The sequence below is a fragment of the Micromonospora sp. NPDC007230 genome (assembly GCF_042869115.1).
Taxonomy (GTDB): Bacteria; Actinomycetota; Actinomycetes; order Mycobacteriales; family Micromonosporaceae; genus Micromonospora.
This window is the reverse complement of the sequence record NZ_JBIAFE010000006.1, coordinates 1-224,589: the sequence shown is the minus strand read 5'-3', so window position 1 is coordinate 224,589 and position 224,589 is coordinate 1. Positions and strand designations below refer to the sequence as shown.

General features: G+C 72.3%; 217 protein-coding genes, 2 tRNA genes and 3 pseudogenes (1 of these 222 only partly in view). 88 read left to right on the top strand and 134 right to left on the bottom strand.

Annotated features, from left to right (window positions below):
- Positions 1-173, top strand: the 3' end of a protein-coding gene (locus ACFYML_RS11490) for an MFS transporter (RefSeq protein ID WP_387420494.1). Its footprint begins 1,438 nt before the window's first position; the window shows 173 of its 1,611 coding nt (coding positions 1,439-1,611); its start codon lies beyond the left edge, outside the window; its stop codon occupies positions 171-173.
- On the top strand, positions 170-820 hold the full coding sequence (locus ACFYML_RS11485) for a futalosine hydrolase (RefSeq protein WP_387420493.1): 651 nt from the start codon (positions 170-172) through the stop codon (positions 818-820). The genes ACFYML_RS11490 and ACFYML_RS11485 overlap by 4 nt, the downstream gene beginning before the upstream one ends.
- Here the strand turns inward: ACFYML_RS11485 and ACFYML_RS11480 are convergent.
- Complete coding sequence (locus ACFYML_RS11480; RefSeq protein ID WP_387420492.1) at positions 792-1,685, bottom strand: GNAT family N-acetyltransferase; 894 nt, start codon at positions 1,683-1,685, stop codon at positions 792-794. The two genes, ACFYML_RS11485 and ACFYML_RS11480, sit on opposite strands and share 29 nt — an antisense overlap.
- Before the next feature lie 450 nt (positions 1,686-2,135).
- Between ACFYML_RS11480 and ACFYML_RS11475 the strand changes: the two genes are divergently transcribed.
- Positions 2,136-2,966, top strand: a complete 831-nt coding sequence (locus ACFYML_RS11475; RefSeq protein ID WP_073839098.1) for a 1,4-dihydroxy-6-naphthoate synthase — start codon at positions 2,136-2,138, stop codon at positions 2,964-2,966.
- Here the strand turns inward: ACFYML_RS11475 and ACFYML_RS11470 are convergent.
- Together ACFYML_RS11470 and ACFYML_RS11465 are read right to left on the bottom strand one after the other, a co-directional pair.
- Complete coding sequence (locus ACFYML_RS11470; protein WP_026267952.1) at positions 2,927-3,313, bottom strand: cold-shock protein; 387 nt, start codon at positions 3,311-3,313, stop codon at positions 2,927-2,929. The genes ACFYML_RS11475 and ACFYML_RS11470 overlap by 40 nt on opposite strands.
- Positions 3,314-3,341: 28 nt before the next feature.
- Entirely contained in the window at positions 3,342-3,965 is a 624-nt protein-coding gene (locus tag ACFYML_RS11465; protein ID WP_387420491.1) for an HAD family hydrolase, read from the bottom strand.
- Between the two features lie 82 nt (positions 3,966-4,047).
- On the opposite strand from ACFYML_RS11465, the gene ACFYML_RS11460 reads away from it, so the two are divergent.
- Positions 4,048-6,522, top strand: coding sequence for a helicase-associated domain-containing protein (locus ACFYML_RS11460; RefSeq protein WP_387420490.1), 2,475 nt, complete (start codon positions 4,048-4,050; stop codon positions 6,520-6,522).
- A 21-nt stretch (positions 6,523-6,543) separates the two neighbouring features.
- Here ACFYML_RS11460 and ACFYML_RS11455 read toward each other — a convergent pair whose 3' ends face one another.
- Together ACFYML_RS11455 and ACFYML_RS11450 are read right to left on the bottom strand one after the other, a co-directional pair.
- Entirely contained in the window at positions 6,544-6,780 is a 237-nt protein-coding gene (locus ACFYML_RS11455) for a hypothetical protein (protein ID WP_387420489.1), read from the bottom strand.
- 122 nt (positions 6,781-6,902) lie between these two features.
- The gene (locus tag ACFYML_RS11450; RefSeq protein WP_387420488.1) at positions 6,903-7,766 is read right to left on the bottom strand and encodes a L,D-transpeptidase family protein; all 864 of its coding nucleotides are present in this window, start codon (positions 7,764-7,766) and stop codon (positions 6,903-6,905) included.
- Positions 7,767-7,939: 173 nt separating this feature from the next.
- On the opposite strand from ACFYML_RS11450, the gene ACFYML_RS11445 reads away from it, so the two are divergent.
- Both ACFYML_RS11445 and ACFYML_RS11440 read left to right on the top strand, forming a co-directional pair.
- Entirely contained in the window at positions 7,940-9,619 is a 1,680-nt protein-coding gene (locus ACFYML_RS11445) for a DNA repair helicase XPB (protein WP_387420487.1), read from the top strand.
- Between the two features lie 651 nt (positions 9,620-10,270).
- A complete protein-coding gene (locus ACFYML_RS11440) occupies positions 10,271-11,587 on the top strand; it encodes a lysyl oxidase family protein (RefSeq protein ID WP_387420486.1) in 1,317 nt (438 codons plus the stop codon).
- A 114-nt stretch (positions 11,588-11,701) separates the two neighbouring features.
- On the opposite strand, the gene ACFYML_RS11435 is transcribed toward ACFYML_RS11440, so the two are convergent.
- Complete coding sequence (locus ACFYML_RS11435; protein ID WP_387420484.1) at positions 11,702-12,571, bottom strand: GNAT family N-acetyltransferase; 870 nt, start codon at positions 12,569-12,571, stop codon at positions 11,702-11,704.
- A 245-nt stretch (positions 12,572-12,816) separates the two neighbouring features.
- Between ACFYML_RS11435 and ACFYML_RS11430 the strand changes: the two genes are divergently transcribed.
- From ACFYML_RS11430 to ACFYML_RS11415, 4 genes are all read left to right on the top strand, one after another.
- On the top strand, positions 12,817-13,044 hold the full coding sequence (locus tag ACFYML_RS11430) for a hypothetical protein (protein ID WP_387420483.1): 228 nt from the start codon (positions 12,817-12,819) through the stop codon (positions 13,042-13,044).
- A 129-nt stretch (positions 13,045-13,173) separates the two neighbouring features.
- A complete protein-coding gene (locus tag ACFYML_RS11425) occupies positions 13,174-13,476 on the top strand; it encodes a sigma factor (RefSeq protein WP_387420482.1) in 303 nt (100 codons plus the stop codon).
- Positions 13,461-13,670 carry a sigma factor-like helix-turn-helix DNA-binding protein gene (locus tag ACFYML_RS11420; protein WP_387420481.1) on the top strand — a complete coding sequence of 70 codons (210 nt, stop codon included), beginning with the start codon at positions 13,461-13,463 and terminating at the stop codon, positions 13,668-13,670. The genes ACFYML_RS11425 and ACFYML_RS11420 overlap by 16 nt, the downstream gene beginning before the upstream one ends.
- Complete coding sequence (locus tag ACFYML_RS11415) at positions 13,667-14,239, top strand: hypothetical protein (protein ID WP_387420480.1); 573 nt, start codon at positions 13,667-13,669, stop codon at positions 14,237-14,239. Before ACFYML_RS11420 ends, ACFYML_RS11415 begins: the two co-directional genes overlap by 4 nt.
- A 6-nt stretch (positions 14,240-14,245) precedes the next feature.
- On the opposite strand, the gene ACFYML_RS11410 is transcribed toward ACFYML_RS11415, so the two are convergent.
- The 3 genes from ACFYML_RS11410 to ACFYML_RS11400 all read right to left on the bottom strand — a co-directional run bounded on the left by ACFYML_RS11410 (position 14,246) and on the right by ACFYML_RS11400 (position 16,845).
- Positions 14,246-15,010 (bottom strand): TIGR03089 family protein, encoded by a 765-nt coding sequence (locus tag ACFYML_RS11410; protein WP_387420479.1) that lies wholly within the window; start codon positions 15,008-15,010, stop codon positions 14,246-14,248.
- A gap of 121 nt (positions 15,011-15,131) precedes the next feature.
- Positions 15,132-15,764: a hypothetical protein gene (locus tag ACFYML_RS11405; protein ID WP_387420478.1), complete on the bottom strand. Its 633-nt coding sequence runs from the start codon at positions 15,762-15,764 to the stop codon at positions 15,132-15,134.
- A gap of 508 nt (positions 15,765-16,272) precedes the next feature.
- Positions 16,273-16,845: a TetR/AcrR family transcriptional regulator gene (locus ACFYML_RS11400; RefSeq protein ID WP_387271718.1), complete on the bottom strand. Its 573-nt coding sequence runs from the start codon at positions 16,843-16,845 to the stop codon at positions 16,273-16,275.
- Between the two features lie 88 nt (positions 16,846-16,933).
- On the opposite strand from ACFYML_RS11400, the gene ACFYML_RS11395 reads away from it, so the two are divergent.
- Positions 16,934-17,305: a DUF4267 domain-containing protein gene (locus tag ACFYML_RS11395; protein WP_387271716.1), complete on the top strand. Its 372-nt coding sequence runs from the start codon at positions 16,934-16,936 to the stop codon at positions 17,303-17,305.
- Between the two features lie 30 nt (positions 17,306-17,335).
- On the opposite strand, the gene ligD (ACFYML_RS11390) is transcribed toward ACFYML_RS11395, so the two are convergent.
- Together ligD (ACFYML_RS11390) and ligD (ACFYML_RS11385) are read right to left on the bottom strand one after the other, a co-directional pair.
- Positions 17,336-18,250: a non-homologous end-joining DNA ligase gene (ligD, locus tag ACFYML_RS11390; RefSeq protein WP_387420477.1), complete on the bottom strand. Its 915-nt coding sequence runs from the start codon at positions 18,248-18,250 to the stop codon at positions 17,336-17,338.
- Entirely contained in the window at positions 18,240-19,181 is a 942-nt protein-coding gene (gene ligD, locus ACFYML_RS11385; RefSeq protein WP_387420476.1) for a non-homologous end-joining DNA ligase, read from the bottom strand. Before ligD (ACFYML_RS11385) ends, ligD (ACFYML_RS11390) begins: the two co-directional genes overlap by 11 nt.
- 86 nt (positions 19,182-19,267) lie before the next feature.
- Here ligD (ACFYML_RS11385) and ACFYML_RS11380 point away from each other — a divergent pair, with 86 nt between their 5' ends.
- Positions 19,268-20,299, top strand: coding sequence for a Ku protein (locus ACFYML_RS11380; RefSeq protein ID WP_387420475.1), 1,032 nt, complete (start codon positions 19,268-19,270; stop codon positions 20,297-20,299).
- A gap of 59 nt (positions 20,300-20,358) precedes the next feature.
- On the opposite strand, the gene ACFYML_RS11375 is transcribed toward ACFYML_RS11380, so the two are convergent.
- A complete protein-coding gene (locus ACFYML_RS11375; RefSeq protein WP_387420474.1) occupies positions 20,359-21,324 on the bottom strand; it encodes a zinc metalloprotease in 966 nt (321 codons plus the stop codon).
- Between the two features lie 213 nt (positions 21,325-21,537).
- A complete protein-coding gene (locus ACFYML_RS11370; protein ID WP_387271708.1) occupies positions 21,538-21,930 on the bottom strand; it encodes a PPOX class F420-dependent oxidoreductase in 393 nt (130 codons plus the stop codon).
- Between the two features lie 239 nt (positions 21,931-22,169).
- Here ACFYML_RS11370 and ACFYML_RS11365 point away from each other — a divergent pair, with 239 nt between their 5' ends.
- The 5 genes from ACFYML_RS11365 (at position 22,170) to ACFYML_RS11345 (ending at position 26,572) form a co-directional block, all read left to right on the top strand.
- The gene (locus ACFYML_RS11365) at positions 22,170-22,832 is read left to right on the top strand and encodes an FKBP-type peptidyl-prolyl cis-trans isomerase (RefSeq protein WP_083673128.1); all 663 of its coding nucleotides are present in this window, start codon (positions 22,170-22,172) and stop codon (positions 22,830-22,832) included.
- A 139-nt stretch (positions 22,833-22,971) separates the two neighbouring features.
- Positions 22,972-23,829: a hypothetical protein gene (locus ACFYML_RS11360; RefSeq protein WP_387420573.1), complete on the top strand. Its 858-nt coding sequence runs from the start codon at positions 22,972-22,974 to the stop codon at positions 23,827-23,829.
- A gap of 31 nt (positions 23,830-23,860) precedes the next feature.
- Positions 23,861-24,514, top strand: a complete 654-nt coding sequence (locus ACFYML_RS11355; protein WP_387420473.1) for an HAD family hydrolase — start codon at positions 23,861-23,863, stop codon at positions 24,512-24,514.
- 93 nt (positions 24,515-24,607) lie between these two features.
- Positions 24,608-25,357, top strand: a complete 750-nt coding sequence (locus ACFYML_RS11350) for a MerR family transcriptional regulator (protein WP_387420472.1) — start codon at positions 24,608-24,610, stop codon at positions 25,355-25,357.
- Positions 25,358-25,558: 201 nt separating this feature from the next.
- Positions 25,559-26,572, top strand: coding sequence for an NADPH:quinone reductase (locus tag ACFYML_RS11345; RefSeq protein WP_387420471.1), 1,014 nt, complete (start codon positions 25,559-25,561; stop codon positions 26,570-26,572).
- A 184-nt stretch (positions 26,573-26,756) separates the two neighbouring features.
- Here ACFYML_RS11345 and ACFYML_RS11340 read toward each other — a convergent pair whose 3' ends face one another.
- Positions 26,757-28,406, bottom strand: a complete 1,650-nt coding sequence (locus tag ACFYML_RS11340) for a fatty acid--CoA ligase (protein ID WP_387420470.1) — start codon at positions 28,404-28,406, stop codon at positions 26,757-26,759.
- Between the two features lie 83 nt (positions 28,407-28,489).
- Between ACFYML_RS11340 and ACFYML_RS11335 the strand changes: the two genes are divergently transcribed.
- Entirely contained in the window at positions 28,490-28,981 is a 492-nt protein-coding gene (locus tag ACFYML_RS11335; RefSeq protein ID WP_387420469.1) for an NUDIX domain-containing protein, read from the top strand.
- Positions 28,982-29,060: 79 nt separating this feature from the next.
- Here the strand turns inward: ACFYML_RS11335 and ACFYML_RS11330 are convergent, their stop codons facing one another.
- Positions 29,061-30,737: an MDR family MFS transporter gene (locus ACFYML_RS11330; protein ID WP_387420468.1), complete on the bottom strand. Its 1,677-nt coding sequence runs from the start codon at positions 30,735-30,737 to the stop codon at positions 29,061-29,063.
- Between the two features lie 117 nt (positions 30,738-30,854).
- A complete protein-coding gene (locus ACFYML_RS11325; RefSeq protein ID WP_387420467.1) occupies positions 30,855-31,391 on the bottom strand; it encodes a type 1 glutamine amidotransferase domain-containing protein in 537 nt (178 codons plus the stop codon).
- A gap of 133 nt (positions 31,392-31,524) precedes the next feature.
- On the opposite strand from ACFYML_RS11325, the gene rfaE2 reads away from it, so the two are divergent.
- Entirely contained in the window at positions 31,525-33,381 is a 1,857-nt protein-coding gene (gene rfaE2, locus ACFYML_RS11320; protein WP_387420466.1) for a D-glycero-beta-D-manno-heptose 1-phosphate adenylyltransferase, read from the top strand.
- A complete protein-coding gene (locus ACFYML_RS11315; protein WP_387420465.1) occupies positions 33,378-34,262 on the top strand; it encodes a glycosyltransferase family 2 protein in 885 nt (294 codons plus the stop codon). The genes rfaE2 and ACFYML_RS11315 overlap by 4 nt, the downstream gene beginning before the upstream one ends.
- A gap of 41 nt (positions 34,263-34,303) precedes the next feature.
- On the opposite strand, the gene ACFYML_RS11310 is transcribed toward ACFYML_RS11315, so the two are convergent.
- From ACFYML_RS11310 to ACFYML_RS11300, 3 genes are read right to left on the bottom strand one after another with little or no spacing between them, the layout of a single operon-like run.
- The gene (locus tag ACFYML_RS11310; protein ID WP_387420464.1) at positions 34,304-35,410 is read right to left on the bottom strand and encodes a glycosyltransferase family 9 protein; all 1,107 of its coding nucleotides are present in this window, start codon (positions 35,408-35,410) and stop codon (positions 34,304-34,306) included.
- A gap of 7 nt (positions 35,411-35,417) precedes the next feature.
- Positions 35,418-35,957, bottom strand: coding sequence for an Hsp20/alpha crystallin family protein (locus tag ACFYML_RS11305; protein ID WP_387420463.1), 540 nt, complete (start codon positions 35,955-35,957; stop codon positions 35,418-35,420).
- Positions 35,954-36,457, bottom strand: coding sequence for a DUF2231 domain-containing protein (locus ACFYML_RS11300; RefSeq protein ID WP_387420462.1), 504 nt, complete (start codon positions 36,455-36,457; stop codon positions 35,954-35,956). The genes ACFYML_RS11305 and ACFYML_RS11300 overlap by 4 nt, the downstream gene beginning before the upstream one ends.
- 164 nt (positions 36,458-36,621) lie before the next feature.
- On the opposite strand from ACFYML_RS11300, the gene ACFYML_RS11295 reads away from it, so the two are divergent.
- From ACFYML_RS11295 to ACFYML_RS11280, 4 genes and pseudogenes are all read left to right on the top strand, one after another.
- Positions 36,622-37,239: a pyridoxamine 5'-phosphate oxidase family protein gene (locus tag ACFYML_RS11295; protein WP_387420461.1), complete on the top strand. Its 618-nt coding sequence runs from the start codon at positions 36,622-36,624 to the stop codon at positions 37,237-37,239.
- A gap of 130 nt (positions 37,240-37,369) precedes the next feature.
- Positions 37,370-37,819 (top strand): annotated as a pseudogene (locus tag ACFYML_RS11290) (SRPBCC family protein); the annotation flags it as partial.
- Between the two features lie 267 nt (positions 37,820-38,086).
- A complete protein-coding gene (locus ACFYML_RS11285; RefSeq protein ID WP_387420460.1) occupies positions 38,087-38,464 on the top strand; it encodes a PadR family transcriptional regulator in 378 nt (125 codons plus the stop codon).
- Positions 38,465-38,466: 2 nt separating this feature from the next.
- Entirely contained in the window at positions 38,467-39,138 is a 672-nt protein-coding gene (locus tag ACFYML_RS11280) for a hypothetical protein (RefSeq protein ID WP_387420459.1), read from the top strand.
- A gap of 122 nt (positions 39,139-39,260) precedes the next feature.
- Here the strand turns inward: ACFYML_RS11280 and ACFYML_RS11275 are convergent, their stop codons facing one another.
- Entirely contained in the window at positions 39,261-39,773 is a 513-nt protein-coding gene (locus tag ACFYML_RS11275) for a hypothetical protein (RefSeq protein ID WP_387420458.1), read from the bottom strand.
- A 349-nt stretch (positions 39,774-40,122) separates the two neighbouring features.
- Between ACFYML_RS11275 and ACFYML_RS11270 the strand changes: the two genes are divergently transcribed.
- Positions 40,123-40,635: an NUDIX domain-containing protein gene (locus ACFYML_RS11270; RefSeq protein WP_387420457.1), complete on the top strand. Its 513-nt coding sequence runs from the start codon at positions 40,123-40,125 to the stop codon at positions 40,633-40,635.
- A gap of 41 nt (positions 40,636-40,676) precedes the next feature.
- Here ACFYML_RS11270 and ACFYML_RS11265 read toward each other — a convergent pair whose 3' ends face one another.
- Positions 40,677-40,862 carry a hypothetical protein gene (locus ACFYML_RS11265; RefSeq protein ID WP_387420456.1) on the bottom strand — a complete coding sequence of 62 codons (186 nt, stop codon included), beginning with the start codon at positions 40,860-40,862 and terminating at the stop codon, positions 40,677-40,679.
- 445 nt (positions 40,863-41,307) lie between these two features.
- A tRNA-Thr gene (locus ACFYML_RS11260) sits at positions 41,308-41,381 on the bottom strand.
- Positions 41,382-41,422: 41 nt separating this feature from the next.
- On the opposite strand from ACFYML_RS11260, the gene ACFYML_RS11255 reads away from it, so the two are divergent.
- Entirely contained in the window at positions 41,423-43,252 is a 1,830-nt protein-coding gene (locus ACFYML_RS11255; RefSeq protein WP_387420455.1) for a metallophosphoesterase family protein, read from the top strand.
- A gap of 97 nt (positions 43,253-43,349) precedes the next feature.
- Here the strand turns inward: ACFYML_RS11255 and ACFYML_RS11250 are convergent, their stop codons facing one another.
- The 6 genes from ACFYML_RS11250 to tmk form a co-directional block, all read right to left on the bottom strand.
- Positions 43,350-44,189 (bottom strand): stage 0 sporulation family protein, encoded by an 840-nt coding sequence (locus tag ACFYML_RS11250; protein WP_387420454.1) that lies wholly within the window; start codon positions 44,187-44,189, stop codon positions 43,350-43,352.
- Between the two features lie 509 nt (positions 44,190-44,698).
- Entirely contained in the window at positions 44,699-45,367 is a 669-nt protein-coding gene (locus ACFYML_RS11245) for a hypothetical protein (RefSeq protein ID WP_387420453.1), read from the bottom strand.
- A complete protein-coding gene (locus ACFYML_RS11240) occupies positions 45,367-45,672 on the bottom strand; it encodes a hypothetical protein (RefSeq protein WP_387420452.1) in 306 nt (101 codons plus the stop codon). The genes ACFYML_RS11245 and ACFYML_RS11240 overlap by 1 nt, the downstream gene beginning before the upstream one ends.
- A gap of 1 nt (position 45,673) precedes the next feature.
- Positions 45,674-46,003: a YbaB/EbfC family nucleoid-associated protein gene (locus ACFYML_RS11235; protein WP_357442142.1), complete on the bottom strand. Its 330-nt coding sequence runs from the start codon at positions 46,001-46,003 to the stop codon at positions 45,674-45,676.
- Positions 46,004-46,124: 121 nt separating this feature from the next.
- Entirely contained in the window at positions 46,125-47,462 is a 1,338-nt protein-coding gene (locus tag ACFYML_RS11230) for a DNA polymerase III subunit delta' (protein WP_387420451.1), read from the bottom strand.
- Positions 47,462-49,612 carry a dTMP kinase gene (tmk, locus tag ACFYML_RS11225; RefSeq protein WP_387420450.1) on the bottom strand — a complete coding sequence of 717 codons (2,151 nt, stop codon included), beginning with the start codon at positions 49,610-49,612 and terminating at the stop codon, positions 47,462-47,464. The genes ACFYML_RS11230 and tmk overlap by 1 nt, the downstream gene beginning before the upstream one ends.
- 218 nt (positions 49,613-49,830) lie before the next feature.
- Between tmk and ACFYML_RS11220 the strand changes: the two genes are divergently transcribed.
- A complete protein-coding gene (locus tag ACFYML_RS11220; protein ID WP_387420449.1) occupies positions 49,831-51,039 on the top strand; it encodes an amino acid deaminase/aldolase in 1,209 nt (402 codons plus the stop codon).
- Positions 51,040-51,332: 293 nt separating this feature from the next.
- On the opposite strand, the gene ACFYML_RS11215 is transcribed toward ACFYML_RS11220, so the two are convergent.
- A complete protein-coding gene (locus ACFYML_RS11215; RefSeq protein WP_387420572.1) occupies positions 51,333-51,908 on the bottom strand; it encodes a TetR family transcriptional regulator in 576 nt (191 codons plus the stop codon).
- Positions 51,909-52,133: 225 nt separating this feature from the next.
- Here ACFYML_RS11215 and ACFYML_RS11210 point away from each other — a divergent pair, with 225 nt between their 5' ends.
- Positions 52,134-53,444: a D-arabinono-1,4-lactone oxidase gene (locus ACFYML_RS11210; protein WP_387420448.1), complete on the top strand. Its 1,311-nt coding sequence runs from the start codon at positions 52,134-52,136 to the stop codon at positions 53,442-53,444.
- An 84-nt stretch (positions 53,445-53,528) separates the two neighbouring features.
- On the opposite strand, the gene topA is transcribed toward ACFYML_RS11210, so the two are convergent.
- The 6 genes from topA to ACFYML_RS11180 all read right to left on the bottom strand — a co-directional run bounded on the left by topA (position 53,529) and on the right by ACFYML_RS11180 (position 61,438).
- A complete protein-coding gene (gene topA / locus ACFYML_RS11205) occupies positions 53,529-56,351 on the bottom strand; it encodes a type I DNA topoisomerase (protein ID WP_387420445.1) in 2,823 nt (940 codons plus the stop codon).
- A gap of 324 nt (positions 56,352-56,675) precedes the next feature.
- Positions 56,676-57,287 carry a hypothetical protein gene (locus tag ACFYML_RS11200; RefSeq protein WP_387271657.1) on the bottom strand — a complete coding sequence of 204 codons (612 nt, stop codon included), beginning with the start codon at positions 57,285-57,287 and terminating at the stop codon, positions 56,676-56,678.
- Positions 57,278-57,817 carry a hypothetical protein gene (locus ACFYML_RS11195; protein ID WP_387271655.1) on the bottom strand — a complete coding sequence of 180 codons (540 nt, stop codon included), beginning with the start codon at positions 57,815-57,817 and terminating at the stop codon, positions 57,278-57,280. Before ACFYML_RS11195 ends, ACFYML_RS11200 begins: the two co-directional genes overlap by 10 nt.
- A gap of 124 nt (positions 57,818-57,941) precedes the next feature.
- Positions 57,942-60,326, bottom strand: a complete 2,385-nt coding sequence (locus tag ACFYML_RS11190; RefSeq protein WP_387420444.1) for a sodium-translocating pyrophosphatase — start codon at positions 60,324-60,326, stop codon at positions 57,942-57,944.
- 318 nt (positions 60,327-60,644) lie between these two features.
- A complete protein-coding gene (locus tag ACFYML_RS11185) occupies positions 60,645-61,085 on the bottom strand; it encodes an ATP-binding protein (RefSeq protein WP_198940586.1) in 441 nt (146 codons plus the stop codon).
- Positions 61,082-61,438, bottom strand: a complete 357-nt coding sequence (locus tag ACFYML_RS11180) for an STAS domain-containing protein (RefSeq protein WP_046565834.1) — start codon at positions 61,436-61,438, stop codon at positions 61,082-61,084. The genes ACFYML_RS11185 and ACFYML_RS11180 overlap by 4 nt, the downstream gene beginning before the upstream one ends.
- Positions 61,439-61,606: 168 nt before the next feature.
- On the opposite strand from ACFYML_RS11180, the gene ACFYML_RS11175 reads away from it, so the two are divergent.
- Together ACFYML_RS11175 and ACFYML_RS11170 are read left to right on the top strand one after the other, a co-directional pair.
- The gene (locus ACFYML_RS11175) at positions 61,607-64,225 is read left to right on the top strand and encodes a DEAD/DEAH box helicase (RefSeq protein ID WP_387420571.1); all 2,619 of its coding nucleotides are present in this window, start codon (positions 61,607-61,609) and stop codon (positions 64,223-64,225) included.
- 122 nt (positions 64,226-64,347) lie between these two features.
- A complete protein-coding gene (locus ACFYML_RS11170) occupies positions 64,348-64,926 on the top strand; it encodes a hypothetical protein (RefSeq protein WP_357442133.1) in 579 nt (192 codons plus the stop codon).
- A 170-nt stretch (positions 64,927-65,096) separates the two neighbouring features.
- On the opposite strand, the gene ACFYML_RS11165 is transcribed toward ACFYML_RS11170, so the two are convergent.
- The 7 genes from ACFYML_RS11165 to ssd form a co-directional block, all read right to left on the bottom strand.
- On the bottom strand, positions 65,097-65,498 hold the full coding sequence (locus tag ACFYML_RS11165) for an Rv3654c family TadE-like protein (protein WP_387420570.1): 402 nt from the start codon (positions 65,496-65,498) through the stop codon (positions 65,097-65,099).
- Positions 65,499-65,623: 125 nt separating this feature from the next.
- Positions 65,624-65,998, bottom strand: coding sequence for a TadE family type IV pilus minor pilin (locus tag ACFYML_RS11160; RefSeq protein WP_387420569.1), 375 nt, complete (start codon positions 65,996-65,998; stop codon positions 65,624-65,626).
- 134 nt (positions 65,999-66,132) lie between these two features.
- The gene (locus tag ACFYML_RS11155) at positions 66,133-66,300 is read right to left on the bottom strand and encodes a DUF4244 domain-containing protein (protein WP_076470820.1); all 168 of its coding nucleotides are present in this window, start codon (positions 66,298-66,300) and stop codon (positions 66,133-66,135) included.
- A gap of 22 nt (positions 66,301-66,322) precedes the next feature.
- On the bottom strand, positions 66,323-67,054 hold the full coding sequence (locus ACFYML_RS11150) for a type II secretion system F family protein (RefSeq protein ID WP_387420443.1): 732 nt from the start codon (positions 67,052-67,054) through the stop codon (positions 66,323-66,325).
- Positions 67,054-68,076 (bottom strand): hypothetical protein, encoded by a 1,023-nt coding sequence (locus ACFYML_RS11145; RefSeq protein ID WP_387420442.1) that lies wholly within the window; start codon positions 68,074-68,076, stop codon positions 67,054-67,056. Before ACFYML_RS11145 ends, ACFYML_RS11150 begins: the two co-directional genes overlap by 1 nt.
- Positions 68,073-69,284, bottom strand: a complete 1,212-nt coding sequence (locus ACFYML_RS11140) for a TadA family conjugal transfer-associated ATPase (protein ID WP_387420441.1) — start codon at positions 69,282-69,284, stop codon at positions 68,073-68,075. Before ACFYML_RS11140 ends, ACFYML_RS11145 begins: the two co-directional genes overlap by 4 nt.
- On the bottom strand, positions 69,281-70,384 hold the full coding sequence (gene ssd, locus ACFYML_RS11135) for a septum site-determining protein Ssd (RefSeq protein WP_387420440.1): 1,104 nt from the start codon (positions 70,382-70,384) through the stop codon (positions 69,281-69,283). The genes ACFYML_RS11140 and ssd overlap by 4 nt, the downstream gene beginning before the upstream one ends.
- Positions 70,385-71,059: 675 nt before the next feature.
- Here ssd and ACFYML_RS11130 point away from each other — a divergent pair.
- The gene (locus ACFYML_RS11130) at positions 71,060-71,866 is read left to right on the top strand and encodes an HAD-IB family hydrolase (RefSeq protein WP_357434756.1); all 807 of its coding nucleotides are present in this window, start codon (positions 71,060-71,062) and stop codon (positions 71,864-71,866) included.
- 139 nt (positions 71,867-72,005) lie between these two features.
- On the opposite strand, the gene ACFYML_RS11125 is transcribed toward ACFYML_RS11130, so the two are convergent.
- Positions 72,006-72,752: an oxidoreductase gene (locus tag ACFYML_RS11125; protein ID WP_387420439.1), complete on the bottom strand. Its 747-nt coding sequence runs from the start codon at positions 72,750-72,752 to the stop codon at positions 72,006-72,008.
- A 344-nt stretch (positions 72,753-73,096) separates the two neighbouring features.
- Here ACFYML_RS11125 and acs point away from each other — a divergent pair, with 344 nt between their 5' ends.
- The 6 genes from acs to ACFYML_RS11095 all read left to right on the top strand — a co-directional run bounded on the left by acs (position 73,097) and on the right by ACFYML_RS11095 (position 84,472).
- Positions 73,097-75,085, top strand: coding sequence for an acetate--CoA ligase (gene acs, locus ACFYML_RS11120; RefSeq protein ID WP_387420438.1), 1,989 nt, complete (start codon positions 73,097-73,099; stop codon positions 75,083-75,085).
- A gap of 474 nt (positions 75,086-75,559) precedes the next feature.
- Positions 75,560-76,321, top strand: coding sequence for a hypothetical protein (locus ACFYML_RS11115; RefSeq protein ID WP_387420437.1), 762 nt, complete (start codon positions 75,560-75,562; stop codon positions 76,319-76,321).
- Positions 76,322-76,493: 172 nt separating this feature from the next.
- Positions 76,494-77,876, top strand: coding sequence for a vanadium-dependent haloperoxidase (locus ACFYML_RS11110; RefSeq protein ID WP_387420436.1), 1,383 nt, complete (start codon positions 76,494-76,496; stop codon positions 77,874-77,876).
- Positions 77,877-78,328: 452 nt separating this feature from the next.
- Positions 78,329-80,635, top strand: coding sequence for an immune inhibitor A domain-containing protein (locus ACFYML_RS11105; RefSeq protein WP_387420434.1), 2,307 nt, complete (start codon positions 78,329-78,331; stop codon positions 80,633-80,635).
- A gap of 278 nt (positions 80,636-80,913) precedes the next feature.
- A complete protein-coding gene (locus tag ACFYML_RS11100) occupies positions 80,914-83,355 on the top strand; it encodes an immune inhibitor A domain-containing protein (protein ID WP_387420568.1) in 2,442 nt (813 codons plus the stop codon).
- A gap of 184 nt (positions 83,356-83,539) precedes the next feature.
- Complete coding sequence (locus tag ACFYML_RS11095) at positions 83,540-84,472, top strand: alpha/beta fold hydrolase (protein ID WP_387420433.1); 933 nt, start codon at positions 83,540-83,542, stop codon at positions 84,470-84,472.
- Between the two features lies 1 nt (position 84,473).
- Here the strand turns inward: ACFYML_RS11095 and ACFYML_RS11090 are convergent, their stop codons facing one another.
- Together ACFYML_RS11090 and ACFYML_RS11085 are read right to left on the bottom strand one after the other, a co-directional pair.
- Positions 84,474-84,839, bottom strand: a complete 366-nt coding sequence (locus ACFYML_RS11090; RefSeq protein WP_387420432.1) for a hypothetical protein — start codon at positions 84,837-84,839, stop codon at positions 84,474-84,476.
- Positions 84,836-87,646, bottom strand: a complete 2,811-nt coding sequence (locus tag ACFYML_RS11085) for an SseB family protein (protein ID WP_387420431.1) — start codon at positions 87,644-87,646, stop codon at positions 84,836-84,838. Before ACFYML_RS11085 ends, ACFYML_RS11090 begins: the two co-directional genes overlap by 4 nt.
- Before the next feature lie 152 nt (positions 87,647-87,798).
- On the opposite strand from ACFYML_RS11085, the gene mycP reads away from it, so the two are divergent.
- The gene (gene mycP / locus ACFYML_RS11080; RefSeq protein ID WP_387420430.1) at positions 87,799-89,127 is read left to right on the top strand and encodes a type VII secretion-associated serine protease mycosin; all 1,329 of its coding nucleotides are present in this window, start codon (positions 87,799-87,801) and stop codon (positions 89,125-89,127) included.
- A 122-nt stretch (positions 89,128-89,249) separates the two neighbouring features.
- On the opposite strand, the gene ACFYML_RS11075 is transcribed toward mycP, so the two are convergent.
- Both ACFYML_RS11075 and ACFYML_RS11070 read right to left on the bottom strand, forming a co-directional pair.
- Positions 89,250-89,543 carry a WXG100 family type VII secretion target gene (locus ACFYML_RS11075; RefSeq protein WP_387420428.1) on the bottom strand — a complete coding sequence of 98 codons (294 nt, stop codon included), beginning with the start codon at positions 89,541-89,543 and terminating at the stop codon, positions 89,250-89,252.
- 18 nt (positions 89,544-89,561) lie between these two features.
- On the bottom strand, positions 89,562-89,879 hold the full coding sequence (locus ACFYML_RS11070) for a WXG100 family type VII secretion target (RefSeq protein WP_357434744.1): 318 nt from the start codon (positions 89,877-89,879) through the stop codon (positions 89,562-89,564).
- A 347-nt stretch (positions 89,880-90,226) separates the two neighbouring features.
- Here ACFYML_RS11070 and eccE point away from each other — a divergent pair, with 347 nt between their 5' ends.
- The 4 genes from eccE (at position 90,227) to rarD (ending at position 93,961) form a co-directional block, all read left to right on the top strand.
- Complete coding sequence (gene eccE, locus ACFYML_RS11065; protein ID WP_387420427.1) at positions 90,227-92,005, top strand: type VII secretion protein EccE; 1,779 nt, start codon at positions 90,227-90,229, stop codon at positions 92,003-92,005.
- Positions 92,006-92,070: 65 nt separating this feature from the next.
- A complete protein-coding gene (locus ACFYML_RS11060) occupies positions 92,071-92,457 on the top strand; it encodes a phage holin family protein (RefSeq protein WP_387420426.1) in 387 nt (128 codons plus the stop codon).
- Positions 92,458-92,549: 92 nt separating this feature from the next.
- The gene (locus ACFYML_RS11055; RefSeq protein ID WP_387420425.1) at positions 92,550-93,038 is read left to right on the top strand and encodes a GNAT family N-acetyltransferase; all 489 of its coding nucleotides are present in this window, start codon (positions 92,550-92,552) and stop codon (positions 93,036-93,038) included.
- Positions 93,035-93,961: an EamA family transporter RarD gene (rarD, locus tag ACFYML_RS11050; protein WP_387420424.1), complete on the top strand. Its 927-nt coding sequence runs from the start codon at positions 93,035-93,037 to the stop codon at positions 93,959-93,961. The genes ACFYML_RS11055 and rarD overlap by 4 nt, the downstream gene beginning before the upstream one ends.
- Positions 93,962-93,968: 7 nt before the next feature.
- Here rarD and ACFYML_RS11045 read toward each other — a convergent pair whose 3' ends face one another.
- Together ACFYML_RS11045 and ACFYML_RS11040 are read right to left on the bottom strand one after the other, a co-directional pair.
- Positions 93,969-94,655: an anti-sigma factor family protein gene (locus ACFYML_RS11045; protein ID WP_387420423.1), complete on the bottom strand. Its 687-nt coding sequence runs from the start codon at positions 94,653-94,655 to the stop codon at positions 93,969-93,971.
- Positions 94,652-95,146, bottom strand: a complete 495-nt coding sequence (locus ACFYML_RS11040; protein WP_387420567.1) for a sigma-70 family RNA polymerase sigma factor — start codon at positions 95,144-95,146, stop codon at positions 94,652-94,654. Before ACFYML_RS11040 ends, ACFYML_RS11045 begins: the two co-directional genes overlap by 4 nt.
- Positions 95,147-95,385: 239 nt before the next feature.
- Here ACFYML_RS11040 and ACFYML_RS11035 point away from each other — a divergent pair, with 239 nt between their 5' ends.
- Complete coding sequence (locus ACFYML_RS11035; RefSeq protein WP_387420422.1) at positions 95,386-97,503, top strand: PhoX family protein; 2,118 nt, start codon at positions 95,386-95,388, stop codon at positions 97,501-97,503.
- Between the two features lie 75 nt (positions 97,504-97,578).
- Here the strand turns inward: ACFYML_RS11035 and ACFYML_RS11030 are convergent, their stop codons facing one another.
- Positions 97,579-98,361 carry an IclR family transcriptional regulator gene (locus ACFYML_RS11030; protein ID WP_387420421.1) on the bottom strand — a complete coding sequence of 261 codons (783 nt, stop codon included), beginning with the start codon at positions 98,359-98,361 and terminating at the stop codon, positions 97,579-97,581.
- A 174-nt stretch (positions 98,362-98,535) separates the two neighbouring features.
- Between ACFYML_RS11030 and ACFYML_RS11025 the strand changes: the two genes are divergently transcribed.
- A complete protein-coding gene (locus tag ACFYML_RS11025) occupies positions 98,536-99,720 on the top strand; it encodes an MFS transporter (protein WP_387420420.1) in 1,185 nt (394 codons plus the stop codon).
- Between the two features lie 89 nt (positions 99,721-99,809).
- Here the strand turns inward: ACFYML_RS11025 and ACFYML_RS11020 are convergent, their stop codons facing one another.
- The 20 genes from ACFYML_RS11020 to mqnC form a co-directional block, all read right to left on the bottom strand.
- A complete protein-coding gene (locus ACFYML_RS11020) occupies positions 99,810-100,892 on the bottom strand; it encodes a polyprenyl synthetase family protein (RefSeq protein WP_387420419.1) in 1,083 nt (360 codons plus the stop codon).
- Positions 100,893-100,977: 85 nt separating this feature from the next.
- Entirely contained in the window at positions 100,978-102,531 is a 1,554-nt protein-coding gene (gene nuoN / locus ACFYML_RS11015; protein ID WP_073834088.1) for an NADH-quinone oxidoreductase subunit NuoN, read from the bottom strand.
- 64 nt (positions 102,532-102,595) lie between these two features.
- Positions 102,596-104,128 (bottom strand): NADH-quinone oxidoreductase subunit M, encoded by a 1,533-nt coding sequence (locus ACFYML_RS11010; protein ID WP_387420418.1) that lies wholly within the window; start codon positions 104,126-104,128, stop codon positions 102,596-102,598.
- Between the two features lie 64 nt (positions 104,129-104,192).
- A complete protein-coding gene (gene nuoL / locus ACFYML_RS11005; RefSeq protein WP_387271594.1) occupies positions 104,193-106,151 on the bottom strand; it encodes an NADH-quinone oxidoreductase subunit L in 1,959 nt (652 codons plus the stop codon).
- Between the two features lie 10 nt (positions 106,152-106,161).
- Positions 106,162-106,461, bottom strand: a complete 300-nt coding sequence (nuoK, locus tag ACFYML_RS11000; RefSeq protein ID WP_073834091.1) for an NADH-quinone oxidoreductase subunit NuoK — start codon at positions 106,459-106,461, stop codon at positions 106,162-106,164.
- The gene (locus tag ACFYML_RS10995) at positions 106,458-107,228 is read right to left on the bottom strand and encodes an NADH-quinone oxidoreductase subunit J (protein WP_073834092.1); all 771 of its coding nucleotides are present in this window, start codon (positions 107,226-107,228) and stop codon (positions 106,458-106,460) included. The genes nuoK and ACFYML_RS10995 overlap by 4 nt, the downstream gene beginning before the upstream one ends.
- Complete coding sequence (gene nuoI, locus ACFYML_RS10990) at positions 107,225-107,866, bottom strand: NADH-quinone oxidoreductase subunit NuoI (RefSeq protein ID WP_387420417.1); 642 nt, start codon at positions 107,864-107,866, stop codon at positions 107,225-107,227. The genes ACFYML_RS10995 and nuoI overlap by 4 nt, the downstream gene beginning before the upstream one ends.
- 1 nt (position 107,867) lies before the next feature.
- Positions 107,868-109,217, bottom strand: a complete 1,350-nt coding sequence (gene nuoH, locus ACFYML_RS10985; RefSeq protein ID WP_387420416.1) for an NADH-quinone oxidoreductase subunit NuoH — start codon at positions 109,215-109,217, stop codon at positions 107,868-107,870.
- Positions 109,214-111,730, bottom strand: a complete 2,517-nt coding sequence (locus tag ACFYML_RS10980; protein WP_387420415.1) for an NADH-quinone oxidoreductase subunit G — start codon at positions 111,728-111,730, stop codon at positions 109,214-109,216. Before ACFYML_RS10980 ends, nuoH begins: the two co-directional genes overlap by 4 nt.
- Complete coding sequence (gene nuoF / locus ACFYML_RS10975) at positions 111,730-113,046, bottom strand: NADH-quinone oxidoreductase subunit NuoF (RefSeq protein ID WP_387420414.1); 1,317 nt, start codon at positions 113,044-113,046, stop codon at positions 111,730-111,732. The genes ACFYML_RS10980 and nuoF overlap by 1 nt, the downstream gene beginning before the upstream one ends.
- A complete protein-coding gene (gene nuoE, locus ACFYML_RS10970) occupies positions 113,043-113,870 on the bottom strand; it encodes an NADH-quinone oxidoreductase subunit NuoE (RefSeq protein ID WP_387420413.1) in 828 nt (275 codons plus the stop codon). Before nuoE ends, nuoF begins: the two co-directional genes overlap by 4 nt.
- Positions 113,867-115,195: an NADH-quinone oxidoreductase subunit D gene (locus ACFYML_RS10965; RefSeq protein WP_387420412.1), complete on the bottom strand. Its 1,329-nt coding sequence runs from the start codon at positions 115,193-115,195 to the stop codon at positions 113,867-113,869. Before ACFYML_RS10965 ends, nuoE begins: the two co-directional genes overlap by 4 nt.
- Entirely contained in the window at positions 115,192-115,929 is a 738-nt protein-coding gene (locus ACFYML_RS10960; protein ID WP_387420411.1) for an NADH-quinone oxidoreductase subunit C, read from the bottom strand. The genes ACFYML_RS10965 and ACFYML_RS10960 overlap by 4 nt, the downstream gene beginning before the upstream one ends.
- A complete protein-coding gene (locus ACFYML_RS10955; RefSeq protein WP_073834100.1) occupies positions 115,926-116,603 on the bottom strand; it encodes an NADH-quinone oxidoreductase subunit B family protein in 678 nt (225 codons plus the stop codon). The genes ACFYML_RS10960 and ACFYML_RS10955 overlap by 4 nt, the downstream gene beginning before the upstream one ends.
- 14 nt (positions 116,604-116,617) lie before the next feature.
- The gene (locus ACFYML_RS10950) at positions 116,618-116,983 is read right to left on the bottom strand and encodes an NADH-quinone oxidoreductase subunit A (RefSeq protein ID WP_073834101.1); all 366 of its coding nucleotides are present in this window, start codon (positions 116,981-116,983) and stop codon (positions 116,618-116,620) included.
- Positions 116,984-117,116: 133 nt separating this feature from the next.
- Positions 117,117-118,391, bottom strand: a complete 1,275-nt coding sequence (locus ACFYML_RS10945) for a geranylgeranyl reductase family protein (protein ID WP_387420410.1) — start codon at positions 118,389-118,391, stop codon at positions 117,117-117,119.
- A 134-nt stretch (positions 118,392-118,525) separates the two neighbouring features.
- Positions 118,526-118,744 (bottom strand): hypothetical protein, encoded by a 219-nt coding sequence (locus ACFYML_RS10940; RefSeq protein WP_073834102.1) that lies wholly within the window; start codon positions 118,742-118,744, stop codon positions 118,526-118,528.
- 90 nt (positions 118,745-118,834) lie between these two features.
- Positions 118,835-119,545, bottom strand: a complete 711-nt coding sequence (locus ACFYML_RS10935) for a demethylmenaquinone methyltransferase (RefSeq protein ID WP_357434727.1) — start codon at positions 119,543-119,545, stop codon at positions 118,835-118,837.
- A gap of 161 nt (positions 119,546-119,706) precedes the next feature.
- Entirely contained in the window at positions 119,707-119,832 is a 126-nt protein-coding gene (locus ACFYML_RS10930) for a hypothetical protein (protein ID WP_387420576.1), read from the bottom strand.
- Positions 119,833-120,133: 301 nt separating this feature from the next.
- Positions 120,134-121,324, bottom strand: a complete 1,191-nt coding sequence (gene mqnC, locus ACFYML_RS10925) for a cyclic dehypoxanthinyl futalosine synthase (protein WP_387420409.1) — start codon at positions 121,322-121,324, stop codon at positions 120,134-120,136.
- A 134-nt stretch (positions 121,325-121,458) separates the two neighbouring features.
- On the opposite strand from mqnC, the gene ACFYML_RS10920 reads away from it, so the two are divergent.
- A complete protein-coding gene (locus tag ACFYML_RS10920; RefSeq protein WP_387420408.1) occupies positions 121,459-122,139 on the top strand; it encodes a hypothetical protein in 681 nt (226 codons plus the stop codon).
- Positions 122,140-122,251: 112 nt separating this feature from the next.
- Here the strand turns inward: ACFYML_RS10920 and ACFYML_RS10915 are convergent, their stop codons facing one another.
- The 6 genes from ACFYML_RS10915 to paaA all read right to left on the bottom strand — a co-directional run bounded on the left by ACFYML_RS10915 (position 122,252) and on the right by paaA (position 126,541).
- Positions 122,252-122,533 carry a hypothetical protein gene (locus tag ACFYML_RS10915; protein WP_387420407.1) on the bottom strand — a complete coding sequence of 94 codons (282 nt, stop codon included), beginning with the start codon at positions 122,531-122,533 and terminating at the stop codon, positions 122,252-122,254.
- 127 nt (positions 122,534-122,660) lie between these two features.
- Positions 122,661-123,797, bottom strand: a complete 1,137-nt coding sequence (paaE, locus tag ACFYML_RS10910) for a 1,2-phenylacetyl-CoA epoxidase subunit PaaE (protein WP_387420406.1) — start codon at positions 123,795-123,797, stop codon at positions 122,661-122,663.
- Positions 123,794-124,270 (bottom strand): 1,2-phenylacetyl-CoA epoxidase subunit PaaD, encoded by a 477-nt coding sequence (gene paaD / locus ACFYML_RS10905; protein WP_387420405.1) that lies wholly within the window; start codon positions 124,268-124,270, stop codon positions 123,794-123,796. Before paaD ends, paaE begins: the two co-directional genes overlap by 4 nt.
- Positions 124,271-124,384: 114 nt before the next feature.
- Entirely contained in the window at positions 124,385-125,110 is a 726-nt protein-coding gene (gene paaC, locus ACFYML_RS10900; RefSeq protein ID WP_387420404.1) for a 1,2-phenylacetyl-CoA epoxidase subunit PaaC, read from the bottom strand.
- Entirely contained in the window at positions 125,107-125,394 is a 288-nt protein-coding gene (gene paaB / locus ACFYML_RS10895) for a 1,2-phenylacetyl-CoA epoxidase subunit PaaB (RefSeq protein WP_357434720.1), read from the bottom strand. Before paaB ends, paaC begins: the two co-directional genes overlap by 4 nt.
- A gap of 76 nt (positions 125,395-125,470) precedes the next feature.
- Positions 125,471-126,541, bottom strand: a complete 1,071-nt coding sequence (paaA, locus tag ACFYML_RS10890) for a 1,2-phenylacetyl-CoA epoxidase subunit PaaA (protein WP_387420403.1) — start codon at positions 126,539-126,541, stop codon at positions 125,471-125,473.
- Positions 126,542-126,909: 368 nt separating this feature from the next.
- Between paaA and ACFYML_RS10885 the strand changes: the two genes are divergently transcribed.
- Positions 126,910-127,863: a hypothetical protein gene (locus ACFYML_RS10885; RefSeq protein WP_387420401.1), complete on the top strand. Its 954-nt coding sequence runs from the start codon at positions 126,910-126,912 to the stop codon at positions 127,861-127,863.
- Complete coding sequence (locus tag ACFYML_RS10880; protein WP_387420400.1) at positions 127,863-128,807, top strand: hypothetical protein; 945 nt, start codon at positions 127,863-127,865, stop codon at positions 128,805-128,807. The genes ACFYML_RS10885 and ACFYML_RS10880 overlap by 1 nt, the downstream gene beginning before the upstream one ends.
- A 67-nt stretch (positions 128,808-128,874) precedes the next feature.
- On the opposite strand, the gene ACFYML_RS10875 is transcribed toward ACFYML_RS10880, so the two are convergent.
- Genes ACFYML_RS10875 through ACFYML_RS10865 form a run of 3 tightly spaced genes read right to left on the bottom strand, consistent with a single transcriptional unit; the run spans position 128,875 to position 131,754 of the window.
- Positions 128,875-129,726, bottom strand: a complete 852-nt coding sequence (locus ACFYML_RS10875; RefSeq protein ID WP_387420399.1) for a menaquinone biosynthetic enzyme MqnA/MqnD family protein — start codon at positions 129,724-129,726, stop codon at positions 128,875-128,877.
- Between the two features lie 33 nt (positions 129,727-129,759).
- Positions 129,760-131,127, bottom strand: a complete 1,368-nt coding sequence (locus ACFYML_RS10870; protein ID WP_387420397.1) for an MFS transporter — start codon at positions 131,125-131,127, stop codon at positions 129,760-129,762.
- A 45-nt stretch (positions 131,128-131,172) separates the two neighbouring features.
- On the bottom strand, positions 131,173-131,754 hold the full coding sequence (locus ACFYML_RS10865) for an ArsR/SmtB family transcription factor (RefSeq protein WP_387420396.1): 582 nt from the start codon (positions 131,752-131,754) through the stop codon (positions 131,173-131,175).
- A 183-nt stretch (positions 131,755-131,937) separates the two neighbouring features.
- Between ACFYML_RS10865 and ACFYML_RS10860 the strand changes: the two genes are divergently transcribed.
- Positions 131,938-134,145, top strand: a complete 2,208-nt coding sequence (locus ACFYML_RS10860) for a HelD family protein (RefSeq protein WP_387420395.1) — start codon at positions 131,938-131,940, stop codon at positions 134,143-134,145.
- A 119-nt stretch (positions 134,146-134,264) separates the two neighbouring features.
- Here the strand turns inward: ACFYML_RS10860 and ACFYML_RS10855 are convergent, their stop codons facing one another.
- The 4 genes from ACFYML_RS10855 to ACFYML_RS10840 form a co-directional block, all read right to left on the bottom strand.
- Complete coding sequence (locus ACFYML_RS10855; protein ID WP_387420394.1) at positions 134,265-134,864, bottom strand: hypothetical protein; 600 nt, start codon at positions 134,862-134,864, stop codon at positions 134,265-134,267.
- Between the two features lie 4 nt (positions 134,865-134,868).
- Positions 134,869-135,222, bottom strand: coding sequence for a YbaB/EbfC family nucleoid-associated protein (locus ACFYML_RS10850; RefSeq protein WP_357434712.1), 354 nt, complete (start codon positions 135,220-135,222; stop codon positions 134,869-134,871).
- A gap of 9 nt (positions 135,223-135,231) precedes the next feature.
- A complete protein-coding gene (locus tag ACFYML_RS10845) occupies positions 135,232-136,158 on the bottom strand; it encodes a WXG100 family type VII secretion target (RefSeq protein ID WP_387420393.1) in 927 nt (308 codons plus the stop codon).
- A gap of 90 nt (positions 136,159-136,248) precedes the next feature.
- Complete coding sequence (locus ACFYML_RS10840; RefSeq protein WP_387420392.1) at positions 136,249-136,569, bottom strand: type VII secretion target; 321 nt, start codon at positions 136,567-136,569, stop codon at positions 136,249-136,251.
- 178 nt (positions 136,570-136,747) lie between these two features.
- On the opposite strand from ACFYML_RS10840, the gene ACFYML_RS10835 reads away from it, so the two are divergent.
- The 3 genes from ACFYML_RS10835 (at position 136,748) to ACFYML_RS10825 (ending at position 139,253) form a co-directional block, all read left to right on the top strand.
- The gene (locus ACFYML_RS10835; protein WP_387420391.1) at positions 136,748-137,635 is read left to right on the top strand and encodes an ABC transporter ATP-binding protein; all 888 of its coding nucleotides are present in this window, start codon (positions 136,748-136,750) and stop codon (positions 137,633-137,635) included.
- A 12-nt stretch (positions 137,636-137,647) separates the two neighbouring features.
- Positions 137,648-138,385 carry an ABC transporter permease gene (locus ACFYML_RS10830; protein ID WP_387420390.1) on the top strand — a complete coding sequence of 246 codons (738 nt, stop codon included), beginning with the start codon at positions 137,648-137,650 and terminating at the stop codon, positions 138,383-138,385.
- Between the two features lie 94 nt (positions 138,386-138,479).
- Positions 138,480-139,253, top strand: a complete 774-nt coding sequence (locus ACFYML_RS10825; RefSeq protein ID WP_387420389.1) for a VOC family protein — start codon at positions 138,480-138,482, stop codon at positions 139,251-139,253.
- A 44-nt stretch (positions 139,254-139,297) separates the two neighbouring features.
- Here the strand turns inward: ACFYML_RS10825 and ACFYML_RS10820 are convergent, their stop codons facing one another.
- The 4 genes and pseudogenes from ACFYML_RS10820 to ACFYML_RS10805 form a co-directional block, all read right to left on the bottom strand.
- A complete protein-coding gene (locus tag ACFYML_RS10820) occupies positions 139,298-140,137 on the bottom strand; it encodes an ABC transporter ATP-binding protein (RefSeq protein ID WP_387420388.1) in 840 nt (279 codons plus the stop codon).
- Positions 140,134-141,222: a FecCD family ABC transporter permease gene (locus ACFYML_RS10815; RefSeq protein ID WP_387420566.1), complete on the bottom strand. Its 1,089-nt coding sequence runs from the start codon at positions 141,220-141,222 to the stop codon at positions 140,134-140,136. The genes ACFYML_RS10820 and ACFYML_RS10815 overlap by 4 nt, the downstream gene beginning before the upstream one ends.
- 142 nt (positions 141,223-141,364) lie before the next feature.
- Positions 141,365-142,303, bottom strand: coding sequence for an ABC transporter substrate-binding protein (locus ACFYML_RS10810; RefSeq protein ID WP_387420387.1), 939 nt, complete (start codon positions 142,301-142,303; stop codon positions 141,365-141,367).
- A 325-nt stretch (positions 142,304-142,628) separates the two neighbouring features.
- Positions 142,629-143,939 (bottom strand): annotated as a pseudogene (locus tag ACFYML_RS10805) (M14 family metallopeptidase); the annotation flags it as partial.
- A 205-nt stretch (positions 143,940-144,144) separates the two neighbouring features.
- Here ACFYML_RS10805 and ACFYML_RS10800 point away from each other — a divergent pair.
- Together ACFYML_RS10800 and ACFYML_RS10795 are read left to right on the top strand one after the other, a co-directional pair.
- Positions 144,145-145,479, top strand: coding sequence for a C39 family peptidase (locus ACFYML_RS10800; RefSeq protein WP_387420386.1), 1,335 nt, complete (start codon positions 144,145-144,147; stop codon positions 145,477-145,479).
- 27 nt (positions 145,480-145,506) lie between these two features.
- Positions 145,507-146,850, top strand: a complete 1,344-nt coding sequence (locus tag ACFYML_RS10795; protein WP_387420385.1) for a peptidase C39 family protein — start codon at positions 145,507-145,509, stop codon at positions 146,848-146,850.
- 72 nt (positions 146,851-146,922) lie between these two features.
- On the opposite strand, the gene ACFYML_RS10790 is transcribed toward ACFYML_RS10795, so the two are convergent.
- The 4 genes from ACFYML_RS10790 to mqnE form a co-directional block, all read right to left on the bottom strand.
- Positions 146,923-147,408 carry a hypothetical protein gene (locus tag ACFYML_RS10790; RefSeq protein WP_387420384.1) on the bottom strand — a complete coding sequence of 162 codons (486 nt, stop codon included), beginning with the start codon at positions 147,406-147,408 and terminating at the stop codon, positions 146,923-146,925.
- A gap of 122 nt (positions 147,409-147,530) precedes the next feature.
- On the bottom strand, positions 147,531-147,809 hold the full coding sequence (locus tag ACFYML_RS10785; protein WP_073834133.1) for a DUF4229 domain-containing protein: 279 nt from the start codon (positions 147,807-147,809) through the stop codon (positions 147,531-147,533).
- A 36-nt stretch (positions 147,810-147,845) separates the two neighbouring features.
- Positions 147,846-148,268, bottom strand: coding sequence for a hypothetical protein (locus ACFYML_RS10780; RefSeq protein ID WP_387420383.1), 423 nt, complete (start codon positions 148,266-148,268; stop codon positions 147,846-147,848).
- A 132-nt stretch (positions 148,269-148,400) separates the two neighbouring features.
- A complete protein-coding gene (mqnE, locus tag ACFYML_RS10775) occupies positions 148,401-149,570 on the bottom strand; it encodes an aminofutalosine synthase MqnE (RefSeq protein WP_387420382.1) in 1,170 nt (389 codons plus the stop codon).
- Positions 149,571-149,812: 242 nt separating this feature from the next.
- On the opposite strand from mqnE, the gene ACFYML_RS10770 reads away from it, so the two are divergent.
- The 4 genes from ACFYML_RS10770 to ACFYML_RS10755 all read left to right on the top strand — a co-directional run bounded on the left by ACFYML_RS10770 (position 149,813) and on the right by ACFYML_RS10755 (position 155,726).
- Positions 149,813-151,354: an NlpC/P60 family protein gene (locus tag ACFYML_RS10770; protein WP_387420381.1), complete on the top strand. Its 1,542-nt coding sequence runs from the start codon at positions 149,813-149,815 to the stop codon at positions 151,352-151,354.
- A 112-nt stretch (positions 151,355-151,466) separates the two neighbouring features.
- Positions 151,467-152,705 (top strand): hypothetical protein, encoded by a 1,239-nt coding sequence (locus ACFYML_RS10765; RefSeq protein WP_387420380.1) that lies wholly within the window; start codon positions 151,467-151,469, stop codon positions 152,703-152,705.
- A 184-nt stretch (positions 152,706-152,889) separates the two neighbouring features.
- The gene (locus ACFYML_RS10760) at positions 152,890-154,956 is read left to right on the top strand and encodes a DEAD/DEAH box helicase (protein ID WP_387420379.1); all 2,067 of its coding nucleotides are present in this window, start codon (positions 152,890-152,892) and stop codon (positions 154,954-154,956) included.
- Between the two features lie 149 nt (positions 154,957-155,105).
- Entirely contained in the window at positions 155,106-155,726 is a 621-nt protein-coding gene (locus ACFYML_RS10755) for a putative glycolipid-binding domain-containing protein (RefSeq protein ID WP_387420565.1), read from the top strand.
- 19 nt (positions 155,727-155,745) lie between these two features.
- On the opposite strand, the gene ACFYML_RS10750 is transcribed toward ACFYML_RS10755, so the two are convergent.
- From ACFYML_RS10750 to ACFYML_RS10740, 3 genes are all read right to left on the bottom strand, one after another.
- Entirely contained in the window at positions 155,746-156,837 is a 1,092-nt protein-coding gene (locus tag ACFYML_RS10750) for a PLP-dependent cysteine synthase family protein (protein ID WP_387420378.1), read from the bottom strand.
- Between the two features lie 22 nt (positions 156,838-156,859).
- Positions 156,860-157,690, bottom strand: coding sequence for an SDR family oxidoreductase (locus tag ACFYML_RS10745; RefSeq protein ID WP_387420377.1), 831 nt, complete (start codon positions 157,688-157,690; stop codon positions 156,860-156,862).
- Positions 157,691-157,762: 72 nt separating this feature from the next.
- Positions 157,763-158,221: an Lrp/AsnC family transcriptional regulator gene (locus ACFYML_RS10740; RefSeq protein ID WP_387420376.1), complete on the bottom strand. Its 459-nt coding sequence runs from the start codon at positions 158,219-158,221 to the stop codon at positions 157,763-157,765.
- A 270-nt stretch (positions 158,222-158,491) separates the two neighbouring features.
- Here ACFYML_RS10740 and ACFYML_RS10735 point away from each other — a divergent pair, with 270 nt between their 5' ends.
- Entirely contained in the window at positions 158,492-158,758 is a 267-nt protein-coding gene (locus ACFYML_RS10735) for a BldC family transcriptional regulator (protein ID WP_073834151.1), read from the top strand.
- A 30-nt stretch (positions 158,759-158,788) separates the two neighbouring features.
- Here the strand turns inward: ACFYML_RS10735 and ACFYML_RS10730 are convergent, their stop codons facing one another.
- Positions 158,789-159,433, bottom strand: a complete 645-nt coding sequence (locus tag ACFYML_RS10730) for a UbiX family flavin prenyltransferase (protein ID WP_387420375.1) — start codon at positions 159,431-159,433, stop codon at positions 158,789-158,791.
- 168 nt (positions 159,434-159,601) lie between these two features.
- Here ACFYML_RS10730 and ACFYML_RS10725 point away from each other — a divergent pair, with 168 nt between their 5' ends.
- Positions 159,602-160,597: a terpene synthase family protein gene (locus ACFYML_RS10725; protein WP_387420374.1), complete on the top strand. Its 996-nt coding sequence runs from the start codon at positions 159,602-159,604 to the stop codon at positions 160,595-160,597.
- Between the two features lie 8 nt (positions 160,598-160,605).
- Here ACFYML_RS10725 and mqnP read toward each other — a convergent pair whose 3' ends face one another.
- Both mqnP and ACFYML_RS10715 read right to left on the bottom strand, forming a co-directional pair.
- Positions 160,606-161,520, bottom strand: coding sequence for a menaquinone biosynthesis prenyltransferase MqnP (gene mqnP / locus ACFYML_RS10720; RefSeq protein WP_073834153.1), 915 nt, complete (start codon positions 161,518-161,520; stop codon positions 160,606-160,608).
- Positions 161,520-162,980, bottom strand: coding sequence for a menaquinone biosynthesis decarboxylase (locus ACFYML_RS10715; protein WP_387420373.1), 1,461 nt, complete (start codon positions 162,978-162,980; stop codon positions 161,520-161,522). Before ACFYML_RS10715 ends, mqnP begins: the two co-directional genes overlap by 1 nt.
- 307 nt (positions 162,981-163,287) lie before the next feature.
- On the opposite strand from ACFYML_RS10715, the gene ACFYML_RS10710 reads away from it, so the two are divergent.
- Both ACFYML_RS10710 and ACFYML_RS10705 read left to right on the top strand, forming a co-directional pair.
- Positions 163,288-164,040, top strand: coding sequence for a hypothetical protein (locus ACFYML_RS10710; RefSeq protein ID WP_387420372.1), 753 nt, complete (start codon positions 163,288-163,290; stop codon positions 164,038-164,040).
- The gene (locus ACFYML_RS10705; RefSeq protein ID WP_387420371.1) at positions 164,037-165,260 is read left to right on the top strand and encodes a S8 family serine peptidase; all 1,224 of its coding nucleotides are present in this window, start codon (positions 164,037-164,039) and stop codon (positions 165,258-165,260) included. Before ACFYML_RS10710 ends, ACFYML_RS10705 begins: the two co-directional genes overlap by 4 nt.
- 308 nt (positions 165,261-165,568) lie before the next feature.
- Here the strand turns inward: ACFYML_RS10705 and ACFYML_RS10700 are convergent, their stop codons facing one another.
- On the bottom strand, positions 165,569-166,129 hold the full coding sequence (locus ACFYML_RS10700) for a carboxymuconolactone decarboxylase family protein (RefSeq protein WP_387420370.1): 561 nt from the start codon (positions 166,127-166,129) through the stop codon (positions 165,569-165,571).
- 63 nt (positions 166,130-166,192) lie between these two features.
- Between ACFYML_RS10700 and ACFYML_RS10695 the strand changes: the two genes are divergently transcribed.
- Entirely contained in the window at positions 166,193-166,663 is a 471-nt protein-coding gene (locus ACFYML_RS10695; protein WP_387420369.1) for a MarR family winged helix-turn-helix transcriptional regulator, read from the top strand.
- A 52-nt stretch (positions 166,664-166,715) separates the two neighbouring features.
- Here the strand turns inward: ACFYML_RS10695 and ACFYML_RS10690 are convergent, their stop codons facing one another.
- Positions 166,716-168,242 (bottom strand): ATP-binding protein, encoded by a 1,527-nt coding sequence (locus ACFYML_RS10690; RefSeq protein ID WP_387420368.1) that lies wholly within the window; start codon positions 168,240-168,242, stop codon positions 166,716-166,718.
- A gap of 103 nt (positions 168,243-168,345) precedes the next feature.
- Between ACFYML_RS10690 and ACFYML_RS10685 the strand changes: the two genes are divergently transcribed.
- Positions 168,346-168,552: a hypothetical protein gene (locus ACFYML_RS10685; RefSeq protein ID WP_073834159.1), complete on the top strand. Its 207-nt coding sequence runs from the start codon at positions 168,346-168,348 to the stop codon at positions 168,550-168,552.
- Here the strand turns inward: ACFYML_RS10685 and ccsB are convergent.
- The 6 genes from ccsB to hemL all read right to left on the bottom strand — a co-directional run bounded on the left by ccsB (position 168,545) and on the right by hemL (position 174,646).
- Positions 168,545-169,528, bottom strand: a complete 984-nt coding sequence (gene ccsB / locus ACFYML_RS10680) for a c-type cytochrome biogenesis protein CcsB (RefSeq protein ID WP_387420367.1) — start codon at positions 169,526-169,528, stop codon at positions 168,545-168,547. The two genes, ACFYML_RS10685 and ccsB, sit on opposite strands and share 8 nt — an antisense overlap.
- Positions 169,528-171,144, bottom strand: a complete 1,617-nt coding sequence (locus ACFYML_RS10675) for a cytochrome c biogenesis protein ResB (RefSeq protein ID WP_387420366.1) — start codon at positions 171,142-171,144, stop codon at positions 169,528-169,530. The genes ccsB and ACFYML_RS10675 overlap by 1 nt, the downstream gene beginning before the upstream one ends.
- Positions 171,144-172,025 carry a cytochrome c biogenesis CcdA family protein gene (locus ACFYML_RS10670; RefSeq protein ID WP_387420365.1) on the bottom strand — a complete coding sequence of 294 codons (882 nt, stop codon included), beginning with the start codon at positions 172,023-172,025 and terminating at the stop codon, positions 171,144-171,146. Before ACFYML_RS10670 ends, ACFYML_RS10675 begins: the two co-directional genes overlap by 1 nt.
- A complete protein-coding gene (locus tag ACFYML_RS10665) occupies positions 172,025-172,597 on the bottom strand; it encodes a TlpA family protein disulfide reductase (RefSeq protein WP_387420364.1) in 573 nt (190 codons plus the stop codon). Before ACFYML_RS10665 ends, ACFYML_RS10670 begins: the two co-directional genes overlap by 1 nt.
- The gene (locus ACFYML_RS10660) at positions 172,597-173,244 is read right to left on the bottom strand and encodes a histidine phosphatase family protein (protein WP_357434672.1); all 648 of its coding nucleotides are present in this window, start codon (positions 173,242-173,244) and stop codon (positions 172,597-172,599) included. The genes ACFYML_RS10665 and ACFYML_RS10660 overlap by 1 nt, the downstream gene beginning before the upstream one ends.
- 64 nt (positions 173,245-173,308) lie before the next feature.
- Positions 173,309-174,646 (bottom strand): glutamate-1-semialdehyde 2,1-aminomutase, encoded by a 1,338-nt coding sequence (gene hemL / locus ACFYML_RS10655; RefSeq protein WP_387420363.1) that lies wholly within the window; start codon positions 174,644-174,646, stop codon positions 173,309-173,311.
- Positions 174,647-174,792: 146 nt separating this feature from the next.
- On the opposite strand from hemL, the gene ACFYML_RS10650 reads away from it, so the two are divergent.
- Positions 174,793-175,125 carry an STAS domain-containing protein gene (locus ACFYML_RS10650; protein ID WP_387420362.1) on the top strand — a complete coding sequence of 111 codons (333 nt, stop codon included), beginning with the start codon at positions 174,793-174,795 and terminating at the stop codon, positions 175,123-175,125.
- Between the two features lie 81 nt (positions 175,126-175,206).
- Here the strand turns inward: ACFYML_RS10650 and ACFYML_RS10645 are convergent, their stop codons facing one another.
- Complete coding sequence (locus ACFYML_RS10645; RefSeq protein WP_387420361.1) at positions 175,207-176,799, bottom strand: ABC transporter permease; 1,593 nt, start codon at positions 176,797-176,799, stop codon at positions 175,207-175,209.
- On the bottom strand, positions 176,796-177,713 hold the full coding sequence (locus ACFYML_RS10640; protein ID WP_387420360.1) for an ATP-binding cassette domain-containing protein: 918 nt from the start codon (positions 177,711-177,713) through the stop codon (positions 176,796-176,798). Before ACFYML_RS10640 ends, ACFYML_RS10645 begins: the two co-directional genes overlap by 4 nt.
- A gap of 95 nt (positions 177,714-177,808) precedes the next feature.
- On the opposite strand from ACFYML_RS10640, the gene ACFYML_RS10635 reads away from it, so the two are divergent.
- Positions 177,809-178,315, top strand: coding sequence for a GbsR/MarR family transcriptional regulator (locus ACFYML_RS10635; RefSeq protein ID WP_073834169.1), 507 nt, complete (start codon positions 177,809-177,811; stop codon positions 178,313-178,315).
- 4 nt (positions 178,316-178,319) lie between these two features.
- Here ACFYML_RS10635 and ACFYML_RS10630 read toward each other — a convergent pair whose 3' ends face one another.
- Both ACFYML_RS10630 and ACFYML_RS10625 read right to left on the bottom strand, forming a co-directional pair.
- Positions 178,320-178,877, bottom strand: coding sequence for a two-component system response regulator (locus ACFYML_RS10630; RefSeq protein ID WP_387420359.1), 558 nt, complete (start codon positions 178,875-178,877; stop codon positions 178,320-178,322).
- Complete coding sequence (locus ACFYML_RS10625) at positions 178,874-183,241, bottom strand: HAMP domain-containing protein (protein ID WP_387420564.1); 4,368 nt, start codon at positions 183,239-183,241, stop codon at positions 178,874-178,876. The genes ACFYML_RS10630 and ACFYML_RS10625 overlap by 4 nt, the downstream gene beginning before the upstream one ends.
- A gap of 163 nt (positions 183,242-183,404) precedes the next feature.
- On the opposite strand from ACFYML_RS10625, the gene ACFYML_RS10620 reads away from it, so the two are divergent.
- On the top strand, positions 183,405-185,471 hold the full coding sequence (locus ACFYML_RS10620) for a SpoIIE family protein phosphatase (protein ID WP_387420358.1): 2,067 nt from the start codon (positions 183,405-183,407) through the stop codon (positions 185,469-185,471).
- A gap of 13 nt (positions 185,472-185,484) precedes the next feature.
- On the opposite strand, the gene ACFYML_RS10615 is transcribed toward ACFYML_RS10620, so the two are convergent.
- Positions 185,485-186,957, bottom strand: coding sequence for an FAD-binding oxidoreductase (locus ACFYML_RS10615; protein WP_387420357.1), 1,473 nt, complete (start codon positions 186,955-186,957; stop codon positions 185,485-185,487).
- A 99-nt stretch (positions 186,958-187,056) separates the two neighbouring features.
- Here ACFYML_RS10615 and ACFYML_RS10610 point away from each other — a divergent pair, with 99 nt between their 5' ends.
- Positions 187,057-189,201, top strand: a complete 2,145-nt coding sequence (locus tag ACFYML_RS10610; protein WP_387420356.1) for a S9 family peptidase — start codon at positions 187,057-187,059, stop codon at positions 189,199-189,201.
- A gap of 99 nt (positions 189,202-189,300) precedes the next feature.
- Here the strand turns inward: ACFYML_RS10610 and ACFYML_RS10605 are convergent, their stop codons facing one another.
- A complete protein-coding gene (locus ACFYML_RS10605; protein WP_387420355.1) occupies positions 189,301-190,254 on the bottom strand; it encodes a threonine/serine dehydratase in 954 nt (317 codons plus the stop codon).
- A gap of 52 nt (positions 190,255-190,306) precedes the next feature.
- On the opposite strand from ACFYML_RS10605, the gene ACFYML_RS10600 reads away from it, so the two are divergent.
- Positions 190,307-190,486, top strand: coding sequence for a hypothetical protein (locus ACFYML_RS10600; protein WP_387420354.1), 180 nt, complete (start codon positions 190,307-190,309; stop codon positions 190,484-190,486).
- An 8-nt stretch (positions 190,487-190,494) separates the two neighbouring features.
- Here the strand turns inward: ACFYML_RS10600 and ACFYML_RS10595 are convergent, their stop codons facing one another.
- From ACFYML_RS10595 to ACFYML_RS10580, 4 genes are all read right to left on the bottom strand, one after another.
- Entirely contained in the window at positions 190,495-192,045 is a 1,551-nt protein-coding gene (locus ACFYML_RS10595; RefSeq protein ID WP_387420353.1) for an FtsX-like permease family protein, read from the bottom strand.
- A complete protein-coding gene (locus tag ACFYML_RS10590) occupies positions 192,042-192,743 on the bottom strand; it encodes an ABC transporter ATP-binding protein (RefSeq protein WP_387420352.1) in 702 nt (233 codons plus the stop codon). Before ACFYML_RS10590 ends, ACFYML_RS10595 begins: the two co-directional genes overlap by 4 nt.
- Positions 192,740-193,276: a PadR family transcriptional regulator gene (locus tag ACFYML_RS10585; RefSeq protein ID WP_387420351.1), complete on the bottom strand. Its 537-nt coding sequence runs from the start codon at positions 193,274-193,276 to the stop codon at positions 192,740-192,742. Before ACFYML_RS10585 ends, ACFYML_RS10590 begins: the two co-directional genes overlap by 4 nt.
- A gap of 75 nt (positions 193,277-193,351) precedes the next feature.
- The gene (locus tag ACFYML_RS10580) at positions 193,352-193,918 is read right to left on the bottom strand and encodes a TIGR03086 family metal-binding protein (RefSeq protein WP_387420350.1); all 567 of its coding nucleotides are present in this window, start codon (positions 193,916-193,918) and stop codon (positions 193,352-193,354) included.
- Between the two features lie 31 nt (positions 193,919-193,949).
- On the opposite strand from ACFYML_RS10580, the gene ACFYML_RS10575 reads away from it, so the two are divergent.
- Positions 193,950-194,759, top strand: coding sequence for a DUF6597 domain-containing transcriptional factor (locus ACFYML_RS10575; protein ID WP_387420349.1), 810 nt, complete (start codon positions 193,950-193,952; stop codon positions 194,757-194,759).
- 30 nt (positions 194,760-194,789) lie between these two features.
- Here ACFYML_RS10575 and ACFYML_RS10570 read toward each other — a convergent pair whose 3' ends face one another.
- Positions 194,790-195,968 (bottom strand): PP2C family protein-serine/threonine phosphatase, encoded by a 1,179-nt coding sequence (locus tag ACFYML_RS10570; RefSeq protein ID WP_387420563.1) that lies wholly within the window; start codon positions 195,966-195,968, stop codon positions 194,790-194,792.
- 220 nt (positions 195,969-196,188) lie between these two features.
- Here ACFYML_RS10570 and ACFYML_RS10565 point away from each other — a divergent pair, with 220 nt between their 5' ends.
- Complete coding sequence (locus tag ACFYML_RS10565) at positions 196,189-196,545, top strand: STAS domain-containing protein (RefSeq protein ID WP_073834183.1); 357 nt, start codon at positions 196,189-196,191, stop codon at positions 196,543-196,545.
- A 10-nt stretch (positions 196,546-196,555) separates the two neighbouring features.
- Here ACFYML_RS10565 and ACFYML_RS10560 read toward each other — a convergent pair whose 3' ends face one another.
- Positions 196,556-197,848, bottom strand: a complete 1,293-nt coding sequence (locus ACFYML_RS10560; protein ID WP_387420348.1) for an MFS transporter — start codon at positions 197,846-197,848, stop codon at positions 196,556-196,558.
- Between the two features lie 49 nt (positions 197,849-197,897).
- Here ACFYML_RS10560 and ACFYML_RS10555 point away from each other — a divergent pair, with 49 nt between their 5' ends.
- The 4 genes from ACFYML_RS10555 (at position 197,898) to ACFYML_RS10540 (ending at position 199,812) form a co-directional block, all read left to right on the top strand.
- Positions 197,898-198,581, top strand: a complete 684-nt coding sequence (locus tag ACFYML_RS10555) for a FadR/GntR family transcriptional regulator (protein WP_387420347.1) — start codon at positions 197,898-197,900, stop codon at positions 198,579-198,581.
- A 41-nt stretch (positions 198,582-198,622) separates the two neighbouring features.
- A complete protein-coding gene (mscL, locus tag ACFYML_RS10550) occupies positions 198,623-199,093 on the top strand; it encodes a large conductance mechanosensitive channel protein MscL (protein ID WP_387420346.1) in 471 nt (156 codons plus the stop codon).
- Between the two features lie 80 nt (positions 199,094-199,173).
- Positions 199,174-199,422: a hypothetical protein gene (locus ACFYML_RS10545; RefSeq protein ID WP_073834232.1), complete on the top strand. Its 249-nt coding sequence runs from the start codon at positions 199,174-199,176 to the stop codon at positions 199,420-199,422.
- 30 nt (positions 199,423-199,452) lie between these two features.
- Positions 199,453-199,812 carry a hypothetical protein gene (locus ACFYML_RS10540; RefSeq protein WP_387271439.1) on the top strand — a complete coding sequence of 120 codons (360 nt, stop codon included), beginning with the start codon at positions 199,453-199,455 and terminating at the stop codon, positions 199,810-199,812.
- A 60-nt stretch (positions 199,813-199,872) separates the two neighbouring features.
- On the opposite strand, the gene ACFYML_RS10535 is transcribed toward ACFYML_RS10540, so the two are convergent.
- The 3 genes from ACFYML_RS10535 to ACFYML_RS10525 all read right to left on the bottom strand — a co-directional run bounded on the left by ACFYML_RS10535 (position 199,873) and on the right by ACFYML_RS10525 (position 202,806).
- A complete protein-coding gene (locus ACFYML_RS10535) occupies positions 199,873-201,090 on the bottom strand; it encodes an RNA-guided endonuclease InsQ/TnpB family protein (RefSeq protein WP_387420345.1) in 1,218 nt (405 codons plus the stop codon).
- Entirely contained in the window at positions 201,091-201,489 is a 399-nt protein-coding gene (tnpA, locus tag ACFYML_RS10530) for an IS200/IS605 family transposase (RefSeq protein WP_387420344.1), read from the bottom strand.
- Positions 201,490-201,585: 96 nt separating this feature from the next.
- Positions 201,586-202,806, bottom strand: coding sequence for a benzoate/H(+) symporter BenE family transporter (locus tag ACFYML_RS10525; protein WP_387420343.1), 1,221 nt, complete (start codon positions 202,804-202,806; stop codon positions 201,586-201,588).
- 70 nt (positions 202,807-202,876) lie between these two features.
- On the opposite strand from ACFYML_RS10525, the gene ACFYML_RS10520 reads away from it, so the two are divergent.
- The 3 genes from ACFYML_RS10520 (at position 202,877) to eis (ending at position 205,497) form a co-directional block, all read left to right on the top strand.
- The gene (locus ACFYML_RS10520; protein WP_387420342.1) at positions 202,877-203,425 is read left to right on the top strand and encodes a helix-turn-helix domain-containing protein; all 549 of its coding nucleotides are present in this window, start codon (positions 202,877-202,879) and stop codon (positions 203,423-203,425) included.
- 103 nt (positions 203,426-203,528) lie between these two features.
- On the top strand, positions 203,529-204,248 hold the full coding sequence (locus ACFYML_RS10515; RefSeq protein ID WP_387420341.1) for a PP2C family protein-serine/threonine phosphatase: 720 nt from the start codon (positions 203,529-203,531) through the stop codon (positions 204,246-204,248).
- 49 nt (positions 204,249-204,297) lie between these two features.
- A complete protein-coding gene (gene eis / locus ACFYML_RS10510) occupies positions 204,298-205,497 on the top strand; it encodes an enhanced intracellular survival protein Eis (protein ID WP_387420340.1) in 1,200 nt (399 codons plus the stop codon).
- 24 nt (positions 205,498-205,521) lie between these two features.
- On the opposite strand, the gene ACFYML_RS10505 is transcribed toward eis, so the two are convergent.
- From ACFYML_RS10505 to ACFYML_RS10495, 3 genes are all read right to left on the bottom strand, one after another.
- The gene (locus ACFYML_RS10505; RefSeq protein WP_387420339.1) at positions 205,522-206,604 is read right to left on the bottom strand and encodes an NAD-dependent epimerase/dehydratase family protein; all 1,083 of its coding nucleotides are present in this window, start codon (positions 206,602-206,604) and stop codon (positions 205,522-205,524) included.
- A 44-nt stretch (positions 206,605-206,648) separates the two neighbouring features.
- Positions 206,649-206,924: a hypothetical protein gene (locus tag ACFYML_RS10500; RefSeq protein WP_387420338.1), complete on the bottom strand. Its 276-nt coding sequence runs from the start codon at positions 206,922-206,924 to the stop codon at positions 206,649-206,651.
- A 141-nt stretch (positions 206,925-207,065) separates the two neighbouring features.
- Complete coding sequence (locus ACFYML_RS10495; RefSeq protein WP_387420337.1) at positions 207,066-207,539, bottom strand: DUF1772 domain-containing protein; 474 nt, start codon at positions 207,537-207,539, stop codon at positions 207,066-207,068.
- A gap of 128 nt (positions 207,540-207,667) precedes the next feature.
- On the opposite strand from ACFYML_RS10495, the gene ACFYML_RS10490 reads away from it, so the two are divergent.
- From ACFYML_RS10490 to ACFYML_RS10475, 4 genes are all read left to right on the top strand, one after another.
- Positions 207,668-207,739 (top strand) — tRNA-Lys (locus tag ACFYML_RS10490).
- Between the two features lie 459 nt (positions 207,740-208,198).
- Positions 208,199-208,591, top strand: a complete 393-nt coding sequence (locus tag ACFYML_RS10485; protein ID WP_387420336.1) for a hypothetical protein — start codon at positions 208,199-208,201, stop codon at positions 208,589-208,591.
- 80 nt (positions 208,592-208,671) lie between these two features.
- Positions 208,672-209,118 carry a DUF6036 family nucleotidyltransferase gene (locus ACFYML_RS10480; protein WP_387420335.1) on the top strand — a complete coding sequence of 149 codons (447 nt, stop codon included), beginning with the start codon at positions 208,672-208,674 and terminating at the stop codon, positions 209,116-209,118.
- A 249-nt stretch (positions 209,119-209,367) separates the two neighbouring features.
- Positions 209,368-211,449, top strand: a complete 2,082-nt coding sequence (locus ACFYML_RS10475) for a helicase-associated domain-containing protein (RefSeq protein WP_387420334.1) — start codon at positions 209,368-209,370, stop codon at positions 211,447-211,449.
- A gap of 27 nt (positions 211,450-211,476) precedes the next feature.
- Here the strand turns inward: ACFYML_RS10475 and ACFYML_RS10470 are convergent, their stop codons facing one another.
- Both ACFYML_RS10470 and ACFYML_RS10465 read right to left on the bottom strand, forming a co-directional pair.
- Entirely contained in the window at positions 211,477-212,535 is a 1,059-nt protein-coding gene (locus tag ACFYML_RS10470) for a DUF2293 domain-containing protein (RefSeq protein ID WP_387420333.1), read from the bottom strand.
- Positions 212,536-212,694: 159 nt separating this feature from the next.
- Entirely contained in the window at positions 212,695-213,189 is a 495-nt protein-coding gene (locus ACFYML_RS10465) for a DUF6933 domain-containing protein (protein ID WP_387420332.1), read from the bottom strand.
- 283 nt (positions 213,190-213,472) lie between these two features.
- On the opposite strand from ACFYML_RS10465, the gene ACFYML_RS10460 reads away from it, so the two are divergent.
- Both ACFYML_RS10460 and ACFYML_RS10455 read left to right on the top strand, forming a co-directional pair.
- Entirely contained in the window at positions 213,473-213,811 is a 339-nt protein-coding gene (locus ACFYML_RS10460) for a hypothetical protein (RefSeq protein WP_387420331.1), read from the top strand.
- Positions 213,808-214,944: a hypothetical protein gene (locus ACFYML_RS10455; RefSeq protein ID WP_387420330.1), complete on the top strand. Its 1,137-nt coding sequence runs from the start codon at positions 213,808-213,810 to the stop codon at positions 214,942-214,944. Before ACFYML_RS10460 ends, ACFYML_RS10455 begins: the two co-directional genes overlap by 4 nt.
- Before the next feature lie 19 nt (positions 214,945-214,963).
- Here ACFYML_RS10455 and ACFYML_RS10450 read toward each other — a convergent pair whose 3' ends face one another.
- Both ACFYML_RS10450 and ACFYML_RS10445 read right to left on the bottom strand, forming a co-directional pair.
- Positions 214,964-216,178, bottom strand: a complete 1,215-nt coding sequence (locus ACFYML_RS10450; RefSeq protein WP_387420562.1) for a DEAD/DEAH box helicase — start codon at positions 216,176-216,178, stop codon at positions 214,964-214,966.
- A gap of 354 nt (positions 216,179-216,532) precedes the next feature.
- A pseudogene (locus ACFYML_RS10445) lies at positions 216,533-217,143 on the bottom strand (DNA helicase); the annotation flags it as partial.
- Positions 217,144-217,665: 522 nt separating this feature from the next.
- Here ACFYML_RS10445 and ACFYML_RS10440 point away from each other — a divergent pair.
- The 5 genes from ACFYML_RS10440 (at position 217,666) to ACFYML_RS10420 (ending at position 219,740) form a co-directional block, all read left to right on the top strand.
- Positions 217,666-218,082, top strand: coding sequence for a YbaB/EbfC family nucleoid-associated protein (locus tag ACFYML_RS10440; RefSeq protein WP_387420329.1), 417 nt, complete (start codon positions 217,666-217,668; stop codon positions 218,080-218,082).
- 9 nt (positions 218,083-218,091) lie between these two features.
- Positions 218,092-218,406 carry a hypothetical protein gene (locus tag ACFYML_RS10435; protein ID WP_387420328.1) on the top strand — a complete coding sequence of 105 codons (315 nt, stop codon included), beginning with the start codon at positions 218,092-218,094 and terminating at the stop codon, positions 218,404-218,406.
- Positions 218,407-218,415: 9 nt separating this feature from the next.
- Positions 218,416-218,904 (top strand): hypothetical protein, encoded by a 489-nt coding sequence (locus tag ACFYML_RS10430; protein WP_387420327.1) that lies wholly within the window; start codon positions 218,416-218,418, stop codon positions 218,902-218,904.
- On the top strand, positions 218,897-219,295 hold the full coding sequence (locus ACFYML_RS10425) for a hypothetical protein (RefSeq protein ID WP_387420326.1): 399 nt from the start codon (positions 218,897-218,899) through the stop codon (positions 219,293-219,295). The genes ACFYML_RS10430 and ACFYML_RS10425 overlap by 8 nt, the downstream gene beginning before the upstream one ends.
- 82 nt (positions 219,296-219,377) lie before the next feature.
- A complete protein-coding gene (locus tag ACFYML_RS10420; RefSeq protein WP_387420325.1) occupies positions 219,378-219,740 on the top strand; it encodes a hypothetical protein in 363 nt (120 codons plus the stop codon).
- Positions 219,741-219,981: 241 nt separating this feature from the next.
- On the opposite strand, the gene ACFYML_RS10415 is transcribed toward ACFYML_RS10420, so the two are convergent.
- The 7 genes from ACFYML_RS10415 to ACFYML_RS10385 all read right to left on the bottom strand — a co-directional run bounded on the left by ACFYML_RS10415 (position 219,982) and on the right by ACFYML_RS10385 (position 224,021).
- Positions 219,982-220,254: a helix-turn-helix transcriptional regulator gene (locus tag ACFYML_RS10415; protein ID WP_240033225.1), complete on the bottom strand. Its 273-nt coding sequence runs from the start codon at positions 220,252-220,254 to the stop codon at positions 219,982-219,984.
- 32 nt (positions 220,255-220,286) lie between these two features.
- Positions 220,287-220,658 carry a type II toxin-antitoxin system RelE/ParE family toxin gene (locus ACFYML_RS10410; protein WP_387420324.1) on the bottom strand — a complete coding sequence of 124 codons (372 nt, stop codon included), beginning with the start codon at positions 220,656-220,658 and terminating at the stop codon, positions 220,287-220,289.
- Positions 220,659-221,203: 545 nt separating this feature from the next.
- Complete coding sequence (locus tag ACFYML_RS10405; protein ID WP_387420323.1) at positions 221,204-221,881, bottom strand: pentapeptide repeat-containing protein; 678 nt, start codon at positions 221,879-221,881, stop codon at positions 221,204-221,206.
- Positions 221,878-222,591 carry a hypothetical protein gene (locus ACFYML_RS10400; protein ID WP_387420322.1) on the bottom strand — a complete coding sequence of 238 codons (714 nt, stop codon included), beginning with the start codon at positions 222,589-222,591 and terminating at the stop codon, positions 221,878-221,880. Before ACFYML_RS10400 ends, ACFYML_RS10405 begins: the two co-directional genes overlap by 4 nt.
- Before the next feature lie 10 nt (positions 222,592-222,601).
- Positions 222,602-223,303, bottom strand: a complete 702-nt coding sequence (locus tag ACFYML_RS10395; protein ID WP_387420321.1) for a WXG100 family type VII secretion target — start codon at positions 223,301-223,303, stop codon at positions 222,602-222,604.
- Positions 223,300-223,629 (bottom strand): type VII secretion target, encoded by a 330-nt coding sequence (locus tag ACFYML_RS10390; protein ID WP_387420320.1) that lies wholly within the window; start codon positions 223,627-223,629, stop codon positions 223,300-223,302. Before ACFYML_RS10390 ends, ACFYML_RS10395 begins: the two co-directional genes overlap by 4 nt.
- A gap of 5 nt (positions 223,630-223,634) precedes the next feature.
- Positions 223,635-224,021: a YbaB/EbfC family nucleoid-associated protein gene (locus ACFYML_RS10385; RefSeq protein WP_387420319.1), complete on the bottom strand. Its 387-nt coding sequence runs from the start codon at positions 224,019-224,021 to the stop codon at positions 223,635-223,637.
- Between the last annotated feature and the right edge of the window lie 568 nt (positions 224,022-224,589).

Below are 224,589 nucleotides of genomic sequence, written 5' to 3'. Positions count from 1 at the left end.
ACTCCACGCCCACCTCGCCGGCTCCCGCCCAGGCCGCCACGCCCGCCCCGGCCGACGACGACGCCCTCGCGCCGCCCGGGTTCCACATCTACCGCCCGTCCTCCTCCCCAGTCGGCGGGCCGGGCGGGGCCGAGGAGGAGAACCGACAGGGTCCGCGAGGGCCGGTGGCGTGAGCGGGCTGCTGGTGGTGACCGCCGTACCCGCCGAGGCGGAGGCGATCCGGGCCGGGCTGGCCGACCCGACGGTCACGGTCACCCCAATCGGGGTGGGCCCCGCCGTCGCCGGGGCCGCCACCGCCCGGCTGCTGGCGCTCGCCGAGGCGGCCGGGCGGCCGTACCGGGCGGTGGTCAGCGCGGGCATCGCCGGCGGATTCGTCGACCGGGTGGAGATCGGCGGCGCCGTGCTGGCGACGCGCAGCGTCGCGGCGGACCTGGGCGCCGAGTCACCGGAGGGTTTCCTCCCGATCGAGGAGCTGGGCATGTCGGCGGAGCTGCTCGGCGTCGGGAGTGGCGTACCCGCCGACCCGGAGCTGCTGGGTGCCCTGCGTACGGCCCTGCCGCAGGCCACCGTCGGTGTGGTGCTCACGGTCAGCACGGTGACCGGCACGGCCGCCAGCACGGCCACCCTCGCCGCCCGGCACCCCGACGCGGTGGCCGAGGCCATGGAGGGGTACGGCGTCGCCGTCGCCGCCGCCCAGGCCGGCCTGCCCTTCGCCGAGCTGCGCACGGTCTCCAACCCGATCGGGCCCCGGGACCGCGGCTCCTGGCGGATGCGGGAGGCGTTCGCCGCCCTCACCGCGGCGGCGGCCGCCCTGCGTTGACCGGCCGCTCCAGCCGCAACGCGGCCGGCCGGCTCGCATCCAGCTCAAACCCGCACCCGAGCAGGAAGCTGATGCCGGGCTCCTGGGTCAGCGCCCGCACCACCCCGATGCCGGCCCTCGGCAACTCCCCGACGAGCGCCTCCACCAGCCGACGACCGATCCCGAGCCGACGGTGCCGGGCGGCGACGAGCAGCCCATCCAGGACGATCTCCCGTTCCCCCGGGCGTTCCTCGCCGCCCCAGTAGAGATGCGGGCTCTGCTCGTGCGCCCGAAGCTCCCCGACCAGGTCACCGCCGGGCAACTCCGCCACGAACCGCCAGGAGGTGGTCGTCAGGGTCCCGGTCACCCGCCGGACCGTCACCGATCCGCGCACCCATTCCGCCTCGCGCCGCCGATCCCGGTACTCCCGGTTCATCTCGTACGTCGCCGGTGGCAGCGGTAGCGGCCACTTCTCCGGCGGCAGGTTGTACCACTCCGCCCACCATGCCCCGGGCCACTCCTTCGGCTCGCGGACCTCCCACACGTCGAGGTGGGCCGGATACCGGCGCCCGGCCTGGTCGCGCAGCTCATCGTGCGGCACCGGCGCTGGCGGCTGGCGTGGTTCGGCGGGTCCGGCGTCCGTGGAGCCGCCGGATGTCGGGTCGTGGCAGGAGAACCGGACTTCACCCCCGGCGGCACTGATCAGCCGTTCCACCGTCCGGTACCGGGGATCGATGGCCCGGCCGGACTCGATCCGCGCCACCGTGGCCTGAGGCACGCGTGCCCGGGCGGCCAGTTCGCGCTGGCTCAGGTCGGCCTGCCGCCGCAGCCGGCGCAGCAGATCGCCCAGGTCTATGCCCGGCTCGGTCGAAGAATGCGACTCCACCACACCCGAAATGTGCCCCAGCCTCAGGGCCCTTTCAACAGCGCGCACCCACCTGTGGATAACCCTGTGGACATCCGCTTCTTGACGTGGCGAGGTGTGGATAGCGAAGCGCTTTGGAGCTGAGTCGCTGGTGATATCGCCGGCGCGCCACCCAGCTAGAGCCGCAAGCGCGCCGCCCAGCCATCGCTGAAGAGGGGCCGACGACCACCCCTGAATCGTCTGCGATGTCAGCTCCAAAGCGAGCAGCGAGTCTTGTCTCCGCCGGCGCGAGGCAACGCCCGGTTCCGATCTCCGCCAGCGCGAGGCATCGCCGGTTCCGGTCTCCGCCGGCGCGAGGCAACGCCGGTTCCGGTCAGGCCACCCACCGTCGAAGGACGGCACACCACTGCGGCGTCACGGTGGCGGGACCGGGGTGGCGGGTGGTCCGCGGCGCGGAGTTACGGTGGGGGCGTGACGCTCTCCCTGGCGATCTCCCCGTGCCCCAACGACACCTTCGTCTTCGACGCCCTGGTGCACGGCCGGGTGCCAGGCGCGCCGCCCGTCGAGGTGACCTACGCCGACGTGGACGTGACCAACACGGCCGCCGAACGCGGGGCGTTCGACCTGGTGAAGGTGAGCTACGCGGCGCTGCCCTGGCTGCTCGACGACTACCACCTGCTGCCCTGCGGCGGCGCGCTGGGCCGGGGCTGCGGCCCGCTGGTGCTCACCCGCGGCGACCGGACCGACCTCACCGGCGCGACGGTCGCGGTGCCGGGCGAGCGGACCACGGCATACCTGCTGTTCCGGCTCTGGTCGGCGGAACGGCCACCGGCGCGGATCGAGGTGGTGCCGTTCCACGAGATCATGCCGGGCGTAGCCGCCGGCCGGTACGACGCCGGCCTGGTGATCCACGAGGCCCGGTTCACGTACCCCCGGCACGGGCTGACCGCCCTGGTCGACCTCGGCGAGTGGTGGGAGGGCGACAGCGGCCTGCCGATCCCGCTCGGCGCGATCCTGGCCCGCAAGGGCGCGGTCGACCCGGTCGAGGCCGCCGCCTGGATCCGCGAGTCGGTCCGCCAGGCCTGGGCCGACCCGGAGGCCAGCCGGGCGTACGTCCTCTCCCACGCGCAGGAGATGGAGCCCGACGTGGTGGACCGACACATCGCCCTCTACGTCAACGAGTTCACCGCCGACCTGGGTGAGGCCGGCTTCGCCGCCGTCGAGGCGCTGCTGGGTCGGGCCGCCGACGCCGGGCTCGTCCCTCAGACCTCCAGCTCGCGCGCCACCGCGTGGACCAGCTGAGCGATCTTCTGCGCGGTCTTCCGGTCCGGGAAACGACCCCGCCGCAGGTCCGGCTGGACCTTCGCCTCCAGCACCTTGATCATGTCTTCGACCAGGCCGTGCAGCTCCTCGGCCGGCCGGCGGCGCAGCTCCGCCACAGACGGCGGCGCCTCCAGCAGCTTCACACCCATGGCCTGCGCGCCCCGGCGGCTGTCGACCACGCTGAAATCGACCCGCTGGCCACCCTTGAGGTCGGCGACGCCGGCCGGTAGCGCGCCCTTGGGCAGGAACACGTCGCCACCCTCGTCACTGGTGACAAAGCCGTATCCCTTGGCCGCGTCATACCACTTCACTCGACCCGTCGGCACCTGACAACCCCTGCTTCGCTCGAGACAACTACCCCTTCAAGGCTAGCCCGATGATCCGGTCCAGCGCCGCCGGGAATCCGGTGAGATCATCCAGCACCACGTGGGCACCCGCGTCCCCCAGTTCGTTCCCCGAGCAGGGCCCGGTTGTCACTCCCACGCCCGGGATTCCCGCGGCCTGCGCGGCTGCCATGTCGGCGACGTGATCCCCGACGTAGAGGGTCGCACCGTGCTCCCGCAGCGCGGTCGCCTTCTGCTCGGCGAAAAGGTCCCCGGCCAGCTCGTCGACGGCCAGCCCGAGGTGATCCAGGTGCAGCTTCGCCAGCCGGCCGATCTTCGAGGTCACCACCATCACCCGGCCCCCGCGCGCGTGCACCGCGTCGATCGCGGCCTCCGCGCCGGGCATCGGCAGCGTCGGCGTGATCGCGTACGCCGGGTAGAGCTCGCGATAGGCGACCACCGCCTCCTCCACCCGCTCCGGCGGGAACCAGTGGGCGATTTCGGTACGCAGCGGCGGGCCGAGCCGGGACACCGCCAGGTCCGCGTCCACGGGCACGCCGGTCAGCGCGGTCAACGCCCGGTAGGCGGCGGCGATGCCGGGGCGCGAGTCGACCAGGGTCATGTCGAGGTCGAAGCCGACCATCAGTGGAGGCATGCCGCGAACCTACCCGGCCGCCGAGCCGAGCCGGACGTCCGAGGGGCGGGAGGGCCCCCGGCCGGGCTAGCGTGGAACGACGATGACCACCTCACTCGCCGACCAGCTGCGGACGCTCTCCGACGAGTCCCTGGCCGCCCTCCTCCGGCTGCGGCCGGACCTCGTCGTACCGGTGCCGGCCGACGTCTCCGCCCTCGCCATCCGCGCCCAGTCGCGGGTCTCCGTGGCCCGGGCCCTCGACGGGCTGGACCAGTTCACCCTCCTGATCCTGGACGCCGCCCGGCTCACCCGGCACCCCGAGGAGGGCGGCACCAGCACCGAGGAAATCCTGGCGCTGGCCACCGCCGGCCCGCACCCGCCCGCCCCGACCGCCGTCCGGAGCGCGGTGGACCGGCTCCGCGCGCTCTTCCTGCTGCACGGTCCCGAGCACGACCTGCACGTGGTCGGCGGCGTCGACGAGGTGTCGCCGTACCCGGCGGGGCTGGGCCGGCCGGCGTCGGAGCTGGACCCGCGGGCGGCGGCCGTGTGCACCGATCCGGCGAAGCTGCGGCGGACGCTGCTGGCCGCGCCGCCCTCGGCCCGGGCGATCCTGGACCGGCTGGCCGCCGGCCCGCCGGTCGGCACCGTGCCCCCGGGCGCGCTGGAGGCCCCTGCCACCGGCACCGAGGACGTGCTCCCGCCGGACCTGGTCAACGGCGGCGCGCCGACCGGCTCCCCGATCCGCTGGCTGGTCGAGCACCGGCTGCTGGTTCGGATGTCCGGCGGCAAGGGCGGCGCCGGCACGGTCGAGCTGCCCCGCGAGGTGGGGCTGGTGCTGCGCCGGGACAGCGGCCCGCTCGGCCCGCTACGGACCAGCCCGCCGGTGGTGGCCAGCCCGCCACGGGAGGCGAAGGCCGTGGACTCCGCCGGGGCCGGGCAGACCATGGAGGTGGTACGCCAGACCGAGGCGCTGCTGGAGAACCTGGCCGCCGAACCGGCCCCGGTGCTGCGCTCCGGCGGCGTCGGCGTGCGTGACCTGCGCCGGCTGGCCCGCGGGCTCGGGCTGGACGACCAGACCACGGCCCTGCTCTTCGAGGTGGCGTACGCGGCCGGGCTGGTCGGTGAGCTGGACCTGACCGGCGCCGCCACCACCCGGTACGGCGGCGACCAGCAGATCCTGCCAACCGGCGGGTACGAGGTGTGGCGGGCCAGTTCCCTGGCCCAGCGCTGGGAGCAGCTGGCCCGGGCCTGGCTGACCATGACCCGCCAGGTGGGCCTGGTCGGCCAGCGGGACGACCGGGACCGGCCGATCTCAGTGCTCTCCGCCGAGGCGGAGCGGGCCGGCGCGCCGGCCGCCCGGCACGCGGTGCTCGCCACCCTGGCCGACCTGGCCCCGGCGACCGCCCCGACCCCGGACGAGGTGCTGGAGCTGCTGGACTGGCGGGCGCCCCGGCGGGCCCGGGGCCGGGAGGCCGCGCACCGGGAGGTGCTGGCCGAGGCGGCCCAGCTCGGGGTGACCGGGCTCGGCGCGCTCACCTCGTACGGGCGGCTGTTGCTGGCCGACGTGACCGACGCCGACGAACGGGCGGACGACCCGCTCGGGCTGCTCTCCGAGGCCGAGTCGGGCGAGCCGTCCACCGCCGTACGCGCGCTGGACGCACTGCTCCCCGCCCCGGTCGACCACTTCCTCGTGCAGGCCGACCTGACCGTGGTGGTGCCCGGCCCGCCCGACCCGACGCTCGCCGGGGAACTGGACGCCGTGGCCGAGCACGAGTCGGCCGGCGGTGCGAGCGTGCACCGGGTCACCACCGCCAGTGTCCGGCGGGCCCTGGACGCCGGCTACTCCGCCGACGACCTGCACGCGCTCTTCCGCCGCCGGTCGCGCACCCCGGTGCCGCAGGGCCTGAGCTACCTGGTGGACGACGTCGCGCGCAAGCACGGCGGGCTGCGGGTCGGCTCGGCCGGTGGGTACGTGCGCAGCGACGACGAGGCACTGCTCACCGAGGTGCTGTCCGACAAGCGGCTGGAGGCGCTGGCGTTCCGCCGGCTGGCTCCGACGGTGCTCGCCACCCCGTATCAGGTGGGGCGGATGCTGACCGCGCTGCGCGACGCCGGGTACGCGCCGGTGCCGGAGGACGCCAGCGGCGCGACGGTGCTCGCCCGGCCGAAGACCCGTCGGGCGCCGGCCCGGATGCCGGCCGCCACCCACAGCCTGGACCCGCTGGCGGCGCCCCGGCTGCCCATGCCCCGACTGCTCGGGGTGGTGGAGCAGATCCGGCGGGGCGAGGCGGCGGCGCGGGCGGCCCGGCGGGCGCCGGCGGTGGTCCGGGGCGGCGCGGCGCGTACGGGTCCGGTGCCGGCGCACAGCCACAGCGACGCGCTGGCCGTGCTCCAGCAGGCGGTACGCGACAAGGCGCTGGTCTGGGTGGGTTACGTCGACGCGCACGGGGCGACCGCGTCCCGCCTGGTCCGGCCGGTGTCGATCGGCGCGGGCTACCTGCGCGCCGAGGACGAGCGCACAGAGATGCTGCACACGTTCGCCCTGCACCGGATCACCGCGGCGGTGCGGGAGGACTGAGCGGGCCGGGGCTCGGCCCGCTCAGCGTCCGTTGCGGCGGATCGTGCCGATCACCGACACCGCGAGCAGCAGGCCGAACGCCGCGCCGGCCGACTCGCCGACCGAGTCGACGAAGCCCTGGCGCTGCACCAGCAGACCGAAGAAGAACCAGCCGACCACACCGACGGCGGCGGCCGCGTACCCGAGCAGGGCCGCCGGGGTGACCTCGCTCCCCGTCGCCCGGTCGTCCTCGGGGAGCACCTCGTGATCGACCGTCATCGTCAGCCCCTCCCGCCCCGCCGGACCCGATTTCCAGGGTGGCACCGGAATCGGCCGCCGAACAGGGGAGAAAACCCCCATTCCACCCGGGGAGGGTCAGGGGTGCGGGCGGCCGGGCCTGCTCAGGTGCCGGAACGGTGACCGAAGACGACCACCCGGGTGCCGATCGAGCCCAGCTCCCAGAGCCGCACCGCGTCCTGGTGCAGCAGGTTCACGCAGCCGTGCGAACCGATCGACCCGTTGTGCAGGTACGTGGTCGTCTCGTGGAAGCCGATGCCGCCGTTGAACCGCTGCCAGTACGGCAGCCACACCTCGTACGGGTTGGACCATTCCTTCAGGTTCCGCCCGCCCACCCGGTAGGTGCCGGTCGGGGTGGCGTACCCGCTCATGCCGGTGCGGGTGACCGTCGGGCCCATCACCACCTTGCCGCCTCGCATCGCCCAGACCGTCTGCCGGGTCAGGTCGACGCAGAAGGTGAGGCCGGAGCCGGCCCGGCAACGGTGTACGTCGGTGGTGGCCAGGCGGCGCGCCACGTCGTAGGTGGTGGCGCCGGCGCGACCGGCGGCGGGGCTGATCCCGTACCGGCGCTGGAACTTCTTGATCGCGGCGCAATCGGCGGCCGACTGCTGCCCGTCCACGGTCACCGTCCCGAACCCACCCAGCTTGGCCAGGTACGTCTCCACTCCCCGCTGGCGCTCGCCCTGCGGGCAGACCGGCTTCGGCGTGGCGCTCGGTTTCGGTTTCGTCGACCGGCTGGGCTTCGGCGTGGCCGTCCGGCTCGGCGACACCGACGGGGACGGCGACGGCTGGCCCGGTGTCGGTGCGTGCGCGCTCGCCCCCGATGCCTTCTCCGTCACGGCGACGGGTGCCGGAGCCGCGGCCCCGGATCCGTCGTCGCCCTGCGGATCGAGCGCGCACGCACCGACGCCGACCAGCACGACCGCCGCCAGGCTGACGACCCGGGCAGCGAACCGGACACGCTTCATGGGCCCTCCCCCTGGCAAGGCGTTCCCTTCCTAGACGTACGAGATGGATGTCCCGTTGCCTTCTCGGCGTGACTTTTTTCGGACACCTCCGGGCGTGCAACACTGGATGGTCCGCCTTCGGCAGGTCAGCGTCGTGCGGGCGAGGAGATCCCGGCAAGCGAAAGGACGCTGGCGTGAGCGGTGGACCACTGATCGTGCAGTCGGACAAGACCCTGCTGCTGGAGATCGACCACCCCGACGCGCAGGCGTGCCGGATGGCGATCGCGCCCTTCGCCGAGCTGGAGCGCTCTCCCGAGCACGTGCACACCTACCGGCTCACCCCGCTGGGCCTGTGGAACGCCCGGGCCGCCGGCCACGACGCCGAGGGCGTGGTGGACGCCCTGATCAAATACAGCCGCTACCCCGTGCCACATGCGCTGCTGGTCGACGTGGCCGAGACGATGGACCGGTACGGCCGGCTCCAGCTCGTCAACGACCCGGTGCACGGCCTGGTGCTGCGCGCGCTGGACCGGGTGGTGCTGATCGAGGTCGCCAAGAGCAAGAAGCTGGCCGGGATGCTCGGTGCGAAGCTCGACGACGACACCATCGCGGTGCACCCGTCCGAGCGGGGCCGGCTCAAGCAGGCGCTGCTCAAACTCGGCTGGCCGGCCGAGGACCTGGCCGGTTACGTCGACGGCGAGGCGCACCCGATCGAGCTGGCCGAGGCCGGCAAGGACGGCGGGAAGCCGTGGACGTTGCGGTCGTACCAGCGGGAAGCCGTGGAGACGTTCTGGGCCGGCGGGTCCGGCGTGGTGGTGCTCCCCTGCGGCGCCGGCAAGACGCTGGTCGGGGCGGCGGCGATGGCCGAGGCGCAGGCGACCACGCTGATCCTGGTCACCAACACGGTCGCCGGCCGGCAGTGGAAGCGGGAGTTGATCGCCCGCACCTCGCTGACCGAGGAGGAGATCGGCGAGTACTCGGGCGAGCGCAAGGAGATCCGCCCGGTCACCATCGCCACCTACCAGGTGCTCACCTCGCGCCGCAAGGGCGCCTTCACGCACCTGGACCTGTTCGGCGCCCGCGACTGGGGTCTGGTCATCTACGACGAGGTGCACCTGCTGCCCGCGCCGATCTTCCGGTTCACCGCGGACCTTCAGGCCCGCCGCCGGCTCGGCCTGACGGCGACGCTGGTCCGCGAGGACGGCCGCGAGGGCGACGTGTTCAGCCTGATCGGACCCAAGCGGTACGACGCGCCGTGGAAGGACATCGAGGCGCAGGGCTGGATCGCCCCGGCCGAGTGCACCGAGGTACGGGTCACCCTGACCGACGCGGAGCGGATGGCGTACGCGACGGCGGAGGCCGAGGAGCGCTACCGGATGGCGGCGACCGCCCGGACCAAGCTGCCGGTCGTTCGTGCGCTGGTCGACCGGCACCCGGACGAGCAGGTCCTGGTCATCGGCGGGTACATCGACCAGCTGCACCAGCTCGGCGAATACCTGGACGCGCCGATCGTGCAGGGCTCGACCACCAACAAGGAGCGGGAGCGGCTGTTCGACGCCTTCCGCTCGGGTGAGGTGCGCACGCTCGTCATCTCGAAGGTCGGCAACTTCTCCATCGACCTGCCCGAGGCGGCGGTGGCGATCCAGGTGTCCGGCACGTTCGGTTCCCGGCAGGAGGAGGCGCAGCGCCTCGGCCGGGTGCTGCGACCGAAGGCCGACGGCCGGCAGGCGCACTTCTACACCGTGGTCTCCCGGGACACCATCGACACCGAGTACGCCGCCCACCGCCAGCGCTTCCTCGCCGAGCAGGGCTACGCGTACACCATCGTGGACGCCGACGACGTCCTCGGCCCGTCGCTGCCCTCCTTCGACTGACCCGTTCTTGCCCGCCTGGGGCCTACCGTGCCGGGAGCGAGGTTGCCTCGTGCCCGCTATGGAGTTGATGTCGTAAACGACTCACCCGCCTGCGCTTCCCCTGCTCGGCGACGAACACGTCCTTGCCGGCGCGGCGCCCCCGGAACCGGTCATTTCGCTCCGGCCCACGGCGAGGCGGCGCAGGCCGACGCCGACGAATGGCTGCTGTCACGTCGGGTACGCGGGCTGGGACAGGCGAAGGACCAGGCCCGGTAGCCGCCCGCGCCAGTGCCACGACCGGCCACTGTTCGGCGCGGAATCGCCATGGCCGATCCGACGTACGCGGAAAGAGAGGTGCGCGATGAGGGATCGAATCTTCAAAGGGTTGAAGCGGAAGGCAAATTCGATCATGGTGCGCCGCCGACGCAGGGACTCCATAATCACCAAGCGGGGCCGCTCCAGAAGGCCCGGCCGGCTCTTCCAGTGAGGGCATCACCCGCTCAGCTCCAGGCCCATTGAGGACCCGACATCTTCGGGCCGAAGCTGCCGAGCGGGGACTGAGGCGCTGACCGCCCGCCCGATGCCGGATGGCATCACGGGCTGATGCCAGAGCATGTGCGCTCCGTATAGCGTGGCTGTTTCACAGCCACCTATATTGAGGAGGATGCGCGTATGCGTACCTCGGTATCAGGGCGTCTTTCCGCGGGCCGCACCCGGCGGGCCGGAGCGCTGCTCGCGGCCGGTCTGCTGGTCCTCGCCGGCACCGCGCTGCCGCGGGCCGCGCAGGCCGCCAGTCCCGGCGAGGTGAAACTGAGGTCGGACGGCCCGGCCTCGTACTGGACCGGCACGGTCCGCAGCGACGGACCCGGCACCCGGCAGATCCCCGAGTGCCGGACGGTCCACTGCGACAAGCTGCGACTCACGGTCGCCCTACCGCCCGGCACCTGGACCCGCCCCGGCGGGGTACAGGTGGCGATCCGGTGGGACGGCGCCACCGAAGGTGGCCTCGGCCTCTTCGTCTACCGGGGCCAGACGCTGGTGGCGAAGTCCACCGCCGGCGTCGGCACCGCCCAGTCGGTCATCATCCCGTCCGCCCGCAACGGCTCCTACGACGTGTACGTCTCGTACGGGGTCACCTTCGGCGCGGTGGACCCGGACCCGGTCATCGCCTACCAGGGCCTGGCCGAGGTCGAGTACCGGCCGACGGTCCAGCCGGTACGCGACCTGCTACCCGACCTCAAGTCGCTGCCGCAGGAGAACGTCACGTACGACAACCCGGGCAGCATCTTCGGGGACACCGCCCAGCCGGGGCAGTCGTGCTTCGACAGCGAGCGCAGTGAGCAGGGCGCCCGCCAGTGCCTCCGGTTCGACCAGGTGCTGCAGAACGCCGGGACCGGCCCGGTGGAGCTGCACTACTCCCGCCAGTCGGGCGTCCTGCAGGACGAGGATGTGTGGCAGCGGGTCTACCGGTCCGACTCGACCTGGCGGGATCTGTCGGCCGGTCAGGTGGAGTTCCACCCGATCCACGGGCACTACCACTTCAAGGGGTTCGCGCAGTCCGAACTGTGGCTGGCCGATGGTGCGGGCAGGGTCGTCGGCAGCGCGCCGGCCGCCGTCGCGGACAAGGTCAGCTTCTGCATCGCCGACACCGACCTGGTCGGCTGGGGCACCAAGGGGGACGCAGCGCTGTCGTACCCGGCACCCGCCTGCCTGGACCCGAAGTCGACCAGCGGCGGCCGGGACTACTTCGACATGGGCATGTCACCGGGCTGGGCGGACCGCTACAACTGGTACCTCCCGGACCAGATGATCGACACGTACGGGCTGGCGGACGGGACGTACGTCCTGTTCACGACGGTGGACCCGGACGGCAAGCTCAGCGAGTCCGACGAGACGAACAACTGCTCGTCGGTGATCGTGGAGCTGTCCGGGCTGGTGACCAGCCAGCCGCAGGCGCAGTTGCGCGGCGTCGGCCCGGCCTGCCCCTGATGACACCGCCTTTGCGGGCCTGACCCGCACACCACATCGCCGATGTGGCGGCATCCAGCCCGCCTCGATACCGCCACATCGCCGATGCGGATCATGACGCGGCCTCGGCGGCGGTCACGCGCGCCGGCGCAGGTAGCGAGCGCGGCGGCCGGCGTCGGCGAAGTCCAGCCGCCGGTACAGGGCGGCGGCGGAGTTGTTGTCGTTGACGCAGAGCCACGCCTCCCGGGCACCGTCCCCGGCCAGCGACCGAAGCGCGGCCGCCACCAGGTACGCCCCGACCCGTCGCTGCCGCCAGCCGGGCACGACACCCACCTGGTCGATCCAGTTGTCGATGACGTTGAGGAAGCCGACAGCCGTACCGTCGGGACCGCGCGCGATGAGCGACAGGTCCGGCCGGTACTCGTCGTCGTCCCGCAGGTCACCCAGCCAGTCCTCGGCGGTGGGCGCGCCGAAGCCGGGTCGGTCGGCGAAGGAGGCACGATACGTCTCGAACAGTTCGGAATCGAGCGTCACCGGCTCGGTGGTCACGCCGTCGGGGCGCGCGACCGCCGGCAGGGTAGTGAGGTCGTGCCGCAGCACCCACTCGGTGAAGGTCAACTCGAAGCCGCGTGCCGTGAAGAGGGCGTCCGCGCCCGGGCTACAGGACTCGGTGGTCAGCAGCAGGTCCGCGTCGCCGGCCTGCTCGTCCGCCCAGCTCAGCAGCCGACTGCCCAGGCCCCGCCCCCGCCAGGCCGGATGCACCAGGCCGGTGCTGGTGGCCGGCTGCCCGCCGGTGCCGACGCCGACGGCCGCGACCAGGCCGCCGTCCTGCCAGCCGCCGAGGGTACGAGTCTGGAGGAGCCTGGCCCGCAGCAGCGGCCGGCGGGCGAACAGCGGCAGCCCACCGTCGGCGGCCAGGCACGCCTCGGCCAGTCCGGTCAGCGCGTCGAGGTGTTCCTCGCCGAACTCCTTCCAGGTCAGCGCATTTCCGCCCGGTTCTGCCATGATCCTCTGCCCCTTCGTCTGTCGCCGGCCGCACGACGCCCGGTGGGCAAGTAGGCATCCCTTCCCGCACCACTGTCAATGAGTTTCCGCCGGCCCGGGCGCCCGCACGACGGCCCGGACCAGTGGCCAGACCGGTCAGGAATCGAGAAGCCCAGGTCACCGAGCCACAGCTAGCGTGACCCGCCATGGATGTCCCGCCCGGGCAGGCGCAGGGGCGGGGTTGCTCGTCTTCCGAGGAGGTCCCGTTGAACTGGAACAAGTTGGTCCGACAGATCCACCGCTGGCTGGCCATCGTCTTCACGGTGACGGTCATCGTCACCTTCGTCGCGCTGGCACAGGAGGAGCCCGTCGTCTGGGTGTCCTACGTGCCGCTGCTCCCGCTCTTCCTGCTCCTGTTCAGCGGCCTGTACCTGTTCGTGCTGCCCTATGCCGCCAAATGGCGTACCGCTCGGCGCACCAGGGCCGAAAGGTAGTGCGCAGAGCACTCGGGTCACCTGCTCGGCGGCGATGCGGCTGTCGAGCCTCGTCCGGTGCGAGTAACTCTGTCCGGGCAGATGTCGGCCGGAGGTAAGTGGCCCGACGGGCTCAGGCGTGTACGGGACGTGGGACACGAGCAAGCACAGTTCGCAGAGTTCTATCGGGTCCACCGGGCCGCCTGCATGCGGGCGGTGGTGGCCGGCACGGGCGATCGCGAGGGCGCTGAGGACCTGGTGGCGGAGGCGTTCACCAGGGCCTGGATGTCCTGGCGGAAAGTCAGCCGGCACCCGGCCCCCCAGGCGTGGGTGGTGCGCACCGCCCTGAACGTGAGGGTGTCGGCCTGGCGGCGCCGCCGCCGCGAGGTTGCCCTGGCCGACGGGCACGACGTGGCGGTCGGCCCGGATGCCGGGGCGTGGATGCGGCGCTGATGGCGGCGCTGCGGCGGCTGCCCGCCCGCCAGCGCGAGGTGATCGCGCTCCGGGCGTTCCTGGACCTGGACACCGAGACCACCGCTCAGGTGCTCGGCATCGCCGCGGGAACTGTCACCGCTCACCTGTCCCGGGCCGTCGCGACGCTGCGCGGCCAGTTCGTACGCGCCGAGACTCAGGAGATCAAGCAGTGAGAGACCAAGACGTTCTGCGTGCCGTGGCGGACGGCCTGTCCGGCTTGGACATGGACAGGCCGGCCGAGGACATCATCGCCACGGGCACCTCGCGGCGCCGACGGCGGCTGGCCGCAGTGACCGCGGCCGGGGTGCTCGCCGGGCTGGCCGTGGCCGTGCCGGCGCTCACCGGCTCGGGACCCGCCGCGCCGCCGTCCGCGCAGCGGCCGGCCAGCATCGCTCCGACGCAACTGGTCGCCTTCTCCGTGGTCAGCAAGCCCAACGGGACGGTGACTCTCACCCTGTCGAAGAAGCAGTTCGCCGACCCGGACGCGGTTCGAAAGGCGCTGTCCGAAGCCGGCGTGCCGGCGGAAGTCAGGGTCGGCTCAATCTGCCAGTCCGTGCCCGCGCCCAGACTTGATGATCGGATCTTCCCCTCGCAGAGCGAGGCGGACGCGAGCACGGTCCTGACGATCAACCCGTCGGCCATTCCGAAAGGCGCGGTGGTGGTGATCTCGTACCACGACCCGTCGACGAACGGCCCGGTGGTGATCGGCCTGGCCTGGAAGAACCGGATGACCTGCAAGTGATCAGAGCTATTTGGAGAGCACCCGGGTGACCTGCTCGGTCTCGATCCGGGCAGCCAGCTTGGACCGATCAAGGTTGGCGCAGATCACCACGGATGCGCCGGCGGCGAGCGGGGCGAGCAGCCACTTCACCGGCTGCTCGTGCTCGGCGGCGTCCACCAGCAGCCGATCACCGGCCCGCAGGTCGAGCTGTTCGGCGATCGCCGACGCCAACTGCCGCCACTCTCCGTAGCTGGTGCCGTCGGGGCTGGCTGGGTCCCACGGGCGGACGGCGGTGTAGTCGGGTGGGATGTCGGTGTGCCGGAGCACCTCCGTGGACCAGTCGAGCCAGCCCAGCGGCACCTCGGCCAGCGGCGCCGGCCCGGTGGGGACCAGGTAACGATGTGTGCCGAGCGGCACGTCCTCCAGCCAGTCGTCGAGGCGTTCCGGGGTAACGAACACCGCGTCGTACGGCTGGTCGCCGCCTGGTTCGAGCACCGGCAACCCGGCGGTGGCTCGCGGCCGGAACGACACCGCCATCCCGACCGACCAGGCGCCGATCAGCACCGCGGCGGTACGCCAGTGCGGCGGCAGCAGCACCGCCACCCGGCTGCCCGGGCCCAGCCCGCACCCGTCCCGGAGCAGGCTCGCGCTCCGGGCCGCCCAGCTGCCGAGTTGCGGCGCGGTCAGCTCGACCCGCTCCCCGGTCGCGTCGTCCAGGCAGGTGAGCAACCCCCGGTCTTCCGGGTGCCCGGCGGCCCCCGTGACAGTCATGGGGGTGCTGCTGGCAGCCATCGGGCACTCCTTCGATCCGGTTCGCCCCACCTTAGCCACCGGCGGCCTACCGCAAGGCCCAGAGCTGCCCGCGACCGTGGGGCCGCGGGCAGCTCGTCGCTGGCGGGGAGACCAGTGCGGACTACCTCTTGACCATGACGACGTCGGTCGGGCGTTCCACCTTCACCGGGACGCCATAGTCGAAGAGTTCGAGCGTCGAGCTGAACGTGCCCTTGTCGAGCCGGCCCTTCATCGTCGACTGCCAGGTGCCGGACAGTGCCACCTTCGCGATCCGGCCGTCGGCGTCGAGCGTGACGTCGCCGGACGTGGTGGTTGATCCCATTTCCTGCTTGTGCTCGATGGCGTACTCGAAGTGCAGGGTGCCGTCCGGCTTCTCGGTGATGGTCCCGTTCGCGGCCTTCAGCGCCCTGATCAGGCTCGCCGGGTCGGGTGCCGTGTTGCCCAGGACATCGTTGCCGTCGCTGTAGAGCGACAGCCGGTCGTACTTTCCGGGGTACTGGCCGTAGCGGCCGTACGTCTCGCCCGGGCCCTTGTCAGCCGGCAGCTTGCCCTGCGGCCGTTCCGCGCCTTCGTACCGGGTGCCGTTGATCAAAAGCTCGACCATGATCGAATCGTCCTTCGGCACCCGCACGGAGCCGGTGGTGGTCCTCGGGTCGAACGCGCCCTCGTACGTCAGTCCTTCCGGTCCCGAGTTGGTCAGCCGGATCCGGTAACTGATGTTCTGGCTGGCGGTGGCGGCCGAGACCAGCTTCATCGCCGGCGAGGCCGGCTCCGGCTGGGACCCCCGCTCGGCGCTGACGCCTGGACGACCCGAGGTCGGGGTGGTCGCCACAGTCGCCGCCGTGGCGACGCCCAACGCCAGCAGCGCGCAGGTCGCACCCGGACGTGTGGTTGTTGACCAGGGCGCGGCGCAGGTAGGCGTGCGGGTCGTCGAGCCGGGACAGCCGCCGCCACCGCTCGTACACCTTGACCAGGCTGTCCTGGAGCAGTTCCTCGGCCCGCCCCCGGTCGCCGGCCAGCAGCAGGGCCAGCCGGATATGTCGCTGCCAGGCCATCTCGACGAATGCGACGTACGACCGGTCCACCGCGGACAGTCGTCGTGTTTGGTCAGTCACGCACCTATCACGTGGCGGTGCCGCAGAAGGTTGTCTGGAATCGCGGACATCTGGCGGAGCTCCCGGCCTACGAACGCCCGGCAGCTCCGGGTCGCCGTCCACTGGCCACCCGCACGCCGGCCCGACCGCTCCGACCGGCGGGACGGTTCAGCGGGTGAACCGGTCCACCAGGATCGCCAGCCGCCGCTCGTGGTCCGCGCGCCGGAGCCGGCCGTTGCGCATGAGCGTGACGAGGCCGTGCAGCCCGCTCCAGAAGGTCTCGGTGAACGCCTCGAGGTCGTCGCCGCCGGCGACCGGCCGCAGGGTCTCGGCCAGCTCGGCGAAGGCCCGGGCCAGCTCGACCGGCGCGTCCTTACTGGCGAAGGGCAGGTCGACGGGAAGGTTGAATATCGCGTCGTAGAGCGCGGGCCGGCGCTCGGCGAACGCGACGTACGCCCTGGCCATGTCGGCCACCGCCTGCCGTGGGTCGGTCGCGGCGGCCCGGGCGGCGGCGAGTTCGGCGGCCAGATCACCGCAGCCTTCCACGGCGACCGCCGCCATGATGGCGTCCTTGCCCTTGAAGTGGCTGTAGAGGACGGGCTGGCTGTACTCGATCTCGGCGGCGAGCCGGCGGGTGGTGACGGCGTCCCAGCCCTCCGACTCGGCCAGCTCCCGGGCTGCGGCGACGATCGCCCGTTCCCGTTCCGCCCGCTCCCGCTCCCGGCGGGCCTGAATCGACATGCTCGCCAGTCTAGCACCGCTAGCCAATCTGCCATCGCTCTGCTAGCTTCGCTCCCAGACCTAGCAGCGCTAGAATTCGGAGTCGAACATGCTCAGCCCCGTCGCCTACGGGCTCGCCGTCGTCCTCAGCCTCTTCTGCGTCTTCATCGGTGCCCGGTTCCTTCTGGCGCCCCGCGCCTCAGCCGCCGGCTACGGCGTGCCGGCCGCGCCGGACGGCGACCCCGCGTACCTCACGATCAAGGGCCTGCGGGACCTCACCTACGGCCTGCTCGGCCTCGCCCTGATCGCCTTCACCAGCGCCGACGCGGTCGCCTGGTTCATGCTGATCGTCGCGCTCAACCCGTTGGGGGACACCCTGATCGTGCTACGGCACGGCGGCGCGAAAGCGGTCGCCTTCGGCATCCACTTCGCCACCGCCGTGGTCGTCCTCCTCGACGCCGCCCTGCTGTTCGCCCTGTAGGCAACCGCTGACCCGAACTGCCCGGGCCGCTCAGCGCCCGGGCAGTTCGGGGCCGCCGTCGAGCAGCGGGGCCAGCAGGTCGCCCTGCTGCTCCACCCGCTTGAGCACCTCGCCCGCCGTGTACGGCTTGGTCGACGGGCGCTTGCCCGCCGCGCCCGCCTCGACCTCGTCCCAGGTCAGCGGGGTGGACACCGCCGGCACCGCCTGGGCGCGCAGCGAGTACGGCGCCACCGTCGTCTTGGCCGCGTTGTTCTGGCTCCAGTCGATGAAGACCTTGCCGGGGCGCAGGTTCTTGGCCATCTTCGACACGATCTGCTTCGGGTGCGCCCGCTCCAGCTCCTGGGCGATCCGCCTGGCGTAACCCGAGACGAAATCGGAATCCTGCGTACCGGCGATCGGGCAGCAGAGCTGCATGCCCTTCTTGCCGGACGTCTTCGGGTACGCCTCGATGCCGTCGTCGGCGAGCCGGTCGCGCATCAGCAGCGCCACCTGGCAGCACTGCTTCAGCGCGGCCGGGGCGCCCGGGTCCAGGTCGACCACCATCATGTCCGGGTGCTCGCCGATCTTCCACTGCGGCGTGTGCAGCTCCAGGGCGGCGAGGTTGGCCAGCCAGACCAGCACGGGCAGCTCGTCGCAGACCACGTAGTCGATGGTCTCCCGCCCCTTGCTCGACCCGGGGGCGGGCAGCGTCTCGGTGCGTACCCAGCCGGGGGTGGCGGCCGGGGCGTTCTTCTCGAAGAACGAGCCGCCCTCGACCCCGTTCGGGTAGCGGATCCGGGTCAGCGCCCGGTCACGCAGGTGCGGCAGCAGCACCGGGGCGATCCGGGTGTAGTAGTCGATCACCTCGCCCTTGGTGAAGCCGGCCTTCGGGTAGAGGATCTTGTCCAGGTTGGACAGCTCCAGCGCGCGTCCCTCGACGTCCACCTTCAACCGGTCAGCTGGCATCGTCGACCTCCTCGGGTGGCTTGTCCGGCCGCAGCCGAAGGATCCGGGGGAAGCGCAGCCGCCCGTCGGGGGTGCGCTGGCCGTACTTGACCTCGACCACCACCCGCGGGGTTACCCAGATCGCGCCGCGGGCATCCTCGCGCGGCACGTCCCCGGCGAACGGTGACGCGGCGGTGCGCAGCGGTTCCAGCTCGCGCAGCAGGTCCCGCTCGAGGGCCGCGCCGATCCCCCCGCCGACCCGGCCCCGGAAGGTGAGCCGCCCGTCCGGCCGGGGCACCCCGACCAGCAGGCCACCGATCTTGCGCGCGCCGGGCCGCCAGCCGCCGACCACGAAGTCGCCGGTCACCTCCAGCTTGACCTTCACCCAGTCGGGCGAGCGCACCCCGGGCCGGTAGACCGCGTCGACCCGCTTGGCCATCACCCCTTCGAGCCCGTGCTCGCCGGCCGCCGCGAAGGTGGCCGGGCCGTCGGCGAAGGCGGGCGGCACCGCCCACCGGGCCGCGCCGAGCCCGAGCGACTCCAGCGCCGCGCGCCGCTCCCGGTAGGGGCGGCCGGTCAGGTCGTCGCCGCGCAGCCGCAGCACGTCGAAGATCATGTACGTGACGGGCATGCTGGCCGCCAGCCGCGCCGCCTTGGTCGGGTTCCGCACGTGCATCCGCTCGGCCAGCGCGGTGAACGACGGCTGCCCGAGCTCGTTGAAGAGGACCACCTCGCCGTCCAGCAGCGCGTCGTCGACCTGCTCCTTCAACATGATCAATTCCGGGTACGCCGTGGTGATCTCCACGCCGGAACGCGCGTACAGGTGCTGGTCGCCGTAGGAGATGTCGGCGAGCGCGCGGACCCCGTCCCACTTGAACTCGTACGCCCAGCCGGCACCGGCCGGGAGATGCCCGGTCATCGCGAGCATCGGCTTCAACGGCGCGCCGGGCACCTGATCACTGTAGTTGCGCACGGAAGGGCGTGCGTGCCGTTCGATCGTTTGCAATTCTGGTCAGAACCAGGGAGAGGAGCGCGGGGATGCGAGCCATCTGGAAAGGAGCGGTGTCGTTCGGCCTGGTGTCGATCGGAGTGCGGGTCTACTCGGCCACCGAGGAGAAGGACATCCGCTTCCACCAGGTGCACCGGGACGACGGCGGCCGGATCCGCTACAAGCGCACCTGCCAGGTCTGCGGCGAGGAGGTCACCTACGACGACATCGCCAAGGGGTACGACATCGGCGGCGGCGAGATGGTCATCCTCACCGACGAGGACTTCGCCGACCTGCCGCTGACCACCTCGCACGCGATCGACGTGCTGGAGTTCGTCCCTGCCGAGCAGGTCGACCCGATCCTCTACAACAAGGCGTACTTCCTGGAGCCGGAGGGCTCGGCCACCAAGCCGTACGTGCTGCTGCGCGACGCGCTGACCGACTCGGAGCGGGTGGCGATCGTCAAGGTCGCCCTGCGCCAGCGGGAGCAGCTCGCCACCCTCCGCGTACGCGAGGGCGTCCTGCTGCTCAACACGATGCTCTGGCCGGACGAGGTGCGTACCCCCGACTTCGGGTTCCTGGACGAGGACCTGAAGGTCCGTCCCCCGGAGCTGGCCATGGCCAGCTCGCTGATCGACTCGATGGCCGGCGACTTCGAGCCGGACGCCTTCACCGACGACTACCGGGCGGCGTTGCAGGAGGTGATCGACGCCAAGATCGAGGGCCGTGAGGTGGTCCAGCCGGAGGAGGAAGAGGCCGCGCCGGCCGCCGCGGTGGACCTGATGGCCGCCCTGAAGGCGTCGGTCGAGCGGGCCCGGGCGGCCCGGGGCGAGGCGCCCGCCGGCGGCGCCGGCGAGCCGACCCCGATCACCTCGGCCCGGTCGGCGCAGCAGGCGGCCAAGGCGGCCAAGACCGCGAAGGCGCCGGCGAAGAAGGCGGCCGCGAAGAAGGCTCCGGCGAAGAAGGCGGCCGCCAAGAAGGCCGAGCCGGCGAAGAAGGCGGCGGCCAAGAAGACCGCGGAGAAGAAGGCGGCGCCGGCCAAGAAGGCCGCCAAGAAGGCCGCCCCCCGCAAGACCGCCTGACGGCGAAGGGGTTGACGAGCCGCTGGACGCGGCCCGTCAACCCCGACACCAAGCCCCGCTTACTGCTTGCCGCCGCCGGCCCGGAATGCCACCCAGGCGTCGCTCATCCGGTCCGCCTGGCCCGCCGTGAACATGTTCATGCAGGAGTCCTGCGTGTAGTCCATGAAGTTGTGGATCGGGTCCAGCCCGGGTGCGGTGCAGGTGTCCGCGCCCACCGGGCAGTTGAACTGCGGCGCCGCCTCGCGCGGGGTGTCCGCCACGTAGTCGCCGGAGGCGGAGCACCCGTGCGCGAAGGTGTGCTCCAGCATCAGCCAGTGCCCGACCTCGTGCGTCAGCGTGTCACCCAGGGCGTACTTGCCGGCCGTTCCGCCCGGCATCGACTCGTCGAGCATCACCACACCGTCGATGTAGTCCCGGCCGTTGTTGTAGCCCTTCGGGAAGTACGCCCAGCCGAGGAGCCCGCCGCCGATGTTGGCCGCGTACACGTTCAAGGTGCGGGCGTCGCCGGTGTACAGCGCCTTCTTCATGTCGCGCTCGTTCTTGCCCGGCACGACCGTGTACCAGTTGCTGTTCACCGTCCACGTCGTGTCGGCGAGCGAGAACCGGAACGGCGTGTCGGAGGCGTCGGGCGCCGTGCTGCCTCCGAACGAATCGTTGAGCACCTTCATCTGCGCGGCGATCATGGTGTTGAACCGGTTCGTCTCGGCCGCGCTCAGGGGGTGGTCGGAGATCATGTGGAAGACCGTGGGGATGGTGACGCTGCCGTTGGGCAGGCGCGGCGAATCCTTGATCACGCCGTAGGCGTTCGCCTCGTTCTTCGAGTACAGCTCCGGTTCGTGGGCGGTGGCGCCCTCCTTCACCCGCGCCGCGCTGTGCCCGTCGGCACCCGGCTCACACGCCGCTACCCCAGGGGAGGCGGTCGCGGGCGCTGCCGTGGCCACCGCCCCGGAGGCGCCTCCGGCCGCCAGGAACGTCGCCGCGGTAGCGGTCAGGACCGCCAGCTGGAAAGTTGATCTTCTGCGCATCGTTGCACCCTTCACGCCTGTGGGATGGAGGCAGAGCGGAATGGACAAGGGCCGCCGCCACGAGATCAGTGACGTCGTCGTCCCGTATGAGAACACGCCGATGCGGTGAACAACAGACCCAAGTGCGCACTCAGCTGGTCTCCCGGCCGAACGGCGGTGTTGGTGGAGGGCCCCTGCTCTACCGGAGGCGTTGAGAAGGGGCCCTGCCTGGGCTCAGCCGCGGCCGAGCTTCTCGGTGGGGGTGACCCGGACGATCACCCGCTCCTCGCCGGGCTGCCGGAACGGGTAGGTGTCCTGCCCGAGATACTTCTTCGCCAACCGGTCGATGTGCTCGTCGGCACCCTCGGTGATCAACTCGGCGGTGCCCTTCACCCAGAGCGTGCGGAAGTCGTCGGCCTTGTCCACCACGGAAACCGCGACCGACGGGTTGCGCTCGATGTTGCGGTACTTCTTCCGGCCGACGGCCGTGTTGAACACGATGTGCTCGCCGTCGGTGTCCACCCAGACCGGGGTGACGTGCGGGGTGCCGTCGGGCTCGATGGTCGCCACGTGCGCGAGCTGCGGCTCGGCGAGCAGGGCAAGGTCTACTTCGGTGAGGATCGCCATGGTCGTGAACGTACTCCGGTGAGTCCGGTGTCGCTGTCGTTCGCCGTCGCCACGCCCGTTGCCGGCCCACCGCCCTGTCGCGTCGTTCGTCACCGACATCACGCTGGTGCCCACGGAGGGCCGAGCTGTCGGAATCGGAGCCGGCCGTAGGAGCACCGCGGGCGTCCGGGCGGGTACCGTGTGCGCTGGTCTCGACAGCGGCCGGCGGGCCGCACCACCCACCCAGCAGGGGAGTCGACGTGAGCGAGCGTGTGCAGAACCGGTCGGCGGGCCAGGGCCCGGGCACCAAGGCGGAGCGGCGACTGGCCGCCCAGCTGGCGGCGAAGAAGGCCGCCGAGGCGCGGCGCCGCCGGCAGTCGATGCTGGGCGCCTTTGTCGGTGTCCTCGCGGTCGCCGCGCTGATCGGTGGCATCGTCTGGCTGAACAACGGGGACGACGCCACAAACTCCACCGCGGCCGCCCCGTCGGCCAGCGCCGACGCCCCGGTCGAGCCCACCGCCGCCGCCGCACCGCAGCTTCCCGCCGACGCCGACCCGGCGCTGAAGACCAAGCCGACGGTCGGCGCGGGCAAGGGCGAGCTGAAGAAGCTCACCGTCACCACCCTGATCAAGGGCAACGGCCCGGCAGTAAAGGCCGGCCAGCAGATCACCACCAACTACGTCGGGGTGTTCTACAAGGACGGTAAGGAGTTCGACTCCTCCTGGGGCCGGGGCGAGCCGGCCACCTTCGGGATCGGCGTCGGCCAGGTCATCCCGGGCTGGGACCAGGGCCTGGTCGGCGTGCCGGTGGGCAGCCGGGTGCAGCTCGACATCCCGGGCGAGCTGGCGTACGGCAACGACGCGTCGGGTGGTCGCCCCGCGGGCCCGCTGCGCTTCGTCGTTGACGTGATCGCCGCGCAGTAGGTCACAGCAGGCTTCCTTCCCGTCACCCAGCGGCAGTAGGTTCATGGTCACCGTGGGCGGTCCACCCGTCCACGGCGACCTGCCCACCGACGCGGAGGTGCACGTGGCGGCGCTGGACGACCCGGGGCTGGCCCGGCTGATGTGGACCCACTTCGAGCCGGTCCACGCGGTGACCTACTTCCACCCCCGGGCCCGCGCCGCGTACGAAGCGGTCGGGCTGCGCGGCTACTGGCGGGGCTACTTCGCCGGCCGGGCCGCCCCGCTCGGGTCGGTGGACGCGCCGGTGGTGGTTGCCGCCTTCTTCAGCTTCGCGCCGCCGATGGTGGCCCGGGCGCTCCCCTCGGTGTGGCGCCTGGCCACCCCGCAGGAGGCGCTGCGTGCCCGGCTCACCGGTGCCGTGCAGGCGCTGGCCGAGTTCACCTACGAGCTGCCTGAGTCGCACCTCGTCGAGGCGGCGGAGCTGCTGGAGGAGGCGGCCGGGCGGGTCGAGACGGCGGGCCGGGTGCTGGGCGCGGTCAACGCCGCGCTGCCTAGGGGGGAATACCCGCTGGCCCGGCTCTGGCAGGCCGCCACGACGCTGCGCGAGCACCGGGGCGACGGGCACGTGGCGGCGCTGGTCACCACCGGGCTGGATCCGGTCGAGGTGGTGGCCTGGCGGTGCCGGCTCGACCAGTCCCGCGAGTTCCACCAGATGGCCCGGGGCTGGACCGACGAGGAGTGGGCCGCCGCCGAGGAGCGCCTGGTGGAGAAGGGCTGGCTGACCGCCGACCGGGCGCCGACCGAGCACGGCACCGCGACGTTCCGGGCGGTCGAGGAGGCCACCGACCGGGCCGCGCTCGGCCCGTGGGGGGCGCTGGGCGCGGAGCGTACGGCGCGGCTGCGCGAGCTGCTCGAACCGATCGCGAGCCGGTGCCACACGATCATCCCCCGGCAGAGCCCGATCGGCCTGCCCGCCCCGCGCACCCCCACCGGGGAGGCGACCGCCCCGGCCCGCTGACCGGCCCGCCGGGGTCCGGCAGGATGGGCTCATGGTGGACGCGGTGCTCTTCGACCTGGACGGCGTGATCGTGGACTCCGAGCCGGTCTGGGAGGAGGTCCGGCGGGCGTACGTGGCCGCGCGCGGCGGCGCCTGGCAGCCGGACACCCAGCGCCGGCTGATGGGGATGAGCACCGGCGAGTGGGCCGCCTACCTGAGCGGTGAGCTGGGCGTGGACCGCACCGCCGAGCAGGTCGCCACCGAGGTGGTGGCCGAGATGACCCGGCGGTACGCGGCACACGTACCGCTGATCGACGACGCCGACGCGGTGGTGCGCCGGCTGGCCGCGCGCTGGCCGCTGGGGCTGGCCAGTTCCTCCCCCACCCGACTGATCGCGGCGGCGCTGGCCGCCACGGGCCTGACCGACGCCTTCCGGGCGACCCTGTCGACCGAGGAGACCGCCCGGGGCAAGCCGGCGCCGGACGTCTGGCTGGGCGTGGCGGCGCGGCTCGGCGTGGATCCCGCCCGGTGCGTGGCGATCGAGGACTCCTCGAACGGGGTCCGGTCCGCGGCCGCCGCCGGGATGCGGGTGGTGGCGGTGCCGCACGGGTCGTACCCGCTGGACCCGGACGCCGAGGCGTTGGCGGCGGTGCTGCTGCCCTCGATCGACGCGCTCACCCCAGCGATGGTCGAGCGGCTCGACTGAAGCCCGTGGGACGACTTGCTCCTGACGCGACGTCAGGTCCTAGCGTCGGATTCCGGTCGCCGCAGGGTGCGGCGATGCGAGAGGGAGTGGGACGTGGCGTCCACCTGGCGAATCGGCGAGCTGTGCCGGCGTACCGGACTCACCGTCCGGACCCTGCACCACTGGGACCACGTGGGGCTGTTGCGGCCGTCCGCGCGGACGTCCGCCGGCCACCGGCTCTATGCCGAGGGGGACGTGGACCGGCTGTACCGGATCGTCGCGCTGCGCGAGCTGGGCCTGCCGCTGGAGGCCATCGGTGTGCTGCTGGACGGCGGCGGTGGCGGCGGCCCGGAGCTGGCCGAACTGCTCGACGACCACCTGGCGCACGTGGAGCGGCAGCTCGCCGCGCTGGGCGGCCTGCGTGACCGGTTGGCCATGCTGGTGCCCGCCGTACGCGCCGCCGGGGGTGCCGCGCCCGTCGACCTGCTCGCAGTGATCGAGGAGGTGACCAAGGTGGAGGACACGATCCGGAACTATTTCACCGAGGACCAGCTCGCCGTGCTGGCGCAGCGGCGGGAGCAGATCGGCGAGGCGGCCATCCGCGACGTACAGGACGAATGGCCCCGGCTGATCGCCCAGGTCCAGGCGGAGCTGGACGCCGGGACCGACCCGGCGGACCCGCGGGTGCGGGCGCTGGCGAAGCGGTGGATGGAGCTGCTGGAGGCGTTCCACGGCGGGGACCCGGGGCTGCGGGACTCGCTCTACCGGATGTACGCGGAACAGCGCGCGGAGATCACCAGCGAGTGGGGCGGCCCGTCGCCGGAGCTGATCGACTACGTGAAGCGTTCGGTCGCGGCGGGCTGAGCCGCCCGGGGTGGGCCGACCGATCGGGACCCGGCCGGCCCACCGTCCCGCGCGCCTGCACCGCCGGCATGTCCCGCAGCACACCCCTCCTACCGCCGACCACCGCGTTGTACGTTTTCCCCGGCGCGTCCGATCGGAATGATCAGGGTGCGTCCGGGTAGCGCAGCCGGTGGCGCACGTGTCGGCGGTGAGGGGACGGCGATGAAGGCGATCGTGTACGAAGGCAACGGCGACGTCTCGGTGCTCCAGGTGGCCGAGCGCCCGATCCCGGAGCCGGGCCCCGGCGAGGTGCTGGTGCGGATGGCCGTGTCCGGGGTGAACCCGACGGACTGGAAGGCCCGCCGGCAGTGGCCGCTCCCGGCCGGGTGGCAGATCCCCGGGCAGGACGGCGCCGGGGTGATCGAGGCGGTCGGCCAGGGTGTCGACCAGATCCTGATCGGTGACCGGGTGTGGCTCTGGGAGGCCGCCTGGCAGCGGCCCTGGGGCACCGCCACCGAATACACGGTGGTCCCGGTCCGGCACGCGGTACGCCTCGGTTCCGCCTCCTTCGACCTGGGCGCCTGCCTCGGCATCCCGTTCCTGACCGCGCACCGGTGCCTCACCGCCGGCGAGTTCATGCCGGACAAGCTGCACGCGGGCGCGCTCAGCGACCATGTGGTGCTGGTGCAGGGCGGGGCGGGCGCGGTGGGCAACGCGGCCATCCAGCTCGCCCGCTGGGCCGACGCCTGCGTGATCACCACGGTGAGCAGTCCGGAGAAGGCGCAGCTCGCGGCGGCGGCCGGGGCCGACTTCGTGATCAACTACCGCGAGCAGGACGTGGTCGAGGAGGTCCGCAAGATCGCGCCCGACGGGGTGCACACCGTCGTCGAGGTCGCCGCGGCCGTCAACGCGGCGGCGGACGTGCGGATCCTGCGGACCGGGGGCGCGGTCTGCGTCTACGCGGACGACGGCGGGTCCGAGGTGACGCTGCCGATCCGGCCGCTGATGGTGCCGAACGCCCGCTGGCAGTTCGTGCTGATCTACACGGCGCCGAAGGCGGCCAAGGCGCAGGCGGTGACCGACGTGACGGCGGCGGTGGCGCAGGGGGCGATCCGGGTGGGCGAGGAGGCCGGGCTGCCGCTGCACCACTACCCGATGTCGGCGGCCCAGGCGGCGCACAAGGCGGTGGAGGACGGCGCGGTCGGCAAGGTCCTGATCGCCACGGCCGAGGCGTAATAAACGCGAAACGGATTTCTCTGACATCGGGACAGAGGCGAACAAGTTTCGCGAGAATGGACGTGCGGGTCGCCCCGCATGGACGGGCGGCCCCGGCGCGGTGCGAACGCCGGGGCCGCCCTCTGGGGAGAGATGTCCTTACGAGGAAGTCTCTACCCGTCCAGCGACGCTACGCCGGAAAGTGTTACGGCGCGGCCAGTTCGCGCACCTCGAGCCCGCCCTCCGCGTACCGGGAACGCACCACCTTCTTGTCGAACTTGCCGACGCTGGTCTTCGGGACCGCGTCGATGAACGCCCAGCGCTCCGGCAACTGCCAGCGGGCCACCGACTTCGCCAGGAAGTCCCGCAACTCCTCGGCGGTGACCGAGGCGCCCTCCCGGACCACCACGGTGGCCAGCGGCCGCTCGTCCCAGCGCTCGTCCGGTACGCCCACCACGCACGCCTCCAGCACCGCCGGGTGCCCCATCAGGGCGTTCTCCAGCTCGACCGAGGAGATCCACTCGCCGCCCGACTTGATCACGTCCTTGGCCCGGTCGGTGAGGGTGATGTAGCCGTCCGGCGAGAGCATGCCGACGTCCCCGGTCCGCAGCCAGCCGTCCCGGAACTTCTCCTCGTCCTGCGTCTCGTCCCCGACGTACCGGGCGGTCACCCACGGCCCGCGGACCTCCAGCTCACCCACGGAGGTCCCGTCGGCGGGCAGCGGCTCGCCCAGCGGGCCGACGATCCGCGCGGCGACCCCGGCCGGGACCCGGCCCTGGGTGTAGCGGTAGCGCCAGGCCGTCTCGCCGGTCGCGCCGGCAGGCGGCCGGGAGACCGATCCCAGCGGCGACATCTCGGTCATCCCCCAGGCGTGGATGACCTCGATGCCGTGCCGGTCGTGGAAGGCGTGCATCAGCGCCGGCGGGCAGGCCGAGCCGCCCACGATCACCTCCGTGAGCGAGGAGGTGTCCACGTCGTGACTGTCCAGGTAGGTCAGCAGGTCGGTCCAGATGGTCGGCACGGCGCCGGCCAGGGTGGGGCGCTCGGCGGCGATCATTGCGGCGATCGGTTCGGCCTGGAGGAACCGGTCCGGCATGATCAGCGACGCACCGGAGAGAAACGCCGCGTACGGCAGGCCCCAGGACATCGCGTGGAACATCGGCACGATGGCCAGCTCCCGGTCCGTCGGGCCGAGCCCGAAGCCCTCCGGCATGCAGATCTGCAGCGAGTGCAGGTAGATGGAGCGGTGCGAGTAGGCGACCCCCTTGGGGTTGCCGGTGGTCCCGGAGGTGTAGCAGAGCGCCGCCGCGTCCCGCTCGTCCACCTCGGGCCAGTCGTAGCTGTCCGGCCGGTCGGCCAGCAGGGCGTCCCAGTGGTGTACGGCGATCCGGTCGCCGGCCGCCGCCACCAGCGGTGCCGGGTCCCCGCCGCCGACCACCACCACGTGCCGCACCGTGGTCAGCTGCCCGATCACCCGGGCGAGCAGCGGGATCAGCGTCGAGTCGACCAGCACCACCCGGTCCTCGGCGTGGTTGGCGATGTAGGCGACCTGGTCCGGGAAGAGCCGGAGGTTGAGGGTGTGCAGCACCGCGCCCATGCTCGGCACGGCGAAGTACGCCACCAGGTGCTCGTTGTTGTTCCACATGAACGTGGCGACCCGCTCGTCGCCGGTCACCCCGCACTCGTCGCGCAGCGCGTGGGCAAGCCGGGCGGCGGTCCGCCCGACCTCGGCGTACGTCATCCGACGGGGTTCGGCACCGGTCCAGGTGACCACCTCCGCCGTGCCGTGCACGGTGGAGCCGTGTTCGAGGATCCGGGCGACCTGGAGGGGGGCATCCATCATCGTGCTACGCATGGGTAGCAAACTAGTGTCGCCGGTCACACCACGGAAGCCCCGGATTGGCCGAGCCGGCAGCGGAAACTGCGTAGATTGTCCGGGTGAGCATCTCCTGGGCCGACTCGTACGTGGGGCAGCTGCGCGCCCTGGCCGGTGACCGCACCCTGATGTTCGTCGGGGCCCGCGCCGTGGTCCGGGACAACGCCGCCCGGGTGCTGCTGATCCAGCGCTCGGACAACGGCCAGTGGGCGTTGCCGGCCGGCGCCATGGAGCTGGGCGAGTCGATCGCCGACTGCGCGGTCCGGGAGGTCCGCGAGGAGACCGGGCTGCGCGCCCTGCGGGTCAGCGCCTTCGCCCTCTACACCGGGCCCGACCGCACCCACACCAACATGTACGGCCACACCTACCAGGTCTTCACCAGCGCGTTCCGGGTGGACGAGTGGGACGGCGAGCTGGCCCGGGTGACCGACGAGACCGACGACGCCGGCTTCTTCCACCCGGAGGAGCTGCCCACCCCGCTCTCCGCCAGCGTCATCGAGACCCTCGCCGACCTGGACGTCTTCGAACAAACCAACCGCCTGATCCTCAAGTAACCCCCGCCCGCCGTTCAGGCGTTGATCAAGGAGTTTGCGTCGGGCCGAAGCCGGTAGCCGACGCAAACTCCTTGATTGGTCAGAGCATCGTCTGGGACTTGGCCTCCATTTCGGCGGCGGCTTCGTCCTTCGACTCCTTGGTCAGCGGCTTGCCGCCGGGGGCGGCGGCCTTGCCGCCGAGCGGATCCGCGCCGCCGGTGGCGCCCTGCGGGCCGGTGCCGCGCAGCTGGTGGTTCGGCAGGGCCAGGGTGACCAGCACCGCGATGATGGCGATCAGTCCGGCGGTCAGGAAGACCAGGTGCAGCGAATCGACGAACGCGGCCTGGATCGCGGCCCGGACCGGCGCGGGCAGGGCGAGGATGGTCCCCGGTTCGTTGATCGAGATGTGCGCACCGCCCCGGGCCGCCACGATGGCGCGTTCAGCGGGCGGCAGCTGCGCGATGGCCGGCGGCAGCCGGTCGGCGAGCTGGTGGGTGAGCTGCGACGAGAGCACCGCGCCGAGGATGGCGACGCCGAACGAGCCGCCCAGGGAGCGGAAGAAGGTCGCCGAGGAGGTGCCGGCGCCCAGGTCCCGCGGATGCACCGCGTTCTGCACGGCCAGGATCAGCGACTGCATGCACAGGCCCAGCCCGACACCGATCACCACCATGTAGCCGAAGGCCGCCCAGAGCGAGGTGGCCACCTGGAGCTGCCGGAAGAGCAGCATGCCGGCGACCAGCACCGCCGAGCCGGCCACCGGGAACCACTTGTAGCGGCCGATCCGGCTCATCGCCCGGCCGGTGAGCACCGAGGTGACGATGATGCCGGCCATCATCGGCAGCATCAACAGACCGCTGCGGGTCGGCGAGGCGCCCTTGACGATCTGGAGGTAGAGCGGGATGAAGATGATCGACCCGAACATCACCAGACCGAGCACGAAGCCCGCCGCGTTGGCCAGCGTGAACGTTCGGGTACGGAACAGCCGCAGCGGCAGGATCGGCTCGCGTACCCGGGCCTCCTGGAGCACGAAGAGGGTCCCCAGCACCGCGCCGGCCGCGAACAGTCCGATGATCACGCCGGAGCCCCAGGCGTACTGGCTGCCGCCCCAGCTCAGCGCCAGCAGCAGGCTGCTCACCCCGGCGACCAGCAACGCCGCCCCGAGCCAGTCGATGGCGTGCTCCCGCCGCTCGAACGGAATCAGCCGCATCACGTGGTAGCAGACCACGATGGCCAGGATCGCCAGCGGCACGTTGATGTAGAAGATCCAGCGCCAGTTGGTCTCCGCGAAGTAGCCACCGACCAGCGGCCCGGCCACCGAGGAGATGCCGAAGACCGCGCCGAACAGGCCCTGGTAGCGGCCACGTTCCCGAGGGGAGACCACGTCCGAGATGATGGTGAACGCCAGCGTCATCAGGCCGCCGGCGCCCAACCCCTGCACGCCCCGGGTGACGATCAACTGGGTCATGTTCTGGGACAGCCCGGCCAGCAGCGAGCCGAGCAGGAACGTGCCGATCGAGAAGAGGAAGACCGGGCGTCTGCCGTTGAGGTCGGCCATCTTCCCGTACAGCGGGGTGGAGGCGGTGGAGGCGAGCAGGTAGGCGGTGACCACCCACGAGTAGTGGTTGATCCCACCCAACTGGCCGACGATGGTCGGCAGCGCCGTACCGACGATGGTCTGGTCGAGCGCCGCCAGCAGCATGCCGGTCATCAGACCGAACATCAGCAGGCGGACCTGGCGGGCGTGCAGCACGGGACGACCGTTGGCCTGGGCAGTCATCCCGGGTTCTTTCCCACGTCCCGCAGAACATGCCCCCGAGACGGACCGATCATGAGGTTGGCGGCGATGTCGATCTCCTCGACCGCCGCCAACCTCATGATCAACGAGGGCGGGCGGTCAGGCGAACGCCTCGACGATCTTGGCGCAGAAGGCCGGGAGGTCGTCGGGGTTGCGGCTGCTGACCAGGGCGTGGTCGGTGACGACGGCCTCGTCGACCCAGGCCGCGCCGGCGTTGGTGAGGTCGGTGCGCAGGCTCGGCCACGAGGTGATCCGGCGGCCACGCACCACGTCCGCCTCGACCAGCGTCCACGGGCCGTGGCAGATCACCCCGACCGGCTTGCCGGCGCTGAAGAACGACCTCACGAACCGGACCGCGTCCGGGTCGGTCCGCAGGAAGTCCGGGTTGGCCACGCCGCCGGGCAGCACCAGCGCGTCGTACGCTCCGGCGTCCGCCTCCTTCGTCGTCACGTCCACCTCGTACGTCCGGCTCTGGTCCAGATGGTTGAACGACTGGATCGAGCCGGGCCGCACCGAGACAAGTTCGACCCGCGCGCCGGCCTGCTCCACCGCCTCGCGGGGCTTCGTGTACTCGACCTCCTCCACGCCGTCGGCGGCCAGGAACGCGATCCGCTTGCCCTGCAGTGTCGCTGCCATGGTGGTTTCTCCTCTCCAGGGGTCCCCTCCATCCGTGCCCGGGCACAAGCGGGCGAAACCGGACGCCCGGCGTGGCCCCCCGGACCCCGCACGGGCAGGTTTGACGGGAGCGGCTCGGGGGACCCGACGAAACATGGCAGGAGCAGCAGCCGAAGAGCGCCGGCTCGCCACCGTCGTGGAGAGCTGGCAGGGGCGCCCCGTGCTGATCGTCGGGGACGCCATGCTGGACGAGTGGCGGTTCGCGGAGTCCGAACGGCTCTGCCGGGAAGCCCCCGCCCCGGTCCTCACCCTGCGCCGCCGTACGTCCGCCGCGGGTGGCGCGGCGAACACGGCGGTCAACGTCTCCGCCCTCGGCGGCCGGGCCGTGCTGGTGTCGCCGGTCGGCGCCGACGCGGCCGGCGACGAACTGCACGACTGCCTCGACCGCGCGGGCGTCTGGGACCGTACGGTCAACCAGACCGGACGGCCGACGCCGGTGAAGCGGCGGATGCTCGCCGGCAACCAGATCCTGCTCCGCGAGGACTCCGGTGAGCCGGAGGACGCGCTCGACGACGACGGGGTGGCCCGGCTGCTCACCGCGCTGCACTGCGCCACCGAGGAGCTGAAGGCCGTCGCCGCCGGCCGGCCGCTCACCCTGGTCGTCTGCGACTACGGCCTGGGCGCGCTGCCCCGGGCGGTCCGCGCCTGGCTGGTCGCCAACCGGGACCGCTACGCCACCGTGGCCCTCGACGCGCACGACCTCGCCGACTGGCGCGGCCTCAACCCGACCGTGGTGACCCCGAGCTTCGCCGAGGCCACCCGGCTGCTGGCCCGGGCCGCGGTCGGCTTCGGCGGCGGCAGCCGTACCGCCGCGCGCGGCACCACCGCCGGTGACCTGCACCTGGACCACCCGGCCGACCCGGCCGACGGCCCGTCCGAGCTGGTCGTCGGCGCGGCACCGGGCGGGGCGGGCGAGCGGACCGCCGGCACCCCGCACCCCACCTCCGGAGCGCCGTCGGTCGGCCACCCCGGCGCGGCCGGCCCCGGACCGACCGGGGAGCCGACCCCGGGCGAGGAGCGCGTCGCGCTGACCGGGGACGGGCTCAGCGTGACCGGCACGGGCGTCACCGTGAACGCGGCGGCCGGCGAGGGCGTGGACCGGGCGATGCTGGCCGAGTCGCGCCTGGCCGAACTGCGCGCGCACACCGGCGCGGACGTGGTCGCGGTGACCCTGGACACCGAGGGTGCGGTGGTCGGCGGGGCCGACGGCGAGCCCCGGCGCAGCCACAGCACCCCGGTCCCGGCCAGCCATGCCGTCGGCGCGGGAGACGCGTACCTGGCGGCGATGACCCTGGCGCTGGCAGCGGACGCGAGCCTGCCCACCGCCGCCCAGCTCGCCCAGCTCGCCGCCACCATCACCGTCTCCGACACCGGCACCTGCGTGTGCCGACGGGAGGACCTGCTCGACGCGCTGGGCAGCGGGCCGGAGCAGACCGGCCATCCGAGCCTGGTCGGCGCCGAGGAGCTGACCGCGATCGTCGAGGAGCACCGCCGGGTCGGACGCTCGATCGTCTTCACCAACGGCTGCTTCGACGTGCTGCACCCGGGGCACGTCCGCTACCTGACCCAGGCCCGCGCGCTCGGCGACCTGCTGGTCGTGGCAGTGAACTCGGACGAGAGCGTACGGCGGCTCAAGGGGCCGGACCGGCCGGTCAACCCGGTCGAGGACCGGACCGCCCTGCTGGCCGCGCTGGAGTGCGTCGACCACGTGGTGGTCTTCGAGGAGGACTCCCCGGCGGCGCTGATCGAGGCGGTCCGCCCGGACGTCTACGTCAAGGGCGGCGACTACCCGCCCGAGATGGTCCCGGAGGCTCCGCTGGTGCGCCGGCTGGGCGGGCAGGTGCGCACCCTCGGGTACGTGCCGGACCGTTCCACCTCGGCGATCATCGACCGGATCCGGGCCCAGTCGGTCACACCCACCGTCGGCCGAAGCACGGGCAGGCCGGCGTGAACCGACCGCTCGACCCCGGCACGCCGGACGGTTTCCGCCGGCCGCGGCAGCTGGACGTGCTGATCCCCACCCGCAACCGGCCGGCCGAGCTGGCGGTCACCCTCTCCGGGCTGGCCGCCCAGGAGGGCGTACCCGACTTCGGGGTGGTGGTGAGCGACCAGTCCGACGACGGCCCGGCGTACGCGCACCCGGCGGCGGCCACCCTGGTCCGGGCGCTGCGGCACCGCGGCCACCCGGTGCTGCTGACCCGGCGGCTGCCCCGGCGCGGGCTGGCGGAACACCGGGCGTACCTGCTGCGCCAGTCCACGGCCCGGTACGTGCTCTGCCTCGACGACGACGTCTGGCTGGAACCGGGCACCCTCGCCCGGCTGCTCACCGCGATCCGCGAGCTGGGCTGCGGGTTCGTCGGCAACGCGGTGCACGGCCTCTCCTACGCCGACGACGTCCGCCCCGAGACCCACGCGCACTACGAGGAGTGGCCCGGCCGGCCGGTCCCCGAGCGGGTCCGCCCGGGCACGCCGGAGTGGGACCGGGCGGCCATCCATCCGGCGGCGAACCTGCTGCACGTGACCGAGAAGCTGCGGCTGCCGGCGGGGGCCTGGCGCGCGTACAAGGTCTCCTGGATCGGCGGCTGCGTGCTCTACGACCGGGCGAAGCTGATCGACTCCGGCGGCTTCGAGTTCTGGCGCCGGCTGCACGAGAAGCACCAGGGCGAGGACGTCGCCGCCCAGCTCGCGGTGCTGGAGCGGCACGGCGGTGCCGGGGTGCTGCCCAGCGGGGCCTTCCACCTGGAGTCGCCGACCACCGTCACCGAGCGGGACGTGGAGGCGTGGGAGGTCGTCCTCATCGACCAGCCCTCGGACACCCCGCAGCCGGCCTGACCGCTGGCCCGCCGCATGGCGGGCCCGGCGCGCCGCGCCGGTCAGTCCGCCAGCAGTTCGCGGGCCGCCTCGACCACCTCGACGGCCGGCACGTCGGCCACGAACGAATCCCGGTGCGGGCAGTCGCCGTCGCCCGGGCGGTGCGGGTAGATCCCCGGGGTGCAGTCGACGCCGCAGACCGGGCAGTGCGTGGTCCAGGAGGCGATCGGGCGGTGCCGGGCCCGTAGCGGCGTGGCACCGTTGATCAGGTTGCCGATCCAGTAGACGCCCACGGTGGGCGCGCCGACCGCGGCGGCCAGGTGCAACGGCCCGGTGTCGTTGGACACCACCAGCGCGCAGCCGGCGTAGCAGGCGGCCAGCCCGCCCAGGCTGAGCGTGCCGACCTGCGGGCGGACCGGGACGCCGGCCGCCACGACCACCGCGTCCACCGTCTCCCGCTCGGCGGGAGTGCCGGTGACCAACACCTCGTACCCGTCGCCGACCAGCGCGCGGGCGACCTCGCCGAAGCGGTCCGCGGGCCAGCGCCGCCGGGTGTCGGTCGCGCCCGGGTGCAGCGCCACCCGGGGCCGCTCCGGCACGCCGAGCACCTGCCGGGCCTCGGCCCGATCGGCGTCGGTGACCGCCAGCGCCGGGGTGATCGTGGTGGCCGACGCCCCGACCAGGGCCACCACCTCCAGGTAGCGGATCACCTCGTGCTGGTAGTAGACGTACCGGATCCAGCGATCCAGCGGCGGCGCACCCTCGGCGCGCAGCCCGGCGGTGAACCGGGCGCCCAGCCCGGCGACCAGCGGGTTGGAGTTGGCCCCACCGCCGTGCAGCTGCACCGCCAGGTCGAACCGCTCCGCGCGGGCCGCCGCCAGGAAGTCCGCCAGCTCCGCCGGCGGCTCGTCCGGCCCGGCGTCGCGGATGCCGGGCGCGGGCGGCACCACCAGCACCCGGTCCACCGGGCCGGGGCGGTCGCGCCAGAGCACCGCGTGCCAGGGCGCGCCGAGCAGCACGAGCTCCGCCCCGGGGTACGCGGCCCGCAGCGCCTCCAGCGCCGGCAGGACGAAGATGAAGTCACCGAGCGCGTTCGCCCGCAGCACGGCGATCCGCTCGACGTCGGGTACGCGCTCGCCGACCGGGCCGAGCACTGACGGGGTGGTCACGCGACCCCTACGGCCGGTCGATCTCGTCGACCGTGGTGTCCGGGTGGTGCAGCTCCCGGTCCGCGGCCGGGTCGGCCAGGGTCCGCGTACCCACGATGGCGGGGCGGGGGCCGGTGCGGCCGACGGTGATGGTGCGCGGCGTGGGCCGGGCCGCCCGGGGCAGCCGCACCCGGAGCAGCCCGTGGTCCATCACCGCGTCGATCCGGTCGGGATCCACCCGGGACGGCAGGTCCACCCGGTACTCGAAGCCGCGCGTCTCGAACCCGCCCTGGATGCCGTGGTCGGCGTTGACCTCCGCCTCCGAGCGGGCCCGTACGCACAGCTCTCGGTCGTCCAGCTCGACCGCCACCTCCTCCGGTGCCACGCCCGGCAGCCGGACGACGACCTCCCAGCCGTCGGCCGCCTCGCCCAGCTCCACCTCCGGCGGGCCGGCCCGGCCACCGACCAGGCGGCGCAACTCGGCGCGCAGCGACTGGAGCTCACCCATCGGGTCCCAGCCCTGCTGGCGGCCGCGCCAGAACCCGCGTCCACCGGACTGTTCGGTCATCGCATGTCTCCGATCCGCTCGGGTGTCGAGGGGCGCAGCGAGCTCGGCGCGTTCAGGTCGGCCTCCGGGTCGACGCCCACGCCCAGCCGGTCCACCAGCTCGCCGCCGAGCCAGGCGCTGATCCCGAGGAGCGCCACGGCGACCACCTCGATGGCCAGCAGGGCGCCCCCGGCGGCCCGGTACTCGGCGTTCAGCCGGACCACCCAGACCGCGGCGAAGAGCAGGATCACCGCGATGTTGGCGCCCGCGTGGGCGAGGCCGACCCGCTTGGCGCGGGTGCCGGTGGGCAGGGCCAACAGGTCGAAGGAGCCGGCCACCGCGGCCAGCACGCCGCCGATCAGGCCGACCAGGATGTTCCAGTACGCGGCCTCACCGAGGAAGCTCGGCCCGCCCACGGTGTCGACCACGTCGAAGATCAGCGCGGTGACCAGGAGCGCCACCGGGAACATCACCAGCATCGGGTGCACGGGGTGACCGAGCACCTTCAGTCGGCTCTCCATCGGGCCTCCATCGGTCGCGTCCGGGGCGGCTGCGGATCAAGCCGTACCCGGCCGGCCCGGGGGCAAACCTCACGTTCGACGCGCGCGCCTAGGCTGACCATGGCGGAAACCGGCCGGTCGCGGGCCGGAAACGCCATCGACGTCAACGGACGGGGGAGGAATACGTGACCGTAGAGATCACCTCACCGGAGGAACTGCGCGAGCTGCTGGGTACGCCGAACCAGCGGGCGCTGGCCAAGGAGCGCACCGTGCTGCACGCGCGGGACCGGGAGTGGCTGGCCGCCTCGCCGTTCTGCCTGGTCGCCACCGCCGGCGCGGACGGCAGCTGCGACGTCTCCCCCAAGGGCGACCCGCCGGGCTTCACGCTGGTGCTGGACGAGGCGACCATCGCCATCCCCGAGCGGCCCGGCAACCGGCGCGCCGACGGCTACCGCAACATCCTGGCCAATCCGCACGTCGGGCTGATCTATCTGGTCCCCGGCCGCACCGACACGCTGCGGATCAACGGGCGGGCCCGGCTGGTCCGCGACGCGCCGTACTTCGCCGACATGGTGGTCAAGGGACACCGCCCGGTGCTGGCGGTCGAGGTGGCGATCGAGCAGATCTTCTACCACTGTGCGAAGGCGTTCCTCCGCTCCCAGCTGTGGCAGCCGCAGACGTGGCAGCCCGACGTCCTGCCGTCCCGGGCCCGGCTGGTCAAGGAGGTGGAGGCCCCGACCGAGAGCCTCGCCGACCTCGAACGCCACTACGGGCCGCACTACGTGCAGACCATCTACTCCTGACCCCGCCGCTCACCCCCGGGTACCGGCGGCTCACCGGACCGCGAGGACGGCTGAGCCGGCCGTCTCGATTCAGCGCCTCCCCAATGGGTACGGATCTGAGTACGGACGTCAGAACGACGAGGAGGAATCCATCACCACCAAGGTCGAGAAGTCCATCGAAGTCGACGTGCCGGTCAGCACCGCGTACAACCAGTGGACGCAGTTCGAGGAGTTTCCCCGCTTCATGGGCGGTGTGCACGAGGTGCGACAGCTCGACGACCAGCGGATGCACTGGATCGCCGAGATCGCCGGCGTGAAGCGCGAGTGGGACGCCACGGTCCTCGAGCAGGTGCCGGACCGGAAGGTGGCCTGGGCGGCCACCAGCGGCGCCACCAACGCTGGCGCGGTCTACTTCCAGCCGATCGGCACCGGCCGTACCCAGGTCCGGCTCTGCATGGAGTACGAGCCGGAGGGGCTGGTCGAGCAGTCCGGCGACAAGCTGCGCATCGTGGAGAAGCGGGCCGAGGCCGACCTGGAGAAGTTCAAGTCGTACATCGAGAGCCGAGGCACCGCGACGGGCGCCTGGCGCGGCACCATCGACGAGGGCCGTACCCTCGGCACGCCCGGCGTGGAGTACGCCGGGTCCTCACTGGGTGACGACGGCAGGCCCCGCGCCTCTGAACGCTGACCATTCACCTTGCCGGAGCGAGCCCGGCGGGCCGGCCCTCGGTCGTGCCCGCCGGGCTCCCTTCGTCGCCTCCCCCTCTCGCGCCTTGGACGGGGTGGCGGCAACGGATGCCTGTCCTCAGGTGAGCACGCCTTCCACAGGTATTTGACGACGCATAATAGCGGCAGTATTGTGCGACGCATGGTAGCGGTCGACTCCGAGTCCTCCGCCGGCGGCGATCGACAGACACAGTTGCTGCGCGGCGCCCTCGACATGTGCCTACTCGCCTTGCTCGCAAAGGAGGCAACACACGGTTACGAGCTGGTCCGTCGACTCGAGGCCATCGGCTTCGAGGGGGTCGGCTACGGGACGATCTATCCCCTGCTGACCCGGATGCGCCGCCTCGGCCTCGTGGCGGACGAACTACAGGCCAGCCCGACCGGACCGCCCCGCAAGGTCTACGCGCTCACCGCGACCGGGCACGAACGCCTGCACGAGTGGCGGCGGCAGTGGACGCGGTTCGTCGACACCGTCAACACCGCCCTGACCGACACGACCGCCGACAGCACAAGGAGCTGATCGTGGACCTTATCGACGAGGCCATCGCGACTGCTGAACGGGAATGGCGTGCCTACGGCGTGCACCGCCAGGATCGGGTGGCGCTCGCCGCCGATCTCCGGCTGGAACTGCAGTCGGCCGCCGCCGACAATGTCACGCCGGAGCAGCTCCTCGGCGCCGACCTCCGCGACTTCGCCCGCCGGCTCGCCGACGAGGCCGGCGTACGGCGCACCCGGTACGAGTACGGCCGCGTGGTGCGCACCGCGTTGACCGGCGCGGTACTCGGCGCCTGCGTCGGCATGCTCCTCCTGATCCTCGTGTACCCGCTCCTCGTCGCCTGGATCGACGCGCCGCGCGGATTCCGGATGCCCATCCTGCTCGCGGTGCTGCTCTACTACGGCACCGCGGCCGCGCTCGCGGCCGGCGGCGCGGTCATCGCCGTACGAACTCGACTGGGTGACCTCCCGAAGATCCGGCAGACCGGGAACGCCATGATCGTGCTGCTGCCGATCGCCGGGGCGGTCGTCACGCCGATCACCATGGGGTTCGCCAAGGTGGCCGGCTACAGCACCCACCCGCTCATCGTGGCCATCGAGGCGGTGCTCGTCACCACCGCCGTCGCCGGCGGCATTCTCCTCGCCCGCAAGTGGGCCCTCCGCGACCACGGCCGCCAGTCGGCACAACTGGCGGCGTGAGATCGGCCGGAGCCACCGCAGCTGCATGATCAAGCTTGCGTAACGGCGGACCGAATCGACCGACCACGTGCAGGCGGCTCTCGGTCCCTACGTATGGCAGCCCGGCCCAGCGTCCGGCCCGGCTAACCGGTCGGACGTCGTCGCCGAGCGACGACGACCAGTCCAGCGCCGAGAAGTGCCAGCACCCGACCGGCCGCAAACCACCAACGACCCGACGACTGCCCCGGCGCAGGTGCCGCCGCGACAAGCGTCGGGGTCGCTGCCTCCGCCCACGGTGTGGCCGACAACCGGCGAATCCCCGTGCACAGCCCGGTGGTGCCGTGGACGGAGTTCACCCGGTACCTGGCACCGGTAACGAAGTCGTAGCCGCAGCTGGCCTCGCCGCGGGGCACGCCCAGCCCGAGCGTGGCCGCTGCCCCGAGGCTGCCCTTCTCCACCGACTCGACCGCGAGCTGGACCCCGGTGTCCGTCACCTCGGTGACCGTGCCGACGACGATGAGGTCGGCCTTCTCGTCCTCCTGGTCCGGACGCAAGGCGCACGAGCAGGCCCAGGCGGGCGCAGCCGGTGAGACGACCACGACGAGGCCGAGGCTGAGAGTGGCCAGAGCGAACAGCACCAGGGCACGCAGCTTCATAACGACACCGACGCACGCGAAGCTTCCCGGGTTCCGCCAGTCATCGGCATGCATCGCAGCACAGGCCGGCCGGCGACGTGATCGACCTCGGGCAACGGCGAAGCCCAGGCCGTTGACCTGGGCTTCCGTACCGGGCCGCCTGACGGAATCGAACCGTCGACCTACGCATTACGAGATCAAGTTGTCCGCCCCGCGGACCTGGGCACATGCTGGTCTAGCAGCGGAAACACGTCTCGACATCTCACACCACTCCCCGCCGTCCGCCGACCTCTTGCGGACCAGATCCGGACGCCTGCGCGTCCCCTTTGGCTGGGGCGAGCTTGTCCTATCCCTCTGCTCTAATCCCGCCATGCATGTCGTCGTCACAGGCGCACTCGTTGAAAACGGCGCGGTCCTGCTGGTACACCGCAGGCCGACCAAACGGGCATACCCAGATGTCTGGGATCTGCCCGGGGGGCAAGTCGAAGCGGGTGAGTCGGAACTACAAGCCCTCGCGCGTGAGATGCACGAGGAGCTCGGTGTTCGCATTGTGGCGGAGTCCGCTTCACGGTTGGGCGTCTTGCATGCCGGCAGTGGTGAGGACGCCCTTCACGTGGGCGTCTGGCAAATTGGAGACTGGGTTGGCTCTCCCACCAACCGTGCACCTGATGAGCATGACGACATCGCATGGGTCGAGATCAGCGAGCTGGGCGGCCTTCCCCTCGTGCATGGCGTCTTGGCGGCAATGGTTCGTTCTCTGCCGGAGTTTGAGTGCGCCCGCAGGCACTCAGATGTCACCGACTGCAACCAGGACGACCGAGCAACCAAGGCCGACTGTCGTGCATGTGCTGGGACGGATTCGTCAAGCAGGTGGTGGGACTAGACAACAGGCACCGAACCACGGAGCAGCGTCGAGTGGTCCGACTATGCGATGCCCCTGGCAAACAGCGCCACCACAGTCGGGTTGTGCGTGCTGAGGCCGATTCGCTGGGCCCAACGCCCGAGGCCGACCAGTCCGATCTCGTGGGCCTCTTGTTCGGTGACGGCCGCGACGACCGCGCTCAGGGTGATCGCACGATCGCCAAGTGTCGAGATAGCGATCGGGTTCACACGTGGGTCATCCGTGTCGCCCTCACCCTCGCACCAAGTAGGCGGCACTCCGGCGTACTCCACTGTCATGACCCACGTCAGGGTGGCGGCTGATTCCATGGCTGTCCTTTTCCGCTTCGTCCTCGCACCTTCCGCCGAACACAACCCTGGCGTGGGCGCAGCAGGGACCTGTGTCGGGGATCTGTGTCGGGTCAGAACTTGGGCTCGACCGGCGAGGCTGGAGGTCCTCAGATCCGTAGGTCGCCACATCATGGCTGCCGGCCCCGAAGATCAGGCGCGGGATGCGTGCCCAGTAGCAGGCCATGAGGCACATGGGCCAGGGTTCGCTCCTGGGACAGCATCCCGCTTTCGGCAGTTTCGTACGTGGAGGTGGCGGCCTGGGCGGCGAGGTTGTCGACCTCGGGAAACGGCGAAGCCCAGGCCGATGACCTGGGCTTCCATACCGAGCCGCCTGACGGAATCGAACCGTCGACCTACGCATTACGAGTGCGTCGCTCTAGCCGACTGAGCTAAGGCGGCAACGATCGTCAAGTGTACGGCACACCCCGGCCCGGAGCCGAATGGGATCCCCACTCTCGCCGAACCGGACATCGAGGAGAAGTTCGGTCGTTCGCCGGACAGCGCTCGCACGCGGGCGGGACTACCCTGCGGCGGTGAGCGATGATCAGGTACCGCCGCAGCCGCCGCTCCCCGAAGCTCATCCCGGCGAGCGGGCGACCCGCCGGCCGCGCAGCCTCGACCCGCTGGAGCTGGGGTTCACCCCGCGTAAGCCGGTCCCGTGGCTGGCGCCGCTGCTGCTGATCAGCACCGGCCTGCGTACCCTGCTGGCGATGCTGTTCGGGGCGTACCTGGACAAGCGGGAGCTGCAGAACGCGTTCGGCGACGGCACGTTCCGGCAGGTCGGGCCGGATGGCGGGCTCTGGCTGGACTACGTGGCCGACCTGGGCGACGGCTTCGACGCGACGTATTCGGTGGCGTACCTGCTCGCCCAGCCGGAGTTGGAGGTCGACGGGCACCGGCTGCCCCGGGCGCAGACCCTGGTGATGGGGGGCGACCAGGTCTACCCGTCGGCGGCCTACGAAGCGTACGAGGACCGGTGCAAGGGGCCGTATCAGGCCGCCCTGCCGCTGGCGCCGCCCGAGCGGCCGACGCTCTTCGCGGTCCCCGGAAACCACGACTGGTACGACGGCCTGACCGCCTTCCTGCGGCTGTTCGTCCGGTCCCGGGACCGGCACTTCGCCGGCTGGGGCACCGGCCAGTCCCGCTCGTACTTCGCCGTGGAGCTACCCGCCGACTGGTGGCTGCTCGGCATCGACGACCAGTCCGGGTCCTACCTGGACGACCCGCAGCTCACCTACTTCGACGAGGTCGCCCGGAAGCTCACCCCGCGGTCGAAGGTGATCCTGGCGGTCCCGGCGCCCACCTGGGTCAAGGCCGCGGACCATCCCACGGCGTACGACTCGATCGACTACTTCATCCGTACGATCATCGCCCCGACCGGGGCGCAGGTGCGGCTGTTGATCTCCGGCGACCTGCACCACTACGCCCGCTACACCGGCCCCGAGCGGCAGCTCATCACCTGCGGGTCCGGTGGCGCCTATCTCTACCCCACACACATGCTCCCGGAGCGGCTGGAGGTGCCGCCGCGGGACACGCTGTCCCGCCGCGCCAGCCGCACCCGCGAGTACGACCTGGCGGCCCGCTACCCGGAGAAGGCCCGCTCCCGGCGCTACGGCTGGGGCATCTTCGCCCGCCTGCCGTTCCGCAACCCAGGTTTCGCGACCCTGCTCGGTACGCTGCACACCCTGCTCATGCTGGCGATGGCCGGGGTGACGGCGAACCAGGTGGGCACGACCGAGCAGCGGCTGCTCAGTGTCCCGCTGGTGATCATGCTGGTGGTGACCATGCTCAGCGCGGCGTTCTTCGCGAAGCCGCCGAGCGCCGGCGGGAAACGGCACGCCCGGCACTGGATCCTCGGCGTGAGCCACGGGCTCGCCCACATCGCGCTGGCCGCCGGCGGCACCTGGCTCTGGCTGAAGCTGCCCTTCTACGACTGGCCGTGGCCGCTGCCGGCGGTCGCCGCAGCCGTCCTGTACGGGCCGGTGATCGGGCTGGTCGCCAGCCAGTTGGTGGCGCTCTACCTGCTGGTGGCCGGGTCGTTCGGGGTGAACGTCAACGAACTCTTCGCCGGCCAGGGCATCGAGGACTCGAAGGCGTTCCTCCGGTTCCGGATCGACCCGGACGGCACGCTGACCATCTACCCGATCGCCGTGGACAAGGTCTGCCACGCCTGGCAGTTGAACCCGGACCAGTCCCCCACCGCCTCCTGGCTGACCCCCCGGGTCCCGCTGACCCCCCGCCTGGCCGAACCCCCCATCGTCCTCCGCTGACCGCCCACCCCCAAGCGGCGTTGATCATGAGGTTGGCGGCGCCGAAAGAGACGACTTCGCCGCTAACCTCATGATCGACATGGGTCAGACGGCGCGGTCAGGGGGTGTAGTGCTGGTCGTGGGCCTGGCGGGGGGCGCAGACAGAGGCGCGGCTGCACGAGCAGCGGGAGCCGTCGGCGTCCAGGCGGACGGTGACCGAGTCCCGCGGGACGCTGTGGCCGACCACCTTGCCGTCCCCCTCCGGCGTGGAGACCCGGCTGCCGATCGCCGGGGCGGACTCCTGGAACCGCTGGTAGAGCGGATGCTCGTACTTGAGGCAGCACATCAGCCGGCCGCACGCGCCGGAGATCCGCAGCGGGTTGAGCGGGAGATCCTGGTCCTTCGCCATCCGGATGGTCACCGGCTCGAAGTCGGTGAGGAAGGTGGCGCAGCACAGATCCCGGCCGCAGGAGCCGATCCCGCCCTGGACGCGCGCCGAGTCGCGGGCGGAGAGCTGCCGCAGCTCGACCCGGCAGTGCAGCGTCGCCCCCAGGTCGCGCACCAGCGAACGGAAGTCGACCCGGTGCGGCGCGGTGAAGTAGACGGTCGTCCGGTCGCTGCCGGTGTCCGGCGTACCGGGCACGTGGTCGACGGCCACCACCTTCATCGGCAGCCCGTGCTCCCGGATGAGCCGCTTGGCGGCCACCTTGGCGTCCGCCTTTCGCCGGCGCAGCAGCTCGTCGCGGCGCAGGTCCTCGTCCTGGGCCAGCCCGGCCAGCTTGGGCGCACCGGCGGTGTCCTCGTCGACCCACTGCGCGGCCCAGACGCACTCGGCCACCTCGGGCCCCTCGTCGGTGGGCACCAGCACCTTGTCGCCCACCTGCGGGCGCAGCTCGCCCGGGTCAAGGTAATAGAGGCGCCCGTACCGGTTGAAACTGACCGCGCAGAGCATGCCCATGGCCACCACCCTACGACGCCGTGCGGTTTGCCGGCCGCCCAGCCGTCGCCGTCCGGTCACCCGGCGCAGCGATCCATTGTCGGCTCGACCGAGCCGGTGCCAACCCGCCGTGTGGTTGATCCTCGCCCGGACGGCTGAAAGATGAGGCCACCGGAGGACAAACGGCGACCGACCGCGTTGAGTGAAGACAGACCTGCGGGGGGTGCAGGGGAAGCCACGGCGTCGCCGCCGGAGCCCGGCCACGGCCGGTACGGCGCGCGGCGCCGTGGGCTTGCGCCGGGGGCTCATTTCGGCACTCCGCTCCGCAGAACGGTCCGAGCCCCGGCCGCGTCGATCAGTGCGCACCATCGCCGCAGCCTCGGCCGGGGATCGAATTGTGAGCAGTGCCGTCACGAGGCAACATCGCACTGAGCCTGCTGATCCGCTCGCTTCGTTCGCTCATGCCGGCACTCCGCTTCGCTGCGTGCCGTCATGAGGCACCATCGCACTGAGCCTGCTGATCCGCTCGCTCAGTGGCCGATCCGGGTGGTGCCGCCGTAGCGGGGCCCCCCGGACACCCGCTCCCGCCAGGTCGTCTCGGCCAGGCTCGGCGCCCACTGGCGCAGCAGCGTCTCCGCGCCGTCGTACGCCACCCCGAGCACACCCAGCACCCGGACCGCGATCTCCGCCGCCGCCAGTGCCCCGGTCGGCCCGCCGTCCGCACCCGGCCGCCCAGCGGCGTGCACGGTGACCGCCTCGGCGGAGCGCAGCACGTCGGCCAGGGCCCGGGCCAGGGCGAGCCGGCTCCCCTCCACCCAGTCGGCCAGCGCGTCGGCGTATCCGGCGGTCGACTCCAGCCGCCCGACCAGGCTCTCCGGCCCTTCGTCGAGGTGGCGGAGCAGGGCGCCGCGGGCCTCGTCGTACGCCGCGGCGGCCGGCCCGGACCAGGCGACCGGGTCGGCGAGCAGGGCGGAGGCGTCGTCGTATCCCCGGACGAGCCGGCGCACGGCGTGACCGGCGTCGGCCAACGGCGCCGGATGCAGCTCAAGGAACTCGCGGACGGCCGCGCCGGGGAGCACCTGCATGCGGCGCAGCAGCGGCCAGAGCCGGTGCCCCTCCGGTGCGCCGCCGGCGAGCAGCGTGTCGACCCGGGCCAGCAGATCGAGGCCCGGCTCGGCGAGACGGTCCAGGGCGTCCATCACGCCTCCCGGCGGAGCCGGCGCCCGGCGGACTCGTCGGTGGCCGCGTACCGGTCCGCGGCGCTGCGGAGCGCGGCCGCAGCGGCGGACAGCCGGGTCGCGGCGGCGCCCGCCTCGCGGGCCCGGTCGCCGGTGGCGCCGGTCCACTGCCGGTGCAGGGCCCGGCCGATCTCGCCGGGCCGGCCCTCGGCGTGCGCGCCGAAGGCGGGGTGCGGCGGGTCGGTCGCGGTCACGGTGCGGGCCAGGGTGGCGAGGGTGGCGCTGGCCTCCTCCAGGCGGGCGGCCAGGGCGTGCAGGGTGTCCATGTCAGGCTCCCGCCAGCGGCCGGTACGCCGCGAAGGTCTCGTTGTGCAGCTTCTCCCGGGCCCACTGCGCGGCGTCGGCTGCGGCGGTCACCGCGGCCTGCACCGAACCGGCGACGTCCCGGGGGTTGCGCTGGTGCAGCGGGCCGAGGAAGCGCACGCCGGTGATCCGCCCACCGGCGGTCACCACCACCTCGACCAGCCCGTCGGGCGAGCGGACGGTGACCTCGACCGTCGACACCGCCTGGTCGAACTCGGCCTGGAGGGTCTCGATGCGCCGGTAGCGCCGGACCGCTTCCTCGATCCAGGCCTCGTCGATCTCGCCCCGTGGCATCGGTGGACTCCTCCCGGCTGGCCCTCACTGAGCGTGCCGCCACCGTCACCACGGCACACCGGACCGTACCGCACGTCAATCGCGCCTGTCGATGCCCTGTGGACAGCGCCGGAAAGCTCGCCTAGCCCTTCCAGAGGGCGAGCATCATCGCCTCCACCGCGATCCGCGGCTTGACGTTCGCCTCGATCGCCGCCCGGCACTCCAGCACGGCCTCCAGCCGGCGCAGCGCCCCCTCGGCGTCCCACTTCTGGGCGCCGGCCTCGGCCAGCGCGGCGGTGTCGGTGTGCACCGGGGCGACCGGTGCCCGCAGCGCCACGGCGAGCGCGTCGCGATAGAAGCCGGCCAGGTCCACCAGAGCCCGGTCGAGCGCGTCGCGCTGGGCCCGGGTGGCCCGCGACTTCTGCCGCTTCTCCAGGTCCTTGAGCTGGCCGGCGGCACCCCGCATGGCCCCCGCCGCGCCCCGGCCGGTGCCGCCCGCGCCGAGCGCGGTCTGCAGCGCGGCCCGTTCCGCCTCGTCGATCTCGGCGACCGCCGCCGCGGCCTCCGCCTCGGCCGCCTCGATCAGCGCGGACGCGGCGTCGAACGCCGCACCCACCCCGGTCAGCCGGCGCGGCACGGCGAGCACCGCGTCGCGGCGCTGTCGGGCCTCCGGGTCGCGGGCCAGCCGCCGGGCCCGGCCCACGTGCCCCTGCGCGGCCGCCGCCGCCCATTCGGCCACGTCGGGCGCGATGCCGTCCCGGCGTACGAGGACCTCGGCCACCGCGCCGGCCGGCGGCTGGCGCAGCGGTACGACCCGGCACCGGGACCGGATGGTCACGGAGATGTCGTCCGGGTGGGTGGACGGGGCGCAGAGCAGGAACACCGTCCGTGGCGGCGGCTCCTCGACTGCCTTGAGCAGCGCGTTGCCGGCCGCCTCGGTGAGCCGGTCGGCATCCTCGATGATGACGATCTGCCACCGCCCGCCGGACGGTGTGCTGGCCGCCCGGAGCACCAGGGCGCGCATCTCGCCGACGCCGATGGACAGCCCCTCGGGCACCACCAGCCGGACGTCGGCATGGGTGCCGGCCAGCGTGGTGTGGCAGCCGGGACACTCGCCGCAGCCGGTGCCGTGCACGCACTGCAACGCGGCCGCGAAGGCGCGCGCGGCCACCGACCGGCCCGAGCCGGGCGGGCCGGTGAAGATCCAGGCGTGGGTCATCCCCGCGCCGGGGTCGCCGCCGGCCGCCGCACCCGGTCCGCCCGGCGGACCGGCGCCGGGGATCGGTTCGGCGTCGAACTCCTCGGCGAGCGCGTCGAGTTCGTCGTAGGAGTCGCCCGACCCGGCGCCGATCGTCGGCCCGGCCGGGCGGGCCGCCGGGACGGCGGCGGCCCGCAGCAGGGCGGCGGCCGAGGCGGCGGCGTGGCGCAGCGTCGCCACGGCCTCGTCCTGCCCGACCAGGTCGGCGAAGACGTCCGCCATCAGGTGGGGCGCTTCATGGTCACCAGCTCCGCGTCGGATAACTCGGGCTGGACCGTGGTGTCCGGGCCCTGTGCCGGGCGGGGGTGCACAATGCGGGCCGGATCGCCCAGGATCTCCTCCACCCGCCGGGCGACCGCCTCGGCGATCTCCTCGACCGGCCGGGCGGCGTCAAGCACCAGGTAACGCTTGGGGTCGGCGGCGGCCAGGTCGAGGAACGCGTACCGGACCCGCTCGTGGAACGCGATCGACTCGGCCTCCAGCCGGTCGGCGCCCTGGTTACGGGAACCGACCCGGGACAGGCCGGTGTGCGGTTCGACGTCGAGCAGCACCACCAGGTCGGGCTTGAGCCCGCCGGTGGCCCACGAGGAGAGCCAGGAGACCTCCTGCGCCGGCAGCGTACGACCGGCGCCCTGGTAGGCGAGGGACGAGTCGACGTACCGGTCGCTGATCACTACGGCGCCTCTGGCCAGCGCCGGCCGGACCACGGTGGCGACGTGGTGCGCGCGGTCGGCGGCGTAGAGCAGCGCCTCGGCGCGCGGCGACGGGGCGTCGGCGCCGGCGGTCTCCAGCACCAGCGAGCGGATCCGCTCGCCGACGGCGGTCGCCCCCGGCTCCCGGGTGACCACGACGTCCCGCCCCTGGCCGCGCAGCCGTTCGGCGAGCGCGGCGAGCTGGGTGGACTTGCCGGCGCCCTCGCCACCCTCGAAGACCACGAAGAGACCGCTGGAGACGAAGGGCTCGGCGGGCATCAGCGGGCGGCCCCGGATCGAGCCCCACAGGTCGGCCAGGACCGGTACGCCCTTCTTGTCGTCCATCTGGCCGAACGCGCTGATCCCGGCGAAGATGCCGGCGGCACCCGCGACGAGCAGCAGCAGGCGGGTCGAGGAGACCGAGATGCCCAGGTCGGCGATGGCCAGCTGGCGCGAGCCGCCGACGCCGACCAGGAGGCTGCTCAGCGCGATGGCCAGGATCAGCACCAGCCGGGTGCCGATCTGCACCACCGCGAAGACCCGGCCGCGCAGCTCGTCGGCGACCTCGCCGCCGAGCAGGGTGGTGCCGGCCAGGAAGGCCATGCCGGCGCCCGCACCGACCAGGATCGCGCCGAGGATCGCCATGGACAGGTGAATGGCGAAGGCGAGCACCAGCACGGACGCGCTGGCCAGCACGATGCTCATGCCGAACCAGCGGCGCCGGGACATGTCCCGGACGATCATCGGGCCGGCCCCGATGCCGATCGCCAGACCGATGAAGATCGCGCCGAAGAGCAGGTAGAACGCGGCGTCACCGGCGCCCAGCGAGGCGGCGAAGAACTTGGCCGTGCCGACCACGATGCCGCCGCCGGCGAACGCGCCGAAGATGCCGAGCACCAGGCCCCGGACCAACGGGGTCTGCCGGATGAACGTCCAGCCCTCGGCGAACTGCCGCGCCATGCTCTGCTCGGTGGGCTCGCGCTCGCCGGTGCGGGTCCGGCTGATCTCTCTGATCCCGAAGGCGACGACCAGCGCGGTGGCGAGCCGGGAGAACGAGTTGACCCAGAGCGCAAGCTGCGCCGGCTCGGCCCAGTTCGGCAGCCCGCCCCCGACCAGCCCGCGCACGCTGCGGTCGAGCACCGCGGCGACGATGGCGGCGCCGATCGGGGTGATGCCGTACGTGGTGATCAGGGTGAGCTGGTTGGCGGTCTCCAGCCGGGCGCGCGGGATCAGGTTGGGGACCGCGGCCTCCTTGGCCGGGATCCACATCAGGGTGATCGTCTCGATCAGGAAGGTGGCGATCGCGGCCCAGGTGACCACCAGGGCACCGCTGGCGCCGGTCAGCGCGTAGAGCGGGATCGAGGCGAAGAGCACGAAACGCAGGACGTCGCAGATGACCATGGTCCAGCGCCGGTCGAACCGGTCGGCGAAGACGCCGGCCACCGGGCCGAGCAGCAGGGCGGGCAACAGCCGGATCGCGATCAGCGTGCCGAACGCCGCGCCCTTGGCGGTGTCGCCGGAGACCTGAGCGGCGGCGAAGACCGAGGTGGCGAGCAGGCCGAGCCAGTCGCCGAAGGAGGCGACGCCCAGCACGATCCAGAGCCGGCGGAACGGCCGGATGCGCAGCACCGAGCGGATGGCGGCCGCTGCGGACAGGTCAGCCTGCGCGGGCGACGACACGCCGGGCGACTCGCCGTTCTTCTGGCTTTTGATGGCCGTACCTCCACGTGCCGGCCCAGAGTTGGGCATCCCCGGTGCAACACTCTAGTCGCGGCGAGAAGCGCCCCCCTCTGCGACATTCGCCTGCTCGCCGAGCCTAGGCCGCCGGGGCCACCGCCCGCAGCCCGGACATACGCGAGGGTATTTCGCATTGACTCCCAGACAGTTAGCGTGCAGCCGTGGCCACCGACAGTGACAGACTTCGCGATCGCCTCGACCGGGCGACCGCCCACCTCGACCCGCCGTACGCGGTCGTCGACCTCGCCGCCTTCGACGCGAACGGGGACGCGCTCGCCCGCCGGGCCGCCGGCAAGCCGGTCCGGGTGGCCAGCAAGTCGGTCCGCGCCCGCGAACTGCTCAGCCGGGTGCTGGGGCGCCCCGGCTGGCGCGGCGTGATGGCGTTCACCCTGCCCGAGGCGCTCTGGCTGGCCCGCGCCGGGGTCAGCGACGACGTGCTGGTGGCGTACCCGACCGCCGACCGGGGCGCGCTCGCCGAGTTGGCCGCCGACCCGGCGCTCGCCGACGCGGTGACGCTGATGGTCGACGACGCCGGTCAGCTCGACCTGGTCGACGAGGTGTGCCCGCCCGGCCGCCGGCCACCGGTGCGGGTCTGCCTCGACCTGGACGCCTCCTGGCGACCGCTCGGCGGGCGGGTGCACGTCGGCGTCCGGCGGTCCCCGGTGCACAGCGCCCGGGCAGCCGGCGCGCTCGCCCGCGCCGTCGCCGGCCGGCCCGGCTTCCGGCTGGTCGGCCTGATGTCGTACGAGGCGCAGATCGCCGGCCTCGGCGACGCCCCGCCCGGGCAGGCGGTGCTGGGTACCGCGATCCGGGTCGCCCAGCGCGGGTCGTACCGGGAACTGCTGGCCCGCCGGGCGGCGGCGGTCGCCGCGGTACGCGAGCACGCCGACCTCGAGTTCGTCAACGGCGGCGGCACCGGCAGCGTGGCCGCCACCAGCGCCGACCCCGCGGTCACCGAGGTCACCGCGGGATCCGGCCTGTACGGGCCGACGCTCTTCGACGCGTACCGGGCCTGGCGCCCCACTCCGGCGGCATTCTTCGCCTGCGCGGTGGTCCGCCGGCCGGCGCCCGGGGTGGCCACCGTGCTCGGTGGCGGCTGGATCGCCTCGGGCCCGGCCGCCGACAGCCGGCTCCCCCGGCCGTGGTTGCCGGCCGGGCTGCGGCTGCTCGGCGCCGAAGGCGCGGGTGAGGTGCAGACTCCGGTGGCGGGCACGGCCGCGACGGCCCTGCGGGTCGGTGACCGGGTCTGGTTCCGCCATGCCAAGGCCGGCGAGCTGTGCGAGCACGTCAACGAACTGCATCTCGTGGACGGCGACAGCGTGGTCGCCATCGTGCCCACCTACCGGGGCGAAGGCCGGGCGTTCCTCTAGTCACGGGACGTGGCCTCGTGAAGCAGGACCTGGGCCGCCGGTCGGTGACGGCGGGCCCCGGCGCACCTCGGGCGCCCGCCGTACCTCGTGCCGCCCGGTCGCACCCAGGCGTCTTTCGCGTCCTGCCGCCCGGTCGCACCCGGGCGTCTTTCCCGTCGTGCCACCCGGTCGCACCCCGGGCGTCTTTCCCGTCGTGCCACCCGGTCGCACCCCGGGCGTCTTTCTCGTCGTGCCACCCGGTCGCACCCGGGCGTCTTTCCCGTCCTGCCACCGGCCGGGCCGGCGGCGCCCGCTCAGCTCTGCTGAGCGACCTCGGTCCGGGCGTCGACCTGCCGGTGCAGGTACTCCCGGATCAGCGCCTTCGCCTGGGAAAGCACCCGCTCGTCGCCCTCGGGCTTGCGCCGGAACGCCAGCTTGATCAGAGCGTCCGCGGCCTCGACCGCGATCTCCAGATGGAACCGGAGGTCGGGCACATCGGCCAGACCGAAACGCTCGGCGAGCACGCGGGCGAGCTGATCGGCGATCACCCCGTTGTTGTCCCGCTGCTCATCCAGCAGGTGCAGGTCGACCACGTCGCCGAAGTGCAGGGTACGGAACCCCGGGATGGTGCGGTGCATCGTGATGTACTCGTCGATCGCCGCGTCGACGCCGTCCCACCAGTGGGTCAGGTCGTCGGAGGCGAACCGCTCGTCGAGCCGCTGGAGATAGGACTCCATCGTGCGCAGGGTCAACGCCTGCACGATCGCCCGCTTGTCCGGAAAGAACTGGTAGACCGACCCGATCGCCACCTCGGCGCGCTCGGCGAGGAGAGTCGTGGTCAACCCCTCGTACCCCACCTCGTCGACGAGCTCGGCACAGGCGTCCAACATCCGCTGGACCCGCGCGACACTTCGTCCCTGCACCGGCACCCGGCGCAGCGGCCCGGTCGTGGCGGCTGGTGTGGACACTCGGCGCCACCCCCCTTCGACGGAAGAACATATCTACAAGTCACGAGACCGTGACTACCGGTACAACGAGCGTGTCGCGTTTGCGGTATTTACCAGGCACAACGTTCCTGATATGAAGTCAGTTCATATTCATGTCGAGGAGCGTCCATGGCCGGCACGCCACCAGCCGCCTGGTCCAACTGGGCCGGCAACCAGCGCAGCACCGCCACCCTGGTGGCGCGTCCCCGGACCGTCGACGAGGTCGCCGCGGCGATCCGCGCCGCCGCCGACGCCGGCCGGACGATCCGGACGGTGGGCAGCGGGCACTCGTTCACCGGGACGGCCCTCACCGACGGGCACCGGCTCGAACTGACCGAACTGGACACCGGCGTCACCGTCGACACCACCCGCCGACTGGTCACCGTACCGGCCGGGATGACTCTGCACACGCTCAACGACCTACTGGCCGCCCACGGACTGGCGCTGCCCAATCTCGGCGACATCGACGCGCAGACCGTGGCCGGGGCGCTCGCCACCGGCACCCACGGCACCGGCGCGAAACTCGGCTGCCTGTCCACCTTCGTCACCGGGCTGACCCTGGTCACCGGCACCGGAAAGGTGCTGCGCTGCTCCGCCGACGAGCACCGCGACGTCTTCGCCGCCGCCCGGGTCGGGCTCGGCGCGGTCGGCGTGCTGGTCGAGGTCACCCTGCGCTGCGTGGACGCTTTCGTGCTCCGCGCGCACGAGCGGCCGGCGGCGCTCTCCGCAGTGCTGGCCGACCTGCCCGGGCTCGTCGAACAGCACGACCACGTCGAGTTCTACTGGTTCCCGTACACCGCCCGGGTGCAGGTCAAGACCAACGACCGGGTACCCGCCGACGACCGGCCGCTGCCCCGCTGGCGGGGCTGGCTGGACGACGAGTTCCTGGCCAACACCGTCTTCGCCGGGGCCTGCCGGCTGGGCCGCGCCGTGCCGGGACTGGCCCCCGGGATCAGCGCCGTCTCCGCCCGAGCGCTCACCGAACGCACCTACACCGGTCGCTCCGACCGGGTCTTCTGCACGCCACGCCGGGTCCGCTTCGTGGAGATGGAGTACGCCCTGCCCCGCGCCGTCCTGCCGGCCGCGCTGGACGCGCTGCGGCGCATCGTGGACAACCTGCCGTTCAAGGTGCTCTTCCCGGTCGAGGTGCGGTTCACCGCCGCCGACGACATCTGGCTCTCCCACGGATACGGACGGGACTCGGCGTACCTCGCCATCCACCAGTACGTGGGCATGCCCTTCGAGCCCTACTTCCGGGCGTTCGAGGAGGTGGCCACGGAACTGGGCGGACGGCCGCACTGGGGCAAGCTGCACTACCGGGACGGGGCGTCGCTCGCGCCCGCGTACCCGAGGTTCGCCGACTTCCTGGCCGTCCGCGACCGCCTCGACCCCGACCGCCGCTTCGCCAACCCCTACCTGAACCAGGTCCTCGGCGACTGAATCCGCTACGGACCTGACGACATCGGCGGATCACCGGCCGGGTGAATCGTTCCCGACATCAGGTCCGTAGCGGGCGGCGACAGGTCACTCCGTGGAGGTGGACGCCTTGCGGGGGGCGGCCTTCTTCGCCGGGGCCTTCTTGGCCGTGGTGGCCTTGGCGGTCGTCGTCTTCTTCGCGGCGGTGGACTTGGCGGCGGCGGTCTTCTTCGCCGCCGCCTTCTTGGCCGGGGCCGCCTTCTTCGCCGCCGCCTTCTTCGGCGCCGGACCCTTCGCCCGCTTCTCGGCGAGCATCTCGGAGGCTTCCTCCAGGGTCAGCGCCTCCGGGGTCTGCCCGCGCCGCAGCGAGGCGTTGGTCTCCCCGTCGGTGACGTACGGTCCGAACCGCCCATCCTTGATCACCAGCGGCTTCTCGGTGAGCGGGTCGGCGCCCATCTCCCGCAGCGGCGGCGCGGCGGCTCGGCGCTGGCGGGTCTTCGGGGCGGCCAGCAGCGCGAGCGCCTCGTCCAGCGTGACGGTGAACATCTTCTCTTCCGAGTCCAGCGAGCGGAACTCGTCACCACGCTTGACGTACGGGCCGTAGCGGCCGTTGTTGGCGAACACCTCGACCCCGTCCGGGGCCACCCCCACGAGCCGGGGCAGGCTGAGCAGCTTCAGCGCCTCGTCGAAGGTGAGTGTCTCGGGCGACTGCGACCGCAGCAGCGAGGACTTCCGCTCGCCGCTGGCCACGTACGGGCCGAACCGGCCGGACTTCAGCACGATCGGCTCGCCGGTAGCCGGGTCGTCGCCGAGCTTTCGCTCGCCCGCGCCGCCGAGGAACAGCTCGTGCACCTTCTCCGGGGTCAGTTCGTCCGGCGCCAGCCCCTCGGGGATCGGCGCCCGGTCGCCCTGGGCGCCGCCCTCCTCGCCCTCACCGGTGGGTGCGGGCTGCTCGCCCGGTAGGGCCCGCTGGAGGTACGGCCCGTACCGGCCGACCCGGACGACGACCTCGCGCCCCTCCTCGTCGGTGAAGAGCGGGATCGAGTTGACGCTACGCGCGTCGATCTCGCTGAGGTTCTCCGTCACCAGCTTCTTGAGGCCACCGGCGTGGGCGATGTCCCGGTCGCCGGCGCCGTTGGCGCTGCCGAAGTAGAACGCGGTGAGAAAGTCGACCGCGGCGTGGTCGCCGCCGGCGATCTCGTCCAGCTCGTTCTCCATGCTGGCGGTGAAGTCGTAGTCGATCAGGCGCGGGTAGTGCCGCTCCATCAGCCCGATCACCGCGAACGCCAGGAACGACGGGATCATCGCCTGGCCGCGCTTGACGACGTACCCGCGGTCCTGGATGGTCTGCATGATCGACGCGTACGTCGACGGGCGGCCGATGCCCAGCTCCTCCAGCGCCTTGACCAGCGATGCCTCGGTGTAGCGGGCGGGCGGCTGGGTGTGGTGGCCCTGCGCGGCCAGTTCCTCGGCGGTCAGCGGCTGGTCCTTGACCAGGGTGGGCAGCCGCCGCTCGGCGTCCTCGGCCTCGGCGTTCTCGTCGTCGCTCGACTCCACGTAGGCGCGCAGGAAACCGGGGTCGGTGATGGTCTTGCCGGTCGCCCCGAAGTCGGCCTCCTCCTGCGCGGAGGAGACCGCGCGGATCCGCACCGAGACGCTGGAGCCGACCGCGTCGGTCATCTGCGAGGCGATGGTGCGCCGCCAGATCAGCTCGTAGAGCTTGAACTCCTCGGCGGACAGCTCCTTGGCCACCTCGCCCGGGGTGCGGAAGTTGTCCCCCGCCGGGCGGATCGCCTCGTGCGCCTCCTGCGCGTTCTTCACCTTGCCGGTGTAGCGGCGCGGCTCCGGCGGCACGCTGCGCTCGCCGTACAGCTCGACGATCTGCCGGCGGGCCGCCGCGACGGCGGTCTCCGACAGGTTCACCGAGTCGGTACGCATATAGGTGATGTAGCCGTTCTCGTACAGCCGCTGCGCGGTGCGCATCGTCTGCTGGGACGAGAACCGCAGCTTGCGGGCCGCCTCCTGCTGCAGCGTGGAGGTGATGAACGGCGCGTACGGACGGCGCCGGTAGGGCTTCTCCTCGACCCGGGTGACGGTGAACGGCCGCCCTTCCAGCCGGGCCGCCAGGCCCCGGGCACCGCCCTCGTCGAGGTGCACCACGCCCGCGCCGGCCCGGACCCGGCCGGTGGTCGGCTCGAAGTCCTTGCCGGTGGCGATCCGGTCGCCGTTCAGCGCGATCAGGGTGGCGTTGAACGCGCGCGGCCCCTCGCCGTGGTTCGCCACCGCGAGGGTGGCCAGGATGTCCCAGTATTCCGCGGTGCGGAAGGCCATCCGCTGCCGTTCCCGCTCGACCACGATCCGGGTCGCCACGGACTGCACCCGGCCCGCCGAGAGCTTCGGCATGACCTTCTTCCACAGCACCGGGGAGACCTCGTAGCCGTAGAGCCGGTCCAGGATGCGCCGGGCCTCCTGCGCGTCGACCAGGTCGCGGTCGATCTCCCGCGGGTTGGCCACCGCGGCCTGGATGGCCGGCTTGGTGATCTCGTGGAAGACCATCCGCTTGACCGGCACCTTGGGCTTGAGCGTCTCCACCAGGTGCCAGGCGATCGCCTCGCCCTCGCGGTCCTCGTCCGTCGCCAGGAAGATCTCGTCGACCTCCTTGGCCAGCTTGGTCAGCTTGCTGATCTGCTGCTTGCGGTCCGGCGAGACCACGTAGAGCGCGTGGAAGCCGTTGTCGACGTCCACGCCGAGCCGCGCCCACGGCTCGCCCTTGTACTTGGCCGGCACGTCGGCGGCGTTGCGGGGCAGGTCCCGGACGTGGCCGAAGCTGGCCTCCACGACGTACCCCGGGCCGAGGTAGCCCGAGATCGTCTTGGCCTTCGCCGGTGACTCGACGATGACCAGACGGGTGGTTCCAGCGTTGCTCGGCACGTCTCTCTCCGACCTCACTCCTGCTCTATGCCCGTTTCGGGCCGCATTGCACGCCCGGACGACCGGTGGTCCGGATGTCCAACGTAACGCGCCGTCCGCGGTCCGGGTTTCGTGGGCCGCAAACACTCAGTTCGGGCGACCCACCGGCCGGTTCGCGCGGCGGCACCCGCCGAACGGCGCCACCGTACACCGTGGGTAGGGCGTCGAGTGGGTCACTGTGACGATCACGCACCCACGGCGGAGGAGGCACCCTCCGTTTTCCTGTGCGAACGACCGCGCGGAGGTGTCCGGGATCGGACAGCCGGCGGGGTTGCGCGCCACCGGTCAGCCGCCGGCACCCGGCCATCCGGCCGCCGGCGCCGCCGGTGGGCGGTCACCCACCAGCTCGGCCAGCCGGGCCATCCGCCGCCGGCCGGCGATCCGGTACGCGGGTCCGCCGTCGGCCGGCTCCACGAACGCCGCCGGCAGCCCCACCGCGGCCAGCGCGGCGCGTACCCGGGGCCAGCACTCCTCGTCGGCCGGGCCCAGGCCGAGCTGGCAGCCGGCCGGGTCGACCGCCCCGGCGGCGGCGAGCCAGAGCCGCAGCCGGCGCCCGTTGAGGTGGAAGCCGGCCGGGACCTGCTTCGTCGTGCCCCGCAGCCAGGCCGTCGCGAGCGGGGCCAGCGTGGTCGCGTACGCGGTGCGCACCAGGTGCCGCCCGTCCTCGGTCGGCTCCCAGCTCGCCGGCACGCCCCGCGCCGCCAACTCGGCCACCAGCGCGTGCACCCGCCAGGCGGCGTCCACCACCACCGAGATCCGGGCGGTACCGCCCATCCGCACCACCTCTCCCGGTCCGGCGAGCAGACCGGCCAGGTCCGCCAGGGCCGGGTCCGCCGCCTCGGTGGAGAACAACGAGGGCTGGCGGACCGGGTCGGGGGAAGGGTGCGTCAGCGACACTCCGGGACCTCGTCGAAGGCCTCTTTGAGCTCGGACGAGTTGAGCTTGCTGGTGTCCAGCGCGCTCGCGTCGTACTCCTTGTTGAGCGTGTCCACCGCGGCCCGCACCCCGTCGTAGAAGGGCCCGGCCTGCGCGGTGTCCAGCCCGTCGATGGTGCCCCGGGCCCGGCCGTACGCGTCCCGCATCTTGCTCAGCGAGGCGCGGAATCCGGCGGAGATCTCCTCGCCGTGGTCGGTCTCCGGCACGCCGGCCTGCTCGACCTTGCGTCGGGCGGTCTCGCTGGCCTGCTCGGCCCCGGCGAAGAGGCGGACCAGGTTCTCCTTGGCCTGCGCCGGGGTGGTCTGCGCGGTCATCTGCTGCTGGGTGCTGCTGGTCAGCTTGTTGATCTCCGCGCGCCACGGGGTGAGCGCCTGGCAGACCGACGCGGCCCAGGCCCGGGGGCTGGGACCGCCGCACCCGGCGACGACGAGGCTGAGCGTGGCCAGGACCACCGTGAGCTTTCCGGCGGTTGCCGCCCCGCGGGTACGCATGCGAAGCAGCGTACGGCCTCCCGGTGGAAGTGCCACCGGTCAGGTTTCCGGCCCGGGACCTCCGAACGGACCGGTTCCCGGCCGGCGCGAGGCCGACCGGGAACCGGCATCAGTTCGTACCCGCTCAGGCGCGGACCGGCTCCGCCCGCTCCTCCGGGGTGCCCGCGGCGTCGCCGTCGCGGTCGGAGTCGCCCATGGCGACGCCCTTGCGCTTGCTGAACACCACGGCCGCCACGATGACCAGCGCGGCCACCACGGCGATCGTGATCCGCAGGCCGGTGTTCTTGTCCTCGCCCACGCTCCAGGCCACCACGGCCGGCGCGATCAGCAGCGATACCAGGTTCATCACCTTGATCAGCGGGTTGATCGCCGGGCCGGCGGTGTCCTTGAACGGGTCGCCGACGGTGTCGCCGATGACGGTGGCGGCGTGCGACTCGGAGCCCTTGCCGCCGTAGGCGCCGTCCTCCACCAGCTTCTTGCCGTTGTCCCAGGCGCCGCCGGAGTTGGCCAGGAACACCGCCATCAGGGTGCCCGCCCCGATGGCACCGGCCAGATACGACGCCAGCGCGCCGGGACCGAGGCCGAAGCCGACCGCGATCGGCGCCATGATCGCCAGCAGGCCGGGGGTCATCAGCTCGCGCTGCGCGTCCCGGGTGCAGATGTCGACCACCTTGCCGTACTCGGGGCGCTGGGTGCGGTCCATGATCCCGGGCAGCTCGCGGAACTGCCGGCGTACCTCCATCACCACGGCGCCGGCCGAGCGGGAGACCGCGTTGATGGCCAGGCCGGAGAAGAGGAAGACCACCGCCGCGCCGACGATCAGGCCGACCAGGTTGCGCGGGTTGGCCACGTTCAGCAGGTTGGTGATGGCGGCCTCGACGTTCTCCACCTTCGCGTCGCCGAACGCGGTCTTCAGCGTGTCGGTGTACGAGCCGAACAGCGCGGTCGCGGCGAGGACCGCGGTGGCGATGGCGATGCCCTTGGTGATCGCCTTGGTGGTGTTGCCGACCGCGTCCAGCTCGGTCAGCGTCCGCGCGCCGTGCTCGTCGATGTCGCCGGACATCTCGGCCACGCCCTGGGCGTTGTCGGAGATCGGGCCGAAGGTGTCCATGGCGACGATCACGCCGACGGTGGTGAGCAGGCCGGTGCCGGCCAGCGCGACGGCGAACAGCGACAGCGTGATGGAGCTGCCGCCGAGCAGGAACGCGCCGAACACGCCGGCGCCGATCAGCAGCGCCGAGTAGACCGCCGACTCCAGGCCGACGCTGATGCCGGCGAGGATGACGGTGGCCGCGCCGGTCTGCGAGCTCTTGCCGATGTCCTGCACCGGGCGCCGGTTGGTCTCGGTGAAGTAGCCGGTGAGCGCCTGGATCGCGGCGGCCAGCACGATGCCGATCACCACCGCGCCGATGGCCAGCCCGCGGGGACCGAACGGCGGCTCGCCGTCGGTGACGTTGAGCGCCGCCCGCCAGTTGTCGCCGAGCAGGTCCGCCCAGGTCGGCTTCAGGTAGCCGAACACGGCGATCGCCACCAGCACCGCGGAGACCAGGGCGGACAGGTAGAAGGCCCGGTTGATCGCGGTCAGCCCGTTGCGGTCGGAGGCGCGCAGCCGGGTGATGAAGACGCCGACGATCGCCACCAGCACGCCGATGGTCGAGATGATCAGCGGCAGGACCAGGCCCTCGTTGCCGAACGCGGCCCGGCCCAGGATCAGCGCGGCGACCAGGGTGACCGCGTACGACTCGAACAGGTCGGCGGCCATCCCGGCGCAGTCGCCCACGTTGTCGCCCACGTTGTCGGCGATGGTCGCGGCGTTGCGCGGGTCGTCCTCGGGGATGCCCTGCTCGACCTTGCCGACCAGGTCGGCGCCGACGTCGGCGGCCTTGGTGAAGATGCCGCCGCCGACCCGCATGAACATGGCGAGCAGCGCGGCACCGAAGCCGAAGCCCTCCAGCACGGTCGGGGCGTCGCCCTTGTAGAGCAGGACGACCAGCGCCGCACCGAACAGGCCGAGGCCCACGGTGAGGAAGCCGACCACGCCGCCGGTGCGGAAGGCGATCTTCATGGCGCTCTCGCGCCCACCTTCGCGCTCCCGCGCGGCCGCGGCGACCCGCAGGTTGGCCCGGGTGGCCAGCCACATGCCGGCGCCGCCGATGAACGCGCTGAACAGGGCGCCGACCACGAAGAACGCCGACCGGCCGATCTTCACCAGGGTCTGGTTGCCGTCGGTGTCGTGCACCGGCAGCAGGAACAGCAGCACGACGGCGATCACCACGAAGATCGCCAGGGTGCGGAACTGCCGCAGCAGGTACGCGGACGCGCCCTCCTGCACCGCCCCGGAGATCTCCTGCATGTTGGTGGTTCCCGTACCGGCTGCCAGCACCGCCCTGGTCAGGGCGGCCGCGAAGACGAGCGCCACCAGCGCGATGACCGCGGCGATGACGACGTACGTCACGTTGGCTCCGGTAAGGGACAGTGCGCCGCCGTCGGCGGCCAAGGTCCCGGACATCTATGTCCTCCTGTACCGAACAACTCGCGCCGACCCGTGGAGACGCACGGACCGACGCCTGGATGCGGACTCGCAAGCGCGCGCCAACCCACCCCGGCGGACCAGCGATGAACACCCATTCCCGCTGGCTGCGGGACGGATCACTTGCTGACAACCCGGGTACTGTAGCCCTCCGACGTGTTGCGGCTCACACCGAGGGGGCACCCTTTCGCGATGATCTTCGTCGCTGTGCTATGCGAAAAAATCTGATATATGGGGCGGCCAGCACGACGAGGCCGCGTTCCCCGGGCGGGAACGCGGCCTGCGGGGGTGGGAACGTCAGGAGCGGCCGACCGGCCAGACCATCCGGACCTCGGTGCCGACGCCCTCCTCGACCGGGCGTACCTGCAGGTCCTCCACGAAGCCGGCGAGCAGGGCGAAGCCGACACCGGTGGTCAGCGCGTCCTCGCTGAGCGACTCCTTGGCCAGCTCGTCCGGGGGCAGCGCGGCGAGACCGATGCCCGCCTCGATCGGGGCCCGGTCCACCACCCGGACCGAGTACGCCCCGTTGTCGGACATCTCCACCAGAACCGGATCGGCCAGCCCGTACTGCCGGTGCAGGGCCACCGCCCGGGTGCACGCCTCGCCGATCGCCAGGCGCACCTCGTCGAGCAGGTCCTCCCGTACGCCGGCCCGGCGGGCCACCGCGACGCCGACCAGGCGGGCGGTGCGCACGTGCACCGGGGCGGGCGAGAAGGAGAGCTTGACGGTCGCCATCATGCGCCGGCGCCGGTCGGATCGGCGCTGATCGCCGCGTCGACCGTGGGATGCAGCGGGAAGACCTGGTCCAGCGCGGTGATCCGGAAGATCTTGAGCAGCGGCTCCTTGTCGCAGACCAGGGCGAAGGAGCCGCCCGCCGAGCGGAGCCGCTTCAGGGCGCCGACCAGCACGCCGAGCCCGGTCGAGTCGAGGAAGTCCACCCGGCCCAGGTCCACCACGACCCGGCGGGCCCCGCCGTCGATCAGTTCGAGGAGCCGTTCCCGCAGGCGAGGCGCCGTGTAGACGTCCACCTCACCGCCGACCTCGAGCACCGTGTGCTCCCCCACGGCGCGGGTCGCCAGCGACAGCTCCATCGGTCCCTCCTCGGTAAGCTCTCCACGGCATCTAACCATCCCCGCCCGAACGCCCCGGTGGGTCACCGGCCGAGGCTCAACCCCCTTACCCAGGCCCCCCGCGTTTCATTTCCCGATCGTGTTCGGAAGGTGCAGGCCGTGACCTACGACAGCTTCAGCTCGGCGCGTCTGCCGCCGCGCCACGACCAGAAGCCGTCGTACGACAGCTTCAGCTCGGCGCGTGTGCCGCCGCGCCACGATCAGAAGCCGTCGGCAGCCACCGTGCCCGCGAGCAACGGCCCCGGGCGACCGCCCGCCGAGCTGCTGCACCGGCTGCGCGTCCGGCACTCTGTTGACCCGGTCACCCACGTCGAGCGGGTGCCGGCCCGGGCCGGGGAGCCGGCGCCGTGGCCGGCGTGGGCCCCCGAGGAGCTGCGGGCGGCGTTCGCCCGGCGCGGCGTCACCGCCCCGTGGCGGCATCAGGCCGAGGCCGCCGAGCTGGCGTACGCCGGGACGCACGTGGTGGTGGCCACCGGCACGGCGTCCGGCAAGTCGCTGGCGTACCAGCTTCCGGCGCTGGGCACGCTGCTCGCCGACCCCCGTGCCACCGTGCTCTACCTGGCTCCGACCAAGGCACTCGCCGCCGACCAGTTGCGCGCCGTCGCCGGCCTCGAGCTGGAGGGGGTACGCCCCGCCTGCTACGACGGGGACACCCCGCGCGCCGAACGGGAGTGGATCCGGCGGCACTCCCGGTTCGTGCTGACCAACCCGGACATGCTGCACCACGGCATCCTGCCCGGGCACGCAAACTGGTCCGGGTTCCTGCGCCGGCTCGCGTACGTGGTGGTCGACGAGTGCCACACCTACCGGGGCGTGTTCGGCTCGCACGTGGCGCACGTGCTGCGCCGACTGCGCCGGCAGTGCGCCCGCTTCGGTAACACTCCCGTGTTCGTGCTGGCCTCGGCGACGTCGGGCGACCCGGCGACGACGGCCGGGCGGCTCACCGGGCTGCCGGTCGCGGCCGTCACCGAGGACACCTCGCCGCGCGGCGGGGTGACCTTCGCGCTGTGGGAGCCGCCGCTGCTCCCCTCGGATTCGTCCTCCGATGTCGCCGACCTCGCCCCGGTCCGCCGCTCCGCGCTGCGGGAGACCACCGACCTGCTCGCCGACAGCATCGTCGAGGGGGTCCGCACCCTCGCCTTCGTCCGGTCCCGGCGCGGTGCCGAGGTGGTCGCCGCCAACGCCCGACGCGCGCTGGACGAGGCGGTGCCCGGGCTCGGCGACCGGGTGGCCGCCTACCGGGCCGGTTACCTGCGCGAGGAACGACGCGAGCTGGAACGCGCCCTGCTGCACGGCGACCTGCTCGGGCTCGCCTCCACCAACGCCCTCGAACTCGGGGTCGACCTGGTCGGCCTGGACGCGGTGCTGATCTGCGGCTGGCCGGGCACCCGGGCGTCACTCTGGCAGCAGGCCGGCCGGGCCGGACGCTCCGGCGACGAGGCACTCGCGGTGCTGGTGGCCCGGGACGACCCGCTCGACACCTACCTGGTGCACCACCCCGAGGCGCTGTTCGGACGGCCCGTCGAGGCGACCGTGCTCGACCCGGCCAACCCGTACGTGCTCGCCCCGCAGCTCGCCTGCGCCGCCTTCGAGGCCCCACTCACCCCGGCCGACCTGGAACTCTTCGGGGAGGGCGCGAAGGAGGCGGTCGAGGACCTGGTGGCCGCTGGGGCGCTGCGGCAGCGGCCGACCGGCTGGTACTGGCGGCACCGGGAGCGGCCCGAGGTGGACCTGCGCGGCGAGAACGGAGCACCGGTCTGCGTGGTGGAGGAGTCCACCGGACGGCTGCTCGGCACGGTCGACGGCAGCTCCTCACACTTCCTCCTCCATTCGGGGGCGGTCTACCTGCACCAGGGCGTCTCGTACGTGGTCGACGCGCTCGACCTGGCGGACGGGTGCGCGCTGGTGCACGCCGAGGAGCCGGACTGGTCCACCCACGCCCGGGACGTCACCTCGCTGTCCGTGGTGTCGGTCCGGTCGTACGTGGACGCCGGGCCGGTCGGGCTCTTCCTCGGCGAGGTCGACGTGACCAGCCAGGTGGTGTCGTACCAGCGGCGGCGGATCGCCACCGGCGAGGTGATCGACACCCGGCCGCTGGACCTGCCGGCCCGGGAACTGCGTACCGTCGCCGTCTGGTTCACCCTGTCCCCCGAGTCCCTGGCGGCGGCGGGGATCGAGGCCGCCGACGTTCCGGGCGCGCTGCACGCCGCCGAGCACGCCGCGATTGGCCTGCTGCCGCTCATGGCTACCTGCGACCGCTGGGACATCGGCGGCCTGTCCACCGCCGTCCACCCGGACACCGAGGCCCCCACCGTCTTCGTCTACGACGGCCACCCGGGCGGCGCGGGCTTCGCCGAGCGGGCGTACGGGACGGCGGCGGCCTGGCTGGGCGCCACCCGGGACGCGATCGCCGAGTGTGGCTGCGAGGCGGGGTGCCCGTCCTGCGTCCAGTCCCCGAAGTGCGGCAACGGCAACAACCCGCTCTCCAAGCCGGACGCCGTCAAGGTCCTCGACGTGGTGCTCGCCAACCTGGCGGCGGCCGTTGGATCCTCTGATGCAGCGGCGGCCGGTGCCTCACCTCCCGTGGCGGCTGAGTCGAGTGCCGAGGCGGTGCCGGAGGCGGCGGCCGAGGCGGTGCCGGAGGCGGCGGCCGAGGCGGTGCCGGAGGCGGCGGCCGGTGGGAGCCGGGGTGGCGTCGGGGTGGGCGTTCCTCGGCAGGACGAGCGGTCGGCGGCTGGTCAGCGGTAACCGCCGGCCCTGGCTGTGGCGGCCGACCGCGGCCGGTCGGGCGCCAGGGGTGGAGACGTCGAGGGCGGACGCCGAGGGCCGAGCTGTGCGAGACTCCGGCGTTGCTTATTGAAGGAGATCACGTGCAGCTCGACCGCTTGCAGACCCAGCACCAGTTCATCGTCCGGCAGCGGATCCGGATGATGGTCAACCAGTACGAGGTCCACGCCATGGCGCCGGACGGCTCGGAAGGCGAGTTGCTCGCTTTCGCGCAGCAGAAGCGGCTCGCGTTCAAGGAGCAGGTGACCATCTACACCGACGACGCCAAGCAGCACCCCCTGCTCGGCTTCAAGGCCCGCCAGCGGCTCGACCTCGGGGCCACGTACGACGTGACGGACCACGCCGGCACCCCGATCGGCCTGTTCCGCAAGGACTTCGCCCAGTCGCTGCTGCGGTCCACCTGGCACGTCGAGCAGCCCGGCCTGCCGCCGATCACCGGGCAGGAGCGCAGCATGCCGGTGGCGCTGCTGCGCCGGTTCGTCGACTCGCTCTCCTGGCTGCCGTACCACTTCGACTTCGTCGCCGGCGGCCAGCCGGTGTTCTCGGTCGACAAGAAGTGGGGCCTGCGCGACCGGTACGTCGTCGACATCCAGCACCCGCAGATCGACCGGCGGCTCGTCATCGCCATGGCGGTCGGCCTGGACGCCCTGCAGTCCCGCTGACGCCGCCTCGCCGGCTGTCGGGCGACGTCGGGCTGGGCGGCCCGGGTGCTCCCGTACCGTCCAGCCCCGCCGCGGCTCGGGGATCAGCGCGGCCAGCAGGTTCATCTCCTCCGCCTCTGCCATCGCCTGGTCGGCGAAGGTCATGGCACTTCTCTTCGCCCCGGATGCGGTCAGCCGCGGACCGGGCCCGCTCGCGACGTCGCGGTGGCGACGCGGGTGAGCCACGGCACCGGAGCCACCTCGACCTCCGTCGTGACGATCACGTCGAGGCCGTCCAGACGGCAGGCCACCAGCCGGCCCCCGTTGGCGCGGGCCAACTCGTCGGCCCGTGCGCACGCGACGCCGTCGCCGTCGAGCGCCCGCCCGGCACCCGCCAGGGCCCCGAAGTCGGCGGCGTTCCGCGCCTGGTGACGCGCCGTCCGGGCCGCGCCGAGCGCCGCGCCGAACAGCCCGACCAGCACGAACACCAGACCGACCGCAAGCAGGCAGATCGTCGCTCCGCCCCGGTCAACCGACCCCCCGGCGGCGATGCCGTCCCGGTCGAGCCGGCCCGGTTCGACCCGGCCCAGCATGCAAACCGGCCGGTTGGGCCCGCCGGTCGCGGGTAGCCGCCGCCGGCGGATCGCCCCGACCCGCGTCACCCGCCCGCCCGGCCGCCCGCCGGCGCGGACCGGGCGACGCCACGGCTGGCGGCTCCTCACGGCCGTGGCCCCGGCGTACCAGGCTCGACGGCGGCCACCGCGCTGCCCGACACCGTTATCCGGGGCAGCAGCCCGCCGAGCGTACGGACGGGTGCCCGGACCGTCGCGGTGACCTGATCGCCGGTCGCGGTGACCGAGATCTCGGCGCCAGCGGGGGCGTACCGGGTGCCGACTGCCGACCCGGGCTCGCCCCGGGAGGCGGCGAGTGCCGCCTCCCGGGCCGCGTCCAGGCAACCGGCCCGGGTGGTCACCGCGTTTACCGCGGTTAGGCCGACGAAGAGCAGCAGGACCAGCGCCGGCAGGCCGGCCGCCAGCTCGGCGGTGAACGAGCCACGCTCCCCGGCGCCCCACGGCTGCCCGGAGGCGGCGATGGCGGCCGTCGAGTCTCCGTCGCGCGAACGGCCGGCCCGGAGGCGGGCGCCGGCCGCACACGGCTTCGCGGAGGCCCGACACGGGAAGCCCGAGCGCGGACCGCTCCGACGGCGGCCGGCCCACCGGCGCCCGGTCACTTCAGTGCCCGGTCGATGACGGCGGTGAGCGCGGACTGCACGTTGCCGGAGGTGAGCACCTTCAGCAGGATGCCGGCGAAGGCCACGGCGGCGAGGGTGCCGACGGCGTACTCGGCCGTGTTCATCCCGGCGTCTCCGCGCAGGCGGGCGAGGAGTTTGCGCATTCGTTCTCCCTTTCTCCTGGGTTCAGAGCACATCGCCGAGGACGGCGACGATCACCGGCACCAGACCGGCGAGAATGAAGGCGGGCAGGAAACAGAGCCCGAGCGGCAGGACGATGAGGACACCCGCCCGCCGGGCCGCCGCCTCCGCCGCGGTGGCGCGATCGGATCGCAGGTCGTCGGCGAGGCGAGTCAGCGCGCCGGCCAGCGCGGCACCACTGTTGGACGAGCGGACCGCTGCGGCCACCAGGCGTTCCGCACCGGACACCGGGTGCAGGTGCGCCCAGCCCTCCGCTGCCGTCCCGCCCAGCTCCAGCGTTCGGCCCACCCGGCCGAGCCGGTCGCCGAGGGGCCCGCCCAGCGCCTCGGCGACCGCCAGCACCGACCGGTCGACCGGCGCACCCGCCCGCAGCGCGGCCGCGAGCAGGTCGGCGGCGAGCGGCAGGTCGGCGGTCTCCCGGAGCCGCCGGTCGCGGACGGCCCGCGGCTCGATCCGGCGCAGCAGCCGATCGGCGGCCAGGCCGGCCAGCGGTCCGACGAACAGGCCGGCCCAGCCTCCGAGCACGATCAGCACGGCCAGCCCGGCCAGCGCCGCGCCGAGCCGGATGCGGTCCGGCCACCAGGGCGGGCGGCGGCGCGCCGTCGCCCGCGGCGCGAGCCGGCGGAGCCGCCGTACCGGACGGGCGACCGGTCCGGCCATCACCACGAGCAGGGCCGCTCCGGCCAGACAGCCCGCGGCCACCACCTGCCGGGACATCAGCCGGCCCGCCCTGGCACCGTACCGAGCCGTTCGGCCCAGAGCAGCCCACCGATCTGCAACGCGACCGCCGCGACGGCGCTGCCCCCGCCGACCGTCGTGTGCAGGAGCACCGCTACGGGGTCGACGCCGATGGCGTAGCCCAGCCCGATGCCGCCGAGCGGCAGCGCGGCGAGCAGCCATGCGGTCGCCCGAGCACCGGCCGCCTGCGCGGCGGCTGCGGCGAGGCCACGGTCGGCCGCCCGGGCGTCGGCCTCGACGCGTTCGAGCAGCTCGGCCAGGGGCGCTCCGGTACGGTCGGCCAGCCGCACGGCGGCCCGGGCCATCCGGGCGATCCGGCGCGGGCCGCCGGCCAGGCCGGATGAGTCGGGCAGGCCGGGTGCGCCGGGCAGGCCGGGCGCGGCAATCGCCGGGCCGGTGCCCTCGCCGAGCCCGGCCCCGACCGGCAGGCCGGCGCGCAGGTCGGCCGCGAGGGCGCAGAGCTGGTCCAGGTCATGGCGATGGGCCCGGTCGGCCGCCTGGTGGGCGTGCCGACGCCGGACCGCCCGGGCCGCGAGCCCGCCGTAGGCGGCCAGCACGACCCCGGCCACCGGCCCGCCCAGCACGGCACCGGTCCCGCCACCCAGCACGACTGCCAGCAGCTGCACCTGGCCGGTCCCGGTCCGGACTCGCCGTACCCCGCGGATGGCGGCAGCGAGGAACAGAGCCAACGAGCCTCCGGGAGCCAACTCGACGAGCGAGGCGATCGGGTGGGCCGGATCGTGCCGCCCCGGTGGCCGGGTTGGCAGCGGCCGGGCCACCGCGGCGGCTCGGCCGCGACGTCCGGCGAGCAGGGGCCCGCCGGCCGGTCCGCGCGAAGCGACACCCGGAGCACGGTGCATGGGCGGCACCCGGCCCGCCCCGGGAGGTCGTCCCGACCCGAGGACGGCGCGCCGCCGTGCCCGGCCGGCGCGTACCGGCCAGGCCACCGCCGTCGCGGCGACGACCAGGAGCACGGCAACCAGCCACACCTGGCCGGTCACGACGGGCCCGCCGAGCCCGGCCAGGACGCGCAGAGGATCGGAGGTACGGTCACGCCCCTGTCCTTCACCAGTGCGCCGAGCGGCCGGGCGGCGAGGCCGAGCCCGCGTCCGCGTAACCAGGCGGGAACCACGGTGACCAGGCGGTCCGGCCCCTCGGGGATCAGCAGGCTGACGGATTCCAGCACCCGCCCCTCGGCGGTGCGCCGCATGTGGAGGAGGACCTGGAGCGCCGCGGCGACCTGGGCGTGCAGGGCGGCCCGGGGCAGGCCACCGAGCAGCCCGAGCGCCTCCAACCGGGCCGGTACGTCCGTCGGGGCGTTGGCGTGCAGGGTCCCGGCGCCGCCGTCGTGGCCGGTGTTCAACGCGGCGAGCAGGTCGACCACCTCCGCGCCCCGGCACTCACCGACCACCAGCCGATCGGGCCGCATCCGCAGCGCCTGCCGGACCAGGTCGCTCAGCCCGACCGCCCCGGCGCCTTCGACGTTGGACGTACGGGCCTGCAGGCCGATCACGTGCGGGTGCACGGGGCGCAGCTCGGCGGCGTCCTCGACGAGCACGATCCGTTCCGTACCGGGCACCAGCGCGAGCAGCGTGTTGAGCAGGGTGGTCTTGCCGGAACCGGTGCCGCCGGTGACCAGGTACGCCAGCCGGGCCGCCACGAGGGCAGCGAGCAGCGGAGCCACCGGCCGGGGCACGGTGCCCTGCCGGACCATCTCGTCGAGGGTGAACGGTCGCTGCCGGAAGGTGCGCAGGGAGAGGTACGGGCCGTCGGTGGCGACCGGTGACAGCACGGCGTGCAGCCGCGTGCCGTCCGGCAGCCGGGCGTCCGCGCACGGCGAGGCGTCGTCGAGACGGCGCCCGGCGGCAGCGATGAGGCGCTGCGCCAGCCGGCGCACGTCGTCGACCGAGCCGAGCGGCACGGCCACCTGGTGCAGCCCCCGTCCCCGGTCGACCCACACCCGGGTGCCGTTCACCAGCACGTCGGTGACCTGCGGATCGGCCAGCAACGGGGCGAGCGGGCCGGCGCCGACCAGATCGTCGTGCACCCGGTCGGCGATCCTCAGCAGGGCGGTGTCGCCGAGCACGGCGCTGCCCGGCTCGGCGCGTACGGCCGAGACGACCGCGGCGGGAGTGACCCGAGTGGCCTCGGCGGCGAACCGCTGCCGGACGCGGACCGCGAGCTCCTCGGAATCGGCCGGCCCGGTCATGCCGCACCCGTCGCCGGCGCGTCGGTCAGCTCGCCGAGGATCCGCTGGCACAGGGCGGCGAGCGGGCCCTTCCCGTCGGCGGCGGGCGCCTCGCCCCGTTCCAGCCCTCGGCAGAGCCCTGGTTCCGGCCGGAGCGTGCCGGCCAGCGGCAGACCGAGCGCCCTGGCCACCTCGGTGGCCTTGAGCCGGCCGGGCGCCGGACCGCGCACGACCACCGACAGGTCGGCGCAGTGCGGGGCGGCCACGGCGACCACCCGGGCCGCGGCGGCCGTGGCCCGCAGCTCGGCCGGTACGACCACCAGGGACCGGTCCGCCGCCTGCAACGCGACGACGGCCGCGTCGTCCAGGTGCCGGGGCAGGTCGAGAACCACGACGTCGCGGCCTCGGCGGGCGGCGTCGACGGTGGCGGCCATCGCCTCGGCCGGCAGGTGCAGCAGGTCGCCCCGGTCCCAGGAGAGCACCACCAGGTCACCCCGGCTGGGCAGGGCGCGGACGAGTGACGGCGGGTCGACCCGGCCGTCGGTGCCGGTGAACCCGGGCCAGCGCAGCCCTTCCAGCTGCTCCCAGCCGAGCACCAGGTCGAGGCCGCCGCCGAGCGGGTCGGCGTCCACCAGCAGGGTGCGCAACCGGGCCCGGGCGGCGGTGACGGCGAGACCGCCGGCCAGCACGCTGGCTCCCGCGCCGCCGCGTCCGCCGAGCACGGCCAGGACGCGCGCCCCGCCGGGGCTGGGCCGGTCACCCGCGCACTCGGCGAACCGGTCGACCAGCCACGGTTCGGCGGCGGGCAGGGTCGCGACGTGCTCGGCGCCGATCAGCTCGGCGATCTCCGTACCCGGGTCGAGGTGGCCGGACCGGCCGACCAGCACCGTGCGGGCCCGGCGCGGCAGGCGGGCCCGCAGGCAGGCCTGTGCCTGGTCGGCGCCGACGAGCACCAGCGGGGCCGGTGCCCAGCGGGCCCGTGCGGCGGCCGGGTCGGCGGCCAGCTCGACCTCGGTGCCGCCCGCTGCGGCGAGCCGGAGCAGCTCGTCGAGCAGTTCACCGTCGGCGGTGACCAGCAGGGGAAGGCGGCGGTACGCGGGAAGCGGGGTACGGGGCGGCATGGCGGCCTCCAGCGGTCGGACTCGAACGGGCCGGTCGGAAGCCTGCCGGGGCGGGACGGGCCATGATGCGCGTCGGCGATCCCCTGTGGACGGCGAGGGCAGCTGTGGACAGGCCACGCCGGGCGAATCGATCTGCTATGGGCGCCGGAAGCAGGGCAACCCGGCCGCCGAAGGCGCGGCGGTCAGCGAGGGTCGAAAAGGTGGTCCCGGTGGTCACCCACTTCGCCCGGCTGCCACCTGGCTGCACCGGCGGCCGAACGGGGTTCCGCCCGACTCCCGGCCGACGGTCAACCAGGAAGCCGGCCGCCGGACGAGGACGAGGAGGGCCGGTGACCTGCGGTGGAGCATCGCTCCCAGAATGGGACGACCCCCGTCGGGGGGAGACGGGGGTCGTCGTGAGGTTCGGCTCCGGGGGGGTCGAGCCGAACCCGCTCAGCGGTCACGGGGGGTGCAACCGCCGAGGGCCTTCGAGGCGATGAGACGTGAACTCTCATCGCGAGCACAAGCATGCCGCAGCGGACCGGTATACGTCGAGTGGTGTCCGCTCCACACACCGCTAATTCGCATTCGCAGAGTGTGACGGCCGTCACTCAGGGCAGCGCCCCGCGGGCCGGGCTCTCGCCGGCGACCCCGGGGCCACGCCGGCCGTCACCCCTCGGGCTAGACTTTCGCGCCGTGGGCCGAAGCGCCGCTTTCTTCGATCTCGACAAGACCGTCATCGCCAAGTCGAGCGCTCTGGCGTTCGGTCGGCCGTTCTACCGGGACGGGCTGATCACCCGGCGTGACGTGGTCAAGTCGGCGTACGCGCAGCTGATGTTCCGGCTGGGCGGCACCGACGAGCAGACCATGGCCAGGACCCGGGACTATCTCGCCACGCTCTGCAAGGGCTGGCAGGTGGAACAGGTCCGCCAGATCGTCGCGGAGACGCTGCACGAGCTGATCAACCCCTACGTGTACGCCGAGGCCGCCGCCCTCATCGAGGAGCACCAGGCCGCCGGGCGGGACGTGGTGCTGGTCTCCGCCTCCGGCGAGGAGATGGTCCGGCCGATCGGCGAGCTGCTCGGGGTCACCGACGTGATCGCCACCCGGATGGCGGTCGAAGACGGCCGCTACAGCGGTGAGGTCGAGTTCTACGCGGCCGGCCCCAGCAAGGTCGACGCGGTCGGCGAGCTGGCCGTCGAGCGCGGCTACGACCTGGCCGACTCGTACGCCTACTCCGACTCGTACAGCGACCGGCCGCTGCTGGAGTGCGTGGGGCACCCGACCGCGGTGAACCCGGACCGGGCCCTGCGGAAGCTCGCGGTGGAGAACTCGTGGCCGGTGCTGGAGTTCCGGCACCCGGTCCCGCTGGGCCGGCGGCTGCGCGAGCGTCCCGCCGTGCCGGTCGCCGCGGCGGCCCTCGGCGTCGGCGTCGGGGTGGCCATCGGCATCGCCTGGTACGGCCGGCACCGCCGCACCCGTGCCACCACCCCCACCACCTGACTCCGCCTCCCCACCCCGCGCCCACCGGTTCGACCGCGCACTTTCGCGGAAAGTGCGGCCTCCCGGCGTCAGATAGCACCACTTTCCGGGGAAATGCGGGGATGCCGCACGCGCGGAGCGCACCGCGCGGAGGTGCGGGTCAGGAGGCGGCGAGGATTTCGTCGCCGATGAGGGCGATCTGGTCCGCGCCGACCTCGACGGCGGTCATGTAGTGGCGGAGCCAGGAGCGCAGCCCGTCCGGGGTGCCGGTGGCGAAGGCGCCGGCCGCGCCGACGTACTCGGGTTCCCGCTCCCGGTGGCCGACGTCGACGGCGACCAGCCCACGCGGGTCGAAACCGGTGGAGACGAGCACCAGCCGGGCGGCGGCCCGGGCCACCACCCCGGACGGGCCGGCGAACGGGCGCAGGTTCAGCAGCTCGCCGTGGACCACGGCGGCCAGCACCAGCGGCGGTACCCGGGTGCCGCCGGCGACCAGCCCGGCCAGCCCGTCGAGGCGCGCCGCGACCACCGGGTCGGACACCGGCCGACCCAGCTCGGACTCGGCCACGATGTCCCGGGCGGTGAGGACGTGCAACCTCGCGAGTGCCTGCCGGGGAGCTTTCGGCCAGAGTTCGCTCAGCCCGGGCAGGGCCCCGGCCACCCGCAGCGCCCCCTGCAGCACCGGGTCGGTGACCGTGCCGGCGCGTACCTCCTCACGGTCGTGCACCCGGCCCTCCAGCGCGGCGCTGGCCACGGCGGAGCGGAGGCTGACCTCGGCGGCGACCTGACCACCGTGGCGGCGCAGCGCGCGGTGCCGGTGCGCCTGGTCGACCCGGTCGCGGGCCTGCTCGACGGCGGGCGCGATGTCGGCGAGCGCGAGCAGCGGGGCGAGCGGATCGGTGGCCACCCCGCCACGCTATCCACCCCGCAGCCCTGGCTGGGCACCCGCCCGCCCGGATGGCGATCCAGCCACCGCGATCGGCACCGGTTGCGGTGACCCGCGCCCTCAGCTACCCGGGACACGCCCACATGCGGCATCCCGCGTCCCGCCATGCCGAGCCCCGCCGGCCCAGGCCCGCCCCCGCCGCACCCGGCCGGCGCCGCACGAGACGGGCGGGACCGAGCGCGCCACCCGGCGCGTGCCGAGGGCCGCTGGGCGCGCGGGGTCGGACCAGGCTGTCGCGGGGTGGCCACCGCGCGACTAACCTCAGCGGCGTACGAGACGCAGGTCACGCGACGAAGGAGCACCGCATGAGCGAGGCATTGGCCAACTTGCTGAACGAGACGCGGCAGTTCCCGCCGCCGGCCGAACTCGCCGCGAACGCCAACGTCAAAGCCGACGCGTACGCCGAGGCCGAGGGCGACCGGCTCGGGTTCTGGGAGCGCCAGGCCGGCCGGTTGACCTGGGCGAAGCAGTGGGACCAGGTGCTCGACTGGTCGAACGCGCCGTTCGCCAAGTGGTTCGTGGGCGGCCAGCTCAACGTGGCGTACAACTGCCTGGACCGGCACGTCGAGGCTGGCCGGGGCGACAAGGTGGCGATCCACTGGGAGGGCGAGCCGGGTGACACCCGCACCCTCACCTACGCCGACCTGCACAAGCTGACCTGCCAGGCGGCCAACGCGCTGACCGACCTGGGCGTCACCGCGGGCGACCGGGTCGCCATCTACCTGCCGATGATCCCGGAGGCAGCGGCCGCCATGCTGGCCTGCGCCCGGATCGGCGCCACGCACAGCGTGGTCTTCGGCGGCTTCTCCGCGGACGCGCTGACCAACCGGATCCAGGACGCCAGCGCCAAGGTTGTGATCACCGCCGACGGCGGTTACCGGCGGGGCAAGCCGTCGGCGCTGAAGCCGACCGTCGACGAGGCGGTGGCGAAGTGCCCGTCGGTGGAGCACGTGCTGGTGGTCCGCCGCACCGGCGAGGACGTCGCCTGGTTCGAGAAGGACCACTGGTGGCACGAGACGGTGGAGACCGCCTCGCCGGAGCACGTCGCGCAGCCGTTCGACGCCGAGCACCCGCTCTTCATCCTCTACACCAGCGGCACCACCGCCCGGCCGAAGGGCATCCTGCACACCACCGGCGGCTACCTGACCCAGACGTCGTACACCACGCACGCGGTGTTCGACGTCAAGCCGGAGACCGACGTCTACTGGTGCACCGCCGACATCGGCTGGGTGACCGGCCACTCCTACATCGTCTACGGCCCGCTCTCCAACGGCGCCACCCAGGTGATGTACGAGGGCACCCCGGACACCCCGCACAAGGGCCGGTTCTGGGAGATCGTCGACAAGTACAAGGTCACCATCCTGTACACCGCGCCGACCCTGATCCGCACCATGATGAAGTGGGGCGAGGACATCCCGGCCGGCTACGACCTGTCCTCGCTGCGGCTGCTCGGCAGCGTCGGCGAGCCGATCAACCCGGAGGCGTGGATCTGGTACCGCCAGCACGTCGGCCGGGGTCAGCTGCCGGTCGTCGACACCTGGTGGCAGACCGAGACCGGCTCGATCATGATCTCGCCGCTGCCGGGCGTCACCGAGGCCAAGCCGGGCTCGGCGATGACCGCGCTGCCCGGCATCGTCGCCGACGTGGTGGACGACCAAGGCCAGTCGGTGCCGAACGGCGGCGGTGGCTACCTGGTGCTCACCGAGCCGTGGCCGTCGATGCTGCGCACCATCTGGGGCGACGACAACCGGTTCATCGAGACCTACTGGTCGCGGTTCGGGGCCGGCGCCAACGCCGGCGACGAGTGGGTCTACTTCGCCGGTGACGGGGCGAAGAAGGACGACGGCGGGCACATCTGGCTGCTCGGCCGGGTCGACGACGTGATGCTGGTGTCCGGACACAACATCTCCACCACGGAGGTGGAGTCTGCGCTGGTCAGCCACCCGTCGGTGGCCGAGGCGGCGGTGGTCGGCGCGACCGACCCGACCACCGGCCAGGCGATCGTCGCGTTCGCCATCCCGCGGGGCACCGCGGAGACCTCGGGCGAGGCCGGCGAGCAGCTCATCGCCGAGCTGCGCAACCACGTGGCGAAGACGCTCGGCCCGATCGCCAAGCCGCGGCAGATCATGCTGGTGCCCGAGCTGCCGAAGACCCGCTCCGGCAAGATCATGCGCCGGCTGCTGCGCGACGTCGCGGAGCACCGCTCGCTCGGCGACGTGACCACGCTGCAGGACTCCTCGGTGATGGAGCTGATCGCCTCGGGCATGGGTGGCGGCAAGTCCGACGAGGACTGACCGCGGGAAGCATCCTGGGTGGGTGGTGTCCTCCTCGCTGGGGGGCGCCACCCACCTGCCGTCTGGCGGCCCGGCCCGCTCGGTCGACAGGCGAGGGAGAACCGACCGGATCATCGACGACGGCAGCGAGCGGCATCGTGGCGGAGGTGACCCCATTGGCACGCCACTTTCTCCATTGACTCGCGCCGATGTGCCGGGGAGTATCTGCAGGCAAGCAGCACCGAGAGTGCGCAGTACCTCGCTCTCGGAAGCGCGGACTGCTGCTGCACTGCAAAACGGGGGCACAAAATGTTTGCAGGTCTGCCGTCCGATGACGCATGTCTACTTCACAAACATCTGATTCCGGCGGGCAGCCGCCAGCCCGCGGTCGCCGCTGATCCGCATCCCGACTCGCCGGCGCTGGCCGACCTCATCCGCTGCGCACTGGTCTGGGAGGCGCCAGGTCGGCCGGGACGCCTTCGTGGCGTACCGGCGATGACGGCACCGAGCCGCCTGCTGGCCGCCCGGTGCCTCGACCTGGCCGACATGCTTCGGGCCGAAGGCTACGACGGGCTGGTACGCCTGGAGCGGACGCACCGGCGGCCCCGCACGGACGTGAACGGATCGTCCGGAGTCGAGTTGCTGTCCGGCGCGGAGACCCGCGTCCGCGTCCGGGAACTGCTGGACGCCGCCACCCGCAGATGCTTGCGGCTGTGGGCCGACGGCTCGCCCGACGCCCCGGAGTGGTTCGCGGCGCTGCCACCGTTCGGCCGCCCGGGCCCCCTCATCCGCTACCGGACGATCTGCACCCCGGAGTCCCTGAACAGGGTTGGGCCACCGGCCACACCCGCGCCGGCGGGTGAACCCGGCAGCCACTGGCGAGTGCTGCCAGCCCTGCCGTTGCAGCTGGCCATCGTCGACGACACAGCCGTCGCCTCAGTGGACACCTGGGGCGGCCCAGCCCTGTTCCTCCAGACACCGCCGCTGGTCAACGCGCTCGTCCAGTACTTCGACCTACTCTGGAAACGCGCCGCCTCGCTGAATGCCGACAGTTCGTTCGGACCCGGCCGGCCGTCCCCAGCGCAGCTGCAGGTGATCCGAATGGCCGCAGCCGGGCTGAAGGACGAGGCGATCGCCCACGCCCTCGGACGGAGCTCCCGATGGGTCCGCCGGCAGATGGAGCTGCTGGAGGTATTGACGGGGGCGACGAACCGGCTCACTCTCGGCATCGCCGCCGCCCAACGAAAGTGGATCTGACCGGCCGCTCGCACGGCCAGCCACAGGGACGAGCCTGCCCTTTGACGAGGCGCAGCGGTCGCCCGTTCCGCTTTGCCCTTCCATCGATCGACTTCGACTGCCAGAGTGCTGCCACCAGCTCCCTGGGCGAAACCATCTCGAGTACTGAGGAAGGGTCTGAATGAGTAGAGGCGTGCGCCGATCACTTGGCGTCGTACTGGCCAGCCTGCTGGCCGCTATCGGTTCATTGGTCACGACAGCAACGCCGGCGGCGGCCAATGGAGCCACCACGGCCACCATCCACTACTGGAACGACACGTTGCTGGAGGCGTTCCGCCGCCAAGGCGGAGGGCCTGGCCCGCTCGCCCGGGCCGCCGCCATGATGCACACCGGGATCTTCGACATCTTCACCGGTGCGCGTTGGGTCGACCAGAACGGCAGAGGGAGCGGTTACCGGGGATACACCGTCGGCCCCTCCGACACCGAATGTCTCTCCTCGCTCGGCATATCCATCAACGAAGACCTCGCTGCCGGGTTCGCGGCCCGCGACCTCCTCATCGACGCCCTACCGGCGCAGCGCACGTACGTCGAAGGGAGGTTCACCGCACGGTACGGCACGCCGAGCCCGTTCGATGTCGACGCCGCCGCAGCCCGTTGCGTCGTAGATCGGATGAGGAGCCTGCGCGGGAACGACGGCGCGAACGCCACGCCCAGCTACGTGAAGGACAACACCCCGGGGGCCTGGCGGGAAACCGAGAACTTCTGCGCAGCACCGGTGACGCCCCACTGGGGCAGCGTTCTCCCGTTCGTCACCGGCACCAGCCAGTTCCGACCGGCACCACCCGGCGGGCACACCACCTATGCCACGCTGCTGGCCAGCGAGTTGTACGCCAACCAGCTCAAAGAGGTGAAGGATCTGGGACGGGTGGATTCCACGATCCGCACCGACGACCAGACCCAGGCCGCGTGGTTCTGGGCGAACGATCTGGACCGCACCTACAAACCCCCGGGCCAACTGCTCGCGCACACCAGGATCGTGGCGGCGGCGAAGTTCACCGACGTGGCGACCGCTCCCATCAACACGGCCCGTCTCTTCGCCCGGGTGTCACTGGCCATGGCCGATGCGTCCATCGCCGCCTGGGACCGGAAGTATCGGACCTCGATCGACCTGTGGCGACCCGAAACCGCCATCCACCTCGCCGACACGGACAACAACCCCGCCACCGACCGGGAGGACACCTGGCAGCCGCTCTCCGCCAACGAGCAGGGGGTGCATTTCAGCCCGTGCTTCCCGGCCTGGATGTCCGGTCACGCCACCTTCGCCGGCGCCTGGGCCGGCGTCATGCGCACCGAGTTCGGCGACAGCGCCGGCACCTTCACTCTCACCACCGAGGACCCGCATGCGAGCGGCGTGGTCCGTAGTTTCAGCAGCTTCACCGCTGCTGCGACGGAGAACGCCTTCAGCCGGATCTACCTCGGGGTGCACTTCCGGTTCGACGGAACCGACGGGCTCGCCACCGGCCTCAGCATCGGCGAGCACGTAACCCAGAACACCTTCGCGTTCGTAAATGTATAGTTAGTCGGAACTTTCCGGCTAATCGGAGAGACCCCCACATCTCAGCGCCCGGTGCAGGGCGGCCGATTCCATGGCCGCCCTGCACCTGTGCGCCGGCAGTACCACGCTGGTCGGCTCTGCCGGCTTCATCCCTGCGTCACCTGGACGGCTCCAGCAAACTGCCCCGCAGCGACACCCCTGCCTGCTGTGACATTTTCGCGCCCACCTTCGCTCCCAACTCGGGGACCGCATAATCATCGTCACCGACGGTGATCACAGGCCGACCGGAAGCCGGGAAGGCAGCCACTCTTGCGTAGCCTTCGCCCCACTTTGCCGGAAAAACTTGCCCAGAAACTTCGCTGGTTGCCCGGTGACAAGCGACGAACTCCATGCAATTGTCAGTGGCGCATGGCATGACGGTGATGGCTTTGGCTGCCCCTGTCATGTAACAGATCCACAAAGGAGGAGGACCTTTGAGGAGACGAGTCACAGCAGGCCTGGCCTCGGCCGCGGCCGCGCTGCTGGCAGCCGGTGTCGTCACGGCGCCGGCGTCCGCCGCCCCGGCGGCGGAGCCCACCCCCGGCGCCGAGAAGGCGAAGCACGGCAGGGACAACCTCCCGGATCCGAAGGCGGATCAGCACCGGGAGGTCCGGAAGCAGGCCATCGCCGACCTGCTGACGGGCAAGGCCAAGCTTCAGACGCGCAACGGCTCGAAGGTCATCCAGGTAAAGGACGACCTGTTCGTCGAGTACCAGCAGGCGCCGAAGGTCGACCCCATCTTCACGATGCTGGTCAACTTCGGCGACAAGACCGACCCGCGTACCGGGGGCACCCCCGGCCCGGTGGTCAACCAGATCCCCGAGCCGGACCGCAGCTGGGACGGCAGCTCGACCGACAACAACAGCACCCTGTGGCGCCCGGACTTCCACCGGGAGCACTACACGGACATGTTCTACGGTTCGGGCGAGTCGATGCGGGACTTCTACCTGCAGCAGTCCGGCGGTCGGTACACGGTCGGCGGCGACGTCAGCGACTGGATCTCCGTGCCCTACAACGAGGCGCGATACGGCAGCAACAAGATCTCCGACGCCGACGGCTCCTGGAACTTCGTCAAGGACAGCGCCACGTCCTGGTACGACGCCCAGGTCAAGGCCGGCAAGACGCCGCAGCAGATCAAGGACTACCTGGCCCAGTTCGACGTCTGGGACCGGTACGACTACGACGGCGACGGCAACTTCAACGAGCCCGACGGCTACATCGACCACTTCCAGGCGGTGCACGCCGGCGAGGGCGAGGAGGCCGGCGGCGGCGCCCAGGGCGAGGACGCCATCTGGTCGCACCGCTGGGCCGCGTTCCCCAACCTCGAGGGCAAGGCCGGCCCCGCCGGCAACCTGGCCGGTGGTGTCCAGATCGGTAACTCCGGTTTCTGGATCCGGGACTACACCACGGAGCCGGAGAACGGCGGCCTGGGCGTGTTCGCCCACGAGTACGGCCACGACCTCGGCCTGCCGGACCTGTACGACACCGCCGGTGGCGACAACGGTGTCGGCTTCTGGAGCCTGATGGCCTCGGGCTCGTGGCTGAGCCACGGCACCGACGACATCGGTTCGACCCCGGGCTACATGGACCCGTGGTCGAAGCTCTTCCTGGGCTGGCTGAACCACTCGGTGGTCGACCAGAAGAGCGGCACCACCCAGGTGACGCTCGGGCCGGCGGGCGACAGCGACGGGCCGAAGGCCCAGGCAGTCGTCGTCAACCTGCCCTCGCAGACCCAGACCACGAACTACAACACGCCGTTCGGCGGGTCGTACGAGTGGTGGGGCGGCAGCGCGGACGACCTGAACACCACGCTGACCCGCACCCTGGACCTGACCGGCTCGACCTCCGCGTCGATCACCGCGAAGGCCCAGTGGGACATCGAGGAGGACTACGACTACCTCTACGCCGAGGTGTCCACCGACGGTGGCGCCACCTGGCACGCGCTGAGCAACTCGCTCATCGACCAGGGTGAGACCGGGGTCGACGGCTCCACCAGCGGCGCGTGGGTCGACCTGACCTACGACCTGTCGGCGTACGCCGGCAAGACCGTGACGTTCCGCTACCGCTACGCCACCGACGGCGGCGTGCACCTGGCGGGTCCGTTCCTGGACAACATCGCGCTGACCAAGAACGGCACCGTCGCGTGGACCGACGACGCGGAGACCCTGGCCGCGGCGTGGACCGCGAAGGGCTGGACCCGGATGGGCGGCTCGGTCACCGACACCTTCCCCCGCTTCTACATCGCCGAGAACCGGACCTACTTCGGTTACGACGACGCGCTGCGGACCGGTGGGTACAACTTCGGCTGGGCCAACTCCCGGCCGGACTTCGTGGAGCGGTTCTCGAACCACCCCGGTCTGCTGATCTGGTACGTGAACTACGCGTACGGCGACAACAACACGTCGCAGCACCCGGGCTACGGCCTCAACCTGCCGATCGACGTTCGGCCGGGCAAGATCCAGGTCGGCAACCAGGGCACGATCACCAACCGGCGCGGCGGCTACGACTCGACGTTCAGCCTCTACGCCAAGCCGGCACAGACGTTCCACAAGAACGGCGCGTCGATGACGGTGCCGCAGCTCGACCCGACGCCGGTGTTCACCGACAACGGGGTGAACAAGTACTGGAACAGCAACAACCCGTGGAACTCGGTCAAGGTCGCCGGCACCGGCACCAAGATCGAGATCCTGCAGCAGGGCACCACCCCGACCAGCGACATGGTCATCAAGGTCAGCAACTGATCGGGTAGCACCAAACCGGAAAGGGCCGGTGGCGGAAACGCCACCGGCCCTTTCGCGTGCCCGGGACGTTCCCCTGATCGAACCACCCGATCGACTGATGCGGATGTGACGGTGAGGAGCGTTCCCATCAAAAAGTTGCTACAAATCGATGCGCCCTTCTTCCCACCCGTCACAGGAGTGTCTATCTTCACCAGTGGTCCCACTCGTGGGACGTCTCACCGGCCCGACCCCGTGGGCCGGTTCCCTCACACCGGAGGTACCACGTGCGCAAAGTCGCAGTGGGTCTGCTCGGGCTTTCGCTGACAGCGACGGGACTGGTGGCGGGCACGGCCGCCAGCGCCGCGCCGCAGCCGAAGTTGCCGGCCACCGCTCCGTCGGTGGCCGAGCCCGCGCAGGCTGAGCATGATCTGCCGGACAAGTTCGAAGAGAAGCGCCGCGCGCTTCGTCAGGAGGGTCTCAGCGAGGTCCTGTCCGGCAAGGCCACGCCGCAGAAGATCAACGGCAGCACCGTCGTCAAGGTCGGCGAGACCGCCGGCGGCGCGGCGACGGCGGCCGGCGCCCGGAGCGCGGCCCCGGGCAAGGGCGGCAAGAAGAACCAGTACGTCGAGTTGGCCCGGGAGCGGACCGACAAGATCTTCGTGATCCTGGCCGAGTTCGGCGACGAGCGGGACCCGGCCTACCCGGACAAGGACATGAACCCGGACATCCCGGGTCCGACCCGGTTCGACGGGCCGCGGCACAACGAGATCCCGGCACCGAACCGCGCGGTCGACAACTCCACCGTCTGGCAGGCCAACTACGGCCCGGAGCACTTCCGCCAGCTGTACTTCGGCACGAAGCCGGGCGACGAGTCGCTCAAGCAGTACTACGAGGCCCAGTCGTCCGGGCGGTACACCGTGGACGGCATGGTCACCGACTGGGTGAAGGTCAAGTACAACGCCGCGCGGTACGGCCGCTCGGACGACCCGATCGCGGACGACGACGTCGACAACCCGGCCAACGACCCGGCGGTCTGCGACAGCAACGTCTGCCAGAACACCTGGGACCTGATCCGGGACGCCGCCAACCAGTGGGTCGCCGACCAGAAGGCCAAGGGGCGCACCGACGCCCAGATCAAGGCCGACATGCAGTCGTTCGACCAGTGGGACCGGTACGACTACGACGGCGACGGCAACTTCAACGAGCCGGACGGCTACATCGACCACTTCCAGATCGTCCACTCGGGCGGCGACCAGGCGGACGGCGACCCGCACCAGGGCGAGGACGCGATCTGGAGCCACCGCTGGGCGGCGTACAACACCTCGCAGACCGGTCCGGCGAACTTCCCGATCGGCGGCACCGAGATCGGCGACACCGGCGTCTGGATCCGTGACTACACCATTCAGCCGGAGAACGGTGGCCGCAGCGTCTTCTACCACGAGTACGGCCACGACCTCGGCCTGCCGGACGACTACAACGTCCTGAACGGCGGCGACAACAACAACGAGCACTGGACCCTGATGGCCCAGAGCCGGCTCGGCGACAAGAACGACCGCGGCATCGGCGAGCGCGGCGGCGACCTGGGCGCGTGGAACAAGCTCCAGCTCGGTTGGCTCGACTACGAGGTGGTCAAGGCCGGTCAGAAGCGCACCCTGGAACTCGGGCCGCAGGAGTACAACTCCAAGAAGCCCCAGGCCGCGGTCGTGGTGCTTCCGCCTCGGACGTACACCTTCAACAACGGCAAGCCGTTCGAGGGCGCCAAGCAGTACTTCTCGGGTAACGACGACGACCTGGACAACACCATGACCAGGACGATCGACCTCACCGGGAAGTCGGCGGCCGCCCTGTCGATGAAGGGCCGCTACTCCATCGAGTCCGGCTTCGACTACCTCTTCTTCGAGGCGTCGACCGACGGCGGCAAGACCTGGTCGGCCCTGCCCGGCACGGTCAACGGCAAGGCACTCCCGCCCGTCTCGGGCAGCGACCCCCGTCCTGCCCTCAGCGGCAGCAGCGGCGGCAAGTGGGTGGACGTCAACATCCCGCTGGACGCGGCGGCCGGCAAGGTGACCCAGTTCCGGTTCCACTACGTCACGGACGGCGGGCTCTCCGCGGGCGGCTTCTTCGGTGACGCGATCACCGTGACCGCCGACGGGCAGACCCTGCTCAGCGACGGCGCCGAGAACGGCGCCGGGGACTGGGCGCTCAAGGGCTGGAGCATCGCCGAGGAGACCTACACCCGGGACTTCGCCAACTACTACATCGCCGGCAACCGGTCGTACGTCTCGTACGACAAGTACCTGAAGACCGGCCCGTACTACTTCGGCTACCTGAACAGCCGGCCCGACTGGGTGGACCACTACGCGTACCAGCAGGGTCTGCTGATCTCCTACTGGAACCTCCGGTGGGCCGACAACGACACCTTCGCCCACCCGGGCGAGGGTCGGAACATGATCATCGACGCGCACCCGCGGCCGATCTACAACCTGACCGGCAACCCCTGGCGGGCCCGGGTCCAGGTCTACGACGCGCCGTTCAGCCTCAAGAAGGCGGACTCGTTCACGCTGCACATCAACAGCCAGCCGCAATACATCCGTGGCCAGGACGCGCAGCCGCTGTTCGACGACACCAAGCAGTACTGGTTCCCGGAGCTGCCGAACCACGGCGTCAAGCTCCCGGCCACCGGCACCAAGATCAAGGTCCTGAAGCAGAACGGCACCTCGATGAAGGTCCAGTTCTCCTGAGCCGCTGATCACCGCACGACGCGATGCCCGGGCAGGTCACCTGCCCGGGCATCGCCCGTTCCGGCCTGACCCGTCGCCGCGGCGCCGGCAGCGACGCAGGTCGCCCCGGAACGGCGGCAGCCGTGCGGAGCGCCGTTCGACGGCGCGCGGCGGCCGCACGCGCGCAGCGCCTACGCTGGGGCACATGACCGACCAGCGCGGCGGACCTGTCGACGAGTCCTGCGTCCTCCCCGACGGGCCGTGGGCGCACCGGTTCGTCGGCGCCAACGGCAGCCGCTTCCACGTCGTCGAGGCCGGCACCGGTCCGATGGTGCTCTTCCTGCACGGGTTCCCCGAGTACTGGTACGCCTGGAAGGACCTGCTGCCGGCGGTCGCGGACGCGGGGTTCCGGGCCGTCGCGGTCGACCTGCGCGGGTACGGCGCGAGCGACAAGCCACCGCGGGGGTACGACGGCTACACCCTCGCCGCCGACGTCGCCGGGCTGATCCGGGCGCTCGGCGAGCGGTCGGCGACCCTGGTCGGCTCCGGGGCCGGCGGCCTCATCGGGTGGACCGCCGCCTCGTTCCACCCCAGCCTGGTCCGGCGACTGGTGGTGCTCGGGGCGCCGCACCCGCTCCGGCTGCGGGCCGCCATCTTCGCGGACCCGCGCGGCCAGTTCGCCGCCTCCACGCCCACGCTGAAGTTCCAGCTACCCCGCTACGAGCACGTGCTGACCCGGGACGACGCCGCCGAGGTGGAGGCGATCCTGCGCCGCTGGGGCGGACCCCGCTGGGTCGAGGGCCCGGACTTCGCGGCGTACGCCCGGTGCTGCCGGGAGGCGATGCAGATCCCGCAGGCCGCCTTCTGCGCCATGGAGGGTTACCGGTGGGCGTTCCGTTCGGTGCTGCGGCTGCACGGCTACCGGTTCGTCAAGCTGATGCAGAAACCGCTGGTCACGCCGACCCTGCAGCTGCACGGCGCGCTGGACCAGGCGTCCCTGCCGCGTACCGCCCAGGGTTCCGGCCGCTACGTCATCGCGCCGTACGAGTGGCGGCTGCTCGACGGGGTCGGCCACTTCCCGCACGTGGAGGCCCACGACGTGGTGCTCGGCGAGATCCTGCGCTGGACGAAATCCTGACTCAGACCCGCTGCTCGCGCCGGTCGGAGACCTCGTGCGCCGGCGCCCAGCCCTGGTAGACGCCGAACTCGAACGCCTCCAGACCCATCGTGCGGGCCACCGGCCAGCGGCCGCCGGTGTACTCCACCCGCAGCCAGCCCTCGTGCTCGGCCAGCACGATGAACGGCTGCCCCTGCCAGGTGCAGGTGGTCCGCACGTACGCCAGGTCGTCGACCTCGGCGGCCGGCACCACCCGGACGTGGCGGCCGGGGCGTACCTCCTCGAAGCCCTCGCCCGGTTCGGGCTGGTAGAGGCGGACGTCGTCGCCGTCCGGGCTGGCCTGGTACTCCCGGCCCCGCCAGCGGGCCACGTAGCCGTCGCGGCTCACGACTCGTCACCGACCCGGCGCCAGCGCAGCGCGTCGGTGTCGAGCACCGCCACCATCCGTTCGCTGCCGTCCGCGCCGATCCGCCACAGCTGCGCGCCGTGCGGCAGCCGGGCACTGTCCACCTTGAACTCGGCCACCACGTCGCTGCTCTCGCCCGGCGCGAAGCCGTTGCCGCGGAACGGGGGCCGCTCGATCACCCAGCCCTCCATCGCCCGCATGGCGGCCTCGTTCTGCCCGCCGTACGGGATGCGGTAGAGGCTGGGCCGGTACGCCGGCCAGCGCAGCACGTAGATCTCCTCGGCGTCGCGGGCGAACGGCGAGTCGGGATGGCCGAGGCCGAGCGCGTCGTACAGCCTGGCCGGGGTGCTCAGGTGGGCCAGCTCGCCGGCCCGGTGCACGAAGCCGGACACCCGGTCGTAGCCACGCTCCAGGTAGTACGCGAGCTGGCTCGGGGCGACCGCCTTCTGCATGGTGACCGGCCGGCTCGGGTCCACCGGAGGCACCGCGGGTCGGGCCGGGGCCGCCGGCTCCGGCGCGGGCGGCTCCGGCTCGCCTTCCGGGTCGTCGCCGAGGCCCACCTCGGCGGCCCAGTTGGCCAACGCCAGGACCTGCTCGCCGGGGTACTTCGCGCCGACCGGGGTGCCCGGGTTCACCGCGAACGACCAGTTCTCGTCCGGCCAGCGCCGGATGAGCTGGACGAACTTGACGCGTACCGTCTCGACCGGCCCGTCGACCCGGTCCCTCAGCCGCTCCGGGGAGGTGTAGACCACCACGTACGTCTCGCCGTCGAGCTCCTCGGTCCGCCAGACGAACGCGGAGTCGCCGGGTCGGGCGCCCGGCGCGGAGTCGGCCGCGACCGGCAGCAGCACCCGGGCCAGCAGGAGGGTGGAGAGGAAACCGTCGGTGCTGCCGCTACCCACGGCGCCGAGGAGTTCCTCCTCCACCTCGTTGGCGGCCACGAAGCTGGCCGGCACGGGTGCCGGGGGCGGTGGGCCGGCGGGGGTGGCGTCCGTGCCCGCGGTCTCCCGGGTGCGGCCGCTCGTCGGCACGGTCGGGGCGGCCACCTCGTCCGGTGCCGTCGGTACGCTCACCCGCGCCGTGGGCTCCTCCGCCTTCCTGGGCGGCTCGGCCGGCGACGTGGCACGCTGCTCCGGCGGGCCGGCGGGCTGGAACAGCGACCCGGTGCCCGATTCCGGGGAGGCGCTCCGGCCGAACAGCGGCACGGTCTGCTCGGCGGACGACGCGACCGGCTCGAACAGCGACGCGCTGCGGTCGTCGGTCCCGGCCTGATCGGTCCGCTCGGCGGTCGGGGCGGCGGCCGGGTCGGCCGGGAACGCCGGCGGGACGGCCTCCTCGGCGGCGGGCGACGGGGGCGGGTCGACCGTGATCGGCACGGTGGGATCGGCGGGACCGGCCCAGGGCGCGGCCGCGTCGTCGCCGTCGGCCCGGTACGCCGTCGGCACCGTCGCGGTCGCCATCGCGGAGGCGGCGGCAGGGACGGTCGGTACGGCGTACGGCTCCGACGCCACGGGCGGTGGACTGGCGGCCGGGGCCGCCCCCGGGTCCTCCGGCTCGGTCAGGTCCCGGGCCTCGATGACGGTGCCCTCGATGACGATCGGCGAGAAGCCCCGGCGGGGCGCGGGCGGGCCGGAAACCGGTTCGGCGATCGACGGCGGCAGCTCTTCCGCGTCCGCCGGCCCGGAGAGGGTCCGGTCAGCGGCACCGCCCGGGTGGGCGCGAGCGGGAATCGGCTGGGTCGCTTCCTCCGCACCCGGCCCGGGGCGGGGATGCCGGCGGGGCAGCGCCTGGGTGGCCTCCTCGGCGGCGATCGGGGCGGCCGGCCGGGGCGGCTCCGCCGGACGGATCGCCTGGGTGGCCTCGGCGGCGTCCGACCGGAACGCATGGGTGGGGTCCGCCGGCACCGGTTCGCTCAGCGGGCGGCGACGCGGGAACGGCTGGCTGCCGCTGGCGAACCGGGACGGCGGCACGGCCCGTGGCGCCGCATCCGGCGGCGGGCGGCGGGGCGCCCGGCCCGAGGCGGGCTCGAAGAACGACCGGGCGGGCTGCGGTGGTGCGGCCTCGCCGGACCGGCCGGGGCGGGCGAGCGGACCCTGCTCGTCGGGACGCCGATGCCGGTCGGTGAGCCAACCGGACCGGCCGTCGGTGCCGGGCTCGGCGGCGGACCGATCGCCGACGCGGGCGGAGCCGGCGGTCGACCCGCCGGGCCACCCGTCGCGAGCCGGCCGGTCGTCCTCGGCCGACCGGCCGAGCGGCGCCGGGGGGCCCGGGGCGCGGTGACCGTTCGCCGGATCCAGCCGGCGGGCGGCCGGCGGGCCGGGCGGTTCGGTCGAGCCCGCGGCCCGGGTCCGGGTGGCCTCCACCCGCTCCAGGCGGGCGCGGGCGCCCATGGTCCGGCCGGGCAGCCGGACGTCGCCCCGGGCGAGCTGGGCGACGAACCAGGCCGGCAGGTAGCCCTCGATGGGCAAGCCAGGGTTGACCGCCAGCCACCATTCGTGGTTGGGCCAGGCAGCGGCCAGATCGGCGTACCGGACGCGGCGGGTGGCGCCGGTGTTCTCACCCAGGCAGGCCCGCAACGCGGTGGCGGAGGTGAAGGCGAGGACGTGTGTCCGGCCGCCGGTGGTCCAGGTGCCCCAACCCAGCTGGGCCTGCCCCGCCAGCCCCTCCGCGGCGACCGGCAGCAGCAGATCGACCCTGGTCAGGATGCGGAAGTAGAGCTGCTGGTCCTGGGCCCGCAACGCGTCCCGCATTGCCACCTCGGCCTCGGTGGCCGGCTCCCATCCGGTCACGGCCACCTCTCCTCCCGCGAACAGGCCATAGGCATCGCGTACAACCTACAAGGTGGTAACAAGATCACAATGGCTGGCCGTCAGCGGTCTGCCGAACCACGAGCGAGGCGCTAACATCCCGTTCCGGAGCCGACACGATACGGAGGCGGTCGATGTCCCGGCCCGTCACGCGCCCGCCCCTGGCCGCCCTGGCGGCCCTTCTCGCCGCCGTGCCACCGGCCGTCTTCGGCACCGCGCCACCACCCGCCTCCGCAGCCGCACCACCGGCCGTTTCCGTCACCGCACCGCTACCCGCCGTCGCCGCACCGACCGTTCCCGTCACCGCGCGGCGACCCGCGTTCGCCGCCGGGCCCGTGGTGCGCGCGCCGCAGGGCTGCGCCACGCCGCCCGCGCCGGCCCGCCCGGTGGCCGACCAGCCGTGGCCGCAACAGCGGTACGCGCCGGACCGCTTCGACCCGCTCGCGACCGGCGCCGGGGTGGTCGTCGCGGTGGTCGACTCCGGAGTGGACCGGGCCCACCCGCAGCTCGCCGGACGGGTGCTCGCCGGCACCGACTTCCTGGACCCCGGCGGTGACGGCAGGCGGGACTGCGCCGGGCACGGCACCGGCGTGGCGAGCATCATCGCCGCGGCGCCCCGCCCAGGCGTGGCGTTCCGGGGACTCGCGCCGGGCGCGCGCATCCTGCCGGTACGGGTCAGCGAACAGCAGGTCGTCGAGGGTCGGGAGTCGGGGCGTACGGTCGGCGCGGCCGAGTTCGCCCGGGCCATCCGCTGGGCGGTCGACCACGACGCCGACGTCCTGAACCTCTCCGTCGTGCTGTACGCGGACCATCCCGCCGTCCGCTCCGCGATCGCCTACGCGGTGCGCCGCGACGTCGTCGTGGTGGCCGCCGCCGGCAACCTGCACGAGAGCGGCGACCCGCGGCCGTACCCGGCCGCGTACGACGGGGTGGTCGGGGTGGGCGCGATCGGGGCGGACGGCAGCCGGGCGCCCTTCTCCCAGACCGGCCCGTACGTGGACCTCGTCGCGCCCGGCGGTGACGTGCTGATGGCGGCGCCCGGTCAGGGGCACCACCGGGCGGAGGGAACCAGCTACGCCACGCCGTTCGTGGCCGCGACGGCGGCATTGCTGCGGCAGTACCGCCCGGAACTGAGCGCGGTGGACGTGGCCCGGCGGCTGGTGGCGACCGCCGACCCGGCGCCGGGGCGCGGGGAGGGCTACGGTGCCGGGGTGCTCAACCCGTACCGGGCGGTCACCGAGTCACCCGGGCCGGTGGCGGCCCGCCCGGCTCGGGGCGCGGCGCTGGCGGTGGACCGGCCGGACCCGGCCGCGGCGGCACAGCGGGCCCGCCGGGCGACGGCCCGACAGCGGGCGCTGCTGGTGGCCGGCGCGATCGGAGCGGCGGCGACGGCAGTGGTGTTGCTCGGCGTGGTGGTGCCCCGGGGTGCCCGGCGCCGCTGGCGCCCCGCCGACCCGAGCTGACCCACCGGTCGCCGCCACGCCAGCCGCCAAGATCCGCACAACTTCAGGGAAGCTGCGACCGGCTGAGCACGGGCACACCATCCGGGAGGTTGTGCGGATCTTGGCGACACGGGCGGCGACGACTACTGGAACAGGTTGACGTTCCGCTTCTCGGTGTCGAGGTAGTCGGCCGCGGATTCCTCCACCGCCAGCTTGATGTCGCGCAGCATGGCCTGGAGATCCTGCGAGGCGGCCCGCCACCGCGCCTGTCGCTGCTCGTACGCCTGGCGGGCCTCGCCGGTCCAGCTCGCCACCAGCGGCGCGGCGTCCCGTTCGAGCTGGCCGAGCTGGCTGTCGAGGGTGTTCAGCGCCTTCTGGATGTCTCCGCTCGCCTGCTGCAACGCGGCGAAATTGACGACCAGCACACCGTGATCCATGAGATCGGTCCTTCCTTGTCAGAGCGGCAGCTGGATGCCGCGGTGGGTGCCGGCCACCCGGCCGGCGGCCTCGGTGTCGGAGACGTCGTACTGCTGGCCGGCGGTGCGGATCGCGGTCGCGGTCTCCCGCAGGGCCCGCTGCAGCGCCGCCTGGTCCTGCGCCCACTGCTGCTTGACCTGCTCGAAGGAACGCCCACCGGCGCCCCGCCAGGCCTGCTGCAACACCTCCAGCTCGGCCATCAGGCCGCTCAGCATGGTCTGCAACGACTGGTCCACCTGCTCGAACTTCGCGGCGGTCTGCTGCATCACCGCGGCTTCTGCCTGGGTCTGGGACACCCCGGACGTCACCTCGTCTCCTTGGTCGTGGCTGGTCGCTGGAACGACCACCGTGGACTCGCCGGAGCGCGAGAGCCGCAGTGGTGGGGCGGGGGACGGCGCGCGCTCGGCGGAACTCGTCGCTGACGGTAGCCGCCCGACTGCGGTTCTGCTACCCCCTCGGGCTCCCCTGTGGACAACGCTGCCCTTACGATGAGCCACGCCACCGTCACCCGGCGACCAGGCGGAGGGAACTGTGAGCGCGAGGAGTGAGCCGAATCTGCGAGCCCCGCAGCCGCGAATCAGGAAGGCACCGTGAGCGCGAGGAGTGAGCCGGGTCGGCGAGCCCCGCGAACCAGGAGGGCCCGGTGACGGCGGCCTCCACCGGACGGCCGGCGCCCGCGACCGCCAGGGCAGCACAGTGGACGGTGCCCGCCGTCCGGGCCGGGCAGGTGGTGGCGGCACAGATCGCGGTGGCGGCGCTGGTCGCGGCCGTCGGCCGGGGGGTGGCGGTGACCGCTGCCGCCCTGCTGCTGGCCACGCTGCTGCTCCCCGCCGCATGGGTGCGGTTCCGCGGCCGGTGGCTCTACGAGTGGCTGCTGGTGGGTCTGGGGCACCTCACCCGGCGGCGCGCCCTGCCGGCGGCGGCCGGGCCGGCGGCGCTGGTGGAGCTCGTCGCGCCCGGTACGGCCGTACGCGCGGCCGAACTGGCCGGCGGTCCGGCCGCCGTGCTGGACGACGCCGCCGGGATGACCGCGCTGCTGGAGATCGGCGACCCCGGTGACCTGCTCGGGGACGGCCCGCAAGCCCTCCCCGCACCGCTGTCCCTGCTGCCCCCATCGGGCCCGGAGGGCCCGCCGGTCCGGATCCAGCTCCTGCTCGCCGCATCCCGCGCCCCGGCCCCGGCCGTCGGGGCAGGCACCGCCGGGACGTCGTACCGGCAGCTCACCGACGGGCGGCTGGCGGGCCGGACCCGAGCGGTGCTCGCCGTCCGGGTGCTGCGCGTCGACGGCTGGTCGGACGAGGAACTGCGACGCACCCTGTCCGGCACGGTCCGGCGGATCGTCCGCCGCCTCGGCCCGCTGACCGGCCGCCCGCTGGGCGGGCCGGCGGCGCTCCGGGTGGTCGCCGAACTGGCCCACCACGACGTCGGAGCGCCGGTCCGGGAGAGCTGGCCAACGGTGACGGCGGGCGGGCTGGCGCAGGCCACCTGGCGGCTGCGGCGCTGGCCGGACTTGCGGACCGACGCCGCCCGCGGGCTGGTGTCGCGGCTGCTGGCGTTGCCGGCCACGGCCACCACCGTGTCGCTCTGTGTCGGGCCGCGCACCGACTCCGCACCGGTGCCGGCCGGGCTGACCGTACGGCTGGCCGCCTGGACCGCCGCGGAGCTGTCGGCCGCCGAGCGGGCGCTGCGTCGGCTGGCCGGGGATCTCGGCGCGGACGTCCGGCGGCTCGACGGCGAGCACCTGGCCGGCCTGGCCGCCACCCTGCCGTTCGGGGCGGCCCCGGCCGGCACCGCCCCGGCCCCGGCCGACCTGGAACTCTCCCTCGGCGAGTCGGGGCTGATGGTGGGCACCAACCGCCGTGGCGGGGCGGTGACGGTGCGCCTGTTCCGGCCCGGGGCGACCCGGCTGCTGCTGGTCGGCGGGGCACGCGCCGCGCAGCTCATCGCGCTGCGCGCGCTGGCGCTGGGCGCCCGGGTGGTGGTGCAGACCGCCCGGCCCCGGGTGTGGGAGCCGTTCGTGCGGGGCGTGGGCGGGGCGGTGCCGCTGATCCCGCCCGGGCGGCCGGTGGGCGGCGCGCCGGGTTCGCCGTTGCAACCGTTGCTGCTGGTGGTCGACGCCGGGCCGGTGTCGCCCGAGGCCGGGCCGGAGGCGCCCTGGCGGTCCGTCCTGGTGGTCCGGGACGAACTCACCCCGGCGGACTCGGCGGCGCTGGCCCGCGCCGACCTGGCGATCCTGCAACCGCTCGACCCGGTGGAGGCGGCGCTGGCCGGCACGGCTCTCGGCCTCGGCGGCTCTGCGGAGTGGCTGACCCGGATCCGCGACGACATGGTCGCCGTGGTGAACCGGCGGGCGTTGCGCTGGGCGCTGCTCTCGCCCACGCCGATCGAGTCGCAACTGGTCGGTCGGCCGGTACGCCGCTGAGCTGGCCGCGATTCGTCGATCTTCCCGGGTTCCCCAGGTGGACGGACCGTGGCACGATCCCGGCCATGGATTTTCTGAAGGGTCTTCTGATCCGGCTGGCCACCACGGCGGTCGCCTTCTGGCTGGCCGCGCTGCTCATCCCGGGCATCACGCTGAACACCGAGTCGGTCACCGACAAGGTGATCACGCTGGTGCTGGTCGCGGCGATCTTCGGGGTGGTCAATGCCGTGCTCCAGCCGATCATCAAGACCGTCGGTTGCGGCTTCTACCTGCTGACCCTCGGCCTGATCGCGCTGGTGGTGAACGGCCTGCTCTTCCTGCTCACGAGCTGGATCGCCGGTCAGGTCGGGCTGCCCTTCCACGTGGACGGCTTCTGGCCGGCCGCGGTGCTGGGCGCGCTCTTCGTCGGCATCGTGACCTGGATCCTCGGCGCCATCCTCGACCGCGACTGATCACCAGCACCCGTCGGTTCCCGCCCACCGGCCAGGCCAGTGGGCGGGAATTGGCTGGTGAGGGGCGGGTGGAGAGGGTTTAGCGTGGCAGGGTGTTCGCCCTGACCCGCCCTGACGGCTACCAGCTCAGCACCGATCCGACCCGGCTCGACCTCGACCGGGTGCACCACTGGCTCTCCACCGACGCGTACTGGGCGCTCGGGCGCGAGCGGGACACGGTCGAGCGGGCCTTCGCCGGCTCGCTCGGTTTCGGTGTCTACCGGCCCGGTGACGGTCAGCAGGTGGCCGTGGCCCGGGTGGTCACCGACCGGGCCACCTTCGCCTGGCTCTGCGACGTCTACGTGGACCCGGCCGAGCGCGGCCGGGGGCTGGGCACCTGGCTGGCCGGCGCGGTCCGCGACCACCTGACCGAGCTGGGCGTACGCCGGATCGTGCTGGCCACCGCGGACGCGCACGGGGTGTACGCGAAGATCGGCTTCGTCCCGGTCGAGCCCGACCTCTGGATGAATTGGACACCACCGGTGAACCAGGTCACCGGAAATGACCAGGGCGCGGCTTCACCACTTACGGTGGAGGCGTGAACCAGACCCGCCTCGGCTACCTGTTCGGCTTCGGCGCGTACCTGATCTGGGGTTTCTTCCCGATCTACCTGAAGCTGCTCCGGCCGGCCGGCCCGATGGAGATCCTCGCGCACCGGATCGTCTGGTCGGTGGTCTTCGTGGCCCTGCTGCTGGCCGCGCTGCGCAACATCGGCTTCCTTCGGGCGCTGGCCCGCCGGCCCCGGGCGCTCGCCGGCATCGGCACCGCCGCCGCGCTGATCGCGGTCAACTGGGGCACCTACATCTACGGGGTGAATTCCGACCGGGTGGTGGAGACCGCCCTCGGCTACTTCATCACCCCGCTCGTCATCGTGCTGATCGGGGTCTTCCTGCTGCGCGAGCGGCTGCGCCCGGCGCAGTGGGTCGCGCTCGGGGTGGGCGGCCTCGCGGTGGCGGTGCTCACCGTCGACTACGGCCGGCTGCCCTACCTGGCGCTCGTCCTGGCCTTCAGCTTCGCCGGGTACGGCCTGGTCAAGAAGCGGCTGGCGCTGCCCGCCGCGGAGGGACTCTTCGTCGAGTCGGCGGTGCTGGCGCTGCCCGCACTGGCGTACCTGGGCTGGCTGATCCACCGCGGCGCGGCGACCTTCGGGCACGTGTCGGCGGCGCACACCGCGCTGCTGGTGCTGGCCGGCGCGGCCACCGCGATCCCGCTGCTGCTCTTCGCCGGGGCGGCGAACCGGCTGCCGCTGTCCACCATCGGCATGCTGCAGTACGTCGGCCCGATCCTCCAGCTCGGCTGCGGGGTGCTGATCTACCACGAGCCGATGCCGCCGGCCCGGCTGGCCGGCTTCGCCCTGGTCTGGCTCGCCCTGGTCATCTTCACCACGGACGCCTACCGCAACGCCCGCCGGAGCCGGGCCGAGGCCCGCGCCGCCGCCACCCCGGTCCCCGCCGCGAGCCGCTGACCGCTCCTCAGCGGAAGTCGTAGGCGAGGACGGGCGTGCCGTCGGCGCGCAGCAGTTCGAGGCGGACCAGTTCGCCGTGGGTGAAGTGGGTGGCGCCGACCATGCGCAAGTCGTCCCCGGGAGCGGCCAGCCAGGTGGCGACCTGCTCCGTCGCGCCGTCCGGGCCGTGCGCCACCAGCCGGAACGTGTACGCCTCCCGGTGACCCGTCCGCTGGTCGTACCCGCAGCGCAGGGTGACCTCGGTGCCCCACTTCTTGTCGGTCAGCCCGACCTCGGCGTGCAGCGGGACCGGGCCGGCGACCGGCCGCATCTCGGTCAGGGCCACCTGCGGCGCCGGCGGGGTGGCCGGGCGGACCAGGCTCACCCCGACGCCCGCCAGCACGGCCAGCACGGCCGCGGCGAGCCCGCTCAGCGCGTACCGCCGGCGCGCCCGGGACCGTTCGCGGCGCCGCTGCTCCCGGGCGGCGTCGAGCAGCGCGGGCAGCCGGGAGGTCTCCGACGCCGACGGCAGGAACTGCTCCAGCCCGGCCGGGTCGAGCCGCCCCAGCAGGCCGGGCAGCACCGCGATCTCGGCCACCGCCTCCCGGCAGGCCGCGCAGCCGGCCAGGTGCCGCTCGTAGGCGGCCCGCTCCGCCGGGGCGAGGGCCCCCAGCACGTACGCGCCGTCGTCGTACGCGAACTCGCAACGGCTCATCGGGTCACCCCCATCTCGGCCAGGACCAACCGGAGTGAGCGCAGCGCGTAGTGCGTACGCGACTTGACCGTGCCCGGCGGCACGCCGAGCCTTGCGGCCGCCTCCGCCACCGACCGCCCCTGGTAGAAGCACTCCACCAGGACTTCACGATGAGTGGGGCTCAGCCGGTTCAGCGCTTCCGCCACGGTCCACGCCTCCACCGCGCGCTCGGTTTCGTCCGCCGTGTCAACCGGTTCGGGCAGCTCGTCGGTGTAGACCTCACCGACCCGGCTGGAGCGGCGCCGCCAGGCGTCGATGGCCAGGTTCCGGGCGGTGGTGAACAGCCAGGCGCGCACCGACCCCCGGGCCGGGTCCAGCGACTCGGGATGCCGCCAGGCCCGCAGCAGCGTCTCCTGCACCAGGTCCTCGGCGCGCGACCGGTCGCCGTTCACCAGCCGGAGGGCGTGCGCGAAGAGCGCGTCGGCATGCTCGTCGTACAAGGCGCGCAGCAGTTGGGCGTCGTGGTCGCTGATGGCGGTCTCCTCGCTCCCGTACGACGAGTCCGGTGGTGCGTTCATTCCTGGATACGTGTGGTGACGCCGTTCGGTTCAGCCCAGCTCACGCCGCAGGTGTTCACGAGTGGTTCACATTACGGCCGACACCCGCTCACCGCGCCCTGGCAGCGTCCGGCCGGTACGCGCGCGGATGAACCCGGGCGCGCCATCCACGTCTTCCCAGGAGGCACCTTCCGATGAGCGACCGTCCCCGGCTGCTCCCGCTGCTGGGCGCCACCCGGCACGGCTCCCGTGATGCGATGACCTGTCTGTACCGCTGCGGCAACGCCTGCGACCACCCGGTACCGAACGCTTCCGACAACCCGTACTTCGGGGACCTGGTCGACGCCGAGGTGTCCCGGCGCGGCGTGGTCCGGGCCGGCGCCGTCGGCGCCCTGGTGCTCGGGTTCGGTGGCAGCGTCGCCGGTGCGCTGGCCGGCGCCGCCCCGGCCGCCGCCGCGCCGGCCGCGCCGGCCGTCCCCGGCGCGGGCGAGGCCGCCGCGCCGCAGGGCGGGGTGGGCAGCGGCGCCCTGACCTTCAAGCCGATCCCGCCGAACAAGCTCGACACCCTGGTCGTCCCGAACGGGTACGACCACGCCGTCGTGATCAAGTGGGGCGACCCGGTCGTCCAGGGCGCGCCCGAGTTCGACCTGCACGGCCAGACCGCCGCCGCGCAGGCGCAGCAGTTCGGCTACAACAACGACTTCGTGGGCGTGCTGCCCATCGACCGCAGGCGGGCGCTGCTCGTGGTCAACCACGAGTACACCAACGAGGACCTGATGTTCCCCGGCTTCACCAGCCAGGACGCGCTCTCGGTGGAGCAGTTGCGGGTGGCGATGGCCGCGCACGGCATGTCCGTGGTGGAGCTGGAGCGGGTGGAGAGCACCGGACAGTGGCGGCCGGTGAAGCACGGCCGGCGGTACAACCGGCGGGTCACCGCGCTGGCCACGAAGTTCGAGCTGACCGGTCCGGCCGCCGGCTCGGCCTGGCTGCGCACCGCCGCGGACCCGAAGGGCCGTACGGTGATCGGCACGCTGAACAACTGCGCCGGCGGGATCACCCCGTGGGGCACCGTGCTCTCCGGCGAGGAGAACTTCAACCAGTACTTCGTCGGCGGCGACGGCGCGCCGGCGGAGCTGAAGCCGAAGCTGGCCCGGTACGGCATCCCGACCGACTCGCGCTACCCGAGCGGCAGCCGCAAGTGGGAGCGCGCCGACGAGCGCTTCGACCTGGCGAAGCACCCGAACGAGGCGCACCGGTTCGGCTGGATCGTCGAGATCGACCCGTTCGACCCGGACAGCAAGCCGCGTAAGCACACCGCGCTGGGCCGGTTCAAGCACGAGGGCGCCAACGTCATCGTGGCGAAGGACGGCCGCGTGGTCGCGTACATGGGCGACGACGAGCGGTTCGACTACCTCTACAAGTTCGTCTCGGACAAGAAGTTCCTGCCGGGCAGCTCCTCGGTGGCCCGCCGGCACAACCTGACCCTGCTGGAGTCCGGCACGCTCTACGTGGCCGCCCTGGCGGGCAACAGCGCCGCCGAGATCGACGGCACCGGCAAGCTCCCCGCCGACGGGGCCTTCGACGGCCGGGGCCGGTGGATCAAGCTGGTCAGCGGCAACCGCTCGTACGTCGACGGGATGACCGCGGCCGACGTGCTCACCTTCACCCGGCTCGCCGCCGACAAGGTCGGCGCGACCAAGATGGACCGGCCGGAGGACGTCGAGCCGTCCCTGCTCACCGGCAAGGTGTACGTGGCGCTGACCAACAACACCGACCGGGGCAAGGCCGGCAAGGCCGCCGCCGACGAGGCGAACCCGCGTAACCTCAACAAGCACGGGCAGATCCTGGAGCTGGTCGAGGACCGCGACGACAACACCGCCGAGTCCTTCGCCTGGTCGCTGCCGATCGTCTGCGGCGACCCGGCCGACGCGTCCACCCACTTCGCCGGGTACGACAAGACCAAGGTCTCGCCGATCTCCTGCCCGGACAACGTGGCGTTCGACGCCACCGGCAACCTCTGGATCGCCACCGACGGCAACGCGCTGGGCAGCAACGACGGCCTGTTCGCCACCGCGCTGGAGGGCCCGGAGCGGGGCCACCTGAAGCAGTTCCTCACCGTGCCGCTCGGCGCGGAGACCTGCGGCCCGTTCATCACGAACGACAACCGCTCGGTCTTCGTCGCGGTGCAGCACCCGGGCGAGATCACCGGCGCGTCGGTGGAGAACCCCGCCTCCACCTGGCCGGACGGCGACTTCGCCAAGCCCGGCGTGGTGGTGACCTGGCGCCTCGACGGCGGCCCGATCGGCAGCTGACCCCACCCCGAGCGGTCCGGCGCTGGACCGCTCCCGAAGGGCCTCTCCCCCGCCGGGAGGGGCCCTTCGGCGAAATCAGGTGTCGGCGGCGATGCCGTCGGCCACCGCGCGGGCCACGACGAGCAGCTTGGCCCGGACCACCCGGGCGGAGGTCATCATCTCGCTGGCCGGCAGCGCGCACGCCAGCACCACCCGGCGTTCGATGTCCTTGTCCGGGGTGACCAGCACCGCCGCGCAGGCCACCCCCTGCCGGAACTGCCCCAGCTCCAACTGCATGCCGCGCCGGTCACCGGCTGCCAGGTCCGCCTCGAACGCCTCGGGGCTGGTGAGGGTGGCGCTGGTGAACGGGCGCATGCCGTACTCGCGCAGGTAGCGGAAGCGCTGCTCGGGGGTGAGCGTGGCGAGCAGGCTCTTGCCGAGGGCGGTGGCGTGCGCGCCCTCGTCGAAGCCCGGCACCAGGTCCTCCAGGTAGGGCGAGCGCGGCCCCTCGGCGACCGCCGTGACCGCCACCTGGCCGCCCACGAAGCGCCCCAGGTAGTGGCTCCAGCCGGTGTCCGCGGCCGCTCGCCGCAGCGACTCGCCGACCGCCGGCGGCCCCCGGAAGGCGGTCACCAGCTCCCGGTACCGGTCGGCCACCTCCAGGCCGACGATGTACGTCCCGTCCTCCCGCCGGATCACGTATCCCTCGTACGCCAGGGTGCGCACCAGGTGGTACGTGGTGGCGACGGTCAGTTCGCAGCGGCGGGCGATCTGCTTGACGGTGAGTCCCCTCGGCGCACGGCCGACCGACTCGAGCACTCGAAGCGCGCGGGAGACACTTCGGATCAGGTCCGAAGGTTCCGCCAAGGGGTCGCGCACAACCACCTCCGCCGCCGGGGACTTACACCATATGAAAAACAGGCCGCGCGCGAAATGCCTGTTCGGATCGAGGATGCCAGATCACCGGGCACAGACCGTGCACCGACAGACACGATCAGCTGCTAAAACGTGACGGCGGCCGCCGAAACGTGACCGGCGTAGGTTTGCCTGGCCATGACTGAGACCGTGCTGCACCCCTCGCCGCCCACGTCCCGCCGTACCGTCCGCGCCAGCGCGGGCGCCATCGCCACCACCATCGCCTGCGTCCTGCCCGTCTTCCTGGTCGGCGGCCTCGCCGTGCAGATGGGCGACGAGCTGCACTTCTCCCCCGCCGGGCTGGGGCTGGCCGTCGCGGTCTACTTCGGGATCAGCGCGCTCGCCTCGGTCCCCTCCGGCGCGCTGGTCGAGCGGTACGGTTCCGCCGTGGTGGCCCGCGCCGCCATCGTGCTCTCCGCCGGCTCGCTGCTGGCCGTGGCGGCACTGGCCCGGTCGTACCCGATGCTGGTCGCGCTGCTCGGCCTCAGCGCCGCCGCGAACGCCCTGGGGCAGCTCGCCAGCAACGCGGCGCTGGCCCGGCACGTACCCGCCCACCGGCAGGGGCTCTCCTTCGGGGTGAAGCAGGCCGCCATCCCGGTCTCCACCCTGCTGGCCGGTGCGGCGGTGCCCACCATCGCGCTGACCGCCGGCTGGCGGTGGGCGTTCGTGGCCGCCGCCGGGGCGGCGCTGGCCGCGCTGCCGGCCGTACCCACGCAGGAGCGCGACCCGGCGCGACCGGCCACCGGCGGGCGGGCGGGCCGGGCCACGGTGGCGCTGGTGGTGATCGGCCTCGCCGCCACCCTGGCCTCCGGCGCGGCGAACGCGCTGGGCACCTTCCTGGTGGACTCGTCCGCCGGCCGGGGGCTGTCACCGGCCCTGGCCGGCCTGACGCTCACCCTGGGCAGCGCGGTCTGCGTGGTGGCCCGGGTCGGCACCGGCTGGCTCGCCGACCGCCGGGAGACCGGGCACGTCGCGCTGATCGCCGGCATGCTGGTAATCGGTGCGGTCGGGCTGGCCCTGCTCGCGGTGGCCGGGCCGGTGTCGCTGATCGTCGGCGTGCTGCTCGGCTTCGGCCTCGGCTGGGCCTGGCCCGGGCTGATGAACTTCGCGGTGGTCCGGCTCCACCCGCAGGCTCCGGCCGCCGCCACCTCGATCACCCAGACCGGCGTGTACGCGGGCGGCTGCCTCGGCCCGCTGTGCCTGGGCACCCTGGCCGGCGCGCTCGGCTACCCCACCATGTGGACCGCGGCCGCCGCCTCGATGCTGCTGGCCGCCCTCCTCATGCTCACCGGCAGCCGCCTCCTCACCCACCCCACCCCCTGACCACTTCCGTTGATCATGAGGTTGGCGGCACTCATCGCGATCAACATCGCCGCCAACCTCATGATCGACGCGCCGGGGGGCGGGGGGCGTCAGCTGGTGCGGTCGGCGATGTAGTCGCAGAGGGACTCGAGGGCGCGGCGGGCGGGGCCGTCGGGGAGGGGGGCGAGCTGCGCCCTCGCGTCCTCCGCGTAGCTGCGGACGGTCTCCCGGGCCCGCTTGAGCGCCGGGGACTCGCGGAGCAGGCCGAGCGCCTCGGCGTGCAGCGCATCGTCGACCAGCGGACCGGTGGCCAGGATCTCTCGCAGCCGGACACTCGCGGCGTCGGAATCGTCCCCGGCGAGCGCGTAGAGCACCGGCAGGGTCGGTACGCCCTCCCGCAGGTCGGTGCCGGGCGTCTTGCCGGACTGCACCGACTCGGAGGCGATGTCGAGCAGGTCGTCGGAGAGCTGGAACGCCACGCCGATGATCTCGCCGTACCCGGCGAGGGCCTCGATGTGCTCGGCGGAAGCACCGCCGAACATGCCGCCGAAGCGGGCCGAGGTGGCGATCAGTGAGCCGGTCTTCTCGGCGATGACGTGCAGGTAGTGCGCGACCGGGTCGGTGTCCCGCGGGCCGACCGTCTCGGCGATCTGCCCGTGCACCAGCCGGGCGAAGGTCCGCGCCTGCAGCCGTACGGCCTCCGGGCCCAGGTCGGCCGCGATGTCCGCGGCCCGGGCGAAGAGGTAGTCGCCGACCAGGATCGCGACCGAGTTGGTCCAGCGCGAGTTGGCGCTCGGCGCGCCTCGGCGCACCGCCGCCTCGTCCATGACGTCGTCGTGATAGAGGGTCGCCAGGTGGGTGAGCTCCATCACCACGGCGGCCGGTACGACCTGGGCACCGCTCGGATCGCCGAACTGGGCGCCCAGCGCCACCAGCAGCGGGCGGAACCGCTTGCCGCCGGCCTCGACCAGGTGCCGGGCCGCCTCGGTGACGAGCGGGTCGGCACTGGCCACACTGGCCCGCAGCTCACTCTCGACCCGCTCGAGCAGACCCAGCACGGACGCCTCGACGTGCGGGTCGGCGAGGTCCAGGCCGAGCGCGCCGAACTGACCCGTGCTCTCCGGACTCCGGCGACCGCCGGAGCCGGTGGCACCTGAACGCTCGCCAGCCGGAATCACCACGCCTTCAACCATGCCACACCCGTTCGACCTGCCCGAAGAGGGGATACGACGGGGGCCGGTACGCCAGGCGTACCGGCCCCCGTCGGGAGAACCTCAGTCATCGCACGAATTCGGCGGCACCGGTGGCCAGATCGAGCAGGGGTGCTGGGGCGACCCCCAGGACCAGGGTGGCCAGCACCCCGATGACCAGCGCCGCCGAGGTGAGGGCACCCGGCACGGTGACCGTTGGGGTGGCGTCGCCCGGCTCGGAGAGCCACATCATCACCACGACCCGCAGGTACGGGAAGGCCAGCACCATGCTGGTCAGCACACCGGCGATCACCAGCCAGGCCTGGTTCGCGTCCAACGCCGGGGCGAAGATCGCGAACTTGCTGGTGAACCCGCTGGTCAGGGGGATACCGGCGAAGGCCAGCAGGATGAAGGTGAAGATCGCGGCGAAGAACGGCGACCGGCGGCCCAGCCCGGCCCAGCGGGACAGGTGGGTGGCCTCCCCGTCGGCGTCCCGGACCAGGGTCACCACGGCGAACGCGGCGAGCACCGAGAAACCGTACGCGACCAGGTAGAACATCGTGCCCGACAGCCCGTCCTTGCTCGGCGCGAGCACGCCCACCAGCAGGTAGCCCGCGTTCGCGATCGACGAGTAGGCGAGCAGCCGCTTGATGTCGGTCTGGGTGACCGCCAGCACCGCGCCGACCAGCATGGTCAGCACCGCAACCGCCCCGAGCACCGGGGTGAAGTCCCAGGCGGCCCCGGAGAAGGCGACGTGGAAGACCCGCAGCAGGGCACCGAAGGCGGCGACCTTCGTGCAGGCGGCCATGAAGCCGGTCACCGGGGTCGGGGCGCCCTGGTAGACGTCGGGCGTCCAGACGTGGAACGGCGCGGCGGCGGCCTTGAAGAGCAGGCCGATGGCGAGCAGCGCCATGCCGGCGAAGAGCAGCACCTGGCTGGACGAGGACTCGCCGACCGCCGCGTGCACGGTGGCGAAGTCGACGCCGGCCGCGCGGTCCGGCACACCGGCCGTGAAGCCGTACACCAGCGCCACGCCGAAGAGGAAGAACGCCGAGGCGTACGCGCCGAGCATGAAGTACTTCAGCGCGGCCTCCTGGCTCAGCAGCCGCCGGCGACGGGCCAGCGCGCAGAGCAGGTAGAGCGGCAGCGAGAAGACCTCGAGCGCGATGAACATGGTCAGCAGGTCGTTCGCCGCCACGAAGATCAGCATGCCGCCGATCGCGAACGTGGTCAGCGGGTACACCTCGGTGGTGCCGCCCGCGCCCGCGGCCTGCCGCCGGTCGTCGACCGACTCGGCGGTCACCGCGGCGTGGGCCACGAACGCCCCGCCCCGCTCCACGGCGCGCTCGCCGATGAGCAGCAGCGCCATCGCCGCCAGGATCAGGATCGCGCCCTGGAGGAAGAGCGTCGGCCCGTCCACCGCGATCGCGTGCCCGGCGGTGATCAGCCGGTCGTCGGCGTTGAGGATCACCATGGTCAGCGCCGCGAGCACCGCCGCGAGGGCGAGCAGCAACTGCACCGGGTTGCGCAGCCGACGCGGCACGAACGCCTCGACCAGGACGCCGAACAGGGCCGCGCCCAGCATGATCAGGATCGGGGCGAGCGCCGCGTAGTCGATCGACGGCAACTTCAGCTCGGTCATTGACGGTGCCGCCTTTCGTTCGCGACTGCGGGGCTCACTCGCTCCGCTCGTTCACTCCTCGCGCTCACCGGGCTGCCTCCTGGACGCTGCCGACCGTCGGGGCGGGGTCGGTCCGACCGACGTCCTGCATGGTCGCCCGGACGGCGGGGTTGATGACATCGGTGACCGGCTTGGGATAGAAGCCGAGCAGCACGATCAGCGCGATCAGCGGGGCGACCACGACCTTCTCGCGCAGGCTCAGGTCACGGCGCATGCCGTCGACCTCGGTCAGGGCCGGGTTGAGCGTGCCCTGAGTGGTGCGCTGCACCATCCACAGCACGTACGCCGCCGCCAGGATGATGCCCAGCGTGGCGATCACCGCGACCGGCTTGTTGGTGGTGAACGTGCCGATCAGCACCAGGAACTCGGAGACGAACGGCGCGGTGCCGGGCAGCGCCAGCGAGGCCAGACCGGCGAAGAAGAGCACCCCGGCCAGCACCGGGACCAGCTTGCCCGCGCCGCCGAAGTCGCTGATCAACGCCGAGCCGCGGCGGGCGATGAGCATGCCGACCACCAGGAAGAGCAGGCCGGTGGCCAGGCCGTGGTTGAGCATGTAGAGCACCGCGCCGGTGCCGGCCTGGGTGGTGAAGGCGAAGATGCCGACGCCGATGAAGCCGAAGTGCGCGATCGACGTGTACGACACCAGCCGCTTGAGGTCGTTCTGTCCGACCGCCAGCAGCGCGGCGTAGATGATGCCGATCAGGCCCAGCGCCAGCGCCCACGGGGCGAACCACTTCGACGCCTCGGGGAAGAGCGGCAGGCAGTACCGCAGGATCCCGAAGGTGCCGACCTTGTCCAGCACGCCGACCAGCAGTGCCGCCGCGCCGGCCGGGGCCGCGCCACCGGCGTCCGGCAGCCAGGTGTGGAACGGGAAGAACGGCGCCTTGATCGCGAACGCCAGGAAGAAGCCGAGGAAGAGCCAGCGGGCCGTGTCGGTGGGGAGGTCGGCCTGGCTCAGTGCCTGCCAGTCGAAGGTCTTCCCGCCGACCACCCAGAGGCCGATCACCGCGGCCAGCATGAACAGACCGCCGACCAGGGAGTAGAGGAAGAACTTGACCGCCGCGTACTGCCGCTGGTGGCCGCCGTAGCTGCCGATGAGGAAGTACATCGGCACCAGCATGACCTCGAAGAACACGTAGAACAGGAAGACGTCGGCGGCGGCGAAGACGCCGATCATCGTGCACTCGAGGACGAGCAGCAGCGCGAAGTAGACCGGCACCGAGCGCTTGGACGACTCGGCGTCGTGCCAGGAGGCCAGGATCACCAGCGGCACCAGGATCGCGATCAGCATCAGCATGACCAGCGCGATGCCGTCGGCCGCGAAGGTGAAGTTGACCCCCCAGTTGGGGATCCACGCGTACGACTCGCGGAACTGGAAGCGGTCGCCGTCCACCTGGAAGGCGATCCACATGGCCACCGAGAGCACCAGCACCAGCAGCGACCAGGCGAACGCCACGAGCTTGGCGAGGTCCGGACTGCGGCGCGGCAGCAGGGCCACCACCAGGGCGCCCACCAGCGGCGCCACGGTCAGCACCGAGAGGAACGGGAAGTTGGACATTATTCGGCCTTACCTCCGTCGTGACTGCATGGCCCGCCGGCGGGGGCGGCCGCGTTGAGGTCGATCACGCCAGCCACCCCGCCTGCACCGCCAGGAACGCCGCCACCACGAGCAGCGCGCCGGTCAGGATCGAGGTCGCGTACGACCGCACGAAACCGGTCTGCAGCCGCCGGAGCCGGCCCGAGCCCCCGCCCACGGCGGCGGCCAGGCCGTTGACCAGCCCGTCCACGCCCCGGTTGTCGAGGAAGACCAGCGCCCGGGTGAGGAAGATGCCCGGCTTCTCGAAGACCGCCTCGTTGAAGGCGTCCGTGTAGAGGTTCCGGCGCGCGGCGGTGACCAGCACGCCGGCCGGCTGCGGGGCGGTGGCCGTGCCGTTGCGGAACAGGAACCAGGCCAGTCCGGCGCCGAGCACGGTGACCAGCAGCGAGAGCGCGGTGATCAGCCAGTGCGCGAGGACCGCCTCGTGCTCCGCGTGCTCGCCGCCGAGGCCGGCGGTGGCGGTCAGCCAGTCCGGCACGGACGTGGAGAGCAGGAAGCCGGCACCGACCGAGCCGATCGCCAGCAGGATCAGCGGGACGGTCATCAGCTTCGGCGACTCGTGCGGGTGCTCGATGTCCTCGGTCCAGCGGGCCGGGCCGTGGAAGGTGAGCACGAAGAGCCGGGTCATGTAGAAGGCGGTGAGCCCCGCGCCGAGCAGCGCGGCGCCGCCGAACAGCCAGGACGTCCAGTCCCCCCGCTCGAACGCCGTCGCGATGATCGGCTCCTTCGAGAAGTAGCCGGAGAGCGGCGGGATGCCGATGATGGCGAGCCAGCCCATCATGAAGGTCAGCCAGGTGACCTTCATGTACTTGGCCAGGTTGCCGAAGCGGCGGATGTCCACCTGGTCGTTCATGCCGTGCATGACCGAGCCGGCACCGAGGAACATGTTGGCCTTGAAGAAGCCGTGCGCCAGCAGGTGCACGATGGCCAGCGCGTACGCCCCGCCGCCCAGGCCGACGCCGAGGAACATGTAGCCGATCTGGCTCACCGTGGACCAGGCCAGCACCCGCTTGATGTCGTCCTTCGCCGCGCCGATGAGGCAGCCCATCAGCAGGGTGACCGCGCCGACGCTGACCACCACCAGCTGGAGCGTGGCGTTGGCCGAGAAGATCGGGTTGGAGCGGGCGATCAGGTAGACGCCCGCGGTGACCATGGTGGCCGCGTGGATGAGCGCGGAGACCGGGGTCGGGCCCTCCATCGCGTCCGGCAGCCACGCCTGCAGCGGGAACTGGCCGGACTTGCCGGCGGCGCCGAGCAGCAGCAGCAGGCCGAGCACCAGCACCGTGGTCTGGCTCAGCGCACCGACGCCGCTGAACACCTCGTCGTACTGGGTGGTGCCGAGCTGGGCGAACAGCACGAAGATGCCGATGGCCAGGCCGGCGTCGCCGACCCGGTTCATCAGGAACGCCTTCTTGCCGGCGGTGGCCGCGCTCGGCCGGCCGTACCAGAAGGAGATCAGCAGGTACGACGCCAGCCCGACGCCCTCCCAGCCGAAGTAGAGCATCACGTAGTTGTTGCCGAGCACCAGCAGCAGCATGGCGGCGACGAAGAGGTTGAAGTACCCGAAGAACCGTCGCCGGCCCTCGTCGTGCGCCATGTACTCGACCGCGTACAGGTGGATCAGGAAGCCCACCCCGGTGATCAGCAGGACGAACACCGCGGCCAGCGGGTCGAAGAGCAGACCGAAGTCCACCTTCAGGTCGCCGACCGTGATGAACTGCCAGAGGCTCAGCTGGACCTGCTTGTTCTCCAGACCACGGAGCTGGAGGAAGTAGGTCAGGCCGAGCACGAAGGCGGCGCCGATCGCACCCACCCCCAGCCAGTGGCCCCAGCGGTCCGCCCGCCGGCCGAGCAGCAGCAGGATCGCCGCGCTGACCAGCGGGATCGCCACCAGCAGCCAGACGCTGCCGAGCAGTCCATCCGCCGTCGCGAAAGCAACGGCCCCGGTCGGTTCAGCCGACGCAAAGGTCAGAGTCTGTTCCACCGCAGGCCCCTCAGTACTTCAGCAGGTTGGCGTCGTCGACGCTCGCCGAGCGTCGAGTCCGGAAGATCGACATGATGATCGCGAGCCCGACCACGACCTCGGCCGCCGCCACCACCATCACGAAGAACGCCATGATCTGGCCGTTCAGGTCGCCGTTGATCCGGCTGAAGGTGACCAGCGTCAGGTTGGCGGCGTTGAGCATCAGCTCCACGCACATGAACAGCACGATCGCGTTACGCCGGATCAGCACGCCGACGGCACCGATGGTGAACAGCACCGCGGCGAGGATCAGGTAGTAGTCCGGGGTCACTTCTCCGTCCCCTTCAACGAGGTCTCCTCAGCGGTCAGCTCCCGCACCGGCAGGATCTCGGGGATGCTGCGGTCGGACAGCCGGCCGTCGGGCAGGCGGGCCGGGGTGGCCACCGACGAGGAGGTGGCGAAGACACCCGGTCCGGGCTTCGGCCCGGGGTAGTTGCCGGGGCGGAACCGGGCCTTCATGGTGGCGATCTGGTCCATCCGATCCTCCTTGCGCCGCTCCACGTGCGCCAGCACCATCGCGCCCACGGCCGCCGTGATCAGCAGCGCGGAGGTCAGCTCGAAGGCGAAGACGTACTTGGTGAAGAGCAGCCGGGCGATGCCCTGCACGTTGCCCTCGGCGTTCGGCTTGTCCAGGCCGACCGCCTGGACGCCTTCCAGGGCCCGGTAGAGGCCGCTGCCCACCAGGCCGGCGAAGCCGACACCGAGCACCACCGCGGCGACCCGCTGGCCGCGCAGCGTCTCGATCAGCGAGTCGGAGGCGTCCCGGCCGACCAGCATCAGCACGAACAGGAAGAGCATCATGATCGCGCCGGTGTAGACGATGATCTGCACCATGCCGATGAACGGCCCGGCCTGCAGGACGTAGAACACGCCCAGGCAGAGCATGGTCAGCACCAGCCAGAGCGCCGAGTGCACCGCGTTCCGCGCCCAGACCATGCCGATGGCGCCGATCAGCGCCAGCGGGGCGAGGATCCAGAAGGTGACCTCCTCACCCCCGGACACCTGGCCCGCCGCGGCGAGCACTGTCTGAGTGGTCATGCTCCTGCTCCCTTGCCCGCCTCGGCCCGCTGCGCGGCCTGCTCGGCGCCGGGGAAGGTCACCCCGGGGTGCTCGTCCACCCGGTACTGACCCGCGCCGTTCGGCGAGTGCTCCGCGCCGGCGGACGTGCCCGGGTTGGTCAGCCCGCCGACGTAGTAGTCCTTCTCGCTGTCGCCCAGCCGCATCGCGTGCGGCGGCTGCTCCATGCCGGGCAGCAGCGGCGCGAGCAGCTGCTCCTTCGTGAAGATCAGGTCCTGCCGGTTGTCCCGGGCCAGCTCGTACTCGTTGCTCATGGTGAGCGAACGGGTCGGGCAGGCCTCGATGCACAGCCCGCAGAAGATGCACCGGGCGTAGTTGATCTGGTAGACGCTGGCGTACCGCTCACCCGGGGAGAAGCGCTGCTCCTCGGTGTTGTCGCCACCCTCCACGTAGATCGCGTCCGCCGGGCAGGCCCAGGCGCACAGCTCGCAGCCGATGCACTTCTCCAGGCCGTCCGGGTGCCGGTTGAGGATGTGCCGGCCGTGGTAGCGCGGCGCCGAGACCGGCGGCTTGAACGGGTAGTCGGTGGTGACGACCTTCCTGAACATGTGCGAGAAGGTGACCCCGAAGCCCTTGAACGTTCCGGTGATCGCGCCCACGTCACACCTCCCTGGAGTCCGAGCCGACGTTGGCCGGCTCCCGCTCGGCGACCACGCGCCTGGTGCGCGGGCTCGGTGGTACCTGAAGATCCATCGGCGGCAGCGGGAAGCTGCCGTGCGGCCGGCTGTTCACCTGCTCCTGGAGCGACGGCTTCGGCTCCTTCTTCCGGCTCGGCCAGAAGAGCGTGGCCAGCAGCAGAACGCCGGCGCCGATGCCGGTGGCGACGAGCCGGTCCTTGGTCTGCCAGTCCTCGATCGAGCGGAGCCCGGCCAGGACCAGGATCCAGATCAGGTTGATCGGGAGCAGGACCTTCCAGCCGAAGCGCATGAACTGGTCGTACCGCAGCCGGGGCAGCGTGCCCCGCAGCCAGACGAAGACGAAGACCAGGATCAGCACCTTGCCGAAGAACCAGAGCATCGGCCACCAGCCCGAGTTGGCGCCGGCCCAGAAGGTGGTGATCGGGGCCGGGGCCCGCCACCCGCCGAGGAAGAGCGTGGTGGTGACCGCGGACATGGTGACCATCGAGACGTACTCGGAGAGCATGAAGAGCGCGAACTTCAGCGAGCTGTACTCGGTCATGAAGCCCGCGACCAGCTCCGACTCCGCCTCGGGCAGGTCGAACGGCGCCCGGTTGGTCTCCCCGACGGTGGCGATGAAGAAGATGATGAAGCTCGGCAGCAGCAGGATCGCGTACCAGCCCGGGGCCGGGACGTCGACGCCGAGGATGTTCAGCTGCGTGCCGTGCGCCTGGGCGGCGACGATCCCGCTGGTGGACATCGTGCCGGCGGTCATGAACACCGCCACGATGCTCAGCCCCATCGCGACCTCGTACGAGATCATCTGGGCGCTGGACCGGAGACCACCGAGCAGCGGGTACGTCGACCCGGAGGCCCAGCCGCCGAGCACGATGCCGTAGATGCCCATCGAGGAGCAGGCCAGCAGCACCAGCACCGCCACCGACACGTCGGTCACCTGCAGCGGCGTCCAGTGGCCGAAGATGCTCACCTTCGGGCCGAACGGCACCACCGACAGCGCGGTGACCGCGCAGATCACCGAGATGGTCGGGGCGAAGAAGTAGACGACCTTGTCGGCGGCCCGCGGGAGGATGTCCTCCTTGAAGGCCATCTTCAGGCCGTCGGCGAGGGTCTGCAGCAGACCGAACGGGCCGACCTGGTTGGGTCCGGGCCGCACCTGCATGTAGCCGACGACCCGACGCTCGAACCAGACGCCGAGCAGCGTGGCCAGCAGGCCGAAGACGAACGCGAAGACGATCTTGATAAGGACCAGCCACCACGGGTCCTTGCCGAAGTCGGCCAGCGTCGGGTCCTGCGCGGCGAGGTAGAGGTTCACTGGACACTCCCGGTGTTGAGGAGCGGACCCGGGCGGCCATCGGCGTCCGCGGCGACGCGCCCAGCCGGAACGGCCGGAGCATCGACCGACGCGGCGGAGACCTGCACGACGTCGCCGGACGTAGCGCCGAGGCTGCGCCGGACGGTCGAGCCGGGTGAGTTGGTCGGCAGCCAGACGACGCCGTCCGGCATCTCGGTGATCGCCGCCGGCAGGGTGACCGCGCCGCGGTCGGTGCCCACGGTCACCGGGTCGCCGTCGGCGACGCCGAGCGCCTCGGCAATGCCCTTGCCCAGCCGGACCACCGGCGGGCGGGCGGTGCCGGCGAGGTGCTCGTCACCGTCGGTGAGGCTGCCCAGGTCGATCAGCTGGTGCCAGGTGGCCAGCACGGCCTCGCCCGGCCCAGGCTGTTGGACGGCGCCCGGCTCGACGCTGGGGGCGGCCGGGGCATCCACCCGGGTCGGCGGTAGCGCGGCCAGCTCGCGGCGGACGCTCGTCACGTCGCCGGTGCCGAGCCGGACGTCGAGCTGCGCGGCCAGCGCGTCGAGCACCCGCCCGTCGCTCATCGCCGCGGTGTCCAGCACCTTCTCGAAGGTGCGCAGCCGGCCCTCCCAGTCCAGGAAGCTGCCGGCCTTCTCGACCACCGGGGCGACCGGGAAGACCACGTCCGCCCGGCGGGCCACCGCGCTCATCCGCAGTTCCAGGCTGACCAGGAACGGCACCGCGTCCAGGGCCTGCTCGGCCAGGCGCGGGTCGGCCACGTCGGCCGGGTCCACCCCGGCCACCACGAGGGCGCCGAGCTGGCCGTTGGCCGCCGCGACGAGGATGCCGTCGGTGTCCCGGCCGGCCTGGCTGGGGATCACCCCGGCCGCGATGTCCCACGCCTCGCCCAGCTCGGCGCGGGCGGCCGGCTCGGTGACCAGGCGGCCACCGGGGAGCAGGTTGGGCAGGCAGCCCGCGTCGACCGCGCCGCGGTCACCCGCGCGCCGCGGCACCCAGGCCAGCTTGGCCCCGGTACGCCGGGCGACGTCCGCCGCGGCGGAGAGCCCGCCGGGCACCGCGCCCAGCCGCTCGCCGACGATCAGGATCGCGCCCGGCTGGCTCAGCGCCTCAGCCACCGTGGCGTGCTCGGCCAGCACGCTGGCCTCCTCGCCCGGCACCACCCGGGCCAGCTTGGCGCCGAGCTTCTCCAGGCCGCGCGTCGCGAACGGCGCGATCGCGTACACCGTGAGCTTCTTCTGCTGGTACGCCTTGCGCAGCCGCAGGAAGAGGATCGGGCACTCCTCCTCCGGCTCCAGGCCGACCAGCACCACCGCGGGCGCGTTCTCCACGTCCGGGTAGGTCACGTCGGTGACCCCGGCGACGCTGCTGGCCAGGAAGTCGGCCTCCTCGCGGGAGACCGGGCGGGCCCGGAAGTCGATGTCGTTGGTGTGCAGCGCGACCCGGGCGAACTTGGCGTACGCGTAGGCGTCCTCGACGGTCAGCCGGCCGCCGGTCAGCACGGCCGTGCCCGGCCCGCCGTCCCGGGCGGCCCGCAGGCCCTCTGCGGCCCGGGTCAGCGCCTCGCTCCAGGACGCCTCGCGCAGCTCACCGGTCCGCTCGTCGCGGACCAGCGGGGTGGTGAGCCGGTCGAACGCCCGGGCGTACTGGAAGCCCCAGCGGCCCTTGTCGCAGTTCCACTCCTCGTTCACCGCCGGGTCGTCGCCGGCCAGCCGGCGCAGCACCTTGCCGCGCCGCCAGTCCGTGCGCTGGGCGCAGCCGGCCGAGCAGTGCTCGCAGACGCTCGGGGTGGAGACCAGGTCGAACGGGCGGGCCCGGAACCGGTACTGCGCGCCGGTCAGCGCGCCCACCGGGCAGATCTGCACCGTGTTCCCGGAGAAGTACGAGTTGAACGGGACGTCACCCGCCTCGTCCCCGGACTCCGCGCCGTACGCGTCGTCCCGGTAGATGTTGATCTCCTCGGCGGACGACCGGTTCATCAGGTCGATGAACTTGTCACCGGCGATCTCCTCGGAGAACCGGGTGCAGCGCTGGCAGAGCACGCACCGCTCGCGGTCGAGCAGCACCTGGGTGCTGATCTCCAGCGGCTTCTCGTACTCCCGCTTGTGCTCGTGGAACCGGGAGTCCGTCCGGCCGGTGGACATCGCCTGGTTCTGCAGCGGGCACTCGCCGCCCTTGTCACACATCGGGCAGTCCAGGGGGTGGTTGAGGAGCAGCAGCTCCATCACCCCCTCCTGCGCCTTCTTGGCGACCGGCGAGGTGAGCTGGGTCCGCACCACCATGCCGTCGGCGACCGTCTGGGTGCAGGAGGCGACCGGCTTGCGCTGGCCCTCGACCTCCACCAGGCACTGCCGACAGGCGCCGGCCGGGGCCAGCAGCGGGTGGTCGCAGAAGCGCGGGATCTCGGTGCCCATCTGCTCGGCGACCCGGATCAGCAGCGCCCCCTTGGGCGCGGTGACCTGGACGCCGTCGATGGTCAGGGTGACGGTCTCGGTCTGCTTGGCTACGTCGGTCATCAGTGGGCTCCCACCAACTGCTTGTCGGAGAGCTTCGGCGCGGTACGTCCCTCGATGTAGTCGAGGTAGTCCTGCTTGAAGTACTGCAGCGACGAGGTCACGGAGCTGGTCGCACCGTCACCCAGACCGCAGAACGAGCGGCCGAGGATGTTGTCGCAGGTGTCGAGCAGGGTGTCCAGGTCCTCGTGGGTGCCCTGGCCGGCGAGGATCCGCCGGTAGACCCGGACCATCCAGTAGTTGCCCTCGCGGCACGGGGTGCACTTGCCGCACGACTCGTGGTGATAGAACTCCAGCCACCGGTACGTCGCGTACACCGGGCAGTCCTGGTCCGAGAAGATCTGCGTGGCCGTGGTGCCCAGGATCGAGCCGGCCGCCGCCACCCCCTCGAAGTCCAGCGGCACGTCCAGGTGCTCGGCGGTGAGCAGCGGCGTCGACGAGCCGCCCGGGGTCCAGAACTTCAGGTTGTGCCCGGGCTGCATCCCGCCGGCCAGCTCGATCAGCTCGCGCAGGGTGATTCCCATCGAGCACTCGTACTGGCCCGGGTTGGCGATCCGGCCGGAGAGCGAGTAGATCATCGGGCCGGACGACTTCTCCGTACCCATGGTCCGCCACCAGTCCGCGCCACCGAGCACGATGTAGGGAACGCTGGCGATGGTGCCGACGTTGTTGACCACGGTCGGGCTGGCGTAGAGGCCGTGGGTCGCCGGGAACGGCGGCCGCAGCCGGGGCTGGCCCCGGAAGCCCTCCAGCGAGTCCAGCAGCGCGGTCTCCTCGCCGCAGATGTACGCCCCGGCGCCGGAGTGCACCACCAGCTCCAGGTCGAAGCCGCTGCCGAGGATGTTCCGGCCCAGGTAGCCCTTGGCGTACGCCTCCTGCACGGCGTTGCGCAGCCGGCGGGCGGCGTGCACCGCCTCACCCCGGATGTAGATGTAGGCGCGGTTGGCCCGGATCGCGTACGAGGCGATGATCACGCCCTCGACCAGCGAGTGCGGGTCGTGGGTCATCAGCGGCAGGTCCTTGCAGGTGCCCGGCTCGCCCTCGTCGGCGTTCACCACCAGGTAGTGCGGCTTGCCGTCGCCCTGCGGGATGAACCCCCACTTGAGACCGGTCGGGAAGCCCGCGCCACCCCGGCCGCGCAGCCCGGAGTCCTTGATCAGCTGGATCAGGTCGTCCGGGTGTGCCTTGACCGCCTTGCGCAGGGCGGCGTAGCCGTCCAGCTTCTCGTAGGTGCCGATCCGCCAGGCGTCCGGCGACAGCCAGCGCTTGGTGAGCACCGGCGTCAGCTTGGCCAGCGTCTCCGGCCGAGGCGTCGTCACTTCTTGGCCTCCGCTTCCTTGAGGTTGCGCTGCTGCGCCCCGGCCCCGTCGCCGGCCGGCTTGCGGTCGGTGGCCGGCGGGTTGGCCGCCGCACCCGCGGCCTGGGCGGCCTTGGCCTGCTCGGCGGCCTTGTCGGCCTCGGCCTTGCTGCGGATCGGGGTGTTCGGGTCGAAGCCCGGCACCGAGATGCCGTGCTGCTCGGCCAGGCGCAGACCGCGCAGGGTCGCCGCACCCGGCCCGCCGTCGGCGACCGCGCCCTCCCGCTCGTCGGCGAAGCCGGCCAGCTGGACGGACATCTCCTTGAGGCTGCAGAGCCGGGCGCCCCGGGTCGGCATCGGCCGGCCGCCGGCGCGCAGCTCCTCGACCACGCCGAGCGCGGCCTGCGGGTCGACCCCGTCGAAGAAGTCGTAGTTGACCGTCATCACCGGGCCGTAGTCGCACGCCGCCAGGCACTCGGCGTGCTCCAGGGTGATCTTCCCGTCCTCGGTGGTCTCGTCGTGCCCGACGCCCAGGTGCTCGGCGAGGGTGTCGTAGACCTCCTGGCCACCCAGCACGTTGCACATGGTGTTGGTGCAGACGCTGACCAGGTAGTCGCCGGTCGGCTTGCGCTTGTACATGGTGTAGAAGGTGGCCACCGCACCGACCTGGGCCTTGTTCAGGCCGAGCACCTCGGCGCAGAACTCGACGCCGGCCGGGGAGACGTAGCCCTCCACCGACTGCACCAGGTGCAGCAGCGGCAGCAGGGCCGAGCGGGACCGGTCCGCCGGGTACCGGGCGATGATCTCCCGCGCCCGGACCCGGGTCTCTTCGGTAAACACAGTCATCGGTCACAACCACCCATCACGGGGTCCAGCGAGGCGCCACCGGCGATCACGTCGGCGATCAGTCCGCCCTCGGCCATCGCCGGGAGGGCCTGCAGGTTGATGAAGCTGGGCTCCCGGTAGTGCACCCGGTACGGCCGGGTGCCACCGTCGGAGACCGCGTGCACGCCCAGCTCGCCGCGGGGCGACTCGATGCCGACGTACACCTGGCCCGGCGGGACCCGGAAACCCTCGGTGACGAGCTTGAAGTGGTGGATCAGCGACTCCATCGACTGGCCCATGATCTTGGCGACGTGCTCCAGCGAGTTGCCCATGCCGTCGACGCCGATGGCCAGCTGCGCCGGCCAGGCGATCTTCTTGTCGGCCACCATCACCGGGCCGGGCTTGCTCAGCCGGTCCACCGCCTGCTCGACCAGCTTGAGCGACTCCCGGATCTCGGCGAGCCGGACCTGGTAGCGGCCCCAGACGTCGCCGTCGGTGTGCGTCGGGACGTCGAACTCGTACGTCTCGTAGCCGCAGTAGGGCATGGTCTTGCGCAGGTCCCAGGCGAGACCGGCGGAGCGGAGCACCGGACCGGTGACGCCGAGCGCCAGGCAGCCGGTCACGTCGAGCACCGCGACGTGCTTGGTGCGCTCGACCCAGATCGGCTGGCCGGAGAGGAGGTCCTCGTACTCCTTGAGCTTCTTCGGCATCATCTTCAGGAAGTTGCGGATCTTGACGATCGCGTCGTCCGGCACGTCCTGCGCCACCCCGCCCGGCCGCACGTACGCGTGGTTCATGCGCAGGCCGGTGATGGTCTCGAAGATGTCGAGGATGTACTCCCGCTCGCGGAAGCCGTACAGCATGATCGAGATCGCGCCCAGCTCCATGCCCGTGGTGGCCAGCCAGACCAGGTGCGAGGAGATCCGGTTGAGCTCCATCATGAGCACCCGGATGGTGTTGGCCCGCTCGGTGATGTCGTCGGTGATCCCGAGCAGCTTCTCCACCGCCAGCGCGTACGCCGTCTCGTTGAACAGCGGGGAGAGGTAGTCCATCCGGGTCACGAAGGTCGAGCCCTGGACCCAGTTCCGGTATTCGAGGTTCTTCTCGATGCCGGTGTGCAGGTAGCCGATGACCGAGCGGGCCTCGCGGACCGTCTCGCCCTCCAGCTCCAGGATCAGCCGGAGCACGCCGTGCGTGGACGGGTGCTGCGGACCCATGTTGACGACGATCCGCTCGTCGTTGATCGGGTCGGTGCCGGAGACGACCGTGTCCCAGTCCCCACCGGTGACGGTGAAGACCTTGCCCTCGGTGGTCTCGCGCTCGGTCGCGTAGTTCGACGTCGTCACTGGTACGACCTCCGCTTGTCCGGCGGCGGGATCTCCGCGCCCTTGTACTCGACGGGCACGCCGCCGAGGGGGTAGTCCTTGCGCTGCGGGTGCCCCTCCCAGTCGTCCGGCATGAGGATCCGGGTCAGGTTGGGGTGGCCGTCGAAGACGATGCCGAACATGTCGTACGCCTCCCGCTCCTGCCAGTCGGCGGTCGGGTAGACGCTGGTGACGCTCGGCAGGTGCGGCTCCTCGGCGGAGACCGCGGCCTCCAGCCGGACCCGGCGCCGGTAGGTCATCGAGGTGAGCTGGTAGACGACGTGCAGCCGGCGCTCCTCCGCGCCCAGGTAGTCCACGCCGGACACCGAGGAGCAGAGCTCGAAGCGGAGCGCCAGGTCGTCGCGCATCACCTGGCAGACCTCGGCGATCCGCTCCGGGCGGACGTGCAGGGTCAGCTCGCCCCGGTCGACCACGACCTTCTCGATGGCGTCGCCGAAGTCGGGGTACGCCTCCTCCAGCGCGTCCCGGACCTCGTCGAAGTAGCCGCCGTACGGCCGGGGGCTGTCCTCGATCGCCGTGCGCTGCCGGACCAGCCCGCCGAAGCCGGAGACGTCGCCGGTGCCGTGGATGCCGAACATGCCGCGGCCGGCGGGGCTGGCCGGCGGGAGCTCGGCCGGTGCGCCGCTGGTGGCGCCGGCCGGCGGCACCGGTACCGGCACGCCGCCGTTGTTGTTGCTGTCGTTTGGTGCGGTCACTTCGGGCCCCCGTGTGCGTGGAGGTGGTTCTGCGCCTTCATCCAGTTCTCGATCCGCAACTGCTCCTCGCGCCCCTCGCGGACCGCCCTGGTCCACTCGGCGCGCCGGGCCTTGTCGTTGCGGTACGACGACGGCATCGAGCCGTACGGCACGACCGGCACGTCACCGCGCTCCTTGCGGGCCTCCAGCATCTTGCGGCCGTTCGGGCCCAGCGGCTCGTACATGATCTTCTCGCGGAGCTTGAGGATCGCGTCGATGAGCATCTCGGGCCGGGGCGGGCAGCCCGGGAGGTACATGTCGACCGGGACGATGTGGTCGACGCCCTGCACGATGGCGTAGTTGTTGAACATGCCGCCGCTGCTGGCGCAGACGCCCATCGAGAGCACCCAGCGGGGCTCGGCCATCTGGTCGTAGATCTGGCGCAGGACCGGGGCCATCTTCTGGCTCACCCGGCCGGCCACGATCATCAGGTCCGCCTGCCGGGGCGAGGCCCGGAAGACCTCCATGCCCCAGCGACCCATGTCGTAGTGCGGGCCACCGGCCGCCATCATCTCGATGGCGCAGCAGGCCAGGCCGAACGTGGCGCCCCAGACGGACGACTTCCGCGACCAGTTGACCAGCTTCTCGACGGTGGTGAGCAGGACGCCGGAGGGAAGCTTCTCCTCGATGCCCATCTGCCGTACCTCCCTCAGTCCCAGTCCAGGCCGCCGCGCCGCCAGACATAGGCGTAGGCGACGAAGACCGCGACGATGAACAGGACCATCTCCACGAAGCCGAAGATCGGCAGGGCGTCGAAGGAGACCGCCCAGGGGTAGAGGAAGATGATCTCGATGTCGAAGACGATGAAGAGCATCGCCGTCAGGTAGAACTTGATCGGGAACCGGCCGCCGCCGACCGGCTGCGGGCTCGGCTCGATACCGCACTCGTACGCCTCGAGCTTGGCCTTGTTCAGACGCCGGGGGCCGGCGAATCGGGCGGCGGCCACGGAGAACAGCGCGAACCCCGCGGCGAGGGCGAACAGCCCGATGATGGGTGCGTAAGGAGAGAGCGTCATCGTTGTCTCCTGCTCGTCCTTCCCTGACCTCGGTGGTTGGCAAAAATCACACTATTCACGTCCCTCGTGACCTCGGCCGGCGGGGGTCGATCTTTGTCGGCGTCCGCGGCCTCATCGGCCGCCGGCGCCGTTGTCAGACGGCCGGCGCCACCCGCGTCATCGCGTTGATGACCCGGTCCATCGCGTCCCCGCCGCGCGGGTCGGTCAGGTTGGCCAGCAGCTTGAGCACGAAGCGCATCAGCATCGGGTGCGGCATGCCGTGCTTGGTGGCCAGCCGCATGATCTCCGGCCGGCCGATGAGCTTCACGAAGATCCCGCCGAGCCGGTAGTAGCCGCCGAAGCGGGTCTTCAGCTCCTGCGGGTACGCCAGCAGCGCCCGTTCCCGCTCGGCGCCGGCCGGCCGGGCGAGCGCCTGCACCGCCACCTCGGCGGCCAGCTCGCCGGACTCCATCGCGTACGCGATGCCCTCGCCGTTGAACGGGTTGACCATGCCGCCGGAGTCGCCGACCAGCATCGCCCCGCGGGTGTAGTGCGGCACCCGGTTGAAGCCCATCGGCAGGGCGGCGCCGAGGATCGGCCCCTCGGCGTTCGCCTCGTCGGTCATCCCCCAGTCCTCCGGGGTGTTGGCCAGCCAGTCGGTGAGCAGCCGCCGGTAGTTGGTCTTGCCGAACGCGGCGGAGGAGTTGAGTACGCCCAGGCCGACGTTGACCCGGCCGTCACCGAGGCCGAAGATCCAGCCGTAGCCGGGCAGCAGCGCGTCGCTGCCCTTGGCCCGCAGCTCCAGCCACGACTCGAGGTAGTCGTCGTCGTGCTTGGCGGGCGAGCGGTAGTAGCGGCGGACCGCCACGCCGATCGGCCGGTCCTCCCGCTTGGTCAGCCCGAGGGCGAGCGGGAAGCGGCCGGAGACGCCGTCCGCGGCGACCACCAGCGGGGCGTGGAAGGTGGCCGGCTCCTTGTCCGGGCCCACCTCGGCCTGCACGCCGATCACCCGGTCGTCGGCGTCGAGCACCGGGCCGGCCACGTTCACGCTGGTCCGTAGCTTCGCCCCGGCGGCGACGGCCCGCTGGGCGAGCAGGTCGTCGAAGTCGAGCCGGGTCCGGACCAGGCCGTAGTTGGGGAAGCTGGCCAGGTCCGGCCAGTCCAGTTCCAGGCGTACCCCGCCGCCGATCACCCGCAGGCCCTTGTTGTGCAGCCAGCCGGCCTCGGGCGAGGTGTCCACGCCCATCCGGATCAGCTGCCGCACGGCCCGGGGGGTGAGCCCGTCGCCGCAGACCTTCTCCCGGGGAAACTCGGTCTTCTCCAGCAGCAGCACGCGTACGCCGTGCCGCGCCAGGTGGTACGCCGTCGCCGATCCTCCGGGACCGGCGCCCACGACGATCACGTCGGCGTCGTTCTCCACCGCGGTCATCTGCGCCTCCTCCCGCATGCTCGTGAAATGGTTCACAAGCCGATCGGGTTGGAGTCTATGACCGGGGTTACACCAAGAGGTGGTGAGGGGTACCTAACTTCGCGGAAACGGGCCGGTAGGAGTCCATTTCGACGTCACGGGCGGGCGGAAGTGGCCGGCCCGAGGCCGGCGTCGAGGCGGATCGCCTCCGGCAGGTGCTCGCGCAGCGCGCCGCCGGCCGCCCGGTCGAGCGCGGCCAACACCTCCGCGACCACCTGACGGACGTCGGCGGGATCCGCGCCGGCCAGCTCCTTGAGCTGAGCGATGAGTTCCGCGGCGTCATCGTCCGTGGCCACCTGCTCGGGTCCCGTCATGGGCCGAGCCTACGAAACCAAGTAGACCAAAAACGGATATTCACGAAATAGGGTGGTTTGCCCTGCCTCTGGCGACGGGCCGGCCCGTCGTCAGTCCCGGACTGCGCGGTGCAGGGCGACGACGCCGCCGGTGAGGTTGCGCCAGGCCACCCGGCTCCACCCCGCCGCGCCGATCCGCGCGGCCAGCGCCGCCTGATCCGGCCAGGCCCGGATGGACTCGGCGAGGTAGACGTACGCGTCGGGGTTGCTGGAGACCGCCCGCGCGACCGCGGGCAGCGACCGCATCAGGTACGACAGGTAGACCGTGCGGAACGCCGGATTGACCGGCCTGCTGAACTCGCAGACCACCAGCCGGCCGCCCGGCCTGGTCACCCGGGCCAGCTCGCGCAACGCCGCGTCGGTGTCGTTGACGTTGCGCAACGCGAAGGAGATGGTGACCGCGTCGAAGCTGGCGTCGGCGAAGGGCAGCCGCAGGGCGTCCCCGGCCAGCAGCGGCACCGCCGGGCGGGTGCGCTTGCCGGCGTGCAGCATGCCCAGCGACAGGTCGGCGCCCACCGCGTACGCGCCGGAGTGGGACAGCTCCTCGGTCGAGACGCCGGTGCCCGCGCCCACGTCGAGCACCCGCTCCCCCGCGCTCAGCCCGAGTGCCTCGCGGGTGGCCCGCCGCCAGAACCGGTCCTGCCCGAAGGAGAGGACGGTGTTGGTCAGGTCGTAGCGGGCCGCCACGCCGTCGAACATCGCGGCGACCTCGTGCGGCTGCTTGTCCAGGTTGGCGCGCTGGCCCTGCGGGGTACGGCTCACCCCTCCACTCTGCCAGCCGGGCCGCGGGCCGCCCCCGACGGGTGCCCGGACCCGCCGAGGGCGGGATGGTGCGAAGACAGTGGGGGCGGGATGGTGAACCATCCCGCCCCCACTGCCGTGCGTTATGTGAACGGCCCTCGCGGGCCGATGGAGGACGACCGTCAGGCGGTCGGCTTCTCGTCGCCCGGGGTCACCAGGACCACCCGGCGCCGACGGGCGACCAGGAACATCGCGCCACCCGCGAGCAGCACGGCCGCGCCGATGCTGAGTTGGACCCGCTTCCGCATGTTCGTTGACAAGATGCCCCCGTACCGCGATGTGGCGATGGACCCGGGGAGGCTATCGATCGATCAGCACCCGCGCCATCCCACACGCGGGAGCCCGGAGCCGCCGAAGCAGGGAGGACGTCAGATTTGCCCCGTATTGATACGGGTTATCGACAACAGCAGGCATCGCCGGACGCCGGTTGGTCAGGAAGTCCGGCCCGTCCGGTCGATCCGCGGTCGGATGTTCGGCGGCGTGCGGCTGCCACTGATTCCCCCGCCCGACGCCGCGCATTGGCATGGGCGCCCGCCCCCGGCACCCGCGTCAGCGGGCGTCGACCAGCGGCAGTGACCTCCCGGCCCCGCCACCTGGCAGGGCGATCGAGGAGAAGTGCGAGACCACCCGGTCGTCGCTCGGGTCGTCGGCCGGCGTCCAGTGCACCGCGAGCCGCTGGTAGAGGGTGTCCCGCTGCGCGGGGATCCGGTCGGCGCTGCGGATCATGCCGATCAGCTCGTGCAGGTTGGACCGGTGCCGGGCACCGGCCGAGGAGATGACGTTCTCCTCCAGCATGATCGAGCCGAGGTCGTCCACCCCCATGTGCAGGGCGAGCTGCCCGACGTCCTTGCCGGTGGTCAGCCAGGACGCCTGCAGGTGCGGCACCGTCTCGAAGAAGAGCCGGGCCACCGCGATCAGCCGCAGGTATTCCATCGTGGTCGCCTGGGTGCGGCCCTTGAGGTGGTTGTTCTCCGGCTGGTAGGTCCACGGGATGAACGCCCGGAAGCCGCCCGTGCGGTCCTGCACGTCGCGGATCATCCGCAGGTGCTCGATCCGCTCGGCGTTGGTCTCGCCGGTGCCCATCATCATGGTCGCGGTCGACTCAAGGCCCTGCCGGTGCGCCAGCTCCATGACCTCCAGCCAGCGCGCACCCGACTCCTTGAGCGGGGCGATGGCCCGGCGCGGGCGGTCCGGCAGCATCTCGGCGCCGGCGCCCGCGATCGAGTCCAGCCCGGCCGCCTTGATCCGGGCGATGGCCTCGTCCAGGCTCACCCCGGAGACCTTGGCCATGTGCAGGATCTCGCTCGGGCCGATCGAGTGGATGGCGAGCTGCGGATACGCCCGCTTGACCGCGGCGAAGAGCTCCTCGTAGTACTCCACGCCGTAGTCCGGGTGGTGGCCGCCCTGGAGCATGACCTGGGTGGCGCCCAGCTCGACCGCCTCGCCGCAGCGGCGCAGGATCTCCTCGGTGGGGTGGGTCCACCCCTCCTTGTGCTTGGGCGCCCGGTAGAAGGCACAGAACTTGCACGCCGTCACACAGACGTTCGTGTAGTTGATGTTGCGGTCGATCAGATACGTGACGATGTTGTCCGGGTAGCGTCGCCGGCGCACCGCGTCCGCCGCCTCGCCAAGCGGGTGGAAGGGCGCCTCGGTGTAGAGCAGCAGGGCCTCCTCGGGCGTGATCCGCCCGCCGTCCGCGCCGCGCTGCAGGATGTCGTCGATCTCCCGGCTCACCGTCACGCCTCTGAGCCTACGCCCGCTTGGCGCCACGCCTTGTCGGGGTGTTCCGCCATGTGACGTGCCCAGCGGGACAACGAAGCAGTTGGTCGTCGCCTATCGTGCGGTGGTTCCCAGGCCTCTCACAAGGAAGAGTCGTGACCGCACCGTACCCGCACCAACCTCAGGTTCCGCCCGCCCCGCAGCCGGCGGCCGCGCCCGCCGCCGCTCCCCTCACCTGTCGCTTCTGTGGATCGATTCCGGCGATCAAGGCGACCCTGCACGGGCATCAGGGCTTCCTCATCTTCATGCGTGTCCTCACCCAGCACGGCCCGTACTGCAGGGCGTGCGGCATCGCCACCTGTCGCGACATGAGCGCGAAGACCCTCTGGCAAGGCTGGTGGGGCTTCCTCTCCATGATCATCACCCCACTCGTCCTGATCGGGAACCTCGTCACCCGGGTTCGGCTCGGCCGCCTCGGCGAGCCGATGCCCGGCGCGCCGGGCGTACCCGCGGTGCCGGGCAAGCCCGTGTTGCAGCGGGCCGCGGCGTTCGGCCTCGTCGTACCCGTGGCCATCGCCTTCGCTGTCGGCTGGGCCATTTCCAGTGACCCGGCCTACGCCGAAGTCGGCGCGTGCGTCAGCGCCGAGGGCACGAGCACGAACCCGGATGTCACCGTCGTCGACTGCGGCGACCCGGCGGCCGCGTACGTCATCCTCGGCAAGGTCGAGGACAGCACCGACGATGCGAAGTGCGAGCAGTTCCCCGGCACGGTCGCGAGCTACACCGAAGAGCAGAACTCGCGCAAGCTCCTGCTGTGCCTCGGCCAGAACGGGTGACGGTTCCCTCGCTGGCCTCTGCCCGCTGCGTGCCGGTCCCGGATCACGGACGGACCGGCACGCGGCGTGGCTTCCGGCGTCGTAGGCGAACGGGTCCCCGCTGGACGGTGATTCAGCTCATCCCGGGGCTCGCCACCGGGAGGCCCACCGTCTTCGCCGCGTCCAGCAGCCGCTGGTCGTAGGTGACGAACGCCGCGAAGTCGGCGCCTGCCTGGCGGGCCAGGATCTCCGCGGTCGCGAGGTGGATCGCGGCCAGGCTGCGCAGCAGCGGTTCGGCGTAGGCGCCGGCGGCGGCCCGGACAGCGGCGTCGATCTCGACGCGGTAGAGCCGCCCCAGCACCGACGGAACGCCGACCAGCGCCTGCGGTGCGGCGCGCCGGAGGGCCCGGGGCACCTCCACCTCGACCAGAGCCGACGAGACCAGAGACGTCCCGGCGCGCTCGTTGAGCCAGCCGACCAGCTCCGGGGTCCGCTGCTCCCGTCGCAGGAGCTTGATGACCGCGAACGAGATGTTCTACATGTCACGCGTCGTAGTCGACGGTGAGCTTGTCGGTCACCGGGCTGGACTGGCAGGTGAGGACGTAGCCGGCCGCCACCTCGTCGGGCTCCAACGCATAGTTGCGGGCCATGGTCACCTCGCCCTCGACCACCTTGGCCTTACAGGTCGAGCAGACCCCGCCCTTGCAGGCGTACGGCAGCTCGCCGCGGACCTTCAACGCCGCGTCCAGCACCCGCTCGTCCCGGCCCATGGTGAACCGCGACGAGCGCCCGTCCAGCACGATCGTCACCTCGGCGCCGGCGCCGGGCTCGTCGGTCGGGCGGCGGACCGGCTCGGGCGGGGCGTCGACGTGGAACAGTTCGGTGTGCACCGCCGAATCCGGCAGGCCGCGGGCAGCCAACACCGCCTTGGCGTCCACCACCATCCCGTACGGGCCGCAGAGGAACCACTCGTCGATGGCGTCGCCGGGGACGATCGTGTCGAGCAGCCGAGTGAGCCGGTCGGCGTCGATCCGCCCGGACAGCAGCGGCGACTCGCCCAGCTCCCGGGAGAGCACGTGCACCAGGTGCAGCCGGGTGGGCCACCGGTCCTTCAGGTCGGCCAACTCCTCGGCGAACATCACCGAGTTCGCCGTGCGGTTGCCGTACACCAGGGTGAAGGTGCTGGCCGGCTCGACGGCCAGCGCGGTCGCGACCAGCGAGAGCACCGGGGTGATGCCGGAGCCGGCCACCACCGCGCCGTACCGGCGGACCCGGTCCGGCGCGAACGCCGTGGTGAAGTGCCCGAGCGGGGGCAGCACCTCGACGGTGTCGCCGCCGCGCAGGGCGCCGCAGGCGTACGCGGAGAAGGCGCCGCCGGGAATCTCCCGCACCCCGATCCGCAGCCGGCCGTGCCGCGCCAACTCCGCCGGCGTCGAGCAGATCGAGTACGACCGCCGCACCTCCTCCCCGCCCTCGCCGGCCGAGCCGGTGAGCCCGCCACCGGCGGGAAGCCGGACAGTGAGGTGCTGACCGGCGGAGAACGCGAAGGTCTCCCGCAGCTCCTCCGGTACGGCGAAGGTGATCGCCACGGCGTCGGCGGTGAGCCGGTCGACGGCGGCGACGGGGAGCGGGTGGAAGACCGGCCGGCGACGGACCGGTCGGGTGATCGTGACAGTCACAGCGCCTTCAGGTGGTCGAAGGGTTCGGAGCAGGAGCGGCAGCGCCAGAGGGCCTTGCACGCGGTGGAACCGAAGCGGCTGACCTGCTCGGTCTCCGGGGAGCCGCAGCGCGGGCAGCGTACGGCGAGGGTCAGCGGCACGACGGTGCCGGCGCGGGCCGGCGCGGGCGGGGCGATGCCGGCGGCGGCCAGCTTGTCGCGGCCGCTCGCCGAGATCCAGTCGGTGCTCCACGCCGGGGAGTACACGGTGCGGATCTCGGCGTCGGGGTGGCCGGCGGCGGCGAGCGCCCGGCGGATGTCCGCCCGGATCACGTCCATCGCCGGGCAGCCGGTGTAGGTGGGGGTGATGGTGACGACGAGCCGGCCGGTGGCCGGATCCTCGTCGACCGACCGCAGGATGCCCAGCTCGTCGATGGTGACGACCCGGATCTCCGGGTCCACCACCGCCGCCGCGGCCGCCCTGGGATCACTCACCGGTGCCACCTTTCGTTCGCGACTGCGGGGCTCCGCTCCGCTGCACTCCTCGCGCTCACCGGTGCCACCTTTCGTTCGCGACTGCGGGGCTCCGCTCCGCTGCACTCCTCGCGCTCACCACTTCGCCCCGGGATGGGCGCGGTGCAGCACCTGCATCTCGGCCAGCAGGTACGAGAGGTGTTCGGTGTGGACGCCGTCCCGGCCACCACCGGGGGCCCAGCCGTCCGCCGGGCGGGTCAGCGTCGCCTCGGCCAGCACGGCGGAGACGTGGACGTCGAAGTCGGCCCGCAGGGTGGCCGGGTCGACCGGCGCCCCGGGGTCCGCCGTGAAGAGCTCGTGGACGTACGGCCACACCTGGTCGACCGCGGCCTGCATCCGGCGGTGCGACTCCTCGGTGCCGTCGCCGAGCCGCCGCACCCAGAGCGAGGCGTGGTCCAGGTGGTACGCGGACTCCTTGCGGGCCTTCGCACCGATCGCGGCCAGCCGCTCGTCGCCGCACCCGGCCAGCGCGGTGTAGAGCGGGAGCTGGTACGCGGCCAGGAAGAACAGCTTCGCCATGGTGACCGCGAAGTCGCCGTTGGGCAGCTCGACCAGGAGGCAGTTGCGGAACTCCCGGTCGCCGCGAAGGTAGGCCAGGGCGTCCTCGTCCCGCCCCGCGCCCTCCAGCTCGCCCGCGTACGTGAGCAGGAGGCGGGCCGCACCGAGTTGGTCGAGGGCGATGTTCGCCAGCGCGACGTCCTCCTCCATCTCCGGCGCGCGGGAGGTCCACTCGCCGAGCCGCTGCGCCGCGATCAGCGCGTCGTCGCCGAGGGCGAGGGCGAAGTCGAATGGGAGAGTCACAGGTGGGCCACCCCGTCCGGCACCTGGTAGAAGGTCGGGTGGCGGTAGACCTTGTCGGCCGCCGGGTCGAAGAAGGCGTCCTTCTCGTCCGGGCTGGACGCGGTGATCGCGCTCGCCGGCACCACCCAGATGGAGACGCCCTCCTGCCGCCGGGTGTAGAGGTCCCGCGCGTTGCGCAGGGCCAGCTCCGCGTCGGGGGCGTGCAGGCTGCCCACGTGGGTGTGCGACAGCCCGCGCCGGGCCCGCACGAACACCTCCCAGAGCGGGGTCTGTTCCTTGCTCATGCCGGCACCTCGCTCCGCTCGGCGCCGGCATGAGGCACTTCCGCGCTGTGCTGATGACTCGCTCGCTGACGCTCGCTCATGCCGCCACCTTCTCCTTCTGCGTCTCCGCCCGCTTGGCGGCGTACGCCGCGGCGGCCTCGCGTACCCAGGCGCCCTCCTCGTGGGCGCCGCGCCGATGCGCCATCCGCTGCCGGTTGCACGGCCCGTCGCCCTTGATCACCCGCATCAGCTCGTCGTAGTCGGGCTGGCTGAAGTCGTACGCCTGCCGCTCCTCGTTCCACCGCAGGTCGGGGTCGGGGAGGGTGAGCCCGAGGATCTCCGCCTGCTGCACGCACATGTCGACGAAGCGCTGGCGCAGCTCGTCGTTGGAGAAGCGCTTGATCTTCCAGGCCATCGACTGTGCGCTGTGCGTCGAGTCACCGTCGGGCGGGCCGAACATCGCCAGGGACGGGTACCACCAGCGGTCCACCGCGTCCTGGGCCATCGCCTTCTGCTCCGGCGTGCCGTGGGCCAGGGTGTGCAGGATCTCGTACCCCTGGCGCTGGTGGAACGACTCCTCCTTGCAGACCCGGATCATCGCTCGGGCGTACGGGCCGTAGGAGCAGCGGCACAGCGGCACCTGGTTGACGATCGCCGCGCCGTCCACCAGCCAGCCGATCGCACCCACGTCGGCCCAGGTCAGGGTCGGGTAGTTGAAGATCGAGCTGTACTTCTGCCGGCCCTCGATCAGCAGCTCCACCAGCTCGTCCCGGCTCACGCCCAGCGTCTCGGCCGCCGCATAGAGGTAAAGGCCGTGGCCGGCCTCGTCCTGCACCTTGGCCAGCAGGATCGCCTTGCGCTTGAGCGAGGGGGCGCGACTGATCCAGTTGCCCTCCGGCTGCATGCCGATGATCTCGGAGTGCGCGTGCTGGGCGATCTGCCGGATCAGCGTCTTCCGGTACGCCTCCGGCATCCAGTCCCGCGGCTCGATCTTCTGATCGGCGTCGATCACGTCCGCGAAGTACGCCTCGAGGTCCTCGTCGGGCGCCGGACCGCCGCGTCGGGCCCGCGCCGCGGCCTCCCGCAGCGCTGCTTCCGCCGCCTCCACCTCGCCGAGCAGGCCGCCGCCCGGACCCTCCTCGGGCGGGGCGAAGTCGTTGCCATACATGAGGCCAGTGTTACAGCTCGCGACCGATGACACCAGAGGGTGTAACAGGTTTCCGGACACACCTTCCGTCACCCGATGACCGCTTACGGTCAGGGGCCCCGATCTGCCACCACACTGTGATGTCGACCACGTCCAGAAGGTGAATCCTCGCAAGCACGGCACAACGGCGAATTACCCCGCCTTCACGGCGAGTTGCCACCACGCGAGTTCTGGCATCGGGCCTGTCCGGAAGTAGACTTCCCCCGGCACACCGATCGGCTGCTGACGATCGCCACCGGCTCCAGGCCACTCCCCCGGCCCCGGCGATCAAGCCGAACACATTCGGAAAAGCCGGTCCCCCCGGCCAGACATCTGGAGTTCACCCACTCATGCGACATCGCGTGATCATGGTGCTCGCCATCGTGACGGTCCTCCTCGGTGGCGTCATGCTGGTGCCCGCCGCGTACGCCCGCCTCAGTGGCGGCGACGCCATCGCCGGCCTCGGCGGCATCGGTGGCGGCGACAAGGTCCCCGCGCCCGAGCCCACCGCGCCAGCCAAGCCGACCCTGGCCGCCGCACCGGTCTCGGTGAACTTCACGGGCGAGTTCTTCTCCTGGGCGCTGATGGACCGCAAGACCGGGGAGATCAGCGGCGCGAAGAACATGACCGAGACGAACTCGACCGAGTCGATGATCAAGGCGTGGATCGTCTCGGACTATCTGCGCCAGCTCGGCAACAAGCCGCTCACCACGCAACGGAAGCAACAGGTTGTCACCGCCATCCGGGACAGCAACGACGTGGCCGCCGAAGCGCTGTACAACGCCGGAGGACGGCGGCCGGTGCTGGAGCGGCTGATCAAGATGTGCAAGCTGACCGACACGACGATCGAGCCCACCCGGGCGAAGTGGGCGTACACCAAGATGTCGCCGCGCGACGCGGTGCGGATGGGCGACTGCATCGGTGACGGCACCGCCGCCGGAAAGAAGTGGACCAAGTTCGTCCTCAGCGAGATGACGAAGGTCCGCGGCGGCGTCGAGGACCAGAAGAGCACGACCGTTCAGGGTGGTCGCTGGGGCATCATCGACGGCCTGCCCGACTCGATCACGTCCCAGCAGCCGGTCAGCATCAAGAACGGCTTCACCATGCTCTGGGCCGACGTCCAGTGGCACGTCAACTGCCTCGCGATCACCGACGACTGGACCCTGACCGTGATGATGCGCTACCCGCAGAAGGCCGGCCTGGAGTACGGCGCGAAGGTCTGCGCCAGCGTCGCCACCCAGTTGGTGACCCCGCAGCCCGGCGCCGCCCTGAAGGTGCCGCAGCAGCCGCTCGGGAAGCTCTGATGGCCGGCACCCGCCGCCGCCCGGGCAGCAATCACCGCCCGCTGGCCCTCGCCGCCGTCGCCGTCATCCTGGTCGGCCTGTCGCTCGTGGCGCTCCGGCTGGTGCCCGGCTCGCCGCTGCGCCCCGCCGTCGCCTCGCAGCCGGCCGCGGCGGGCGGCCGGTCCGCGGGCACGCCGACCGATCGCAACACCCGTCCCGCCCCGTCTGCCTCGCCCTCACCCTCCCCGTCCCTCGAGCCGCTGCCGTTCGCCGCGCAGGACCTCGACGACCTCGGGATCAAGGGCTGGTACGCGTGGAGTGTCCTGGACAAGCGGACCGGGAAGATCATCGGTTCGGAGAACATGGCCGAGACCAGCACCACCGCGTCGATGATCAAGTCGTGGATCGTGGCCGACTACCTGCGGCGGGCGGCCGAGAACGGGCAGACCCCGAGCGACGCGAAGCTGGCCGACGCCACGAAGATCATCCGGGACAGCGACAACACCCGCGCCGAGCAGTTCTACAACAGCGTCGGCCGGTCCGCCTCGATCAAGCGGCTGATCTCGATGTGCGGGCTGACCGACAGCAAGGTCGCCAGTGACGGCGGCTGGAGCCGGACCAAACTCTCCCCACGGGACACCGCCCGGCTCGGACTGTGCATCGACGACGGCCGGGCGGCCGGACCGAAGTGGACCAAGTGGCTGCTCAACGAGATGCGGCTGGTCCGTGGTGCCGGCGACTTCGGCATCCGCAAGGCGTTCCCGGCCAAGGCGCAGAAGACCATCGCCATCAAGAACGGCTGGATCGACCGGACCAAGGAGCAGGAGATGCACATCAACTGCCTGGCCATCGGCGACACCTGGACGATGGGCGTGATGGTCCGCTACCCGATCGGCATGGGCTACGACTACGGCATGAAGAACTGCCAGAAGATCACCGAGGCGTTGCTCCGCCCGGCCACGTAACCGCCCGTTCCCCAGCGATGTGGCGGTGTCCCGGCTCCCGGGAGACCGCCACATCGCCGTTTCGGCGTCAGCCGAGGAAGAACTCCGGCCCGCCGGCCGGGAGGGCCGGGGCCTCACCCATCGCGGCCGCCCGGCGGGCGAACTCACGCAGCCCGGTCACCTGCCGCTCGCCCAGCGAGAAATCGAGGGTACGGAAGTAGGTGGCCAGGGTCGCCGCGTCGAACGGCTCCCAGCGGGCCGCCGCCTCGGCCACCTGGTCCAGCTCGGCCAGGCAGAGGTCGCGCGAGCGCAGGAACGCCTCGTGCACCTCCTTGACCACGCCGGGGTGCGCGGCGGCGAAGTCGCGGCGGACCGCCCAGACGGCGAACACCATCGGCAGCCCGGTCCACTCCCGCCAGGCCTGCCCGAGGTCGGTCACCTGGAGGCCCTTGCGGGGCGCCTCGTAGAGCGCACGCAGCGCCACGTCGCCGATCAGCACACCGGCGTCGGCCTCCAGGAGCATCTGGGTCAGCTCCGGCGGGCAGCGGAAGTACTCCGGACGTACGCCGTATCGCTCGGCGAGCAGCAGCTGGGCCAGGAGCACCCCGGTACGGGAGGTCGAGCCGAGTGCGACGCGGGCACCGTCCAGCTCGGTGAGGGGCTTGGTGGAGACCACGTTGACCGAGAGCACCGGGCCGTCGCTGCCGACCGCCAGATCCGGCAGGAGCAGCAGCTCGTCGGCGTGCCGCAGGTACTCCACGTGCGAGATCGGCCCGATGTCGAGGTCACCGGCGACCAGTGCGGCGTTCAGCCGGTCCGGCGAGTCCTTGTGCAGGTCGACGTCGATCAGCGCGCCGGACCGCATCAGCCCCCAGTAGATCGGCAGGCAGTTGAGGAACTGAATGTGTCCCACCCGCGGGCGGGCGATGCGGTCGGCCATGACCCGACGTTATCGCCGCGCCGCCTCGCCGGCTCACGGGGAGGGCAGTTGAGTGGCCAACTCCGCACCGGCGGCCACCTGCCGCGGCCCGGACGCCGCCGGATCGACCGGCCCGCCTTCGGCCACGCCGCCGGGCCGGAGCGCCGGTGCTTCGGCGGGCCCGGCCGGGGGTACGCCGACCGGCGCCCGCACGCCCCGGACGGCCCGGGTGACCGAGGGCACGACCAGCGCGATCACCAGCAGCCCGGCGATACCGCAGCCGGCGACCAGGGATCGGGGCGTGGCCGCCTCGAGCAGGAGACCGCCGAGCAGGAAGCCGACCATGGAGGCACCCTGGACGGACCCGCCGAGCGCGGCGTACGCCCGGCCGCGGCTCGCCTCGGGCACCCGCCGGGCCAGCAGCACGTTGTCGAAGACGTTCGCCCCGCCGTTGCCCACGCCACCGAGCAGCCAGACCGGCACCAGCAGCAGTGCGGAGGGCACCGCGGCGGAGAGCAGGATCATCAGGCAGCATCCGGCGAGCAGGACGAGGTAGCCGACGAGCAGCCGGCGGTCGTCGACCAACCGCCGGGCCAGCCGGGCGAAGAGCCATGCCCCGACCAGGATGCCGAGCGTCCACGAGCCGGTGACCAGGCCGTACATGGTGGTGGAGCTGTGCAGGGTCTCGCGGATGAAGAAGACCTCGACCACGTTGATCGCTCCGACGGCGGCGATCACGCCGGCGATGGTGACGATCATCGCGACCAGCATCGGGTCGCCGCGCAGCCGCCAGGCGACCGCGGGCGCGGTGGACGCGCCGGGTGCCGTCGCCGGGCCCGATCGCTGGCTGCCACCCCGGCGGGTCCGGATGAGCAGTGCGGCCGCCACGAGTGCGAGGTAGCTGGCGGCGTCGAGGAGCAGCGGCAGCCGGGTGCCGAAGCCGCCGACCAGCACTCCGGCCAGGGCCGGGCCGGCCAGCGCGCCGAGCGTCCCGGCGGTCTGGTTCAGCGCGGCGGCCCGGGGCAGGTCCTCGGCCCGGACCATGGCCGGCACCAGCGCGGAGAGCACCGGCTGGGTGACCGCGAGGCCGGACGCGAGCAGCGCCACCAGCGCGATGACCAGGGCCGGGTGACTGGCGTAGGCGAGGGCGAGACAGGCGGTGGCCTGGCCGAGCGCGGCGACCACCAGCAGCAGCCTGCTGTCCACCCGGTCCGCGAGCCGGCCGGTAAGCGGAGCGAGCGCCACCAGCGGCGCGGTGGCGGCGAGCATCAGTCCGGACACTGCGAGCCCGCCCGCGCCGGCGGACTGGAGCGCCAGGGTCAGGGCGGTGGCGGCGAGGAAGTCGCCGCAGGTGGAGACGGCGCGGGAGCCGGTGACCAGCCAGACGTCGGACCAGCGCGAACGGCCAGATGCGAAGGACATATTTCGAAAATAATCCTTCACAACTGGTCGACGCAACCCCCGATGTCAGTCGAGGGGCAACGCCCGGTACTGCACGGCGACACTTCGGGATCCGGCGGGCGGGTTGGCCCGCAGCCGCCGCCGGTACGGCTCGATCAACTTCTGGATCGCGTTGTTGAGTCCGGTCAGTTCCTCGGCGGTGAGCTGCAGCAGGCTGTCGCTGAACCAGGCCGCCTCGTACCACTCGCGCGGCTCGTCAGGGGCGCGCTGGATCCAGTCCCGGACGCGCTGGCTGTCCCGAGCCATGTGGGCCTCCACCAGGGCCGCCTCGGCGGCGCGGGCCTCCGAGTCGGCGTCCGGGCCCGACTCGATGTAGTACGAAGGGCTGAACGCCTGCCAGACCCGCTCCCGGGCGTCACCACGGCTGGGGGCCTCCTCGATCAGCCCGTACCTCGCCAGCTCCCGCAGGTGGTAACTGGTCGCGCTCGGGGAGAGGCCGGCGATCTGGGCGCACTCGGTGGCGGTCGCACCGCCCTCCACCGTGCTGAGATGTTCCATGATCGCCATACGGGCGGGGTGGGCGAGGGCCCGCATCACCTGCGGGTCGCTGATCGTCACCCGGCGCTGTTCGGGGCGCTCCTCGGTCATGCCCCCATGATCCCGCGCCGGGCATGGCCCGACGAAATTCAGTTGCCCGCCACCCCGGTCGGAGTAAGCTGCTCTGTCCCGCCCGACGGCCGAGGTGAGTAGCACCGCAGCGGACGTCCCCGCGCCGACCCGTGGTCGGAAACGCGAGCGGCAGCGTTTTTCCCCGTGACGAGGAGTACGTGGATGACCCTGCACGCCCCCGAACAGACCCTGGACCTCGAACTCGCCGCCGAACGCGCCCACCTGGAGACCTCCCGGGCGGCCCTACGCCGGATGCGGGAGCGCGCGGAGGCCCTCTTCGCCACCGGCGACAAGGTCGCCGGTGACGCGTACACCGCCGAGCAGTTGGGCCGCCACATGGCCCGGCGGGTCAAGGAACTGGCCGACGACCCCACCACGCCCCTCTTCTTCGGCCGGCTCGACTTCGGCGGGCGGGCCGACAGCCGGCACAGCGGCGGAACCGCCGACAGCCGGCACAGCGGCGACGCCGAGCCCGACGACATCGTCGGGGTGTACCACGTCGGGCGCCGGCACGTGACCGACGACCTCGGCGAGCCGCTGGTGCTGGACTGGCGAGCCCCGGTCTCCCGGTCGTTCTACCGGGCCAGCGCCCGTGACCCGCAGGGGGTCGCCGTCCGACGCCGCTTCGGGTTCAGCTCCGGCCTGCTGACCAGCTTTGAGGACGAGCACCTGGACCGGGGGGAGGAACTGGGCACGGCCAGCCGGATCCTCACCGCCGAGATCGAGCGTCCCCGCGTCGGCCCGATGCGGGACATCGTCGCCACCATCCAGCCCGAGCAGGACGAGCTGGTCCGGGCCGACCTGGCCGACTCGATCTGCGTGCAGGGCGCGCCCGGCACCGGAAAGACGGCGGTCGGGCTGCACCGCGCCGCGTACCTGCTCTACCTGCACCGGGAACGGCTACGCCGGTCCGGAGTGCTGATCGTCGGGCCCAACCGGGCGTTCCTGTCGTACATCGCCGCGGTGCTGCCGGCGCTCGGCGAGGTCGAGGTCGAGCAGGCCACGGTGGAGGACCTGGTCGCCCGGGTGCCGGTACGCGCGGTCGACGACCCCGCCGTCGCCACCGTCAAGCACGACGCCCGGATGGCCGAGGTGCTCCGCCGCGCGGTCGACGCCCACATCGGTACGCCCACCGAGCCGATCATGGTGGCGGACGGCTCGTTCCGCTGGCGGATCGGCCTCGACCCGCTGCACCGGGTGGTGGAGGAGACCCGCCGGGAGGGGCTGCCGTACGCGACCGGCCGGGAGCGCGTCCGGGCCCGGGTGGTGGGGCTGCTGCAACGCCAGGCCGAGGCCCGCCGGGCGGAGTCGCCCAGCGAGGCCTGGCTGCGCCGGATGGGCAAGGCCAAGCCGGTCACCGACTTCCTCGACGCGGTCTGGCCGGCGCTCACCCCGGACGGGCTGCTGCACCGGCTCTGGTCCGACGCCGACGTCCTCGCCACGGCGGCCGACGGCCTGCTCGACGCCGAGGAGCAGGCCCTGCTGCTCGGGCACGCAGGCTCCGGCGGGCGACCGGGCCCGGAGGACGCCGAGCAAGGCGGTGCCGGCGCGGGCGGGCCGCAGCGCGCGGGCACCGACCGGCGGCGTGGCTCGGCGGCCACCGGGACAAAGCTGGGCCGTACCCCGAAGGCGACGAAGTGGACGGCCGCCGACGCGGTCCTGATCGACGAGGCGGCCGGGCTGATCGAACGGCCGGCCGGCTTCGGGCACGTGGTGGTCGACGAGGCGCAGGACCTGTCCCCGATGCAGTGCCGCGCCATCGCCCGCCGCAGCGAGCACGGCTCGATCACCCTCCTCGGCGACCTGGCCCAGGGCACCGCGCCCTGGGCCGCCACCGACTGGCGGGAGTCCCTGACCCACCTGGGCAAGCCGGACGCCACCGTGGTGCCGCTCAGCGTCGGCTTCCGGGTGCCGGCGGCGGTCGTCGCGTTCGCCAACCGGCTGCTGCCGGCGCTCGCGGTCGACGTACCCGCGGCCGAGTCGCTGCGCCGCGACGGGACGCTGGACGTGCGTACGGTCGAGGACCTGACAGCGGCGACGGTGGCCGAGGTGCACGCGGCGCTCGCGCACGACGGCTCGGTCGGCGTGATCGCCGCCGACGACGCGGTGGACCGGCTCCGCGCGGCACTCTCCGGCGCGGGCGTCGAGACCGCGACCGCCGACGACGTGGAGATCGCAGCGCGCGTCACCGTGGTCCCGGCGACCCTGGTCAAGGGCCTGGAGTACGACCACGTCGTAGTGGTCGAGCCGGCCGCGATCGTGGCGGCCGAGCCGCGGGGCCTGCACCGCCTCTACGTGGTGCTGACCCGGGCGGTGTCCCGGCTGGCGGTGCTGCACCGGGACCCGCTGCCCGTTCCCCTGGCCGACTGACGGCGGACCGTCGCCGGCCGCAAGCAAGAGCACGCCGCATCCGGGATGTAGTGGCCTCCCGGACTGCGGTAGGCCACTACATCCCGGTTCGAACGCGACCTTGGGGCGGCGACGGCGGCTCAGCCCGAGAGGGCGGCGGCGAGGGCGCGGAGCGGGCGGCCGGATTCCGCGATCGGCACGGTGAAGGCGAGCCACGAGCCGTCCGTGAAGTCGATGCGTAGCCGCTTCGGGTTGAGCCGGTGCCAGCCCACCCGGGCCGAAGCGACGTCGGCCCGGGACGCCGACCAGGCCAGCTGGGTCTCGGCCAGGGACCGTTCCTCGTCCGCCTGGTTGGCCAGCAGCTTCACCGGCCCGGTGAGGCAGACCAGCAGCCGCCGGTCGGTGACGGCGAGCAGGGTGTGCCGGAGCTGCCCGTCCGGCCGGAGCGGGTTGACCGCCCGGTGCAGCCGGGAGGCGGCCGAGCCGGGGGCGCCGCGGCCGGCGATGCCCCAGGCGATCACATCCACCAGCCGGTCGCCGCGGTCCCAGGTGGCCAACGGGGCGAGCACGTTGAGCAGCACCGAGCCGACCGTCGCCCGGCCGGAGACCTCGGGTGCGCCCGGGTCGCGCGGCGGGGCCGGCGTGGCCCCGTTGGCGGCCTCGGCCTGCGCCACCGTCAGCACCCGCTCGCCCGACTCGGCCAGCTGACCGATCCGGTCGCGGTACCTGGTCTCCTCCATCGGTTCAGTACCGGTCGTAGCCGTAGTCGTCGGCGGCCGGGCGCGGCGCGGCCGGCGCGTTGCCCATCACCTCGCCGACGATCTCCCGGACCCGGGCGGCGGCGGCCTCCTGGGCACGGTTCGCGGCGGCGGTGAACTCCTCGGCGAGGGTGTAGGAGTCGAACCGCATGGCCCGGGCGTTGATCTCGGTCGAGAGGATCTTGCCGTCGGCGGCCGCGGTGACCGTGACCAGGCCGGAGTCACTCACCCCCTCGGCGCTGCTCTGCTCCAGCTCGGCCATCCGCGCGCCGAGTTCGCGCTGCCACCCGTCGAGGTTGCGGGCCAGCGCCTCGATCCGGTCCAGGGCGGGGAAGGTCATGGCTGCCTCTCAGTTGACGATCGAGTCGAAGACATTCTGGACGCCCTTGGTGTACGGGCCCAGGTCCTCCTTGTAGGTGCCGTCCACCAGGTAGTTGCGGTCCTTGTGCCCGTCGGAGACGTCGTGCAGGCCGACGCCGGTGTCCAGCAGGGTGCCGCCGATGCCGGGGATGTTCACCGGGGACGCCTGGTTGATGGCGAACTTGCCGGGGAACAGGATGGCGGTGCGTTTCATCTTGAACGCGAACGCCTCCTTGGTGTAGCCGGACTTGTTCCACGCCTTGTACGCCTTCTTGGCCTTGCGCAGCTCCATCACCAGCTTGCGGTAGCGGGTGAGCAGCTCGGCGACCTTCTCCAGCTTGGTCACCAGCTTGGTGAGGATCTCGGCGAACCGCGCGACGATCTTGACCATGCGGCCGACCGTGGTGGCCAGCCGGGCCAGCACCCGGACCACCGTGGCGGCCAGCGTCACGCCCGCGCTGAGCACGGCGGCCACCGCGGCGATGATGACCTCGGTCAGGAACCAGAGCAGGAACTCCAGGATCAGCTCGACCAGGAGGTTGAACGCCTCGACCGCCGCGTTCGCCGCGTCGACCAGCACCTCCTTCGTGCCGTCCAGCCCCTTGGCCAGTTCCTCGATCGCCTGCTCGACGGACTCCATCGAGGCGTGGAACTTCTCCGCCGCGTCGCCGTCCCAGGCACCGCGCAGCCGGGCCCGGTCGGCGATCTGGTCGCCGGCGATCTGGCGCACCGCCTCGCCGGTGGTCAGGGCGAGCTGAGCCGCCTGCATCAGGTCGTCCGGCTCACCGGCGACCAGCTCCAGCAGCTGCTCGAACGGCCACAGGACGGCCTGGGAGAGCGGCTTGAACGGGTCGGGGGTGCCCGACACGACCTGCTCGAAGTAGGTCTTGTTGCGCTGCAACGCCTCAGTGCTCATGCGCCCACCTCGCTCCGCTCGGCGGCCGCACGAGGCTCCACGGCACTGCGCCTGATGATTCGCTCGCTACGCTCGCTCATGCAATCCCCCTCAGGCGCCCGGCACGAACATGTCGTTGGTCGCCACGTCGGTCCCGGTGTAGGCGTCGGCCGTGTCGCTCATCCCCTCGGCGATGTCGGCCATCGTCTCCGCGCCCTCCTCCAGACCCTGCAGGCACGCCTCGAACTGCTCCGCGTACGCGGCCGCGAGACTGAAGGACGCCGGCATGATCCCGAAGGCGACCCGGGGCACGTGCCCGTCGCGGAAGACCCGGGCCAACTCGTTGAACCGGGTCGCCCGATCCCGAGAGGCCGCGGCGAACGCCTTCAACGCCTCCGGTTGAACGTCCAGGTTCTTGCTCGGACTCGTCACGGACCCTCCCCAGTGTCCAGTCGGCACGCGTCCGTCGTCGCCGTGGCGCAAAGCGGCCGACGGGAATACCACACTAGGCGATCTGCCGTCGTCGCCCCGTCCCAGGGCGGCGGGGACTGGCGCCGGCGCGCTACACATGGGGCGGCACCGCTGTCGCCCGCACCCCGAGGAGTTTCCGATGATCCTGGCCCGCGCCGACCAGGTCAGCCGCCGCTACGGCGAGGTGCTGGCCCTGGACCGGGTCGACCTGACCGTCCACGCCGGTGAGCTGGTCGGCCTGCTCGGCCCGAACGGCGCCGGCAAGAGCACGCTGATCAACCTGCTGGTGGGGCTGCGCCGGCCCACGTCCGGCCGGGTGGAGCTGTTCGGCGGCGACCCGCGCGACCCGGCGAGCCGGCGCCAGCTCGGGGTGACCCCGCAGGAGACCGGCCTGCCCGGCACGTTGCGGGTCGGCGAGGTGGTCGACTTCGTCTCCGCGCACTTCCCCGACCCGATCCCCCGGGGCGAACTGCTCGACCGGTTCGGCCTCGCCGATCAGGTGAAACGGCAGACCGGCGGACTCTCCGGCGGGCAACGCCGCCGGCTCGCCGTGGCCCTCGCGTTCGTCGGCCGCCCGCGGCTGGTCGTCCTCGACGAGCCGACCACCGGGCTGGACGTCGAGGCGCGGCACACGCTCTGGGAGGCGATCCGCAGCTTCCACGCCGACGGCGGCACCGTGCTGCTCAGCAGCCACTACCTGGAGGAGGTGGAGGCCCTCGCCCAGCGGGTGGTGGTGATCGGCCAGGGCCGGGTGCTCGCGGACGACACGGTCGAGGCGATCCGGGGCATCGTCGGCGTACGCCGGGTCAGCCTCGTCGCCGACGACCTGCCGCCGCTGCCCGGGGTGGTCGCCACCGAGCACACCGACGGGCGTACCCACCTGCTCACCACGGACGCCGACCAGCTCGTCCGCGACCTGGTCGCCGCCGGGGTGGCGTTCCGCGACCTGGAGGTGCGGCCCACCTCCTTGGAGGAGGCGTTCCTCGCCATCACGACCGGCGACCGGGCCGCGCCCGCCACCGTCTGAGGAGAAGATCTCGTGCCGCTCGCCCTGGTCCACGCCCGTTTCCAACTTCTCGAGACCGTCCGGATCCCGGTCGCCATCTTCGGCAGCGCGTTCTTCCCGGCCGCCGCGATGCTCTTCTTCGTGGTGCCGTTCGCCGGTGACGACCCGGCCGGGGCCACCTACGCCACCTGCGCCATGGTCACCTTCGCGGTGATGAGCGCCAACATCTTCCAGTACGGGATCGGCGTCGCCGAGGACCGCGACCAGCCGTGGAACCCGTACACCCGGACGCTGCCGGCCGGTCCGGGGCCGCGCCTCGCCGGCCGGATCCTGGCCGGCCTGGCGCTCACCTACCTGTCCATGCTCCCGGTGGTGGTGATCGCGGCGGTGGCCACCGCGGCCCGGGTCACGCCGGCGCAGTTCCTGCTCGGTGCTGCCGGGGTCGCGGTGATCTCGGTGCCGTTCACGCTGCTCGGACTGGCCATCGGCTACTCGCTGCCGAGCAAGGCGGCGATCGTGGTCGCCCAGCTCATCTTCTTCCCCCTCGCCTTCGGCGGCGGCCTGCTCTCCGGCCCGGACGACGCACCCAGCTTCATCAAGGCGATCGCCCCCTACCTGCCCACCCGGGGCGCGGTGGAGCTGATGTGGGCGGCGGTCACCGACTGGCGGCCGAACCTGGTCTCCCTGGCCATGCTCGGCGTCTGGATCGTGCTGCTGGCCGGGGTCGCCGGATGGGCGTACCGGCGGGACGAGGGACGGCGCTTCACCTGACCTCTTGTCCGATTCCGGCCCGGCGGGCGACGGGACGGTGCCACGATGCCGGCAGGGCGTGTCAGCGGGGCCGCCCCCGGCGAGAGGGGTCAGCGTGAGCGGCGTCGAGCCCGGCACGCCCTGCTGGACCGACCTGGCCACGCCTGGGCTGGCGGACGCGAAGCGGTTCTACCCGGAGCTGTTCGGCTGGACCGGCCGCGTCTCCCCGGAGCCGGCGGCCGGCGGCTACACGGTCTTCCTCAAGGATGGGCGGGCGGTCGCCGCGGCGGGCCCGCCGGCCGCCCCGGACCAGGTGCCGATCTGGTCGACGTACGTGGCGACCGACGACGCCGATCTGGTGGCCACCCGGGTGGAGGCGGCCGGCGGCCAGGTGGTGGTCGCCCCGTTCGATGTCTTCGACCAGGGCCGGATGGCGGTCCTCTCCGACCCGGCGGGCGCGGTGTTCAGCGTCTGGCAGCCGATGGCGATGCGCGGCGCGGAGCTGTTCAACGCTCCCGGGGCGATGTGCTGGAACGAGCTGGTCACCTCCGACCCGGAGGGTGCGCGGGACTTCTACGCGCTGGTCTTCGGCTGGCACGCGGAGGAGCAGCCGACGCAGCCCGCCCCCTACACGGGCTGGCGGTGTGGTGCCCGGATCGTCGCGGGCATGACGCCACCGCTGGAGGAGCTGCCGGCCGACCTGCCCGCGTACTGGTCGGTGTGGTTCGCGGTGGCGGACGCCGAGGCCACCGCCGCCCGCGCCGCCGAGCTGGGCGGCACGGTCCTGGTCCCGCCCCGGGACACCCCGCGGGGCCGCCTCGCCGCCCTCCGCGACCCCGAGGGCGCCCTCTTCTCCGTCCTCACCCTACGTCCCGGCCACACTGGTTGATCATGTCGTGCGCGACCCCGGCGGGCTGCGGCAACAACTTCTGATCAATCTGGCCGGGGGCGGGGGCGGACCGGGACGACGAGCGGGCCGTGGTCGCCCTGGATGACGCGGACGTGGGCGCGGTAGTGGTTGGCGAGCAGGTCCTCGGTGAGCACCTCCCGAGGTGGGCCGGCCGCGGCCACCCGGCCGTCGGCGAGCAGGACCAGCCGGTCGGCGTACTCGCCGGCCACGGAGAGGTCGTGCATGGTGGCGAGCACGGTCAGGCCGTGCTCGCGGCGGAGCCGGTCGACCAGCTCCAGCACCTCCTGCTGGTGGCCGATGTCCAGCGCGCTGGTCGGCTCGTCCAGCAGCAGCAGGGTGGCGCCCTGCGCCAGGGCACGGGCCAGGAAGACCCGCTGCCGCTCCCCACCGGAGAGGGTGGCCAGCTCCCGGTGCCCGAACGCGCCGAGGTCGAGCCCGTCCAGCACCTCGTGCACGGCGGCCAGGTCGGCGGTCGACTCCCGGCCCAGCGGCGGGATGTACGGGGTACGCCCGAGCAGCACGTAGTCGAACACCGACATGCCGGCCGGCACCACCGGGGACTGCGCCACCGTGGCGACGACCCGGGCCCGGTCCCGGCGGCGGAGGGACTGGATCGGCGTACCGAACAGGGCGACCGCGCCCGGCGCGGGCAGCAGGCCGCCGACGGCGCGCAGCAGGGTCGACTTGCCAGCGCCGTTCGGGCCGATGACGGTGACCCACTCGCCCGCCGCGACGGTCAGGTCCACGCCCGCCAGGATCGACGTCCCGCCCAGGTCGACGTGCAGGTCGCGCACCTCGACGGCGCTCGTCGTCGTGGCGCTCCGCGCGCTGAGCTGACGATTCGCTCGCTGACGCGCGCTCATGTGAACACCCGGCGGGAGGTGCGCAGGACCAGGACGAAGAACGGGCCGCCGAGCAGCGCGGTGACCACGCCGATCGGCAGCTCGGAGGGGGCGGCGACGGTCCGGGCGGCCACGTCGGTCAGCGCCAGGAAGGCCCCGCCGAAGAGCATTGACAGCGGCAGGATCACCCGGTAGCTGGACCCGGCCAGCAGGCGTACGGTGTGCGGCACGATGATGCCGACGAAGCCGATCAGCCCGGAGGCGGAGACCGCGGCGGCGGTGCCCAGCGACGCGGCGGCGATCAGCAGGTAGCGCGAGCGCTGCGGGTGCAGCCCCAGGCTGGTGGCCTCGTCGTCACCGACGGAGAGCACGTCCAGCTCCCGCCGGTGCAGCAGCACCACCACCGCGGTGAGCACGAAGTACGGCAGCACCAGCCGGACGTCCTGCCAGCCGGCGGTGGCCAGCCGTCCGAGCAGCCACGAGTAGACCTGCTGGATGCTCTCGGCGTGGCGTTGCAGCAGGTAGGTCTGCCCGGCGGCGAGGAACGCGGACACCGCCACCCCGGCCAGGATCAGCGTGGCGGGCGACCGGTCGCGCCCGCCGGCCGCGCCGAGCAGGTACGTCATGGCGACCGCGCCGAGGGAGCCGACGAACGCGGCGAGCGGGATGGTCAGCGGCATGCCGCTCAGCGCCCCGCCCGCCCCGACGCCGAGCGCGATCACCGTGGTCACCGCGAGCCCGGCGCCGGCCGCCACGCCCAGCAGGTACGGGTCGGCCAGCGGGTTGCGGAAGACGCCCTGGTAGCAGCCGCCGGCCAGGGCCAGCAGCGCGCCGACCAGGAGGCCGAGCACGGCCCGCGGCAGCCGCAGCTCGGTGACGATGGCGATCTCCCGCTCGGTGAGCCCGCTGTCCAGGTGCACCCCGGGCAGCAGGTTGAGCAGTTCGGCGGCGACGCTGCCGGGCGGCAGGCTGACCGGGCCCAGCGACACACCGGCCAGCAGCGCGACCAGCACCGCGCCGAGGCCGGCGAACAGCCAGCGTTTCCGTAGCCCGGCCGGCCGGACCGGGGCACCCGGCCCGGCTGCGGCGCGCCGACGACCGGGCACCGCCCCGCCGGCCCGCCCGGGGCCGGTGCGGGTGGCCGGCGCGGTCGCTGAGTCGGTCGGGGACCCGCCGGACGGCCGGGACGCCTCGGGCGCCCCGGCCGTCGGGCCGGCGGAATCCGCTGGTCGCACGGTCACCGGTGGGTCACGCCGGAACCTTGGCGGTGGCGTCGACGATCGCCCGGACCAGGTCGACCACGCGCGGGCCCCAGCGCGAGGCGATGTCGTCGTCGAGGGCGACGATCTGGTTGTTCTTCACCGCGGTCACCCCCGCCCAGCCGCTGCGGGCCTTGACGGTCTCCGGGGACTGCTGGCAGCACTTGGTGTCGGACAGGAAGACGAAGTCGGGGTTCGCCTTGACGATGACCTCCTGGGACAGCTGCGGGTAGCCGCGCTTGGTGCCGTCGGCGTCCGACGGGTCGGCGATGTTCTCCAGGCCGGCGAGGGCGTAGATCGAGCCGATGAAGGTCTTGCTGGTCGCGGTGTACAGCTCCGGGCCCAGCTCGTGGTAGTAGGTGAGCTTCTTCGCCCGCTGCGGCAGTTCCTTGGTGAGCGCGGCGATGTCGTCCTTCATCTTCTTGGTGACGTCCGCCGCCTCGGAGGCGTGGCCGGTCAGCGTGCCCAGGTCGGTGATCTGCTGGTACGTGTCGTCGAGCGTGGCGGCGGCCGGGGTGAGCAGCACCGGGATCTTCAGCGTGGTGAGCTGGTCGACGATCTTGTTGATGTCGTTGGAGAGCACCACCAGGTCGGGGTTCTTGCCGGCGATCGCCTCGGCGTTCGGCTGGAAGCCGGACAGGTCGCTCTTCGGCGCCTCCGGCGGGTAGTTCGACTGGTCGTCGACGGCGACGACCTGCTTGCCGGCCCCGATGGCGAAGAGCATCTCGGTCGCGCTCGGCGAGAGCGAGACGATCTTCTCCGGGCGCTTCTCCAGGGTCAGCTTGCCGACGGTGGCCGGGAACGCGGCAGCCGCAGAGCTGCCGCCGGCGGCCGGGGTGTCGGTCGAGGTCTTCTCGGCGCAGCCGCCGAGGAGGAGTGCGCCGACCGCGAGGGCGGTGGCGAAGAGCCGGGGGGTACGTCTGGACATCGGTCCTCCTGTCGGTCGAGGAGCTGGTGCTTCGCCGACAGGACCGCCTGGGCTCGCCCGTCCGCGAGGCGCCCTTCCTCGAGAGCGCGTGTCGCGACCGTGCCGCAGGCGACCTGGCTCGTCCCCGCAGTCGTCAGCGCCGGCCGGTGGGCCGACGCCGCGTGCGGGGCATCACAGTTGCGGGACAGCGCCGGTTTCGCACCGGCTTCGCTGCGGGTTGGTCGGTGCCACGGTAGCGCATGACCAGCGGAGATCGTCCGGACGGGAGGGGTGGGTGAGGGCTCCGCCCGGGGTTGCCGCGGAGCCCCACCCGCGAGTCACGTCAGCAGTACTGGGTCTGCTTGCCGATCGCCCGATACGGGCAGTCGGCGTACTCGGACAGCAGCAGCACGGCCTCCCGGTTGCGGGAGGTCTGCGCGGGGATCACCTCGTCGGGCGGGTAGAAGCCGCCGCCGGAGGCCGATCCCGGGTACATCTCGAAGGTGTACGCCCAGATCCGGTGCGCACCCCACATCCAGTCGATGCTGGTGCCGTCGGCGATGTACAGATCGCTGGACTGCTCCGGCGTGTAGCCGTTGCTGGAGGCCATCTGCCGGCCGATGGTGGCGAAGGTGTTGTACTGGTCGGCGGTCATCCCGCTGGGGGTGTTCGCGCTGGTGTAGCCGAAGGGCCAGAGCACCAACTGCGAGTAGGTGTGGAAGTCGATGTTGGCTTTGAGCTGCTGCACCCCGCCGACCACCCGGCTGTTGACGAAGTTGCGCAGCGCCTGCGTCTCCGGTGCGGAGAAGGCGGACGGGCCGCGGTAGGTCTCCGACGAGGTGGAGCCGGAGGAGCCGCCGCAGCAGCCCCACTGGTACGACCAGTTCCGGTTCAGGTCGGTGCCGACGTACGACGAGCCGCTGTTGGGTTGCCGGTTCTTCCGCCAGGACCGGTACGAGCCGGTGGCGATGTCGTACTCACTGCCGTCGGGGTTCAGCGTGGGGACGATCCAGATCTCCCGGGAGTTGACGATGTTGGTGATCCGGGAATCGGTGCCGTAGTTGTCGGTGAAGAGGTCGAGCAGGTAGATCGCCATCTCGACGGTCAGGTGCTCGCGGGCGTGCTGCTGGGCGTTGAAGAGGATCTCCGGCTCGTTCTCGTCCGTGCCGACGTTGTCGGAGATCTTCACCGCCATCAGGTCCCGGCCCTGATACGAGGTGCCAATGCTGAGCTTGCGGGCGATGGCCGGATGGTCGGCGACCACCTTGTTCACCACGGCGGTCAACTCGGCGTAGTCGTGGTAGTTGGAATCGGCGGGCGGGAAGGCGTAGGCGGTCGCCCCGGCGGCGGGGGCCGGGGCGACGTCCTTGTCGAGCCGGAAGCCGAGCCGGGTGATCGCGGCGGCTTCCGCGCTGGTCGCGGTTACGTGCAGGACGCCGTGTTCGGAGTAGTCGATCGCCGCGCCGGTGCGCGCGACGGCGTTCCGGTCGGCGAGCGTACGCGGACCGAGCACGCGGTAGCCGACGGCAGCCGGCTCGCTGGACCGGTCCGGGGTGGGCCGAGCGGCGGCCGGACCGGTGGTGACGGTGACGAGGGTCAGGCCGACGGCGGCGGCGAGGGCCAGCCGGCGGCGGAGCAGGGACGTGCGGAACGCCATGGACAACCTCCTCGGGGTACGGAGATCCCGCGTCCGCACACTTCAGCAGGAGTCACATGGTCATATCAATATTCGTCGTTGCATCGACCCCATCCCGATCGGGTCCTCATCCCGGCAATGATTTTCCATCCTTTGACCTCTGGCGAAAGTTCCCTCCAGGCGCGACAGTGAACGGCAACGATGCCCGTTTCCCTGGGGAGCTGCCATGGCCATGAGACCCCTGCGCGCGGCCGCCGTCGCCGTCACCGCACTCGCCATCCTCGGCACCACCAGCCCCGCCGGGGCCGCGAAGCCGGCCACCGGGACCACCACGGCCACCCACGACGAACAGATCACCTGGCAGGGCTGGTCGGGCGCGGCCTGGTCGGCCGGCGCCGCCGCCGGCACCACGGTCACCGCCGCCGGCCTCGCCCTGGGCACCCCGGTCGGCACTGTCCAGTACAAGGACCCGCACCGCAGCGTCCGGCGCAACTGGGCGTACGGGACCTGGACGTCGCCGCTGACCGAGGTCGGCTTCGGGGCCACCGAGCTGGTCGCCTCCTGGAACGCGGACACCCCCGCCGGCACCTGGCTCCAGGTCGAACTCCAGGGCACCTACACGACCGGCGTCCGCACCCCCTGGTACGTCATGGGTCGCTGGGCCTCGGGCGACGCCGACATGACGCGGACCAGCGTCGACCGGCAGGGCGACCGGACCTCCAGCATCTGGACGGACACCTTCGCCATCAACAACCCCGGCGCCGGGGTGCTGCTGCGGGCGTACCAGCTCCGGCTGACGCTCTATCGCGACCCGGCCGGGACCGCCTCACCCGTGGTCCGGTCGGTGGGCGCGATGAGCTCGACCGTGCCGGACCGGTTCACGGTCACCCCGAGCCCCGGCCACATCGCGTGGGGCACCGAGCTGGCCGTGCCGCGCTATTCGCAGAACATCCACGCCGGCCAGTACCCGCAGTACGGCGGCGGCGGTGAAGCCTGGTGCTCGCCCACGTCCACGGAGATGGTGGTCGAGTACTGGGGCCGCCGGCCGTCCCCGGCCGACACGTCCTGGGTGGACCCGAGCTACGCCGACCCGACCGTCGACCACGCCGCCCGGATGACCTACGACGCCCAGTACGGCGGCACCGGCAACTGGCCGTTCAACACCGCGTACGCGGCCACCTTCCCCGGGCTGGAGGCGAAGGTGACCCGACTGCACTCGCTCGACGAGATCGAGCACTTCATCGCCGCCGGCATCCCCGTGGTGACCAGCCAGTCCTTCCTCGCCAGCGAGCTGGACGGGGCGGGCTACGGCACCGCCGGGCACCTCATGGTGGTGATCGGCTTCACCGCCACCGGCGACGTCATCGCCAACGACCCGGCCTCGCCCAGCGACGACGCCGTCCGCCACGTCTACCGGCGGGACCAGTTCGAGCAGATCTGGCTCCGGACCAAGCGGACCACCGCCAACGGCGGCACTGGCACCGGCTCCGGCGGCGTCGTCTACCTGATCAAGCCGACCACCGTGGCCTGGCCCTCGGTGGCCGGTTCCACCAACTGGTGATTTCCCCTACCCACCCATGGAGATGACATGATCAGACCCGCCCTACGCGCGGCGGTCGCCCTCGCCGGCGTCGCCGCGCTCAGCCTCCTCGGCACCGCCGTGCCCGCCCACGCGGACAACAACCTTCCCGTGGTCGCCCACGACGAGCAGATCACCTTCCAGGACTGGTCGAAGTACCCGGACTGGCGCACCGGCACCCACCAGGGCACGCACGCCATCCCCGGCCACCGCACCGGGATCACCATGGGCGAGCCGGTCGGCACCGTCCCCTACACCGACAAGCACACCGGTGCCACCCGCACCTGGGAGTACGCCACCTGGACCTCGCCGGAGCGGCAGATCGGCTTCGACGCCACCGAGCTGGTCGCCTCGTGGAACGCGGAGACCCCGGCCGGCACCTGGATCCAGGTCGAGCTGCACGGCACGTACAACACCGGCCAGCAGACCCCCTGGTACGTGATGGGCCGCTGGGCCTCCGGGGACCAGGACATCAAGCGGACCACGCTGGACGGCCAGGGCGACCCCTGGTCGACCATCTGGACCGACACCTTCTCCATCGACGACGCCAAAAAGGGCGTGCTGCTCCGGTCGTACCAGCTCCGGCTGACCCTCTACCGGGCGCCGGGGCAGGCCGCCTCGCCGCGGGTCTGGATGCTGGGCGCGATGAGCTCCAACGTGCCGGACCGGTTCACCGTCACGCCGAGCAAGGGCGGGATCGCCTGGGGCACCGAGCTGCCGGTGCCCGCCCGTTCCCAGATGATCCACCGGGGCAACTACCCGGAGTGGGGCGGCGGCGGCCAGGTCTGGTGCAGCCCGACGTCGACCACGATGGTGCTGGAGTACTACGGCAAGCTGCCCTCGACTGAGGACATGTCCTGGATCACCCCCGGCTACACCGACCCGCAGGTCGCCTACGCCGCCCGCATGACCTGGGACTTCGAGTACGAGGGCGCGGGCAACTGGCCGTTCAACACCGCGTACGCAGCCAGCTTCCCGGGCATCGACGCCAAGGTCACCCGACTGCACTCGCTGGACGAGGTGGAGCGCTTCATCAAGGCCGGTATCCCGGTCATCACCTCGCAGTCCTTCCTCGGCAACGAGCTGGACGGATCGAACTACGGCACCTCCGGGCACCTGTTCGTGATCGTCGGCTTCACCGCCGACGGTGACGTGATCGTCAACGACCCCGCGTCGTCCTCGAACGACGCGGTGCGCAACGTCTACAAGCGGGCGCAGTTCGAGCAGATCTGGCTGCGCACCAAGCGGTACCGGGCGAACGGCACGGTGGCCGGCGGCTCGGGCGGCATCGCCTACCTGATCAAGCCGACGGACCGGGCCTGGCCGGTCGTGCCGGGCTCGACCAACTGGTGACGGGACGGGCCCGGCATCGTCCCGCTCGGGACGGTGCCGGGCCCGTCGGTACGGTCCTGGGGTCGCCCGGCGCTACGCGGACGGCGCGAACGAGGCGGGCGGGGTCGACGGCCGGGCCGCCTCGCGGCGGCGACGGATCGCCCGCACGATGATCACCACCCACACCACCAGGGCGATCACGCCGCCCAGGGTGAGCCCGGTGACCAGCAGGTACGTCGACCCGCCGGTGGTGGAAAAGACGCCCGCGCGGGCGCCCGTGTCGCGGGCCGGGGCGGTGGCGCCGGCGGTCAGCCCGTCCGGCGCGTCGTAGAGGATCACGTCGGTGCGCCGGGCGTCGCCCTCCGTGGCGACGAAGTCTCCGCGCCACTCGCAGTTGCGCCGGCCGCACTCCTCGTTCACCGCGGTGAACGTGCCCGGCGTTCCGCCACCGTTCTTCGCCTGCCAGGTCGGGGCGAGGTCGGTGGCACCCATCATCAGTCCGATGGCGGCGATGACCGGCAGGCCGATCCAGACGAAGACCTTGGCCCGCCACCCGTTGATCGTGTTCAGCAAACTCACAGCGGCCGACCTTAGCGGCGCCGCCGCCATCCTGCTGCCCCGTTTCCCGCGCCGCACGGCCCGGCCGGTTACCGGGGCGGCGGTCGCGACCCGGCCGACGCGGAGGGCGGACGACCGCCGGCCTACTCCTCGCGGCGCGGCTCGGCCGGCGCGGGCTGGTCCTCGCCGGCGAGCGCCGAGCGCAGCCGCTCCTTCTCGGCCCGCCGCCGGTCCGACGCCTCCGCCATCTCCCCGGCCATCTCGTCCCGCCAGCCACGGAGCAGGAAGAACGACAGCGCGGCCGAGAAGACCAGCGCCAGCATCAGCCGCAGGAACGGGTTCATGTCGACGAACCAGAGGGCCGCCAGCACGCCGACGAACAGCCCGATCCGGCCCAGCGTGTACTTGACCGCCGCGCTCACGTTCGCACTCCGTTCTCCATCACCGGTGGGGCGGCCTCAACTCGTACGCCGGGCCAACCAGTGCACGCCCTGAAACCAGATCACCGCGTAGACCACGGTGAACACCGCCGCGGCCAGCGCGCCGGAGAGCAGTGGCGGCAGCCCGGCGGCCAGGCCGGCCGCGAGCAGCCCGGCGACCACCCCGACGAAGAGGCCGCCCAGCGCCGCCACCACCCGGGCCGCGCCGAACTCCCAGGCCCGGAAGTCGTCCCAGAAGAGCCAGACCGGCAGGATCACCGCCAGCCAGCCGTTGGTCCGGCCGAACCCGCCCGCGCCCATCGTGGCGAACGCCCACTCGAAGAGCACCAGCGCCAGCACCCCGATCACCAGGCCGGCCAGGCTCACCCCGAGCAGGTCGCCCAGGGTGAGAATGCGCCCCTCCGCGTCCCGCCGGGGAAAACCGCTCCGCTGCTCGCTCATGACCCTACGAGGGTACGCGAACCCGCTGAGCGGCCACGACTGGCCGGCCGGGAGGGAGTCACGCGCCGGACAGCCAGCAGGTGAACAGGCGACGGCGACAACTGCGCCGGCCCGCGCGGGCCGGCGCCGAGGTCAGGCCCAGACCTGCTGCGGCTCGGTCCGGCGCTCGGCCAGCGACGGGGCCGTGTCGTACTCGCGGACGGTCTCGTAGCGGGTGTTCCGCTCGACCGGGCGGAAGCCGGCGTCCCAGATCAGGTGCAGCAGGTCGTCCCGGTGCATGGTGTTCGGCGTGCCGTACGCGTCGGCGTCGTGGGTGATCTTGTATTCCACGACCGAACCGTCCAGGTCGTCCACCCCGAAGTTCAGCGAGAGCTGGGCCACCGAGAGACCGTGCATCACCCAGAAGCACTTCACGTGCGGGACGTTGTCGAAGAGCAGCCGGGAGACGGCGAAGGTCTTCAGCGACTCGGCCGGGGACGCCATCGTGGTGCGGGCCTGGATCCGGTTACGGATCTTGCCGTCCGCGGAGTCGACGAAGTCGTGCTGGTAGCGCAGCGGGATGAAGACCTGGAAGCCGCCCGTCTCGTCCTGCAGCTCACGCAGCCGCAGCACGTGGTCGACCCGGTGCCGGGGCTCCTCGATGTGGCCGTAGAGCATGGTCGACGGGGTCTTCATGCCCTTCGAGTGGGCCAGCCGGTGGATCCGCGACCAGTCCTCCCAGTGGCAGGCGTGGTCGACGATGTGCTGCCGGACCTCCCAGTCGAAGATCTCCGCGCCGCCGCCGGTCAGCGACTCCAGGCCGGCGTCCATCAGCTCGTCCAGGATCTCGTCCGCGCTCAGGCCGCTGATCTTCTCGAACCACTGCACCTCGGTGGCGGTGAACGCCTTGAGGTTGACGTTGGGCAGTGCGGCCTTCAGCTCCCGCAGCACCTTCGGGTAGTAGCGCCAGGGCAGGCTCGGGTGCAGCCCGTTGACGATGTGCAGCTCGGTGAGCTGCTCGTCCTCCATCTCCTTGGCCTTGCGGACCGCCTCGTCGATACGCATCGTGTAGGCGTCCTTCTCACCCGGCTTGCGCTGGAACGAGCAGTACGCGCACGAGGCGGAGCAGACGTTGGTGAGGTTGAGGTGCCGGTTGACGTTGAACATCACCCGGTCGCCGTTCAGCTCGGTGCGCTTGTGATGGGCCAGCCGCCCGAGCCAGGCGAGGTCGTCGGACGCGTAGAGGGCGATGCCGTCCTCGCGGCTCAGCCGCTCTCCCGCGTAGACCTTCGCTTCGAGCTCGCGCTTGAGTCCGGCGTCCATCCGAAAGCCACGTCCCTTCCACCTGCGGTCCCGGTCGAGCGTACGTCGGCCCTCCGACGAACCGGCGACGCGGTCAACCGCAGCGACCAAGTTCACCGGCCGCCCGTTCGGCCGTCACCCTCCGCACATCGACATAGCTGCGCCGGTGAGGTAAGACAGGATGGGGCGGAACACACACTGGCACCGTCCCGGTTCACCGCGCCCACCTCGCGCGGAAGACGCCACACCGGACGGGGAGCGGAATGGGCTACAGCAAGCAGGGCCGACGGCAACGACGCAGGAGCCCGGTGATCTCTCCGGTGCTGCGGCCGAAGCTCTGGTCCGCTCTGCTCGGCGTGGTGGCGGCCGCGGCGCTCGCCACCCCGGTCTGGGCCGATCCGCTTCCCGACACCATCCCCAACGCCGGCTCCCGGCCGCAGGTCACGGGCACCTTCCAGCTGCCCGGCTCGGTGCCCGGCATACCCGGCGTCACCCCCTCGGGCGGGCTCGGCGTCACCAACCCGGCCGACGGCCCGCTGATCGCCCAGATCAACCAGGCAGACACGCGGGTCGCCCAACTCGGCGAGGACCTGATCCGGCTGAAGGGCGACCGCGATGCGGCGCAGGCCCAGCTCGCCACCGCCACCGCCACGCTCAGGGAAGCCGAGGACGCGCTCGCCCAGGCCCGGCGGAAGGCCGAGACGACCGCCGCCGACGCGGTCAAGGCCGCGGCCGCGCTCCCGCCCGGCGACTTCGGCACCGACCTGCGCGACCTGAACGCCCTGCAGCGCATCATCCGCGGCGACAAGGCCGAGGGCGCCACCGGCGCCGTGGACGGCGAGGTCGCCCGGGCCACCGCCGCCGAGAAGATCGCCCGGGAGGCGTACACGGCCGCGCAGCAGCGCGCCACCGACACCGCCGCGGCGTACACCAAGGCCGAAGCGGACCTGCGCCAGCAGGAAGCCGCGCTGCTCAAGCTGCGGAAGGACAACGCCGCGCTGCTGCTCGAGGCGGCCCGGCGCGAGGACGCCGCCGAGCAGCAGATCGGCAGCTCGTACGTCAGCAACCAGAGCGTCAGCGGGATGGTTGCCCACCCGACGGCGCTGGCCGCCGTGCGGTACGCCCTCGCCCAGCTCGGCGACCCGTACCTCTGGGCGGCAGAAGGGCCGGATCGCTTCGACTGCTCCGGGCTGGTGCTCGCCTCGTACCGGTCGGCCGGCTACCGTGGCCTGCCGCGGGTCTCCCGCGACCAGTACTACGCCACCCGCTCCCGCACCGTCGACCCGAACGCGCTCCTCCCGGGTGACCTGCTCTTCTTCGCCTCCGGGAGCAGTTGGACGACCATCCACCACGTCGCCATGTACATCGGCAACGGCAAGATGGTCGAGGCGCCGCGCACCGGGGACGTCGTCAAGATCTCGGTGGTCCGCTGGAGCCGGCTCTACGCCGCCACCCGGGTGGTCGGCGCGGTCCCCGCCCCGGCCACCCCGACCCAGCCGACCACTCCGGCGACGCCGAAGCCCACCCAGACGGCCACCCCGAAGCCCACCCAGACCGCCAGCCCGAAGCCGACCAAGCCGCCGACGCCGCAGCCCACCTCGCCCAGCCCCAGCCCGTCGACCTCGCCGAGCACCTCGCCGTCGCCCAGTCCGTCCGACTCGCCGTCCCCCTCGGCGACGAGCGGCTCGCCGACCACCGCGCCGAGCGACGCGGCCAGCAGCGCGCCGGCCTCGACGACGAGCGCCGCCGATCCGTCCACCAGCGCGGCGGAGAGCAGGTCGGCCAGCCCGAGCACCGGGAGCTGACCCAACCGTCCACTCCGGCTGTGCGGCCGGGCCGGAATGTGGCACGGTGAGACTCAGGCACTCCCGGCCGGCGCCACGGCCCGGGGGCGAGTGCGGGTGCGGAGGGGCGAGCATGGGCGAGCACGAAGTTCCGGCGGAGACGGTCCACCCCGGATCCGAGCCCGACCGCACCGACCGGCCGGCCGGGACGGAGACCGGCCGAGCCGGCGCTGCACCCGCCGCAGTCGTGGTGGCCAGGGCCCGGGTGGGTGTCCCCGCCCGGGCGGTCCCGGACCGCCCGTCCGACCAGGACGGCGCGGCGGCCGGCGGTCCCGGATCGGTGCCGACGAGCGCCGCGCCCGCGCCACGGGTCTCCGGTTCCGCACGGGTGCCCGTCCCCGGGGGAAATTCGCCGGCACCGGTGCCGCCCATGCCGCGCGCCGAGGCGGAACAGGCCCGGGCCAGCGCCGCCGTACCGGGGCTGAACCGGGTCTCGCCGGGCGAGGTCGCCGACGCGGTGGTGGCGAACGCCGGGGTGGCCAAGGTCTACCGCGGAAATCCGGTCAACCCTGAGCCGCCCGAGCCGGCACAGCCACCGGAGCCGGCTCAACCACCGACGCCGCCCACGCCGGAACCCGAGCCGGCGCCGACCCCCGTACCGGGCCCGACCCCACCGTCGCCGGCGCCGCCCATACCGGAACCGGAGCCGCCGTTCCGCCCGACGCCGCCGGTGCCCAACCCGCCGCCCGGGCCCACCCCGCCGGGACCGGTCCCGCCGATGCCGACGCCGCCGGCGCCGCCACCGGCCCCGCCGGTGCCCGCACCCCCGCCGCCGCCCGGCCCCATGCCGGCCCCGCCGTTCCCGCCACCGCCCGCGACTGCCGGTGTCCTCGGGTCCCCGTCCGCGCCGACCGCTCGGGCGAGCGCGTCGGTCTCGACGCCGCCCGCGTCGGCCGCCGCCCCGCCGCTGGTGCCGGCACCCGCGCTGCCGACCTGGCTGCCCTCGACCACCCCGACCGGGCCGGCCGATCGCGGCGGCGCCCCGGCGCACCCGGCGAGCCGGCCGCCCGCCGCGCCGACCTACCAGGGCGGTCCCGACCTGGCCGGCACGGCGTACGGCGGCACCGACGGGCCCGGCTTCACCACCGTGTCGTTCCCGCAGGGCAGCCCGCTGGAGAACTCCGGCTCGCTGACCGGGCACATCCTGGCTCAGGGTTGGGCCGAGGACGCCCCGGCGACCCGGTCCCGCAACACCAGGGTGGTGATCGTGCTGGCCGCCTCGCTCGCCCTGCTGATCGCGATCAGCCTGCTGGTGGTGTTCCTGGCCAACGACGCGCTGAGCGGGTTGACCGGCGCTGCGGTGAGCAAGTGACGGGGTGAGCCCGCCCACTACGGCCTCGCGGCACCGCGCCGTACCCATCGTCCCGCCGTACACTTGTGGCGATCACTGACCCGGCGCGCCGTTGCGCGCCCATGGGCGATCTTGCGGGCGATTCGGCGGCGTGCAGCGCTGCGGCAGGCCATCGCGAAGATGCGCCCCGCTCGAAAGGCATTTCTTGACCACCTTCGCCGCCCCTGGCACGTCCCCGTCCGCCGACTTGACCCCGATGCCGGAGCTTCCGGCCACCGAGACCCCCGACTTCGCCGCCCTGGGCCTGCCCCGGCAACTGGTCGACGCGCTGGCCCGCCAGGGCATCACCACCCCGTTCGAGATCCAGCGGGCCACCCTGCCGGACGCCCTCGCCGGCCGGGACGTGCTGGGCCGGGGCCAGACCGGTTCCGGCAAGACCCTCGCCTTCGGCCTGCCGGTGATCGCCCGGCTCGCCGAGCGCAACCGGGCCCGGCCGCTGCACCCGCGCGCGCTGGTCCTGGTGCCCACCCGCGAGCTGGCCATGCAGGTCAACGACGCGCTGGTGCCGCTCGGCAAGTCCGTCGGCATCTTCCTCAAGACCGCCGTCGGCGGCGTCCCGTACGACCGCCAGATCGACGCGCTGCGCCGGGGCGTGGAGATCATCGTGGCCACCCCGGGGCGGCTCGGCGACCTCATCGAGCGCGGGGTCTGCCGCCTCGACGACGTCGAGATCACCGTGCTGGACGAGGCCGACCAGATGGCCGACATGGGCTTCCTGCCCGAGGTCACCGAGCTGCTCGCGAAGACCCCGGCGGGCGCCCAGCGGCTGCTCTTCTCGGCGACCCTGGACAACGACGTGGACACGCTGGTCAAGCGGTTCATGACCGACCCGGTCACCCACTCGACCGCGCCGCCCACCGCTGCGGTGTCCACCATGGACCACCACCTGCTGCTGATCCCGCCGCACGACAAGTTCGCCGTGGCGGCCTCCATCGCGGCCCGGGACGGCCGCACCATGCTCTTCGCGCGTACGCAGCTCGGTGTGGACCGGCTGGTCGAACAGCTCGCCGCGGTGGGCGTACGCGCCGGCGGCCTGCACGGCGGCAAGACCCAGCGGATGCGTACCCGGACCCTGGCCGAGTTCCGTGAGGGCCGGATGAACGTGCTGGTCGCCACCGATGTGGCGGCCCGGGGCATCCACGTCGACGGGGTGTCGCTGGTGCTGCACGTGGACCCGCCGAAGGACCCGAAGGACTACCTGCACCGGGCGGGGCGTACCGCCCGGGCCGGCGAGTCGGGTGCGGTGGCGACCCTGGTGCTGCCGAAGCAGCGCCGGACCACGCTGGCCATGCTGGAGAAGGCGGGCGTCGAGCCGGCCCAGACCCGGGTCCGCGCTGGCGACCCGGCGCTGGCCGAGCTGACCGGTGCCCGCGAGCCGAGCGGGGTGCCGGTCCGCGACGAGCCCGAGCCGCGCCGGCACGGCGACCGCCCGTCCGGCCCACGCCGCTTCGGCGACCGCCGCGAGCGGAGCTACCCGGACCGGGGCGAGCGCAGCTTCGCGGACCGAGGCGAGCGCCGCGAGCGGAGCTTCGCCGACCGCGGCGAGCGCGGCCACCCGGACCGGGGCGAGCGCCGCGAGCGCAGCTTCCCGGACCGCGGCGAGCGCAGCTTCACGAACCGGGGCGAGCGCGGCCACCCGGACCGGGGCGAGCGCCGCGAACGGAGCTACCCGGACCGCGGCGAGCGCAGCTTCACGAACCGGGGCGAGCGCGACTACCCGAACCGGGGCGAGCGCCGCGAACGGAGCTACCCGGACCGCGGCGAACGCACCTTCACGGATAGGGGCGAGCGCCGCGAGCGCAGCTACCCGGACCGCGGCGAGCGCAGCTACCCGGACCGCGGCGAGCGCAGCTTCCCGGACCGGGGCGAGCGCCGCGAGCGGGGCTCCGTCGACGGGCGCGGCGAGCAACGGTACGGCGACCGCGGTGACCAGCGCTCCGGCCGCCCCTCGTGGGAGCGGCGCGAGCCCGCCGCGGACCGGCGCTTCGGCGACCGGGACCGGGGCGCGTTCGACCGCGACGGCCGGGGCGAGCGGCGCTTCAGTGACCGCGACGGGCGGGGCGAGCGGCGTTTCGGCGACCGCGACGGCCGAGGCGACTTCCGGCCGACCGACCGCCGGGGCGGGTTCCGGCCGGAGGGCCGGGGCCGCGACGACCGGTCGCGCGACGACCGGCGCGGCTTCGGCGGGCGGCCGCCGGCCCGCACCCACTGACCGGGCGAGAATCGCCGGCCGGACGGGAATCCCGCCCGCCGGCACCACCAGCCTGATGGACGCCGCCGTCGAGCGACTGCTCGGCGGCGGCGTCGCCGCATCCCGCGACGGCGTCGGTCGGGTGGCGTAACGTCCGGTTCATGCCCACGATGCCGAAGTCGTTCTTCTGGTCCAGGACCGACACCGCCGGTTCGGAGCACGCCGTCCTCGACGACCGCCAGGGCCTCACCGCGCAGGGCGTGATGCTGGCCGTGGACCCGATCCCGTACACCTGCCGGTACCGGCTGACGGCTGGCGCGGACTGGTCGACGACCCGGCTGGAGGTCGAGGCCGACGGCGCCGGCTGGGCGCGGAGCGTACGCCTGGAACGCGACGGGGACGGGTGGCGGGTGCGCACCGGCGAGGAGGGCGACCTGGACGCGGTGCTGGCCGCGGCCGGGCATCCGCCCGCCGGGCTGCCCGGCACCGACGAGCCGGACCGGCTGGCCGCGGCGCTCGACGTCGACCTGGGCGGTGCCGCGCTGTTCAACACCCTTCCGATCCGCCGGCTCGGGCTGAGCCGGGCTCCGGCGGAGCAGGCCCGGCGGATCGCCGTCGCCTGGGTGCTGGTGCCGGGCCTGGCCGTGATCCCCGCCGAGCAGATCTACACCTCGCTCGGGCCGGCCCGGATCCGCTTCGCCAGCGACAGCTACACCGCCGACCTGGACCTCGACCCGAACGGCTTCGTGGTGCGCTACCCGGGGCTGGCCGAGCGGGTCTTCCCCGGCTGACCCGCCTGCCCGAGCCGGGTCAGGCCGGCCAGGCGCCGGTGGCGAGAAAGCGGTCGATGGTGGCCTGGTGCGGGGCCAGGTCCAGCCCCTGCCCGGCCACCCAGTCGTCGGCGTAGTACGTGTCCGCGTACCGGTCGCCGGCGTCGCAGATCAGGGTCACCACCGACCCGCTGCGCCCGGCGGCGATCATCTCCGCGATCAGCCCGAACGCGCCCCACAGGTTGGTGCCGGTGGAGCCGCCCACGCGGCGGCCGAGCACCGCCGAACCGGCCCGCATGGCGGCCAGCGACGCGGCGTCCGGCACCTGGACCATCCGGTCCACCACCGAGGGCACGAACGACGCCTCGACGGTGGGCCGCCCGATCCCCTCGATCCGGGAGCCCCGGCCGGTCCGCACCGACCAGTCGGCGGCCTGCCAGGCGGGGTAGAACGCGGAGTTCTCCGGGTCGACCACGCAGAGTTTGGTGGGCAGCCGGCGGTAGCGGGCGTACCGGCCGATGGTGGCGCTGGTGCCGCCGGTCCCGGCGCCCACCACGATCCACGCCGGTACGGGGTGCCGCTCCAGCGCGAGCTGCGCATAGATCGACTCGGCGATGTTGTTGTTGCCCCGCCAGTCGGTGGCCCGCTCGGCGTACGTGAACTGGTCCATGAAGTGCCCGCCGGTGTCCTCGGCCAGCCAGCGGGCCTCGATCACCACCTTGGCCGGATCCGGGACCAGGTGGCAGCGCCCGCCCTGGAACTCGATCTGGGCGATCTTCTCCGGCGAGGTGCTGGCGGGCATCACCGCGATGAACGGCAGCCCCAGCATCCGCGCGAAGTACGCCTCGGAGACCGCGGTCGAGCCGGACGACGCCTCGATGATCGTGGTCGCCGGCCCGATCCAGCCGTTGCACAGCCCGTACAGGAAGAGCGAGCGGGCCAGCCGGTGCTTGAGCGAGCCGGTGGGGTGCACCGACTCGTCCTTGAGGTAGAGGTCGATGCCCCACTCGCGGGGCAGCGGGAAGGGGAGCAGGTGGGTGTCGGCGGAGCGGTTTGCGTCCGCCTCGACCGTGGCGATCGCCTCGGTCACCCAGGCTCGGCTGGCCTCGTCACACCGGTCGAGATGAGTCACGCCGGCAACGTTACAAGCGAGGTCAGCTCGCGCCCGGGGGGACCCGGCGCGCCTGCCGGCGCTGGCCGGCCCGACCGGCGGCCCGGATCACCGGGGTGAGGGCCAGGGCGAGCCGGGGGAAGGTGTCGAGGAGCCGGACCTGGGCACCGCGCCAGCGCGGCAGGCTGACCACCGGGCGCGGGCGGCGGGCCAGCCGCGCCGCCCGCGCGGCCACCCGCGCCGGCGTGAGCAGCGACCCGGTGAAGGAGGCCAGGGCCCCGGGGTCGTCGAGCTTGTCGTGCAGCATCGGCGTCCAGATCCCGTCCGGGCAGAGGCACGACACGTGTACGTCCCGGACGCCGGCCATCCGCAGGTCGGCCAGGGTGCCCAGGCTGAACGCGAGCAGGGCGTGCTTGCTGGCCGCGTAGACCGTCTCGCCGGGGGCGGCGATCAGCCCGGCCAGGGAGACGATGTTGAGCACGTGCCCGTGGCCCTGTCGGCGCATGACCGCCAGCGCGGCGAGCGTCCCGGTCATCGCGCCGAGCGCGTTCACCTCGACCAACCGCCGGCGGGTCGCCGCGTCGTGCGTCCAGGCGGGTCCGGTGGCCAGCAGGCCGGCGTTGTTCACCCAGAGCCCGAGCCCGCCGGCGGCCCCTGCCGCCGTGGCGGCGACCTCGGCGCAGGCGGCCTCGTCCCGGACGTCGAGCCGTCGGGACCAGCCGCCGAGCGGCGCCGCGGCGGCGGCCACCGCCTCGGCGGACACATCGGTGAGCAGGACGCGCCATCCGTCGGCGTGCAACGCGGCGGCGATGGCCCGGCCGAGCCCGCCGGCCGCCCCGGTCACCACGGCCGCTCCCCGCGCCGAGATCGTCATCGGCGCACCGTATCCCCGCGGCCAGGTCAGGACCAGAGGTCTCAGGGGACCGGCCACGCCGGCGCGAGCCGGTCAGGAGGCGGACGGCTCGATCGGCTGGGGCCGGTTCTCCCACTTGGTCGACAGGGCGATCCCGGTACGGGTGGAGGCCACCCCGGGCGTCCGGTTCAGCCGGACGATGAGCTGCTCCAGCTCGGCGATGGTGCCCACCCGGGCCTTGAGCAGGAAGGACTCGACCCCGGCCATGAAGTAGCAGGACTCGATCTCGGGCATCTGCCGGAATGCCTCCAGCACGTCGTCGGTGTCGGCGTTGGAGTCCTCGACGATGCCGATCAGCGCGGTGACCCTGAGCCCGACCGCCTCCGGCTCGACCTCGGCCCGGTACGCCCGGATGACCCCGCTCGACTCGAGCTTGCCGACCCGCTCGTGCACCGCCGGGGCGGAGAGCCCGACCTGGCGGGCCAGCTCGGCGTACGACAAACGGGCGTTGCCGCGCAGCAGCTCCACGAGGCTCAGGTCGATCGCGTCCACGGAGTGTCACCCTATCCGTTCGGGCGTAACGCCCGACGGTCGGCAACAGTTGAACATGACGTCATGTAACGGTTCACAAACCAGCAGTCAGGGCAGTTCTCGGCCGGTACCATTTACTAACTTCTCACTTCCGTGCGTTTTTCGCGTTTTGGCGGACAGGCCAGGTCGCTGGTGCTGTAATTGCCATACGTCCCTCATGACGGCTCTGGGCTCGCACCGGCCGGGGGCAGTGTGTTCAGCCGGGGGCTTCGTCGATGCGAGGAGGGGGCTGTGGACACTGGAGATCGCCTGCTGACACCGGGTGAGGTCGCCGCGCTGTTTCGGGTTGACCCGAAGACCGTGACGAGATGGGCAGCGGCCGGCCGGATAGGCAGCATCCGGACTCCAGGCGGGCATCGCCGGTTTCGGGAATCGGAGGTACGGGCTCTGCTCGAGGGGGAGGGCATGCTGGACGAGGCGGAGGACATGGGCAAGTCGCGCAACATGGGCCCGACCGCCTCGACCGGCCCCGGACCGGCGAACGCCGGCATGTACTGAGTCGGTAACAATCGGCACGCGGGCCGGCCGTCAGGCCCGGTCCGCGTCCCGCCGGGCCGCGGCCAACTCACCCGACCAACGACGAAACAGCGTGTGCGGTACGCCGAGCGCGTCCAGCACCTTGCCGGCCACGAAGTCGACCAACTGCTGGGCGGAGGCCGCCGCGCCGGCACCGTAGAAGCCGGGGCTGGCCGGCAGCACGACCGCACCGGCGTCGTGCAGGGCGATGAGGTGCTCCAGGTGGCTGCGGGTCACCGGAGTCTCCCGCGGCACCACCACCACCGGCCGCCGTTCCTTGAGGTTCACCTCGGCGGCGCGCTGCAACAGGTCCTTGGAGAGGCCGATCGCGATACCCGCGCAGGCCGCGGTGCTCGCCGGGACCACCGCCATCCCGCGTACCCGGTAGGAGCCGCTGCTCGGGCCGGCCGCCAGATCGCCGGCGGGCCAGTGCCGCAGGTCCGCGTCGGTGAGGTCGCGGCCCAGCCAGGCGGCCAGGTCGTCGGCCCAGTGCGCGTCCCGGAAGGCGCGGCCGGTCTCGTCCAGGATGGTCAGCCGGGCGGCCCGGGAGACGATCAGATCCACGGCCTCGCCGGCGTCGAGCAGGCCCCGGATGACCGCGGCCGCGTACGGCGTGCCGGAGGCCCCGGAGACGCCGACCACCCATGGTTCGCGCATACCGTCAAGCGTGCCTGGTCGGCCGGGCGGCCGGGCGGGGACCCCCCACGGCACGCCCGGGCCGTCCTGCTTGTCCCACGACAAGCGCCGTTGTCCGACCGGGGCGGCGGGCGCCCCGTCGACCTGCCATGCTTCCGACGGTCATTCATGTCCATGAAGGGATCGGTGATGACGGAGGCGGTGCTCCGCTCGCTGCGGTCCGAGTGCCCGATCCGGCCCCGGCTCTCGCCGTACGCGGACGGGGTGCAGGAGTGGCTGGGCGACCAGCTCGACCGGCTCGGCCTGCTCCGGGACGCCGCCGCCCGGGAGCGGCTGGCCCGGGCCGGTTTCGCCCGGTACGCCGGCCGGCTCTACCCGGACGCCACCGAGCCCGACCTGCGCACGCTGGCCGCCCTGTTCGCCTGGTTCTTCCTGGTCGACGATCTCTGCGACGGGCCGGGGCGGCCGGACCCGGCGGGCATCCGGGCACTGCGGGATGGGACGTTGGCCCTGCTCCGGGAGGGCCCCCGGGCCCGCCACCCCGGCTTCTCCGGTCCCCTGCGCCGGCTGCTCGTGCAGGCGTGGCGGGAGCCCCGGCGGCGGATGCCGGCCCGCTGGCGGCTGCGCTTCTCCGACGCCGTCGCCGACCATCTCGACGGTGCCTGGCGGGAGGCGGCCGCCAAGGCCGCCGGCCGCCCGCCCGGGATCGAGGAGTACGTGGCGCTGCGCCGGGCCACCTCGGCCGCGTACGTGTCGTACCCGCTGATCGAGTTCGCGACCGGCCGGCCGCTGCCCGACCCGGTCTACCACCATCCCGCGCTGCGCCGCCTCGCCGAGCTCGCCAACGACCTGCTCTCCTGGTTCAACGACCTGGCCTCGCTGGACCGCGACCGGGCCACCGCCGGCGGCCACAACCTGGTGCTGGCGCTGGCCGCCGAGCGGGGCGTGCCGGCGGCGGACGCGGTGGCGCTGGTCGCCGACCGCTGGCGGACCGAGATGGCCCGCTTCATGACGCTGCGCGCCGCCGTACCGTCGTTCGGCCCGGCGCTGGACGGGTCGGTCGCCGTCCACCTCGACGGCTTCTCGAACGCGGTCCGCGGCACCGTCGACTGGACCCTGGAGAGCGCCCGCTACCCGGCCGGCTCCACCCGCCGACCCGGGCTCACGGGCACCGCCGCCCGCTGACCTTCGACTCAGGCCCGCAGGCCGAGGCGGACCACGAGGTCGAGCAGGGCGAACACGAACAGCGCGATGCCGACGAAACCGTTGGCGGTGAAGAACGCCCGGTTGACCTTGCTCAGGTCGGTCGGGCTGACCACCAGGTGCTGGTAGCCGAAGGCGAGCGCGGTGAACGCCAGCCCGATCCACCAGAGCCAGCCGAAGCCGACCAGCGCGCCGAACCAGATGAACAGCGCGAAGGTCACCACGTGCGCGACGGTGGAGGCGTGCAGCGCGAAGCGCAGCCCGTAGCGCGCCGGGACGCTGTGCACGCCGATGGTCCGGTCCACGTCCGCGTCCTGGCAGGCGTAGATCAGGTCGAAGCCGCCGATCCACAGGCCGACGGCCGCGCCGAGCAGCCAAGCCGGGCCCGAGCCGGCGAGGGTGCCGGTGACCGCCAGCCAGGCGCCGACCGGCCCGACCGCCTGGGCGACCGCCAGGATGGCGTGCGGCCAGTTGGTGAACCGCTTGCCGTAGGGATAGACGACCAGCGGGATCACGGCGAGCGGCGCGAGCGCCAGGCAGAGCGGGTTGAGCAGGGCGGCGGCGGCGAGGAAGACCACCACCGCGACGGCCGCGCCGGTCCAGGCGGTCCGCAGGCTCACCGCCCCGGTGACCAGTTCCCGGTTGGCGGTACGCGGATTCCGCGCGTCGATCCGCCGGTCGAGGATCCGGTTGGCGGCCATGGCGAACGTCCGCGCCCCGACCATCGCCACGGTGATCAACAGCAGGTCGACCCAGCGGACCCGGCCGCCGTGGACCTGCATCGCGGTCAGCGCGGACAGGTACGCGAACGGCAGCGCGAAGACCGAGTGCTCGATCGTGACCAGCTTGAGGAACGACTTGACCTTGCCCGGGCGTGCCACCGGGGCCTCGGCGACGGCGGCCATCAGATCCCGTACTCCTTCCAGCGCTTGTCGACCAGCGAGACCACCTCGGGCGACATGGTCATCTCCTCCGGCCAGCCCCGGGTGTAGCCCTCGGCGGGCAGCTTACGGGTCGCGTCGATGCCCGCCTTGCCGCCCCAGAACTGCTGGTACGACGCGTGGTCGAGGTGATCCACCGGACCTTCGGTGACCAGCAGGTCGCGGGCGTAGTCGACGTTGCCGAAGGCCCGGAAGGCGACCTCGTTGTAGTCGTGCACGTCGCAGTCCTCGTCGACGATCACGATCAGCTTGGTCAGCGACATCAGGTGCGCGCCCCAGATCGCGTTCATCACCTTCTGCGCGTGCTTCGGGTAGCGCTTGCGGATCGACACGATCGCGCAGTTGTGGAAGACCCCGGCGGCCGGCAGGTCGTAGTCGACGATGTCCGGGATCAGCAGCTTGAGCAGCGGCTGGAAGATCCGCTCGGTGGCCTTGCCCAGGCCGTGGTCCTCCTGGGGCGGCTTCGAGGTGACGATCGAGTGGTAGACCGGGTCGCGCTGCATGGTCATGGTCTCGACGTGCAGCACCGGGAACGGCTCGACCGGGGTGTAGAAGCCGGTGTGGTCGCCGAAGGGCCCCTCGGGCAGTCGCTCGCCGGGCTCCAGGTAGCCCTCCAGCACCACCTGGGCGTGCGCCGGCACCTGCAGCGGCACGGTCAGGCAGTCGACCATCTCCACCCGCTCACCGCGCAGGAAGCCGGCGAACAGGTATTCGTCGATGTCGCTGGGGAGCGGCGCGGTGGCCGCGTACGAGACGACCGGGTCGCAGCCGATCGCGATGGCGACCGGGAGCCGCTGGCCGAGCCGCTCGGCGACGGCGTGGTGCGCGGTGGAATCCTTGTGGATCTGCCAGTGCATGCCCAGGGTGTTCCGGCTGTGCTGCTGGAGCCGGTAGAGGCCGAGGTTGCGCTTGCCGGTCTCCGGGTGCTTGGTGTGGGTCAGCCCGAAGTTGTGGAAGATCCCGCCGTCCCCCGGCCAGACCTGCAGGCCCGGCAGCCGGTTCAGGTCGACGTCGTCGCCCCGGTAGACCACCTGCTGGCAGGGCGCGGTCTTCACCTTGCGCGGCGGGACCGACTTGAGCTGCATGACCTTGCCGAGGCCCTCGCGGATGCCGGACCAGCCGACCGGCAGCTCCGGCTTGATCAGCCCGCCGATCCGCTCGCCGATCTCGTCCAACGAGTCGACGCCGAGCGCCATCGCCATCCGCTTCTCGGTGCCGAACAGGTTGATCGCCACCGGCATCTCGCCCCGGGTCGGCCGCTCGAAGAGCAGCGCCGGGCCGTCGGCCCGCACGGTCCGGGTGACCACCTCGCTGATCTCCAGCGTCGGGTCGACCGGGACGCTCACCCGCCGCAGCTCGCCCGCGCGCTCCAGCGCCGCGAGGAAGTCCTTGAGATCGGTGTACGGGAAGCCACGAGCCGCCATGACCGCCAGTGTCCCCCACCGGCCACCCGCCCGGCCCCGCCGGGGTCCCTGGATGGCACGGTTGGCCGGCCACCCTGATCAACCTTCTCCGCGCCGTGGGTGGGCACCGTGCACACCTCGATGGGAAATCTGAGCATCGTGCACGGTGGTTCCGGCAGGATGCCGCGTCATAGTGTGCTGCCTGCATGCAGGAAGGATCGTTTTGTCATACCCTCAGCCACCCCAGTCGTTCCCGGGGCCGCCACTCCAACCGGGCTTCCCCGCAGTGCCACCCCCGCCATCACCGGCAGGAGCGCACCCGTACGGGATGCCGCCCGGCCTCCTCCCGGCGCCGCCGGTCAAGCGGAAGGGCACGAAGCGCAAGGTCTTCGGCATCCTGATCGCGGCGCTCGGCATCTTTCCCATGCTGATCGGCGGTGTCGTTGCCCTGCAGGCATACAAGAACCATCAGATCCAGGTCTCGAACGACGCCTTCAACCCGGTGGCCTGGCACAACCTGAAGACCGACGAGATCTTTCCCGACCACCTCGGCTGGCCCCGCGGCGACGAGGAGACTCGCGCGTGGTCCCGGCAGGGAATCGCCAAGGAGGCGTCCTGCGAGGAGGCGCTCCGAAAGGCTTTCGCTGAGGCCCTGACGGCAAAGGGCTGCAAGGCCGTACTGCGCGCTACCTACGTGCACATCGGCGGAGACGCCGTGGCGACGATCGCGGTCATCGTGGTCGACTCCTATGCCGAAGCCAAGCCCGTCGTCGAGGAGTTCTACTGGGCCAAGGACCCGGGGCCGCTGGTCGTTCCGGTCGCGGTTCCAGGTACGCCCGCCGCCGAGTGGGTCAAGGCGCGGGCCTTCGCCGGCGGCGCGACCGGGGTCGGGCTCGACATGCCCTACGTGGCGGCGATCTCGGTCGGCCCGGCCGACGGCACTCGAAAGATCGGCGTCCTGCCTGGGGAGTGGAAGCTGGACAGCGAAGAAGACACGCGGAGCTACCCGGACATGTCCAACATTCTGCTGAGAGGGTACGCCCAGGTGCTGGATTACGCGATCACGGGACGAGGTCAATGAGCAAGCTGTCGTCCCGGGTCCGTCAGGTGTTCGCCGTCCCGGCCCTGCTCGCCGTGACCGCCGGCATCGTCACCAGCACACCGAGCCCGGCCCTCGCGGCCCCGAACGGGTGGGAACTGGCGGCGATGTCCGTGCCGGCCGCGCACAAGATCAGCAGGGGCGAGGGGGTCACGGTCGCCGTCATCGACACCGGGATCCGCACCGACCACAAGGCGCTGCGCGGCCGAGCCACGGAGGGCACCGACTTCCTCGGCGAAACCGACCAGAACGAGTCGTGGTACGGCCGCCACGGCACCTCCATGGCCTCCAGCGTGCTGGATGTCGCACCGGCCGCCAGGGTGCTGGGCCTTCGTGCCATCCGCGACGATGAAGATCCGGACTTCCAGACCTGGCTCGAGCAGATGGAGAGCTACGGAGAGAACCCGGAGAAGGAGAAGCGCGAGGGGTTGGCCCTGGAGCGGGCGATCCGTGCCGCCACCGACCAGGGCGCCAAGGTGATCTCCATGTCGCTCGGCAGTGAGACGTCTTCCGGGTCCTATATTCATCGGGAAGCCGAGGCGATCGCGTACGCCCTGTCGAAAGGCGTGGTGGTGGTCGCCGGCGCCGGCAACTGGGGGGACGAACAAAACGAGCTGGCCTACCCGGCCGCGTACCCAGGGGTGATCGCGATCGGCGCTGCCACCCCAAAGGGCACCCGGGCGAAGTTCTCCCAGGTCCACAGCTATGTCGACGTCGTCACGCCTGGGGTGGAGATCTACTCCGCCAACATCGACGGCGGACGCGAGAAGGTCCAGGGCACCTCGTCGGCCACCGCGCTCGCCGCGGGCGTCGCGGCGCTGATCGTGTCGAAGTATCCCGATCTGTCGCCGCGCCAGGTCGAACAACTCCTCCAGCGGACCGCCTCGACCCACCGCAAGGGGCACAACCCGCAGACCGGGTACGGCATGGTCGACGCCGAAGCCGCGCTCAGGGCGTCCGCCGGCCTGAAGCCGGGCACGGCCGCCCTGCCGGTCGGCAAGCAGGGCGCGGGCGGCCACTTCGGCCCCGGCGACGACGGCACCCCGCAGCGCATCGGGCAACCGTGGGACACGGCGTACCTGGTCGTCGGCGGCATCGGCGGTGGGCTCGGACTGCTCGGTCTGGCCGTCGGCCTGTTCCTGTTCCTCGCCGGCCGCCGGGCCGCAGCGCGCAGCAGGCTACCGGCCGTCGCGTCACGCTGATCACCAGTACGGCAACAGCGGTGGGCACCCGCACCCGCGGTGCCCACCGCTTCGCCGCACGGTCAGGTGAGCAGGAGGTTCGGTCGGTGATCTGCTTCGCGGCGCGCTACCTTTTGCCCCGCTTCGTCAACAGCACGATTGCCACGGCAATGGCGCCGGTGACCGCCAGGCAGAGCACGCCTGCGATGAGTGCGAGCAAGATCGAGCGTCCCATGACGGGGCAACTTACCGGATCCGGTCCCGATAGGACGCAGCGCTACAGGGCCCGTAAACGACGAGAAACCAGGAGGATTCACGGCCATCCTCGGTCAGGCGGCCGGCTCCCAGGCGTACGCGGCGAGGGGCGGGTCGAGCTGGGCGTCGGTGAGCCGGTTGGCGAAGGTGGAGATGGTGTACGTGCCGACGCCGAGCACCACGTCCAGCGCGTGCCGGGGCAGCCAGCCGGCGGCGAGGAAGGCGTCCAGCTCGTCGTCGGGCACGGCGCCCCGGTGGTCGAGCACGGCGAGGGTGAACCGGCGCAGCGCGTCGAGGCGCCGGTCGGGCAGGTCGTTGCCCGCGCGGAGCGCCGCGACCAGCTCGGGCGGGGCGTCGTGCCGGGTGAGGGTCGCGGTGTGCATGGCCACGCAGAGGTGGCACTCGTTGCGGGTGGCGACGGTCAGCACCACCACCTCCCGGGCGACCGGGTCCAGGTCGGTGGCCTCGAAGACGGCGTTGGCGGTGAGGAAGCCCTTGAGCAGCTCCGGGGACTCAGCCATCAGCGCGACGGCGGCGGGCAGGTGACCTAGTTTGCGGTGGACGCCGGCCATGGTGGCGCGGGCGGCGGCGGGCACGGTGTCGGGGGTGTGTGCGGTGAAGACGCCTCGGGACATGCCGAGCCCTCCCAGGTACGATAGTCAACGTGGTTGACCAAATAGTAAACGTGGTTGTCGAACGTGGCAACGCCTGACCGCCCCGGATTCGCGCTCCCGCTGCTCCTGCTCGCCGGCTTCCGTACGCTCATCGACGACCTGCACGCCGAGCTGGCCCGGCAGGGCCACCCCGACCTGCGCCCGGTGCACGGCTTCGTCCTCCAGGCGGTCGGCACGGCCGGCACCACCGCCAGCGAGCTGGGCCAGCGCCTCGGCGTCTCGAAGCAGGCGGCGGGCAAGACCGTCGACCGGCTGGTGACGCTCGGCTACCTCGAACGCGCCGACGACCCCGCCGACGCGCGCCGCAAGCTGGTCCGGCTGACCGATCGAGGACTGGACGGGCTGCGCCGCTCGGCGGTCGTGTTCGACCAGCTCCGGGATCGCTGGGCGGCGACCCTGGGCACCGATCGGGTCGCGGCGCTGGAGGACGACCTGCGCCGAATGGTCCCGGCCGACGTCTTCCGCCTCGACGTCCCCGGCTGGTTCGGCGCCTGAACCGGCCGAGCAGCCCGATCGCGTCGGACGGTAGCGAGCCGGAAGCGTCCTGTCAGGCTCGCAGCTCAGGTCCTGGAAGAGATGTGGAGGCCTTGCCCTCGATGCCGTAGAGCACTCCCGGGTCCACCAGGATGACGTCCGGTCGCGTCGACGCGGCCATGATCAAGTCCTCGGTGAACCCCTCCGCGCTCGCCAACAGCAGGCGAGTGTGGGCGGTGTCGACTCCTGGACGGCGGACGAGCAACTCCCGTACGCGCCGCAACCGCTCCACGTCCGCCTGACCCAACCGTCGGCCCCATTTCGTCTCCCCGATCGCGAGCAGCGGACGCGGACCGTCGCCGAGCGGCGGCTCACCCAGCGCGACGAGATCCAGCTCGTGGCTGGTACGAGAGGACGGGTCCGTCACGGTCGCGGCACTCGCCTCCGCGACGATGCCGTCGAAGACGTCGAGATCGGCGAAACGGATGGCCCACTGCCGAACGATCTCCTCGAACCGGGGGGCGAGGACCGCACTGGTGTACCGACGCTTCGACCTACGCCAGACGTCTCCGCCGTGCCGCTGTTCCAGCGCGGTCCAGGCGGGTCGCATGACGGCCTGGTAGAAGGTGATGAGCGGTTCGGTGATCCGGTAGCTGCTGCGTCCGCTCCGCAGCGGGTCCGGTTCCCGCACCAGCAGGCCGGCATCCTCCAGCACGGTGAGTGGATGTTGCAGGTCATTCGCCTTGCGTCCGATGTAACCGGCGATCCCGCCACGACTGGCGTTGCCCTCGGCAACCGCCGCCAGCACGGAGTGGTAGAGAGCGGCATCCCGCAGATCGGGGTCCTCGGCAAGCAGATAACGCGCCTCCCGGAACAACGGCCGCGCCGGGTTGAGGACCGCACGCACCACCCAATTGTCGAAGTCGTCCGGACCGCTCGGCGCGTCGTCCTGGACGTACTCCCGACGGTAGGCCGGCGTCCCACCCACGATGGCGAAGACCTTCACGGCCAGCAACGGGTCCTCGATGCCCCAGAACGCCGCGGCGGCCCGATAGTCCAGCGGCTGCACCGGTAGCTCCAGGCCGGCCCGGCCGCGCAGCGGGGCGGACCCGGCGAGCAGGCCACCCATGAAGGACAGGGCCGATCCGCAGAGCAGCAGACGGGTACGGGACTCGGCACGTTCCGGCCGCCCGGGCGTAAGGGCGTGCTGGATGATCGACGGAAGGTCCCGGGCCGCACGCACCAGATACGGGAACTCGTCGATGACCACGGTCACCGGGCGTTCCCGGCCCAGGGCGAGCAGGGCATCCACCGCCGCGCTCCAGTCCGCCAGCTGAACCGGGCCCGGCGCATCCGCGTAGGCGCCGAGCGCCTCGCCGAGCCGCCGCAGCGACTCCGCCGCTGTCGCCTCGGTGGCCCCGAAGTAGAAGCCGCCGCTGGCTCGGGCCAGCTCGTAGAGCAGGAGCGTCTTACCCTGCCGGCGTCGCCCACTGACCACCCCGAGCGTCGCGCCGGGGCGCTCGTCGGTGGCGAAGCGGGTCAGCTCGGCCCACTCGACGTCCCGGTCGAAGATCCCCTTCGGCTTGGACAGTTGAGCCACGAGAGCCACCGCATTTCATAGAACTACAGTTCTTAGAAGTGTAGTCCTACATTATGCATAGGTGGGAGTAGACAGGGTCGCCACGTGGGGCGACGGTACGAGGATGAGTGACGCGTACGTGGTGGGCGACCCGGACGGCCTCTCCCCGCTGCTGCGGGAGATCCGGGACGCGGTCGCCAGGGAGCTGCACGCCCAGCTGGCCATGCGGGCCGAGCGGATCGAGCTGGCCGACGTTCCCGAGATCGCCTACCAGGTGACGCTCGGCGTCGACCGGGTGCTCACCGGCCGACGCCCGACGGGGATCAGTTGACGCCGGCGTAGGAGTGCAGGCCGGTGAAGAAGAAGTTGACCCCGAACAGGTTCATCAGCATGGTCAGGAAGCCCAGGATCGAGATCCAGGTGGCCACGTTCCGCTTGACGCTCGGGGTGGCCCGGGCGTGCAGGTAGCCGGCGTACACCACCCAGGAGATGAACGCCCAGGTCTCCTTGGGGTCCCAGCCCCAGGCCCGACCCCAGGCCGCCTCGGCCCAGATCGCCCCGGCGATCACCGCGAAGGTGAAGATCGGGAAGGCGAAGGCGTGCAGCGCGAAGGTCAGCCGCTCCAGGCCGGCCGCCGCCGGCAGCCGGCGGGCCAGGGTGTACGGGAAACTCCGCCGCCCCTGCTCCCAGCCGGCCCGCATCAGGAACGCCGCGGCCGGCACCACGCCCAGCAGGAAGATGCCGGAGGCGAAGATGATCGTCGACACGTGGATGATGAACCAGTACGACTGCAGCGCCGGCATCAGCGGCGTGACCTGCACGTAGAGCTTCAGCTCGGCGAACGCCAGCAGCAGCACCATGACCAGGGTCAGGAAGAGCCCGAGCCGGCGCAGCGACGGCTGCTTCCAGAGCACCGCGAGCCAGGCCGCGGCCCCGATGAAGGTGACCGTCAACACGAACTCGTACATGTTGCCCCAGGGCATCCGCTCGGCGGCCACGCCCCGGGTGACGACCGCGCCCAGGTGCAGCACGACGGCGAGCGCGGTGACCCAGCCGGCGATCCGCCCGGCGAGCACGGCCCGGGTGGCCGAGCGGCTGGGCCGGGTCTCGGCCGGGGCCGGTGCCGGCGCCGCCACGGTCCCGCCGGCACCGCCGACACCGGCGCCCACCAGCTCACGGGCCGGGGCGGCCGCCTTCACCGCCACCGCGCGGGCGTTGCCGAGCGCGTACTCGACGGCGTGACTGATCATCGCGACCAGGTACGCCAGGATCGCGTACGTGACCAGCTGGTCGGAGAGTGCGGACATCACTCGACCCCTTCTCGCGCCCGGCCGGCGCTTCGCCCGTCGTCGCTGACCGCGGCGACGAGCTGCGCAAACTCGTCGGCGAACCCCGGATGCTCGGTGCGCGGCAGCCCACCGGCCTCCACCAAACTACTACCGCGCGTCGGAGATCCACCCTCGGGGGGCGAAACCCGGAACCAGACCCGCCGCCGCCGGGCGAAGAGCGAGCCCATCAGGCCGGCGAGCAGCGTCACGCAGGCGCCGAGCATCAGCGTCTGCCCGGGGGCGTGGCGGACCGCGATGGTGATGTAGGGCTTCGTGCCCACGAACTCCAGCGTGCTGCCGTCGTCCAGGGTCCACTTCTCGCCCATGGCCAGCTTCTTGTTGCCGATCTCCTTGAGCTTGCCGTTGTCGATCTGCCGCTGGTCGAGCTGGTAGACCGACCCGGGGATGCCGGCGTCCAGCCCGAGGTTCCCCCGGTAGGCCCGCAGGTTCACCGCCGGGTTGCGCTCCTCGGGGAACTGCGACGCGACGAACGGGGCACTCTCCGGGGCGGTGGGCAGGTAGAGCCCGTCGAAGGCGATCTGCTGGGCCGGGTCCCGCTGGCCGGTCCTGGGGTCGACGTTCGCGTCCGGGAACGCGGCCACCCCCTCCTCCGTCGCGTTCGCGTCGCCGGTGCGCAGGAACGGTGCCTCGCTGGTCTGGGTGTTGCCGTACTTGTCGGTGTACCTGAGGATCGGCGCGTACCCGTTGCCGAGCAGGTAGACGTTGGCCGAGCCGAGCCGCAGCGGCGAGTTCACCGAGAAGCCGGCGCTCCGCTCCGACCCGTCGGCCAGGTGGTCGACCTTCACCGTGGCCCAGTAGCGGGCGGCCTGCCCGGAGGCCAGGTAGTCCGCCTCGAACCGCTCCAGGGTGAGGCAGAACGGCGGCAGGTCGGCGCTGTCCACCCGGGGGCCGAGCGTCGCCTCGGCGTACTGCTGCCGGGTGTTGCAGAAGGCGTTGTCCGCGCCCGCCACGAGGATGCGGTTGCCGTGCCAGCCGTACCAGGACCCGACCGCGACCCCGAGCAGGACGGCGACCAGCGAGACGTGGAAGAGCAGGTTGCCGGTCTCCTTGAGGTAGCCCTTCTCGGCGGAGACCTCGTTGCCGCGGACCACGACCCGCCAGCGGCGGCGGCGCAGCACCGCCGCGATCGCCTCGGGGTCGGCGGCGGCCGGGGCCTCCAGCACCGCGTGCTGCGGCAGCCGCTCCAGGCGCTTCGGGGCCGCCGGCGGCCTCATCCGCAGCGCGCGGACGTGGTCGCGGGCCCGGGGCAGGATGCAGCCGACCAGCGAGGTGAAGAGCAGCAGGTAGATCGCGGAGAACCAGACCGAGCCGAAGACCTCGAACATGCCGAGCTGGTCCAGGCGCGGGGCGAGGTCGGGGTGGTCGACGAACCACTGGTTGACCTTCTCCGGGCTGACGCCGCGCTGCGGGAGCACCGAGCCGGGGATGGCGGCGACGGCGAGCAGGAAGAGCAGGATCAGCGCGGTACGCATGCTGGTGAGCTGCCGCCACGAGTTGCGCAGCAGGGCCAGCACCGGGTTGACCCGCCGCCGGGGCGCGGGCGGGGCCGCCGGCCGGTCGTCCACGGTCGTCATCAGATGCTCACCTCGCCCACGCCCACGTGCGTCTGCAGCCAGATCACGAAGTTCTGCCAGCCGCCGGTGACCAGCGCCAGGCCGATCAGGATGAGCAGGGCACCGCCGATCCGGGTGACCCACCGGCTGTTGCGCCGGACGGCGCGGAACACCCCGAGCAGGCGGCGGAAGCCCAGCCCGAAGACGACGAACGGTACCCCCAGCCCGAGGCAGTACGCCACGGCGAGCAGCACCGCCCGGTCGGTCTTGCCCTCCGCCGTCGCCAGGCCGAGCACCGCGCCGAGCGTCGGGCCGGTGCACGGCAGCCAGCTCAGCGCGAAGACCGCGCCGAGCACCGGGGCGCCGAGCAGCCCGGCGGCGGGCAGCCGGCGGATGCGGAACTCGCGCTGCAGCCCGGGGATCACCCCGAGATAGCCGAACCCGAGCACCACGACCAGCGCGCCGATGACGATCTCCAGCGTGCGCTCGTGCTCGAAGAAGAGCCTGCCGACGCCGGAGAAGAGGATCGCGGTGGCGGTGAACACGGCGGTGAACCCGGCGATGAAGAGCAGCGTGCCGGCGAGCACCCGCCCCTTGACCGCCGCCACCGGCCGGGCCGCCGGGGGCGCCGCGACGGCCACCGCGCCGCCGGTCGGGCCGTCCCCGCCGCCTTCGCCGTCCGCCGGGGCCCCCTGCTCGGCCGGGGAGGTTGACCGGGGATCGTTCCTTTCCGCCCGCCCCTCCAGGTCGGCGCCGGCCAGCCCGGTGACGTACGACAGGTAGCCGGGCATCAGCGGCAGGACGCACGGGGACAGGAAGCTGACCAGCCCGGCGAGCGCCGCCGCGCCCACGGCCAGCAGCAGCGGGCCGGACTCGGCGAGCTGGCGGAAGGTCTCGCCCATCAGCGGGATCCGGGCGCCGGCTGCTCGGCGGCGATCCGCTCGACGACGGGCCGCAGCCGGTCCTGGGTCACCGCGGCCCGGATCACGACGGCGATCCGCCCCTCGCGGTCCAGCACGACGGTGGCCGGGATGGTGTTCGGCGGGATGTCCAGGGCCAGCGCCAGCCGGCTCGCCGGATCGAAGAGGCTCGGGTAGGTGACCCGGCCCTCCTCGAAGGCGATCGCCTTGTCCTTGCTGTCCTGCACGTTGATGCCGAGGAAGCTGACCCCGGACGCCTTGGTGGCCTGGTAGGTGGCTTCGAGGTCGTCGGCCTCGGCCCGGCAGGGCGCGCACCAGGAGCCCCAGAAGTTGACCACGACGACCTGGCCGCGCGCGTCGGCGACGTCGTACCGGCCGCCGGTGAGCAGGTCACCGGCGAGCTTGGGGGCCTTCGACCGCTGGTCGGGCGCGCACTCGATGACGCCGTTCTGCTCGGAGCAGCGGCTCTCCTGGCTCCCGGAGGAGCAGCCGACCAGCGCCGTACCGGCGGTGACGGCGGCGAGCAGGGCGGCGACGAGCCTCCGGGTGAGCATCAGGCCCCCTTGGCCGTCCGGGCGGTCGGCGAGATCGCGATCAGGTGGGCCGCCGGCTCGGAGTACCCGATGCCGACGATCTTGGCGCCGTCGAAGTGGAACGAGGTGAGGCTGGCCAGCCCGCACTGTCGCCTGCGCGGGTCGTGCCAGAGCCGCTTGCGCTCGACGTACCGGCGCAGCGTCCAGATGGGGAGCTGGTGGGAGACGAGCACGGCCTCGCGCCCCTCGGCGGCGATCCGGGCGGCGTGCAGCGCGGCGAACATCCGCTCGGCGATCGCCCGGTAGGCCTCACCCCAGGACGGGGTGACCGGGTCGCGCAGCACCCACCAGTTGCGCGGGTCGCGGAACGACCCGTCGCCCGGGGAGACCTTCTTGCCCTCGAACCAGTTGGCGCTCTCGATCAGCCGCTCGTCCACCCCGACCGGGAGACCGAACTGCGCGGCGATCGGCTCGGCGGTCTGCTGCGCGCGTTCCAGCGGGCTCGCCACCACGTGCACCACGGTCTTGTCGGCGAGCGCCTGGGCGGCGGCCTTGGCCATCTGGACGCCCAGCTCGGAGAGACGGAAACCGGGCAGCCGGCCGTAGAGGATGCCGTTCGGGTTGTACACCTCGCCGTGCCGCAGCACGTGGACCACCGTCTCGCTCACGACTGCGCCCCCTTCGTTCGCGACTGCGGGGCTCGCAAAACCGGCTCACTCCTCGCGCTCACCGCTACCCCCCGTGTCCCGCCGCTGCCGCCGCCGTCGCCGCGCCCGGCAGGGCATCGGCGATCTGCTCCAGGGCGGCGTCGTCGATCGCCGCCGACACGAACCAGGCCTCGAACGCGCTCGGCGGCAGGTAGACGCCGGCCGCGAGCATCGCGTGGAAGAACGCCTTGAACGCGGGCACCTGCTGGGTGCGGGCGCTGTCGTAGTCGACCACGTCGGCGTCGGTGAAGAAGATCGAGAACATGTTGCCCGCGGTCGACAGGCGGTGCGGGACGCCGGCCGCGGCCAGCGCGTCGGTGGCGAGCTTGCTCACCACGGCGGCCGTCTCGTCCAGCTTCCGGTAGAGCGCGTCGTCCGCTAGCCGCAGCGTGGCCAGGCCGGCGGCGCACGCCAGCGGGTTACCGGAGAGGGTGCCGGCCTGGTAGACCGGGCCGGCCGGCGCCAGCCTGGACATGACCTCCGCACGCCCGCCGAACGCCGCGGCGGGCAGTCCGCCACCCATGACCTTCCCGTACGTCCACAGGTCGGCGTCGCTGGCGTCGAGGCCGTGCCAGCCGGCGCGGGAGACCCGGAACCCGGTCATCACCTCGTCGACGATGAGCAGCGCGCCGTACGCGTGGGCGATCCGGGCGAGCTGCTGGTTGAAGCCGTCGCGCGGGGCGACCACGCCCATGTTGCCGGCGGCCGCCTCGGTGATGATCGCCGCGATGTGCGCTCCCTCGGCGGCGAAGGCCTCCTCCACCGCGCGGAGGTCGTTGTACGGCAGCACGATGGTGTCGCCGGCGGCCGCGCCGGTCACGCCGGGCGAGTCGGGCAGGCCGAACGTGGCCACGCCGGAGCCGGCGGCGGCGAGCAGCGCGTCCGAGTGGCCGTGGTAGCAGCCGGCGAACTTGATGATCTTCGCGCGGCCGGTGAAGCCGCGGGCCAGCCGGATCGCCGACATGGTCGCCTCGGTGCCCGAGTTGACCAGGCGAACCTGCTCGACCGGGGTGCGGTCGACGATCTCCGCGGCCAGCTCGACCTCGCCCGGGGTCGGCGTGCCGAAGCTGGTGCCGTACGTGGCGGCGGCCTGCACCGCCTCGACCACCGCGGGGTGGGCGTGGCCGAGGACCAGCGGGCCCCAGGAGCAGACCAGGTCGACGTAGCGGCGACCGTCGGCGTCGAAGAGCCAAGGACCCTCCCCCCGGACCATGAAGCGCGGGGTGCCGCCGACGGCACGGAACGCGCGTACGGGGGAGTTCACCCCGCCGGGCACGATGGCCTTGGCGCGGTCGAACAGGGCCTCGGAGGCCGGTGCGTCGGCCGGGTAACGGCCGGATCCGGCGGAAATGGTCTCGGTCACGATGCCGCCATTGTGTCAGCGTCGGGCGGCTGATCAGCAGCCACCCCGCACGGGGGGTTACCGGGCTCACGCCGTCCGTCCGGCCGAGATCGACAGCTAAGGTGCCTCGACGGGCCGGGCGGTCGAGATCGCGATAGGCTGACCGGGTGGATCGTGCCGAACTGTCCATCGCGTTACACCGGTCGGGCGACGAAGCCGTGCTTCGCCTCGCTGGTGAGATCGACATGCTCACGGCCGCCCAGCTGTCGACTGTCGTCAATGAGGTGCTGGCCGATCCGCCGCCGCGCATCGTGCTCGACCTCGGCGGGGTGACCTTCTGCGACTCGCAGGGGCTCGGCACGCTGGTGGTGCTGAGCCGTAAGGCCAGCCACGCGCAGAGCCTCCTGGTGCTCAGCAACGTCGGCGACTTCCTCCTGCGCGTCCTGGACATCACCGGCCTCCGCTCGGCCCTGATGATCCGCAACGAAACCGCCCCCTGACCCACCCCCGCCCCGGCGATCATGAGGTTGGCGGCGATGTTGATCTCGCCAGGTGCCGCCAACCTCATGATCAACCTTGGGTCAGGTGACGGGGGTGTCGCGGCGGTGGAAGGCCGTAAGGCCGGCGAGCGCCAGCAGCAGCGCCACGAGGCCCAGCACGTAGAGCGGGGTGGCGTTCCAGTGCTCCCGCAGCACCTGCGGGGTGTGGTTGAACGGGGAGAGGTCCAGCAGCCACCGGTCCAGCTTCAGCACGGCGCCGAGCTGGCCGAGCAGCACGCAGACCGCGAGCACCGCCCAGGCCACCGAGGCGAGCCGGGGCAGCAGCCCGAAGAGCAGCACGGCGATCCCGGTCAGCACCCACGCCGCCGGCACCTGGGCCAGCCCGGCGCCGACCATCCGGGGCAGCTCCGCCGGCACGTCGTGCACGCTCAGCCCGTAGGTCAGGCCGGTGGTGAAGCCGGTCACGGCGAGCACCACCACCGGCCCGAGCAGCGCGAACACCACGTGGGACAGCAGCCAGGTCGAGCGGTGCACGCCGGTCGCCAGCAGCGGCTCGGCCCGCCCGGCAGTCTCCTCCGCCCGCATCCGCAGGGCGGCCTGGACGCCGTACCCGGCCGCGGCCAGGCCGGCCAGGCTCAGCGTGGCGCCCAGGTAGGCGTCGGACAGCCCCGAGGCACCGCCGATCCGGGCCATGATCTCCTCCAGCTGCGGGTTGCCCTCGACCGACCGGCCGGCGGCCTGCGCCGCCCCGCCGAGGATCAACCCGAGCAGGCCGAAGCCGACCGACCACCAGAGGATCTGCCCGCGGTGCAGCCGCCAGGCCAGCCCGAACGATCCGGAGAGGGCCCGGCCGGCGGTGACCGGCCCGAGCCGGGGCGGCAGCACCCCGGCCCCCAGGTCGCGGCGCACCGAGACCGGGTACGCGACCGCCGCGATCAGCACCGACGCGACCAGCGGCAGGGCCAGCACCCACCAGCGCTCCCCCTCGTACGGCCGCACCCGCGGCGCCCAGCCCAGCGGAGAGAGCCAGCTCGGCCAGTCGTGCGTGGCGGTGTCACCCAGCAGCCGGAGCCCGAAGGCGGCACCGAGCACGCCGATGGCGATGCCCCGCGCCCCGCCCGCCGTCTCGGTGAGCTGGGCGGCCAGCCCACCGATCGTGGCGAAGACGACGCCGGTCAGCGTGGCGGAGAGGCCGTACGCGTACGAGCCGGCCGCCGGCAGCCCGGTGGAGACCAGCCCGGCCGCGGTGAGCAGCCCGAGCAGCAGGTCGGCCGCGTACGTCACGAGCAGCGCGGCGGTCAGCCCGGCGTACCGGCCGAGCACCGTGCCGCCGAGCAGCTCCCGCCGGCCGGCCTCCTCCTCGGTGCGGGTGTGCCGGACGACGGTGAGCAGGCTGGCCAGCGCGATGATCACCAGCAGGAAGCCGGAGCGCTGGGCGGTCAGCGCGCCGACGCTGTCGCCGTACACCGGGCCGAGCAGCGCGACGATCGACGGGTTGCGGGCCGTGCCGGCGGCGTACGCGGCCCGGTCGGCGTCCGTCGGGAAGAGCTCGAAGAAGCTGGTCGCGTACGTCATCGGCAGGACGGCGAGCAGCAGCACCCAGAGCGGGAGCAGGACGCGGTCCCGGCGCAGGATCAGCCGGGCCAGGTGACGCGTGCCGGTCAAGGTGCTCATCGGGTCGCCTCGGCAGGGGCCGGTTGGCCGGGGATCGCCTCGTAGTGCCGCAGGAACAGCTCCTCCAGCGTCGGCGGCTGGCTGACCAGGCTGCGTACGCCCAGCTCGGTGAGCCGGCGCAGCGCGGTGTCCAGGGCGGCGGAGTCCACGTCGAAGCGCACCCGGTTGCCGTCCACCCGCAGGTCGTGCACACCCGGCAGGTCGGCCAGTCCGTGAAGCGGCGCGGCGACCTCGGCGTCGATCGCGGTGCGGTGCAGGTGGCGCAGCTCGCCGAGGGTGCCGGACTCGACGGCGCGGCCGTTGCGGATGATCGTCACCCGGTCGCAGAGCGCCTCCACCTCGGCGAGGATGTGGCTGGAGAGCAGCACGGTGCGGCCGTCCTGCTTGGCCCGGCGGACCCAGTGCTGGAAGACCTCCTCCATGAGCGGGTCCAGCCCGGAGGTCGGCTCGTCGAGGATGAGCAGCTCGACGTCGGAGGCGAGCGCGGCCACCAGGCCCACCTTCTGCCGGTTGCCCTTGGAGTAGGCCCGGCCCTTCTTGCGCGGGTCCAGCTCGAAGGAGTCCAGCAGCTCGGCGCGGCGCTTCGGGTCCAGTCCGCCGCGCATCCGGCCGAGCAGGTCGATCACCTCGCCGCCGCTCAGGTTCGGCCAGAGGGTGACGTCACCGGGGACGTACGCGAGGCGGCGGTGCAGGGCGACGGCGTCCCGCCACGGGTCACCGCCGAGCAGCCGGACGGCTCCCGCGTCCGCCCGCAGCAGGCCGAGCAGCACCCGGATGGTGGTCGACTTGCCGGCGCCGTTGGGGCCCAGGAAGCCGTGCACCTGCCCGGCGCGGACGGTCAGGTCGAGTCCGTCGAGTGCCCGGGTCCGGCCGAAATTCTTCACCAGGCCGGACACCTCAATTGGGGTTTCCATACTTCGGAAGCTACGCTCGTTTCATAAACTTGTGAAGACTGTGAGAGCTGGGGCACCATCGTCTTCACGACTTTTTGACGGAGGAGCCACCGCCGATGCTTGACGCCCACCGCCCGACCCGGAACGAGGAAGGGGTCCACCTCTTCGTCGAGCGGATGGCGATGGCCTTCGCGGACGTCGGCTTCCCCCGGATGGCCGCCCGGGTGCTCTTCACCGTGATGAGCGCGGACGGCCCGCTGACCGCCGGCGAGATCGGCGAGCGGCTCGGAGTCAGCGCGGCGGCGGTCTCCGGCGCGGTCCGCTACCTGACCCAGTTCGGCATGCTGGTCCGCGAGCCGGTCAAGGGCTCCCGGCGGGACCACTACCGGATGCCGGACAACCCCTGGTACGAGGCCACCATCACCAAGACCGGCCTCTACAAGAACTTCATCGACATCGCCACCGGCGGCGTGGACGCCCTGCACGGGCGAGCCACCCCGGCCGGCGAGCGGGTGGCCGAAATGCTGGACTTCTTCGTCTTCGTACAGGAGGAACTCGACACGCTCGGCGAACGGTGGCGCGCCCGGCGCGCCGCGGCGGGGCGCGGCGACCGGGCCGGCTGACGGCTCAGCCGGGGTTGCCCCAGCGGGCCTGCTCCAGGATGTCCACCGCGCGCTCCCGGCCCTCCGGGCCGTCGTCCGCGCGCAGCAGCGTCGTCGCCTCGTCCACCGCGTCGGTGAGCACCCGCCACTGGGCGTCCCGCTCCCGCACCAGGTCGGACTGCGCGGCGAGCTGCCGGGTCTTTACCCACAGCTCCACGAAGACCGACACCTTGGCACGCAGCACCCAAGGGTCGAACGGCTTGGTCAGGTAGTCGACCGCGCCCACGGCGTAGCCGCGCAGGGCGAGCTGGGCGTCCTTGTCCGCCGCCGTGAGGAAGATGATCGGCACGTGCCGGGTCCGCTCCCGCCGCTTGATGTGGGTGGCGGTCTCGAAGCCGTCCATGTCGGGCATCTGCGCGTCGAGCAGGATCACCGCGAAGTCGTCGACGAGGAGCTGCTTCAGCGCCGCCTCGCCGCTCTCCACCGCGACCGACTGCACCGGCAGCCCCTGGAGGATCGCCTCCAGGGCCATCAGGTTCTCCCGCCGGTCGTCCACCAGCAGCGCCTTGGCCGTCTGGGTCACGGGGTCTCCTCGCCTCGGCTCCGGCCGATCCAGGACGCCATCATCTCGATCAGCTCGTCCAGGTCCACCGGCTTGGTGATGTAGTCACTACCCCCGGCCGTGATCGCCGAATCCCGGTCACCAGGCATCGCCTTGGCGGTCAGGAACACGATTGGCAGGTCCACGAAGCGGTGGTTGCGCCGGATCTGCCGGGTCGTCTCATAGCCGTCCTGGTCCGGCATCATCGCGTCCATCAACACGATGTCCACCTCCGGATGCTCGGCCAACTGGCGGACACCGTCCGCCCCGTTGTCCGAGTACAGCACGGTCATCCCGTGCAGTTCCAACGCGGAGGTCAGGGCGAACACGTTGCGGACGTCGTCGTCGACGATCAGGACGGTCACGCCCTCCAGCCGCCGGGCCGCCGGAGTCGGCTGCGGCTGCGGCAGCTCCATCGGCATGAGCAGCGACGACGGCAGGCCCGCGCGGCTCGGCGAGGGTGGCGCCGGCGCCACCACCGCGTCCGGTGCCAGCACGTCCGGTACGAAGAGGGTGAAGGTCGACCCCTGGCCGGGCGCCGACGACACGGTGATCGTGCCGCCGAGCAGGCGCGCCAGGTCCCGGCTGATCGACAGGCCCAGCCCGGTGCCCCCGTACCGGCGGCTGGTGGTGCCGTCCGCCTGCTGGAAGGCCTCGAAGATCAGCGACAGCTTGTCGTCGGAGATGCCGATCCCGGTGTCGATCACCGTGAACGCGATCACCCGCCGGGCGTTGGTCAGCGCGGGCACGTCGAAGACCGCGTTCTCGGCGGCCGGGGCGATCCGCAGCGTCACCGCGCCGTGGTCGGTGAACTTCACCGCGTTGGAGAGCATGTTGCGCAGGATCTGCTGCAACCGCTGGGCGTCGGTGACCAGCGCCGGGGGCAGGTCCTTGCTGATCCGTACCTGGAAGTCGAGGCCCTTCTCCTCGGCCTGCGGGGCGAACGCCTGCTCGACGTAGCCGCGCAGCTCGGAGAAGCGCACCTCGGTCGGCTCCACGTCCATCCGGCCCGCCTCGATCTTGGCCAGGTCCAGGATGTCGTCGATCAGGGAGAGCAGGTCCGATCCGGCGCTGTGGATGGTGCGGGCGAACTCGGTCTGCTTCGGCGTCAGGTTCTGGTCCGGATTCTCGGCCAGCAGCCGGGCCAGCAGCAGCAGCGAGTTCAACGGTGTGCGCAGCTCGTGGCTCATGTTCGCCAGGAACTCCGACTTGTACGCCGACGCCCGGGTGAGCTGCTGCGCCTTCTCCTCCAGGCCGAGCCGGGCCAGCTCGATCTCCCGGTTCTGGGTCTCGATGTTGGCCTTCTGCTCGGAGAGCAGCTTGGCCTTGTCCTCCAGTTCGGCGTTGGTGCGCTGCAGCTCCGCCGACTGCTCCTGGAGTTCGAGCGCCAGCCGCTGCGACTGGGCCAGCAGTTCCTCCGTACGCCGGTTGGCCTGGATCGTGTTGACCGCGATGCCGATCGTGGTGACCAGCCGCTCCAGGAACGACAGGTGCAGCTCGGAGAAGGTGATGACCCCGGCGAACTCGATCACGCCGAGCAGCTCGCCCTCGAACAGGACGGGCAGCACCACCAGGTCGGCCGGGGGCGTCTCGGCCAGCCCGGAGCGCAGCATCAGCCGCCCGTCGGGCTGGGCGCTGACCCTTATGGTCCGCCGGGAGAGGGCGGCCTGGCCGACCAGCCCCTCGCCGGGCCCGAAGGTCACGTCGTGCCCCCGCGCCACATACCCGTACGAGGCGGTGAGCCGCAGCCGCATGCTCCCCTCGGAGCTGTCCGCCAGGAAGAACGCGCCGAGCTGCGCGTCGACCAGCGGGGTCACCTCCATCATGATCATGCGGCAGACCTCGCCGAGGTCCCGCTGGCCCTGGAGCAGGCCGCCGATCCGGGCCAGGTTGGAGTCCAGCCAGCCCTGCTCGGCGTTCTTCTTCGTCGTCTCCCGGAGGGTGACGATCATCTGGTTGATGTTGTCCTTCAGCTCGGCGACCTCGCCCTGCGCCTTGACGGCGATCCGCTGGGTCAGGTCGCCCCGGGTCACCGAGGTGGAGACCTGGGCGATCGCCCGGAGCTGGGTGGTCAGGGTCGAGGCGAGCTGGTTGACGTTCTCGGTGAGGTCACGCCAGGTGCCGGAGACGCCCTTCACCTGCGCCTGACCGCCGAGCTTGCCCTCGGTGCCCACCTCACGGGCGACCCGGGTCACCTCGTCGGCGAACGACGACAGCTGATCGACCATCGTGTTGACGGTGGACTTCAGCTCCAGGATCTCGCCCTGCGCGTCCACCGTGATCTTCTGGCTCAGGTCACCCTTCGCGACCGCCGTGGTGACCGAGGCGATGTTCCGCACCTGACTGGTCAGGTTCGACGCCATCGAGTTCACGTTGTCGGTCAGGTCCCGCCAGGTGCCGGACACACCCTTCACCTGCGCCTGACCGCCCAGCTTGCCCTCGGTGCCCACCTCACGGGCCACCCGGGTCACCTCGTCCGCGAACGACGACAGCTGATCCACCATGGTGTTCACGGTGTTCTTCAGCTCCAGGATCTCACCCTGCGCGTCCACCGTGATCTTCTGCGACAGGTCACCCTTCGCCACCGCCGTGGACACCTGGGCGATGTTGCGCACCTGGCTGGTCAGGTTGGACGCCATCGAGTTCACGTTGTCGGTGAGGTCGCGCCAGGTGCCGGCGACGCCGCGTACCTGGGCCTGGCCGCCGAGCTTGCCCTCGGTGCCCACCTCACGGGCCACCCGGGTCACCTCGTCCGCGAACGACGACAGCTGATCCACCATCGTGTTGACGGTGGACTTCAGCTCCAGGATCTCACCCCGGGCGTCCACGGTGATCTTCTGGCTCAGGTCACCCTTCGCGACCGCCGTGGTGACCGAGGCGATGTTCCGCACCTGACTGGTCAGGTTCGACGCCATCGAGTTCACGTTGTCGGTCAGGTCCCGCCAGGTGCCGGACACACCCTTCACCTGCGCCTGACCACCGAGCTTGCCCTCGGTGCCCACCTCACGGGCCACCCGGGTCACCTCGTCGGCAAACGACGACAGCTGATCCACCATCGTGTTCACGGTGTTCTTCAGCTCCAGGATCTCACCCTGCGCGTCCACCGTGATCTTCTGCGACAGGTCACCCTTCGCCACCGCCGTGGACACCTGCGAGATGTTCCGCACCTGACTGGTCAGGTTGCCGGCGAGCTGGTTGACGTTCTCGGTCAGGTCACGCCAGGTGCCGGAAACGCCGCGTACCTGGGCCTGGCCGCCGAGCTTGCCCTCGATGCCCACCTCACGGGCCACCCGGGTCACCTCGTCCGCGAACGACGACAGCTGATCCACCATCGTGTTCACGGTGTCCTTCAGCTCCAGGATCTCGCCCTGCGCGGCCACCGTGATCTTCTGGGAGAGGTCGCCCCGGGCCACCGCGGTGGAGACCTGGGCGATGTTGCGCACCTGCGCGGTCAGGTTCGACGCCATCGAGTTGACGCTGTCGGTCAGGTCCTTCCAGGTGCCGGCGACGTTCGGCACCTCCGCCTGGCCGCCCAGCTTGCCCTCGGTGCCCACCTCCCGGGCCACCCGGGTCACCTGCTCGGCGAAGAGCCGCAAGGTGTCGGTGAGCGAGTTGAAGGTGTGGGCCAGCTCGGCCACCTCGCCCTTGGCCGACACGGTGATCTTCTGCGACAGGTCACCCTTCGCCACCGCCGTGGCCACCTGGGAGATCGACCGCACCTGGTAGGTGAGGTTCGACGCCATGGTGTTCACCGAGTCGGTGAGGTCCTTCCAGGTGCCGGCGACCCCGCGTACGTCGGCCTGCCCGCCCAGCTTGCCCTCGGTGCCCACCTCGCGGGCCACCCGGGTCACCTCGTTCGAGAAGGACGAGAGCTGATCGACCATGGTGTTGACGGTGCGGCCGATGCGCAGGTACTCGCCGCGCAGCGGGCGACCGTCGATCTCCAGCGCCATGTGCTGGGACAGGTCGCCGTCGGCCACCGCCACGATGACCCGGGCGATCTCGGTGGTCGGCCGGCCCAGGTCGTCGATCAACGAGTTGATCGCCCGCTGCCCCTCCGCCCACGAACCGTCCAGGCCCTCGTCGTCGAGGCGTTCGGTCAGCCGGCCGTCCCGGCCGACGATCCGGCTGATCCGGCGCAGGTCCAGGTGCTGCCGCTCCTGCAGCGACACCACGTCGTTGAAGGCGTCGGCCACCTCGCCGGCCAGGCCGGCCCGTCGAGGCAGCCGGACCTTGAGGTCGCCCCGGCGCACCTGCCGCAGCGCCTCGACGAGGTCGCCGAGGAGCGCCTCGTGCTCGGGCGCGGACGGGTCCGCGGCTAGCGACTGTTTCGCCGTGGTCATCATTCCTCGCTCAGCTCGGGGCCAACCGGCTCGTGCCGACATCCCACCATTCTGCCCGCGGCAGGTCGAGGTGACGACCAGCCGACCCGGCGCGCCCCCTCGCTTGGCGGAGTGGCGCGGCGGGGGGCGCTTGGCACCGGGGACGGCGGCGGTGGAGGATACGAAGGTGTCAGCGGAAGCGGGGCCCGCGGTGGACGGCGCCACGGACGAGCACGTCCGGCGTGTCCGGCTCCCCGCCGACCGGCGTACGCCCGCCGCAGCCCGGGCGCTGGTCCGGTCCGTTCTCGGCGAGGCGGATCTGGACGAACTGCTCAACGAGGCCCTGCTGCTCACCACGGAACTCACCACCAACGCCATCGAGCACGCGCGCACCGAACTCGACATCGAGGTCGAGGCGGACAACGGGGGACTTACCGTCACCGTCACCGACTTCGCGTCCGGCCCGGTCGAGGAACTGATCGTCGGGGTACGCAACGTCAGCACCGAGATTGCCGAGGTGGCCGAGCGCGGGCGCGGCCTGCTGCTGGTGGACCACTTCGCCAGCCGGTGGGGCACCACCTACCTGCCCACCGGCAAGGGCGTCTGGTTCCGGCTCGACCGGCACGAGGTGACGTCCGCCGCGCCACCGGCCCTGGCCGAGCACCACACGGCGGTCATCCCGGGCGGGGCGACGGACAGCGCCCCGAGCGCCGCCGCGATGAGCGAGCTGATGCAGACCACCCCCGACCCGTACGCGGACGACCCGCTGCCGGAGTTCGCCAACGGGCTGCTGGCCCGGCTCGCCGAGATGGTGGGCGCGGCCGGCGGCGTGGTCCGGCTGGACCGGGGCGACGGGCAGGGCACCCAGGTGCTCGCCCGGTACGGCCGGCAGCCCCGGGCGGGCAGCGAACTGCTCCGGGTGCCGCTCGCCGTGCACCGGCCGTACGCCGGTGAGCTGGAGCTGGACGCCGCGCCGTCGGCGTACGCCCGGCCGCTCGCGGTGCTGGCCGCCGAACGGCTCTCGCTGCACCTGGAGAACGACCGGCTGCGCCGGGCGGACGTCCGCCGGTCGGCCTGGCTGACCTTCCTCGCCGAGGCGAGCGAACTGCTCGCCCAGTCCCTCGACGTCGAGCTGACCATGGCGCTCATCCCGCAGCTGGTGGTGCCGCGGCTCGGCCAGTGGTGCGCGGTGCACACCACCGACGAGTGGGGGCGGCTGCGGCTCGCCGCGTGCAGCCACGCCGACGAGTCGGTGCTGCCGCAGCTGCACCGCGTGCTCGAGGAGACCGGACCGGACTCGATCCAGGCCCGGCTGCGGGAGGCCTCCCGGAGCGCCGCGCAGGTGCCGCTCAGCGGGCCGATGGAGGGCTTCGCCGTGCCGCTGATCGCCCGCGGGCAGCGCCTCGGCACCCTGGCCATCGGCCGCCACCAGCGGCATCGACACGACCCGGACGAGGTGTCGGTGCTGGAGGACGTGGCCCGGCGGGCCGCCCTCGCCATCGAGAACGCCCGCATCCACGCCGAGCGCCGACGGGTGGCCCAGACCCTCCAGCAGTCGTTGCTGCCGCCGGTGCTCCCCGTCGTCGAGGGCATCGGCTTCGCCGCCGAGTACGTCCCTACCGGCGACGATGCCGACGTCGGCGGCGACTTCTACGACGTGGTCCCGCTGCCGGACGGCCGGTGGCTGGTGGTCATCGGGGACGTCTCCGGCAAGGGCGTGCAGGCGGCGGCGGTGACCGGCCTGGTCCGGGACGTGATCCGGGTGCTGGTCGGCGACGGCAAGCCGCTGCCGGAGGTGCTGGGCCGACTCAACGAGACGCTGGTGGAGCGCGGCAGCGGCCGGTACTGCACGCTGGCGCTGGCGGCGGTCGGGCCGGGTGACGGCGGCCAGCTCGACGTGTCCCTGCACCTGGCCGGGCACGACCGCCCGGTACTGCTGCCCGGTGGCGGTGGGGCGGCCTTCGTCGGCACCGGCGGTACGGCGCTCGGGCTGCTCGACTCGATCACCACCCCGACGGCCGAGATCACCCTCGGCCGGGGTGACGCGCTGATCTTCTACACCGACGGGGTCACCGAGCGCCGGCGCGGCCGGGAGCTGTTCGGCACCGAACGGCTGCGCGAGTCTGCGGCCCCGCTGGCCGGCTACTCCGCCGACGTGGTCGCGGCCCGGCTGCGCGCCACGGCGATCGGCTTCTCCGTGGAGACCCCCCGCGACGACATCGCCATCCTCGTCCTCCGCAACGACACCCTCTGACCGCCGCCGGGGGTCAGAGGCCGCCGGGGAGGCGGCCGGGGGCCAGGCGGTGGTGGGGGTCGAGGTGCGCCTTCGCCGTCCGGAGGCGGGGCAGGGTGGGCAGCTCACCCCAGAGGTCGACGGCGCGGCGGACCGGGGCCGGGGCGGACACCACCACACAACGGCCCTGCCGGGCGAGGAGCACCCCACGGACGGCCGCGAGGATCGAGGCCACCCGGTCGGGGGCCAGCGAGCCGGGCAGCGCGGCGTGCACCGTGCCGACCCCGGCGGAGCCCCGGACCGGCACCGGGCTGCCGGCCGCGTCGCGCAGCGCGTAGACCGCCGCGTGCAGGTCGTTGATGGGCACCTCGATCCGCAGCGCGGTGTCGCCGGGGGCGAAGGGGTAGCGCCCCCACCACTCCGGCGCCGCGTGACCGACGACCGCATCGCCGCCCAGCAGGGCGGTGAGCCGCTCGGCCCGCTCCGCGACGTCCGCCGGGCCGCCCTCCAGCAGCACCACCAGGCTGCCTGCGGCGGCCGGCCGGGTGGCCTGCCCGGTCAGCGCCGGGTGGTCGGGTCGCCCGGCGACCGACGGGTGCCACGGGGAGACCCGCCGGCGCGGCAGCGGCACCGGTACGGGCAGGTCCAGCTCGACGGCCGCCGGGTCGAGCCGCGCGGCGAGCACCGCCCGGACCAGGTCGTGCACCTCCAGCGGGGTCCAGACCGGCCGGGACACCCAGACCCGGCTGGCCGGCGCGGCCTGCACCCGCAGGGTGGCCGAGACCAGCACGCCCAGGCCGCCCTGCGAGCCGCAGAGCAGCCGGGCCACGTCCAGCCCCGGCAGGTCGCCCGTGCCGAAGAGCGCCGCGGCACCGCCGCCCGGCCCGCCGGCGGGCGTCGACGAGCCGCCCGCCCGGTCGCGAGCCGTCGGTGCCGCCCGGCCCAGCGACGCCGTCCCGGGCTCGCCGACGCTGACGAGCTCGCCGTCTGCGTCCAGGTAGCGCACCCCGACGAGTTGGGCGCACGGGCTGCCGTGCCGGAGCCGGAGCGGGCCGGCCTCGTCGGCGGCGAGCACTCCGCCCAGGGTCGCCCCCGGGGAGGGCGCGTCGACCGGTAGGCGCTGGCCGGTGCGTTCCAGGGTGGCCTGGACCGCCCGGAGCGGCGTGCCGGCGCCGATCTCGGCCACCCCGGAGCCCTGCGGTTCGTGCCAGACCCCGGCGAGCCGGCCGGTGTCCAGCATGATGTCGACCTGCGCCGGGGCGGCCCCCCAGTCGATCTTCGTGCCGGCGCCGCGCGGCACCACCGTGAGGTCGTGCGCGGCGGCCAGCCGCAACACCTCAGCGGCGGCGTGCGGGCCGCCCGGCACCGCCACCCAGCGGGCCGTCCGGCCGGCCACCTCGTCGGCCGGGCCGGCGAACCGGGCGAACGGCGGGCCGCAGATCTCGGCCAGGCGCCGGGTGATGTCGAGGGCTCCGGGACGATGGGTGGAACTCGCTGCAGCCGCCATGGCGGTCATCGTACACATGTTCGAAAGACTCGGCGGCAAGTTGCCGGATCCGGCAGAGCGCGGACCCGGATCCGGGCGGCCGGCCGGTAACGTGACGCCGTGACCACCGAGACTCCCGACAACTCCAGCTCGTCGCGCGTAACGCCGCGCCGCGACCCGGAGCCGTCGCCCGTCGCCAAGCGCGTGCCGAGCGAGCGCACCCACCACGGCGACACCGTCGTCGACGAGTACGCCTGGCTGGCGGCCAAGGACGACCCGGCGACGATCGCCTACCTGACCGCGGAGAACGCGTACACCGAGGACCGCACCACGCACCTGGCGGAGCTGCGGTCCCAACTGTTCGAGGAGACCCGCCGGCGCACCCAGGAGACCGACCTGTCGGTGCCCACTCGCAAGGACGGGTACTGGTACTACACCCGCACGGTCGAGGGCCAGCAGTACGGCGTGCACTGCCGCCGGGCCGTCCGGGACGGCGAGACCACGCCCCCGATCAGCGCCGACGGCGCCCCGCTGGACGGCGAGGAGGTGCTGCTCGACGAAAACCTGCTCGCCGAGGGGCACGACTTCTTCGCCCTCGGCGCGTTCGACGTCAGCCCGGACGGGCGCTGGCTCGCCTACTCGACGGACTTCGCCGGCGACGAGCGGTTCACCCTGCGGATCAAGGACCTGAGCACCGGCGAGGTGCTGCCCGACCAGATCCCGGACACCTTCTACGGCACCGCCTGGTCGAACGACGCCTCGACGCTCTTCTACGTCACGGTGGACGACGCCTGGCGGCCGAACCGGGTCTGGCGGCACGCCGTCGGCACCCCGTCGAGCGAGGACGTGGTGGTCCACCGGGAGGACGACGAGCGGTTCTGGGTGGGCGTCGAGCTGACCCGCTCCGAGCGGTTCGTGCTGATCGACATCCACAGCAAGATCACCAGCGAGGTACGGGTCGTCCCGGCGGCCAACCCGACCGGCGAGCCCGCCGTCATCGCCCCGCGCCGGCAGGGCGTCGAATACTCGGTGGAGCACCACGGGCACCGGTTCCTGATCCTGCACAACGACGGCGCGGAGGACTTCGCCCTCGCGTTCACCTCGGCGGACACGCCCGGCGACTGGACCCCGTTGATCGAACACTCGCCCGGCACCCGGCTGGAGTCCGTCGACGCGTTCGAGAACCATCTGGTCGTCTCGCTGCGCACCAACGGGCTGACCGGGCTGCGGGTGCTGCCGGTCGGCGGCGGCGACCCGTACGACATCGACTTCCCGGAGCCGATCTACAGCGTCGGGCTGGACGCCAACCCGGAGTACCGCACCCGCGAGCTGCGGCTTCGCTACACCTCGCTGGTCACCCCGGACTCGGTCTACGACTACGACCTGGTCACCCGGCAGATGGTGCTGCGCAAGCAGAAGCCGGTCCGTCCCGGGCCGGACGGGCGGGCGTACGACCCGGCCGACTACGAGCAGCACCGGGACTGGGCGCTGGCCGACGACGGCACCCGGGTGCCGATCTCGCTGGTCTGCCGGAAGGACACCCCGCGCGACGGCTCCGCCCCCTGCCTCATCTACGGCTACGGCTCGTACGAGGCGAGCATGGACCCGTGGTTCTCCATCGCCCGGCTCAGCCTGCTCGACCGCGGCGTCATCTTCGCCGTGGCGCACATCCGCGGCGGCGGCGAACTCGGCCGGCGCTGGTACGACGAGGGCAAGCTGCTCGCCAAGAAGAACACCTTCACCGACTTCGTTGCCTGCGCCCGGCACCTGGTCAAGGCCGGCTGGACGGCCACCGACCGCCTGGTGGCCCGAGGCGCGTCGGCCGGCGGCCTGCTGATGGGCGCGGTGGCCAACCTCGCGCCGGACGCGTTCACCGGGATCGTCGCGCAGGTGCCCTTCGTGGACGCGCTCACCTCGATCCTCGACCCGTCGCTGCCGCTCACCGTCACCGAGTGGGAGGAGTGGGGCAACCCGCTCGACGACCCCGAGGTGTACGCGTACATGAAGTCGTACACCCCGTACGAGAACGTGGCCCCGGTCGCCTACCCGGCCATCCTCGCGGTGACCAGCCTGAACGACACCCGGGTGCTCTACCACGAGCCGGCCAAGTGGATCGCCCGGCTGCGGGCGGTCGCCCCGGAGGGCGACTACCTGCTCAAGACCGAGATGGGCGCCGGCCACGGCGGCCCGAGCGGTCGCTACGACGCCTGGCGCGAGGAGGCGTTCATCAACGCCTGGACCCTCGACCGGCTGGGCCGCGCCTGATCCCGCCGCTGACGCGCCACCCCGTTGGCCCCGCTTTCCCGGAAAGAGTGCCTATTTCGACTCCGGTAGCCACTCTTTCCGGGAAGGTGCGCGAGGGCCTCAGGGGGCCGGAGTGGTGAGCACCGACGCCAGGACCGCCGGGTCGACGTTGCCGCCGGTGAGCACGGCGGCGGTCCGGCCGGACGGCAGCGCGTCGGCGTGGAAGAGGCGGGCGGCGACCGCCACGGCTCCGCTCGGCTCCACCACCAGCCGGGCCTCCCGGGCCAGCCGGCCCATCGCCGCGGCGATCTCCTCCTCGGTCACCGTGATGATGCCGTCGAGGCGTGCCCGCAGGTGGGCGAGGGTCAGCTCGGAGAGGTTGGTGCGCAGCCCGTCCGCGCTGGTCCGGTAGGTCCGCTCGACGTCCCAGACCACCAGCTCACCGGCGGCGAGCGACTCCTGGGCGTCCGCGGCGAGCAGCGGTTCCACCCCGACGACGGCGGCCGACGGGCGCAGCGCCTTCACCGCGGTGGCGACTCCCGAGGAGAGCCCGCCCCCGCCGACCGGCACCAGCACCACGTCGACGTCGGGCAGGTCCGCCACGATCTCCAGCCCGATGGTGCCCTGTCCGGCGATGATCCGCCGGTCGTCGAAGGGCGGCACCAGCGTGGCCCCGGTGTCGGCGGCGATCCGCTCCGCCTCCGGCAGCCGGCGGGCCCGCGGAACGAACCGCACTTCGGCGCCGAGCGCCCGGATCTGGTCCACCTTGACCTGCGGCGCTCCCTCGGGGACGACCACCGAGCACCGGACCCCGAGCGCCCGCGCCGCGTAGGCGAGGGCCTGCCCGTGGTTGCCGGACGAGTGGGTCACCACGCCCCGGGACCGGGCGGCCGGGTCGAGCCGGGCCACCGCGTGGGTCGCGCCGCGCAGCTTGAACGACCCCACCGGTTGCAGGCTCTCCGGCTTGAGCCAGAGTTCGTCGTCCCACGGTGCCGGCAGCAGTGGCGTACGCACGACCGTTCCGGCGATGTCGTCGGCAGCGGCCTGGACGTCCTCGATCGAGATCAGCTCCATCGGCCCATCCTGCCCCGCCGCCGCGAACCTTCGCCGCCCCTAGACTGCCAGGATGACCGGGACCGCCGAGGAGGAGCCGGCCGGGGCGGAGGCACCCCCGGCGGGGGTGGCCCGGCGCGGGCCGACCTGGGTGATCCTCGCGGTGGTGGCCGCCGCCCTGCTGGTCTGCTGCTGCTCGGCGGTGATCGGCCTGGTCGTCGCCTGGTCCGCCGGCATCCTCACCACCCGCTGACCGTCACCTCAGGCCGTCCGCAGTTCCGTCGTCTCGGTGCTCGGACGCAGGAAGAGCAGGCCGACGCCGACGGTCACCAGCACCGCGGCCAGGGCACCCGCGCCGTAGAGGGCGAGCAGCCCGACGGGTACGTGCACGACCCGTTCGACCGCCGGGACGACGATCTCGCGGGTGTGCTGAGCCGCTGTCACCGGGTTGTCGCAGACCTCAGGGCCGCCCTCGCACGAGCCGTACGTCGATCCCCCGTCCCGCACCGTGCGGCCGAAGAGGCCGAAGACCAGCAGCGTGCCCACGGCCAACGCGATCAGGATCGCCGGCACCGCGGGCACCAGGGCCTGCCAGGCGATGGACCGCCCGATCACGCCGCGCGGCACCCCGGTCGCCACCAGCGCGGCGTACGCACGGCGACGACTGACCACGCTTTCGCTGACCGCTACGAGCAGCCCGAGGGCCGCGATCACCAGGGCGACCACCACCGAGGTGTGCACGAGGTCCATGGTGCGCAGGTAGAAGTCCTCCTGCTCGCCGGAGGGCACACCCGGCTGCCCGACCAACTCGTCGAAGCGGCGCTGGCCTGCTGCGTACGCGGCCTGCCGCGCCTCGAACCAGGCGCTCATGACGGCGGCACCGGCCCCGAAGATGAGCGCGGCGAGCAGGGCGGCGAACGTCCGGCTGCCCATCCACGGGTCGGCCATCAGGCGACGGGCGGCCAACAGCACGGCGGGGCGCCGGGCGTGCCGGTGCAGCAGCCGGCCGGTGGTGTGGGAGATCCAGCCGGTGCCGGAGACCACGCCGATCATGGCGACCAGGCCTCCGCCGACCAGCAGCGTCGGCAGCAGCCACGGCGGCGGTGCGGCGTGCCGACGGTCATACCAGAAGATGACCGGCCGGAAGGCCGCGAAGGCGGCCAACCCCACGATGATCAACAGCCCGGGCCAGGGCCAGGGCCCTCGTGTCCGCACTCTGCGCACCACGCCGAACGGGGTGGTGGTCACCCGGCGGAGCAGCAGCGCGGTGGCCACCGCGGCGATCACCGGCAGGCCCAGCACCACCGCCAGCGCCCCGGCCGCGGCCGGATACACGTCGGTGGGCAGCGGAAGCTGCCCTTGCGCGTCCGGTCGGTGCAGCAACCGGTGGCCGACGAGATAGAGAGCCAGGCCGACGAGCGTGCCGAGCAGGCTCGCCAGCCCGGTCTCCGCCATCGCGACGCGGGTGACCTGGCCGGGCGTGGCGCCGGCCAGCCGGAGCGCGGCAAGCCGGCGGTCCCGGGCCGGGGCGCCGAGCCGGGCGCACTGCCCGGCCAGCGCCAGCACCGGGACGGTCAGCAGCAGCAGGGCGAACGCCGTGCCGCCGCGCAGCCCCGGCTCTCGCAGCAGGGCGTTGCTGTACTGCTCCGACTGGGTCCACGCGTCACCGGGCGGCTTGCGGATGGCCAGCACGGTCAGCGCGGCCAGGCCGGCGAGGGTGGCCAGCGCGGCGCTCAGCGCGGTCAGCGCGACCCGGGCCAGGTCGGTCCTGGTGCCGGCCAGGGCGAGCCGGAACAGGGTGCGGGGCCTCACCGGTGGCCGCCCGGTACTGGCGCGTCGAGTCCGAGGCCCGACTGGTCGACCAGCCCGTCGCGCAGCATCACCTCGCGGTCGGCGTACGCGGCGATCCGCGGCTCATGGGTGACCAGCACGACGGTGGTGTGCTGCTCGCGGGCGAGCCGGACCAGCTGGGTGAGCACCTGCTCGCCGGTGAGCGTGTCCAGGGCACCGGTCGGCTCGTCGGCGAAGAGCACCCGAGGCTCGGTGACCAGGGCCCGGGCGGTGGCGCAGCGCTGCTGCTGCCCGCCGGACATCTCGCCCGGCCGGACGTCGGCCACCTCGGCCACGCCGAGCCGATCGAGCCAGGTCAACGCCGCCGTCCGCGCCTCTCGCCGCCCCGTGCCGGCGAGAAGCAGCGGAAGGGCGACGTTCTCCGCCGCGGTCAGCTCGGCGACGAGCTGACCGAACTGGAAGAGCACCCCGAACTCGGTGCGGCGCAGCCGGGACCGGACCGCCTCCGACCACAGGTCGATCCGTTCCCCCCGCCAGGTGACCTGCCCGGCATCGGGGCGCAGGATGCCGGCGAGGCAGTGCAGCAACGTCGACTTGCCGCAGCCGCTCGGCCCGGTGACCGCGAGGATCTCCCCCTCCGCCACGTCGAGCGTCGCGCCGCGCAGGGCGGGTGTCCTGCCGTACGCCTTCACCAGCCCGCGGGCCTCCAGATATGTCACGAGTGCACCTCCCGGTGCCAGTCGGCGACGCGCTCCAGGGTGGTGTGCAGCCACCGCAGGTCGGCGTCGAGATGGGCGATGGCGAAGTCGGCCGCGATCACCTCGTCGAGGCTGGCCGCGGGGGCGGTCTTCACCGCGGTCAGCTCGCGGAGCCGCTCGGTGTGCGCCCGGCGCTGGGCGATCAGGTAGGACCGGGCCCGGTCGGCGTCGTCGACCAGCAGGGCGACCATCACCTTGGCGAATAGGGTGCTGGCCACGTACGGCATCGGCGGCTCGACGGTGGCGAGCCACCGGTCGAGTGCGGCCCGGCCCTCCGGGGTGAGCGCGTACGAGGTGCGGTCCGGGCCGCCGTCGCGCTCCTGGCCGGCGGGGACCACCAGGCCGTCCCGCTGCAGCCGGGCGAGGGTGGCGTAGACCTGCCCGAAGGCGAGCGGCCGGGCCCGGGGCAGCCGCTCGTCGTGCGCGCGTTTCAGCTCGTACCCGTGCCGGGGGCCCCCGGCGAGCAGCCCGAGCAGAACGTGCGGAGTGGACACCTGGGTAACTATTCACTCAGCGAATAGCAGTGTCAAGGACGGCCCGCGCGGCGCGGTGCCGGGCGGGCCGTGGCGTCAGGGAGTCCAGGCGGGATTTCGGCCGGTCCGGCCGAGCAACTGGTCCAGCGCGGTGGCCTCCGAGGTGGCGGGCACCGGTTCGCCGAAGGCGCCCATCCGCTGGCCGGTCTCCCCCATCCGGTCCATGAAGCCGTGCCCCGCCGCCAGCACCGCGGGCTCGATCTCGAGCCGCTGACCGGTCGCCCGGGCCAGGTCCCAGCCGTGCACCGCGAGGTCGATCAGGGCCATGTCGCCGACCGTCTCCTGCGGCAGCCCCATCCCTGGCGAGACGCCCTCCAGCGCCGCCGGGTCCGACCACGCCTCGATGAGCCGTCCGGTCTCCGCCGCGAACCGGTCCCGCCACCCCTCGGTCAGGTGGTCCTCCTTCGCCGACCAGTCCACCTCCTGCCGCCGGGCCAGCGCCTGGAAGTTGACCACCACGTCGTACAGGTGGTTGATCAGGTCGCGCACGGCGTAGTCGGGGCACGGGGTGGGCAGGTCGAGCTGGTCGTCGGAGATGCGCTGGACCACCGCCACCGTCCGGGGCGCGGCGGCGGCCAGCAGGTCACTAGTCTTCGTGCTCATAGGGCCAGCGTATGGGGGTGGTCTTGAAAAAATGCGACACGAACCGCGACGGGACAGCCGGGGCATCCTCGACCCCGGCCGGCTGCTGCGGACGGTCCGCTTCCGGCGCAGGCTGGCCGCCCCCGCGCTGCGCCCGTACGTCGAGCACTACTGGCTGGTCGACTGGGAGCTGACCGAGCCGCACCGGCAGCGGGTGGTGCCGCACCCGGCGGTCAACGTGGTGTTCCAGGCCCAGGCCGGCGGCCCGGAGACCGGCGAGGTCGCCGGGGTCGACCTCGAGCTGTTCACCGTCACGCTGCACGGCACCGGCCGGGTCAGCGGGATCCAGTTCCGCCCGGGCGGCTTCCGGCCCTTCTGGCGGCGGCCGGTCCGTGAGCTGACCGGACGGCGCCGGCCGCTCACCCAGGTCGGGCTGCCGGTCGAGGGCGAACACTGCGCCGGCCCGGACGACGAGCGGTGCCGCCGGTTGGACGCGCTGCTCACCGCCTGGGCGCCCACGCCGGACCCGCTCGCCGCCGAGGCCACCGCGCTGGTCGAGGAGATCCGCGCCGACCGGCGGATCCTGCGGGTGGACGACTTCGCCCGGCGGCACGGCGTCTCGACCCGGCGGCTGCAACGGCTCTTCCTCGACCACGTCGGCGTCGGCCCGAAGTGGGTGATCCGGCGGTACCGGCTCCAGGAGGCGATCGAGCAGGCCGCCGCCGGGCCGCTGGACTGGGCGCGGGTCGCCGCCGACCTCGGGTACGCCGACCAGGCCCATCTGGTCCGCGAGTTCAGCGCGGTCACCGGTGTCTCCCCCGCGGCGTACGCCCGCTCGCTGGCCGCGTCACGCGGTGGGTGACGGCCGGGCGTGCCGCGGACGGACCGGCACTCAGCGGCGGCGGACCGCGACCACCGCGACGTCGTCCTGGATCTCCGGCGGCGCCAGCTCGACCAGCAGCCGCTGGCAGAACTGGTCGAGGTCGTCGTCCACCCGGGTGGCGACGGCGGCCAGCGCCGCCATCCCCTCGTCGATGGTGGTGTCCCGGCGCTCGATCAGGCCGTCGGTGTAGAGGACCAGCGTCGCGCCGGCCGGCAGCACGAACTCCAGGTCCGGCGGGCGGGGCGCGCGAACCCCGAGCAGCGGGGCGGACTGCTTCACGAACTCCACCCGGCCGCCGGTGCTGATCAGGGCCGGCAGGTGTCCCGCGCTGGCCAGCCGGACCAGCCCGCCGCCCGGGTCCAGCAGCAGTAGGCAGAGCGTGGCCAGCTCGTTCGGCAGCAGGATGCGCATCAGCTCGTTGACCCGGTCCAGGATCACTCCCGGCGGGTGTCCCTCGACCGCGTACGCCCGCACCGCGTGCCGCAGCTCGGCCATCACGGTCGCGGCGTGCAGCGAGTGCCCGGCCACGTCGCCGATCGCCATCAGCAGGTGGCCGTCGAGCATCACCAGCTCGTAGAAGTCGCCGCCCACCTCGGTGTGGGCGCTCGCCGGCTCGTAGCGGACGGCCAGGTCCAGGCCGGCGATCTCGGGCAGCCGGCGGGGCAGCAGGCTGCGCTGGAGGGTCACCGCGATCCGGTGCTCCTGGTCGAAGGAGCGCTGGGCCTCCACCGCCGAGGCGACGGCCTGGGCGAGCTGCACCAGCACCGGCGTACGGACGGTCTGCGTGGCGGTCGGCACCACCACGTAGAGCGGAGCCCGGTCCTCGCGTAGCCGGGCGGCGGCGACCGTGACGCTGTCGCCGGTCGGCCAGCCCACCAACCCCCAGTTGCCCGGCTCGTCGATCCGGACGGTGGTGCCGATCGGCACCCCGGCGTCGTCGATGGTCCATGGGACGAGGACCCCGGCGGCGTCCGGCGCGGCGGCGACCCCGGCCAGGCAACCGCCGTCGAAGGTCTCGGCAATCACCGCCGCCGGGCTCTTGAAGATCCGCGCCGCACCGGCTGCGGCCGCCGCCAGCAGCCGGCCGAAGTTCGGCGCGGCATGCATCTGCACAGTCGTGTCGGCCAGCGCGACCAGCCGCTCGGCGAGCAACTCGGCCCGCTGCCGGGCCTCGTGGTAGCGGAACATGGCCGCGCCGCCGTCCACCGTCACGCTCCGGCCGAAGGGAGGATGATCGCGCTCAACGCCACGACGACCTCCTGATTTCTGGACGGGCGGACTCTATCACCGGAATCTGCGGGCTACTTGTCACGCAGCAAAGGAATAATCGGCAGCACGATGCCGGCTCCCGTTCTGCGTATCCCCCTTCTCGTGGGATACCGTTCCACCGAACACAGGAGGTCTGCGTATGTCCCTGACGGTGCACACGGAACAGCGCGGCGACGTGGTCGTCGTGTCGGTCGCGGGCGAGCTGGACATGGCGACGGCACCGCAGCTGCAGGACCAGATCACGGACCTGCTGGACAAGGGGCGCAACCGGCTCGTCTTCGACCTGGCTGAGCTGTCGTTCTGCGACTCGACCGGGCTGTCCGTGTTCGTACGGGCGAAGAACAGCTGCGACGAGGCCGGCGGCGTGGTCCGGCTGGCCGCCCCGCAACGCGGGGTGCTCCGCATCCTCGAGGTCAGCGGCCTGGTCGAGGTGCTGCACACCTACCCGACGGTGGAGCAGGCGGTCGCGGGCGACCCGACGCCGGCCTCCTCCTGACCGTCCCGCCTCAGCGCTCGTCCTCGATGTAGCGGGGGCGGGCGATCACCAGGCCCGCCGCGGTCTGCACCGCGAGCGCGACCAGCAGGAAACCGATCGGCGCCGTCCAGCCTCCGGTCGCCTCGTAGAGGATGCCGACCAGCAGCGGACCGAGCGCGGCGATGACGTATCCGGTGCTCTGCGCGAAGGCGGACAGCGCCACCGTGCCCTCGGCGGTCCGGGCACGCAGCCCGATGGTGGTCAGGATCAGCGGGAACGCACCCTGGCCGAGGGCGAGCAGCAGCACCCAGAGCGGCGCGAGGCCGTGCGGGGCCACGGCCAGACCGAGGTAGGACGCCGCCGAGAAGACGGTCAGCCCGAGCACCAGGGGCCGCAGCGTCCGCAGCCGGCCGGCGAGGGTCGGCATCGCCAGCGCCACCGGCACGCCGAGCGCGGTCACCCCGGCGAGCAGCAGGCCGGCCGTCCCCGGTGCGTAGCCGGCGTCCCGGAAGAGCTGGGCCAGCCAGCCCATGATCGCGTACCCGCTGAGCGACTGCGCCCCGAAGTAGACCGCCATGGCCCAGCCGAGCCGGGTCCGCGCCGGCCGTACCCCGGCCGAGGTCGCGACGGCCGCGTCCCGGGTCGCCGTCCGCCGCGCGGCGTGGGCGCGCCGCGCCAGCGGCACCCACGGGAGTACGGCCACCGCGGCCAGCCCGGCCCAGACGCCGAGCCCGGCCCGCCACGACCCGAAGGCGTGCGCCACCGGCACCGCCGAGGCGGCGGCCACCGTCGTGCCCGTGGTCAGGGCCATCGTGTACGCCCCGGTGACCAGCCCGGTGCGGTGCGCGAAGTGCTGCTTGACCAGCATCGGCAGCAGGATGTTCGCCACCGCGATGCCGGACAGGGCGAGCGCGCTGGTGAGGACGAAGACCGCCGCCGAGTCGGTGACCACCCGGAGCACCTGCCCGACGGTGAGCGCGAGCATCGCCACCACCAGCACCCGGGCGGCCGGCCAGCGGCGGACCAGCCACGGGGTGAGCGCGCCGAGCCCGGCGAACGCGATGGTGGGCAGGGTGGTCACGAAGCCGGCCATCGTGCCGGAGAGGCCGAGGCCGCCGCGCACCTCGTCCAGCAGGGCGCCCAGGCTGGTCACCGCGGCGCGCAGGTTGAGCGCGACCAGCAGCATGCCGACCAGCACCAGCGCGCTGCCGCCGGCCGCCCGCCGGGCCGCCGGCGGGGCCGCCGCCGGCACCGGACCGGGCGCCACGTCGGCGGTGATCTGGTCGGCGGCCGGTGCCTCGGTGCAGGTGGGTGGCGGCGTCATGACCTCCAACCTACAATCATGGGATGAATTTCGGCAGGAGTTGTTACCGGTGACACCCCCCGTCGACGCCGTCACCGTGCCCCCGCGCGGCCACCGGGTCCGCCAGACCATCGAGCAGCTCCGGGCCCGCATCCTCGGCGGCGAGTGGCCGGTGGGCGGCCGGATCCCGACCGAGCCGCAGCTCGTGGCCGCGCTGGGCGTAGGGCGGAACACCGTACGCGAGGCGGTCCGGGCGCTGGTGCACGCCGGGGTGCTGGAGTGCCGCCAGGGCTCCGGCACATACGTGGTGTCGACCGACGAGCTGGCCCCGGTGGTGGCCCGCCGACTCACCGACGACCGGATGACCGAGGTGATCGAGGTCCGCCGCGCCTTCGAGGTGGAGGCCGCCCGGCTCGCCGCGCTGCGGCGTACCCCCGAGGACCTGGCGGCGCTCGACGGCGCGCTCGCCACCCGGGAGGCCGCGTGGCGCTCCGGCCGGGTGGACGAGTTCGTCGAGGCGGACGCCGCACTGCACACCGCGGTGGTGGCCGCCGCGCACAACGCCATGCTGGCCGAGCTGTACGCCTCGGTCGGCGCCGCGCTGCGCAGCACGGTCGCCCAGGCGATGGGCGACGCGCTGGAGCCCGAGCGGTACGTCGACCACGGTCGCCTGGTCGACGCGATCCGGGACGGCGATCCGACCCGGGCCGCGCTCGAGGCGGGTGCTTTTCTGGAGGCGCAGCCCAGGGCATAGGTTGTCCCGGACCCCCGAAACCGGACAGCACGGGAGAGCGGATGCTCAAGGGCTTCAAAGACTTCATCATGCGTGGCAACGTCGTCGACCTGGCGGTCGGTGTCGTCATCGGCGCCGCGTTCACCGGCGTGGTCACCCAGCTCACCAAGTCGTTCCTGGAACCGCTGGTGCGGGTCGTCGTCGCGCTGCTCACTGGCAGCGACAACGGGATCACCGGCTCGATCCCGACCTTCCGCGGCATCCCGTTCGACTGGGTGGCCTTCCTCAACGCGGTGATCACCTTCCTGCTCACCGCGGCGGCGCTCTACTTCCTCGTGGTCTTCCCGATGAACAAGCTCGCCGAGCGGAGGCGGCGTGGCGAGGAGCCGCCGCCGAAGGCACCGAGCGAGGAGATCAAGCTGCTCACCGAGATCCGGGACGCGCTGCTCGCGGGCAACCACGCCACGCCGGCCCAGCGGGGTGCGCTGGACGACGTGCTGGGTCGCCGGCAGGAGCCGCCCACCGCGCGCTGACCCACCCGAGCACACCGGCCCTCGTGGGAATCCCACGGGGGCCGACGTGTGTCGAACACATGTTCGATAGAGTCCGCGTCATGGAGCAGCGCAGGCACTGGTGGAACGGGAAATGGGGGCGGCTGGCCCGGCGGGACGTCTTCCTCCGGGTCGACGGCGACCGCTGGCACGTCGAGCAGCGCGCCGGCGGCGCCGAGGGGGTCTCCCAGTTCTACGAGTACGGCAGCGTGGAGGAGGCGGAGGAGACGGTCCGGGCGCTGCTGGAGGGGACGGACACCTGGCGCGAGCTCTCGCCCCGCCCGCCGAGCGGCTGGGCCCCGCCCGTTTAGCGCCGGGCCGGCCCGGGAACCGCTGACGGCATGAGTCAGCAGGTCATTTCCCGGGTCACCACCGGCATGCGGGTGGTCGACTCGACCGGCGCCGAGGTCGGCACCGTGGATCTCGTCCAGCGCGGCGACCCGAACGCGGTGACGGTGCAGGCGCCCGCCGGGGTCGATCCGGGCGGCAGCCTGGACGAGCTGATCGAGTCGGCGGCGGTCGAGGAGCCGGACGTCCCCGCCGACCTGGCCGCCCGACTGCTTCGTACCGGATATCTCAAGGTCTCCACCGAACGGGCCCGGACCGGCGCGGTCTACGTGCTGGCCGACCGGATCACGGCCGTCACCGACGACGGCGTACGCCTCGACGTCCCGGCCACCGAGTTGCCCGAGGAGGAGTGACGCCCTGTTGACTTCCTCCCCACGCCTGAAGGCGGGGGGATTCCCGTGGCTGAGGCGCGTTCACGCCGCGAGCCGTTCGGGTGGTTGGCGTTTCACGGACCGCCCTGCGGCGAGGTCTCCGCGCCCTGTTACCGCCAGTCCGGCGGCGAGTATGTTCTTGGCCGCGTTCACGTCGGCGTGGTCCTGATGTCCGCAGGCGACGCACCGGAAGACCGCTTGGCTCTCGCGGGATTCCGGGGCGACATGCTTGCAGGCGTTGCAGGTTTGCGACGTGTACGCGGGGTTGACCTTCTCGATGTGTGCTCCGTGGTAGCGGGCGGCGTGTTCCAGTTTCAGCAGGAATCCGCCCCAGCCTTTTGACAGGATGGCCCGATTCAGGCCAGCCTTGGCCTTCACATTCCGGCCGGGCTGGTCAACGGTGCCCTTCGCGCTCGCGGTCATGTTCTTGATCCGCAGGCCCTCGACAGCGACCATGCCGTGCTCGCGGACCAGCCGCACGGCGGTCTGCGCGGCAAAGTCAGCCCTGCGGGCCCGGATCCGGGCATTCAGCCGGCCGAGTTGCGCGCGGGTAGCGTCTCGGCGTTTCGACCCGCGGTTGCGGCCGTGGACCCGCAGCGACCGCGATAGGCGCTGCTGCAACCGCTTGAGCCGGACCGCCTCGCCGGGGGTGACGAACTCCCGATCGTCCAGACCCCCGTCAGATGTAGCCACCGCCACGGCCACACCCCGATCCACACCGACCGGCGGCTTACCGTTCGGCGCCGCCTCGGCAACGCCGTCCTCGACACAGAACGAGATGTACCAGCGTCCGCCGTCGCGGGAGACGGTGACGTTGCGGATAGTGCCGCCGAGCGGGCGGGTCCACCGGAACTTGACCGGCCCGAACTTCGGCAGCCGTACTTCACCCCACCGACGGTTGAGCCGGCGCACGCCGATCTGCTTGGGGTCGGGGAACCGGAACGACGGGGCGGTACGCGTCTTGGACCGCCAGCGCACCTTCCACGTGCCATGCGTCTTGCATGCCTGGTCCAGGTCCCGCAGGGTTTGCTGCAACGTGTGCGCCGGCGCGTCAGCCAGCCACCCGCAAGCCGGGTCCTTCTTCGCCTCGGCCACCTGCCGGGCCTGCTCGTTATAAGTGATCCACGCGCCGCGGCGGCGGTACTCACGCCGCTGCTCCAACCCGGTGTTCCACACCGCCCGACACACCGCACCCACCTGCTCGGCGTAGGCAGCCTGCTCGTCGGTGAACGCGAGCAGATAGCGGCGGCCGGTCAGCATTCAACGGCCCTTCTGCTGCTCAACGTACCGCTCCACCGCTGCCACCGGATCGCCGCCGGTGGTCGCCACGAAGTACGAGTTCGTCCACAAGGTAGGCAACCGGGAACGCAGCGACGGAAACTCCTCCCGCAACACCCGCGACGTCCGTGCCTTGATCGCCTTGACGAGCTTGTGGACACCGAACTGCGGGTCCACCTCGACCAGCAGATGAACCTGGTCGGGCATGACGTCCAACGCCACCAGCCACGCCCCCTTCTCCTCCACCACCTCCCGGATAAGCTGCGTCAACCGCTCCTCGATCCGGCCGCCGAGCACCCTACGTCGGTACTTCGGGCACCACACGACGTGGAAAGCGCACTGGAAGACGACGTCACTGTTCGACCGCAGGGCAACGGACACCCGTGCAATATACAGCATCGTGCTATCTACTGTCCGTCCCAAATTGACGCGCTATCCCCACGGCTAAAGCCGGGGGATTGCGCGCTACGCATTCGATCAGCCGACCCGCGCCGGGGTGGCCGGCTCCGCCGCGGACGCGTCCGTCGGAGGTGGTGCCGGACGCTCGGCGCCCCGGCGGCGGCGGAAGAGCAGGAGCATCAGCCAGCCGGCGACCAGGCCCCAGAACGCGCCGCCCACACCGAGCAGGCTCACCCCGGAGGCGGTGACCACGAAGGTGACCACCGCCGCCTCGCGGGCGTCCGGCTCGGCGACGGCCGCCGAGACCGCGCCGGCCAGCGCGCCGAGCAGCGCGAGCCCGGCCACCGCCTCGACCAGGATCGGCGGGGAGAGCAGCACCAGGGCGGTCGCCACCCCGGCGCCGAGACCGAGCAGCGCCATGCCGATCCCGGCGGTGACCGAGGCGATCCAGCGCCGCTCCGGGTCGGGATGGGCGTCGGGGCCGGCGGCCAGGGCGGCGGTGATCGCCGCCAGGTTCACCGCGTGCCCGCCGGCCGGCGCGCCGAGCGCGGTGGCGAGTCCGGTCACCCGGAGCGCGGAGCCCAGCGGGGCGCGGTAGCCGTAGCCGGCGAGGACGGCCGTCCCGGGCACGTTCTGCGCGGCCATGGTGACCAGGAACAGCGGCAGCGCGAGGCCGACCACGGCGGGCACGGTCCAGGCCGGCGCGGTCAGCGCGACGGCCGGGGCGAGGTGCGGTCGGGCCGGCCCGGACGCGGTCAGCGCGATCGCCACGGCCGCCACGGCCAGCGCGCCCGGCACCGCCCAGCGGCGGGCGAAGCGGTGCAGCACCAGCCAGGTGAGCACCACCGGCCCGGCCAGCTCGGGCACCTCGACCAGGGCCCGGACGGGCGCGGTGCAGAGCGGCAGGAGCACCCCCGCGAGCATGGCGCTGGCGACCGGGGCGGGGATCGCGGCGACCGCCCGGCCGAGTGCCGGGACCAGTCCGGCGGCGGTGATCAGCAGGCCGGTGAGCAGGAACGCGCCGACCGCGGCCGGCCACGCGCCGGGCACCGGACCGGTGGCCACCAGGAGCGCCGCGCCCGGGGTGGACCAGGCGATCGCCAGGGGCAGCCGGTGCCGCAGGCCCAGCCAGACCGCGCAGGCGCCGGTGGCGAGGCAGAGCGCGAGCAGGCCGGAGGCGGCCTGCGCCTGGTTCGCGCCGACCGCCCGCAGCCCGGCCAGCACGACCGTGAAGGAGCTGGCGAACCCGACCAGCGCGGTCACCACACCGGCCAGCACCGGTTGGAGTCGACCGGCCACGTCATCCCCCCGATCGTCGGACCGTCCGCCGTTCCGTTTACGGAACGCCTCGATGTAGCACCATAGCCGCATGGCAGCAGCCCCACCAGCCCGGGACCGGGCGCCCGAGACGGTCGGCCGCCGGGTCCGTGCCCTGCGCGAGGAGCGGGGCATGTCCCTCTCCACGCTGGCCCGGCTGGCCGGCGTCGGGAAGGCCACCCTCTCCGGCCTGGAGAACGGCACCCGCAACCCGACCCTGGAGACCCTGTACGCGATCACCGCGCAACTCGGCGTACCGCTCACCGCCGTCCTCTCCGAGCCGGCGGCGGCCCCCACCGTCACCGGTGCGGCGGTCACCGCCACCCTGCTGGAGGTGTTCACCGACACCGACGCGACCTACGAGCTCTACCGGATGCGGGTCGCCCCCGGCCCGGGCCAGCTCTCCCCCGCGCACCAGCCCGGGGTGACCGAACACATCACCGTCTTCGCCGGCGTGCTGCGGGCCGGGCCGCTGGGGGCCCCGCTGACCGCCGCGGCCGGCGAACACCTGCGCTGGACCTCCGACGTCGCGCACAGCTACGCCGCGGTCGGCGACGAGGAGGTACGGGCGAGTCTGCTGCTGCGCTACCCTCGCCGGTGACCACTGTGGACAATGCTGCCGACCGGTCACCGGGAATCTTTCTCCGGCATACCCACCGGTAGCGTAGAGACGCCGGTGGGGTCTTCTTGGCAAGCTTGACCCCATGACGCTCATCCTCCGCTCGACCATCCTCAACGACGTCGGCCTCGTCCGGACCAACAACGAGGACTCCGCCCTCGCCGGTGACCGCCTGCTGGCGGTCGCGGACGGCATGGGCGGACTACCTGCCGGCGAGGTGGCCAGCGAGATCGTCATCCGGATCCTGGACGAGCTGACCCCGCCGGCCGTCCCCGACGAGGCCGCCGACGCGTTGCGCGCCGTGGTCAGCACCGCCAACCAGCGCATCCGGGCCGCCATCACGGTGGACCCGGCCCGCGACGGCATGGGTACGACGCTGACCGCCGGCCTGCTCGCAGGCGACACCCTGGTCCTCGCCCAGGTCGGCGACTCCCGCTGCTATCTGCTGCGGGACACCACGCTGGCCCAGCTCACCCGGGACGACACCTTCGTCCAGGCGCTGGTCGACCAGGGTGCGCTCTCCCCCGACCAGGCCCGGCACCACCCGCAGCGCTCCCTGGTCACCCGCGCCGTGCAGGGCTCGGACGCGCCGCCCGCCATCGGAATGCTCACCGTCGCACCGGGTGACCGGCTGCTGCTCTGCAGCGACGGCCTCTCCGACTACGTGGAGGACGCCGCGATCGCCTCGGCGCTGGCCATGTACGGCGACCGGCAGCAGTGCGGCGAACAGTTGGTGAAGCTCGCCCACCAGGCCGGCGCGCCGGACAACGTCACCGTCATCGTCTCCGACGTCACCGCGGTCTGACCCCGGCAATCGGGTTGCGCCGATCGCCGGGCCGGGTTGGGATGGACGAATGATCATCCGCCGGTTGACCGCCGAGGAACGCCTCACCCACAGCTTCCCGCTCCAGGCGTACGCGTTCGAGCCGTCGCCGATGGGGCCGGGCCGGGTCGAGCAGTTCCGGGAGTACCTGCCGTACAACGCGGGCAACCGGACGCTGGTCGTCGAGGAGGAGGGCGGCACCACGGCCGCCGTCTCGGCGGTGCCGATGCGGCAGAACCTGCGCGGACGCGTCCTGCCGATGGCCGGCGTGGCCGGGGTGGCGACCCACCCGCTGGCCCGCCGGCGCGGCCACGTCCGAGCGCTGCTGCACCAGCTCCTCGACGAGATGCGCGCCGAGGAGCACTCGCTGACCGCGCTCTACCCGTTCCGTGCCTCGTTCTACGAGCGCTTCGGATACGTCGGGCTGCCCGCCCGGCGTACCGCGGTCTTCTCCCCGGCCGACCTGGCCCCGCTGCTCCGGGCCGAGCTGCCCGGCGAGGTGGTCTGGGAGCGGATCGGCGCCGGCTACCCGGCGTGGCGCGCGTTCACCGAACGGTGCCTGCGGGAGCGGCACGGGTTCGCCGTCTTCCCCGACTTCCGCGCGGTCGGGCTGCGCGACCGGGACGACCGCTGGCTGCTCACCGTCGTCCGCGACGGCGAGACGGCCGGCGCGGTCACCTACCGCATCGACGACCACGGCGGCGAGCTGATCGCCGACGACCTGCTCGCCGGCGACCCGTACGCCCGGGCGTCGCTGCTCCAGTTCTTCGCCCGCCACGTCGACCAGGTGGACCGGGTCCGCGTCCAACTGCCCGCCGACGAGTTGCCCGAACTGTGGCTCACCGACCTGGCGGTACACGTCGAGGCGCGGGTGTCCCGGCCGGGGTCGCCGGCCCCGATGGCTCGGCTGCTGAGCCTGGACGCGCTCGCCGGCCTGCCGGCCGGGACCGGTCGGGTCACCGTGGAGCTGGTCGGCGACCGCTGGCTGGCCGGCACCCACCTGCTCGACGGCGCCACCGGGCGGCTGGAGGTGCTGCCCGGGGACGCCGCCGCCGTCGGCACCGTCCCCACCGCGACGCTCACCGCCGCCGGGCTCAGCGCCCTGGCGTACGGCGTGCTCGACTCGGCCGAGGTCGCCATCCGGGGGCTCGGCGTGGTGCCGGTGGACGCGGCCACCGAGCTCCGCCGCATCTTCCCGCGCCAACTGCCGTACCTCTTCGCCGATTTCTGAGCTGGTTCTCGTCCCCCAGTCGCGTTAGTAGGGGTTGGGGTGGCCGGGGAGGCGGGAGTGGAGCAGGGCGGCGGGGCGGCCGGGGAGGGTGGGGGCGGTTGACAGGGGCGGCGAGTGGGTGCCGGCGCGGTCTGCCATGCCGGTGAAGAGTTCCCGGAGCGCGGTGATCGAGTCGATCTGCGGGGCCCAGCCCAGCTCGGTCTCGGCGCGCTCGCTGGACATCAGCGGCACGCTCAACGCCAGGTCCACCCAGCCGGCGTCGACCGGTTGCAGCCGCGCCTGCCAGGTCAGCGCCGCCGCCGCGCGCAGCACCGGCGCGGCGACCGGCAGCGTCCAGCCGTGGAAGTGCCGGGCCACCAGTTCCGGGGTCAGCACCGGGTCCGCGGCCACGTTGAAGGCGCCGCGCGCGTCACCCAGGACCGCCTTCGCGTATGCGTCAGCCACGTCGTCGGCGTGCACCGCCTGGATCCGGAGGCGGCGGTTCGTGGGTACGAGCGGGATGCGGCCGTACCGCAGCAGCCGCACCGGGGCCAGCGGGCCGAGGAAGTAGCGGGTGATCTCGGTGCCGGCGTCCCGCTGGAAGGTCAGCCCCGGCCGCAGCCGGACCACCCGCAGCTCCGGATGCTCCCGCTCGACCTCATCGAGGAGCGCCTCCACCTCGGCCTTGTCCCGGCTGTACGACGACTCGGGCACCCCGGTCGCGGGCCAGCGCTCGCTGACCGGTTGGTCCTTCGGGCCGGCCGCGTACGTGCCGACGGACGAGGCGTACACCAGGGCGGGGACGTTGGCCCGGACGGCCGCGTCGATCACCGCCCGGCTGCCGTCGACGTTGGTCCGGTACAGGGTGCGTCGGTCGTGGCTGGGCTGGATCTGCCAGGCCAGGTGCACCACCGCCCGCGCCCCGGCGAAGATCGCGGCCAGCCGCTCGACCGCCCCCGGGTCGCCGATGTCGCAGGAGTGCCACGCCACCCGGTCGTACGGCTCCCCCGGGTCCAGCCCCGGCAGCCGGCGCGCCACGCCGACCAGTTCCGTCCCGGACTCCCGCCGCAACCGGCGCAGCAGGGCCGTCCCCACGTTGCCGGTGGCCCCCACGATCACGATGCGCATGTGGCCTGCCGTACCCGCTGCGGCGGGTCCCAACCGCGGACCGGTCAGGGCCGTGGCGCGTGCCGTACCCAGCTCCGCTCCTGCCGCCGGCGGCCCTGGGTGGCGGCCAGGCAGCGCGGGCAGACGTACCCCTCCGGGTCGGCATCGGTGAGTACGTCGGTGGACGAGTAGTCGAACGGCACGTGCGCGAAGCGACGCAGCCGGGTACGGCTCAGCGGCAGCCCGCAGACCGTCTGGTTCTGCCCGGGCAGCCAGGCGTGCACCTCACCACCGGGCCGGCGTACCCCGTCGGCCCCCGCCACCTCGCTCGACGCGGCCACGGCGGGCCTGCTGCTCAACCTCATGCCCCACCCGGTTCCCCCGGGGGCCGGTGCCATGCCCGACTGGTGCGACGCCGGATCGGCGATCTGGCGGTGACCCGCCGGCAGGACACCGCCACGTCGCCGATCCGGCGCCGTGCGTCAGTCGCTGCCCACCAGGGCCCCGATCAGGCAGCCGAACGCCGCGACCGAGGTGATCGTCCGCGCCAGGTTCCACCGCACCCACGGTGCCTCGAAGCGCCTGCGGACCTCCGCCGGGTCGTCGGCCGGGCCGGCCCGGTCGAGCTGGTCGTTCAGCGGCACGTTCCACCGCATGGTGATCACCAGCGTGGCGCCGTAGAGGACCAGAGCCGCGCCCGTCCAGGCCAGCACCGGCCCGTTCCTGAAGTGCAGCGCGACCGCCGCCACGAGCAGCACCATCGACCCGAGGAAGGCGGTGAGGAACCACCCGTTCAGGATCCGCCGGTTGATCCACCGCATGGTCTGCCCGAAGCTCCGGTCGTCCGTCGCGGCCAGCCCCGGCATCACCGAGCACGAGTACGCGAAGAACAACCCCGCCATCAGCCCGGTCAGCAGGGTCGCCGCGACCAGCACCCCCGTACGCACGATCGTCATGCCGGTAAGCCAAGCGGACAACCGCGCCGCCGGCCACCCCTGATCGTCGGGGCGTCGGGTGCCGGACATCGATGGACGGCGGGAAGCCGGAATCCCGGCCCGGGCGGGTTCCGGTAGCCTGAGCGGGCGGGCCGCTAGCTCAATGGCAGAGCTGTGGACTTTTAATCCATAGGTTCAGGGTTCGAGTCCCTGGCGGCCCACTTTTCACCCCGGTGAGCCACGGCAACGCCGGGAAGACAATCGGGGCACGAGCCAGCCTCGGTCTTGGCTCGCAAGAGTGCTTCGCCGCTTGCTGTCGGCCAAGCGGACAGGACAACCCGGTCTCATTGCGACGGCTCCAGGGTGCGGCCGCTTCCGTCTCTCTGGTGGCCTTCCCTGCTTCAATCAGTGGCGGGGGTTCCGACGTCAGAGCGGTCTTTCAGGTGCAACTGGCAGTGATCAACGTCCTGCGCCGATCACGGTTCGTGCAGCTACTGGTCAAGCACCCGCCGTCCTCGTCCGTGACGGCGGGCAGTCTCGGCTGCTACGCCCGACCCCGGTGTTACATTCCCAGAGGGCCGCTGACCACCCACTAACCATGGCGGTCGTCACGGTCTGCGTGCCCGTTCACAGAGAGTGTGGCTGCCATCAACCCGTCTCAGACGTACTAGCGTCAGGGTGTGCAAAGTCATGGTGCGAGGTACGAGCCGCTGACGGTGGCGCGGCTGGGTGCCCTGCTCGTCGGAGCCGACGAGACGCGACGGTGGCGGCTGGTGGCGGAGTTCCTCGAGGAGTACCGCTGGGAGCCACTGGAAAAGCGTGCCGCCCTGTTGAACGAGGAGCCATCCGCCACCGGCGACGAACACTGGGACGTGTTCCTGGCGGCGTTGGCGGAGCACCTGGCGGCCAAGGACGGGCGCGGGGCACCGTCGTGGGTCGAGACACGGTCGTTGCGGCGGTTCTGGTTCCCGTTCAACACTCCTGCCGCCCGGGTCGATGCGGTGGTTCACGCGCCGGCGGCGTTCCGGCGCCGTGGGGTGTACGTGTCAACGCAGGAGTTGAATGTCGCGTGAGCGCTGATGATCCGCTGTTGGACCGTGCCGGGATCGAGGACGCCTTCCGCCGGCTCGGGGATCGGTTACACCGGCGAGGTGTGGTCGCTGACCTCTACATCTTCGGCGGAGCGGCCATGGCTCTGGCCTACGACGCGCGACGGGCGACCCGGGACATCGACGCGGTGTTCCAGCCGCATGGCGTCGTACTCGACGAAGCTCGCGCGGTTGCCGATGAGCTCGGCCTGCCGCACTGGTGGCTCAACGAGCAAGCGAGCGCCTACGTGGCTCCCGGTGGCGATGCGGCAGCTCCTCGGGTCTTTGACCATCCTGGCCTGCGAGTGGCGGCAGCGTCCCCGGAACATCTCCTGGCCATGAAGGTGCTCGCCGCGCGGCGCCGGGACGCCGACGACATCCGCTTCCTGGTCAAGCACCTCAGGCTGACCACCACCGAGCAGGTCCTCAACCTGTGCGCGGAGGTCTTCCCCGAGGAGGAGGTGCCGGGCCGGGCGAGACTTGTCCTCGACGACGTGTTCGACGGCGGATAACCCTGCCATCGATCTTCCTGCTGGACCTGCCAGCCAGTCCCCGTCAGACGACCCGCCTGGCTATCGGTGAAACCGTTACGACTGGCCCCTGAGCTGCGGAATGCGGTTCGGGTTCTGCCACATTGAGTCCACCCGAATCGGATACCCGAACGGAGGGGGTCAAGACAGCTGGTGATCCACACCGTGCGGCGCGGTCCTCCGAATGGCGTACCTGTCGCCTCCCGCGAGAGAGGGGCGTCGTAGGTTGGCATGGTGCAGTCCCTCGCCGCTCATCTTCGTACCCTGACCGAGGCGCAGCTCACCAGTCTGGTCGCGACTCGTCGTGACGCGACCATCGAGCCTGCGCCGAAGACGGTCGATCAGCTCGCCGTACGGCTGCTTCACCCGTCGTCGATGGCGGCTGCCTGCGCGTTGCTCACCCTGCCGCAGCTCCAGGTGGGCGAGGCCGCGGCGGCGCTGGGCGACGGGTGGACCACCGCGCGGCTGGCGACCCTGTTGGGCGTACCGGAGGGCGACGCGGACCTGGCCGCGGCGCTGCGCCGTCTCACCGACCTCGCCCTGATCTGGCCGTCCGCCGACGGCTTCGCGGCGGCACACCTGAGCCCGATATGGCCGCACCCGCTGGACCTCGGACCCGGCGCCGCCGAGCTGCTCAACACCCGGAACATGAACGAGTTGCGCAGGCTGGCGAAGGTGCACGGCATCCCCGTGACGGGCCGCGGCAAGGACGAGTTGATCGTTGCGCTGGTCGGGTGGCTGGCGCGGCCGGAGAACGTGCGCCGGCTCGTGGCGCAGGCCCCGGCCGACGTTCGCGCCCGGCTCGCCGCGCTCGCCTCGCGGCCGGCACAGCCCGTCCATCTGCGAGGGATCATGTTCGGCTCGGCCGGGGCGGCGCTGCCGTGGGCCGCCGAGCGTGGCCTCGTCGTCGGCTCCGCATGGGGCGCCGAGGAAATGCCCCGCGAGGTCGCCCTCGCGCTGCGGGAGGGCTACGTCGCTGCGTTCGACCCGCAGCCGCCGGCCGTGCCTACCACCCCGGTCGCACCGGAGGCCGCCGAACGGGAGGCCGCAGCCGCTGCCTCGGAGACCCTCGCCGCGATCACCGCGATCGTCGGAACCATGAGCGGCGGCCCGGTGCCCCTGCTCAAGACGGGCGGTCTCGGCGTACGCGAGCTGCGGCGGATCGCCAAGTCGTCCGGCCAGGACGAAGATCGTGCCCGGCTGACCGTCGAACTGCTCGCCGCGGGCGGGCTCACCGAGGCCTCGGACACCGGTCTGGCCCTCTCGGTGGCCTATGACGAGTTCGCCGCCGCCGAACCCGCGGACCAACTGCTGGACCTCGTCGAGACCTGGCTGACGATGCCCGCGTGCCCGCTCGCCCCGGCCGACTCCACCGCGGTCTCCTCCCGCGTCCTTTACTGGGACGAGGGCGAGGAGATGACGTTGACGGCTCTGCGCGCCCTGACCTTGCGCACTCTCGCCCACGTCTTACCCGAAGGTCACGCCACCGACCCCGGCACGCTCGCCGACCGGCTGGCCTGGCAGAGCCCTGTCCTGACCGACCAGGCCGACGAGGATCTGGACCGATACGTCACCGGCATCTGGCGGGAAGCCCACCAGCTCGGTCTGCTCGCTCACGGAACAGCGACCAGCCTCTGCCGTAGCCTGCTGGCCGGTGGCGCCGACGCGGCTCATCGGCACGCTCAGGCCATGCTGCCCCGGTCCCGCGACACGGTCCTGTTGCAGAACGACCTCACCGCGGTGGTGACCGGCACCCCGTCGGCCAACCTGCTGGCTCTGCTGGACAGCACGGCCACACCAGAGTCCCGCAGCGGCGCGTGGACCTGGCGCTTCTCGCCGGCCAGCATCCGCGCCGCACTCGACGCCGGAAGCACCCCGGCGGATCTGCTGGCCCGGATCGCCGAGGTGGCCGAAGGCGGCCGCGTGCCGCAGACACTCACCTACCTGATCAACGACGTAGCCCGCCGATACGGCCGCGTTCAGGTACGCCCAGCCGGCTGCTGCCTGTGCAGCGCCGACGAAACCCTGCTCACCGAAATCCTCAACACCCGCTCACTGCAGGCCCTGCACCTGGTCCGGCTCGCCCCGACCGTGCTCGCCAGCGCGAAGTCGCAGGCCGAAACCCTGGCCGCACTGCGCGCCGCCGGCCACGCCCCGGCCGGCCTCCGCCTCGACGGCAGCCCAGCGATCGAGATCCCGCAACGACGCCGCACCAATCCATCACCCACCGAGCCGGACACTGGTGACATGCTCCCGCTGCCACGCCTGAGCGACCCGGCCGACGTCGCCCGGACCCTGCTCGGCAACCGCTGACCAGCGAGGCTCGGGACGGTCCGGCGCTCAGGCCGGGCGCCGCCACCGTTCGAGGACCTGATCGATGTCGTCCCGGACGCGTTCCCGGGCCTGCTCCCGTGGCACACCGGCCATCAGCAGCTCGTCGTACGCGGTGTCCTCGTGCCGCACGGAGGCGACCACGGCCCGGGTCACGGCGTCCGGGTCAAGCGCCCGACCGGCTGCGCTGCGCCCCACCCGGCCGCTGCCGCGGGTGCCGGTGTGTCGGCTGATCGCCGCCGCCCGCATCGGCGGGCAGCTGGGAAACAGCCGGCCGATCTGTTCGGCCAGATCCTGCTGGAACCGCTCGTCCGCGACCTCTCGCCGCTGCCGGTCCCGCTCGCGGCGGCGGGCACGGGCGTCCTCGTCGGAGAGGCACTGCTGCTCGGCCTGCTCGACCGCGGCCTCCTCGACCAGCAGCCCCTGCCGCTCGTGGCGCTTGCGGGAGCGGCTGAACCGCACCACCACCGCCGAGAGCCGGCTGGCCTGTTTGGCCCGACGGGTCAGCGCCGCGTCACCGGCCGGCAGGAACACCAGGTGATCGAGGTCAGCGCAGGTGAGGCACGCCGGCCCGGCGTCCTCCATCATCAGCAGGTCGGCGTCGATGCGCCCACAGCCGACGCAGGTGAACGCCTTCAGTGGCTGCACCACCACCAGGTCCGGCGGCTTGCTCTGCCGGGCAGTCAGCCGCTCCCACTGCCGTTCCGGCAGATCCGCGGGCATCCAGTGCGTGCAGTACGTCAACTCCAGCGTGAGATCGCCAGCGGCGGTGAAGCGCAGCGGCCGCCGATCGCGGGTGGCCGCGAGATACTCGACCTGGCTGGGGCGCAGGCCACGGCTGACCACCCAGCGACGGAACACCTCCAGCGCCTCGGCGAGCCGGTCGGCCGACACCGCCGCGACCGCTTCCAGGTGCGGCACCCGGCCCTGCCGCCAGTCCGTCACCAGCCCGAGCGGCACCCAACCCATCCCGGTCAGCACGTCAAGTGGGCTCACGTAACGCTGGCGCCGCAACGCCTGCTCGGCAGCGGTCGCCACCCGGCGCTCCAGCTTCGAGGCAGGCTGCATGGACGGCAGGCTACCCGGCGCGACGCTCCGCCGGTCGGCAGCGCCGCCCACGGGCAGTCGCTCAGCCGGCCCGCTGATCTGCCGTCAGACTCTGCACAGGGCTACCCCGACGGACCGTCGGCCGAAAACTTGGTGACCACCGGCATGCCCATGATCCGCTCACGAACTGATCTGCTGCACGATGGCCGCGAGTTCCCGGTCGGGGCGGACGTGACGCTTGTAGAGCGGGCTACACGGTGTCGCGGCCAGCCGCACGGCCAGATCGAGAAGGTTCGGCTTGGCGGCGTCGCGCCAGGCGTCGGCGAGGAAAGAGAACTCGTTCATGATGCCGACAACGCTGCGATTGGCCGTCGGCGCGATCCGCCACTGGCGCATCTGGTCGACCTCTGTGCGGATGACCAGGTCGGGCACGCAGTGGGCGGCGAGCACAGCGCCGACCTGGTCGGCGACCCGAGCCGGCATGGTGGCGGCCGGCGCGAGGGCCATGAGCACCGGCAGCAACGTCCGCTCGTTGACGAGCAGCGCGACCTGCGGCCGCCACGGGAGCAGCGTGGCATACCAGTCCCCGAGCAACGTCGTGGACCGCTCGCCGTCATGCGGGGCGGACTGCCCGATGCGTTGGCGCAGCTTCGCGGTCGCGCGCAAGAGGAACATCCGCCCATCCTGCCGCCTACGCGCGTCCGCTTCCCGGCGCCGGCCGTGTCACCCGACGGTTCACGGCACATCGTTCAGCATGAGGTACCAGGCAATCTCGGTGTGAACATGCAGGTCGGGGGGCTGCGCGCGACGAACCACGCCTGCGGTGTTGGCCGGACGGCCCGTGCTGGCAAGCGGCATGTCGGGGCGGCAGCCCCTCGGCGGCAGCCCGGGGATAGTGATCGGCTGAGCGGACAGGGTGGTTCAGGACGAAACACGGGAGCTGTCGTAGGGTGCGGCGGTGGTTTCACTGAGCCGGGCCGAGTTGGACACGTTGGTCGGCGAGGCGACGGTCGACGCCTACGACGATGACGAGCAGCTGACCGGCCTGTTCACGATGATCGAGGACAACCTGTCGATGCCGTTCACGACGCAGGTTCTGGGTGTCGAGGTGACGGTACGGCGCGTTGACCTGCGCCACGGCCCAGTGGTCGCGATCTGCCACCGAGGTCGCATCCATCAGGCGATCGCGATTCAGGATCTTCACTTGCCGGAGCCGTCACCGCCGGTGCCGAGGGGATCGAGGCGTACCGGCACTGGGCGGACGGGTGATCCCCATGGCGAAAGGTGCGGGCGGTGAGTGAGTACCAGTACTACGAGTTCGTGGCGGTCGACCGGCCGTTGACGAGCACGCAGCAGCGGGAGTTGCGGGCGTTGTCGACGCGTGCGCGGATCACGTCGTCGAGTTTCGTCAACGACTACCAGTGGGGTGACCTGAAGGGTGACCCGCGGGAGTGGATGCAGTGGTACTTCGACGCGTTCCTGTACCTGGCGAACTGGGGCACGCACCGGATCGCGCTGCGGCTACCGGCCGCTGTGCTGGACCCGGGCACGGCCGCGGAGTACTGCGTCGGGGAGTCGGCCTGTTCCTGGGCAACCCGTTCGCACGTGATCGTGGATCTGCACAGTGAGGATGAGGACGGCGACGAGGAGTACGACGGCGGCGGCCACCTCGCCGCGATCCTTCCCGCTCGGGCCGAACTGGCGGCCGGTGATCGGCGGTTGCTGTATCTGGCGTGGCTGTTGTGCGTACAGGGTAGGGAGTTGGACGACGACGAGCCGGAGCCGCCGGTCCCGGCCGGTCTGGGGGACCTGTCCGGGCCGCAGGCCGCCCTGGTCGACTTCCTGCGGCTGGACCCGGATCTGCTCGCCGCGGCAGCCGAGACGAGCAAGCCGCTGAAGGACTCGACGCCATCGGTGGCGTCGCTGTCCCGATGGGTGAAGGCGCTGCCGGAGTCGGAGAAGGATAATCTTGTCCTACGGCTGTTGCGCGGCGACGACGCGCACCTGCGGTCGGAACTGCTGGCCCGTTTCCAAGGCGCGGCCCCGAACGAGGGCCCCGGCGGTCGCCGCACTGTCGGGGAGCTGTTGGCCGCTGCGGGGGAGCGCTGGTTGCGGCGGCAGCGGCTCGCCCGTGAGCGGGAGGCAGCCGAGCGGGAGCGCCGGGAGCGGGCGGCCGCTGCTGCCCGCGAGCGACACCTGAACGCACTCGCCGGACGGCGGGAGGAGGCGTGGCAGCGGGTGGCCACGATGATCGAGACGAAGAGGCCGAAGGAGTACGACGCGGCCGTCGCGCTGCTGTCCGACCTGAAGGCGCTGGCCGATCGGGACGGCGACACCGAGGCGTTTCGCCGGCGCGTGCGGCAGCTGCGCGAGCGGCACGCCCGTAAGCCGAGCCTGCTGGACCGCTTCGACCGGGCCGGGCTCGGCTGATGACCCGGCGCAGTCCCAGTCAGCCGCCGCCTGTGGCGATGGCGAAGCCGAGTTGGGTGTAGGAGCGGGATCGTTTGCGCCACATGGCGGCGAGGACGCCGACGTGTTCGTCGACGTAGTCGTGGACCTCGACGGTGGTCTTGCCGGGGTAGGCGCGCAGGATCCGGCCGACGTACTGCACCATGCTGCCCTTGAACGAGACGGGATGGGCCAGGAAAAGGGTGTCCAGTTTCGGGCAGTCGTAGCCTTCGCCGACGTATTTGTCGGTGGCGACGACCAGCAGCGGTGGCCCGTCGGCGGGCGGGGCGGCGAGGAAGGCGAGGACCTGTTTGAGGTCTTTGGCTTTGCGGGTGGCGTAGAGCAGGTGGGGTTCGTGGCCGAGGTCGCGTAGCTGGGAGGCGAGGGCCTCGACGTGGGCGGTCTGCCGGGTAAGGACCAGGCAGTTGCGGCCGCGTCCGAGGGCGGCGTGTACGTCCTGGCAGACCTGCTCGTTGCGGCTGTCGTCGGCGACGAGACCGCCGAACACCACGGAGGTGATCGCTCCGGGCTTGGTGGTGTCGGAGTCGTCGGGAAGCACGAAGTCGGTGTGGTGGATGTGCAGGTCGCGTCGCGGGGCGTCCGGATCTGCTTTGTCGATCATCGGGATGGTGTGCCGCTTTGGGCCGCAGTGCATGAAGATGACCGGCCCGAGGCCGTCGCGGCGGTAGGCGGTGGCGGTCAGGCCGACCCATCGGCGGGCAGGGATGCGGCGTAGTGCCTTCTCCACGGTGGGGGCACCCGCGTGGTGGGCTTCGTCGACAATGACCAGCCCGTAGCCGTCGAGCCGCTGCGCGGCGTCGTCCATGCGGGCGACGGTCTGGATCATGGCCAGGTCGATGTACCCGGTCGGCTTGGTCTTACCACCGCCGATCTGCCCGATCTGCCCAGGGTCGACGTCGAGGACCGTGGTGAGGCGGTCGCGCCACTGGTCCATCAGCGGGGCCCGGTCCACCAGAACGAGAGTGGGTGTGCGGTGGTGGGCGATGAGGGCGCAACCCATGACGGTCTTGCCCGATCCCGGTGGGGCTTCCAACACGCCGTGCTCGTGGCGGGCGAGGTCGGCTACCGCGGCGGGCTGACGGTCCCGCAAGGTCGCGGTGAACGCCACGTCGATGGGCGGCGGGTCAGCGCGCCGGTCGGTGATGTCGAGCCGGCTGCCGGCCTGCGCCACCAGTTCGGCGGCCTTGTCCGCCATCGCCCGAGGCAGGTACAGGAACTCCAAATCCTCGCGGTAGCAGCGCACGAAACGCGGTGTGTTCCAGTTCGACAGGCGCAGGTTCTCGTTCTTGTAGAACTCCGGGTTCGCCAGCGACGCGGCGTGCTTGAGGGAGGCCAGCAGCGACGGTGGCAGTCCAGCCCGGCGGATCGCGAGCATCCCCGCCCATTCGGCATGGACCACGGCCGGCGCAGCCGCCTCGGGGCGCAGCGCCGACCGGAACAACACCGCGTCCGGGCCGACCGCCACCGGACGCAGGTCGGCGACCAGCCGCTGCACGTCGGCCAGACCGAGCCGGCCGGCACCCGCAAGGAATGCCCACTGATCGGGATACGGCGTGAACGTCTCCGGGTCGACGAAGACCGTGGTGCCTGCGTCGCGGCACTGCTTCTGCAGCGGCAACGCGATGAGGTTGCCCAACCCTTCCCCCTTCGCCGGCAGGTGATCCTGGGTGGGGAAGAACCGGTCGTAGCTCTCCAGCCCCAACTCGCCGCGGACGGCCATCGCCTCACGCAGCAAACCGAACCCCAACGCCCGCGCGTCCAACGCCGGCACAGGCTCCGAGAAGAAGGCCCACACATGGGCGCCCTGCCCCGAGCGGGAAACCTCAACCGCGGTCGGAACACCGACAGCCTCGGCGGCCTGGACGTACGCCTGTGCGTCAAGCTGCCACTGCTCGCCACAAAGTCGCAGGCCAGAAGCCGGCACGAGTCATCAGCCAGCATCGGGTACAGCCCGATGCTGATCTTCCCGGACAGGTGGTCGTGGAGCACCGCATCGGTCAACGCCCGGTACCGGCGGGCCTCCTTCGCCTCCTGCCACGTCTGCCCCGGCAAACGCTCCAACTGCGGATACCAGCCCTTCCGGCCATCCTTCTCCCACCGCTGGGCATACACGTCGTCACGCCCGACGAACAAGGACCGGAACAGGGCCACCCGCTCCATCGCAAGCCGCTCCCCAGCACCGGCCGGAACCGATCGACCGGCGGCCCGCTGTCTCTGCGTCGTTGCCTCAGCGGCATGCGGCAGCAGCCGAGCAACGTCGGCGCGTAAGGCTGCCACCTCGGCGCGAAGCACGGCCAACGCCTCAGCGCAGCCGCAGGCGCAGCCGGTAGTTGCCGGACCGGTTGATGTCGCCGTCACCATCCCATTTGAACAAGCCGCCGACACGCTCAACGCGAGGCATCCCGGTGAGTCGCACGCTCGGGGTTGGCCGTTCCGTGGGTGCTCCAAGGTTCCGGGCACTGGACGGATTGGGGCATGGTTCCCGGCTTCCGATCCCAGCGGTCCCTCGTCAACAAGTGGCAGAGAGCGGACGGCTCACTGCGGGCGCCCCCTGCCGCAGTAACCGATCGGGTACCCTCCGTTCATCGCCTGTCTCAAGTGGACGGCACACACCCGGTCCCGCTGTGTCCAGAACAGGTAGTGGCCGCCGGGAGGCTGCCGACCGGTCGGAGAGGGGCCCTCATGACGGCCAGCGCCGACGAGTTCCGCCAGTCAATGGACAGCGCCCTTCGCACCCTTCGGGAATTGCGGGCCAACCGCCCCGCGGCGGAGAGCGCCGAGACCTGCGGCGAGGCCAACGCGGCGGACGGCCTGATCACCGTGGTAGCCGCTCCCGGCGGTCGCATCGAGTCGATCACCCTGGCGCCCCAGGCGCTACGTCAGGGCAGCGGCTATCTCGCCGAACAGTTGACGATCGCCGTCAACGCCGCCCTCGACGACCTGCGGGCCCGAACGATCGCCGACGCACCGGACGTACCGGATCCGGCGGTCCTGCTCGAACGCCTCGAAGACGTGCAACAGCAGTCGGTGCGCCAGATGCAATCGTTCCTGAGCGCGCTCACCTCCGCCCAAGCTCGGATCGCCCGGATAGCAGGCTGACGGATGTCATTGGAGATCGATCCGGATCAGGTCCGGGTGGCGGGCGCTCGGCTCGCCGATGTGGGTGATCGGCTGGCGACCGCGCTCGACACGCTCGACACGCGGCTGACGGGCTTCGGCGAGCCGTGGGGCGGCGACATGCTCGGCACCCTGGTCTCCCTGTCCTCTCCGGTCGTGTCCGGCTATCTGCTGCGGTGCTGCGCCGCGATGGCCGACGAGTATCAGAACTGCGGCGAGGACTTGATGGCCCTCGCGGAGGACATGACGGCCATCGAGGAGGAGTTGATCGCCCGGTTCCGCGAACTGTCCGAGGAGTTGAGCTGAACCTTGGGCATGACTATCCCGGGTGAGCTCGCTTCCCTGCTCGGCATGATCGGGTACGACTGGCCGGAGGGCGACGAGGAGAAGCTCTTCGAGTTCGGGCAGGTCTGGATGGACTTCGCCACCACAGTCGAGGAGGTGGGTCGGGAGGCTGATGCGCTGGCCGTGGAGGTGACTGGCGGCAACCAGGGGGACGTGGTGGCGGCCTTCGAGGCGTACTGGTCCGGCGGCGACGGCCCGGGCGGCGTACTGGCCGGGAACACCACCGCCATCACTGTGCTGGGCGCCGGCTACGTGGTGGTCGCCGCGGTCGTGCTGGCATTGAAGGTCCAGATCATCGTCCAGTTGGTCATCCTGGCCGTCCAGATCGCCCAGGCGGTCGCCACGGCGGTGGCGACCTTCGGCGCGTCCCTGCTGGAGATCCCGATCTTCAAGATGATCACCGGTCTGATCATCGACCAGCTCATCGACATGGCACTACAGGCGATCCTCGGTGGGTAAGCGCAGCCGCAACAGACGCCTGCGCGACGCGGCCGTGCCGCCCCAGGTGGAGTCGGCGCTGGTCAGGCCGGTCGCCCAACTCGCCAAGACTCCCCGGGTACGGCGGGAGTACCACGTCGGCGACGAGCAGCGACCCAAGCACCGGGACACCGACCGGAACCTGGCCATGGGCAGCGCGAGCCGAGCCCCCACCAATGGCCAGGCCGCACTCGACCGCTCCGTGCAGATCAAGGAAACCAACGAGCGCCGCCGGATCGGCGTAGATCACGAGACCGGCGAGATCGTCATCCTCCGCACCGCCGCATCGAGCCACGCAATCCCGGCGAGGACGTCGTCGAGATCTACCACGGCCACGTCCGCCACCGGGACGACCACAGCTCGGACGGCCTGAACGACGACATGCGTAACGCCCTCAAACGGGCCGGGCTGGTAGACAAGAAGGGCAGACCGACCCCGCCGCCGAAGGACCAGGATTGAGCACACAACGGAGCTACTACGAGCCGGCCCCGGCGACCCACGACACCGCCACCGCTGCGCTCGCGGCGGGCGACATCGACACCCTCACCGACTCGATGGTCGGACTGGCCCTACACGATGCGGACTGGCGCTGGTGCCAGGACTTCTACCTCAGCCTGCTGGACCACCCGGAGGAGGACGTCCGAGCCACCGCAGCGATCTGCCTCGGCCACCTGGCCCGCATCCACCACCGACTCGACACCGACCGGGTCATCCCCGCGCTGCGCGCCCGGCTGCACGACCCCGCGACCGGCGGCACGGTAGAAGACGCCATCGCCGACATCGAGCAGTTCCTCGACCTACCGCCCCACACCGCCTGAGAGCCAACCCCAAAACGCCGGTGGAGGGCATGCCTGCCTGACGGACACGGTCCGTAAGGCGTTCGTATGCGTTAGGCCCCAGGGCCGACAGCACGGCATCGCCGTGGGCGGCGGGCTCGCAGGCGGCGGGCGAGATCGATGCCACAGCCACGTCAAGGCGAAGCACCGGCATCAGCCGAGGCTTCGCGACGTGCACGACAAGCATGAGGGCAACGACAAAGGCGCCTCGTGCCCCCAAACATCAGCTGAGGGTCACACGTTCGCCATCGAACTCGGCAACGAACTCAGCCTTGCCGCCAAGGGCAGCGATGTACCGGGCAACCGTGCCGACCTCAGCCTTCGGCAGTTCGCCACTCTCGATGGCGGCGACGCGCGGTTGCGAAACGTTCATGCGGTCGGCAACCTGCTGCTGAGTCAGGCCGCGCTTCTCGCGCATCTCACGCAGTCGCGCTGCGCGTACCTCGCCGCGCATGCGCTCCTTGTGCTGCTCAACCTTGGCCTCGTCGAGGTTCATGCGGGAGCGGACATCCCGCCAGCTACGCGCCATCAGTGCTGTCCCTTCAGCTCTCGCAGATGGTCGGCGAACTTCCTGTCGGCTTCGAGAATGCTGGTTTCGTACCAGCCCTTCCAGTTGCCGCTCTTGTCACCCGCCACCAGCAGGATGGCTTCCCGCTGAGGGTCGAAGGCGAACAGGATACGGATCTCGGTTCCCCCTGCCGATCCTGGCCGCAACTCCTTCATGTTCTTGTAGTTCGAGCCCTTGACTTGGTCGACGAACGGTCGACCGAGCGCCGGGCCCTCGGCGGCGAGCAGATCTATGGCCGCAGCGACCTGGTTGGCGAAGTCGGGGTCAGACTTGGCCAGGTTGAGCAGCCAGTCCTCGACGTCTTCGATGAGGCTGACCTCCCACTCGCTCACACACCCACTATAGCCCACGAATAACGCCAGCGTTATAGGGACGTGGAGCGCGAACGGAGAGCGAAAAGGGGAAGCCAGGGGCAAGGTGTAGCGGGCGGTACCTGCGGCCGGGGGCGCTCCAGGGGCGCTCCGATGTTCCGATGCCGGACGGACTCACGGCGCGCCTCCTGGATTCGCGCCCCAGCCGGCCACTCATCGCCGTGCGATCCAACGTAGGCGCCGCGCGGACCAGCACCAACGCGGCTGGACGACGCGCCCGGAATCCGGACGGCGGGCGAATGATGGCACTCTGTCCTCTTCTGGCTACTTTTAATCCATTGGTTCAGGGTTCGAGTCCCTGGCGGCCCACGTTGGAACTGGGAAATTGGCCAGGCATCGCTGGCTCTCGCGGCCGGCCTGTCACCACCCGAGGATCAGCCGCGAGCGATCGCGGCCGCGGTGCGCGACTGGACCGACCGGCACAAGCTGCTGTAGGCCACCCCTCTCCGCTTCGGCCAGGCGGAGCGAGGTGGCCCAGTGGCGGGCGCTCGCGAAGGAGGCGCTGCTCAGCCCGAGACGCGGAGCACCTGGATGTTTTCCGCGCCCCGTTCCGACAACCACGCCTCGAGTTCGGCGCCGTCGAGCGACCGGGTCCCGTGCTCGTCCACCACGACCGGGCCGACCACGGTCCCCTTGGCGCCCTCAAGTTGGCAGCCGAACATCCGTGCGCCGGTCAGGACTGCGGGCATGGTGCCGCCCCCGAGGTTGCACCACCGCAGGCTCGCGAACTCGAGGTTGGCTCCGCGCAGATCGGTCTTGTACAGCTTGGCCGAGTTGAGAATCGCGTGGCTGAGGTCGGCGCCCGCCAGGACGGCTTCGTCGAGCTCCGCCGCGAACAGCCTCGCAGCACGAAAGCGGGCGTTCGGGGCCGAGCAGCCAACCAGTTCCGCCTTGGCCAGGTCGGCGAAGCTCAGGTCGGCGTCCGCAAGCTCTGCGTTGTTCAGGTTTGCGCCGCCGAGATTGGCGTCCTCGAATCGGACGCCGGTCAGGCAGGAACTGACCAGGTAGGCATCCGTCAGGTCGATGGTGCTGAGGTCCGCGCCGCGGAAATCGAGAAAATCGCCCGACAGGTACGACGTGGGGTCCGAGGCGACGGCGGTGAACCATTCCTCGAGCGCCTCCCTGGCCTCGGGACTGTCGGGCCAACGGGTCACGTCAGCGCTGCTCTGCTTGTACCTGCTCATTCGAGGAACACCACCTTGCCGTCCAAGTCCGTGTTACCGGCGACCCGCCTCTTGAGGTCGGCCAGGGAACTCGGAGACAGGTTTTTGCTGTCGATGATGACATGCTGTCCGCCGTCCACCTCGTCGGCGAGCTTCTGCTCGAACTCGTCGCCGTCGTAGCGTCCCTTCGTGCCCTCGGGCATCGGCTGGCCGGCCTGCCGGCCGGCTGGGAAGGTGTCGACCGGACTCTTGACGTCCCAGTTGTTCCCGTTGGAGTCGATGAACTCGCCCTGATCCTTCTGGAATGCAGGATCGGTGTTGTCGAGCTCGGCGCGGCGAATCGGGCCAGGGATCTTGCCCTGCGCCTCGGCCTCGAGCCCGACCTCCGCCTCTCGGCGCGACTTGGCGCTGATCTTTCCGTTGTGGGCCGGGTCGGCGGCGAGCTCTTGCACCCGGCGGTCGTACTCCGGAGTGCCGGGTTTCGGGGTCTGGTATCCGTCGTCGCTGCCCGAGGGTTTGCCCTGCGAGCCGCCCTGGTCGCCGCCCGGGCGGCCCTGGCGTGCCTCCTCGGCGACGGTCTCCTGGGCTCGGCTGACGTTCTCGGGGACGTCGGTGGTGCGGCGTCGCCCTGACGGGGTGCCGGCGCCATCGCCCTCACCGTCGCCGGGTGGGCGGGACGGGTTCGGGCCGTCGCCGTTTCCGCCGCCGTGGGGGGTCTTGGGTTTCGCCATCGTCGGGCCCTCAGCCGTCCAGCAGCTTGGAGAGGTTGGTCAGGCTGGTGATCAGGGACATGACGTAGGTCAGGATGCGCCCGGCCCACTTCACCACGGCTGCCGCGATCTGCGCGGCGATCACCGGGATCGTGACCACGAAGATCGCCTCGACCGCCCACACGATCACCCGGGCCACCAGGTCCGCGATGAGGTCACGCACGATGTCGCGGGTGAACATCACCAGGTTCCCGGCGGCCTGGGTGGCGGCGGCCATCGCGGCGGAGATACCGCCGAGCCCGTTGATCGCCTCCACGTTGTGTTCCATCAGGTTGTGGTAGGCCGTGGCGGCCGGCCCCTGCCAGTGCGGCGTGTCCCCCTCGACGAAGGACTTGAGGTCGGTGGCCATGCTCTGCAGCGCGGCGGCCATGTTGTCCCAGGTGGCCGCGTGCGAGGCCACCACGTCGGGCATGCCGGTGAGTTCGTCGAGGATCTGCCGCAGCGGCTCGAAGTATTCCATCGCCCAGCCCAGCCCGTTGGCCAGCAGCGCGCTGAACGGGTCCATCACGCTCGCGGCGGCTTCGATCCCGAACGCCGCGCCCGCGATCAGGTCGTCGACCCAGCCCTCGCTGTGGATGGCGTCGACCAGCCCCTGGAAGCTGTCGGCCAGGGCCGCCCCGGTCCAGGGCTTGCGGGTCGAGACGACGTCGGCGACCAGCGACGTGTCGGTCATCGCGCCGCCCCCGTCAGCCCCCCACCCGCTTTACGGATCGCGGTGTCGGCGTCGGTGTCGGCGTTGTCGTAGTTGTCGGCGGTCTTCCGCAGCCCGGCGGCGACCAACGACAGGTTCTCCTCGACGTACGCGATCAACTCGTCCTGTCGCCTGTGCCGGCCCTCCAGGATTGCCGGCAGCCAGCTGCAGAGCAGTCCGTACGCCTCGTCGTCCTGCGCGATGTGCGCGCTGGCGGTCTTGACCGCGTCGAAACGCCCCCGCAGCGTGTCGATATTGCGGGCATGCGCGTGGATCTGCTCGGCGTCGACCGCGAAACCGTCGGCCATCGGGCTCACCACCCGGAGTGCTGGTCGTCGGGGCCGTCCGCGGCGGGATCGGCGTCGCGTAGCTGCTGCCCGACGCGCTCGGCGATCGCTCGCGCCGCTGCCGACTCGGTGCCCACCGTGTCGGCGATGATTTCCTGCGAGCGGTCGGCCAACTGCCGTTTCGCCTCGCGGATCGTGTCCATGATCGTCCTGGCCACGACCTCGGGGGCGACCCGCTGAATCCGTGGACCCAGCCGCAGGTCGACCAACGCCCCCACGGAGTCGACCGTGACCTCGCACAGGCCGTTGCCGTCGGCAACCGTCACCCGCAGCTCCTGGAGCCGGTCACTCATCGCCTTGGTGTCGGCCGCCAACCGGTCGATCCGACCCTTCCACGCCGCCAGCCGATCCATCGCGCCGTCCGGATCCAGCAAGCCCCCCGCGCTCGGAACGCCGGCCCCCATGTGTCCCCCGGTTGCTCACCGTGATCATTTCGTGGCCGACGCAGACTAACATCGCATCCACACGGGCGACTACCGTCGGTGCCGCCACGGTCCACAACAGACGTATGTCTGACGGGTAGAGGGACAGTCGTGGCAGGAAGCTGGGAGCGCTGCGTCCGCGAGGTGACGCTGTCGGCGGACCCGGAGACGGTCGGCTCGGTGAGCGTGGGGTGGAACAACCTCTCCACGGCGCTGGGCTACCTGCGGGACTCGCTGGTCGGGCGGTCGTTCGTCGGCCCGATCGCCCCCGGCCAGGAGCGTGAGTCCCGCTCAATAAAGGTCTGGGCCGCCTTGAGGTGGTGTGTGACCCACGGCTCTATACATCTAACCTCGGCCTTTCACGGCGATCGTGATCTTGGATGGGTGGTGAGTCGGTAGATATGGCGAAGTGCCTGCCACGTAAGGAAAACTGCCCGGTGTCGAGTCGTGCAGGTTCCCCGCGTGAGAGGCACTTCGTAGGTGCAGATTACCCAGTGGT

What these genes read in the sequence shown, in the direction of transcription:
- ACFYML_RS10670 (WP_387420365.1), bottom strand. Translation starts at nt 172,025, where the DNA reads ATGGGCGAGACCTTCCGCCAGCTCGCCGAGTCCGGCCCGCTGCTGCTG.
- ACFYML_RS10730 (WP_387420375.1), bottom strand. Translation starts at nt 159,433, where the DNA reads ATGCGCGAACCATGGGTGGTCGGCGTCTCCGGGGCCTCCGGCACGCCG.
- ACFYML_RS10710 (WP_387420372.1), top strand. Translation starts at nt 163,288, where the DNA reads ATGCCGCCCGGCCTCCTCCCGGCGCCGCCGGTCAAGCGGAAGGGCACG.
- ACFYML_RS10385 (WP_387420319.1), bottom strand. Translation starts at nt 224,021, where the DNA reads ATGGATCGGCTGGCGGCGTGGAAGGGTCGGATCGACCGGTTGGCGGCC.
- ACFYML_RS11380 (WP_387420475.1), top strand. Translation starts at nt 19,268, where the DNA reads ATGCGAGCCATCTGGAAAGGAGCGGTGTCGTTCGGCCTGGTGTCGATC.
- ACFYML_RS10795 (WP_387420385.1), top strand. Translation starts at nt 145,507, where the DNA reads ATGATCAGACCCGCCCTACGCGCGGCGGTCGCCCTCGCCGGCGTCGCC.
- ACFYML_RS10835 (WP_387420391.1), top strand. Translation starts at nt 136,748, where the DNA reads ATGATCCTGGCCCGCGCCGACCAGGTCAGCCGCCGCTACGGCGAGGTG.
- ACFYML_RS10395 (WP_387420321.1), bottom strand. Translation starts at nt 223,303, where the DNA reads ATGACCGACACGTCGCTGGTCGCCGACGTCGTCTCGACCCGCAAGCCC.
- ACFYML_RS10820 (WP_387420388.1), bottom strand. Translation starts at nt 140,137, where the DNA reads ATGAGCGCGCGTCAGCGAGCGAATCGTCAGCTCAGCGCGCGGAGCGCC.
- ACFYML_RS11400 (WP_387271718.1), bottom strand. Translation starts at nt 16,845, where the DNA reads ATGTCGATTCAGGCCCGCCGGGAGCGGGAGCGGGCGGAACGGGAACGG.
- ACFYML_RS10400 (WP_387420322.1), bottom strand. Translation starts at nt 222,591, where the DNA reads ATGGCGAAACCCAAGACCCCCCACGGCGGCGGAAACGGCGACGGCCCG.
- ACFYML_RS11150 (WP_387420443.1), bottom strand. Translation starts at nt 67,054, where the DNA reads ATGTCCCGGCAGGTGGTGGCCGCGGGCTGTCTGGCCGGAGCGGCCCTG.
- ACFYML_RS11455 (WP_387420489.1), bottom strand. Translation starts at nt 6,780, where the DNA reads ATGACGGTCGATCACGAGGTGCTCCCCGAGGACGACCGGGCGACGGGG.
- nuoN (WP_073834088.1), bottom strand. Translation starts at nt 102,531, where the DNA reads ATGACCGAGCTGAAGTTGCCGTCGATCGACTACGCGGCGCTCGCCCCG.
- ACFYML_RS10930 (WP_387420576.1), bottom strand. Translation starts at nt 119,832, where the DNA reads ATGCGGAAGCGGGTCCAACTCAGCATCGGCGCGGCCGTGCTGCTCGCG.
- ACFYML_RS10560 (WP_387420348.1), bottom strand. Translation starts at nt 197,848, where the DNA reads ATGACGCCGCCACCCACCTGCACCGAGGCACCGGCCGCCGACCAGATC.
- ACFYML_RS10405 (WP_387420323.1), bottom strand. Translation starts at nt 221,881, where the DNA reads ATGAGCAGGTACAAGCAGAGCAGCGCTGACGTGACCCGTTGGCCCGAC.
- ACFYML_RS10850 (WP_357434712.1), bottom strand. Translation starts at nt 135,222, where the DNA reads ATGACCTTCCCCGCCCTGGACCGGATCGAGGCGCTGGCCCGCAACCTC.
- ACFYML_RS11250 (WP_387420454.1), bottom strand. Translation starts at nt 44,189, where the DNA reads ATGGGCATGCTCTGCGCGGTCAGTTTCAACCGGTACGGGCGCCTCTAT.
- ACFYML_RS10565 (WP_073834183.1), top strand. Translation starts at nt 196,189, where the DNA reads ATGTCCCTGACGGTGCACACGGAACAGCGCGGCGACGTGGTCGTCGTG.
- ACFYML_RS10685 (WP_073834159.1), top strand. Translation starts at nt 168,346, where the DNA reads ATGAGTGACGCGTACGTGGTGGGCGACCCGGACGGCCTCTCCCCGCTG.
- ACFYML_RS10765 (WP_387420380.1), top strand. Translation starts at nt 151,467, where the DNA reads ATGGGCGAGCACGAAGTTCCGGCGGAGACGGTCCACCCCGGATCCGAG.
- ACFYML_RS10875 (WP_387420399.1), bottom strand. Translation starts at nt 129,726, where the DNA reads ATGGCCGACCGCATCGCCCGCCCGCGGGTGGGACACATTCAGTTCCTC.
- ACFYML_RS11155 (WP_076470820.1), bottom strand. Translation starts at nt 66,300, where the DNA reads ATGCGCAAACTCCTCGCCCGCCTGCGCGGAGACGCCGGGATGAACACG.
- ACFYML_RS11190 (WP_387420444.1), bottom strand. Translation starts at nt 60,326, where the DNA reads ATGTCCGGGACCTTGGCCGCCGACGGCGGCGCACTGTCCCTTACCGGA.
- ACFYML_RS11115 (WP_387420437.1), top strand. Translation starts at nt 75,560, where the DNA reads ATGACGGCACCGAGCCGCCTGCTGGCCGCCCGGTGCCTCGACCTGGCC.
- ACFYML_RS10580 (WP_387420350.1), bottom strand. Translation starts at nt 193,918, where the DNA reads ATGAGCACGAAGACTAGTGACCTGCTGGCCGCCGCCGCGCCCCGGACG.
- ACFYML_RS10440 (WP_387420329.1), top strand. Translation starts at nt 217,666, where the DNA reads ATGACGGCCAGCGCCGACGAGTTCCGCCAGTCAATGGACAGCGCCCTT.
- ACFYML_RS11355 (WP_387420473.1), top strand. Translation starts at nt 23,861, where the DNA reads ATGGTGGACGCGGTGCTCTTCGACCTGGACGGCGTGATCGTGGACTCC.
- ACFYML_RS11405 (WP_387420478.1), bottom strand. Translation starts at nt 15,764, where the DNA reads ATGAAGCTGGTCTCGGCCGCCACCGCCAGCCAGAACATCAGTTACCGG.
- ACFYML_RS10640 (WP_387420360.1), bottom strand. Translation starts at nt 177,713, where the DNA reads ATGGAAACCCCAATTGAGGTGTCCGGCCTGGTGAAGAATTTCGGCCGG.
- mqnP (WP_073834153.1), bottom strand. Translation starts at nt 161,520, where the DNA reads ATGGCCGCCGTCGCCGAGGCCCCGGTGGCACGCCCGGGCAAGGTCAAG.
- ACFYML_RS11025 (WP_387420420.1), top strand. Translation starts at nt 98,536, where the DNA reads ATGACTGAGACCGTGCTGCACCCCTCGCCGCCCACGTCCCGCCGTACC.
- paaA (WP_387420403.1), bottom strand. Translation starts at nt 126,541, where the DNA reads ATGTATGGCAACGACTTCGCCCCGCCCGAGGAGGGTCCGGGCGGCGGC.
- eis (WP_387420340.1), top strand. Translation starts at nt 204,298, where the DNA reads ATGATCATCCGCCGGTTGACCGCCGAGGAACGCCTCACCCACAGCTTC.
- ACFYML_RS11270 (WP_387420457.1), top strand. Translation starts at nt 40,123, where the DNA reads ATGCATGTCGTCGTCACAGGCGCACTCGTTGAAAACGGCGCGGTCCTG.
- ACFYML_RS10845 (WP_387420393.1), bottom strand. Translation starts at nt 136,158, where the DNA reads ATGAGCACTGAGGCGTTGCAGCGCAACAAGACCTACTTCGAGCAGGTC.
- ACFYML_RS11060 (WP_387420426.1), top strand. Translation starts at nt 92,071, where the DNA reads ATGGATTTTCTGAAGGGTCTTCTGATCCGGCTGGCCACCACGGCGGTC.
- acs (WP_387420438.1), top strand. Translation starts at nt 73,097, where the DNA reads ATGAGCGAGGCATTGGCCAACTTGCTGAACGAGACGCGGCAGTTCCCG.
- nuoE (WP_387420413.1), bottom strand. Translation starts at nt 113,870, where the DNA reads ATGACTGTGTTTACCGAAGAGACCCGGGTCCGGGCGCGGGAGATCATC.
- ACFYML_RS11045 (WP_387420423.1), bottom strand. Translation starts at nt 94,655, where the DNA reads ATGAGCCGTTGCGAGTTCGCGTACGACGACGGCGCGTACGTGCTGGGG.
- ACFYML_RS10430 (WP_387420327.1), top strand. Translation starts at nt 218,416, where the DNA reads ATGACTATCCCGGGTGAGCTCGCTTCCCTGCTCGGCATGATCGGGTAC.
- ACFYML_RS11215 (WP_387420572.1), bottom strand. Translation starts at nt 51,908, where the DNA reads ATGTTGGACGCCTGTGCCGAGCTCGTCGACGAGGTGGGGTACGAGGGG.
- ACFYML_RS10780 (WP_387420383.1), bottom strand. Translation starts at nt 148,268, where the DNA reads ATGAGCGAGCAGCGGAGCGGTTTTCCCCGGCGGGACGCGGAGGGGCGC.
- ACFYML_RS10745 (WP_387420377.1), bottom strand. Translation starts at nt 157,690, where the DNA reads ATGACGATCTCGGCGCGGGGAGCGGCCGTGGTGACCGGGGCGGCCGGC.
- ACFYML_RS10980 (WP_387420415.1), bottom strand. Translation starts at nt 111,730, where the DNA reads ATGACCGACGTAGCCAAGCAGACCGAGACCGTCACCCTGACCATCGAC.
- ACFYML_RS10770 (WP_387420381.1), top strand. Translation starts at nt 149,813, where the DNA reads ATGGGCTACAGCAAGCAGGGCCGACGGCAACGACGCAGGAGCCCGGTG.
- ACFYML_RS10465 (WP_387420332.1), bottom strand. Translation starts at nt 213,189, where the DNA reads ATGTTCCTCTTGCGCGCGACCGCGAAGCTGCGCCAACGCATCGGGCAG.
- ACFYML_RS11435 (WP_387420484.1), bottom strand. Translation starts at nt 12,571, where the DNA reads ATGGCAGAACCGGGCGGAAATGCGCTGACCTGGAAGGAGTTCGGCGAG.
- ACFYML_RS10545 (WP_073834232.1), top strand. Translation starts at nt 199,174, where the DNA reads ATGGAGCAGCGCAGGCACTGGTGGAACGGGAAATGGGGGCGGCTGGCC.
- ligD (WP_387420477.1), bottom strand. Translation starts at nt 18,250, where the DNA reads ATGCCAGCTGACCGGTTGAAGGTGGACGTCGAGGGACGCGCGCTGGAG.
- ACFYML_RS11255 (WP_387420455.1), top strand. Translation starts at nt 41,423, where the DNA reads ATGGGATCCCCACTCTCGCCGAACCGGACATCGAGGAGAAGTTCGGTC.
- ACFYML_RS10700 (WP_387420370.1), bottom strand. Translation starts at nt 166,129, where the DNA reads ATGTCCCGAGGCGTCTTCACCGCACACACCCCCGACACCGTGCCCGCC.
- ACFYML_RS10870 (WP_387420397.1), bottom strand. Translation starts at nt 131,127, where the DNA reads ATGTCCTTCGCATCTGGCCGTTCGCGCTGGTCCGACGTCTGGCTGGTC.
- ACFYML_RS10880 (WP_387420400.1), top strand. Translation starts at nt 127,863, where the DNA reads ATGGCCGGCACCCGCCGCCGCCCGGGCAGCAATCACCGCCCGCTGGCC.
- ACFYML_RS11410 (WP_387420479.1), bottom strand. Translation starts at nt 15,010, where the DNA reads ATGGCTGCCAGCAGCACCCCCATGACTGTCACGGGGGCCGCCGGGCAC.
- mycP (WP_387420430.1), top strand. Translation starts at nt 87,799, where the DNA reads ATGTCCCGGCCCGTCACGCGCCCGCCCCTGGCCGCCCTGGCGGCCCTT.
- ACFYML_RS10535 (WP_387420345.1), bottom strand. Translation starts at nt 201,090, where the DNA reads ATGCTGACCGGCCGCCGCTATCTGCTCGCGTTCACCGACGAGCAGGCT.
- ACFYML_RS11440 (WP_387420486.1), top strand. Translation starts at nt 10,271, where the DNA reads ATGCGTACCTCGGTATCAGGGCGTCTTTCCGCGGGCCGCACCCGGCGG.
- ACFYML_RS11330 (WP_387420468.1), bottom strand. Translation starts at nt 30,737, where the DNA reads ATGACTGCCCAGGCCAACGGTCGTCCCGTGCTGCACGCCCGCCAGGTC.
- ACFYML_RS10615 (WP_387420357.1), bottom strand. Translation starts at nt 186,957, where the DNA reads ATGGCGGCTGCAGCGAGTTCCACCCATCGTCCCGGAGCCCTCGACATC.
- ACFYML_RS11325 (WP_387420467.1), bottom strand. Translation starts at nt 31,391, where the DNA reads ATGGCAGCGACACTGCAGGGCAAGCGGATCGCGTTCCTGGCCGCCGAC.
- ACFYML_RS11395 (WP_387271716.1), top strand. Translation starts at nt 16,934, where the DNA reads ATGCTCAGCCCCGTCGCCTACGGGCTCGCCGTCGTCCTCAGCCTCTTC.
- ACFYML_RS11035 (WP_387420422.1), top strand. Translation starts at nt 95,386, where the DNA reads ATGAGCGACCGTCCCCGGCTGCTCCCGCTGCTGGGCGCCACCCGGCAC.
- ACFYML_RS11140 (WP_387420441.1), bottom strand. Translation starts at nt 69,284, where the DNA reads ATGACCGGGCCGGCCGATTCCGAGGAGCTCGCGGTCCGCGTCCGGCAG.
- ACFYML_RS11275 (WP_387420458.1), bottom strand. Translation starts at nt 39,773, where the DNA reads ATGAAGCTGCGTGCCCTGGTGCTGTTCGCTCTGGCCACTCTCAGCCTC.
- rfaE2 (WP_387420466.1), top strand. Translation starts at nt 31,525, where the DNA reads ATGGCAGGAGCAGCAGCCGAAGAGCGCCGGCTCGCCACCGTCGTGGAG.
- ACFYML_RS10505 (WP_387420339.1), bottom strand. Translation starts at nt 206,604, where the DNA reads ATGCGCATCGTGATCGTGGGGGCCACCGGCAACGTGGGGACGGCCCTG.
- ACFYML_RS10675 (WP_387420366.1), bottom strand. Translation starts at nt 171,144, where the DNA reads ATGACGACCGTGGACGACCGGCCGGCGGCCCCGCCCGCGCCCCGGCGG.
- ACFYML_RS10940 (WP_073834102.1), bottom strand. Translation starts at nt 118,744, where the DNA reads ATGACGGGACCCGAGCAGGTGGCCACGGACGATGACGCCGCGGAACTC.
- ACFYML_RS10570 (WP_387420563.1), bottom strand. Translation starts at nt 195,968, where the DNA reads ATGTTCCGCTACCACGAGGCCCGGCAGCGGGCCGAGTTGCTCGCCGAG.
- ACFYML_RS10995 (WP_073834092.1), bottom strand. Translation starts at nt 107,228, where the DNA reads ATGACCACTCAGACAGTGCTCGCCGCGGCGGGCCAGGTGTCCGGGGGT.
- ACFYML_RS11305 (WP_387420463.1), bottom strand. Translation starts at nt 35,957, where the DNA reads ATGACCGAACAGTCCGGTGGACGCGGGTTCTGGCGCGGCCGCCAGCAG.
- ACFYML_RS10495 (WP_387420337.1), bottom strand. Translation starts at nt 207,539, where the DNA reads ATGACGATCGTGCGTACGGGGGTGCTGGTCGCGGCGACCCTGCTGACC.
- ACFYML_RS11235 (WP_357442142.1), bottom strand. Translation starts at nt 46,003, where the DNA reads ATGCCACGGGGCGAGATCGACGAGGCCTGGATCGAGGAAGCGGTCCGG.
- ACFYML_RS11165 (WP_387420570.1), bottom strand. Translation starts at nt 65,498, where the DNA reads ATGCTGGGCCGGGTCGAACCGGGCCGGCTCGACCGGGACGGCATCGCC.
- ACFYML_RS10950 (WP_073834101.1), bottom strand. Translation starts at nt 116,983, where the DNA reads ATGACGCTCTCTCCTTACGCACCCATCATCGGGCTGTTCGCCCTCGCC.
- ACFYML_RS10725 (WP_387420374.1), top strand. Translation starts at nt 159,602, where the DNA reads ATGACGGAGGCGGTGCTCCGCTCGCTGCGGTCCGAGTGCCCGATCCGG.
- ACFYML_RS10885 (WP_387420401.1), top strand. Translation starts at nt 126,910, where the DNA reads ATGCGACATCGCGTGATCATGGTGCTCGCCATCGTGACGGTCCTCCTC.
- mscL (WP_387420346.1), top strand. Translation starts at nt 198,623, where the DNA reads ATGCTCAAGGGCTTCAAAGACTTCATCATGCGTGGCAACGTCGTCGAC.
- ACFYML_RS11245 (WP_387420453.1), bottom strand. Translation starts at nt 45,367, where the DNA reads ATGGACGCCCTGGACCGTCTCGCCGAGCCGGGCCTCGATCTGCTGGCC.
- ACFYML_RS10705 (WP_387420371.1), top strand. Translation starts at nt 164,037, where the DNA reads ATGAGCAAGCTGTCGTCCCGGGTCCGTCAGGTGTTCGCCGTCCCGGCC.
- ACFYML_RS11360 (WP_387420573.1), top strand. Translation starts at nt 22,972, where the DNA reads ATGTGGACCCACTTCGAGCCGGTCCACGCGGTGACCTACTTCCACCCC.
- ACFYML_RS10605 (WP_387420355.1), bottom strand. Translation starts at nt 190,254, where the DNA reads ATGGAGCTGATCTCGATCGAGGACGTCCAGGCCGCTGCCGACGACATC.
- ACFYML_RS11230 (WP_387420451.1), bottom strand. Translation starts at nt 47,462, where the DNA reads ATGGCGGACGTCTTCGCCGACCTGGTCGGGCAGGACGAGGCCGTGGCG.
- ACFYML_RS10855 (WP_387420394.1), bottom strand. Translation starts at nt 134,864, where the DNA reads ATGGAGGAGACCAGGTACCGCGACCGGATCGGTCAGCTGGCCGAGTCG.
- ACFYML_RS10715 (WP_387420373.1), bottom strand. Translation starts at nt 162,980, where the DNA reads ATGGCGGCTCGTGGCTTCCCGTACACCGATCTCAAGGACTTCCTCGCG.
- ACFYML_RS11450 (WP_387420488.1), bottom strand. Translation starts at nt 7,766, where the DNA reads ATGAAGCGTGTCCGGTTCGCTGCCCGGGTCGTCAGCCTGGCGGCGGTC.
- ACFYML_RS10635 (WP_073834169.1), top strand. Translation starts at nt 177,809, where the DNA reads ATGCTTGACGCCCACCGCCCGACCCGGAACGAGGAAGGGGTCCACCTC.
- ACFYML_RS10470 (WP_387420333.1), bottom strand. Translation starts at nt 212,535, where the DNA reads ATGCAGCCTGCCTCGAAGCTGGAGCGCCGGGTGGCGACCGCTGCCGAG.
- ACFYML_RS10810 (WP_387420387.1), bottom strand. Translation starts at nt 142,303, where the DNA reads ATGTCCAGACGTACCCCCCGGCTCTTCGCCACCGCCCTCGCGGTCGGC.
- ACFYML_RS10575 (WP_387420349.1), top strand. Translation starts at nt 193,950, where the DNA reads ATGCGACACGAACCGCGACGGGACAGCCGGGGCATCCTCGACCCCGGC.
- ACFYML_RS10600 (WP_387420354.1), top strand. Translation starts at nt 190,307, where the DNA reads ATGACCGGGACCGCCGAGGAGGAGCCGGCCGGGGCGGAGGCACCCCCG.
- ACFYML_RS10955 (WP_073834100.1), bottom strand. Translation starts at nt 116,603, where the DNA reads ATGGGCATCGAGGAGAAGCTTCCCTCCGGCGTCCTGCTCACCACCGTC.
- ACFYML_RS10800 (WP_387420386.1), top strand. Translation starts at nt 144,145, where the DNA reads ATGGCCATGAGACCCCTGCGCGCGGCCGCCGTCGCCGTCACCGCACTC.
- ACFYML_RS11460 (WP_387420490.1), top strand. Translation starts at nt 4,048, where the DNA reads ATGACCACCTCACTCGCCGACCAGCTGCGGACGCTCTCCGACGAGTCC.
- ACFYML_RS11095 (WP_387420433.1), top strand. Translation starts at nt 83,540, where the DNA reads ATGACCGACCAGCGCGGCGGACCTGTCGACGAGTCCTGCGTCCTCCCC.
- ACFYML_RS11285 (WP_387420460.1), top strand. Translation starts at nt 38,087, where the DNA reads ATGGTAGCGGTCGACTCCGAGTCCTCCGCCGGCGGCGATCGACAGACA.
- ACFYML_RS11240 (WP_387420452.1), bottom strand. Translation starts at nt 45,672, where the DNA reads ATGGACACCCTGCACGCCCTGGCCGCCCGCCTGGAGGAGGCCAGCGCC.
- ACFYML_RS11345 (WP_387420471.1), top strand. Translation starts at nt 25,559, where the DNA reads ATGAAGGCGATCGTGTACGAAGGCAACGGCGACGTCTCGGTGCTCCAG.
- ACFYML_RS11375 (WP_387420474.1), bottom strand. Translation starts at nt 21,324, where the DNA reads ATGCGCAGAAGATCAACTTTCCAGCTGGCGGTCCTGACCGCTACCGCG.
- ACFYML_RS10755 (WP_387420565.1), top strand. Translation starts at nt 155,106, where the DNA reads ATGCCGAAGTCGTTCTTCTGGTCCAGGACCGACACCGCCGGTTCGGAG.
- mqnE (WP_387420382.1), bottom strand. Translation starts at nt 149,570, where the DNA reads ATGGACGCCGGACTCAAGCGCGAGCTCGAAGCGAAGGTCTACGCGGGA.
- ACFYML_RS10515 (WP_387420341.1), top strand. Translation starts at nt 203,529, where the DNA reads ATGACGCTCATCCTCCGCTCGACCATCCTCAACGACGTCGGCCTCGTC.
- ACFYML_RS10390 (WP_387420320.1), bottom strand. Translation starts at nt 223,629, where the DNA reads ATGGCCGACGGTTTCGCGGTCGACGCCGAGCAGATCCACGCGCATGCC.
- ACFYML_RS11010 (WP_387420418.1), bottom strand. Translation starts at nt 104,128, where the DNA reads ATGTCCAACTTCCCGTTCCTCTCGGTGCTGACCGTGGCGCCGCTGGTG.
- ACFYML_RS11075 (WP_387420428.1), bottom strand. Translation starts at nt 89,543, where the DNA reads ATGGATCACGGTGTGCTGGTCGTCAATTTCGCCGCGTTGCAGCAGGCG.
- ACFYML_RS11185 (WP_198940586.1), bottom strand. Translation starts at nt 61,085, where the DNA reads ATGATGGCGACCGTCAAGCTCTCCTTCTCGCCCGCCCCGGTGCACGTG.
- ACFYML_RS10865 (WP_387420396.1), bottom strand. Translation starts at nt 131,754, where the DNA reads ATGACCGAGGAGCGCCCCGAACAGCGCCGGGTGACGATCAGCGACCCG.
- ACFYML_RS11210 (WP_387420448.1), top strand. Translation starts at nt 52,134, where the DNA reads ATGGCCGGCACGCCACCAGCCGCCTGGTCCAACTGGGCCGGCAACCAG.
- ACFYML_RS10860 (WP_387420395.1), top strand. Translation starts at nt 131,938, where the DNA reads ATGACCCTGCACGCCCCCGAACAGACCCTGGACCTCGAACTCGCCGCC.
- ACFYML_RS11020 (WP_387420419.1), bottom strand. Translation starts at nt 100,892, where the DNA reads ATGGTTGAAGGCGTGGTGATTCCGGCTGGCGAGCGTTCAGGTGCCACC.
- ACFYML_RS11465 (WP_387420491.1), bottom strand. Translation starts at nt 3,965, where the DNA reads ATGCCTCCACTGATGGTCGGCTTCGACCTCGACATGACCCTGGTCGAC.
- ACFYML_RS10540 (WP_387271439.1), top strand. Translation starts at nt 199,453, where the DNA reads ATGAGTCAGCAGGTCATTTCCCGGGTCACCACCGGCATGCGGGTGGTC.
- ACFYML_RS10665 (WP_387420364.1), bottom strand. Translation starts at nt 172,597, where the DNA reads ATGCTCACCCGGAGGCTCGTCGCCGCCCTGCTCGCCGCCGTCACCGCC.
- ACFYML_RS10625 (WP_387420564.1), bottom strand. Translation starts at nt 183,241, where the DNA reads ATGATGACCACGGCGAAACAGTCGCTAGCCGCGGACCCGTCCGCGCCC.
- ssd (WP_387420440.1), bottom strand. Translation starts at nt 70,384, where the DNA reads ATGCCGCCCCGTACCCCGCTTCCCGCGTACCGCCGCCTTCCCCTGCTG.
- ACFYML_RS11180 (WP_046565834.1), bottom strand. Translation starts at nt 61,438, where the DNA reads ATGGAGCTGTCGCTGGCGACCCGCGCCGTGGGGGAGCACACGGTGCTC.
- ccsB (WP_387420367.1), bottom strand. Translation starts at nt 169,528, where the DNA reads ATGTCCGCACTCTCCGACCAGCTGGTCACGTACGCGATCCTGGCGTAC.
- ACFYML_RS10415 (WP_240033225.1), bottom strand. Translation starts at nt 220,254, where the DNA reads ATGAACCTCGACGAGGCCAAGGTTGAGCAGCACAAGGAGCGCATGCGC.
- ACFYML_RS11300 (WP_387420462.1), bottom strand. Translation starts at nt 36,457, where the DNA reads ATGGAGAGCCGACTGAAGGTGCTCGGTCACCCCGTGCACCCGATGCTG.
- ACFYML_RS11370 (WP_387271708.1), bottom strand. Translation starts at nt 21,930, where the DNA reads ATGGCGATCCTCACCGAAGTAGACCTTGCCCTGCTCGCCGAGCCGCAG.
- ACFYML_RS11195 (WP_387271655.1), bottom strand. Translation starts at nt 57,817, where the DNA reads ATGCGTACCCGCGGGGCGGCAACCGCCGGAAAGCTCACGGTGGTCCTG.
- paaB (WP_357434720.1), bottom strand. Translation starts at nt 125,394, where the DNA reads ATGAGCAAGGAACAGACCCCGCTCTGGGAGGTGTTCGTGCGGGCCCGG.
- ACFYML_RS10450 (WP_387420562.1), bottom strand. Translation starts at nt 216,178, where the DNA reads ATGGCGGACAAGGCCGCCGAACTGGTGGCGCAGGCCGGCAGCCGGCTC.
- ACFYML_RS10475 (WP_387420334.1), top strand. Translation starts at nt 209,368, where the DNA reads ATGGTGCAGTCCCTCGCCGCTCATCTTCGTACCCTGACCGAGGCGCAG.
- ACFYML_RS10945 (WP_387420410.1), bottom strand. Translation starts at nt 118,391, where the DNA reads ATGACCGCGGTGGAGAACGACGCCGACGTGATCGTCGTGGGCGCCGGT.
- ACFYML_RS11340 (WP_387420470.1), bottom strand. Translation starts at nt 28,406, where the DNA reads ATGCGTAGCACGATGATGGATGCCCCCCTCCAGGTCGCCCGGATCCTC.
- ACFYML_RS10645 (WP_387420361.1), bottom strand. Translation starts at nt 176,799, where the DNA reads ATGAGCACCTTGACCGGCACGCGTCACCTGGCCCGGCTGATCCTGCGC.
- ACFYML_RS10520 (WP_387420342.1), top strand. Translation starts at nt 202,877, where the DNA reads ATGGCAGCAGCCCCACCAGCCCGGGACCGGGCGCCCGAGACGGTCGGC.